The sequence below is a fragment of the Cupriavidus sp. 10L45 genome (genome assembly GCF_056395225.1).
Genome location: NZ_JBFTJC010000003.1, coordinates 1 through 222,250 on the forward strand (window position 1 = coordinate 1; position 222,250 = coordinate 222,250).

At 67.2% G+C, this 222,250-nt stretch carries 217 protein-coding genes, 2 tRNA genes and 2 riboswitches (1 of these 221 cut by a window edge); of the genes, 89 read left to right on the forward strand and 130 right to left on the reverse strand.

Annotated elements, in window-relative coordinates; genetic code table 11:
• Positions 1-220: 220 nt before the first annotated feature.
• Positions 221-1,543: an HdeD family acid-resistance protein gene (locus tag AC1DFU_RS05895; protein ID WP_441593628.1), complete on the forward strand. Its 1,323-nt coding sequence runs from the start codon at positions 221-223 to the stop codon at positions 1,541-1,543.
• 115 nt (positions 1,544-1,658) lie between these two features.
• Here AC1DFU_RS05895 and AC1DFU_RS05900 read toward each other — a convergent pair whose 3' ends face one another.
• Both AC1DFU_RS05900 and AC1DFU_RS05905 read right to left on the reverse strand, forming a co-directional pair.
• Entirely contained in the window at positions 1,659-2,222 is a 564-nt protein-coding gene (locus AC1DFU_RS05900; protein ID WP_092291718.1) for a single-stranded DNA-binding protein, read from the reverse strand.
• A gap of 207 nt (positions 2,223-2,429) precedes the next feature.
• Positions 2,430-3,686 (reverse strand): MFS transporter, encoded by a 1,257-nt coding sequence (locus tag AC1DFU_RS05905; RefSeq protein ID WP_441593629.1) that lies wholly within the window; start codon positions 3,684-3,686, stop codon positions 2,430-2,432.
• A 291-nt stretch (positions 3,687-3,977) separates the two neighbouring features.
• On the opposite strand from AC1DFU_RS05905, the gene uvrA reads away from it, so the two are divergent.
• The gene (gene uvrA / locus AC1DFU_RS05910; protein ID WP_092291714.1) at positions 3,978-6,842 is read left to right on the forward strand and encodes an excinuclease ABC subunit UvrA; all 2,865 of its coding nucleotides are present in this window, start codon (positions 3,978-3,980) and stop codon (positions 6,840-6,842) included.
• An 18-nt stretch (positions 6,843-6,860) separates the two neighbouring features.
• Here uvrA and AC1DFU_RS05915 read toward each other — a convergent pair whose 3' ends face one another.
• Positions 6,861-8,543, reverse strand: coding sequence for a Na/Pi cotransporter family protein (locus AC1DFU_RS05915; RefSeq protein ID WP_092291712.1), 1,683 nt, complete (start codon positions 8,541-8,543; stop codon positions 6,861-6,863).
• Positions 8,544-8,690: 147 nt separating this feature from the next.
• Positions 8,691-9,263 (reverse strand): adenine phosphoribosyltransferase, encoded by a 573-nt coding sequence (locus tag AC1DFU_RS05920; RefSeq protein ID WP_092291710.1) that lies wholly within the window; start codon positions 9,261-9,263, stop codon positions 8,691-8,693.
• Between the two features lie 135 nt (positions 9,264-9,398).
• Between AC1DFU_RS05920 and AC1DFU_RS05925 the strand changes: the two genes are divergently transcribed.
• Both AC1DFU_RS05925 and AC1DFU_RS05930 read left to right on the forward strand, forming a co-directional pair.
• Positions 9,399-9,977 carry a DJ-1/PfpI family protein gene (locus AC1DFU_RS05925; RefSeq protein ID WP_441593630.1) on the forward strand — a complete coding sequence of 193 codons (579 nt, stop codon included), beginning with the start codon at positions 9,399-9,401 and terminating at the stop codon, positions 9,975-9,977.
• A 76-nt stretch (positions 9,978-10,053) separates the two neighbouring features.
• Positions 10,054-10,437 (forward strand): ribbon-helix-helix domain-containing protein, encoded by a 384-nt coding sequence (locus AC1DFU_RS05930; protein ID WP_092291706.1) that lies wholly within the window; start codon positions 10,054-10,056, stop codon positions 10,435-10,437.
• 24 nt (positions 10,438-10,461) lie between these two features.
• Here AC1DFU_RS05930 and AC1DFU_RS05935 read toward each other — a convergent pair whose 3' ends face one another.
• Positions 10,462-12,441, reverse strand: a complete 1,980-nt coding sequence (locus tag AC1DFU_RS05935) for a monovalent cation:proton antiporter family protein (protein WP_092291704.1) — start codon at positions 12,439-12,441, stop codon at positions 10,462-10,464.
• 173 nt (positions 12,442-12,614) lie between these two features.
• Here AC1DFU_RS05935 and AC1DFU_RS05940 point away from each other — a divergent pair, with 173 nt between their 5' ends.
• The 11 genes from AC1DFU_RS05940 (at position 12,615) to AC1DFU_RS05990 (ending at position 21,892) form a co-directional block, all read left to right on the forward strand.
• On the forward strand, positions 12,615-13,598 hold the full coding sequence (locus tag AC1DFU_RS05940; protein WP_092292131.1) for a KpsF/GutQ family sugar-phosphate isomerase: 984 nt from the start codon (positions 12,615-12,617) through the stop codon (positions 13,596-13,598).
• A 12-nt stretch (positions 13,599-13,610) separates the two neighbouring features.
• The gene (gene lptC, locus AC1DFU_RS05945; protein WP_092291702.1) at positions 13,611-14,246 is read left to right on the forward strand and encodes an LPS export ABC transporter periplasmic protein LptC; all 636 of its coding nucleotides are present in this window, start codon (positions 13,611-13,613) and stop codon (positions 14,244-14,246) included.
• A gap of 63 nt (positions 14,247-14,309) precedes the next feature.
• Positions 14,310-14,954, forward strand: a complete 645-nt coding sequence (gene lptA, locus AC1DFU_RS05950) for a lipopolysaccharide transport periplasmic protein LptA (protein WP_441593631.1) — start codon at positions 14,310-14,312, stop codon at positions 14,952-14,954.
• A 40-nt stretch (positions 14,955-14,994) separates the two neighbouring features.
• Positions 14,995-15,795: an LPS export ABC transporter ATP-binding protein gene (gene lptB, locus AC1DFU_RS05955; RefSeq protein WP_092291698.1), complete on the forward strand. Its 801-nt coding sequence runs from the start codon at positions 14,995-14,997 to the stop codon at positions 15,793-15,795.
• A 133-nt stretch (positions 15,796-15,928) separates the two neighbouring features.
• Entirely contained in the window at positions 15,929-17,410 is a 1,482-nt protein-coding gene (locus AC1DFU_RS05960) for an RNA polymerase factor sigma-54 (RefSeq protein WP_092291696.1), read from the forward strand.
• Positions 17,411-17,460: 50 nt separating this feature from the next.
• Positions 17,461-17,814: a ribosome hibernation-promoting factor, HPF/YfiA family gene (hpf, locus tag AC1DFU_RS05965; protein WP_092291692.1), complete on the forward strand. Its 354-nt coding sequence runs from the start codon at positions 17,461-17,463 to the stop codon at positions 17,812-17,814.
• Between the two features lie 478 nt (positions 17,815-18,292).
• Positions 18,293-18,748, forward strand: a complete 456-nt coding sequence (locus AC1DFU_RS05970; protein WP_092291690.1) for a PTS sugar transporter subunit IIA — start codon at positions 18,293-18,295, stop codon at positions 18,746-18,748.
• Positions 18,749-18,804: 56 nt separating this feature from the next.
• On the forward strand, positions 18,805-19,776 hold the full coding sequence (gene hprK / locus AC1DFU_RS05975; protein WP_008650955.1) for an HPr(Ser) kinase/phosphatase: 972 nt from the start codon (positions 18,805-18,807) through the stop codon (positions 19,774-19,776).
• A 108-nt stretch (positions 19,777-19,884) separates the two neighbouring features.
• A complete protein-coding gene (locus tag AC1DFU_RS05980; RefSeq protein ID WP_092291688.1) occupies positions 19,885-20,217 on the forward strand; it encodes a PsiF family protein in 333 nt (110 codons plus the stop codon).
• 64 nt (positions 20,218-20,281) lie between these two features.
• Positions 20,282-21,184 carry an RNase adapter RapZ gene (rapZ, locus tag AC1DFU_RS05985; protein ID WP_441593632.1) on the forward strand — a complete coding sequence of 301 codons (903 nt, stop codon included), beginning with the start codon at positions 20,282-20,284 and terminating at the stop codon, positions 21,182-21,184.
• A gap of 45 nt (positions 21,185-21,229) precedes the next feature.
• On the forward strand, positions 21,230-21,892 hold the full coding sequence (locus AC1DFU_RS05990; RefSeq protein WP_441593633.1) for an LON peptidase substrate-binding domain-containing protein: 663 nt from the start codon (positions 21,230-21,232) through the stop codon (positions 21,890-21,892).
• Positions 21,893-21,919: 27 nt separating this feature from the next.
• On the opposite strand, the gene mutY is transcribed toward AC1DFU_RS05990, so the two are convergent.
• The 3 genes from mutY to mutM form a co-directional block, all read right to left on the reverse strand.
• Entirely contained in the window at positions 21,920-23,089 is a 1,170-nt protein-coding gene (gene mutY / locus AC1DFU_RS05995) for an A/G-specific adenine glycosylase (protein WP_441593634.1), read from the reverse strand.
• Between the two features lie 71 nt (positions 23,090-23,160).
• Positions 23,161-25,104: a dynamin family protein gene (locus AC1DFU_RS06000; protein ID WP_092291680.1), complete on the reverse strand. Its 1,944-nt coding sequence runs from the start codon at positions 25,102-25,104 to the stop codon at positions 23,161-23,163.
• A gap of 318 nt (positions 25,105-25,422) precedes the next feature.
• Complete coding sequence (mutM, locus tag AC1DFU_RS06005; protein ID WP_441593635.1) at positions 25,423-26,358, reverse strand: bifunctional DNA-formamidopyrimidine glycosylase/DNA-(apurinic or apyrimidinic site) lyase; 936 nt, start codon at positions 26,356-26,358, stop codon at positions 25,423-25,425.
• A gap of 215 nt (positions 26,359-26,573) precedes the next feature.
• On the opposite strand from mutM, the gene AC1DFU_RS06010 reads away from it, so the two are divergent.
• The 7 genes from AC1DFU_RS06010 to pth all read left to right on the forward strand — a co-directional run bounded on the left by AC1DFU_RS06010 (position 26,574) and on the right by pth (position 32,828).
• Positions 26,574-28,487, forward strand: a complete 1,914-nt coding sequence (locus AC1DFU_RS06010; RefSeq protein ID WP_441593636.1) for a tetratricopeptide repeat protein — start codon at positions 26,574-26,576, stop codon at positions 28,485-28,487.
• Between the two features lie 137 nt (positions 28,488-28,624).
• A complete protein-coding gene (locus AC1DFU_RS06015) occupies positions 28,625-29,245 on the forward strand; it encodes an outer membrane lipoprotein LolB (protein WP_304441450.1) in 621 nt (206 codons plus the stop codon).
• Positions 29,246-29,253: 8 nt separating this feature from the next.
• Positions 29,254-30,132 (forward strand): 4-(cytidine 5'-diphospho)-2-C-methyl-D-erythritol kinase, encoded by an 879-nt coding sequence (gene ispE / locus AC1DFU_RS06020; RefSeq protein WP_092292127.1) that lies wholly within the window; start codon positions 29,254-29,256, stop codon positions 30,130-30,132.
• Positions 30,133-30,192: 60 nt separating this feature from the next.
• Positions 30,193-30,269 (forward strand) — tRNA-Gln (locus AC1DFU_RS06025).
• Between the two features lie 98 nt (positions 30,270-30,367).
• Positions 30,368-31,321 (forward strand): ribose-phosphate pyrophosphokinase, encoded by a 954-nt coding sequence (locus AC1DFU_RS06030; protein WP_092291674.1) that lies wholly within the window; start codon positions 30,368-30,370, stop codon positions 31,319-31,321.
• A 170-nt stretch (positions 31,322-31,491) separates the two neighbouring features.
• Entirely contained in the window at positions 31,492-32,109 is a 618-nt protein-coding gene (locus AC1DFU_RS06035; protein ID WP_092291672.1) for a 50S ribosomal protein L25/general stress protein Ctc, read from the forward strand.
• A 122-nt stretch (positions 32,110-32,231) separates the two neighbouring features.
• Positions 32,232-32,828: an aminoacyl-tRNA hydrolase gene (gene pth / locus AC1DFU_RS06040; protein WP_092291671.1), complete on the forward strand. Its 597-nt coding sequence runs from the start codon at positions 32,232-32,234 to the stop codon at positions 32,826-32,828.
• A gap of 107 nt (positions 32,829-32,935) precedes the next feature.
• Here the strand turns inward: pth and AC1DFU_RS06045 are convergent, their stop codons facing one another.
• The 5 genes from AC1DFU_RS06045 to AC1DFU_RS06065 form a co-directional block, all read right to left on the reverse strand.
• On the reverse strand, positions 32,936-33,196 hold the full coding sequence (locus tag AC1DFU_RS06045) for a YfhL family 4Fe-4S dicluster ferredoxin (RefSeq protein WP_092291669.1): 261 nt from the start codon (positions 33,194-33,196) through the stop codon (positions 32,936-32,938).
• Positions 33,197-33,261: 65 nt separating this feature from the next.
• Entirely contained in the window at positions 33,262-33,747 is a 486-nt protein-coding gene (gene coaD / locus AC1DFU_RS06050; RefSeq protein WP_092291667.1) for a pantetheine-phosphate adenylyltransferase, read from the reverse strand.
• 192 nt (positions 33,748-33,939) lie between these two features.
• Positions 33,940-34,584, reverse strand: a complete 645-nt coding sequence (gene rsmD / locus AC1DFU_RS06055; RefSeq protein ID WP_177219859.1) for a 16S rRNA (guanine(966)-N(2))-methyltransferase RsmD — start codon at positions 34,582-34,584, stop codon at positions 33,940-33,942.
• Positions 34,585-34,701: 117 nt separating this feature from the next.
• Positions 34,702-36,069, reverse strand: a complete 1,368-nt coding sequence (locus AC1DFU_RS06060; protein WP_441593637.1) for a M16 family metallopeptidase — start codon at positions 36,067-36,069, stop codon at positions 34,702-34,704.
• Positions 36,070-36,078: 9 nt separating this feature from the next.
• Positions 36,079-37,629, reverse strand: a complete 1,551-nt coding sequence (locus AC1DFU_RS06065) for a M16 family metallopeptidase (RefSeq protein WP_092291663.1) — start codon at positions 37,627-37,629, stop codon at positions 36,079-36,081.
• 61 nt (positions 37,630-37,690) lie between these two features.
• Between AC1DFU_RS06065 and ftsY the strand changes: the two genes are divergently transcribed.
• Together ftsY and AC1DFU_RS06075 are read left to right on the forward strand one after the other, a co-directional pair.
• Positions 37,691-39,016: a signal recognition particle-docking protein FtsY gene (gene ftsY / locus AC1DFU_RS06070; protein WP_441593638.1), complete on the forward strand. Its 1,326-nt coding sequence runs from the start codon at positions 37,691-37,693 to the stop codon at positions 39,014-39,016.
• Between the two features lie 236 nt (positions 39,017-39,252).
• Complete coding sequence (locus tag AC1DFU_RS06075) at positions 39,253-41,589, forward strand: carboxypeptidase-like regulatory domain-containing protein (RefSeq protein WP_441593639.1); 2,337 nt, start codon at positions 39,253-39,255, stop codon at positions 41,587-41,589.
• Between the two features lie 94 nt (positions 41,590-41,683).
• On the opposite strand, the gene maiA is transcribed toward AC1DFU_RS06075, so the two are convergent.
• Both maiA and AC1DFU_RS06085 read right to left on the reverse strand, forming a co-directional pair.
• Complete coding sequence (gene maiA, locus AC1DFU_RS06080; protein ID WP_177219867.1) at positions 41,684-42,328, reverse strand: maleylacetoacetate isomerase; 645 nt, start codon at positions 42,326-42,328, stop codon at positions 41,684-41,686.
• A 7-nt stretch (positions 42,329-42,335) separates the two neighbouring features.
• The gene (locus AC1DFU_RS06085; RefSeq protein ID WP_441593640.1) at positions 42,336-43,037 is read right to left on the reverse strand and encodes a fumarylacetoacetate hydrolase family protein; all 702 of its coding nucleotides are present in this window, start codon (positions 43,035-43,037) and stop codon (positions 42,336-42,338) included.
• Positions 43,038-43,567: 530 nt separating this feature from the next.
• On the opposite strand from AC1DFU_RS06085, the gene AC1DFU_RS06090 reads away from it, so the two are divergent.
• The 4 genes from AC1DFU_RS06090 to ybiB all read left to right on the forward strand — a co-directional run bounded on the left by AC1DFU_RS06090 (position 43,568) and on the right by ybiB (position 47,753).
• A complete protein-coding gene (locus AC1DFU_RS06090) occupies positions 43,568-44,875 on the forward strand; it encodes a CmpA/NrtA family ABC transporter substrate-binding protein (protein ID WP_441593641.1) in 1,308 nt (435 codons plus the stop codon).
• Between the two features lie 48 nt (positions 44,876-44,923).
• Entirely contained in the window at positions 44,924-45,835 is a 912-nt protein-coding gene (gene ntrB / locus AC1DFU_RS06095) for a nitrate ABC transporter permease (RefSeq protein ID WP_092291652.1), read from the forward strand.
• 25 nt (positions 45,836-45,860) lie between these two features.
• On the forward strand, positions 45,861-46,664 hold the full coding sequence (locus AC1DFU_RS06100) for an ABC transporter ATP-binding protein (protein WP_441593642.1): 804 nt from the start codon (positions 45,861-45,863) through the stop codon (positions 46,662-46,664).
• 93 nt (positions 46,665-46,757) lie between these two features.
• The gene (ybiB, locus tag AC1DFU_RS06105; RefSeq protein ID WP_092291648.1) at positions 46,758-47,753 is read left to right on the forward strand and encodes a DNA-binding protein YbiB; all 996 of its coding nucleotides are present in this window, start codon (positions 46,758-46,760) and stop codon (positions 47,751-47,753) included.
• Between the two features lie 33 nt (positions 47,754-47,786).
• Here ybiB and AC1DFU_RS06110 read toward each other — a convergent pair whose 3' ends face one another.
• Positions 47,787-48,662 (reverse strand): pirin family protein, encoded by an 876-nt coding sequence (locus AC1DFU_RS06110; protein ID WP_477105999.1) that lies wholly within the window; start codon positions 48,660-48,662, stop codon positions 47,787-47,789.
• A 417-nt stretch (positions 48,663-49,079) separates the two neighbouring features.
• Between AC1DFU_RS06110 and rpoH the strand changes: the two genes are divergently transcribed.
• Positions 49,080-49,964: an RNA polymerase sigma factor RpoH gene (gene rpoH, locus AC1DFU_RS06115; RefSeq protein WP_255370730.1), complete on the forward strand. Its 885-nt coding sequence runs from the start codon at positions 49,080-49,082 to the stop codon at positions 49,962-49,964.
• Positions 49,965-50,031: 67 nt separating this feature from the next.
• On the opposite strand, the gene AC1DFU_RS06120 is transcribed toward rpoH, so the two are convergent.
• The 5 genes from AC1DFU_RS06120 to AC1DFU_RS06140 form a co-directional block, all read right to left on the reverse strand.
• Positions 50,032-50,649: an SCO family protein gene (locus AC1DFU_RS06120; RefSeq protein WP_092291642.1), complete on the reverse strand. Its 618-nt coding sequence runs from the start codon at positions 50,647-50,649 to the stop codon at positions 50,032-50,034.
• 93 nt (positions 50,650-50,742) lie between these two features.
• Positions 50,743-51,669 (reverse strand): heme o synthase, encoded by a 927-nt coding sequence (cyoE, locus tag AC1DFU_RS06125; protein ID WP_441593649.1) that lies wholly within the window; start codon positions 51,667-51,669, stop codon positions 50,743-50,745.
• Between the two features lie 8 nt (positions 51,670-51,677).
• Positions 51,678-52,790 (reverse strand): COX15/CtaA family protein, encoded by a 1,113-nt coding sequence (locus AC1DFU_RS06130; protein WP_092291640.1) that lies wholly within the window; start codon positions 52,788-52,790, stop codon positions 51,678-51,680.
• A gap of 6 nt (positions 52,791-52,796) precedes the next feature.
• On the reverse strand, positions 52,797-53,453 hold the full coding sequence (locus AC1DFU_RS06135) for an SCO family protein (protein WP_092291638.1): 657 nt from the start codon (positions 53,451-53,453) through the stop codon (positions 52,797-52,799).
• A gap of 7 nt (positions 53,454-53,460) precedes the next feature.
• Complete coding sequence (locus AC1DFU_RS06140) at positions 53,461-54,228, reverse strand: SURF1 family protein (RefSeq protein ID WP_092291636.1); 768 nt, start codon at positions 54,226-54,228, stop codon at positions 53,461-53,463.
• 69 nt (positions 54,229-54,297) lie between these two features.
• Between AC1DFU_RS06140 and AC1DFU_RS06145 the strand changes: the two genes are divergently transcribed.
• Positions 54,298-54,507 (forward strand): twin transmembrane helix small protein, encoded by a 210-nt coding sequence (locus tag AC1DFU_RS06145; RefSeq protein ID WP_092291634.1) that lies wholly within the window; start codon positions 54,298-54,300, stop codon positions 54,505-54,507.
• A 100-nt stretch (positions 54,508-54,607) separates the two neighbouring features.
• On the opposite strand, the gene AC1DFU_RS06150 is transcribed toward AC1DFU_RS06145, so the two are convergent.
• The 8 genes from AC1DFU_RS06150 to AC1DFU_RS06185 form a co-directional block, all read right to left on the reverse strand.
• Entirely contained in the window at positions 54,608-55,468 is an 861-nt protein-coding gene (locus tag AC1DFU_RS06150; protein ID WP_092291632.1) for a cytochrome c oxidase subunit 3, read from the reverse strand.
• A 107-nt stretch (positions 55,469-55,575) separates the two neighbouring features.
• Positions 55,576-55,797, reverse strand: a complete 222-nt coding sequence (locus tag AC1DFU_RS06155; protein ID WP_092291630.1) for a DUF2970 domain-containing protein — start codon at positions 55,795-55,797, stop codon at positions 55,576-55,578.
• A 1-nt stretch (position 55,798) separates the two neighbouring features.
• Positions 55,799-56,395 carry a cytochrome c oxidase assembly protein gene (locus AC1DFU_RS06160; RefSeq protein ID WP_092291628.1) on the reverse strand — a complete coding sequence of 199 codons (597 nt, stop codon included), beginning with the start codon at positions 56,393-56,395 and terminating at the stop codon, positions 55,799-55,801.
• A 12-nt stretch (positions 56,396-56,407) separates the two neighbouring features.
• Entirely contained in the window at positions 56,408-56,557 is a 150-nt protein-coding gene (locus AC1DFU_RS06165) for a cytochrome oxidase small assembly protein (RefSeq protein ID WP_218158021.1), read from the reverse strand.
• 12 nt (positions 56,558-56,569) lie between these two features.
• Positions 56,570-58,201 (reverse strand): cytochrome c oxidase subunit I, encoded by a 1,632-nt coding sequence (gene ctaD / locus AC1DFU_RS06170; RefSeq protein WP_092291626.1) that lies wholly within the window; start codon positions 58,199-58,201, stop codon positions 56,570-56,572.
• 41 nt (positions 58,202-58,242) lie between these two features.
• Positions 58,243-59,523 (reverse strand): cytochrome c oxidase subunit II, encoded by a 1,281-nt coding sequence (gene coxB / locus AC1DFU_RS06175; protein ID WP_092291624.1) that lies wholly within the window; start codon positions 59,521-59,523, stop codon positions 58,243-58,245.
• Between the two features lie 61 nt (positions 59,524-59,584).
• A complete protein-coding gene (locus tag AC1DFU_RS06180) occupies positions 59,585-60,100 on the reverse strand; it encodes a DUF2244 domain-containing protein (RefSeq protein ID WP_092291622.1) in 516 nt (171 codons plus the stop codon).
• A gap of 271 nt (positions 60,101-60,371) precedes the next feature.
• Positions 60,372-61,310 carry a methyltransferase domain-containing protein gene (locus AC1DFU_RS06185; protein ID WP_441593644.1) on the reverse strand — a complete coding sequence of 313 codons (939 nt, stop codon included), beginning with the start codon at positions 61,308-61,310 and terminating at the stop codon, positions 60,372-60,374.
• Here AC1DFU_RS06185 and AC1DFU_RS06190 point away from each other — a divergent pair.
• Together AC1DFU_RS06190 and trmL are read left to right on the forward strand one after the other, a co-directional pair.
• Positions 61,299-62,087 carry a ComF family protein gene (locus AC1DFU_RS06190; protein ID WP_441593645.1) on the forward strand — a complete coding sequence of 263 codons (789 nt, stop codon included), beginning with the start codon at positions 61,299-61,301 and terminating at the stop codon, positions 62,085-62,087. The genes AC1DFU_RS06185 and AC1DFU_RS06190 overlap by 12 nt on opposite strands.
• Before the next feature lie 68 nt (positions 62,088-62,155).
• Positions 62,156-62,626 (forward strand): tRNA (uridine(34)/cytosine(34)/5-carboxymethylaminomethyluridine(34)-2'-O)-methyltransferase TrmL, encoded by a 471-nt coding sequence (trmL, locus tag AC1DFU_RS06195; protein ID WP_441593646.1) that lies wholly within the window; start codon positions 62,156-62,158, stop codon positions 62,624-62,626.
• Positions 62,627-62,659: 33 nt separating this feature from the next.
• Here the strand turns inward: trmL and AC1DFU_RS06200 are convergent, their stop codons facing one another.
• The 5 genes from AC1DFU_RS06200 to AC1DFU_RS06220 form a co-directional block, all read right to left on the reverse strand.
• Complete coding sequence (locus AC1DFU_RS06200) at positions 62,660-63,646, reverse strand: Bug family tripartite tricarboxylate transporter substrate binding protein (protein WP_092291618.1); 987 nt, start codon at positions 63,644-63,646, stop codon at positions 62,660-62,662.
• A 21-nt stretch (positions 63,647-63,667) separates the two neighbouring features.
• Positions 63,668-64,696, reverse strand: a complete 1,029-nt coding sequence (locus tag AC1DFU_RS06205) for an NAD(P)H-dependent glycerol-3-phosphate dehydrogenase (RefSeq protein WP_441593647.1) — start codon at positions 64,694-64,696, stop codon at positions 63,668-63,670.
• A gap of 208 nt (positions 64,697-64,904) precedes the next feature.
• The gene (gene secB, locus AC1DFU_RS06210) at positions 64,905-65,423 is read right to left on the reverse strand and encodes a protein-export chaperone SecB (protein ID WP_092291614.1); all 519 of its coding nucleotides are present in this window, start codon (positions 65,421-65,423) and stop codon (positions 64,905-64,907) included.
• Between the two features lie 174 nt (positions 65,424-65,597).
• Positions 65,598-65,855 (reverse strand): glutaredoxin 3, encoded by a 258-nt coding sequence (grxC, locus tag AC1DFU_RS06215; RefSeq protein ID WP_092291613.1) that lies wholly within the window; start codon positions 65,853-65,855, stop codon positions 65,598-65,600.
• Between the two features lie 89 nt (positions 65,856-65,944).
• Positions 65,945-66,358, reverse strand: a complete 414-nt coding sequence (locus AC1DFU_RS06220; RefSeq protein WP_092291611.1) for a rhodanese-like domain-containing protein — start codon at positions 66,356-66,358, stop codon at positions 65,945-65,947.
• Between the two features lie 109 nt (positions 66,359-66,467).
• On the opposite strand from AC1DFU_RS06220, the gene gpmA reads away from it, so the two are divergent.
• The 3 genes from gpmA (at position 66,468) to AC1DFU_RS06235 (ending at position 69,903) form a co-directional block, all read left to right on the forward strand.
• Positions 66,468-67,214, forward strand: a complete 747-nt coding sequence (gpmA, locus tag AC1DFU_RS06225) for a 2,3-diphosphoglycerate-dependent phosphoglycerate mutase (RefSeq protein ID WP_092291609.1) — start codon at positions 66,468-66,470, stop codon at positions 67,212-67,214.
• A 218-nt stretch (positions 67,215-67,432) separates the two neighbouring features.
• Positions 67,433-69,049, forward strand: a complete 1,617-nt coding sequence (locus AC1DFU_RS06230; protein ID WP_092291607.1) for a S41 family peptidase — start codon at positions 67,433-67,435, stop codon at positions 69,047-69,049.
• Positions 69,050-69,150: 101 nt separating this feature from the next.
• Positions 69,151-69,903, forward strand: a complete 753-nt coding sequence (locus AC1DFU_RS06235) for a HesA/MoeB/ThiF family protein (protein WP_092291605.1) — start codon at positions 69,151-69,153, stop codon at positions 69,901-69,903.
• Between the two features lie 187 nt (positions 69,904-70,090).
• Here the strand turns inward: AC1DFU_RS06235 and bfr (AC1DFU_RS06240) are convergent, their stop codons facing one another.
• From bfr (AC1DFU_RS06240) to AC1DFU_RS06285, 10 genes are all read right to left on the reverse strand, one after another.
• The gene (bfr, locus tag AC1DFU_RS06240; protein ID WP_092291603.1) at positions 70,091-70,570 is read right to left on the reverse strand and encodes a bacterioferritin; all 480 of its coding nucleotides are present in this window, start codon (positions 70,568-70,570) and stop codon (positions 70,091-70,093) included.
• A gap of 99 nt (positions 70,571-70,669) precedes the next feature.
• Positions 70,670-70,975, reverse strand: a complete 306-nt coding sequence (locus AC1DFU_RS06245) for a (2Fe-2S)-binding protein (protein WP_092291601.1) — start codon at positions 70,973-70,975, stop codon at positions 70,670-70,672.
• 239 nt (positions 70,976-71,214) lie between these two features.
• A complete protein-coding gene (gene ptsP / locus AC1DFU_RS06250; protein ID WP_092291599.1) occupies positions 71,215-72,972 on the reverse strand; it encodes a phosphoenolpyruvate--protein phosphotransferase in 1,758 nt (585 codons plus the stop codon).
• A gap of 49 nt (positions 72,973-73,021) precedes the next feature.
• Entirely contained in the window at positions 73,022-73,291 is a 270-nt protein-coding gene (locus AC1DFU_RS06255; protein WP_092292115.1) for an HPr family phosphocarrier protein, read from the reverse strand.
• Entirely contained in the window at positions 73,260-73,715 is a 456-nt protein-coding gene (locus AC1DFU_RS06260; RefSeq protein ID WP_092291597.1) for a PTS sugar transporter subunit IIA, read from the reverse strand. Before AC1DFU_RS06260 ends, AC1DFU_RS06255 begins: the two co-directional genes overlap by 32 nt.
• A gap of 109 nt (positions 73,716-73,824) precedes the next feature.
• Positions 73,825-74,772, reverse strand: a complete 948-nt coding sequence (gene gshB / locus AC1DFU_RS06265; protein WP_092291595.1) for a glutathione synthase — start codon at positions 74,770-74,772, stop codon at positions 73,825-73,827.
• Positions 74,773-74,793: 21 nt separating this feature from the next.
• Positions 74,794-76,089: a glutamate--cysteine ligase gene (gene gshA / locus AC1DFU_RS06270; RefSeq protein WP_092292113.1), complete on the reverse strand. Its 1,296-nt coding sequence runs from the start codon at positions 76,087-76,089 to the stop codon at positions 74,794-74,796.
• A 423-nt stretch (positions 76,090-76,512) separates the two neighbouring features.
• Positions 76,513-78,051, reverse strand: a complete 1,539-nt coding sequence (locus AC1DFU_RS06275; RefSeq protein ID WP_092291593.1) for an ammonium transporter — start codon at positions 78,049-78,051, stop codon at positions 76,513-76,515.
• A 36-nt stretch (positions 78,052-78,087) separates the two neighbouring features.
• Positions 78,088-78,426 (reverse strand): P-II family nitrogen regulator, encoded by a 339-nt coding sequence (locus tag AC1DFU_RS06280; protein ID WP_092291590.1) that lies wholly within the window; start codon positions 78,424-78,426, stop codon positions 78,088-78,090.
• A 55-nt stretch (positions 78,427-78,481) separates the two neighbouring features.
• Entirely contained in the window at positions 78,482-79,291 is an 810-nt protein-coding gene (locus AC1DFU_RS06285) for a TorF family putative porin (protein WP_092291588.1), read from the reverse strand.
• A gap of 546 nt (positions 79,292-79,837) precedes the next feature.
• Between AC1DFU_RS06285 and AC1DFU_RS06290 the strand changes: the two genes are divergently transcribed.
• Both AC1DFU_RS06290 and AC1DFU_RS06295 read left to right on the forward strand, forming a co-directional pair.
• Positions 79,838-80,116, forward strand: a complete 279-nt coding sequence (locus AC1DFU_RS06290; RefSeq protein WP_092291586.1) for an accessory factor UbiK family protein — start codon at positions 79,838-79,840, stop codon at positions 80,114-80,116.
• 103 nt (positions 80,117-80,219) lie between these two features.
• Complete coding sequence (locus AC1DFU_RS06295) at positions 80,220-81,767, forward strand: YifB family Mg chelatase-like AAA ATPase (protein ID WP_092291584.1); 1,548 nt, start codon at positions 80,220-80,222, stop codon at positions 81,765-81,767.
• 252 nt (positions 81,768-82,019) lie between these two features.
• On the opposite strand, the gene AC1DFU_RS06300 is transcribed toward AC1DFU_RS06295, so the two are convergent.
• Both AC1DFU_RS06300 and AC1DFU_RS06305 read right to left on the reverse strand, forming a co-directional pair.
• Positions 82,020-82,679, reverse strand: a complete 660-nt coding sequence (locus AC1DFU_RS06300) for a LysE family transporter (RefSeq protein WP_441644587.1) — start codon at positions 82,677-82,679, stop codon at positions 82,020-82,022.
• A gap of 40 nt (positions 82,680-82,719) precedes the next feature.
• The gene (locus AC1DFU_RS06305; RefSeq protein WP_441591376.1) at positions 82,720-83,322 is read right to left on the reverse strand and encodes a hypothetical protein; all 603 of its coding nucleotides are present in this window, start codon (positions 83,320-83,322) and stop codon (positions 82,720-82,722) included.
• A 139-nt stretch (positions 83,323-83,461) separates the two neighbouring features.
• Between AC1DFU_RS06305 and AC1DFU_RS06310 the strand changes: the two genes are divergently transcribed.
• From AC1DFU_RS06310 to AC1DFU_RS06325, 4 genes are all read left to right on the forward strand, one after another.
• Positions 83,462-83,935, forward strand: a complete 474-nt coding sequence (locus AC1DFU_RS06310; protein WP_092291580.1) for a thioredoxin fold domain-containing protein — start codon at positions 83,462-83,464, stop codon at positions 83,933-83,935.
• Positions 83,936-83,990: 55 nt separating this feature from the next.
• Positions 83,991-84,530, forward strand: coding sequence for a TlpA disulfide reductase family protein (locus AC1DFU_RS06315; RefSeq protein WP_092291578.1), 540 nt, complete (start codon positions 83,991-83,993; stop codon positions 84,528-84,530).
• A gap of 84 nt (positions 84,531-84,614) precedes the next feature.
• Positions 84,615-84,797 (forward strand): helix-turn-helix domain-containing protein, encoded by a 183-nt coding sequence (locus AC1DFU_RS06320; protein WP_441591377.1) that lies wholly within the window; start codon positions 84,615-84,617, stop codon positions 84,795-84,797.
• Positions 84,798-84,932: 135 nt separating this feature from the next.
• The gene (locus tag AC1DFU_RS06325; RefSeq protein ID WP_177219857.1) at positions 84,933-87,029 is read left to right on the forward strand and encodes an ATP-dependent helicase; all 2,097 of its coding nucleotides are present in this window, start codon (positions 84,933-84,935) and stop codon (positions 87,027-87,029) included.
• A 10-nt stretch (positions 87,030-87,039) separates the two neighbouring features.
• Here the strand turns inward: AC1DFU_RS06325 and cmdF are convergent, their stop codons facing one another.
• From cmdF to AC1DFU_RS06345, 4 genes are read right to left on the reverse strand one after another with little or no spacing between them, the layout of a single operon-like run.
• Positions 87,040-88,656, reverse strand: a complete 1,617-nt coding sequence (gene cmdF / locus AC1DFU_RS06330; protein ID WP_441591378.1) for a tyrosine 2,3-aminomutase — start codon at positions 88,654-88,656, stop codon at positions 87,040-87,042.
• Between the two features lie 60 nt (positions 88,657-88,716).
• Positions 88,717-90,036 carry a sigma-54-dependent transcriptional regulator gene (locus tag AC1DFU_RS06335; RefSeq protein WP_092292109.1) on the reverse strand — a complete coding sequence of 440 codons (1,320 nt, stop codon included), beginning with the start codon at positions 90,034-90,036 and terminating at the stop codon, positions 88,717-88,719.
• Positions 90,037-90,063: 27 nt separating this feature from the next.
• Positions 90,064-92,076, reverse strand: a complete 2,013-nt coding sequence (locus AC1DFU_RS06340) for a sensor histidine kinase (RefSeq protein ID WP_092291568.1) — start codon at positions 92,074-92,076, stop codon at positions 90,064-90,066.
• A gap of 49 nt (positions 92,077-92,125) precedes the next feature.
• Positions 92,126-93,412 (reverse strand): dicarboxylate/amino acid:cation symporter, encoded by a 1,287-nt coding sequence (locus AC1DFU_RS06345; protein ID WP_092291566.1) that lies wholly within the window; start codon positions 93,410-93,412, stop codon positions 92,126-92,128.
• A 420-nt stretch (positions 93,413-93,832) separates the two neighbouring features.
• Here AC1DFU_RS06345 and AC1DFU_RS06350 point away from each other — a divergent pair, with 420 nt between their 5' ends.
• The 7 genes from AC1DFU_RS06350 (at position 93,833) to AC1DFU_RS06380 (ending at position 99,481) form a co-directional block, all read left to right on the forward strand.
• A complete protein-coding gene (locus AC1DFU_RS06350) occupies positions 93,833-94,153 on the forward strand; it encodes a (2Fe-2S) ferredoxin domain-containing protein (RefSeq protein ID WP_092291564.1) in 321 nt (106 codons plus the stop codon).
• Positions 94,154-94,252: 99 nt separating this feature from the next.
• On the forward strand, positions 94,253-94,897 hold the full coding sequence (locus AC1DFU_RS06355) for an alpha/beta hydrolase (RefSeq protein ID WP_092291562.1): 645 nt from the start codon (positions 94,253-94,255) through the stop codon (positions 94,895-94,897).
• Positions 94,898-94,940: 43 nt separating this feature from the next.
• Positions 94,941-96,134 (forward strand): D-alanyl-D-alanine carboxypeptidase family protein, encoded by a 1,194-nt coding sequence (locus tag AC1DFU_RS06360; RefSeq protein WP_092291560.1) that lies wholly within the window; start codon positions 94,941-94,943, stop codon positions 96,132-96,134.
• A gap of 25 nt (positions 96,135-96,159) precedes the next feature.
• Positions 96,160-96,465: a YbeD family protein gene (locus AC1DFU_RS06365; protein WP_092291557.1), complete on the forward strand. Its 306-nt coding sequence runs from the start codon at positions 96,160-96,162 to the stop codon at positions 96,463-96,465.
• Positions 96,466-96,469: 4 nt separating this feature from the next.
• Positions 96,470-97,663 (forward strand): class I SAM-dependent rRNA methyltransferase, encoded by a 1,194-nt coding sequence (locus tag AC1DFU_RS06370; RefSeq protein ID WP_092291555.1) that lies wholly within the window; start codon positions 96,470-96,472, stop codon positions 97,661-97,663.
• Positions 97,664-97,961: 298 nt separating this feature from the next.
• Positions 97,962-98,939 (forward strand): NAD(P)H-dependent flavin oxidoreductase, encoded by a 978-nt coding sequence (locus tag AC1DFU_RS06375; RefSeq protein ID WP_441591379.1) that lies wholly within the window; start codon positions 97,962-97,964, stop codon positions 98,937-98,939.
• Positions 98,940-98,977: 38 nt separating this feature from the next.
• On the forward strand, positions 98,978-99,481 hold the full coding sequence (locus AC1DFU_RS06380) for a YbaN family protein (RefSeq protein ID WP_369823467.1): 504 nt from the start codon (positions 98,978-98,980) through the stop codon (positions 99,479-99,481).
• On the opposite strand, the gene AC1DFU_RS06385 is transcribed toward AC1DFU_RS06380, so the two are convergent.
• The 7 genes from AC1DFU_RS06385 to AC1DFU_RS06415 all read right to left on the reverse strand — a co-directional run bounded on the left by AC1DFU_RS06385 (position 99,472) and on the right by AC1DFU_RS06415 (position 107,960).
• Positions 99,472-100,722 carry a phenylacetate--CoA ligase family protein gene (locus tag AC1DFU_RS06385; protein WP_441591380.1) on the reverse strand — a complete coding sequence of 417 codons (1,251 nt, stop codon included), beginning with the start codon at positions 100,720-100,722 and terminating at the stop codon, positions 99,472-99,474. The two genes, AC1DFU_RS06380 and AC1DFU_RS06385, sit on opposite strands and share 10 nt — an antisense overlap.
• A 20-nt stretch (positions 100,723-100,742) precedes the next feature.
• The gene (locus AC1DFU_RS06390; protein ID WP_092291549.1) at positions 100,743-101,558 is read right to left on the reverse strand and encodes an ABC transporter ATP-binding protein; all 816 of its coding nucleotides are present in this window, start codon (positions 101,556-101,558) and stop codon (positions 100,743-100,745) included.
• A gap of 79 nt (positions 101,559-101,637) precedes the next feature.
• The gene (locus AC1DFU_RS06395; protein WP_092291547.1) at positions 101,638-102,975 is read right to left on the reverse strand and encodes an ABC transporter substrate-binding protein; all 1,338 of its coding nucleotides are present in this window, start codon (positions 102,973-102,975) and stop codon (positions 101,638-101,640) included.
• 59 nt (positions 102,976-103,034) lie between these two features.
• Complete coding sequence (locus tag AC1DFU_RS06400) at positions 103,035-104,111, reverse strand: branched-chain amino acid ABC transporter permease (RefSeq protein WP_092291545.1); 1,077 nt, start codon at positions 104,109-104,111, stop codon at positions 103,035-103,037.
• A 20-nt stretch (positions 104,112-104,131) separates the two neighbouring features.
• Positions 104,132-105,046: a branched-chain amino acid ABC transporter permease gene (locus AC1DFU_RS06405; RefSeq protein ID WP_092291543.1), complete on the reverse strand. Its 915-nt coding sequence runs from the start codon at positions 105,044-105,046 to the stop codon at positions 104,132-104,134.
• Between the two features lie 15 nt (positions 105,047-105,061).
• Entirely contained in the window at positions 105,062-105,982 is a 921-nt protein-coding gene (locus tag AC1DFU_RS06410) for an ABC transporter ATP-binding protein (protein WP_092291541.1), read from the reverse strand.
• A gap of 13 nt (positions 105,983-105,995) precedes the next feature.
• The gene (locus AC1DFU_RS06415) at positions 105,996-107,960 is read right to left on the reverse strand and encodes an AMP-binding protein (protein ID WP_092291539.1); all 1,965 of its coding nucleotides are present in this window, start codon (positions 107,958-107,960) and stop codon (positions 105,996-105,998) included.
• A 231-nt stretch (positions 107,961-108,191) separates the two neighbouring features.
• Here AC1DFU_RS06415 and AC1DFU_RS06420 point away from each other — a divergent pair, with 231 nt between their 5' ends.
• On the forward strand, positions 108,192-108,860 hold the full coding sequence (locus AC1DFU_RS06420) for a Crp/Fnr family transcriptional regulator (protein ID WP_092292105.1): 669 nt from the start codon (positions 108,192-108,194) through the stop codon (positions 108,858-108,860).
• 39 nt (positions 108,861-108,899) lie between these two features.
• Here the strand turns inward: AC1DFU_RS06420 and AC1DFU_RS06425 are convergent, their stop codons facing one another.
• Together AC1DFU_RS06425 and AC1DFU_RS06430 are read right to left on the reverse strand one after the other, a co-directional pair.
• Positions 108,900-109,754, reverse strand: a complete 855-nt coding sequence (locus AC1DFU_RS06425) for a 3-hydroxybutyryl-CoA dehydrogenase (RefSeq protein WP_441591381.1) — start codon at positions 109,752-109,754, stop codon at positions 108,900-108,902.
• Positions 109,755-109,805: 51 nt separating this feature from the next.
• The gene (locus AC1DFU_RS06430; RefSeq protein ID WP_441591382.1) at positions 109,806-110,234 is read right to left on the reverse strand and encodes an HIT family protein; all 429 of its coding nucleotides are present in this window, start codon (positions 110,232-110,234) and stop codon (positions 109,806-109,808) included.
• A 227-nt stretch (positions 110,235-110,461) separates the two neighbouring features.
• Between AC1DFU_RS06430 and AC1DFU_RS06435 the strand changes: the two genes are divergently transcribed.
• From AC1DFU_RS06435 to AC1DFU_RS06455, 5 genes are all read left to right on the forward strand, one after another.
• Positions 110,462-110,914, forward strand: a complete 453-nt coding sequence (locus AC1DFU_RS06435; protein WP_149136840.1) for a DUF3304 domain-containing protein — start codon at positions 110,462-110,464, stop codon at positions 110,912-110,914.
• 14 nt (positions 110,915-110,928) lie between these two features.
• On the forward strand, positions 110,929-111,390 hold the full coding sequence (locus AC1DFU_RS06440; RefSeq protein ID WP_441591383.1) for a DUF3304 domain-containing protein: 462 nt from the start codon (positions 110,929-110,931) through the stop codon (positions 111,388-111,390).
• A 125-nt stretch (positions 111,391-111,515) separates the two neighbouring features.
• Positions 111,516-111,866 (forward strand): DUF3304 domain-containing protein, encoded by a 351-nt coding sequence (locus AC1DFU_RS06445; RefSeq protein ID WP_222944701.1) that lies wholly within the window; start codon positions 111,516-111,518, stop codon positions 111,864-111,866.
• A 14-nt stretch (positions 111,867-111,880) separates the two neighbouring features.
• Entirely contained in the window at positions 111,881-112,342 is a 462-nt protein-coding gene (locus AC1DFU_RS06450) for a DUF3304 domain-containing protein (protein WP_313818144.1), read from the forward strand.
• Positions 112,343-112,436: 94 nt separating this feature from the next.
• Positions 112,437-113,966 carry a T6SS phospholipase effector Tle1-like catalytic domain-containing protein gene (locus AC1DFU_RS06455; RefSeq protein WP_441591384.1) on the forward strand — a complete coding sequence of 510 codons (1,530 nt, stop codon included), beginning with the start codon at positions 112,437-112,439 and terminating at the stop codon, positions 113,964-113,966.
• Positions 113,967-113,993: 27 nt separating this feature from the next.
• Here AC1DFU_RS06455 and icmF read toward each other — a convergent pair whose 3' ends face one another.
• Both icmF and AC1DFU_RS06465 read right to left on the reverse strand, forming a co-directional pair.
• Positions 113,994-117,308: a fused isobutyryl-CoA mutase/GTPase IcmF gene (icmF, locus tag AC1DFU_RS06460; RefSeq protein ID WP_441591385.1), complete on the reverse strand. Its 3,315-nt coding sequence runs from the start codon at positions 117,306-117,308 to the stop codon at positions 113,994-113,996.
• A 234-nt stretch (positions 117,309-117,542) separates the two neighbouring features.
• Positions 117,543-117,881, reverse strand: a complete 339-nt coding sequence (locus AC1DFU_RS06465) for a DUF2917 domain-containing protein (protein ID WP_092291522.1) — start codon at positions 117,879-117,881, stop codon at positions 117,543-117,545.
• A 176-nt stretch (positions 117,882-118,057) separates the two neighbouring features.
• Here AC1DFU_RS06465 and AC1DFU_RS06470 point away from each other — a divergent pair, with 176 nt between their 5' ends.
• Positions 118,058-119,464, forward strand: a complete 1,407-nt coding sequence (locus tag AC1DFU_RS06470; RefSeq protein WP_092291520.1) for an aminotransferase-like domain-containing protein — start codon at positions 118,058-118,060, stop codon at positions 119,462-119,464.
• Here AC1DFU_RS06470 and AC1DFU_RS06475 read toward each other — a convergent pair.
• Positions 119,461-120,870 carry an amino acid permease gene (locus tag AC1DFU_RS06475; RefSeq protein WP_441591386.1) on the reverse strand — a complete coding sequence of 470 codons (1,410 nt, stop codon included), beginning with the start codon at positions 120,868-120,870 and terminating at the stop codon, positions 119,461-119,463. The two genes, AC1DFU_RS06470 and AC1DFU_RS06475, sit on opposite strands and share 4 nt — an antisense overlap.
• Positions 120,871-121,020: 150 nt before the next feature.
• Between AC1DFU_RS06475 and AC1DFU_RS06480 the strand changes: the two genes are divergently transcribed.
• From AC1DFU_RS06480 to AC1DFU_RS06490, 3 genes are all read left to right on the forward strand, one after another.
• Entirely contained in the window at positions 121,021-121,437 is a 417-nt protein-coding gene (locus tag AC1DFU_RS06480) for a WapI family immunity protein (protein ID WP_441591387.1), read from the forward strand.
• A gap of 227 nt (positions 121,438-121,664) precedes the next feature.
• Complete coding sequence (locus tag AC1DFU_RS06485; RefSeq protein ID WP_441591388.1) at positions 121,665-122,495, forward strand: RNase A-like domain-containing protein; 831 nt, start codon at positions 121,665-121,667, stop codon at positions 122,493-122,495.
• Between the two features lie 6 nt (positions 122,496-122,501).
• A complete protein-coding gene (locus AC1DFU_RS06490; protein WP_144199064.1) occupies positions 122,502-122,792 on the forward strand; it encodes a contact-dependent growth inhibition system immunity protein in 291 nt (96 codons plus the stop codon).
• 57 nt (positions 122,793-122,849) lie between these two features.
• Here AC1DFU_RS06490 and AC1DFU_RS06495 read toward each other — a convergent pair whose 3' ends face one another.
• The gene (locus AC1DFU_RS06495; protein WP_441591389.1) at positions 122,850-124,376 is read right to left on the reverse strand and encodes a CoA-acylating methylmalonate-semialdehyde dehydrogenase; all 1,527 of its coding nucleotides are present in this window, start codon (positions 124,374-124,376) and stop codon (positions 122,850-122,852) included.
• Between the two features lie 43 nt (positions 124,377-124,419).
• A complete protein-coding gene (gene aptA / locus AC1DFU_RS06500) occupies positions 124,420-125,751 on the reverse strand; it encodes an omega-aminotransferase AptA (RefSeq protein WP_092291512.1) in 1,332 nt (443 codons plus the stop codon).
• Between the two features lie 299 nt (positions 125,752-126,050).
• Here aptA and AC1DFU_RS06505 point away from each other — a divergent pair, with 299 nt between their 5' ends.
• The gene (locus AC1DFU_RS06505) at positions 126,051-127,484 is read left to right on the forward strand and encodes an aminotransferase-like domain-containing protein (RefSeq protein WP_092291510.1); all 1,434 of its coding nucleotides are present in this window, start codon (positions 126,051-126,053) and stop codon (positions 127,482-127,484) included.
• An 11-nt stretch (positions 127,485-127,495) separates the two neighbouring features.
• Here AC1DFU_RS06505 and AC1DFU_RS06510 read toward each other — a convergent pair whose 3' ends face one another.
• Positions 127,496-128,083, reverse strand: a complete 588-nt coding sequence (locus AC1DFU_RS06510; protein ID WP_255370706.1) for an acyloxyacyl hydrolase — start codon at positions 128,081-128,083, stop codon at positions 127,496-127,498.
• A 445-nt stretch (positions 128,084-128,528) separates the two neighbouring features.
• Entirely contained in the window at positions 128,529-129,407 is an 879-nt protein-coding gene (locus AC1DFU_RS06515; RefSeq protein WP_092291506.1) for an alpha/beta fold hydrolase, read from the reverse strand.
• A gap of 171 nt (positions 129,408-129,578) precedes the next feature.
• Between AC1DFU_RS06515 and AC1DFU_RS06520 the strand changes: the two genes are divergently transcribed.
• Together AC1DFU_RS06520 and dmeF are read left to right on the forward strand one after the other, a co-directional pair.
• Positions 129,579-130,496, forward strand: a complete 918-nt coding sequence (locus AC1DFU_RS06520) for a LysR family transcriptional regulator (RefSeq protein WP_092291504.1) — start codon at positions 129,579-129,581, stop codon at positions 130,494-130,496.
• Between the two features lie 106 nt (positions 130,497-130,602).
• Entirely contained in the window at positions 130,603-131,604 is a 1,002-nt protein-coding gene (dmeF, locus tag AC1DFU_RS06525) for a CDF family Co(II)/Ni(II) efflux transporter DmeF (RefSeq protein WP_441591390.1), read from the forward strand.
• Positions 131,605-131,619: 15 nt separating this feature from the next.
• Here dmeF and AC1DFU_RS06530 read toward each other — a convergent pair whose 3' ends face one another.
• From AC1DFU_RS06530 to glmU, 9 genes are all read right to left on the reverse strand, one after another.
• Complete coding sequence (locus AC1DFU_RS06530; RefSeq protein WP_441591391.1) at positions 131,620-132,603, reverse strand: quinone oxidoreductase family protein; 984 nt, start codon at positions 132,601-132,603, stop codon at positions 131,620-131,622.
• Between the two features lie 93 nt (positions 132,604-132,696).
• Positions 132,697-133,140 (reverse strand): GNAT family N-acetyltransferase, encoded by a 444-nt coding sequence (locus AC1DFU_RS06535; RefSeq protein WP_092291498.1) that lies wholly within the window; start codon positions 133,138-133,140, stop codon positions 132,697-132,699.
• Between the two features lie 341 nt (positions 133,141-133,481).
• Positions 133,482-133,556: transfer RNA gene (locus AC1DFU_RS06540), tRNA-Cys, on the reverse strand.
• A 103-nt stretch (positions 133,557-133,659) separates the two neighbouring features.
• On the reverse strand, positions 133,660-134,148 hold the full coding sequence (gene bfr / locus AC1DFU_RS06545; protein ID WP_441591392.1) for a bacterioferritin: 489 nt from the start codon (positions 134,146-134,148) through the stop codon (positions 133,660-133,662).
• 252 nt (positions 134,149-134,400) lie between these two features.
• Complete coding sequence (locus tag AC1DFU_RS06550) at positions 134,401-134,856, reverse strand: PA2169 family four-helix-bundle protein (protein ID WP_092291494.1); 456 nt, start codon at positions 134,854-134,856, stop codon at positions 134,401-134,403.
• A gap of 177 nt (positions 134,857-135,033) precedes the next feature.
• On the reverse strand, positions 135,034-135,630 hold the full coding sequence (ribA, locus tag AC1DFU_RS06555; RefSeq protein WP_092291492.1) for a GTP cyclohydrolase II: 597 nt from the start codon (positions 135,628-135,630) through the stop codon (positions 135,034-135,036).
• A gap of 235 nt (positions 135,631-135,865) precedes the next feature.
• On the reverse strand, positions 135,866-138,088 hold the full coding sequence (locus tag AC1DFU_RS06560; protein ID WP_477110318.1) for a catalase: 2,223 nt from the start codon (positions 138,086-138,088) through the stop codon (positions 135,866-135,868).
• 251 nt (positions 138,089-138,339) lie between these two features.
• Complete coding sequence (glmS, locus tag AC1DFU_RS06565) at positions 138,340-140,178, reverse strand: glutamine--fructose-6-phosphate transaminase (isomerizing) (protein ID WP_441591394.1); 1,839 nt, start codon at positions 140,176-140,178, stop codon at positions 138,340-138,342.
• A 107-nt stretch (positions 140,179-140,285) separates the two neighbouring features.
• Complete coding sequence (gene glmU / locus AC1DFU_RS06570; protein ID WP_441591395.1) at positions 140,286-141,650, reverse strand: bifunctional UDP-N-acetylglucosamine diphosphorylase/glucosamine-1-phosphate N-acetyltransferase GlmU; 1,365 nt, start codon at positions 141,648-141,650, stop codon at positions 140,286-140,288.
• Between the two features lie 254 nt (positions 141,651-141,904).
• On the opposite strand from glmU, the gene AC1DFU_RS06575 reads away from it, so the two are divergent.
• Positions 141,905-142,717: a DUF6279 family lipoprotein gene (locus AC1DFU_RS06575; protein WP_092291484.1), complete on the forward strand. Its 813-nt coding sequence runs from the start codon at positions 141,905-141,907 to the stop codon at positions 142,715-142,717.
• Here the strand turns inward: AC1DFU_RS06575 and ttcA are convergent.
• From ttcA to AC1DFU_RS06590, 3 genes are all read right to left on the reverse strand, one after another.
• On the reverse strand, positions 142,710-143,654 hold the full coding sequence (ttcA, locus tag AC1DFU_RS06580) for a tRNA 2-thiocytidine(32) synthetase TtcA (protein WP_441591396.1): 945 nt from the start codon (positions 143,652-143,654) through the stop codon (positions 142,710-142,712). The genes AC1DFU_RS06575 and ttcA overlap by 8 nt on opposite strands.
• A gap of 70 nt (positions 143,655-143,724) precedes the next feature.
• Positions 143,725-144,117 carry a dihydroneopterin aldolase gene (locus tag AC1DFU_RS06585; protein WP_092291480.1) on the reverse strand — a complete coding sequence of 131 codons (393 nt, stop codon included), beginning with the start codon at positions 144,115-144,117 and terminating at the stop codon, positions 143,725-143,727.
• A gap of 64 nt (positions 144,118-144,181) precedes the next feature.
• Complete coding sequence (locus AC1DFU_RS06590; RefSeq protein ID WP_441591397.1) at positions 144,182-145,000, reverse strand: SDR family oxidoreductase; 819 nt, start codon at positions 144,998-145,000, stop codon at positions 144,182-144,184.
• Positions 145,001-145,016: 16 nt separating this feature from the next.
• On the opposite strand from AC1DFU_RS06590, the gene AC1DFU_RS06595 reads away from it, so the two are divergent.
• Both AC1DFU_RS06595 and AC1DFU_RS06600 read left to right on the forward strand, forming a co-directional pair.
• Positions 145,017-146,195 (forward strand): class I SAM-dependent methyltransferase, encoded by a 1,179-nt coding sequence (locus tag AC1DFU_RS06595; RefSeq protein ID WP_441591398.1) that lies wholly within the window; start codon positions 145,017-145,019, stop codon positions 146,193-146,195.
• Between the two features lie 12 nt (positions 146,196-146,207).
• On the forward strand, positions 146,208-146,402 hold the full coding sequence (locus tag AC1DFU_RS06600) for a DUF2905 domain-containing protein (protein WP_092291474.1): 195 nt from the start codon (positions 146,208-146,210) through the stop codon (positions 146,400-146,402).
• Positions 146,403-146,412: 10 nt separating this feature from the next.
• Here the strand turns inward: AC1DFU_RS06600 and AC1DFU_RS06605 are convergent, their stop codons facing one another.
• The 4 genes from AC1DFU_RS06605 to AC1DFU_RS06620 all read right to left on the reverse strand — a co-directional run bounded on the left by AC1DFU_RS06605 (position 146,413) and on the right by AC1DFU_RS06620 (position 151,568).
• Entirely contained in the window at positions 146,413-147,663 is a 1,251-nt protein-coding gene (locus AC1DFU_RS06605; protein ID WP_441591399.1) for a multifunctional CCA addition/repair protein, read from the reverse strand.
• Positions 147,664-147,670: 7 nt separating this feature from the next.
• A complete protein-coding gene (locus tag AC1DFU_RS06610) occupies positions 147,671-148,360 on the reverse strand; it encodes a glutathione S-transferase family protein (protein WP_441591400.1) in 690 nt (229 codons plus the stop codon).
• A 143-nt stretch (positions 148,361-148,503) separates the two neighbouring features.
• Complete coding sequence (locus AC1DFU_RS06615) at positions 148,504-149,526, reverse strand: complex I NDUFA9 subunit family protein (RefSeq protein WP_441591401.1); 1,023 nt, start codon at positions 149,524-149,526, stop codon at positions 148,504-148,506.
• Positions 149,527-149,609: 83 nt separating this feature from the next.
• Positions 149,610-151,568, reverse strand: a complete 1,959-nt coding sequence (locus AC1DFU_RS06620; RefSeq protein WP_441591402.1) for a lytic transglycosylase domain-containing protein — start codon at positions 151,566-151,568, stop codon at positions 149,610-149,612.
• Between the two features lie 118 nt (positions 151,569-151,686).
• Here AC1DFU_RS06620 and AC1DFU_RS06625 point away from each other — a divergent pair, with 118 nt between their 5' ends.
• Positions 151,687-152,280, forward strand: a complete 594-nt coding sequence (locus AC1DFU_RS06625) for a 5-formyltetrahydrofolate cyclo-ligase (protein WP_441591403.1) — start codon at positions 151,687-151,689, stop codon at positions 152,278-152,280.
• Here the strand turns inward: AC1DFU_RS06625 and AC1DFU_RS06630 are convergent.
• The 4 genes from AC1DFU_RS06630 to ahcY form a co-directional block, all read right to left on the reverse strand.
• Complete coding sequence (locus AC1DFU_RS06630) at positions 152,277-153,038, reverse strand: Mut7-C RNAse domain-containing protein (RefSeq protein WP_092291462.1); 762 nt, start codon at positions 153,036-153,038, stop codon at positions 152,277-152,279. The two genes, AC1DFU_RS06625 and AC1DFU_RS06630, sit on opposite strands and share 4 nt — an antisense overlap.
• Positions 153,039-153,076: 38 nt before the next feature.
• Positions 153,077-153,907 carry a methylenetetrahydrofolate reductase [NAD(P)H] gene (gene metF, locus AC1DFU_RS06635; protein WP_441591404.1) on the reverse strand — a complete coding sequence of 277 codons (831 nt, stop codon included), beginning with the start codon at positions 153,905-153,907 and terminating at the stop codon, positions 153,077-153,079.
• A 12-nt stretch (positions 153,908-153,919) separates the two neighbouring features.
• Entirely contained in the window at positions 153,920-154,267 is a 348-nt protein-coding gene (locus tag AC1DFU_RS06640; RefSeq protein WP_092291458.1) for a phage holin family protein, read from the reverse strand.
• 78 nt (positions 154,268-154,345) lie between these two features.
• Positions 154,346-155,764 (reverse strand): adenosylhomocysteinase, encoded by a 1,419-nt coding sequence (gene ahcY, locus AC1DFU_RS06645; protein ID WP_441591405.1) that lies wholly within the window; start codon positions 155,762-155,764, stop codon positions 154,346-154,348.
• Positions 155,765-155,874: 110 nt separating this feature from the next.
• Positions 155,875-155,946: riboswitch (S-adenosyl-L-homocysteine riboswitch) on the reverse strand.
• A 98-nt stretch (positions 155,947-156,044) separates the two neighbouring features.
• Here ahcY and thiD point away from each other — a divergent pair.
• Both thiD and AC1DFU_RS06655 read left to right on the forward strand, forming a co-directional pair.
• Positions 156,045-156,884 carry a bifunctional hydroxymethylpyrimidine kinase/phosphomethylpyrimidine kinase gene (gene thiD / locus AC1DFU_RS06650; protein WP_092291454.1) on the forward strand — a complete coding sequence of 280 codons (840 nt, stop codon included), beginning with the start codon at positions 156,045-156,047 and terminating at the stop codon, positions 156,882-156,884.
• Positions 156,885-156,893: 9 nt separating this feature from the next.
• Entirely contained in the window at positions 156,894-157,310 is a 417-nt protein-coding gene (locus AC1DFU_RS06655; RefSeq protein WP_092291452.1) for a PGDYG domain-containing protein, read from the forward strand.
• Here AC1DFU_RS06655 and AC1DFU_RS06660 read toward each other — a convergent pair.
• The 6 genes from AC1DFU_RS06660 to thiC all read right to left on the reverse strand — a co-directional run bounded on the left by AC1DFU_RS06660 (position 157,307) and on the right by thiC (position 163,219).
• Positions 157,307-157,741: a PaaI family thioesterase gene (locus AC1DFU_RS06660; protein WP_092291450.1), complete on the reverse strand. Its 435-nt coding sequence runs from the start codon at positions 157,739-157,741 to the stop codon at positions 157,307-157,309. The two genes, AC1DFU_RS06655 and AC1DFU_RS06660, sit on opposite strands and share 4 nt — an antisense overlap.
• A 110-nt stretch (positions 157,742-157,851) precedes the next feature.
• A complete protein-coding gene (locus tag AC1DFU_RS06665) occupies positions 157,852-159,000 on the reverse strand; it encodes a thiamine phosphate synthase (RefSeq protein WP_441591406.1) in 1,149 nt (382 codons plus the stop codon).
• Positions 158,997-159,845, reverse strand: a complete 849-nt coding sequence (locus tag AC1DFU_RS06670; protein ID WP_092291446.1) for a thiazole synthase — start codon at positions 159,843-159,845, stop codon at positions 158,997-158,999. The genes AC1DFU_RS06665 and AC1DFU_RS06670 overlap by 4 nt, the downstream gene beginning before the upstream one ends.
• A 6-nt stretch (positions 159,846-159,851) precedes the next feature.
• The gene (thiS, locus tag AC1DFU_RS06675) at positions 159,852-160,049 is read right to left on the reverse strand and encodes a sulfur carrier protein ThiS (RefSeq protein ID WP_092291444.1); all 198 of its coding nucleotides are present in this window, start codon (positions 160,047-160,049) and stop codon (positions 159,852-159,854) included.
• A gap of 26 nt (positions 160,050-160,075) precedes the next feature.
• Positions 160,076-161,284, reverse strand: coding sequence for an FAD-dependent oxidoreductase (locus AC1DFU_RS06680; protein WP_441591407.1), 1,209 nt, complete (start codon positions 161,282-161,284; stop codon positions 160,076-160,078).
• A 57-nt stretch (positions 161,285-161,341) separates the two neighbouring features.
• Positions 161,342-163,219: a phosphomethylpyrimidine synthase ThiC gene (gene thiC, locus AC1DFU_RS06685; RefSeq protein ID WP_441591408.1), complete on the reverse strand. Its 1,878-nt coding sequence runs from the start codon at positions 163,217-163,219 to the stop codon at positions 161,342-161,344.
• Between the two features lie 104 nt (positions 163,220-163,323).
• Positions 163,324-163,425, reverse strand: a riboswitch (TPP riboswitch).
• Positions 163,426-163,659: 234 nt separating this feature from the next.
• Here thiC and AC1DFU_RS06690 point away from each other — a divergent pair.
• On the forward strand, positions 163,660-165,327 hold the full coding sequence (locus AC1DFU_RS06690; RefSeq protein WP_441591409.1) for an acyl-CoA dehydrogenase family protein: 1,668 nt from the start codon (positions 163,660-163,662) through the stop codon (positions 165,325-165,327).
• 175 nt (positions 165,328-165,502) lie between these two features.
• The gene (locus AC1DFU_RS06695; protein ID WP_441591410.1) at positions 165,503-167,044 is read left to right on the forward strand and encodes a methyl-accepting chemotaxis protein; all 1,542 of its coding nucleotides are present in this window, start codon (positions 165,503-165,505) and stop codon (positions 167,042-167,044) included.
• Between the two features lie 13 nt (positions 167,045-167,057).
• Here AC1DFU_RS06695 and AC1DFU_RS06700 read toward each other — a convergent pair whose 3' ends face one another.
• On the reverse strand, positions 167,058-168,749 hold the full coding sequence (locus tag AC1DFU_RS06700; protein WP_441591411.1) for a GMC family oxidoreductase: 1,692 nt from the start codon (positions 168,747-168,749) through the stop codon (positions 167,058-167,060).
• A gap of 230 nt (positions 168,750-168,979) precedes the next feature.
• Here AC1DFU_RS06700 and AC1DFU_RS06705 point away from each other — a divergent pair, with 230 nt between their 5' ends.
• Positions 168,980-170,383, forward strand: coding sequence for a coniferyl aldehyde dehydrogenase (locus AC1DFU_RS06705; RefSeq protein WP_092291432.1), 1,404 nt, complete (start codon positions 168,980-168,982; stop codon positions 170,381-170,383).
• Between the two features lie 31 nt (positions 170,384-170,414).
• Here AC1DFU_RS06705 and AC1DFU_RS06710 read toward each other — a convergent pair whose 3' ends face one another.
• Together AC1DFU_RS06710 and metK are read right to left on the reverse strand one after the other, a co-directional pair.
• Positions 170,415-171,308 carry a Kdo hydroxylase KdoO gene (locus tag AC1DFU_RS06710; RefSeq protein ID WP_441591412.1) on the reverse strand — a complete coding sequence of 298 codons (894 nt, stop codon included), beginning with the start codon at positions 171,306-171,308 and terminating at the stop codon, positions 170,415-170,417.
• A gap of 131 nt (positions 171,309-171,439) precedes the next feature.
• Positions 171,440-172,603, reverse strand: a complete 1,164-nt coding sequence (gene metK / locus AC1DFU_RS06715) for a methionine adenosyltransferase (protein ID WP_092291429.1) — start codon at positions 172,601-172,603, stop codon at positions 171,440-171,442.
• A gap of 323 nt (positions 172,604-172,926) precedes the next feature.
• Between metK and AC1DFU_RS06720 the strand changes: the two genes are divergently transcribed.
• The 4 genes from AC1DFU_RS06720 to AC1DFU_RS06735 are packed head-to-tail and all read left to right on the forward strand — an operon-like array spanning position 172,927 to position 176,441.
• On the forward strand, positions 172,927-173,823 hold the full coding sequence (locus tag AC1DFU_RS06720) for a lysophospholipid acyltransferase family protein (protein WP_092291427.1): 897 nt from the start codon (positions 172,927-172,929) through the stop codon (positions 173,821-173,823).
• Positions 173,820-174,713 carry a lipid A biosynthesis lauroyl acyltransferase gene (locus tag AC1DFU_RS06725; RefSeq protein WP_092291425.1) on the forward strand — a complete coding sequence of 298 codons (894 nt, stop codon included), beginning with the start codon at positions 173,820-173,822 and terminating at the stop codon, positions 174,711-174,713. Before AC1DFU_RS06720 ends, AC1DFU_RS06725 begins: the two co-directional genes overlap by 4 nt.
• A 14-nt stretch (positions 174,714-174,727) precedes the next feature.
• A complete protein-coding gene (dapF, locus tag AC1DFU_RS06730; protein ID WP_092291423.1) occupies positions 174,728-175,594 on the forward strand; it encodes a diaminopimelate epimerase in 867 nt (288 codons plus the stop codon).
• A 37-nt stretch (positions 175,595-175,631) separates the two neighbouring features.
• Positions 175,632-176,441 carry a polyphosphate kinase 2 family protein gene (locus AC1DFU_RS06735; RefSeq protein ID WP_092291421.1) on the forward strand — a complete coding sequence of 270 codons (810 nt, stop codon included), beginning with the start codon at positions 175,632-175,634 and terminating at the stop codon, positions 176,439-176,441.
• A gap of 10 nt (positions 176,442-176,451) precedes the next feature.
• On the opposite strand, the gene AC1DFU_RS06740 is transcribed toward AC1DFU_RS06735, so the two are convergent.
• On the reverse strand, positions 176,452-177,831 hold the full coding sequence (locus AC1DFU_RS06740) for a DUF3734 domain-containing protein (RefSeq protein ID WP_441591413.1): 1,380 nt from the start codon (positions 177,829-177,831) through the stop codon (positions 176,452-176,454).
• An 18-nt stretch (positions 177,832-177,849) separates the two neighbouring features.
• Entirely contained in the window at positions 177,850-178,527 is a 678-nt protein-coding gene (pyrE, locus tag AC1DFU_RS06745) for an orotate phosphoribosyltransferase (RefSeq protein WP_441591415.1), read from the reverse strand.
• Between the two features lie 31 nt (positions 178,528-178,558).
• Between pyrE and AC1DFU_RS06750 the strand changes: the two genes are divergently transcribed.
• The gene (locus AC1DFU_RS06750) at positions 178,559-179,335 is read left to right on the forward strand and encodes an exodeoxyribonuclease III (protein ID WP_092291415.1); all 777 of its coding nucleotides are present in this window, start codon (positions 178,559-178,561) and stop codon (positions 179,333-179,335) included.
• 36 nt (positions 179,336-179,371) lie between these two features.
• Here the strand turns inward: AC1DFU_RS06750 and AC1DFU_RS06755 are convergent, their stop codons facing one another.
• Entirely contained in the window at positions 179,372-179,773 is a 402-nt protein-coding gene (locus AC1DFU_RS06755; RefSeq protein ID WP_092291413.1) for a type II TA system antitoxin MqsA family protein, read from the reverse strand.
• A gap of 30 nt (positions 179,774-179,803) precedes the next feature.
• Entirely contained in the window at positions 179,804-180,019 is a 216-nt protein-coding gene (locus AC1DFU_RS06760) for a type II toxin-antitoxin system MqsR family toxin (protein ID WP_441591417.1), read from the reverse strand.
• Between the two features lie 162 nt (positions 180,020-180,181).
• On the opposite strand from AC1DFU_RS06760, the gene argC reads away from it, so the two are divergent.
• Positions 180,182-181,129 (forward strand): N-acetyl-gamma-glutamyl-phosphate reductase, encoded by a 948-nt coding sequence (gene argC, locus AC1DFU_RS06765; protein ID WP_092291409.1) that lies wholly within the window; start codon positions 180,182-180,184, stop codon positions 181,127-181,129.
• A gap of 75 nt (positions 181,130-181,204) precedes the next feature.
• On the opposite strand, the gene AC1DFU_RS06770 is transcribed toward argC, so the two are convergent.
• Entirely contained in the window at positions 181,205-181,678 is a 474-nt protein-coding gene (locus AC1DFU_RS06770) for an excinuclease ATPase (RefSeq protein WP_092291407.1), read from the reverse strand.
• Positions 181,679-181,794: 116 nt separating this feature from the next.
• On the reverse strand, positions 181,795-182,715 hold the full coding sequence (locus AC1DFU_RS06775; RefSeq protein WP_177219863.1) for a M48 family metallopeptidase: 921 nt from the start codon (positions 182,713-182,715) through the stop codon (positions 181,795-181,797).
• Positions 182,716-182,863: 148 nt separating this feature from the next.
• Between AC1DFU_RS06775 and AC1DFU_RS06780 the strand changes: the two genes are divergently transcribed.
• Complete coding sequence (locus tag AC1DFU_RS06780; protein WP_092291405.1) at positions 182,864-184,147, forward strand: muropeptide transporter; 1,284 nt, start codon at positions 182,864-182,866, stop codon at positions 184,145-184,147.
• 6 nt (positions 184,148-184,153) lie between these two features.
• Here AC1DFU_RS06780 and AC1DFU_RS06785 read toward each other — a convergent pair whose 3' ends face one another.
• From AC1DFU_RS06785 to argB, 6 genes are all read right to left on the reverse strand, one after another.
• The gene (locus tag AC1DFU_RS06785; protein ID WP_092291403.1) at positions 184,154-184,984 is read right to left on the reverse strand and encodes an acyl-CoA thioesterase; all 831 of its coding nucleotides are present in this window, start codon (positions 184,982-184,984) and stop codon (positions 184,154-184,156) included.
• Positions 184,985-185,055: 71 nt separating this feature from the next.
• Positions 185,056-185,667 carry a methionine biosynthesis protein MetW gene (metW, locus tag AC1DFU_RS06790; RefSeq protein ID WP_092291401.1) on the reverse strand — a complete coding sequence of 204 codons (612 nt, stop codon included), beginning with the start codon at positions 185,665-185,667 and terminating at the stop codon, positions 185,056-185,058.
• Positions 185,664-186,842: a homoserine O-succinyltransferase MetX gene (gene metX / locus AC1DFU_RS06795; RefSeq protein WP_092291399.1), complete on the reverse strand. Its 1,179-nt coding sequence runs from the start codon at positions 186,840-186,842 to the stop codon at positions 185,664-185,666. Before metX ends, metW begins: the two co-directional genes overlap by 4 nt.
• A gap of 300 nt (positions 186,843-187,142) precedes the next feature.
• The gene (slmA, locus tag AC1DFU_RS06800) at positions 187,143-187,802 is read right to left on the reverse strand and encodes a nucleoid occlusion factor SlmA (protein ID WP_092291397.1); all 660 of its coding nucleotides are present in this window, start codon (positions 187,800-187,802) and stop codon (positions 187,143-187,145) included.
• On the reverse strand, positions 187,799-188,851 hold the full coding sequence (locus AC1DFU_RS06805) for a pyrimidine 5'-nucleotidase (RefSeq protein ID WP_441591420.1): 1,053 nt from the start codon (positions 188,849-188,851) through the stop codon (positions 187,799-187,801). The genes slmA and AC1DFU_RS06805 overlap by 4 nt, the downstream gene beginning before the upstream one ends.
• 79 nt (positions 188,852-188,930) lie before the next feature.
• Positions 188,931-189,848, reverse strand: a complete 918-nt coding sequence (gene argB / locus AC1DFU_RS06810) for an acetylglutamate kinase (protein WP_092291393.1) — start codon at positions 189,846-189,848, stop codon at positions 188,931-188,933.
• A 153-nt stretch (positions 189,849-190,001) separates the two neighbouring features.
• Here argB and AC1DFU_RS06815 point away from each other — a divergent pair, with 153 nt between their 5' ends.
• From AC1DFU_RS06815 to AC1DFU_RS06830, 4 genes are all read left to right on the forward strand, one after another.
• Complete coding sequence (locus AC1DFU_RS06815) at positions 190,002-190,631, forward strand: sigma-70 family RNA polymerase sigma factor (RefSeq protein ID WP_441591620.1); 630 nt, start codon at positions 190,002-190,004, stop codon at positions 190,629-190,631.
• Between the two features lie 18 nt (positions 190,632-190,649).
• Complete coding sequence (locus tag AC1DFU_RS06820) at positions 190,650-190,874, forward strand: zf-HC2 domain-containing protein (protein WP_441591422.1); 225 nt, start codon at positions 190,650-190,652, stop codon at positions 190,872-190,874.
• The gene (locus tag AC1DFU_RS06825; RefSeq protein WP_441591424.1) at positions 190,871-191,086 is read left to right on the forward strand and encodes a cysteine-rich CWC family protein; all 216 of its coding nucleotides are present in this window, start codon (positions 190,871-190,873) and stop codon (positions 191,084-191,086) included. The genes AC1DFU_RS06820 and AC1DFU_RS06825 overlap by 4 nt, the downstream gene beginning before the upstream one ends.
• Positions 191,087-191,148: 62 nt before the next feature.
• Positions 191,149-192,087: a LysR family transcriptional regulator gene (locus tag AC1DFU_RS06830; protein ID WP_092291387.1), complete on the forward strand. Its 939-nt coding sequence runs from the start codon at positions 191,149-191,151 to the stop codon at positions 192,085-192,087.
• 8 nt (positions 192,088-192,095) lie between these two features.
• Here the strand turns inward: AC1DFU_RS06830 and AC1DFU_RS06835 are convergent, their stop codons facing one another.
• Entirely contained in the window at positions 192,096-192,593 is a 498-nt protein-coding gene (locus AC1DFU_RS06835) for a copper chaperone PCu(A)C (protein WP_092291385.1), read from the reverse strand.
• Between the two features lie 276 nt (positions 192,594-192,869).
• On the opposite strand from AC1DFU_RS06835, the gene AC1DFU_RS06840 reads away from it, so the two are divergent.
• Positions 192,870-194,198: an ATP-binding protein gene (locus tag AC1DFU_RS06840; protein ID WP_255370705.1), complete on the forward strand. Its 1,329-nt coding sequence runs from the start codon at positions 192,870-192,872 to the stop codon at positions 194,196-194,198.
• Positions 194,198-194,791, forward strand: coding sequence for a response regulator transcription factor (locus AC1DFU_RS06845; RefSeq protein WP_092291381.1), 594 nt, complete (start codon positions 194,198-194,200; stop codon positions 194,789-194,791). Before AC1DFU_RS06840 ends, AC1DFU_RS06845 begins: the two co-directional genes overlap by 1 nt.
• Before the next feature lie 33 nt (positions 194,792-194,824).
• On the opposite strand, the gene AC1DFU_RS06850 is transcribed toward AC1DFU_RS06845, so the two are convergent.
• From AC1DFU_RS06850 to AC1DFU_RS06865, 4 genes are all read right to left on the reverse strand, one after another.
• A complete protein-coding gene (locus AC1DFU_RS06850) occupies positions 194,825-195,196 on the reverse strand; it encodes a hypothetical protein (protein ID WP_441591427.1) in 372 nt (123 codons plus the stop codon).
• Positions 195,197-195,439: 243 nt separating this feature from the next.
• Positions 195,440-196,771 carry an ATP-dependent protease ATPase subunit HslU gene (gene hslU / locus AC1DFU_RS06855; RefSeq protein ID WP_092291377.1) on the reverse strand — a complete coding sequence of 444 codons (1,332 nt, stop codon included), beginning with the start codon at positions 196,769-196,771 and terminating at the stop codon, positions 195,440-195,442.
• 48 nt (positions 196,772-196,819) lie between these two features.
• Entirely contained in the window at positions 196,820-197,356 is a 537-nt protein-coding gene (gene hslV, locus AC1DFU_RS06860; protein ID WP_092291375.1) for an ATP-dependent protease subunit HslV, read from the reverse strand.
• Positions 197,357-197,566: 210 nt separating this feature from the next.
• Complete coding sequence (locus tag AC1DFU_RS06865; RefSeq protein WP_092291373.1) at positions 197,567-198,553, reverse strand: tripartite tricarboxylate transporter substrate-binding protein; 987 nt, start codon at positions 198,551-198,553, stop codon at positions 197,567-197,569.
• Positions 198,554-198,911: 358 nt separating this feature from the next.
• Between AC1DFU_RS06865 and AC1DFU_RS06870 the strand changes: the two genes are divergently transcribed.
• From AC1DFU_RS06870 to AC1DFU_RS06895, 6 genes are all read left to right on the forward strand, one after another.
• Positions 198,912-199,430 carry a Fur family transcriptional regulator gene (locus AC1DFU_RS06870; RefSeq protein WP_092292099.1) on the forward strand — a complete coding sequence of 173 codons (519 nt, stop codon included), beginning with the start codon at positions 198,912-198,914 and terminating at the stop codon, positions 199,428-199,430.
• 31 nt (positions 199,431-199,461) lie between these two features.
• Positions 199,462-200,556: a CobW family GTP-binding protein gene (locus AC1DFU_RS06875; RefSeq protein WP_092291371.1), complete on the forward strand. Its 1,095-nt coding sequence runs from the start codon at positions 199,462-199,464 to the stop codon at positions 200,554-200,556.
• A 616-nt stretch (positions 200,557-201,172) separates the two neighbouring features.
• Complete coding sequence (dksA, locus tag AC1DFU_RS06880; protein WP_008642844.1) at positions 201,173-201,592, forward strand: RNA polymerase-binding protein DksA; 420 nt, start codon at positions 201,173-201,175, stop codon at positions 201,590-201,592.
• A gap of 241 nt (positions 201,593-201,833) precedes the next feature.
• The gene (locus AC1DFU_RS06885; protein ID WP_441591431.1) at positions 201,834-203,018 is read left to right on the forward strand and encodes a GTP-binding protein; all 1,185 of its coding nucleotides are present in this window, start codon (positions 201,834-201,836) and stop codon (positions 203,016-203,018) included.
• Entirely contained in the window at positions 202,951-203,436 is a 486-nt protein-coding gene (locus tag AC1DFU_RS06890; RefSeq protein ID WP_255370704.1) for a hypothetical protein, read from the forward strand. Before AC1DFU_RS06885 ends, AC1DFU_RS06890 begins: the two co-directional genes overlap by 68 nt.
• Positions 203,437-203,496: 60 nt before the next feature.
• Complete coding sequence (locus AC1DFU_RS06895) at positions 203,497-205,638, forward strand: TonB-dependent receptor (RefSeq protein WP_092292095.1); 2,142 nt, start codon at positions 203,497-203,499, stop codon at positions 205,636-205,638.
• 3 nt (positions 205,639-205,641) lie between these two features.
• Here the strand turns inward: AC1DFU_RS06895 and AC1DFU_RS06900 are convergent, their stop codons facing one another.
• The 18 genes from AC1DFU_RS06900 to AC1DFU_RS06985 all read right to left on the reverse strand — a co-directional run.
• Positions 205,642-206,190: a GNAT family N-acetyltransferase gene (locus tag AC1DFU_RS06900; RefSeq protein ID WP_092292093.1), complete on the reverse strand. Its 549-nt coding sequence runs from the start codon at positions 206,188-206,190 to the stop codon at positions 205,642-205,644.
• A gap of 14 nt (positions 206,191-206,204) precedes the next feature.
• Entirely contained in the window at positions 206,205-207,146 is a 942-nt protein-coding gene (locus AC1DFU_RS06905) for an MBL fold metallo-hydrolase (RefSeq protein ID WP_441591433.1), read from the reverse strand.
• The gene (locus tag AC1DFU_RS06910; protein WP_092291365.1) at positions 207,143-207,403 is read right to left on the reverse strand and encodes a DUF1289 domain-containing protein; all 261 of its coding nucleotides are present in this window, start codon (positions 207,401-207,403) and stop codon (positions 207,143-207,145) included. Before AC1DFU_RS06910 ends, AC1DFU_RS06905 begins: the two co-directional genes overlap by 4 nt.
• A gap of 8 nt (positions 207,404-207,411) precedes the next feature.
• Positions 207,412-207,945: a YbaK/EbsC family protein gene (locus AC1DFU_RS06915; protein WP_092291363.1), complete on the reverse strand. Its 534-nt coding sequence runs from the start codon at positions 207,943-207,945 to the stop codon at positions 207,412-207,414.
• A gap of 37 nt (positions 207,946-207,982) precedes the next feature.
• Complete coding sequence (locus AC1DFU_RS06920; protein ID WP_092291361.1) at positions 207,983-208,915, reverse strand: hydroxymethylglutaryl-CoA lyase; 933 nt, start codon at positions 208,913-208,915, stop codon at positions 207,983-207,985.
• A 41-nt stretch (positions 208,916-208,956) separates the two neighbouring features.
• Positions 208,957-209,898, reverse strand: a complete 942-nt coding sequence (locus tag AC1DFU_RS06925) for a 2-hydroxyacid dehydrogenase (RefSeq protein WP_441591436.1) — start codon at positions 209,896-209,898, stop codon at positions 208,957-208,959.
• A 96-nt stretch (positions 209,899-209,994) separates the two neighbouring features.
• Positions 209,995-212,028: an acetyl/propionyl/methylcrotonyl-CoA carboxylase subunit alpha gene (locus AC1DFU_RS06930; protein WP_441591437.1), complete on the reverse strand. Its 2,034-nt coding sequence runs from the start codon at positions 212,026-212,028 to the stop codon at positions 209,995-209,997.
• Positions 212,029-212,092: 64 nt separating this feature from the next.
• The gene (gene bioB / locus AC1DFU_RS06935; RefSeq protein ID WP_441591439.1) at positions 212,093-213,172 is read right to left on the reverse strand and encodes a biotin synthase BioB; all 1,080 of its coding nucleotides are present in this window, start codon (positions 213,170-213,172) and stop codon (positions 212,093-212,095) included.
• Between the two features lie 30 nt (positions 213,173-213,202).
• On the reverse strand, positions 213,203-213,967 hold the full coding sequence (gene bioD / locus AC1DFU_RS06940) for a dethiobiotin synthase (protein WP_441591441.1): 765 nt from the start codon (positions 213,965-213,967) through the stop codon (positions 213,203-213,205).
• A complete protein-coding gene (bioF, locus tag AC1DFU_RS06945; RefSeq protein WP_441591443.1) occupies positions 213,964-215,178 on the reverse strand; it encodes an 8-amino-7-oxononanoate synthase in 1,215 nt (404 codons plus the stop codon). Before bioF ends, bioD begins: the two co-directional genes overlap by 4 nt.
• Positions 215,168-216,586: an adenosylmethionine--8-amino-7-oxononanoate transaminase gene (bioA, locus tag AC1DFU_RS06950; protein WP_441591445.1), complete on the reverse strand. Its 1,419-nt coding sequence runs from the start codon at positions 216,584-216,586 to the stop codon at positions 215,168-215,170. The genes bioF and bioA overlap by 11 nt, the downstream gene beginning before the upstream one ends.
• Positions 216,587-216,842: 256 nt before the next feature.
• Positions 216,843-217,631, reverse strand: a complete 789-nt coding sequence (locus tag AC1DFU_RS06955; RefSeq protein WP_092291347.1) for an enoyl-CoA hydratase/isomerase family protein — start codon at positions 217,629-217,631, stop codon at positions 216,843-216,845.
• A 31-nt stretch (positions 217,632-217,662) separates the two neighbouring features.
• Entirely contained in the window at positions 217,663-218,586 is a 924-nt protein-coding gene (locus AC1DFU_RS06960) for a dienelactone hydrolase family protein (protein ID WP_092291345.1), read from the reverse strand.
• A gap of 72 nt (positions 218,587-218,658) precedes the next feature.
• Complete coding sequence (locus AC1DFU_RS06965; protein WP_092291343.1) at positions 218,659-220,266, reverse strand: carboxyl transferase domain-containing protein; 1,608 nt, start codon at positions 220,264-220,266, stop codon at positions 218,659-218,661.
• 51 nt (positions 220,267-220,317) lie between these two features.
• Positions 220,318-220,749, reverse strand: coding sequence for a YchJ family metal-binding protein (locus tag AC1DFU_RS06970; RefSeq protein WP_092291341.1), 432 nt, complete (start codon positions 220,747-220,749; stop codon positions 220,318-220,320).
• Positions 220,746-221,438: an HAD family hydrolase gene (locus AC1DFU_RS06975; protein ID WP_092291339.1), complete on the reverse strand. Its 693-nt coding sequence runs from the start codon at positions 221,436-221,438 to the stop codon at positions 220,746-220,748. The genes AC1DFU_RS06970 and AC1DFU_RS06975 overlap by 4 nt, the downstream gene beginning before the upstream one ends.
• Positions 221,435-222,103: a 2-hydroxychromene-2-carboxylate isomerase gene (locus AC1DFU_RS06980; RefSeq protein WP_092291337.1), complete on the reverse strand. Its 669-nt coding sequence runs from the start codon at positions 222,101-222,103 to the stop codon at positions 221,435-221,437. The genes AC1DFU_RS06975 and AC1DFU_RS06980 overlap by 4 nt, the downstream gene beginning before the upstream one ends.
• A gap of 114 nt (positions 222,104-222,217) precedes the next feature.
• Positions 222,218-222,250, reverse strand: the final stretch of a protein-coding gene (locus tag AC1DFU_RS06985; protein ID WP_092291335.1) for an acyl-CoA dehydrogenase family protein. 1,098 nt of this gene lie beyond the right edge of the window; 33 of the gene's 1,131 nt are visible here — the last part of the coding sequence; the start codon falls outside the window, past its right edge; the stop codon is at positions 222,218-222,220.

Here is a 222,250-nt window from a genome sequence, read left to right on the forward strand (position 1 = left end):
CGGTAGCTAAAGGTTGATTCGTTCAGTTTTATTGCTTTTCGCTGTTCGCCGTTGTTTTGTTGTGGCGTTGCGATGGGATGAACTATACGGGGCGATAAGTGACGTAAATCCGCTGAAGTCTCACGTAGTTATTCAAATTTTTTGAAATTGGATTTTTCCACCGCGCTTTTGCACGATAGACTCCACCCGAGCCGTTCTTGACACGGCGCCGGAGCTGCCGATGGTCCGCCTGCTGATGCTGCTGCTGGGAGTCGATTACCTGCGTACCCGATGGAAGGGGCTGGCCTGGGCCGGGGCGGTCAGCATGGTGGTGGGCACCGTGCTGTTCGTCGATGCGCTGGACGGCAAACTCGATTTTCCGATCGAGCCCTTCGCCTGGCTGCTGCTGCTCGAAGGACTGGCCACGCTGGCCGTGGCCTCGACCGGCATGGGCGGGCAGCGGACGCTGCGCTACGTCAAGGGCGTCGCCTTCAGTGTGGCGGCGATTCTCGTGCTGGCCGGCCATCACCATGGCCACATGATCCTGTCGTTGATCTTTGGCACGCTGTTTCTTGCCGATGGCCTGCTGCAGGTGGCTTCGGCGCATGTCGTGCGCTTTCGCACCTGGCGTCTGGCAATGGCCGGCGGCCTGCTCGAAATCGCGTTTGCCATCTTCTTCATCCAACCCTATCCGACTCACTACGTTGGCACGGTGCCGTACTGCGTGGGGCTCGGGTTGATCTTCGGCGGCTGGAACATGTTGCTGCTGGCGTCGCGCGTACGGCGTCTGCCCGCCGGTCCTGGCTCGAGGGATGATCCGGCGTTCACGTCGGACGGGGCTGCCAGACGGCGGCTGACGACATGGCGCGGCCCGCCTGCCGCAGACGAGCGCGCGTTGATCGTTCATGTGTGGACGCCGGTGGGCACCGCCAAGGCCGAGGCGCAGCGCCAGCCGATCATCGACCGCTACATCGCCGCCGTGGACCGCGACGGCGTCATTTCGACAGGCCATGCCGCGCTGGAGTCGCCGGAGGGGATCTATATCAGCCTCTATCCGGCCGTCGAGATCGACCGCTCTCCGGACGATTTTGCTCGCCTGCTGCGCGCCACGCGCGAGAACGACGTGCCCGGATTGTTCCAGCCGGACTATCCCACCGAATCAAGCGCGTGGTGTCCGTCCACGGTGCAGGTGCGCATTCGCAACTACGATGCCGAACGCCTGCGAACCTTCTGGCACGACGATCGGCAGAACACCACCTACAACCTGACGCACCGCAACTGCTCAAGTACCGTGGCGCAAGCGCTGGACGCCGCGCTGGAGGGCGCCGCCGCGCGCGTCTGGGCGCGCCTCGATGGCTGGTGGCCGCTGTTGCGGCTGCTTCTGACGCCGGAACTGTGGGTTGCCGCCCATCTGCGCAAGCGCGCTACCACCATGGCGTGGACGCCCGGCCTGACGCTCGACTACGCGCGCGCCATGAGCATGCTGGCCGATCCGCGCCCCTTCGCTTGGGCGACGGTGCTGGACGGGCTGACTGCACGACGATCCGGGCGCCAGTCGCGCTAGTTCACCGGACGGTTCCTGACCAGCCACGCTGCCATCCGACACGGGCGCCGATGCCGCAAATAAAAAAACCCCGCACATTGCGGGGTTTTTCTTCACAAGAACGGCTGACGGAGGATCAGAACGGAATATCGTCATCCATATCTTCAAAGCCGTTCGACGGGCTTTGCTGCGGGCGGCGTTGACCGCCGCCTTGTGCGCCGCCACCCTGGGCGCCGCCCTGGGCACGGCCGCCGCCGTAGCCGCCGCCACCACCGCCTGCGCCAGCACCACCGGCGCCGCCCTGGGCCTCGCGGCTGTAGCCGCCGCCACCGCCGCCGAAGCTGCCTTCCTCACCGCCGCCCGCCGAGCGGCCGCCCAGCATCTGCATCTGGTCCGCGACGATTTCGGTGCTGTACTTGTCCTGGCCAGCCTGGTCCTGCCACTTGCGCGTGCGGATGCGGCCTTCGATATAGACCGACGAGCCCTTCTTCAGGTACTGGCCGGCGATCTCCGCCAGCTTGCCGAAGAACGCGATGCGGTGCCACTCGGTGGCTTCCTTGAACTCGCCGGACTGCTTGTCCTTGTAGCGATCGGTCGTCGCCAGGCGAATGTTCGTCACGGCGTCGCCGCTGGGCATGTAGCGGGTTTCCGGGTCGGCGCCCAGGTTACCGACGAGAATGACTTTGTTGACCGATGCCATGTAAATGTTCTCCAAGAACCGCGCCCCGCTTCCCTGCGGCGGCACGGCATGACTGATTTGCTTGTGGGTCGTCCGTCACAGGACGTAAACGACAACACGGTAAACGACATCACGCGCCCCCGGATATCCGGTCGGGCGCGTGTAGATGCTAACCCCGTTAAGACGAAAAAGCGTTTCGGACTGCTACGGATATGACAACAAGTGTGTCTAACCCGCCACTGCCGACGCACCCTCCTGCCCGCGGGCCGGTGGCGCCTTCATGCTCCACGCGATTATAAGCCAGAGCACCAGCACGGCCGCGCAACCGAGGAATACCGCGCTGCGCCCCTCGTGCTTGAGCAGCCAGCCGCCCACCACACCGCCCAGGAACAGCCCCATCGCCTGGGTGGTGTTGTAAACCCCCAGCGCCGCGCCCCGCCCGGCCGCCGCGTAGCGCGACACCAGCGACGGCTGCATGGCCTCCAGCACGTTGAATGCAACAAAGAACAGCAGCAGTACACCCACTATCGGCCACAGGCCCTGCACCGCCGCGAACAGCAGCTGCACCACCGTCATCAGCGCCACCGAGGCCAGCAGCACCGGGCGCACCCGGCCATAGCGCTCGGCAGCCATCATCGGCCCCAGCATCAGCACGAAGGAGACCAGCACCACGGGCAGGTAGACCTTCCAATGCTGGTCCAGCGGCATACCGGCGTCGGCCAGCATGGCCGGCACGACCATGAACATCGCCACCTGGCTGGCGTGCAGCGCCAGCACGCCCACGTTCATGCGGATCAGGTCCGCATTCAGCAGCACCTGCCGGAACGGCATGCGCACCGGATGCGGCGGCGGCGGGGCCGGCACCAGGAACAGCGTCACGCCGATGGCCAGCACGCCCAGCACCGCCATCAGCCCGAAGATGCCGGACATGCCGATGCTCTTCAGCAGCGGCGAGGCAATCACCAGCGAGAGCGCGAAGGTCAGCCCGATGCTGCCGCCGACCATCGCCATGGCCTTGGTGCGATGGCGCTCGCGCGTCAGGTCGGCAATGCAGGCGGTGATGGCCGCCGAGATGGCGCCCATGCCCTGCATCGCCCGGCCGATGGTGATGCCAGCCAGGGTGTCCGAGAACGCCGCGACCAGCGCGCCGGCCACGAACAGCAGCAGCCCGGCCACCATGACCGGCTTGCGGCCGATGCGGTCGGACAGCCAGCCCAGCGGAATGTGGAGGAAGGCCTGCATCAGGCCATAGATGCCCATGGCCAGGCCGATGCGCTGGGCGTCCTGTCCGTCGGGCAGGCCGCGCGCGTACTCGGCGAACACCGGCAGGATCAGGAACAGGCCCAGCATGCGCAGCGCGAAGATGCTCGCCAGCGAGAGACTGGCACGCAACTCGCTTTTCGTCATGCGGTCGCGCGCGGGCGCCGTCTGGGCGGCCGGGTCGGCAAGATTGGCGGGCTGGGGAGAAGAAGGAATCGACGGCATTGCGCTCGTGAATGGAAATCTGACTCGGTCGATGCGAAGCACCCGGATGGTGGGCCATGTGGCGCCCGTCCGCATGCCGGATGGCCAACGGGCAACCCGGGAAACCGAAGTTCGGTATATTAGCAGGTTTGCTTCCCCGCGCTTTCCGGGTCACGCGGCGGCCGAACCGCCGCCTGGCGCCTGGGTCGGAGCGGCGCTTCAGGCGTTGTGCAAGGCACTTTGAACATTCCGTGAGACCGACCTGTCCGCCCCCGGCGGCAGCGGCGGCCTGGCTGGGCAACTAATCGGTATATGGAAGAAATCAAGATCCGTGGGGCGCGTACCCACAACCTGAAGAACATCAACCTCGACCTGCCGCGCAACAAGCTCATCGTGATCACGGGGCTGTCGGGGTCCGGCAAGTCGTCGCTGGCGTTCGACACGCTCTATGCCGAGGGCCAGCGCCGCTACGTCGAATCGCTGTCCGCCTACGCCCGCCAGTTCCTGCAGTTGATGGAGAAGCCCGATGTCGATCTGATCGAGGGCCTCTCCCCGGCCATCTCGATCGAGCAGAAGGCCACCAGCCACAACCCGCGCTCCACCGTGGGCACGGTCACCGAGATCCACGACTACCTGCGCCTGCTGTTCGCGCGCGCCGGCACGCCCTACTGCCCGGACCACCACATCGCGCTCCAGGCGCAGAGCGTCTCCCAGATGGTGGACGCCGCGCTGGCCCTGCCCGAGGACACCAAGCTGATGATCCTGGCGCCCGTGGTGGCGGACCGCAAGGGCGAGCATTCGGACTTGTTCGATACGATGCAGGCCCAGGGCTTCGTGCGTTTCCGCGTGCGCTCGGGCGGCGGCACGGCCCATGAGGCCGAGGCGAAGGTCTACGACATCGACTCGCTGCCCAAGCTCAAGAAGACCGAGAAACACAGCATCGAGGTGGTGGTGGACCGCGTGAAGGTACGCGCCGACCTCAAGCAGCGCCTGGCCGAATCGTTCGAAACCGCGCTGCGGCTGGCCGACGGCCGTGCCATCGCGCTGGAGATGGATACCGGGCACGAGCACGTGTTCAGTTCGCGCTTCGCCTGCCCGATCTGCTCGTATTCCCTTCAGGAACTGGAGCCCCGGCTGTTCTCGTTCAACAACCCGATGGGCGCCTGCCAGAGCTGCGACGGGCTGGGCCAGATCACCTTCTTCGATCCGAAGCGCGTGGTGGCCTTCCCCAATCTCTCGCTGGCCTCGGGCGCCATCAAGGGCTGGGACCGCCGCAACCAGTTCTACTTCCAGATGCTGCAAAGCCTGGCGGCGTTCTACGACTTCGACACCGATACCGCGTTCGAGGACCTGCCCGCCAACGTCCAGCAGGTGGTGCTGCACGGCTCGGGCGAGGTAGAGATCCCGTTCACGTATATCAACGAGAAAGGCCGCACCACGGTGCGCGCCCATGTGTTCGAGGGGATCATCCCGAACCTGGAGCGCCGCTACCGCGAGACCGATTCGGCGGCCGTGCGCGAGGAACTCGCCAAGTACCAGAACAACCAGCCCTGCCCGTCCTGCGAAGGCACCCGGCTGCGCACCGAGGCGCGCCACGTGAAGGTGGGCGAGGACGACCAGGCGCGGGCCATCTACGAGGTCAACGGCTGGCCGCTGCGCGACGCGCTGACGTGGTTCCTGACCCTGAACCTGCACGGCGCCAAGCGCGAGATTGCCGACAAGATCGTCAAGGAAATCACTGCGCGGCTGAACTTCCTGAACAACGTGGGGCTGGACTACCTGTCGCTGGAGCGCAGCGCCGACACGCTCTCGGGCGGCGAGGCCCAGCGCATCCGGCTGGCCTCCCAGATCGGCTCCGGGCTGACCGGCGTGATGTATGTGCTCGATGAGCCATCCATCGGCCTGCACCAACGCGACAACGACCGCCTGATCGGCACGCTCAAGCATCTGCGCGACATCGGCAACTCGGTGCTGGTGGTGGAGCACGACGAGGACATGATCCGCGCCTGCGACTACGTCGTGGACATCGGCCCCGGTGCCGGGGTACATGGCGGGATGATCGTGGCCGAGGGCACGCCGCCGCAGATCGAGGAGGCGCCGGGCTCGCTGACGGGCCAGTACCTGTCCGGCAAGCGCCGCATCGAGGTGCCCAAGACGCGCGCCAATCCGGACGAGGAGCGGCTGCTGCGCATCGTCAACGCCACCGGCAACAACCTGCGCAACGTGACCGCCGAGATTCCGGTGGGGCTGCTGACCTGCATCACCGGGGTGTCCGGCTCGGGCAAGTCCACGCTGATCAACGACACGCTCTACCACGCCGTGGCGCGCCACCTGTACGGCAGCACGGCCGAGCCGGCCGCGCACGACCATATCGAAGGGCTGGAGCACTTCGACAAGGTCATCAACGTCGACCAGAGCCCGATCGGTCGCACGCCGCGCTCGAACCCCGCCACCTACACCGGCCTGTTCACGCCGATCCGCGAGCTGTTCGCGGGCGTGCCGTCGGCCAAGGAGCGCGGCTACGATCCGGGCCGGTTCTCGTTCAATGTGAAGGGCGGCCGCTGCGAGTCCTGCCAGGGCGACGGCGTGATCAAGGTGGAGATGCACTTCCTGCCCGACGTCTACGTGCCGTGCGATGTCTGCCACGGCCAGCGCTACAACCGCGAGACGCTGGAAGTCCTCTACAAGGGCAAGAGCATTTCCGAGGTGCTGGACCTGACCGTGGAGCAGGCCCACGAGTTCTTCAGCGCCGTGCCGGTGGTGCGCCGCAAGCTGCAGACACTGCTGGATGTGGGGCTGGGCTATATCCGGCTGGGCCAGTCGGCCACCACGCTGTCTGGCGGGGAGGCGCAGCGGGTGAAGCTGTCGCTCGAACTGTCCAAGCGCGACACCGGCCGCACGCTCTACATCCTCGACGAGCCGACCACGGGCCTGCACTTCCATGACATCGAGCTGCTGCTCAAGGTCATCCACAAGCTGCGCGACCAGGGCAACACGGTGGTGATCATCGAACACAACCTGGATGTCATCAAGACCGCCGACTGGCTGCTGGACATGGGCCCCGAAGGCGGCGCCGGCGGCGGGCAGGTGATCGCCAAGGGCACGCCCGAGACCGTGGCCAAGAGCCGCGCCAGCTTCACTGGCAAGTACCTCGCCCCGCTGCTCAAGCGGGGATAAGACCGCACCCCGGGCGCGCTACCGCGTCTGGGCTTCCGGCACACCGGTCACGCCGGCGGGCGGGTCTTCCTTCATCCGGCTGCGGTTCATCAGCCCGGCCTGCTCCAGCACCGGGTAGGCCGTGGCGCAGAACAGCGAGTTGAGTCGCTTCATTTCGCTGATGACGTCCAGGTGGAGCGAGCTGGTCTCGATGCTCTCCGTCGTCTGCACCGCCACGCGCTGCAAATGCGTCCGCGCGTACTTCCGCTCCAGTTCGCGGAAGTTGGCCTTCTCGCCCATCAGCTGCTGGGCGCTGCGGATATCCCCGTTCAGGAACACCGACAAACCCAGGCGCAGGTTGGCCACCAGTCGGCCATGCATCTCGGTGATCTCCTGCATGCCGGCCTCGGAGAACGCCAGGTTGTGGGCGATCTTCTTGTCCTTGGCGTCCAGGATCACCCGTTCGATCAGGTCGCCCGCATGTTCGAGGTTGATGGTCAGCGAGATGATTTCCGTCCAGCGCTGGCCGTCGTGCTCGTCCAGCGCCTCGGTGCTGATCTGGGTCAGGTACAGCTTGATGGCCGTGTAGAGGTCGTCCACCTCGTTGTCGATGCGGCAGGTGGCCGTGGCGAGCTTGGCGTCGTTGGTGCGCAGCACGCGCAGCATGTTGTCCAGCATCTGCTCGATGCGGTCGCCGATGCGGAGCACCTCGCGCGCGGCATTGGACAGCGCCAGCGTGGGCGTGGGCAGCGCGGCGGGGTCGAGGTGGCGCGGCGTGACCTGGCTGTCGCCGGTGTTGCGGCCGGGCAGGATGGCCTCGCAGATCCGCGCCAGGGGCGCCGTGGCGCCCAGCAGCAGCGCGGCCAGCGCCAGGTTGAACAGCAGGTGGAAATTGACGATGAGCCGCTGCGGGTCGGTGCTGACCAGCGCCAGCAGTTCCTCGGCCTGGTTCAGCAGCGGCAGCGCGATCACGCACCCGAGCAGCCGCGACAGCAGGTTGCCCAGCGTCACGCGCTTGCCCGGCTGGTTGTTGCCCGAGGTGGTCAGCAGCGCCGAGATCCCCGACCCCAGGTTGGCGCCGAGCACCAGCGCCAGCGCCACATGGATCGACACCACGCCCGCCGACGCCAGCGCGCCGCAGAACAGCACCACGGCCAGGCTCGAATAGCAGAGGATGGTCAGCACCGCGCCAATCAGCATGTCGAGCGCGGCATCGCCGGTCAGCGTGCTGAACAGCACCTTCACGCCGGCCGCCTGCACCACGGGGCGCGTGGCGATCGAGATCAGCTCCAGCGCGAGCGTAATCAGCCCGAGCCCGATCAGCACCCGGCCCACGTGCCCGGGGCGGCTGCCCTTCCAGCTCAGGTGGAGAATCACGCCGACGAAGATCAGCAGCGGTGAGAGCCACGACAGGTCCATCGAGAAGACCTGCACCATCAGCGCGGTGCCGACGTTGGCGCCGAGCATGATGGCGAGCGCGGGCGCCACGGCGATCAGGCCCTGTCCCACGAACGAACTGACGATGACGGCGGTGGCGTTGCTGCTCTGCACAAGCCCGGTCACGCCGAGCCCGGCCGCGAAAGCCGTGAAGCGGTTCGACACGCTGACTGACAGCACATGGCGCAGATTGGCGCCATACACGCGCAGGATGCCGACCTTGACGATGTTGGTGCCCCAGACCAGGAGCGCCACGCCAGATAGAAGATGGAGAAGTACGCCCATTGCGCGTCCTTATTCCTTCGTGACCGGTGCCGATGTCAGCAATCGAGGCTCCGCCCGGTCATCATGTTGTTGTCAAGGGGGCATTATGCGCCGCGCCCCCGGACCCGGCAATGGAGGGGAAAACAACGGCGGGCGCGGGCGCAGGGCTCAGTGGCCCTCGAAATTGCAGACCGTGAACAGCGGCAGGCCGCTCTTGTGCAACAGCTTCGAGCCGCCGAGTTCAGGCAGGTCGACAATCGCCGCGCCCTCCACCACGGTCGCACCCAGACGCTCCAGCAGCTTGCGGCCGGCCATCATGGTGCCGCCGGTGGCGATCAGGTCGTCGACCAGCAGCACGCGATCACCGGGCTTGCAGGCATCGGCGTGGATCTCCACGGTGGCGCTGCCGTACTCGAGCTCGTACTCCTCGGCCACGGTCTGGAACGGCAGCTTGCCCTTCTTGCGGATCGGCACGAAGCCGAGGTTCAGCTCGTACGCGATGATCGAGCCGAGGATGAAGCCGCGCGCGTCGATGCCGGCCACGAGGTCCAGCTCCTGGTCCATGTAGCGGTGCACGAATACGTCGATCAGCACGCGCAGGGTCTTGGGGTTCTGCAGCAGCGGGGTGATGTCGCGGAACATCACGCCGGGCTGGGGCCAGTCCGGCACGGTGCGGATGCGGTCACGCAGGTAACCGGTGACGTCGCCGAGGTCGGGGGACTGGATGAGGGAATCTGCCATGGGGATTTGCGTCGAAATGGAAATCGCGTGCCGCCTGCGGTAACGGGCTACCACCCGCCCCGCGCAGGGCCGCCGCACAATGGCCCGGCCGGCCTGGACCGGCTCCGGACACCCGTAACCATACAGGAGACTGCAATGGCCAAGAAAATTCTGATGCTGGTTGGCGACTTCGCCGAAGACTACGAAACGATGGTGCCCTTCCAGGCACTCCAGATGGTGGGCCACGTGGTCCACGCCGTCTGCCCGGACAAGAAGGCCGGCGACCACTGCGCCACGGCCATCCACGACTTCGAGGGCGACCAGACCTACACCGAGAAGCGCGGCCACAACTTCACGCTGAACGCGACGTTTGCCGATGTCGATCCGGCTGCGTATGACGCAATCGTCATTCCGGGCGGCCGCGCCCCCGAATACCTCCGCCTGAACGACCGCGTGCTGGAGATCGTGCGCCACTTCGCCACGGCGAACAAGCCGATCGCGGCGGTCTGCCACGGCGCCCAGTTGCTGGCCGCGGCCGGCGTGCTCGAAGGCCGCACCTGCTCCGCCTACCCGGCCTGCGCGCCGGAAGTCCGGCTGGCGGGCGGCAAGTACGCCGATATTCCGGTCGATCAGGCCCATACCGACGGCAACCTCGTCACCGCGCCCGCGTGGCCGGCCCACCCGGCATGGCTGGCCCAGTTCCTGACCGTGATCGGGACCCGGATCACCCAGTAGTCATCCAGTCGACGTACAGTAGAGCCTTCCGAACGCGGCGCCAGTCCCCGGCGCCGCCGTCGCAGGAGGCATGCCGATGTGCGAGATCTTCGTCCGGGCCAATCCCGATTCCTACCAGACCCAGTCCCGCTCGCTGCGGCTGCACGGCGTGGCCACGAGCATCCGCCTGGAAAACCTGTTCTGGGAAGTGCTGGAGGAACTGGCGCAGCGCGACGCGATGACGGTCAACCAGTTGCTGACCCGGCTCCATGACGAACTGGCCGAGCATCGCGGCGAAGTGTCGCTGTCGGCCAATTTCGCGTCATTCCTGCGTGTGTGCTGCTTGCGTTACCTGATGCTGCAGGGCGAAGGGCGGATTCCAGCCGATAGCCACGTGCCGATCCGATCACTTGACGCCCACGCGGTGCTGGACGGCCTGCCGCCGTCCTGGGGCGGCGAAGGCTCCTCCCTCAATTCCTGAGCCGCTCTCTATATATAGAGGCGCTCAATCCCGCAGCAGCCGTTCCTCGGCGGACTCCAGTGCCTCCGGCGTGCCGCGCAGCACCACGATATCGCCCGGTTCCAGCACGGTCTCCGGCTGCGGATCGAAGGCGCGGATGCCGCGCCGGCGCACCGCCGTCACCTCCACCCCGATCCGCTCCAGCCCCAGCGCGCCCAGCCGGCGGCCCACGGCCGTGTGCTCGGCGCCGAGCGAGACCGAATGGAGCCGCACGGTGTCGCGCTCGATCATGTCCTCTTCGTCGTCCCGACCGTGGAAGTAGCCGCGCAGCAGGCTGTAGCGCGCGTCACGGGCCTGCTGCACGCCGCGCACCACGCGGCGCATCGGCACACCCAGCAGCACCAGCGCGTGCGAGGCCAGCATCAGGCTGCCCTCGATGATCTCGGGCACCACCTCGGTGGCGCCGGCCTTCTGGAGCGTGTCCAGCTCGGAATCGTCCACGGTCCGCACGATCACGGGCAGCGCCGGCGCCAGCTCCTGCACGTGGTGCAGCACCCGCAGCGCCGACGGCGTGTTGGCATAGGTCACAATCAGCGCGGCGGCGCGGTGGATACCAGCGGCGATCAGCGCCTCGCGGCGGCCGGCATCGCCATAGACCACGGTGTCGCCGGCCCCGGCGGCCTCGCGCACGCGGTCCGGGTCGAGGTCGAGCGCCACGTAGTTGATGCCCTCGCGCTCGAGCATATGCGCCAGGTTCTGCCCGCTGCGGCCAAATCCGCAGATGATCGCGTGCTTCTCGGTCTGCAGGCTCTGGGCGGCGATGCGGGTCATGTTCAGCGACTGCATCAGCCATTCGTTGGCGGCAAAGCGCAGCACGATGGTGTCGCTGTACTGAATCAGGAACGGCGCCGCCAGCATCGACAGCAGCATCGAGGCCAGGATGACCTGGATCAGCACCGGATCCACCAGCCCGATACCATCGATCTGGTTCAGCAGCACGAAGCCGAACTCCCCCGCCTGCGCCAGCCCCAGCCCGGTACGGATGGCCACGCCCTGCCGGGAGCCGAACAGCCGCGCCAGCACCGTGATCAGCACCAGCTTGAACAGGATCGGCACGAACAGCAGGCCCAGCACCAGCCAGATGTGGTCGATCACCACATTGATGTTCAACAGCATGCCGATGGTGACGAAGAACAGCCCCAGCAGCACGTCGCGGAACGGCTTGATGTCCTCCTCCACCTGGTGCCGGTAAGGCGTTTCCGAGATCAGCATGCCGGCCATGAACGCGCCGAGCGCCATCGACAGGCCCAGCCGCTCGGTCAGCGCGGCCATGCCGAGCGTGACCAGCAGCAGGTTCAGCATGAACAGTTCCTGCGAGCGCCGCGCCGCCACCACGTGGAACCAGCGGCTCATCACGCGCTGGCCAAGGAAGAAGATCAGGCCGAGGGCCACCACGATCTTGACCGTGGCCACCCCCAGCGCCGCCGCCAGCTCGCCGGGGTCGCGCGAGAGCGCCGGGATGACGATCAGCAGCGGCACCACGGCCAGATCCTGGAACAGCAGCACGCTGATGATGTTGCGGCCGTGCTCCGCCTCCAGCTCCATGCGCTCGGAAAGCATCTTGGAGACGATGGCCGTCGAGGACATGGCCAGCGCCCCGCCCAGCGCCACCGAGGCCTGCCAGGTCAGCCCGATCCAGGCCGAGAGCGCCCATCCGGCCGCTACCACGAGCAGCATCGTCAGCACCACCTGGGAGCCGCCCAGCCCGAATACGAGCCGTTTCATCGAGCGGAGCTTGCCCAGGTTGAACTCGAGCCCGATCGAGAACATCAGGAAGACCACGCCGAATTCGGCCAGGTACTTGGTCTGGGCGGAATCGTTGGCCAGCGCGAGCGCGTGGGGACCGATCAGGATGCCCACCGCCAGGTAGCCCAGCATGGGTGGCAGTTGCAGCATGCGGAAGGCCACCACGCCAAGAACGGCGGCGGCCAGCAGCACGAGGGTCAGTTCCAGCGGAGAATGCATTCGGCGGGCTTCGGGGAAGACTTGGGGCTTGACCTGGAACGAGCCGGCCGGGCACGCGCGCCGTCCCGGCATCGGTGCCTCGCCGGGGAAACACGGCAAGCGGCGGTCGCCCGGACCCCATGGCAGAAAAGCCGGGCCGGTCGCCATCGCATTCGTTGGTATACTTCGTCGCCATGATAGCCAATTTCGATGCGGAACGAGCACTTAAGCTCGCTCGCCACACCCTCCAGATCGAAGCCGACGCCGTTTCCGCGCTGGCTGACCGACTGACGCCCGCGTTTACCAAGGCGGTCCAGATGATCCTGGGCTGCACCGGACGCGTGGTCGTGTCCGGCATCGGCAAGTCCGGCCATATCGGCCGCAAAGTGGCGGCCACGCTGGCTTCCACGGGTACGCCGTCGTTCTTCGTGCACCCGGCCGAGGCCAGCCACGGCGACCTGGGCATGATCACCCGCGACGACGTGCTGATTGCGTTCTCCAATTCCGGCGAGACGGCCGAGCTGCTGTCGATCGTCCCGATCGTCAAGCGCATCGGCGCCGGGCTGATCTCGGTCACCGGGAACCCGGAATCGAACCTCGCCAAGCTGTCCGATGCCCATCTGGACGGCGCCGTGGCCCAGGAGGCCTGCCCGCTGAACCTGGCCCCGACGGCCAGCACCACGGCGGCGCTGGCGCTGGGCGACGCCCTGGCCGTGGCCGTGCTGGATGCGCGCGGCTTTGGCGAGGAAGACTTCGCCCGTTCGCACCCGGGCGGCGCGCTGGGCCGCAAGCTGCTGACCCACGTGCGCGACGTCATGCGCACCGGCAACGGCGTGCCCGAGGTGCGTGAAAACACCCCGCTGGCCCAGGCGCTGATGGAAATCACCCGCAAGGGCCTGGCCATGACGGCCGTGGTGGACCCGGACGGCCACGCCATCGGCGTGTTCACCGACGGCGACCTGCGCCGCCTGCTGGAAACCCCGCGCGACTGGCGCACCGTGCCCATCGGCGAGGTCATGCACCGTAACCCCCACGTGGTGAACCAGGACCAGCTGGCCGTGGAAGCGGTGCAGATCATGGAAGCGAACCGCATCAACCAGCTGCTGGTGGTCGATGGCGACGGCAAGCTCGTGGGCGCGCTCCACATCCATGACCTGACCCGCGCCAAGGTCATCTGAGCGGGGCCGGCGATGCGCGACTTCTTCGGCAGGATCTCCGGTCTGGTCATGCGGCTGCTGCCGCTGCTGCTAATGGCGATGGTCGCCGGCAGCACGTTCTGGCTGGTGCAGATCAACTCGCCCCATGAGGACGAGGCCGCCCAGAACCGCGCCAAGCGCCATGAGGCGGACTACTACATGGACCGCTTCTCGGCCACGGAACTGGACACGACCGGCGCCACCAAGATGCGCTTCACCGGCGTGAAGATGATCCATTTCGAGGACGACCAGACCTACGAGGTGACCACGCCGGCCATGCGCGCCTACCAGCCGGACCGCCCCCCGGTCACGGTCAACGCGGACCGGGGCGTGATGAACTCGGAGGGCTCGGTCATCGACCTGTACGGCAATGCCTTCCTGGTACGGCAACCCGGCGTGGATCCGTCGAAGGACCCGCGCATGACCGCTGCATCGCAATATTTCCAGTTGCTGGTCAATGACGACATCGTCAAGACCGATAAAGCGGTACAACTCACGCGCGGCCCGTCGGTGATGACGGCCAACGGACTGGTCTTCAACAATGTCACGCGCGAAGTACAATTGCTCGGCAACGTACGCGGCACCATCGTCATGAATCCGCCGTCGGGGCAGGCCCGGACCACGCAGTAAGCACAACAACAAGCACGCCAGGCGCCGGCAACGGATCGCCCGTCATTCTCTCAGCTGACCAACATGACCCCATCCCTGACGACGTTGTCCTGTCGCCGCATCGTGCCCGCCCTGGCGGTGGCAATCGCCGCGCTCGGCGCGACCCTGGCCCAGCCGGCCCTGGCGGAGCGTGCCGACAAGGACAAGCCGCTGGTGCTGGAGGCCAACAACGCCAGCTATGACGACGTGAAGCAGATCTATACGCTGACCGGCAACGTCGTGCTGACCAAGGGCACGATGGTGCTGAAGTCGGACGCCGCGCAGATCCGCACCGACCCCGAGGGCTACCAGTACGCGGTGGCCACGGCCAATCCGGGACGCCAGGCGTATATCCGCCAGAAGCGCGACGGCGTGGACGAATACATCGATGGCTGGGGCGACCGCATCGAGTACGACGGCAAGCAGGAAATGTCGAAGCTGATCGGTCATGCCCGCGCGGCGCGCATCGCCGGCGCGAAGACCGTCGACGAGATCCGCGGCGCCGTGATCACCTACGACAGCCGCAACGAGTACTACACGGCTGCCGGCGGCGACAACAACACCTCCACCGGCAACCCGTCCGGCCGCGTGCGCGCCGTGCTCTCGCCGCGCGCGGACCCGGCCAGCGGCGCCGCCGCGCCGCCACCGCCGCTGGAACTGAAGCCGGCGCCCGCGCCCGGCAAGCCCTGAACCCCGGACGCGCCCGCCGCGTCACGCATGCATTGACCTGATGAACGACTCCGCCACGCTCGCCCCGAACGCCTCCGCAGCCCCGTCGGCCGCCCGTACCGACAGCAGCACGCTGGTCGTGCGCCACCTGAAGAAGCGCTACGGTTCGCGCACCGTGGTCAAGGACGTCTCGCTGGACGTGAAGAGCGGCGAGGTGGTCGGCCTGCTCGGTCCGAACGGCGCCGGCAAGACCACGTCGTTCTACATGATCGTGGGCCTGGTGGCACTGGATGAGGGCGACATCGTGCTGGACGACCAGCACATCAGCGGCCTGCCGATCCACGAGCGCGCCCGCATGGGCCTGTCCTACCTGCCGCAGGAGGCCTCGGTCTTCCGCAAGCTCAACGTCGAGGAAAACATCCGCGCCGTGCTCGAGTTGCAATTGGAGAAGGGCAAGCCGCTGCCGAAGGCCGAGATCGAACGCCGCCTGGATTCGCTGCTGGACGACCTGCAGATCGCCCATCTGCGCAACAACCCGGCGCTGTCGCTCTCCGGCGGCGAGCGCCGCCGCGTGGAAATTGCCCGGGCGCTGGCCTCCGCGCCGCGCTTCATCCTGCTGGACGAGCCGTTCGCCGGCGTGGACCCCATCGCCGTGGGCGAAATCCAGCGCATCGTGAGCTTCCTGAAGGCGCGCAACATCGGCGTGCTGATCACCGACCACAACGTGCGCGAGACGCTCGGCATCTGCGACCACGCCTACATCATCAGCGAAGGCACGGTGCTGGCCGCCGGCCAGCCTGAGGAAATCATCGCCAACGAGTCCGTGCGACGCGTGTACCTGGGCGAAAATTTCCGCATGTGACCCATCGGCCGCCGCGTGCGGCCGCGCTTCTCCCGGCCTCCACGGCGACAGCCGGGGTCGATCAGGAAGTCAGAGCGATAGGCGATAGCAATTTCCGTTCCATAGTCGGAAGGATGCGCATAGAATAGGTCGCATGAAACCGTCGCTTCAGCTTCGTCTCTCGCAACATCTGGCATTGACCCCGCAGCTGCAACAGTCGATTCGATTGTTGCAGCTCTCGACGCTTGAACTCCAGCAGGAAGTGGAACAGGCGCTGACCGAAAATCCCCTGCTCGAACGCGAAAACGACTGGATCGAAAGCCCGCTGCGGGTAGCCGCCGATGGCTCGGTCAACCTCCAGAGCGCCCCCGCGCCGGCCTCCTCCGAGCCACAGCCCAACGGCGACGCGCGCACCGATGGCGCGTCCGGCGGTGAGGACGACAACTACAACGACAACGGCAGCGAGGACTACGGCAGCGACTGGAGCCTCGACGACTTCGCCCGCCGCCCCCAGGGCGACGAGGACGAAAAGTCGCCGATGCAGTTGCGCGATGCCGAGCCCACGCTGCGCGAGCACCTGATGGGGCAGTTGGCCCCGCTGAAGATCTCGGTGCGCGACAAGGGCCTGGCCATCTTCCTGATCGAATCGCTCGACGATGACGGCTACCTGAGCGCCTCGCTCGAGGAAATCTGCACCGAACTGCCCGAGGAACTCGAATTCGAGATCGACGAAGTCCACGCGATCCTGACCCTGCTGCAGAGCTTCGACCCGCCCGGCGTGGGCGCGCGCAATGCCGCGGAGTGCCTCAGCCTGCAATTGCGTCGCCTGAAGCACTCGCATCGTGAGCTGGCGCTGACCATCGTCAATCATCATCTGGAACTGCTGGCCGTGCGCGACTACACGCGGCTAAAGAAAGCGCTCCAGGTGGACGAAATAGCACTGAAGGCGGCACACGAACTGATTCGCTCGCTGGCGCCGTATCCGGGGCACGCGTTCAACCGTCCCGAGGCCGACTTCGTGGTGCCCGACGTGTTCGTGCGCAAGAGCGGCAGCGGGTGGATCGCGGCGCTCAATCCGGATGTCATGCCACGGCTGCGCATCAACGACATGTATGCGCAGATCCTGCGCGGCGCGAAGGGCGAAACGGGGACGGCAGGCCTGCAGCAGAAGCTTCAGGAGGCGCGGTGGCTTATCAAGAACATCCAGCAACGATTCGATACGATCCTGCGTGTTTCGCAGGCAATTGTGGAACGTCAAAAGAACTTTTTCACGCATGGCGAAATCGCGATGCGCCCCTTGGTTTTGCGGGAAATAGCCGATACACTCGGTTTACATGAGTCGACCATTTCCCGGGTCACCACGAATAAGTACATGGCCACGCCCATGGGTACTTTCGAGTTGAAGTACTTCTTTGGGAGCCACGTCTCTACGGAGACTGGCGGCGCGGCCTCCTCCACGGCAATCCGCGCGCTGATCAAGCAACTGATAGGAGCCGAAGACCCCAGGAATCCTCTTTCCGACAGCCGGATCGCCGAACTGCTGGGTGAGCAAGGCTTCGTGGTCGCACGCCGCACGGTGGCGAAATACCGCGAAGCGCTCAAGATCCCCGCAGTCAATCTCCGCAAGACTTTGTAGCCGAGCCGCAACCGCCTGCCTGGTGCGGCTCTTTCAGAAGGAGAAGCGCTATGAACTTCAAGATCAGTGGACACCACCTCGACATCACGCCCCCGCTGCGTGAGTATGTGGAAACGAAACTGGAGCGAATTGTCAGGCATTTCGATCAGGTCATCGGCGTGAGCGTGCTGCTATCGGTGGACAACCACAAGGAGAAGGACCGGCGCCAGTACGCGGAAATCAATCTGCATCTGAAGGGGAAGGACATCTTCGTCGAAGCGCATCATGAAGATCTGTATGCGGCGATCGACTGTCTGGTCGACAAGCTCGACCGCCAGGTCATCCGCTACAAGGACCGCGTACAGGGCCACGATCGCGAGGCGGTGAAGTACCAGATGGCCGCCCAGCAACTGACGCAGCAGTAGAGACCTGCAGGCAACCGAAAACAGAGCGGTTGCCGACCCTGCAGAGGACTGAAAAGAAGAGCTCAAGCCGCGCAATCAGCGCGGCTTTTTTGATGGGCGCGCGCCATGGCGGTGACGGTGCGGGCACCTGGAATGTTTCGTTACCTTATTGCCACGCCGGAGGGCGACCCGGGGCCCCCGGGAGCGGTCAAAATGGGAACAAGTGTTCGCAAGCCGCCCGCCTCGGTGTATGCTCCGCCATACAAATAACGACAGGACGGCCCCGGGACACCCCGGGTGGGCAAGCCGGCCGGCACGTCGTGGCACCGCCGCGACCCCGGCGCTGCATCGCAAAATCGCGGTGGAGCCCTGCTCTATAATGGCCGGACGCTCCAATGCGGGCGTCCCAGACAAGATCTCGGTACCCAAGTTTCGCCCCGAATCCGGCGGGACGGCCTTCGCGCCCCGGCCCGCTAACCTGACTTCTCGCGCATCGCCCATGAATCGTTTGGCCAAATTGCTGCCACCCGGCAACATCCATCTCGACGTCACCGTCACCAGCAAGAAGCGGGTGTTCGAGCAAGCCGGGCTCCTGTTCGAGAACAACCATGGCGTGGCGCGTGCTACCGTGACCGATAACCTGTTCGCGCGCGAATCGCTGGGTTCCACGGGTCTGGGTGCCGGCGTGGCCATTCCGCATGGCCGCATCAAGGGTCTCAAGCAGCCGCTGGCCGGCTTCATGCGCCTGGCCGAGCCCATTCCGTTCGAATCGCCGGACGGCAAGCCGGTGTCGCTGTTGATCTTCCTGCTCGTGCCGGAACAGGCCACGCAACAACATCTGGAAATCCTGTCGGAAATCGCCCAACTGCTCTCGGACCGCGAGATGCGCGAGGGCCTCGCCACACTGCCCACGTCGGAAGCGGTGCATGATCTGCTGACGCAGTGGCACCCCTGACTCCCGCCCCAACGGCCGCCTGAAACGGCCTGTCCGCCCCCGAAAGTCATACGCGCATGGAACTCACCGGCGTCACCTCGCAGTCGATCTTCGACGACAACGCAGCCGATATCAAGCTCTCGTGGGTCGCTGGCCTGGAAGGGGCCGACCGGGCCTTCGACGTGGAATTCGCCCGCGAAGCCACCTCGGCGGCGGACCTCGTCGGCCACTTGAACCTGATCCACCCGAACCGGATCCAGGTGCTCGGCAAGCCGGAAATCCTCTACTACCAGCGCCTCGACGACGAGCCGCGCAAGCGCCAGATGGGGGAGCTGATCCTGCTCGAGCCGCCGTTCCTCGTCGTGGCGGATGGCATGGAGCCGCCGCCAGACCTGGAGCTGCGCTGCACGCGCTCGTCCACGCCGCTGTTCACCACGCCGGTGTCGTCGGCGGCTGTGATCGACCATCTGCGGCTCTACCTGTCGCGCATCTCCGCCCCGCGCGTGACGATGCACGGCGTGTTCCTCGACATCCTCGGCATGGGCGTGCTGATCATGGGCGAGTCCGGCCTGGGCAAGAGCGAACTGGGCCTGGAACTGATCTCGCGCGGCCACGGTCTCGTGGCCGACGATGCGGTGGATTTCGTGCGACTCGGACCCGACTTCATCGAGGGCCGCTGCCCGCCGCTGCTGCAGAACCTGCTGGAAGTGCGCGGCCTGGGCCTGCTCGACATCAAGACGATCTTCGGCGAGACGGCCGTGCGCCGGAAGATGAAGCTCAAGCTCGTGGTGCAGCTCGTGCGCCGCAACGACGGCGAGTTCGAGCGCCTGCCGCTTGACTCGCAATACCTCGATGTCCTGGGCCTGCCAATCCACATGGTGAAGATCCAGGTGGCAGCCGGCCGCAACCTGGCCGTGCTGGTCGAGGCTGCGGTGCGCAATACGATACTGCGCCTGCGCGGCATCGACACCTTGCGCGACTTCATGGACCGTCAGCGCGCCGCCATGCAGGCGGACGTGGTCTCGCGCGGCCAGGGCCGCCTGCTCTGATGCGGTGGCGCGTCAACGCGCCACGGCTCTCCATCGTTTGTGCTGTAATGGGCATCGAGCCAATGGATCGGACCCATTCGTAGTGTTTCCACAGCCAAGGAGAGAAGCATGAAGAAGCTGATCGCGATGTGTTTGCTGGTGACCCCGCTGCTGGCCACGGGCGCGTTTGCCCAGAGTGCCTCGGCCCCCGCCGCCTCTGGCGCCAAGGCGCCCAACGCCCAACAGGACAAGATGAAGGCCTGCAACGCCCAGGCCACCGGCAAGAAGGGCGACGAGCGCAACAAGTTCATGAGCGACTGCCTCTCCAACAAGCCCGCCGCCGCCGCCGAACCCAAGACCCAGCAGGACAAGATGACCGCCTGCAGCAAGCAGGGCAAGGGCAAGAAGGGCGACGACTACAAGAAGTTCATGAGCGATTGCCTGTCCAAGCCGGCGGCCTGATCGTCACTTTTTGTGCGCCGGGTGTCATGACGCAGCCATCACCCGGTGCTATCCTTGCAGGGCTATGCGGATCCTCCTCATCACCGGAATCTCCGGCTCCGGCAAGTCTGTCGCCCTCAATGTCCTGGAAGATGCAGGCTACTACTGCGTCGACAACCTCCCGGCACAATTCCTGCCCGAGCTGACCAGCTACCTGGCCGAGCAGGGCTATACCCACCTGGGCGTGGCCACCGACATTCGCAGCCGCGAGTCGCTGGCGCGGCTGCCGGACACCGTGCGCCAACTGGCCGCCGCCGGCCATCAGGTGCAGGTGCTGTTCCTGACCGCCAACACCGACGCGCTGGTGCAGCGCTACTCCGAAACACGCCGCCGCCACCCGTTGTCCGGGCGCGTGGCCGAGGTACCCGCCCTGCCGGGCAGCGCCAATGCCGATGCGGCACCGCACGATACCTCGCTGATCGAAGCCATCGAGATGGAGCGCGAGCTGCTGAGCCCGCTGGCCGAATCGGCGCACCGTATCGACACCAGCAACGTCCGCACCAACACGCTGCGCAGCTGGATCAAAGAGTTGATCCGGGGCGAGGACAGCCAGCAGCTCACGCTGCTGTTCGAATCGTTCGGCTTCAAGCATGGCGTGCCGAGTGACGCGGACATGGTCTTCGACGTGCGCTCGCTGCCCAACCCCTACTACGACCTCGCGCTGCGCCCCCTCACGGGCCGCGATGTGCCGGTGATCGACTTCCTGCAAAGCCAGCCGATGGTGCTGGCGATGGCCGAGGACATCCGCGCCTACGTGGAGAAGTGGCTGCCGAGTTTCATTGCCGATAACCGCAGCTACCTGACCGTGGCGATCGGCTGCACGGGCGGCCAGCACCGCTCGGTGTTTATCGCGGAAAGACTTGCCAACTACTTCCGGGCACATGGTAATGTGCTGGTCAGGCACCGCGAGCTTGCCCCGGCAGGCTGACGCGCCAACGTCCCTCCCTGGTAGTGGAACCGGAACCGGCATCGCATGTCGTCACATCCACCAGACACTGGTCATTCGACGCATCCCGCGCCTGATCTGGACGCGCTGCCCCTGTTTCCGCTCCACACGGTACTGTTTCCCGATGGCCGCCTGCCGCTGCGCGTATTCGAGGCGCGCTATGTGGACATGGTGCGCAACTGCATGCGCGACCACACGCCGTTCGGCGTCTGCCTGATCGCGAGTGGCAACGAGGTGGCGCAGCAGGACCAGCCCACCGTGCCCGAAGACGTGGGCTGCCTGGCCGATATCGTCGACTGCAATATGGAGCAACTGGGCGTGCTGCTGATCGAGGCGCGCGGCCGGCAACGCTTCCAGGTCCTTTCCCACAGCACGCGTGATGACGGCCTGATCGTGGCCCGGGTGGAGTTGCTGCCGCCCGACGAGATCGACTGCAAGCTCGAATTGCTCGGCGAATGCCTGTCGGCGCTGCGGCGCATCGTCAGCGCCATCCATGCAGAGCAGGCCGACAAGTCGCGCCTGCCCTTCAACGAGCCGTATCACTGGGACGACCCGAGCTGGGTCGCCAACCGGCTCTGCGAATTGCTGCCCGTGCCGCTCAAGGCCAAGCAAATGCTGATGGCGCTACCCGATGCCGGCATGCGCATCGAGATCGTCCACCGCTACATGCGTCAGCATCACATCGTCTGACGCCTCTCGCCGTTTCCTGAATTTTCCCTAGAACAAGCCGCCGCGCGCCTGATCTTCGAGCAGCCGCCGCACCGGTGCGGGCGTGCCGAGCGCATCGAGATCGTCGAGCGACAGCCAGCGCCGGCTGACGCCATCGTCCGCGCCGCCGCGCAGCGCCAGCGCGCCCAGGTCCACCCGCACCGCGCGGATCAACAGGCGGAAGTGCGTGAACACGTGCGTCAGCTCCCCGGCCAGCGTCGCAGAGGTCGGCTCGCCGAATTGCCGGGCGACCTCGCGCGCGGCGTCCTCGGCTGCGTCTGCATCGAAGGGCACCGTGTCGACGGGCATCTCGGGCAGGCTCCACAGGCCGCCCCAGATACCGCTGTCGGGTCGTAGATTGACGAGAACGTCGCGGCCGTGGCGGATGATCAGCATGACGGTGCTGCGCTCGGGAATCGCGGCACGCGGCTTGGGCGTCGGCAGCGTGCCGGTCAGGTTCTCGCGGCGCGCCACGCATTCGGCGGCCAGCGGGCAGGCCGCCGCATCGGCCAGACAAGCCGGCTTGCCGCGCGAGCAGATCGTCGCGCCCAGGTCCATCAACCCCTGCGTGTAGGCCACCATGTCTTCGGCCTGATGCGGGCCGGCGGGCGGCAAGGCGCGCTCGGCCAGCGCCCACATCCGCATCTCGATGGCCCGCTCGCCCGGATAGCCGTGCATGCCGAACACGCGCGCGAACACGCGCTTCACGTTGCCGTCGAGGATGGGCGAGCGCACGCCGGCGCTGAACGCGGCGATGGCAGCCGCCGTCGAGCGGCCGATGCCGGGCAGCGTAACCAGCACGGCCGGATCGGTCGGGAACTCGCCGCCGTGGTCGTCCATGACCGTCTTCGCGCAGCGGTGCAGGTTGCGCGCGCGCGAGTAGTAGCCCAGGCCAGCCCAGAGCGCCATGACGGCGTCGGCCGGCGCGGCGGCCAGCGCGGCCACGGTGGGCAGCGCGGTCACGAAGCGCTGGAAGTACTCGATCACCGCCGCCACCTGGGTCTGCTGGAGCATGATCTCGGACAGCCAGATCCGGTACGGGTCGCGCGTGTTCTGCCACGGCAGGTCGTGCCGGCCATGCGTGCGCTGCCACGTCACCACGCGGGCGCCGAAGTCGTCGGGCACGGCAATGTCGGGGCTGGCTGGGAGGGTGGGGGCGGCGGCTGACTTGCGGGGCATTGCGGGGCGGTGGGGAAAAGAAAAGCGCCGCTCTAAGGCGGCGCCACATGATACCGCGATGCGGTGCCCGGTCAGGCCGCGCGCGCGCCGTGCTCGACTGCCGGTTCGACGAGAACCTTGGCAAACCCCTCGATCTTGGTGCTGCGCTCGTCCAGGCCGTTAAGCACCTGTTCGAGTTCGGCGATGCGGCTTTCCAGCGTGTCGGTGGCCTCGTGGATGCGTTCGATCGAATCCACCCGACGGCGCAGTTGCTTCTGATGCTCGCGCACCTGCGCCTCGAGCGGCGTCATCACGGACTTCAGCCAGATCTCGATATCGCGGTTCAGGTCTCGGAAATTCTCCAGAACCCGGCTCGCCATCGTCGCGAACGCGTTCTGCACCAACTGCGGCCGCGAACGGGTCAGCATGTTCACCGTGCCGAAGTGGTTGTTCACCAGTTGCAGCGTTTCCTGCAGCTCCACCGCGTAGCGCGAGGTGACGAACTGCATCGGCGCCGGCAGCGTGAAACCGTGCTCGGCGTTGAAGCGGCGATACATGCTGTCCACCAGTTGATGCAGGCCGGCGATCTTCTGGTCGGCATCGTGGATCAGGCCGGTCAACTGGCCGAACAGCGCCTCCATGTCCTCGCGCAGGCCGCGCGAGAAGAATCGCTCCTTCATCTGCTCGCGGGCGTCACGCATGGTGCGGCGCACGTCGCGCAACTGCAGGCTCTTGATGATGTCCGCGCTGTGGCGGCCGAAGACCAGGCGCAGCGCCTGGAACTTCGAGATGCTCTGCTCGAATTCCTCTTTCTCGCCCTGCACGCGCAGCAGCATGTGCTTGACCATCGCGTGGTTCTTGCCGCGCAGGCCGCGCAGCTCGAACAACTGCTCGACGATGTCCCGGCGGCGGCTTTGCAGCAGTTGCTGGGCGCCGCGCGACATGTCCTGCACCAGGCGCTGGACCTGATCGGACACGATCTCGCGCCGCTGCGGAATCAGCTGGTCGGACAGCACGTGCTCGAACTGCGGCAGGTTGCTGCGTACCAGCATCGGCTGGTCCTGGGTGACCTTGGCGACCAGGCCCTTCTGCGCCGACACCGGGTAGACGCGGCGCTCTTCGATGCCGAGGATCTGGGCCGTCGAGCGAACCTGCCGCGAAATCTCCGAGGCAATCTCCGGCGACGACTTGAGCGGGTCCCACAGCCCGTCGATCTTGTTCAGCACGGCCAGGCAGCCCCGGCGATGGCCGGCGCCCACGTGGCTGCGCCACAGTTCGAGGTCGCTCTTGGTCACGCCGGCGTCGGCGGCCAGCACGAAGACCACCACGTGCGCATCGGGGATCAGCCGCAGCGTCAGTTCCGGCTCGGTACCGATCGCGTTCAGGCCCGGCGTGTCGAGGATGACCAGGCCCTGGCGCAGCAGCGGGTGCGGGAAGTTGATCACCGCATGGCGCCAGCGCGAGATCTCGACCATGCCATCGGCATCGACCGACCACGCGGCGTCCGGGTCGTTCTCGTTATAGAGGCCGAGCGATTCGGCCACGGCCGGCGTCACGCGCGTGGTTTCCACCACGTGCTGGAACGCGGCCAGCATGCCCTCGGGCGACGACGGATCCAGCGGCACCGTGGTCCAATGCGAATTGGACGAGCCGGGCTCCATGAAATCGGCCGTGGAGGCGTCGTGCAGGCGCGTCTCGATCGGCAGCAGGCGAATGCTCGGCTGCTCGTTCTCGTCGTAGCGCAGCTCGGTCGGACACATCGTGGTCCGGCCCGCCGACGACGGCAGGATGCGCCGGCCGTAGTCGGCAAAGAAAATCGCGTTGATCAGTTCGCTCTTGCCGCGCGAGAACTCGGCGATGAACGCCACCTTGAGGCGGTCGCTCTTGAGAACGTTCTGAATGCGCTGGACGCGGTCATCCGCGGTAGCGTCATAGAGGTCGTACTGTTGCAGCCACGACTGGAATTCGGCGAGAGACTGAAGGACCCCGGTTCTCCAGGCGCCATATTGTTCGAATTGATGGGCGAGGCTCGTCATGGAGTTGTGCGCGTTCGCTGTTTCGGCTCGGATTTATTGGTTCGAACTCGTACGACCCGCCTCGCGCAAGGCTACCCGTTGACCCTCGGACCCCGCCACGAGACGCGCACCGGATCAATGCCACATTAGTGGGAGATTCGGCGCTTTTTGTAACTTTTTATGTCTGCGCACACGATACATGGTTTGTGTCGGATTTTGTGGAATTCACGTCCCTTGCGCGCGCCGCCGTCACAGAGTGTTGCGCGGAGCCATCGGCAATGCCGGACGACAATGTATGGACATTGGATCGTCACGCGCACCAAGCCGCCGAGACCCCCGTCAATGCTGGCAATGCGGGCAATAGAAGGTGGAACGCTGGCCCTGCACGATCTGGCGGATCGGGGTGCCGCAAACGCGACACGGCTCGCCGGCCCGGTCATAAACGAAGCAATCCAGCTGGAAGTAGCCGCTGCTGCCGTCGCTGCCGACGAAGTCGCGGAGCGTGCTGCCGCCCCGGGCGATGGCCTCGGCCAGCGTCTCGCGCACGGCCACGGCCAGCTTGTCGCAGCGCGCGAGGCTGAGCCGGCCCGCCGCCGTGGTCGGCCGGATGCCGGCCCGGAACAGGCTTTCCGAACAATAGATATTGCCCACGCCCACCACGATCTCGCCGGCCAGCAGCGCGGTCTTGATCGCCACGGACCGACCCCGCGTATGGCGATGGAGCCAGGCGCCGTCGAAGCGCGGATCGAACGGCTCGAGGCCGAGCTTGCGCAGCAGCGGATGCTCGCCGAGGTCCGCCTCTGGCAAGGGGCTCCAGATAATCGCCCCGAAACGGCGCGGGTCGCGGAAGCGCAGGGTCACCGGACGGGAATCGGGGGAATCCGGGGCTTCAGGGACATTGGGGGCATCAGGGGGGTCGTCGGGCGCGGCCAGGACGAGGTCGAGGTGATCGTGGGTGCCCGGGGATGGTGCATCGGGATAGACCCGCAGCGTGCCGGTCATGCCGAGGTGAATCAGCAGCCAGCCGGTGTCGGTGTCACCTTCCAGGCCCTCCGCGCCACATCCGGTGCCGGCCGCCGGCAGGCATTCGATCAGCAGGTACTTGCCGCGCCGCTCGACGCGCCCGATCACGCGCCCGGCCAGCCGCGCCTCCAGTTCCGGCTCCACCGGCCAGCGCAGGCCGCGGTGACGCACCGTCACGTCGACAATACGCCGCCCCACCACGTGCGGCAGCAGTCCGCGCCGCGTGACTTCCACTTCCGGCAATTCCGGCATCGCCCCAGGACCTCCTTCTCGACTTCCGTCGGCCTTCCCATCAGAACCTCTTGCCCGGTTTGGCGCTCCAACCTCGCAGGAACCAGCGGCGCGCGCGGCGCGCTGTGCGGGTTCCCAAACGCATTGGCCCCTCGCGGCAAGCAGGGCATTGTAGCGGCAGGCTACAATGCCTCTCATCCATTCCTACGCCCCCGCGCGCCCGGAGCATCGATTTCATGCCGGACTTCCGTTCGTCCCTTCAGGCCATGCGCCCGGACCTCATTCCGATGACAGCATTTCCCGCCGCGCCCGCCGGCCCCGCCAGCGGCTTGCGCCGCCATGCGCGTGCGCTGGCCGTCTCCGCCTGCCTAGCATTCGGCGCGTTCGCCACGGTGGCGCACGCCGCGCCACCCCGGGTGGCGCAGGGCGACGAAGAAGCCATCGACGTGCCGCCGCCGGCCTCCGTGACCAAGCCCCGGGCGCCGCGCACGCCGCTGCCGAATGTGTCGCTGACGCCGGACATCCTCTATCGGGTGCTGGCCGCCGAGATCTCGCTCCAGCGTGGCCTGGTCGGCACCGCCTACCGCACCTACATGGACCTCGCGCGCCAGACGCGTGACCCGCGCCTGGCCCAGCGCGCCACGGAAATCGCGTTCAACGCGCGGATTTCGCAGCAGGCGCTGGACGCCGCCCGGCTCTGGACCGAACTGGCGCCCACCTCGCCCGCCGCGCGGCAAGTGCTTTCCACCCTGCTGGTGCTGAACGGCCGCTGGGACGAGGCCGAGCCGCTGCTGGTGCAGCAGCTGGCCAGCTCGCCGCCGGGCCATCGCCCGGAAGCCATCCTGCAGATGCAGCAGCAGATCTCGCGCACCAGCGATCCGGCCGGCGCCGTGGCCGTGCTCCAGCGCGTGACCGCCAACGACACCAAGTTCGCCGAGACGCATCTGGCCATTGCCCGCGCCAAGGAAGCGGCCGGCGACAACGCCGGCGCGCTGGCCGAGCTGGACGAGGCGCTGCGCATCAAGCCTGACCTCGAGCCCGCCGCGCTGATGGCCGCCGAACTCCAGGCCGAGAGCGCGCCGGACAAGTCCATCGCCCTGCTCAAGCGCTTCCTGGCCAAGGCACCGGCCTCGGTCAACGGCCACATCACGCTGGCCCGCCTGTACCTGCAGAAGAACGACATGGAAGCCGCGCGCGCCGAGTTCGAGGCGCTGCGCAAGGTCGCCCCGAACGACCCGCGCGTGCCGCTGGCGCTGGGCCTGACCAGCCTCCAGGCGCGCAGCTACGACGACGCCGAGCGCTACCTGCAGGAATACCTGCGCATGGCCGAGAAATCCCCGGCCGCCAATCCGGACGTAGCCTTCCAGTACCTGGCGCAGATCGCCGAGGAAAAGAAGGATTACGCGCAGGCCATCCAGTGGCTCGACCGGATCGAAGACAGCCGCCTCGCACCGGCAGCCCAGGCCAAGCGCGCGCAGCTGCTGGCGCGCATGGGCAAGCTCGACGACGCCCAGGCCGTGTTCAGCGACATGCTGGCCGATGCCGAGGACATCGCCGACCCCGGCCAGCGCGGCCAGCGCATGGCGGCGATCCGCCAGGCAGAAGTGGCCACGCTGATCGACGCCAAGGCCTACGACCGCGCGCGCAAGTCACTGGAGGAACGCGTGCGCGTGGAGCCGGACAATGCCGACTGGGTCTACGAACTGGCGATGCTCGACGAGCGCGAGAAGCGCTACGAAAGCATGGAACGCGGCCTGCGCAAGGTCATCGCCATGCAGCCGGAGCAGAAGCAGGGCTACAACGCGCTCGGCTACTCACTGGCCGACCGCAACGAGCGGCTGGCCGAAGCCCGCAAGCTGCTCGAACGCGCGTCCGAGCTTGGCCCGGACGATCCCTACATCATGGACAGCCTGGGCTGGGTGAAGTATCGCCAGGGCGAACTGCAACCGGCCGCCGAACTGCTGCGCAACGCCTACTCGAAGGCGCCCGAGGCTGAAATCGGCGCGCATCTGGGCGAGGTGCTCTGGCAACTGGGCCAGCATGACGAAGCACGCCGCACCTGGACCGAGGCCGCCAAGGCGGAGCCCGAGAACCAGACACTGATCGACACGCTGCGCCGTTACAACCAGAACGTGCTGCTGTCCAAGTAAGCTGCCAACCGGCCCGGGCCGCCCGCCATCCGATGCAATACCGTGCGATGGAGGGCGCCGGGGCGCTGTTGTGCGATGGTCGCCCTGGCGGCCATCGCCACCTCGTCATACATCCCGATTTTTCCGACCGACGACTCATGACCATGCTCCGATCCCGTCGCCTGGCCCTGTTCTGCCTTGCCGCCCCGCTCTGGCTGGCCGGCTGCGCCAGCGTGGCGCCCTCGCGCGGCTTCGACGCCGGCGAGACCGCCCGCAGCGAGCACTACTCGGGCCGTTTCGCCGCCAACTACACCCGCTATGGCCGCAACGAAGGCGTGCAGGGCAGCTTCCGCTGGGAGGAACAGGGGCGTAACGTGCGACTGGACCTCGTTTCGCCGCTGGGCCAGACGCTGGCCGTGGTGACGTCCACGCCCTCGGGCGCCACGCTCGACCTGCCCAATGAGCCGCCGCGCAACGCGCCCGAGGTGGACGCGCTGATGGAACAGGCGCTGGGCTTCTCGCTGCCCGTCTCGGGCATGCGCGACTGGCTGCACGGCCGCCCCGCGCCGGGCGCGCCGGCCAACGCCACGCGCGACGTGCGCGGCCGCCTCGACACCCTCACGCAGGCCGGCTGGACCGTGCGCTATGTGGATTGGCAGGAGCCGCCGGAAGGTGCCACCGTGGCCACCGCCCGGCCGCGTCGCATCGACATGGCGCGCGACGGCGGCCCGTCGCCGATGACCGTGCGGCTCGTGATCGACCCGGAGGCCCGCCAATGACCGCCGCCATGACCACCGATACCTCCCTGCCGCCCCCGGACCTGCGCGACTGCCCGGCGCCGGCCAAGCTCAACCTGTTCCTGCACGTGACCGGGCGCCGCCCGGACGGCTACCACACGCTCCAGACCGTATTCCAGCTAGTCGACTGGTCGGACACCCTGCACTTTCACCGCCGCGACGATGGCGTGATCGCCCGCACCACCGACATCCCCGGTGTGCCGGCGGACACCGACCTCGTGGTGCGCGCGGCGCGTGCCCTGCAGCAGGCCAGCGGCACCCGCTTCGGCGCGGACATCGCCATCGAGAAGCGGCTGCCGATGGGCGGCGGCATCGGCGGCGGATCGTCCGATGCGGCCACCACGCTACTGGCGCTGAATCACCTCTGGGGCGTGCGGCTGCCGCGCGACGAACTGATGCGGATCGGCCTCTCGCTGGGCGCCGATGTGCCGGTGTTCGTCTTCGGCCAGAACGCCTTCGCGGAAGGGGTGGGCGAGGAACTGACGCCCGTGGATTTGCCGTCCAGTTGGTTCGTCGTCATCCACCCGCGCCAGCACGTGCCCACCGCTGCAATATTTTCGGACGAACGCTTGACAAGGGATACGCCCATCTCCATAATTACCGACTTCGCTGCTTGCACAAACAAATTCGCTTTCGGTCGCAACGACCTGCAAGCGATAGCAACAGCGAAATTCGGCGAAGTTGCCCGAGCCCTTGAATGGCTGAGACAATACAGTCCCCATGCAAGGATGACCGGTTCCGGAGCCTGCGTGTTTGCCCGTTTCGACGATCAGCAAACTGCGCAGCAGGTTGTGGAACAGGTGCCATCGGAATGGGATGGCAGGTGTGTGAGTAGTTTGTCGCATCACCCGCTCGCAACATTCGCATAGCAAGTTTTCGTCTGGCGAGGTGCTTCAGTTTGGCGCCGCGACAGTCGATAAAGGTTGTGTAGGGGAGTCGCCAAGTTGGTCAAGGCACCGGATTTTGATTCCGGCATGCGAGGGTTCGAATCCTTCCTCCCCTGCCATTACTTCCTATAGTGTTCTGACGAACACTCGCAGAATCGGCTGCCGGCAATGGCCGGCGGTCACAAAATCTCCCCCAGCAGCAAGACAGGTGCCCCGAATGAGCAGCGAAGGCTTGATGGTATTTACCGGCAACGCCAACCCCAAACTCGCGGAGGCTGTCGTACAGCACCTCGGCATTCCCCTGGGCAAGGCACTGGTAGGCCGTTTCTCCGACGGCGAAGTCCAGGTCGAAATCCAGGAAAACGTTCGCGGCAAGCACGTCATCGTGCTGCAGTCCACCTGCGCGCCGACCAACGACAACCTGATGGAACTGATGGTGATGGTCGATGCCCTCAAGCGCGCCTCGGCCCGCAGCATCACCGCCGCCATGCCCTACTTCGGCTATGCCCGCCAGGATCGCCGCCCGCGTTCGGCGCGCGTGGCCATCTCGGCCAAGATCGTGGCCAACATGCTCGAAGTGGCCGGTGTAGAGCGCGTCCTGACGATGGACCTGCACGCCGACCAGATCCAGGGCTTCTTCGATATTCCCGTCGACAACATCTATGCGTCGCCCGTGCTGCTCGGCGACCTGCGCGAGAAGAACTACGGCGACCTGCTCGTCGTCTCGCCCGATGTTGGCGGCGTGGTCCGCGCCCGTGCGCTGGCCAAGCAACTGAACTGCGACCTCGCGATCATCGACAAGCGTCGTCCCAAGGCCAATGTGGCCGAGGTGATGAACATCATCGGTGAAGTGGCAGGCCGCAACTGCGTGATCATGGATGACATGATCGACACCGGCGGCACGCTGTGCAAGGCCGCCCAGGTGCTCAAGGAGCGCGGCGCGCTGAAGGTTTTCGCCTACTGTACCCATCCGGTGCTGTCGGGCGGTGCCGCAGCCCGCATCGCGGCGTCCGAGCTGGACGAAGTGGTGGTGTGCGACACCATCCCGCTGTCCGACGAAGCCCGCCAGTCCGGCAAGATCCGCCAGGTCTCCACCGCCCCGCTGCTGGCTGAGACCTTCACCCGGATCGTGAAGGGCGACTCGATCATGTCGCTGTTTGCCGACCACTGATGCGCGCTGGGTAGCCGCTGCATAGCGATACCTGCTAGAATTTTGGGCTTTACCGCATTGGCTGCCAGGTTTGGCGGCCAATGTGCTTCAAGCGGCACTACATTCTCGTCGTGCCGCTTCAGTCGAGGCTGTCTGGTCGCGGACAGCCTTCTTACTATTTGGAGTACACCATGAAAGTCATCGCTTTCGAGCGTAGCGTACAGGGAACGGGTGCGAGCCGCCGCCTGCGCAATTCCGGCAAGACCCCCGGCATCATCTATGGCGGCGCCGCCGAGCCCAAGATGATCGAACTGGATCACAACGCGCTGTGGCACGCCCTGAAGAAGGAAGCGTTCCACTCGTCGATCCTGGACCTGGAAGTGGGTGGCGCGTCCGAGAAGGCGCTGCTGCGCGCGTTCCAGATGCACCCGTTCAAGCCGCTGGTGCTGCACGTTGATTTCCAACGCGTGTCGGCCACCGACAAGATCCACGTCAAGGTGCCCCTGCACTTCATGAACCAGGAATCCGCTCCTGGCGTGAAGCTGGGCCACGGCATCGTGAACCACATCCTGAACGACCTGGAAGTGTCGTGCCTGCCGGCCGACCTGCCCGAGTTCATCGAAGTGGATCTGGGCCAGGCCGAACTGGGCCAGACCCTGCACCTGTCGGACGTGAAGCTGCCGAAGGGCGTGACCGCCATCACCCACGGTGACGACAACCCCGCCGTTGCCAGCATCTCGCTGCCGGCCGGTGGTGTGTCCGAAGCTGCTGAAGGTGGCGAAGCCGCTGGCGAAACGCCGGCTGCCTAAGCCTTCTCGCGCATCGAAGAAACCGCCGGTTCGCCGGCGGTTTTTTTTCGCGCGGGATTTTCGCCAGCGTTTTGACGTATGCTGTCTCGCGCCAGACTCTCCCGACCTTCCCGATTCATCGCATGATCAAGCTCATCGTCGGCCTCGGCAATCCCGGGGCGGAATACGAGGCCACGCGGCATAACGCCGGCTTCTGGCTCGTCGACCAACTCGCCCGCATGGGCAGCACAACGCTGCGCGTGGAGGGCCGCTTCCACGGCCTGGCCGGCCGCGCCCGGCTCTGGGACCAGGACATCTGGCTGCTCAAGCCGTCCACGTTCATGAACCGCTCCGGGCTCGCCGTGGTGTCGCTGGCGCGCTTCTACAAGATCCTGCCGGACGAGATCCTGGTCGCGCACGACGAGATGGACCTGCCTGCGGGCGCGGTCAAGCTCAAGCGCGGCGGCGGCGCAGGCGGGCACAACGGGCTCAAGGACATTGCCGCGCACCTGACCACCCAGGAGTACTGGCGCCTGCGGCTCGGCGTGGGCCATCCGCGCAATGCGCCGGGCGGCGCCGGGGCCGGCCGCGAGGATGTGGTCAACTATGTGCTCAAGCCGCCACGAAAGGAAGAGCAGGAAGCCATCGACACGGCGATCGACCGCAGCATCGGCCCGCTGGGGCTGCTGGCGCGTGGCGAGAACGAGCGCGCGATGATGGAGCTGCACACGGGCAAGTGAAGGGTATCTTCCGGCCCAATGTCAGCAGGCAATAAAAAACCCCGCAATGCGGGGTTTTTTATTGCCGGACAACCCGGAACGGGTATGGCCTGAGTGCTGAATAATGCTCAAGCCGCATGCCGCGCGGCGGTCAGCAGCCGGTAGCGCTGCATCAGCACCTCCTGGGACTCCACGCGGTTCGGGTCCTTCGGAATGCAAGCCACCGGGCATACCTGCTGGCATTGCGGTTCGTCGAAGTGGCCGACGCACTCGGTGCACTTGTTGGGGTCGATCTCGTAGATCTCGGGCCCCATCGAAATTGCTTCGTTCGGGCACTCGGGCTCACAAACGTCGCAGTTGATGCAGTCGTCAGTGATCAATAGCGCCATGATATTTCCTTCCTGCGACCCGCCCGCGCCCGACTGGCCGCGTCGGCGGGTTCGAAGGCTCCATTCTATTCCGCTTTGCCAATCTTCTCTTGCAGCCAGCGCTCCACCGAGGGGAATACGAACTTGCTGACATCGCCGCCCAGCACGGCAATCTCGCGCACGAAGGTGCCCGAGATGAACTGGTACTGGTCCGAGGGGGTCAGGAACATCGTTTCCACGTCCGGCAGCAGGTAGCGGTTCATGCCGGCCATCTGGAACTCGTACTCGAAATCCGACACCGCGCGCAGGCCGCGCACGATCACGCGCGCATTGTTCTTGCGCACGAAGTCCTTGAGCAGGCCCGAGAAGCCTTCCACGCGCACGTTGGGATAGTGCCCGAGCACTTCCTTCGCGATACCGATGCGCTCCTCCAGCGAGAAGAACGGGCGCTTGTTGGGGCTGTGCGCCACGCCGACCACCAGCTCGTCGAAGATATTCGACGCGCGACGGACGAGATCCTCGTGTCCCCGGGTCATGGGATCGAATGTACCGGGATAGACCGCGACGACCATATTTCCTCCTTTGGGGTGCCCGCTGCCGGCCTTGTGGCCGATCGATGGATTCTGGCTGCGTGACGAGCGTTGAACAAACAACAGCGGCGTAGTGTAACGCCAAATGCGGCATTTGGAAGTCCATCCACAGGCTTTCTGCGGCGTTGCAGCACGCCCGCAAACGCTTGCCCGGCGCGGCAACTCGTCGTACGACTACCCTGCTTCGCCCTGCCCCGGCACCTTGTGCTGGAGCAGGTGGAAGTGCACCGCGCCCGCGCGGGCCTGCCGCACGATCTCGAGCGAGGCCGGCACCGGCGCATCGGGCCCGATCAGCGCGTGGTCGGTCTCCACATAGACCGCGCCACCCGGCCGCGACAGCCGTGCTGCATGCTCGAGCGCCGGCCCGAGCCAGTCCTCGGCGAACGGCGGGTCCAGGAAGATCACGTCGAAGCTGGCGCCCGGCATCTGCGCGGCCACGGCGAAGGCGTCGCCCTGGATCACCTTGACCTGCTCGGCGTCGAACCGGTACTGATTGTCGCGCAACTGGCGCGCCACACGCGGGTTGGCCTCCACCAGCGTGACGGCCGCCGCGCCACGGGACGCCGCCTCGAAGCCAAGTGCGCCGGAGCCGGCAAACAGGTCGAGGCAGGTCATCCCGGACATGTCCTGGCCGAGCCAGTTGAACAGGGTTTCCCGAACGCGGTCAGGCGTGGGCCGCAGCCCTTCGGCCTCGAGGACCGGCAGCAGCGAGCGCTTCCAGCGCCCGCCAATGATGCGGACCTGCGCCGGCGCCTGGCGAGGGGAGGGAGAAGCAGATCGCCCGCGCGGTGCGGGCGATGGTTTGGTGCGCGAATTCATGCCGTGATTGTAGAGCCTGCCGCGCCCCGCCACACCCTCTGGCGGCTGCGCGGCTTCACAATCAGAATCGTCTCAACGATCGATGCTGCGCCAACCCGGCGCCAAGTTAGCGCCAACTCAGGGTTGCACCGGGCCGCCCACGATGACCGTGGCCATGGCATCCGGATGCACGTGCTTCTGGAAAGCCGCCCGCACCTGCTCGCGCGTGACCTTGCCGATCTGCGTCGTCCAGGTGTCGAGATAGTCGAGCGGCAGGCCGTACCAGCCGATGTTCGCCACGTTGGTCAGCAGCTTGCGGTTGCTGTCGATGCGTAGCGGGAAGCCATTGACGAGGTTGTCCTTGGCGGCACGCAGTTCGGCGTCGGTCGGGCCGGTCTGCACGTACTGCTTCAGGATCTCGCGCACCAGCCGCAGCGCCTCGTCGGTGTTCTCCTTCTTGGTCTGGAGCGTGATGCCGAACGGCCCGGGCTGCTTCGCCGGCCCGAAATAGCTGTCCACGCCGTAGGTCAGCCCGCGCTTCTCGCGCACCTGGTCAGTCAACCGCGAACTGAACCCGCCGCCGCCGAGCACGTAGTTGCCCACCAGCAGGGCGAAGTAGTCGGGGTCTCCGCGCGCGATGGCCGGCTGGCCCATCGCCACGCTGGCCTGCTGCGCCGGATGGGGGATGCGCTTCTCGCTGCCCGGAATCGTCATCTGCACGTCCGGCACCTTGGGCGCGGCCACGCCGTCGGGGAGGCCGCGCGTCAGGTCTTCGGCGATCTGCTCGGCCTGCTTGCGGTCGATGGCGCCGATCAGCGTGACCACGGCGCGCTTGGCGGTGTAGTTGTCGCGCCAGAACTTCAGCAGGTCATCACGCGAGATGGCGGCCACCGATTCCGGCGTGGCCGACACTCCGTACGGATGGTTCGGATACACGGCCTTCGACAGCGTCTTGTCGGCGATCACGCCGGGACGCGAGTCGCCCTCGCGGATCGCGGTAATCAGGCGCTGCTTCTCGCGCTCGACCACGGCCGCCGGATAGGTCGGCGCCTTGATCAGCTGCCCGGCCAGCCGTAGTGACTGCTCACGTTCGGGCGAGGCGGTCAGCGTGCGCAGGCCGATGCCGCCACGGTCGCCGCCAGCCGCGCCGCCAAAATCGGCACCCGTGTCGGCGAAGGCATCGGCCACCTGGGCTTCATTGCGCGCGGGCTGGCCGTCCTGGGCGGCCGCGCCCTTGTCGAGCAGCGCGGCGGTCAGCGTGGCCAATCCGGCCTTGCCGGGCGGGTCGTAGCGGCCGCCGGCGTCGAAATCGATATTGACATCGAGCATCGGAATCGACGGACTCGGCACGAAGAACACCTTCGCGCCGGTGGAGGCCGTCCAGTTCTCGATGGGCAGCGCGGCCTGGGCCACGGAGCCGGCCAGGAGGGCAATCGCCCCGCAGGCCACCCCGGCCAGCCGGCGCACCATCCGTGGCGAGGCAATCGTCATGACGGACAAGGACATCGTGGCTCCTCAGTGACGCAGCCCTTCCGGGGCGGCAGTCTTGGGCTTGTTGGGGTCGATCGGCTGCGGCACCAGCGTGGCCACGGTCAGGTTGTCATCGTTGAAATACTTTGCCGCCACGGCTTGCACCTGGGCTGGCGTGACTTCCTTGATCTTGTCGAGCATGCGGTCGATCTGGCGCCACGAGATGCCGGAGATCTCAGCCGTGCCGATCTCCATGCCCTGGCCGAATACCGAGTCGCGCTTGTAGATCTGGCCCGCCACCACCTGCGCCTTGACGCGCTTCAGCTCTTCCTCGGACACGCCGTTCTTCGCGATGCGCTGGATTTCCTCGCGCAGGGCTTTTTCGATCTCGTCCGTGGTGTGGCCGTTGGCCGGGGTGCCGTCGAGCACGAACAGCGATTCGCCGCGATTGATGCTGTCGTAGCCCACGTTCACGTCGTCGGCCAGGCGCTGCTCGCGCACCAGTTCGCGGGTCAGGCGGGCGTTGTCGTAGCCGTTCAGCACGGCGGACAGCACCTCCAGCGCGTACGGATCGACATCCTTCTCCACGTCATGCAGGCGCGGCACCTTGTAGGCCATGACCATGTACGGGTTCTCGGCCGGCGCCTTGACCCAGATGCGCTTGATGCCCTTCTGGGTAGCCTCGAGCTGGGTCTTGCGCAGCGGCAGCGCGCGCGGCTTGAGCTTGCCGTAGTAGCGTTCGGCCAGCGCGCGCACCTCGTCCGGCTTGACGTCGCCGGTCACCACCAGCAGCGCGTTGTTCGGCACGTACCAGGCCTTGTACCAGGCCTGCACGTCCTCCACGCGCATGTTGACGAGGTCATCCATCCAGCCGATCACCGGATGCCGGTAGGCGGCGGCGGTGTAGACCGTGGCCAGTAGCTGCTCGTAGACGGTGCCGCGCGGGGAGTCGTCGGTGCGCAGGCGGCGCTCCTCCATCACGACTTTCATCTCGCGGTCGAATTCGTCCTTCTTGATGATGAGGTTGGCCATGCGGTCGGCCTCCAGCTCCATCATCCTCGGCAGGTACTGCTTGGCGATCTGCTGGTAGTAGAGCGTGAAATCGCGGTTGGTCATGGCGTTCTCGCGACCGCCGAGCATGGCGATCTGGCGCGAGAACTCGCCCACCGGCACCTTCGGCGTGCCCTTGAACATCATGTGTTCGAGCATGTGGGCCACGCCCGTGGTGCCGCTCACCTCGTCGATGCCGCCCGTGCGGTACCAGATCTGGTGCGCCACGGTGGGCGCGCGATGGTCTTCCTTGACGATCACGCGCATGCCGTTGGAGAGCTGGAATTCGGTGGTGCCCGCCTGGGGCTGGCCCACCGCGGAAGCGGTCCGCGCTCCGGAAGGCGGGCCCTGCGGCGTGGGCGCGGTGGTCTGGGCCATCGCCGCGCCACTAAATCCGGCGAATCCGCCAAATCCGGGCAATCCTGACAGGCCGGAGAAGGCGAAAGCAGCAACCAGTGTGGGAAGGACGCGCCGCGAGAGGCGGGCGGTGGGCATTGATCGGATTCGGGCGGCGCCCGCTCCGGACAAGACAGCGCAATGGTTCATGCGACCCCGTCTGCTAGAATTTTGGCGATTGATTCTACCGGGGTATTGACCCCTTTCCCTAATGTTTAGTTTCTGGAAGAAGCGCAAGGCCGAGCCGGCCCCTGCGCCCGCCGAGCCGCCGGCTGCCGAGCCGACGCCGGCCATCACGCCGGCACCGGTGGCCTCGCCCACCGCTGCCCCCCAACCCCAGCCGTCGCCCAGCCCGGCGCCGGCGCCCTTGCCTGTCCCCGCTCCAGCTCCAACGCCTGCCCCGGTTCCGGTCCCCGTGCCGGTGCCTGTTCCTGTTCCGGTGCCTGTCCCCGTCCCGGTTCCGGCCCCCGCACCTGCCCCGGCTCCCGCTCCGGCTCCCGCTCCGGTGCCTGCCCCGGTGCCCGTGCCGGTCCCGGTTCCCGCCCAAGTGCCGCCTCCGCCGCCGGCGCCGGTCGCCTATGAGCCGCCGGTTGTCGAGGAACTCGAACTAACGCCGCCGCCAACCCAGACCGCCGAGGCCAAGCGTGGCTGGATGACGCGCCTGCGTGCCGGGCTGTCGAAGACGAGCCGAAACCTCGGCACGCTGTTCGTCGGCGTGAAGGTGGACGAGGCCCTGTTCGAGGAACTCGAAACCGCGCTGCTGATGGCCGACGCCGGCGTCGAAGCCACCGAGTTCCTGCTCGGCGAACTGCGCCGCCGCGTGAAGAACGAGCGCCTCGAGACCGCCGAAGCCGTGAAGATCGCCCTGCGCGAGCTGCTGACCGACCTGCTGCGCCCGCTCGAGAAGACCATGGAACTGGGCCGCGAGCAGCCGCTGGTGATGATGATCGCGGGCGTGAACGGCGCCGGCAAGACCACCAGCATCGGCAAGCTCTGCAAGCACTTCCAGGCCTACCACCAGTCGGTGCTGCTGGCGGCCGGCGACACCTTCCGCGCCGCCGCGCGCGAGCAACTGACGATCTGGGGCGAGCGCAACAACGTCACCGTGGTCGCCCAGGAAGGCGGCGACCCGGCGGCAGTGATCTTCGATGCCGTGAACGCGGCGCGCGCGCGCAAGATCGACATCGTGATGGCGGACACCGCGGGGCGCCTGCCCACGCAGCTGCATCTGATGGAAGAACTGAAGAAGGTGAAGCGCGTGATCGGCAAGTCGATGCCGACGGCCCCGCACGAGGTGCTGCTGGTGATCGACGCCAACACCGGGCAGAACGCCCTGTCCCAAACCCGCGCCTTCGACGACGCGCTGGGCCTGACCGGCCTGATCGTGACCAAGCTGGATGGCACGGCCAAGGGCGGCATCCTCGCCGCCATCGCCCGGCAGCGCCCGGTGCCGGTGTACTTCATCGGCGTGGGCGAGAAGGTGGAAGATCTTCAGCCATTCAAGGCTGACGAATTCGCTGAAGCACTACTCGGTTGAGCACGGCTGGCTTTGGCCAGCTTCCCCTGCAAAACCAGCATGGCGAGCCCCCGGGCTCGCCATTTTCGTTTTATCGCTAGCGCCTCGCTGCGACTTGCCCCTCCGGCAGGCCCGTTTGGCTGCCGGAAGGGGCCGGACTAGCTGCGTGGCCAACGTTGACTGACATCAACCGTCGTCCCAGGGATGGCTGCTGCAATGGCTCGCCCCCCGGCATTCTTCACCTGAGGACGAGAACCATGAATGGAACGTTGAAGCCACGCAGGATGCGCGCCTGGCTCGGATCGCTTTGCGTCGCCACGCTGATGGCGGCGTGCGGCGGCGATGACAATGGCGGCGGAGGCGGAGGCACCGGCAAGGTCGATCCGCCGCCCGTGCCGCGCCAGACCATCGCCCTGTCGGGCCAGGTCTACCAGGCCGCCGGCGGGGGCAATCCCCACGGCCATGCCGCCGATGTCACCGTCAAGGTGTCCGGCGCCGATGGCAAGGCCGTGGTCGCGCAGGGCGCCACTTCGGCCAGCGGCGACTTTGCCGCGCTCGCGGTGCCAGCCGGCAATGCCGTGGTGCGGCTGTCGAAGACCGGCTACGTCGAGCAGGTGGTGCCGGTGACCGCCACGCGCGACGCACGCATCGAGGCCACGCTGCTGCCCGTCGGCACGACCCTCTCCGCGCCGGGCTTCCAGTCCGGCGGCACCTTTGCCGGCGGCGATGGCGCCAGCGTCACGGTGGCCCCCGGGTCGTTCGTGACCCCTGACGGCAAGCCGGTCAGTGGCACCGTGCAGATTGACATCACGCCCTACAGCGCGGCCGGCAATCCGGAAGGCTTCCCGGGCACGCCGTACCTGCGCCAGGACGGCGTGGACGGCATCATGGTCAGCATGGGCATGGCCGATTTCTCGTTCTCGCAGAACGGCCAGCCGCTGAAACTGGCGCCCGGCAAGACCGCGCGGATCTCCATCCCGCTCTATGCCGCCACCACGCCGGACGGCAGACTGCTCAAGCCGGGCGATACCGTGCCGGTCTGGAGCATGGACGACAGCACCGGCCAGTGGCGGCAGGCCACCGACATCTCGGGCGTTGTCGTGGCATCGCCCGACAGTCCCACCGGGCTGGCGATGCAGGCCGATGTCGATCACTTCAGCTGGTGGAATTGCGACTACTTCCGGACCACCCGCGCCATGCGCATCAAGGTGCTCGATCCAGCCGGCGTGCCCTACTCTGGCCAGGCGTACCTGACCGCCACGTTCACCGAGGCGCCCGGGGGCTATGCCACCAGCGGCCACGCCGCGATCACGCTGGACGCCGGTATCACGTCCGTGTCCGTGCCGGACGATGCGGTCGACGGCAGGTTCTCGGTGCGCATCGGCAACCTCGGCGGCGGCGCAACCGTGAACAAGCTGCAATGGCGCGCGACCGACGAAGTGGTAGTGCGCCTGTCCGGGCTGCCCCAGATTGACTTGACACCCGGTACCGGATCGCTGGTGTTCTTCGATGCCGACAAGGCCGGCGGCAAGACCATCCAGTTCGCGCTCGCCACGCGCAACCTTGGTACGACGCCCCTGGAATGGCTGGTCGATGGTGTGCCCGGAGGCAACCCGGCAGTCGGCACGATTTCGGCCAGCGGGCGCTACCGCTCTCCGCGCGGCGCCGATCTGGACGCTGTACTGAACACCGGCGGCCGGCAGGTCTCGATCACCGTGCGCAGCACGGCCGACCATCTGGTCATGCGCCAGGCATCGGTGACGCTGGAGGCGCCGACGATCGTCATCGTCGGGCGACGCTATGGCGCAGGCGGCCGCACCACCGACGACATGACCACCTACACCGATGACAGCGGCTTGCACAGCCTGCCGACCTACCCGGTCCACAACCTGCACGACGACACCTTCCAGGCCTACTTCGGCAATGCAGGCCATCCGTTGCGGTCGGTGCAGTGGGAGCTCTCGTGCGGCATGGACATCAACTACGGCGTGAGCGACTGCGCCCCGTGGGCGCCGGGCGCTGCCATGGCCGCCGATGGCACGCTGACCATGCCCGATGTGTCGCCCATCATCCCGCCCGATCACACGATGGACCTCGTCGTCGGGGCGAGCTACGGCGTGCCGTCGCTCTGGCTGCGCGCCACCTCGGCCGACAAACCCGGTCTGCGCGGCGTCATGCAGCTCAAGGTGGTGCCGGTGGAAGACCCGGTGGGCGACAAGGTGGAGATCGTCTTGCCACTGGGCCTATCCACGCCCGGCGCGGCGGCGTCCGGGGCCGATGTGCCTAACGGCCAATACGTGGTCACCGACGGCCAGCTTGCGGTCCGCAGCACCGCCCCCGCGCTCGATGTCACGGCCCCCGTCACCTGGAGCCTCGTGTGCCTGACGAGAAGTGGCGCATCCTGCGCCTCTACCGCCTGGCGGCCGACGCTCACGCCGGACGGACGCCTGTCCGGCATGGCGGGTCAGCCGGGTCCGTGGAGCGGTGCCTATCTCTACGTGATGGCCGAATGGACGGCTGGCGGCGTCAGCAATCGCCTGACGCGCTGCATCGTCGGGCACGGTGATACGGCCTGCAAGCCGTTGGCCCCATAACCGCCAAATCGGCCAATCGGCCAATCGGCAACAAAAAAGCCCGGCATCGCTGCCGGGCTTCCTGCAAACGTCGGAACCATCCGATAAAAGCGGACTACTCGCTATCCGGCTGCGCCGCCGGCGCGGCCTTCTGGAAGGCTTCCAGCTCCATGCAGGCCGCGTGAATGCGCGCGATCTGTGGGAATCGGTCCAGATCGACGTTGAACCGGTGCGCGTTGAATACCTGCGGCACCAGGCACAGGTCGATCAGCGTCGGCGTGTCGCCAAACGCGTACCGACCCACGCGGCCGATCTGCTGGAGGTTGCCTTCGAGCGAGGCAAAGCCCTGCTCGATCCAGTGCCGGTACCACGCGTCCTTCGCCTCCTCCGCCACGCCCAGCGTGTGCTTGAGGTACTTCAGCACGCGCAGGTTGTTCAGCGGATGGATCTCGCAGGCGATTTCCTGCGCCAGTCCGCGCACGATGGCGCGGTCCAGCGGGTTGGCCGGCAGCAGCGGCGGCTCGGGGTGCGTTTCATCCAGGTATTCGATGATCGCCATCGACTGGATCAGCGGCTTGCCGTCGGCCACGAGCGTCGGCACCACGCCATCGGCGTTGAGCGCGCGATACTCGGGCTTGAGCTGCATGCCGCCTTCCTTGAGCAGGTGCACTCCCGCGTACTCGTACGGCAGGCCCTTCAGTTCCAGCGCGATACGCACGCGGAACGAAGCCGAGCTGCGGAAGTAGCTGTAGAGCTTCAGCATCGGCTCAGGCCACCTTGACGGTCAACTCGCCCACACCCTCGATGCGGCACAGCATGACGTCGCCCTTCACCACCGGGCCCACGCCTTCGGGCGTGCCGCTGTAGATCAGGTCGCCGGGCTGCAATTCGAACAATTTCGAGAGGTACGACACCATCTCGGGCACCGACCAGATCAGGTCCGACAGATCGCCGCGCTGCTTCTCCACGCCGTTCACCGCCAGCGTGACCGCGCCCTTCTGCGGATGGCCGATCTCGGACACCGGCAGGATCGGGCCGATCGGCGCCGATTTGTCGAATGCCTTGCCGGTCTCCCAGGGGCGGCCGGTCTTCTTCGATTCGTTCTGGAGGTCGCGGCGCGTCATGTCCAGGCCGAGGGCGTAGCCGTAGACGTGGCTGGCGGCCTGCTCGACCGGGATATCCTTGCCACCCTTGCCGATGGCCACCACCAGCTCCACTTCATAGTGGCAATTGCTGGTGCCCGGCGGGTACGGGAAGGTGCCTTCGGTGCCGTCGGCCACGTAGCTCACCGCGTCGGACGGCTTGCAGAAGAAGAACGGCGGTTCACGATCCGGGTCCGAGCCCATTTCGCGCGCATGGGCGGCATAGTTGCGGCCCACGCAATAAACCCGGCGCACGGGAAAGCTTGCGCGGCTACCGCGCACGGGGACGCCAACGGGGGCTTGCGGCTCGAAAACGAACTCGGTCATCCAAACTCTCCAGACTGTTTTTCTGATGGAATCCGCGCCGGCGCGGCGCGGTAGGCCAAAAGCATACACCCATGCGTACGGCCGCATACAGTGGCGAATGAGCACCCTCCCCGCCCGCACGCGGCTGGTGCATTGCACAACTGTGGCGCTGCGGGCCGGCCCGGCCCGCACTAGTTCGCGCAGTCCCTTACCCGCCCATCCATCCGCCGTGCCCCGCCACGGCCCACCGTCCGCACCGACCCCGGGCGGACCCGCCCCGCGCTGCCTCCAGATCGGGATTTCCGGCAGGTTTTCCGCGCGCTTGTGCGCCGCAACGACGCTGGCACGTGGCTTGCGTTATCGCCTGCACGGCCAACGACGGCCGCGTGGTACCGAAGCACGAAGCTCGAAGCACCCGAACTCACAACCTGAACAACGCGTCCGCGCTGTCCACCATGGCACGCGCGGCGGGACAACGGCGTCCTGAACTGCAAGCTGGCGAAGGCGGGCTGCGGGTCGGGACGCCTTTTTCTTTTTTCGGAGCCATCGCCATGCCCTCTCGCCTCAAAGACGCCAAGCCCCTGCCCGCAGCCGTGGTCCCGGCCATCCCCGACGCAGCCCCAGCCAGCCAGAGCCGGCGCCGCGTGCTGGCCACCATCGCCGGGGCCGGCGTGATGACGCTGGTGGATCCGCTGGTGCGCAGCGGCGCCTGGGCGGCCGGCTCCGACGCCCCGGAAAAATCCGAAGTCCGCATCGGCTTCATCCCGCTGACGGACTGCGCCTCGGTGGTCATGGCGTCCACGCTCGGCCTGGACAAGAAGTACGGCATCAAGATCACGCCGAGCAAGGAAGCCAACTGGGCCAGCGTGCGCGACAAGCTCGTCAACGGCGAACTCGACGCCGCCCACGTGCTCTATGGCCTGATCTACGGCGTGCAGCTCGGCATCGGCGGCCCGAAGAAGGACATGGCCGTGCTGATGAACCTGAACCACAACGGCCAGGCCATCACGCTGTCATCGAAACTCGCCGAAAAAGGCGCGAAGGACGGCGCCAGCCTGAAGGCACTGATGATGAAGGAGCGGCGCGACTACGTGTTCGCCCAGACCTTCCCCACCGGCACCCACGCGATGTGGCTCTACTACTGGCTGGCCGCCAACGGCATCAATCCGATGCAGGATGCCAAGGCCATCACCGTCCCGCCGCCGCAGATGGTGGCCAACATGCGCGTGGGCAATATGGACGGCTTCTGCGTGGGCGAGCCGTGGGGCGCGCGCGCCATCGCCGACAAGATCGGATTTACCGTGGAAACCACCCAGGCGATCTGGAAGGACCACCCCGAGAAGACGCTCGGCACCACGGCGGAATTCGTCCAGAAGAACCCCAACACCGCACGGGCGATGGTCGCCGCCATCCTCGAAGCCTCGAAGTTTATCGACGCCTCGACCTCGAACCGCCGCAAGACCGCCGAGACCATCGCCGCCAAGTCCTATGTGAATACCGACATGGACATCATCCTGGACCGCATGTTGGGCCGCTACAGCAACGGCCTGGGCAAGACCTGGGACGACCCCGATTCGATGAAGTTCTACCAGGACGGCGCGGCCAACTACCCGTTCCTGTCCGACGGCATGTGGTTCCTCACGCAGCACAAGCGCTGGGGCCTGCTCAAGGAGCACCCGGACTACCTGGCCGTGGCCAAGCAGGTGAACCGGATCGATATTTTCAAGCAGGCCGCCGCCGCCGCGCAGGTGGCCGTGCCCAAGAGCGATTTCCGCACCGCCAAGCTGATCGACGGCGTGACCTGGGATGCCACCAAGGACCCCAAGGCCTATGCCGATGGATTCAAGATCAAAGCCTGACCTCGTCGTTTCCTTGATGTCCCGCTGCCCTCACTTCAGGAGCCAGACGTGAATGCCATTGCCCACCCCGCGCCGGAAGGCACACCCGCCATGACTTCGGACCTTGTCGACACCGACACCAAGGAGCAAACCCGCCGCCGGGCGGCGCAACTGGCCGCGCAGGAGCGGATGGCCGCCCGCCGCGAGGCGCTTGGCGCCGTCGTACGCAAGACGGTGCCGCCGCTGGTCGGCTTCGTCCTGTTCCTGCTGGTCTGGCACGGCATTGCCACGATGATTCCGGCGATTCCCACGCCGGGCGCCACCTGGAACGCCGCCGTGCCGCTCTTCTCCGATCCGTTCTATCGCAACGGGCCGAACGACCAGGGCATCGGCTGGAACATCCTCGCCTCGCTGGCGCGCGTGGCGGCGGGCTTCGGGCTGGCGGCGGTGGTCGGCATTCCGGCCGGCTTCCTGCTGGGCCGCTTCGCCTTCCTGAATGCAATGGCGGCGCCGGTGATCAGCCTGCTGCGCCCGGTTTCGCCGCTGGCGTGGCTGCCGATCGGGCTGCTGCTGTTCAAGGCGGCCAACCCGGCCGCCATCTGGGCCATCTTCATCTGCTCGATCTGGCCGATGATCATCAACACGGCCGTCGGCGTGACGCGCGTGCCGCAGGACTACCTGAACGTGGCGCGCGTGCTCGATCTATCCGAATGGAAGGTGTTCCGCAAGGTGCTGTTCCCGGCCGTGCTGCCCTACATGCTGACCGGCGTGCGGCTCTCGATCGGCACCGCGTGGCTGGTGATCGTGGCGGCCGAGATGCTCACGGGCGGCACCGGCATCGGCTTCTGGCTCTGGGACGAGTGGAACAACCTCAAGGTGGAGCACATCGTCATCGCCATCTTCATCATCGGCGTGGTGGGCCTGATCCTCGAGCACCTGCTGCTCGCGCTGGCCCGCCGCTTCAGCTACGGCAACAACTGACCGCCCCCCCGAAGGAGCCATCGCCATGGAAAAGTTTGTCAGCATCGAGAACGTGGGCCAGACCTTCAAGACGCGCAAGGGGCCGTTCGTGGCCCTGCGCGACATCAACCTGGGCATTGCCGAGGGCGAGTTCATCACGCTGATCGGGCATTCGGGCTGCGGCAAGTCCACGCTGCTGAACCTGATTGCGGGCCTGACCACGCCCACCACGGGCGCGCTGATCTGCGCCGGGCGCGAGATTGCCGGACCGGGGCCGGAGCGCGCCGTGGTGTTCCAGAATCACTCGCTGCTGCCGTGGATGACGTGCTTCGAGAACGTCTACCTGGGCGTGGAGCGCGTGTTCGCCGCCACGGAGAGCCGCGCCCAGCTCAAGGCGCGCACCCAGGACACCCTGGCGCTGGTCGGCCTCACGCACGCCGAGAACAAGTATCCGCACGAGATTTCGGGCGGGATGAAGCAGCGCGTGGGCATCGCCCGGGCGCTGGCCATGTCGCCGAAGGTGCTGCTGATGGATGAGCCGTTCGGCGCGCTGGACGCGCTGACCCGCGCCCACCTGCAGGACGAACTCATCAAGATCGTCGCCCGCACCCAAAGCACCGTGGTCATGGTCACGCACGATGTGGACGAAGCGGTGCTGCTGGCGGACCGCATCGTCATGATGACGAACGGTCCGGCGGCCACGGTGGGCGAGATCCTGAAGGTGGACCTCCCCCGCCCGCGCGACCGCGTGGCGCTGGCCGACGACAAGGGCTACCACGCCTGCCGCACCGCCGTGCTGGACTTCCTCTACCGCAAGCAGCGCAACCCGGCGCTGCGCGAGGCAGCCTGACCCCGGCGGGGATGCGTGGGATGGCGGGCGTGGGCGAAGCCGCCCTGCTCCGCTATCATGAACGGCAGAACGATCCACATATCCCCTCCCGCCATGACATCTGCCGCCCCGACCCTTCCGCCGTTTTCGGCCAGCAAGTACATCAAGGAGATTGGCCGCGGGGTCAATGGCGCCCGGGCGCTGCCCCGCGAGGACGCCCAGGTGCTGTTCGATGCGATGCTGGCCGGCCGCGTCTCCGACATCGAACTGGGCGCCGTGCTGATGGCCTACCGGATCAAGGGCGAGGCGCCGCACGAGCTGGCCGGCATGCTCGAGGCCGCCCACGGACACTGCGCCGCGCTGGCGCCGCCGCCGGACAAGCCCGTGGTCGTCATCCCCAGCTACAACGGCGCGCGCAAGCAGCCGAATCTGGTGCCGCTGCTGGCGCTGCTGCTGGCGCGCGAAGGCGTGCCGACGCTGGTGCACGGCTCGCGCGAGTTCAACGGCCGGGTGACGAGCATGCAGCTGTTCGAGGCGCTCGGCGTGCCGCTCTGCGCCACCACGCAGGCCGCGCAGGACCAGTTGCGCGACGCCGCCAATCCGCTGGCCGTACTGCCGATCGATGTGCTGTCTCCAGCGCTTTCGCGCCTGCTCGACAAGCGTCCGATCATCGGCCTGCGCAATTCCTCGCACACCATCGTCAAGATGCTGCAACCGGTGGGCAGCCACACGCCGGCCGAGGCGCTGCGGCTCTATAGCTACACCCATCCGGAATACCGCGAGACGCTGACCGATTACTTCTCCCACGAGCCCGCCAACGTGCTGCTGGCGCGTGGTACCGAAGGGGAAGTGGTGGCGGATGCCCGCCGCAGCGGCCGCATCGACTGGCTGCACGACGGCCATCAGCGGACGCTGGTCGATCCGGTAGGCGGGTCGATTGGCGACGTGCCCGAACTGCCGCCGGGCACCGACGTCGGCCTGACCGCCGCCTGGATTCGCAAGGTGCTCGATGGCGACGCGCCGGTGCCGGCGCCCATCGCCACGCAGGTAGCGACCATCCAGGACTGCCTGAAGCAGGCCACGCGCGTGGCCTGGACGAGCCCGGTCTGACGATTACGGACGATTACGGACGATTAGAGCCGATTAAGGCCGGCGCGGAGGCAGCGGAATCCGCTCGGTCTCGCCCGGCACGTGCGGGAACTCGTCGTTCTCCCAGCGGCGCGCGGCGTCGTCGATGTCTTCCTTGGTGCTCGCCACGAAGTTCCAGTAGATGAAGCGATGGCCGTCGGTCGGATCGCCGCCCAGCAGCATCACGCGCGCGGCGGTGGTCGCGGTCAGCGTGGCCGGCTCGCCCGGCACCAGCACGGCGAGGTGTTCCCCCGCCAGCGCCTCGCCATCGATCGTCACATCGCCTTCCACCGGATAGAGCCCGCGCTGCACGTGCTCGGGCGGAATCACCAGCGTCGCGCCGGCTTCCATGTCGATGGCCACGTAAAGCGTGCGGCTGTACACGCGGACCGGGGATTCCGCGCCGAAGGCGTCGCCGGCAATCACGATCATCCGCACGCCGGGCAGCTCCAGCTTGGGCAACGTGGCGCCCGGGTGGTGGTGGAACGACGGCGGATCCTTCTCATGCGCCTTCGGCAGCGCCACCCAGGTCTGGATGCCATGCAGCAGCGGACCGGCCTGGCGCGCGGCGTCTGGCGAACGCTCCGAGTGCGTGATGCCGGTGCCGGCGGTCATCCAGTTCACGTCGCCAGGGCGAATCACCTGCTCGCTGCCGAGGCTGTCACGGTGCATGATCTCGCCTTCGAACAGATACGTCACGGTCGCGAGGCCGATATGTGGATGGGGCCGCACATCCATGCCATTACCCGGCGGCATCGACACAGGACCGAGGTGATCGAAGAAGATGAAGGGGCCCACGGTCTGCGTGGCGGCGGCGGGCAGCAGGCGGCGGACCGTGAACTCGCCGATGTCCCGCACATGGGGCTTGAGCAAGTGTTCGATGGCAGACATGACAGGACTCCTGGCAATGGGATAACAACGGGAAAACAGCGGAAAGCTGGCCGCCAGTGTAGCGAAATGTGCAATACAGCATCCCGAAATCACGATGAAACCGATCGGGGCGAGTTCCCTCTAATCATGGTACGCGACGCTGGCGGCCCGCCAGCCCTTGCCAGACAAGGCGCGGACGCCGCACCGAGGCCCATTAGACTATCCCAACAACGACATTCATTGTCCGGAACTATCAACCCTATAGAAGCTCTAACTTAGCACTCGCCGAACCTGAGTGCTAATATGCGTTGCAGTGCAGTGACTCTTCCGATTCTGGAATCGAGGCACGCCGGCAACCTACCGCCGGATGCGAAAGGAGCAATAAGCGTGACCGCAGTTCTGTCTGCCGACCCAACCAAGATTTCTGGCCGTCTGCCGATGGCCCCCAAGAATGCCGCCGCTGGCAGCCTCGCGCTCGCCTTCCCGGCCGCAGTGGGCAATCTGGATAGCTACATCCAGGCTATCCACCGGATTCCGCTGCTGACCGCCGAGGAAGAGCAGCGCCTCGCGCGCGACCTGCGCGACCATGAATCCGTCGATGCCGCCCGCCGGCTGGTGATGTCCCACCTGCGTCTGGTGGTGTCCATCGCCCGCCAGTACCTGGGCTACGGCCTGCCGCATGCGGATCTGATCCAGGAAGGCAACATCGGCCTGATGAAGGCCGTGAAGCGCTTCGACCCGGATCAGGGCGTGCGTCTGGTGTCGTACGCGATGCACTGGATCAAGGCCGAAATCCACGAATACGTGCTGAAGAACTGGCGCATGGTCAAGGTGGCGACCACCAAGGCCCAGCGCAAGCTGTTCTTCAACCTGCGCAGCCACAAGACCGGCGCACACACGTTCACGCCCGAGCAGGTGGAAGCCGTGGCGCGCGAACTGAACGTGAAGCCCGAAGAAGTGATGGAGATGGAGACCCGCCTGTCGGGCGGCGACCTGGCGCTGGAAGGCCAGATCGACGACGGCGAGGAGGAATTCGCCCCCATCGCGTATCTGGCGGACAACCACAACGAGCCGACCCGCGTGCTCGAGGCCAAGCGCCAGGACCGCATGCAGGTCGAAGGGCTGGTCGAGGCGCTGGAGCGTCTGGATGCCCGCAGCCGCCGCATTATCGAGGCACGCTGGCTGGACGTGAACGACGACGGCTCGGGCGGCGCCACGCTGCATGAGCTGGCCGACGAGTTTGGCGTCTCCGCCGAGCGCATCCGCCAGATCGAGGCGGCCGCGATGAAGAAGATGAAGGGTGCGCTGGCGGCTTTCGCCTGATCCTGCGCTCCCCGCAATGCAGAAGGGCCGGTCTTGCGACCGGCCCTTTTTTTGTCTTGCCTTCGCCTTACGACAGCAGTTGCTTCAAATCATGCGCGATCGGGTCCGGCCCCTGGCCGTGGCGCAGGAACAGGCGCAGCTGGCCGTTGGTATCGAACACATAGCTGCCGGCCGAGTGATCCACGGTGTAGTTGTTCGGCGAGGTGCCCGGCACCTTGGCGTAGAAGACCTTGAAGTCCTTGGTCACCTTCTTCAGCGCCGCCTCGTCGGCCGGGCGCAGGCCCAGGAAGCGGGCGTCGAAGGCGGGCACGTACTGGCCCAGCAGCGCACCCGTGTCGCGTTCCGGGTCCACGGTCACGAACAGCACCTGGACCTTGTCGGCGTCCGGGCCGAGCTTGTCCATCACCGCCTTCAGCTCGGCCATCGTGGTCGGGCAGACGTCCGGGCAGTGCGTGTAGCCGAAGAACATCACCACGGCCTTGCCCTTGAAGTCAGCCAGCGTGCGGGTCTTGCCGCTCGGGTCCAGCAGCGAGAAGTCCTTGCCGAACTCGGTGGCGCCCGAGATATCCACGTTCTTGAACGAGGGCTTGGGCTGCCCGCAGGCGGCCAGCAGAGCCGTGCAGAGTGCCAGCAGGCAGAGGCGGCGGAACTGGGCAAGGAGGGACGGAGAGCCGGGGAGAGTCATCGGGATACGCGGTGGTCGGGAGAGGTGCCCGGAAGTATCGCCGATCACATCGGCGCTGGCCTCCGGGCGCGGCAAGATGCCGCAGGCGGGCCATCAGACCTGCGGCACGAACTTGAAGTAGTGATCCACCAGCAACGCCGCGAACAGCAGCGAGAGGTACAGGATCGAATAGCGGAAGGTGCGTTGCGCTAGCGCGTCCGAGTAGTTGCGGAACAGCTTCCAGGCGTAGCCGAGGAACACCAGCCCCAGGCCCAGCGCGGCGGCGAGGTAGATATAGCCGCTCATGCCGTAGACGAACGGCAGCAGCGTGGCGGCGATCATCACCAGGGTGTACAGCAAAATGTGGAGCAGCGTGTACTGTTCGCCATGGGTGATCGGCAGCATCGGCAGGCCGGACTTGGCGTAGTCGGCGCGGCGATACAGGGCCAGCGCCCAGAAGTGCGGCGGGGTCCAGGTGAAGATGATCAGCACCAGGAACCACGCCTCGGCCGGCACCGTGCCGGCCACGGCGGCCCAGCCCAGCGCAGGCGGCATGGCGCCCGACAGCCCGCCGATGACGATGTTCTGCGGCGTGGCCGGCTTGAGCAGGATCGTGTAGACCACGGCGTAGCCGAGGAAGGTGGCGAAGGTCAGCCACATCGTCAGGTCATTGGCGAACACGTGCAGCAGCCACATGCCGGCGCCGCCGAGGATGGCCGAGAACACCAGCGTCTGCGCGCTGGAGATCTCACCGGTGGCGGAAGGCCGCCACGCGGTGCGGCGCATCAGCGCATCGACTTTCTGCTCGACCAGGCAGTTGATGGCGAACGCGGCACCGGCCAGCAGCCAGATGCCAGCGGCACCGCCGAGCAGCACCGACCAGGGCACCATGCCGGGCGTCGACAGGAACATGCCGATGACGGCACAGAACACGGCCAGTTGCGTGACGCGCGGCTTGGTCAGCGCGGCATATTGGCGAGCCAGGTGCCGAATTCGGCCCACGGAGGAATGAGGTTGGGTAGCGGAGACCACGGGGGGCATCTTGTCCTTCATGTGGCGCGCGCGGCTGAGGCGGATTGAGCAGCGGCGCCGGCATAACGTGTCGCGAGGGTCGCGAGGCCGATATTGTAGTGGAGACGGAGCAACAGCATCAGCAACAGGGCCGCGCCGCCGTTGTGCGCCACCGCCGCGCCGAGCGGCCAGTCGAACACGATATTGGACATGCCGGTGGCCAGTTGCAGCGCCAGCACGGCCAGCAGCCATGTGGCGTGGCGCGTCAGGCCCTCCATCCGGCGCGCGCGCAGGCCGAACCAGGCCAGGAAGCCGAGCACCACGAAGGCAAAGCCGCGATGCACCCAGTGGATGGCCACCAGCGCCGCGTGCGGGATGTAATCGCCATCGGCCGTCATGCCGAGCTGGCGCCAGAGCGTGAAGCCGTGGCGGAAGTCCATCTCGGGCACCAGCTGGCCGTTGCAGAGCGGGAAATCGGTGCAGGCCAGCACCGCGTAGTTGGTGCTGACCCAGCCGCCGAGGAAGATCTGGATCACCAGCAAGCCCAGCGCCACCCACGCCGCCCAGCGCAGCGAGGCCGCCTGCGGCGCCACCGGGTGCGGCGGGTCATTGCGGGAGCCGAGCACGATCAGCGACGACAGCAGCGCCATCGCCAGCAGCAGGTGGGTCACCACGATGATCGGCTGGAGCTTCATCGTCACGGTGAGCGCGCCGAACAAGCCCTGCACGCAGACCAGCACGAACACCCCCGTGGCGAACCACGGCGACTGCTTCAGCTCGCGCCGCTTGACCCACGCCAGCACCATCAACGAGATGATCAGCACACCCACCGCCATGGCGAAATAGCGATGGATCATCTCGATCCACGCCTTGGCCAGCGTGACCGGGCCGCTCGGCAGCGCGGTCTCGGCGGCGCGGATCGGCTCCATGGCCGCGTGCGGGTTCGAGTGGCCGTAGCAGCCGGGCCAGTCCGGGCAGCCGAGGCCGGAATCGGTCAGTCGGGTGAAGCTGCCGAACATGATCAGGTCCAGCGTGAGGAAGGCGGTGACCCAGACCAGCTTGCGATACTTGTCGCGGCTGCCCCGCACCAGCACGTACGAGAGCGGCAGCAGGGCAATCAGGATGCCAATGATGGCGAGTTGGAGCAGCATCGCAAATCAGCCAATTCGGGAAAATTTGAGCAGCTTCTTCAGGTCGCTGCTGATCTGTTTCGGGTCGGGTTCCTTCGGCCAGCGCAGCATCAGGTTGCCGAGCGGGTCGATCAGGTACACGGTGTCTTCAGCCCTGGCGCCCGGTTCGGCCGGCAGCCACTGGCGCAGCGCGGCACCGTCCATGCGCAGGAAGCGCACGCCCGCATAGGGTTCGTTGTAGGCGCTGGACAGCCGTTCGTCCACGGTGCCCGTATCGGAAATCAGCCAGACCGGGGTAATGCGCTCGCGGTCCTGGCCCTGCCCCGCGCGGATCTGGCGCATCGTGAACAGCCGCTTGGCACACGCTTCGTCGCAGGCGGACGCGGCGGTCATCACCATCAGCCACTTGCCCCGGAAGGACGACAGCGGCACGGCCTCGCCGCGCTCGTCGGTCACGTTGAGCGGCGGCATCGGGCGCAGCGGGTCGACCAGCGTGCCGTAGTTGGTGCTGGCGCCGCTCGGCTTGACCACGTAATAGGTGAAATACGAGAAGATGACCGGCGACGCGCAGACCAGCAGCAGCATCAGCATCTGCAGGCGGCCACGGCGCGTGCGCGCATCGATGCGGGAGTCCGGCGTGGCCGTGGGGTCTTGCGATGGCATGGAGTTCGTCTGTACGTTCATCGTTCGGTTATCGGTTCGGCAGGGCGGTGTCCCGGCGCGCACGGCGCCAGCCCAGCACGGCCACCAGCACCACGGTCAGCGCGGCCAGGCCGAACCACTGGGCGGCGTAGCCATAGTGGCGGTCCGCGCCGAGGTCGGCGGCCGCCCAGTCGCGCGCGAGGCCATCGCCGGTATCGGTGGCCTGCTGCATCACCAACGGCAGTAGCGGCGCCCCGGTTTCCCGGGCGAACGCCGCCAAGTCTACATTCTGGCGGATCTTCTGCCCTGCTTCGGCCGACGCGTCTTGCCCGAGGCCGTAGACGCGCGGCGCCGTGGCCACCGCCGTGCCGTCCAGCGTGACGTCGCCATCGGGCGTGGGGAACGGGGCGATCCGCGTGCGGTCCTGGGCGTCGCGCGGCAGCCATCCGCGCAGCACCAGCACGCTGGCGCCGCCATCGGCCAGCTTCAGCGGCGTCAGCACCAGGAAGCCGGCGCGGCCGTCCGAGCCGTTGCCGTGCGGGCGGTTGTCCAGCAACACGGTGCGGGCGGCGTCGAAGCGGCCCCGGGCGCGTACGCGGCGGTCGACCACCTGCGTGGCGTCGATGCGGGCCGTGTTCAGGTCCACCGGCGCCTGCGCCGCCAGCGCGGCCAGCCGCGCGGCGCGGTCCACCTTCTCGTGGGCCCGGCGCAATTGCCAGTTGCCGAGCGCGCAGGTCACGACGACCACGGTCAGTGCCGCCACCAGCGGCACCGCCCCCGGCGAGCGCCACAGGCTCCCCCGATTGCGGGTCGTCACGAATGGCCTCGCGAGGCCACGGTGCCATAATGGCCACTTTCGTGACCCGCGGCCTCCCTTCGCTCCAGCATGCGCTTCGTCATCATCGTCGCCTTCATTCTGATCATCGGCAGCCTGGCCTCCGCGCTGTTCTTCATGATGCGCGACCGTGGCCGCACCCCCAACATGATGCGCTCGTTGATGCTGCGCGTCGGCTTCTCGGTGGCGCTGTTCCTGTTCATCCTGTTCGCCAACTGGATGGGATGGATCCACAGCACCGGCATCCATATGTCGCCCTGAGCGGATGCCAGTCCCCAAAACAAAAAGCGCCGCGCGAGGATCGTCCTCCGCGGCGCTTCGTCTTGTACCGCAGGACCGCCGCAGCGGCCCGTTCCTGCCCTTACAGCCAGTACACCACCACGTAGAGGCCGAGCCAGACCACGTCAACGAAGTGCCAATACCAGGCGGCGCCTTCGAACGCGAAGTGGTGCTGCGGCGTAAAGTGTCCGCGCAGCACGCGGCCCAGCACCACCGCCAGCATGATCGCGCCCATGGTCACGTGGAAGCCGTGGAAGCCGGTCAGCAGGAAGAACGTCGAACCATAGACCCCGGAGGTCAGCTTCAGGTTCAGTTCCGAGTAGGCGTGCATGTACTCGTAGACCTGCAGGCACATGAAGAGCGCGCCGAGCAGAATGGTCAGCACCAGGCCCTGGATCAGCTGGCTGCGCTTGCCGGCCAGCAGCGCGTGGTGCGCCCAGGTCAGCGTGACGCCGGAGGTCAGCAGCAGCGCCGTGTTGATCGTGGGGATCGGCCACGGACCCATGGTCTGGAAGCTCTCCACCGTGCCCGCCGGGCCGAGGTTGGGCCACACGGCCGCGAAGTCCGGCCAGATGATCTTGTTGTTCAGGTCGCCCAGCCACGGCATGGCGATGGTGCGGGCGTAGAACAACGCGCCGAAGAAGGCCGCGAAGAACATCACCTCGGAGAAGATGAACCAGCCCATCGACCAGCGGAACGAGACGTCGATGTTCTTGCCGTACAGGCCGCCTTCCGACTCGCGGATGGCGTCGCCGAACCAGCTCTTGAGCACGAACAGGAACCACAGCAGGCCGAAGCCGCACAGGAACGGGGCCCACGACTGGCCGTTGACCCAACCCGCGGCGCCGGCGCCGGTCATCAGCAGGCCGAAGGCCGCCGTGATGGGGTGGCGCGACGGGCCCGGTACGAAGTAGTACGGAGCATTTGCGCGATTCGCACTCATTCTTCTATCTCCAGCTCAGTGTCTCTGATTCGTTGTAGTTCCGCACCGCCGGCCGACCTCCCTGCCGGTGGTGTGCTCGTACTTCTCTTATTTTTTCGGGGACAGCTTCATCCCACCACGGTCTTCACGATGCCGATCAAAATCGCCACGAACAGCGCCGCGGCAATCAGGCCGGCGATGATCACGTGCACCGGGTTCAGCCGCGCCATGTCGGTCTCGTGCTCCGACCCCTTGCGCAGGCCGATGAACGACCACAGCACCGCGCGCACCGTCTGCGCGAACGACGCCTTGCGCTGAAGCGGATCCTGCGGCTCTGGCGTCACACCCATCTCAGCTTCCCTGCCCCGCCGGCGCCGCCGTCTGCGCCACCGGCGTGCCGATCTCGAAGAAGGTGTACGACAGCGTGATCGTCTTCACATCCTTGGGCAGGTTCGGATCGATCACGAACACCACCGGCATCTCGCGCGCCTCGCTGGCCTTGAGCGTCTGCTGCTTGAAGCAGAAGCACTCCACCTTCTTGAAGTACTCGGTGGCCTGCTTGGGCGCGTAGCTCGGGATGGCCTGCGCGGAAATATCGCGCGACTGCCCGTTGGCCACTTCGTAGACGATGGTCGTCAGCTCGCCCGGATGCACTTCCATCGAGGACTTCACCGGGCGGAACGCGAACGGCCCGCGCGCGTTGGAGTCGAACTCCACCGTGATCGTGCGGCTCTTGTCCACCTGGGTGTTCTTCTTCAGCGATCCGCCGTACAGATCGCGCGTGGTCACCACGTTGATGCCGGTGACCTCGCAGATCTTCTTGTACAGCGGCACCAGCGCATAGCCGAAGCTGAACATCAGGCCCACCACCACCAGCAGCCGCAGCAGCATGCCGCGGTTGAAGCGTCGCTCGATTGCCCGGTCTTCCGCCTTCTGCTGCGCGTCCACGTCTATCTCCGCTCAACCGCCAAGGAACACCATCTTGGCGAAGAATCCCAGGAAGAACACCACCACGATGGACAGCAGGATCAGGCCCAGCCGCCGGTTGGCGGCTCGTTGGGTGGCCTGGCGGCCCTGGCTGTCCGTGCGCGACGGGGTTTCCGGCTTCATGGCGTCAATCACTCAGCGCACCTGTGGCGGCTCTTCGAAGGTGTGGAACGGCGCCGGCGACGGCACGGTCCATTCCAGGCCCTCGGCGCCATCCCACGGCTTGTCGCCGGCAGCCTGGCCGCCCCGGTAGGACGGCAGCACCACGAAGAAGAAGAAATACACCTGCATCAGGCCGAAGCCCAGCGCGCCGATCGACGCAACCGCGTTGAAGTCCGTGAACTGGACCGCGTAGTCCGCGTAGCGACGCGGCATGCCGGCCAGGCCCAGGAAGTGCATCGGGAAGAAGGTCACGTTGAAGAAGATCAGCGAGCCCCAGAAGTGGATCTGGCCGCGCGTCTCGTTGTACATGAACCCGCTCCACTTCGGCCCCCAGTAGTAGAAGCCGGCGAACAGCGCGAACAGCGAACCGGCCACCAGCACATAGTGGAAGTGCGCCACGATGAAGTAGGTGTCCTGAATCTGGATGTCGATCGGGGCCACGGCCGGGATCAGGCCGGTGAAGCCGCCGATCGTGAACACGAAGATGAAGCCGATGGCGAACAGCATCGGCGTCTCGAAGGTCATCGAGCCGCGCCACATCGTGGCGATCCAGTTGAAGATCTTCACGGCCGTCGGCACCGCGATCAGCATCGTCGCGTACATGAAGAACAGCTGGCCGGTCACCGGCATGCCGGTGGTGAACATGTGGTGCGCCCAGACGATGAACGACAGGATGGCGATGGACGCCGTGGCGTACACCATCGAGCTGTAGCCGAACAGGCGCTTGCGCGCGAACGCCGGCACCACGTGCGAGATGATCCCGAACGCGGGCAGGATCATGATGTACACCTCGGGGTGGCCGAAGAACCAGAAGATGTGCTGGTACATCACTGGGTCACCACCGCCGGCGGCCGAGAAGAAGCTCGTGCCGAAGTGGCGGTCGGTCAGCACCATGGTGATGGCGCCAGCCAGCACCGGCATCACGGCGATCAGCAAGTAGGCGGTGATCAGCCAGGTCCAGCAGAACATCGGCATCTTCATCAGCGTCATGCCGGGCGCGCGCATGTTGAGGATGGTGACGATGATGTTGATCGAGCCCATGATCGACGAGGCGCCCATGATGTGCATGGCGAAGATGGCCATGTCCATGCCGGGGCCCATCTGCACCGAGAGCGGCGCGTAGAGCGTCCAGCCGGCGGCGGTGGCGCCGCCCGGGGCGAAGAACGAGCCGGCCAGCAGCAGCGCCGCCGGGGGCATCAGCCAGAAGCTGAAGTTGTTCATCCGCGCGAAGGCCATGTCCGAGGCGCCGATCTGGAGCGGAATCATCCAGTTCGCGAAGCCGACGAACGCCGGCATGATCGCGCCGAACACCATGATCAGGCCGTGCATCGTGGTGAACTGGTTGAACAGCTCGGGGCGGAAGAACTGCAGGCCCGGCTCGAACAGCTCCAGGCGGATCAGCAGTGCCAGCACGCCGCCGGACAGCAGCATCGTGAACGAGAACAGCAGGTACAGCGTACCGATGTCCTTGTGGTTGGTGGCGAACAGCCAGCGGCGCCAGCCATGGGGGTGATCGTGCGCATGATCGTCATGGCCGTGGCCATGTCCATGATCATGGGCGTGGTCGTGCGGATGACCCAGCGTCTCCGGGGTAGCGGTACTCATCGCGTTGACTCCTGAATTCCTGTATGCGGTGCGGCTGCGGGTCAGCCTGCGACGCGGTTGCCCGCGAGGCTGGCCTGCTTGTCGGGGGAGGTGGCCGGGGCCGGATCGGCCTTGGCCTTCGGCGCCGCCTCGGCGGTACCCGCCGTCGGTGCGCCACCGCCTTCGGGGAACTTGCCCGCGCGGGCGTTCACGAAGTCGGCCGGCTGGATTACCTCGCCAGTCCGGTTGCCCCACGCATTCCGGGTGTAGGTCATGGCCGCGGCCAGTTCCGTGTCGGACAGCTGCTTCCAGGACGGCATGCCGCCGCGTCCTTCCAGCAGGATGTGCATCTGGCCGGCCTTCGGACCGTTCACTACCTTGGAGCCGTCCAGCGCCGGGAACGCGCCGGCGCCCTTGCCGTTCGGCTGGTGGCAGACCGCGCAGTTCGACGCGTAGACCTTCTCCCCACGCACCTTCATCTCATCGAGCGTCCAGGTCTTGTTGGGATCGTCCGCCGCTGCGGCCAGCGCCTTCTTCTTCTCGTCGACCCACTTGGTGTAGTCGGCGTCCGAGACCACGCGCACGACGATCGGCATGAACGCGTGTTCCTTGCCGCACAGCTCGGCGCACTGGCCACGGTAGACGCCGATCTTCTCGGCGCGGAACCAGGTGTCGCGCACGAAGCCGGGAATCGCATCCTGCTTCACGCCGAAGGCCGGGATCATCCACGCGTGGATCACGTCGTTGGCCGTCGTGACGATGCGGATCTTCTTGTTGACCGGCACCACCAGCTCGTTGTCCACCTCCATCAGGTAGGTGTTCGACTTCGGCTGCTCGTTGTTGATCTGCTCGCGCGGCGTGGTCAGGGTGGAGACGAACGAGATGCCTTCGCCCTGGCCCTTCAGGTAGTCGTAACCCCACTTCCACTGGTAGCCGGTGGCCTTGATGGTGATGTCGGAGTTGGTGGTGTCCTTCATCGCGACCACGGTCTTGGTGGCGGGAAGCGCCATTGCGATCACGATCAGGAACGGGACGATGGTCCACACCACTTCCACGGTAATGCTTTCGTGGAACGCGGCCGACTTGGCACCACGGCTCTTGCGGTGCGTGAAGATGGAATAGAACATCACGCCGAACACGGCGATGAAAATCACCGTGCAGATGATGAGCATCATCCAGTTCAGCCAGTGAATCTGTTCGGCGATCTTTGTAACGGGTTCGGTCAGGTTCAGCTGTCGGACGGCCGGGCCGCCTGGCATATCACTGACCGCGGAGGCCGCCTGGCTGGCAAGCAGGGACGCACCTGCCAGACATGCTGCGGATGCCTTCTTCCACATTTTCATTGTTTATCTACCCAATTTACAGATTCAAATCTGTCCCCGCCGTGCCCTGCCTCCCTTCCTCTCAGAAGCAATGCAGGACTGCCGCGAGTTCCTGCGCGAACTTGCGCCGCCGTATCGGGTCCAGATGACACCCCACCCGCACGACGCGCTTGTCCGACCGCAGAACCACGAGCGCCCGGAACGATTCACCCAGTTCCACCCGCACCCATCGCGGGTTGAATACCTCACGCGTGACCCGACTGGCGCTGGCTGTCTCCACGACCAGCATACCGTCGGTCACACTCACGCGTTCATAATCCGTCGCATGGCGTGCGTACGCCAGCAGGGCAATCCCCAGCCCGAGCAGCTCGAGCCCCGCGAAAGGCAGCACGAGCCAGGCCCCATGCCACGCGGCAAGGAACACCGCGATGGCAGTGGAAATACATACGATGGAGAAGTAGAACCAGCCGACCTGGCGTGGGGAGAGCGAGCAATTCCGCTTCATCAGCCAGTCGTTGCTCGGCAAGGGGGGACGTCCGTCGTGATTACCGCCGGAGTCAACTCCTGCCGTCTGGAATGCGATACCCAAGTCTTGCATCGCCCAACCACTTTGCATCGGATGCACACCCGGGACGAATGGCGCGCCCGGGCACGTGCGGAGTGCATTCCGGGGGCGTTCTTGTGCCAGGGGACCACTGCGACAAACTGGCGCATTATATGGCGCTTCGCATACTCGAACAAGGGAGGATTTGACCGGAGGGCTTGCCTAGTTCAAGTTTTTGTGCATGGCTGCAACAGCCCCGATAGTCAACACAATCGGTGTGTGCGCAATGTTGCGCGACGGTCCGGGCGACCGTCCGCACGGTGTGTCAGCGGCGTGGCGAAGCCCGTCCGATCTTGTCGATCGGCACCACCGCGCGGCCCTGATCGTCGGTGGCCTGCCGGCCACGCGGCGCCAGCTTCCACGCATGGCCGTAGACAATCTCGAAGGTCAGCGGGATCACCCCATCGCTGTTGCGCTGGCGCTCCAGCGCGTCCAGCACGGCGCGATGCCAGCGGCGCCCGCGCAGCCCGGCCGGGCCGGGGCGCCGGAAGCCGCCGAAGGACTGCACCTCGCGCAGCAGCGTCTCGGGGGACTCGTAGGTGATGGTCAGCGTCTCCATGTCCATCACGGGCGTGGACCAGCCGCTGTGGACCAGCATGTCGCCAATGTCATGCATGTCGACGAAACGGAGCGTGTGCGCATCGAGGTCGACCTCGCCGAACGCCGTGCGCAGCTCGCGCAGCGTGTCCGGGCCGAACAGCGAGAACAGCACCAGCCCCTCGTCGGCCGTCACACGATGCCACTCGGGGAACACGCGGTGCGGCTCGGGATGCCAGTGGAGCGCGAGGTTGGACCAGAGCAGATCGAAGCTGGCGCCATCAAACGGCAGTGTGGCAAGATCGCCCTGCACCAGGTCGAACATCGGACGCTTGCCGAGCATGCGGCCGATCCACCCCGGGCGGCGCTGCGGATCGCGCTGGCCGGCTTCGTGCAGCATCGCGCCGGAAATATCGAGGCCGGCGATCTGCGCATCGGGAAACCGCGCGCGCAAACCCGCCAGGCCCTGGCCATGGCCGCAGCCGATATCGAGCGCGCGCCGTGGCGCGAGCCGGATCACCTCCATGCGCTCCTGCATGCGCCGGCCGATCTCGCCGAGCAGGAAATCCAGCTTGCCGAAGGCGGCGCTGCGGCGGTCGAAGGCAAGCCGGGTCAGCCGCGCGGGCGGCAACCAGGCATCGGGAGAATCAGCGGCATGCAAGGACACGGACAATCGGAACCAGTGGGGAGCGGTCGGACGGGACCGCGAGGATCGCAAGTATACGCGCGCGCCGCCGGGGCTGCCGGGCGCTGCCTCGCTGGGCTGCTGCCGTCCCTGCTCCCGTCCTTGCTCCCCTCCGCCTGTGCGATTTGCGGCGATGTGCAGCGCGATGTGGTCTGCGCCGCCTGCGCCGGATCCCTGTTGGCGGCGCGGCCCCGCTGCCCGCGCTGTGCCAGTCCGGGCGGGAGCCATTGCCCGGCCTGCGTGCCCGACGACCCAATCGACGCCACCGTGACGCTGGCCGACTACGCCGAGCCACTCGATCGCCTGATCCTGCGGCTCAAGTTCGGCGCCGCGCTGCCCGTCGCCGGCTGGATCGCCGCGCAGCTTGCCGAAAGCCTGCGCGCCCTGCCCGATCTTCCCAATCTTCCCGATCTCATCGTCCCCGTGCCGCTTGCGCCGCAACGGCTGGCCGCGCGCGGTTTCAACCAGGCGTGGGAGATTGCCCGCCCGCTGGCCCGGCGGCTCGGCGTGCGCGCCGATGCGACCCTGCTCACCCGCCGGCGCGACACCGCCACCCAGCTCATGCTGGACCTGCCCGCCCGCCAGGCCAATCTGCGCGATGCCTTCGCACTGGCCCGCCCCATGTGCCTCGACGGCCGCCACATCGCCGTGGTCGATGATGTGATGACCACCGGCGCCACGCTGCGCGCCGCTGCCGCCGTCCTCAAGGCCCATGGCGCCCGGCGCGTCACCGCCCTGCCCGCGCTGCGCACCCCGTAAAAATGCGACGGGATGACAGCCACCCCCTGCCGCGGTAAGCTCGGGGCCGATTTTCCAGCCATCGCGCCATGTTCAACGTCGTCCTCGTCGAGCCCGAAATTCCGCCGAATACCGGCAATGTGATCCGCCTGTGCGCCAACACGGGGGCGCAGCTGCACCTCGTCAAGCCGCTCGGATTTCCGCTCGAGGACGCCCGCATGCGCCGCGCGGGCCTGGACTATCACGAATTCGCGACGATGCGCGTGCACGAGAGCTGGAACGCCCTGATGGCGGCCGAGCAGCCTGATCCGGACCGTATGTTCGCCCTGACCACGCACGGCTCCACGCCGTTCGGGCAAGTCAGTTTCCGTCCCGGGGACTGGTTCGTGTTCGGATCGGAGACCCGCGGCCTGGCGCCCGAGCGGCGCGAGTGGTTCCCGGCCACGCAGCGCATCCGGCTGCCGATGCGGCCGGACAACCGCAGCCTGAATCTCTCCAATACCGTGGCCGTGGTGGTGTTCGAGGCCTGGCGCCAGAACGGCTTCGCCGGCGGCGCCTGACAGGAGAGGAGCGCCTGACGGCCTGGGCGACGCCTAGCCCTCGGGCTGCACGCCCGCCGCGCGGATCACCTTGGCCCAGCGGGCCGTCTCGGTGGCCATGGTCTGGCGCAGCGAGGCCGGCGCGGTACCAGCCGGCACGAAATACTGGGCGCGCATCTTCTCGCGCACGTCGGCACTGCCGATGATCGTCACGAGTTCCCGGTACAGGCGGTCGATCACCGGCGCCGGCGTCCCGGCTGGCGCCAGCACGGCCTGCCACGAGATGGCCTCGAAGCCCGGATAGCCCGATTCCGCCACGGTCGGCACCTGCGGCAGCAGCCCGGTACGCCCCGTGGAGGTCACGGCGAGCAGGCGCAGCTTGCCGGCCGTCACCATCGGCATGGCAATCGCGGGCACCATGAAACCGGCCTGCACCTGCCCACCGACGATGGCGGTGGTGATCTGCGGAAACCCCTGATACGGCACGTGCTGGAGGTCGATGCCAGCCATGGCCTTGAGCTGCTCCATGGCCAGGTGCGCCGCACTCCCGTTGCCCACCGACCCATAGTTCAGCGCGCCCGGCCGGGCCTTGGCCAGCGCGACGAAGTCGGCCAGCGTGTGCACCGGCAGCCGCGCATCGACCACCAGCACATTCGGCGAGGTGGCCACCAGCGTCACCGGCGCCAGTTGGCGCACCGGGTCATAACCAAGATGGCGGTAGAGCGCCGGCGCCGTGACAAGCGGGCCGTTGATCGTAAACAGCAGCGTATTGCCGTCCGGCACGGCCTTGGCGACCATGCCGGTGCCGATATTGCCGCCTGCACCGGGCCGGTTCTCCACCACCACCGGCTGGCCCAGCGCCACGGCCAGCTTCTCGGTGACGATCCGGGCGATCAGGTCTGGCGAGGAGCCCGCCGGGAACGGCACGATCATACGGATGGGGCGCGACGGCCACGTCTCCGCCAGCGCCGGCGCGGCGCCCAGGCACAGCGTGGAAAGCGTGGCGATCATCGCCCCGAGGGCTTGGCGGCGGCTAGGCATCTAATCTTGGGGGATTTGCGGTTATTCGTCCCGCGCGTCGCGCTGGAGCAGTTGCGCCACGGCGTCGGCAGCGGACAGGCCCTCGAACAGCACCGCGCAGACCGCGCGCGTGATCGGCATCTCCACGCCATGCCGGGCGGCCAGCGCCGCCACCGCCTGGGCGCATCGCACCCCCTCGGCCACGTGGCCGAGGTCGGCGAGCACCTGTTCGAGCGTCTTGCCGCCCGCCAATTGCTGTCCGACCTTGCGGTTGCGCGAGAGGTCGCCGGTGGCGGTCAGGATCAGGTCGCCCATCCCGGCGAGGCCCATGAAGGTCTCCACGCGGCCGCCGAGCGCCAGCCCGAACCGGGTCATCTCGGCCAGCCCGCGCGTGACCAGCGCCGCGCGCGCGTTGAGGCCCAGGCCCAGACCATCGCTGGCGCCGGTGGCAATCGCCAGCACGTTCTTGACCGCGCCGCCCACCTCCACGCCGATCAGGTCATCGCTGCCATAGATCCGCATGGCATGGTGATGGAACGCCACCTGCGCGCGGTCCGCCAGCGCATGGGACGTGCCCGCCACGGTCAGCGCGCACGGCAGCCCCTGAGCCACTTCCTTGGCGAAGCTGGGCCCGGTCAGCACGCCATATTCGATCTGGCCCGGCGTCACGCCGAGCGCATCGAGTTCCTCGCGCACCATCTGGTGCGGCATGGCGTGGGTGTCGGCCTCGAAGCCCTTGCAGAGCCAGAGCATGGCCAGCGGCGCAGGCCGTCCGGCATGGCGCGCGGCCAGCCGGCGCGTCATCTCGCGCAGGCCGGAAACCGGCGTGGCCACCACCAGGAGCCCGTCCGGGTCAGCCAGCGCATGATCCACGGCGGCATCGAAATCGGCTTCGCAGGCCAGTCGGGGGGATAACGCCACCCCGGGCAGGTAGGCCGCGTTCATGCCGGTTTGCGCGATATCGGCCAGTTGCGCGGCATCGCGGCCCCAGAGCACCACATCGTGCACGGTGGCCGCGTGGCTGGCCAGGGCAGTGCCCCAGGCCCCGGCGCCGAGGAAGGTCAGTTTCATGGCGATTCTGGCGGAATGGCGGATAACGTCAGTATGGCGGGGGAAATCAAAACGGGGCCGAAGCCCCGTTTTAAGTCGCCCGTTCTGCCTGGCACCCTGAGGCGCCGGCAAAACGAAGCGAAGCGGTTCTGGCTAGGCGCGCGGCCGCAGACAGTACAAGTGGTACGGCAAGGCCGCGCAACGACGCCAGAATCGTTTTGCCGGTGCCTCAGTGGCGCGCCTGGCTGCCGTCGGGCATCACGATGCCCGACTCGCCGCCCTGCTGGCCAGCTTCTTCCATGGCCTGCTGCAGGCGTTGCTCGTAGAGTGCCTGGAAGTTGATTTCCGACAGGTGAATCGCCTGGAAGCCGGCGCGCGTGATCACGTCGGCCACGTTGCCGCGCAGGTACGGGTACAGGATGGTCGGGCAGGCGATGCCCAGCAGCGGGTCCAGCTGCTCCACCGGCACGTTGCGGATGTCGAAGATGCCGGCCTGATGGGCTTCCACCAGGAACGCTACCTTGTCCTGCACCTTGGTGGTCACCGTGCCGGTCACCACGACTTCGAAAATGCCTTCCTGCAGTTGCGCGGCGGCCACGTTGACCTGCACTTCCACGGCCGGCGCTTCCGACTCGAGGAAGATGGCCGGCGAGTTCGGCTGCTCCAGCGACATGTCCTTCAGGTACACGCGCTGGATGTTGAAGAAGGGCTGATCGTCCTGCTGGGTGGCTTGTTGCTCGTCGCTCATGAAAGGCTTCCCGGTTGAATCGGATTGGAATCGATTTTTGGTCTCTGCCGGGCGCGGGGCCCGGCTGGAAAGCGCATATGGTACATGACGCCGATGGCGATTTCACCCGCTCGCCGCCGAATCAGAATCGTCTCAGATATCCGATGGGCGGCGGGCTACCGGAGACCCGGCAGGTCAGGCGGCCAGCAGCGGCACCAGGCCGCCCTGGCGGTCCAGCGCGGAGAGGTCGTCGAAGCCACCCACATGGGTCTCGTCGATATAGATCTGTGGCACGGTGCGGCGGCCGGTGCGCGACATCATTTCCTCGCGCTTTCCCGGTTCGCGGTCGATCAGGATCTTTTCGACCGCTTCGACGCCCCGTTGCTTCAGCAGCCGTTCGGCCATCTGGCAATAGGGGCACACCACCGTGCTGTACATGACGACGCGGGCCATGCGGAATCTCCTTGTCTTCAAAATGCGGCGGCGCGGTCCGCCCCGGGCGGAACCGCGCCGCTTCGCTGCTGTAAATGGGGCTGTCGCGCTTACTTGACGACCGGCAGGCCGGCCTGTTGCCAGGCTGTCATGCCGCCTTCGAGCGCGTAGACCTCACTGTACCCGGCTTCCTTCAACGCTGCTTGGGCCTTGCCCGAGCGCTGGCCGGTCTGGCAGATCACGATGATGGGGACGGATTTGTCGCGGGCCAGGCCGCTGGCGCGCGACGGCAGGTCGGCAAGTGGCGCACTCTTCGCTTGCGGCATGTGGCCCTTGGCGAATTCGGCGGCGTCGCGGATGTCCACGACCACCGCGTTGCGCCGGTTGATCATCTGCGTGGCGGCCGCCGTATTGAGGCGCTTGCCGCCCGTACCGCTCTTGATCTGGGGCCACGCCAGCAGGCCGCCGGAGACCACGGCGATGGCGATCAGGGCCAGGTTGTTGTAATCGGCGAAGAAATTCACAATGGCATTCCGTTGGGTTGGGTCGGCGGCATTATAAAATACGCGGTTTCGCGCCCCCGTCATTATTTGCGGGCGAGCGCCGCAGGTCACTTACTACCCTGGAAGCAGCATGTACAAGCTCGTTCTCATCCGCCACGGCGAATCCACGTGGAATCTCGAAAACCGCTTCACCGGCTGGGTCGATGTCGACCTCACCGACACCGGCGCCGCCCAGGCCAAGCAGGCCGGCAAGCTGCTCAAGGAAGCGGGCTATGGCTTCGACATCGCCTACACCTCGGTCCTCAAGCGCGCCATCCGCACGCTCTGGTACGTGCAGGACGAAATGGACGAAATGTGGATTCCGGTGCGCAACGAATGGCGCCTGAACGAACGCCACTACGGCGCGCTGTCGGGCCTGAACAAGGCCGAGACTGCCGCCAAGTACGGCGACGATCAGGTGCTGGTCTGGCGCCGCAGCTACGACACCCCGCCGCCCGCGCTGCAGCCGGACGATGAACGCGCCGCGTTCAACGACCCGCGTTACGCCAACGTGCCGCGCGACCAGGTGCCGCTGACCGAGTGCCTCAAGGACACGGTGGCCCGCGTGATGCCGCTGTGGAACGAATCGATCGCTCCGGACATCCAATCGGGCAAGCGCGTGGTGATTGCCGCCCATGGCAACAGCATCCGCGCGCTGGTGAAGTACCTCGATCAGATTTCGGATGACGACATCGTCGGCCTCAACATTCCCAATGGCATCCCGCTCGTCTATGAACTGGACGCCAACCTGCGCCCGCTGCGCCATTACTACCTGGGCGACCAGGAAGCCCTGGCTGCCTCGCTGGCGGCCGTGGCCAACCAGGGCAAGGCCCGCTGACGACAGGCCGCAACCCGCGCCCGCCCCGGTCTGGACCGGGTAGGCGCGGGCAGCTTGCCCGCGGCCATGTGTGACCGCGCCCACCCGGCGCGCAAGCCCCCGCAGGCCTTTTTCTGCGCACCCTCTTATACTGTCGGACAAATCCGGCGCCGCCGGCCTTAAGGCCGGGCACCCGGATCGCCCCCTAGCCAATCCTCATACTGTTCAGGCTGCCCCACATGCGTAAGACGCTCAAGAACATTAGCCTAGTCTCGGTCGGCGTCGTTGCCGGCGTGCTCGCGACGCTGCAGATCTCGGCGACGGCCCAGAACTCGTCCGGGCCCCTGCCGCTCGACCAGCTCCGGCTGATGTCCGACATCTTCGGCCAGATCAAGCGTGAGTACGTGGAGCCGGTGGATGACAAGAAGCTGCTGACCGAAGCCATCAAGGGCATGGTCGCCAGCCTCGACCCACACTCGGCCTACCTGGACGAGAAGGACTTCAAGGAACTGCAGGAAGGCACGCGCGGCCGCTTCGCCGGCCTGGGCATCGAGATCTCGCAGGAAGAAGGCCTGGTCAAGGTCATCAACCCGATCGAGGACACCCCCGCCTTCCGCGCCGGCATCCAGCCGGGCGACCTGATCACCCGCATCGACGACAAGCCCGTGCGCGGCCTCCCGCTGGAGCAGGCGGTCAAGCGCATGCGCGGCGAGCCCGGCACCAAGGTCACGCTGACGATCTACCGCAAGAGCGAGGAACGCACGTTCCCGGTCTCGATCACGCGCGCGGAGATCCGCGTGCAGTCGGTCAAGACCAAGATGCTGGACAACAACACCATCGGCTGGATCCGCCTGACGAGCTTCCAGGAGCGCACGGTGTCCGACCTGGGCCGCCGCCTGCGCGAGATGGCCGAGAAGAACCCGGGCCTCAAGGGCGTGATCCTGGACCTGCGCAACAACGGCGGCGGCGTGCTGCAGGGCGCGGTCGGCGTGGCCGCGGCGTTCCTGCCCGACGATGCCACCGTGGTCTCCACCAACGGCCAGGTGCCGGACGCCAAGCGCGTCTACAAGGCTACCTTCAACAACTACCGCCTCTCGTCGCTCGAGGACGATCCACTCAAGGACCTGCCGCCGCTGTTCAAGAAGATTCCGATGATCGTGCTGACGAACGCCTACTCGGCCTCGGCATCGGAAATCGTGGCCGGCGCGCTCCAGGATCACCATCGCGCCACGCTGATGGGCAAGACCACGTTCGGCAAGGGTTCGGTGCAGACCGTGCGGCCGCTGACCAATGACACCGGCATCAAGCTGACCATCGCGTACTACTACACGCCGACGGGCAAGTCGATCCAGGCCAAGGGCATCCGCCCGGACATCCCGGTCGACCAGAACCCCGAGGGCGATCCGGACGACGCGCTGATCACGCGCGAAATCGACACCGAACGCCACCTGCACAACAAGCAGGAGTCGGAAGAGCCGGAAATGAATGCGCGCGAGCAGCGCCGGGTGGACGAACTGCGCCGCCTCGAGGAAGAAAACGCCAAGAAGACGCCGGAAGAGCGCGAGAAGGATCGCCGCAAGAAGCCGGTGGAATTCGGCACGGCCGACGACTTCATGCTCCAGCAGGCTATCGCGCAGCTCAACGGCAAGCCGGTGCAGCGTTCGAAGTCGCGGCTCGAGGCCTCGCAGGCCGCTGGCAAGCCGGACACCGATGCGGACAAGGGCAAGGCCAAGCCGGCCGCCGACAAGGCCCCGGCGAAGCCCGCCTCCAAGCCGGCAGCGAAGCCAGCCAGCCAGCCGCCCGCCAGCGCGCCGATGGGCGACCCGCTGGGCACGCCGACCGGCAAGAATCGCTGACGGCGCGCGCTCGGGCTTGGCTCCGGGCGCATCCTGAGGATTGCGACGGCCCGCGGTGTTCACCGGCGGGCCGTTCTTGTTTCTAGCGGATGCTTTCGCACATGAACGACGACCAACTGCTGCGCTACTCGCGCCATATCCTGCTGGACGAACTCGGCATCGAGGGCCAGGAACGGCTGCTGGCGGGCCATGCGCTGGTGATCGGCGCGGGCGGGCTCGGGGCGGCCGCGCTGCCCTACCTGGCCTCGGCCGGCGTGGGGCGCATCACCATCGTCGACGATGACGACGTGGACCTGACCAACCTCCAGCGCCAGATCCTTCACACCACGGCCAACGTGGGCCGGCCCAAGGTGGAGTCGGCGCGGGAAGGGCTGCTGCGGATCAATCCTGATGTCGATGTGCGGCTCGTGGCCCAGCGCGTGGGCGATGCCGAGCTGGATGCGCTGGTGGCTGCTGCCGATGTCGTGCTCGATTGTTGTGACAATTTCGCCACACGGCACGCGGTGAACCGCGCCTGCCTCGCCCATCGCAAGCCGCTGGTGTCGGGTGCCGCGCTGCGCTTCGACGGCCAGGTCAGCGTGTTCGACCTGCGCGATGCCGATGCCCCGTGCTACGGCTGCCTGTTCCCGCCCTCGGAACCCGCCCCCGAAGCCGCCTGCGCGACGATGGGCGTGTTCGCCCCGCTGGTCGGCATGGTCGGCACGGTGCAGGCGGCGGAGGCGCTCAAGCTGCTGACGGGCGTCGGCCAGACGCTGGCCGGCCGGCTGCTGATGGTCAATGCAATGTCGATGGAGTGGACCACGATGCGGCTGGCGCGCACGCCGGCCTGCGAGGTCTGCGGCGGTCACCACTAACGAAAGCGCTAGCGGGCCATCGACCCGGCGATCCCGGCGGTGGAGCCCCCTCCCCGCCGGTTCGCCTGATTGGCGCGATGTGCTGCCGGAAATGCTGGATGAAGAAAAGAATCCGAATGAGAACGGTTAATAACCCGTCCCGCACGGATGCGCGATGCCGCCAGGCACCGCGCGGTGGGCCGGCGGCTTACTGCTCGCCCGGCTCCATCTGCGACTGCAGATAGTTCTGCAGGCCAACCTTGTCGATCAGGTCGAGCTGCGTCTCCAGGTATTCGATGTGTTCCTCGGTGTCCGTGAGGATGTCCACGAGGATCTCGCGGCTCACGTAATCGCCCACCGACTCGCAGTACGCAACGCCTTCCTTGACGGTGGCGTGCGCGGTCTGCTCGAGCTTCAGGTCGCACTTGAGCATTTCGGGCGTGTCTTCGCCGAGCAGCAGCTTGTGCAGGTCCTGGAGGTTCGGCAGGCCGTCAAGCATCAGGATGCGGTCGATCAGGCGGTCGGCGTGCTTCATTTCGCCGATCGATTCCTTGTACTCGACATCACCGAGCTTCTTCAGGCCCCAGTGCCGATACATGCGGGCGTGGAGGAAATACTGGTTGATCGCGGTCAGCTCGTTCTTGAGCTGGGCGTTCAAATGCTGGATGACCTTCTTGTCACCTTTCATAGGGGGGCTCCTGTCATGACAACCGGACCCGCGCAAAAGCACGAAGGGGCGCCAAGTGGCGCCCCATTGCAGTCGGAACCGCGGTAAAGCCTGAATCGATCAGGCCACCAGCGCGGTACGCTGATCGTTCGCGACTGCCGGGTCACGAGCGTCCATTATCGCACGTGACGTAGTCGTGGAACAGGAAGAAATCTCGACGACCTGAATGGTCGATAGCGAGGAGGCACGCATCGTCTGCACGGCGGCCACGCCTTCGCACAGCACTTGCTTCGCGCAGTCGCGGCAACGGCCGCAGCAGGTGCCCACGCCGAGGGTCTCGGCGAGTTCGTCCATGGTCGAGACGCCAAGGTGAACGGCGCCATGAATCTCGTGGTCGGTAACCTGGTTGCAGATGCAAACGTACACAAATACCTCCTGGGGGCGGTGTCGGCACCGGCATGCCGAACAGCGATGGAGGCCAGAATATCAGAGAAGCAGAATGATAACAATTCCCATTAATCGCTTTGGGGGTATGGCGTCACACAGGCGATAAGCATGGACTTTCGGGGTCACTTTTCCGACAGGAAAGTGACCCCGGCTTCGCCAACATTGCAGACAGAAACCCTAAGAATCAGAGGGTTGTATGAGACTTGGGAGGATGTGCCTCAGGGCGCGATCTGCTTCAGCGCCGCCGCCAGTTCCTCGGGCTCGTAGCAGTTGAGCACGCGGTCCACCAGCGGCCCCAGGCTCTCGCAGTCAGCATGGATCACTTCCTGCTTCACGCGCAGCAACTGCGCCGGGTGCATGGAGAACTCGCGCAGGCCCATGCCCAGCAGGAGCCGCGTCATGGCCGGGTCCCCCGCCATCTCGCCGCACACGGCCACGGGCACGCCGGCCCGGTTGGCTTCCTGGATGGTGCGGGCAATCAGTTGCAGCACGGCCGGGTGGAGCGGGTCATAGAGGTGGGCCACGGCGTTGTCGGCGCGGTCGATGGCCAGCGTGTACTGGATCAGGTCGTTCGTGCCGATCGACAGGAAGTCCATCCGCTTGAGGAACAGCGGCAACAGCAGGACGGCAGCCGGGATCTCGATCATCGCCCCGACCTTCATGCTCGGGTCGTATGGCTGGCCGCGCTCGTCGAGTTGGCGCCGCGCCTGGGCGATCAGGTCCAGCGTCTGGTCGATCTCGCTCGCGTGGGCCAGCATCGGAATCAGCAGCCGCACCGGGCCGAACGCCGAGGCGCGCAGCAGCGCGCGGAGCTGGGTCAGGAACATCCCCGGCTCGGACAGCGACCAGCGAATCGCGCGCAGCCCGAGCGCCGGGTTCAGTGCGGTCTCGAAGTCGTCGCCACGCAGGTCCAGCGGCTTGTCGGCGCCGACGTCGATGGTGCGGATGGTCACGGGGAGGCCGTGCATCGCCTCCACCGCGCGACGGTAGGCGGCAAACTGCTCCTCCTCGTCGGGCATGGCGTCGCGCCGGTTCATGAACAGGAATTCGGAGCGGAACAGCCCCACGCCGACTGCGCCGGCGGCCAGCGCGGCGGTGGCGTCCTCGGCCAGTTCGATATTGGCCAGCAACTCGATCTCGAGCCCGTCCAGCGTCACGGACGGCGTGTGGCGCAGCCGTTGCAGGCGCTTCTTCTCCAGCGCGCGCTCGCTCTGGCGGTGGCGGTATTCCTCGAGGATGATTGCCGACGGATCGACGATGACCAGCCCCGCATCGCCATCAATGATGATCCAGTCGTCCTGGCGGATCAGCTCGCTGGCGCTTTTCACGCCCACGGCGGCCGGGATGTCCAGGCTGCGCGCGACGATGGCCGTGTGCGAGGTGCGCCCGCCCAGGTCGGTCACGAAGCCATGGAACACGGTCTGGCGGAACTGGAGCATGTCCGCCGGGCCGATGTCATGCGCCACGACGATCACGCCCGGCGCGGGCTCGCCGTCCGGGGCCAGGGCCGGCACGGGCGCCGGCGCCAGCACCGGCGCGCCGGCCAGCACCTTCAGGATCCGCTCCACCACCTGCTGGATGTCGGCCTTGCGCTCACGCAGGTACTCGTCCTCGATCTCGTCAAACTGACGCATCAGTTCCTCGAGGCGGGTGGTGAGCGCCCACTCGGCGTTGTAGCGCCGCTGGCGGATCAGGGCCTCGGGCTCGCGCGAGAGCGCCTCGTCGTCGAGGATCATCGCGTGCACGTCCAGGAACGCGCCCATTTCCTCGGGCGCGTCGCGCGGCAGGTCACGCTTGAGCGTCACCAGTTCCGCGCGCACGGCGGCGCGCGCCGAACGTAATCGCTCCACCTCCGCATCGAGCCGGTCTTCATCGACCAGATAGTGCGAAACGTCGAGCGCAGCCGGTGCGAGGATGTGGGCCCGCCCGATGGCGACCCCACGCGAAACCGGAATGCCGTGCAAGGCAAAAGGCATGAACCGCTCCGTCAGGAACGTTTAGGAATTCGGTATTGTGCGTCGATACTCACTCGCCCTCGCCGAACCGGTTGGCGATCAGCGCCAGCAGCGCGTCCATCGCCTCGTTCTCGTCGGGGCCATCGGTCTCGATCGTGACCGTCGAACCAATGCCCGCCGCAAGCATCATGACGCCCATGATGCTTTTGGCATCGACCTGGCGACCGTTGCGGGACATTTTGACCTGGCTGGCGAAACTCCCCGCCAGTTGCGTCAGTTTGGCGGAGGCGCGGGCGTGGAGCCCGAGCTTATTGATGATGGTTGTGTCCCTCAGCAGCATATTTGTCGGGATGATTGGCGGTTTGGTTCTGGACAGTGGTGTTGCCGACCTGCAGCACGCCCTGCGCGCCGCCGGCCAGCGCCTTGGTGGCAAGCTGGTCGAGCACCTCGGTGCGGTAGCAGATCGCGCGCACGAGCATGGGAAGATTGACGCCGGCAAGCACCTTGACCTTGCCGGGATCGGCCAGGCGCGCGGCGATATTGGCCGGCGTGGCCCCGAAAATATCGGTGAGCACCAGGGCGCCGTTGACCTCGGAGACCGCGGCCAGGCGGCGCCGGGCTTCGGCGAGCACCACGGCAGGGTCGGCGTCGGGAAGGACGTCGATGGCCTCCACGCGCGGCGGTTGGCCGCAATAGACGTGGGCAGCGCAATCCCGCAGCGCCGAAGCCAGCGGCGCGTGCGCGATGATCAGAATTCCGGCCATGATGTGAATCCGTTGGACTGCCCGAATTGTAGCAGGCGGCCTCGCGGCCAAATCCCGCGATACCGCCCGGCGTCCCCGGAGTGTGGTGCCTTAGCGTCGCCCGGTTGTCTTATTTGTTGTTGACGGCAGCTTCCAGCGCATCGACAAACATCGCGGCCACGTTGAAGCCGGTCTGCTGCGTGATTTCCTGGAAACAGGTCGGGCTCGTCACATTGACTTCAGTCAGGCAGTCGCCGATCACGTCGAGGCCCACCAGCAGCAGGCCCTGCTTGAACAGGCCCGGCGCCAGCGTCTCGGCGATCTCGCGGTCGCGCGCGCTCAGTTCCTGGGCGCGCCCCAGCCCGCCGGCCGCCAGGTTGCCCCGGATCTCGGTGCCCTGCGGAATCCGCGCCAGCGAGTACGGCACCGCCTTGCCGCCGATCAGCAGGATGCGCTTGTCGCCTTCCTTGATGGCCGGGATGTAGCGCTGGATCATCAGCGTGCGGGCGCCGTTGTCGCCCAGCGTCTCGACGATCGCGCCAAGATTCATCGCATCGGGCCCCACGCGGAAGATGCCCATGCCACCCATGCCGTCCAGCGGCTTGACGATGATGTCCTGGTGCTCGGCATGGAAGGCGCGGATGCGGTCCGCATCGCGCGTGACCAGCGTCGGCGTGACGAACTGCGGGTAGCGGGCGATGGCCAGCTTCTCCGAGTGGTCGCGAATCGCCTGCGGCTTGTTGAAGATGCGGGCACCCTGCGCCTCGGCCAGCTCCAAAAGCCACGTACTAGTCACATACTCCATGTCGAACGGCGGATCCTTGCGCATCAGCACCGCGTCGAACGTGGCCAGCGGGGTCAGCACCGGCTCGCCGAGGCGGAACCAGTCGGTGGCATCGTCCGTGACGCGCAGCGGCTGCGTCACCGCCTCCACCACGTTATTGGCCAGCGACAGCCGCGACTGGAGGCAGAACGACAGCTCGTGCCCCCGCGCCGCCGCTTCCTTCATCATGGCGTAGGTGGAGTCCTTGTACGTCTTGAAGGTCTCCAGCGGGTCGGTAATGAACAGGATGCGCATGGTGGGATCTGGGTTCCTGGCTCAGATGATCGGGTTCGGATCGGTCTTCTCGAGTTCCAGCGAGGCCGCCAGCAGCGCCAGCCGCGCCACCACGCCATACATATAGAAGCGGTTCGGCACGGCCGCGCCCGGCTTGGCGTGGCTGTCCGGAATGCCGTTCGGGGCAAACGCCAGCGGCACGAAGTGCATGCCCGGCGCGTTCAGGTTCTCGTCGTTGCCGCGGCCCGTGTGGACGCGGTAGAAGCCGCCCACCACGTAGCGGTCGATCATATAGACCACCGGCTCGGCCACCGCCTCGTTCACCTTCTCGAAGGTGTGCACGCCTTCCTGGATGATGACGTCGGAGACTTCCAGCCCCTCCTTCACCACGCTCATCTTGTTGCGTTCCTTGCGGTTCAGGCCCTTGACCTCGGACGGGTCCCGCACGGTCATGATACCCATGCCATAGGTACCGGCATCGGCCTTCACCACCACGTAAGGCGTTTCCTTGATGCCGTACTCGCGGTATTTCTTGGCGATCTTCTTCAGCACGCCTTCCACGGCATCGGCCAGCTCCTCCTCGCCCACGCGCTCGTGGAAGTCCACGCCGGTGGTCCGGGCGAAGTAGGGATTGACCATCCACGGGTCGATATCGATCAGCTTGGCGAACTTCTTGGCCACCTCGTCGTAGGCGGCGAAGTGGCTGCTCTTGCGGCGCGTGGACCAGCCCGCGTGCAGCGGCGGCAGCAGATATTGTTCGTTGATGTTCTCGAGCACGGGCGGAATGCCGGCCGAGAGGTCATTGTTGAGCAGGATCGAACAGGGGTCGAAGTCCTTCAGCCCCAGCCGGCGGCCCTTGGTGCCCAGCCGCGCGAGCGGCTCCACCACCAGCGTCTGGCCGTCGGGCAGCTCGATCGGGGTGGGTTCGGTGATGTCCTCGGACAGCGACCCCAGGCGCACATTCAGGCCCGCCTGGCGCATGATCAGCGACAGCCGCGCCACGTTCTGCAGATAGAACATGTTGCGGGTGTGCCGCTCGGGGATCAGCAGCAGGTTCTTGGCGTCCGGGCAGATCTTCTCGATCGCGGCCATGGCGGCCTGGACGGCCAGCGGCAGCATTTCCGGGGCGAGGTTGTTGAACCCGCCCGGGAACAGGTTGGTATCCACCGGCGCCAGCTTGAACCCGGCATTGCGCAGGTCCACGGAACAGTAGAACGGCGGCGTATGCTCCTGCCATTCCAGCCTGAACCAGCGCTCGATGGACGGCGTCGCGTCCAGGATCTTCTTTTCGAGTTCGAGCAGCGGACCGTTCAGCGCGGTGATGAGATGCGGGACCATATCCATCCTAATTGATCGTCTTTATTGTCCGCCCCGATTGTAGAGGAACGGCCAATAGGCTGCTGACGCCCGCCGTATAACCATATGCGGCGGTCAGCATAATAATCCGGGATGTGGGGGCGGTCGGGCAAAAAAAAAGCGCGGCGTGTGCCGCGCTTTCAAATGGCCTGACAGATACGGGGAGCGTTCTGCAGGTGGAGGAAACTGCCTCACTCGCACTGTATGTGCGGCTCCCCTTAAAGACAATTGAGACTTTTTAAGATCCGATTTAAGCACTCTGCGAATACCCCGCGAGGCCTTGTCGGGGCTGGCCCTGCGCCCGTTCGGGCGGCATTCGGGCAGAAAAAAGCCCGGCACGAGGCCGGGCGAAACTCCTGAGAGAAGATTCCCAATCAGCTCTCCAGCACAACTCTGTCGTGGATATCAGACCTCGTAGGCGGTTTCGCCGTGGGAGGTGATGTCCAGGCCTTCGCGCTCTTCCTCTTCCGGAACGCGCAGACCAATCAGCATGTCGACCAGCTTGTAGGCCACCAGGGCCACCACGCCCGACCACACGATGGTGGTCAGCACGCCTTCGAACTGGATCCAAACCTGGCCGGCGATCGAGTAATCGTCCGCCACCTTGTTGGCCACGTAGTCGTAGATGCCCGTGCCGCCCAGGCTGGGCGCGGCGAACACGCCGGTCAGCAGCGCACCCAGGATGCCGCCCACGCCGTGCACGCCGAAGACGTCCAGCGAGTCGTCCATGCCGAGCAGGCGCTTCAGGCCGGTCACACCCCACAGGCACAGCAGGCCAGCCAGCAGGCCGATCACGATGGCGCCCATCGGGCCGACGAAGCCGGCTGCCGGGGTGATCGCCACGAGGCCGGCGACGGCGCCCGAGGCACCACCCAGCATCGACGGCTTGCCCTTGCCGATCCACTCGCCGAAGGTCCACGACAGCACGGCGGCGGCGGTAGCCAGCAGCGTGTTGACGAAGGCCAGGGCGGCGCCGCCGTTGGCTTCCAGGCCCGAGCCGGCGTTGAAGCCGAACCAGCCGAACCACAGCAGCGAGGCACCGACCATGGTGAAGGTCAGGCTGTGCGGACGGATCGCTTCGCGGCCGAAGCCGATGCGCTTGCCGTACATGAAGGCACCCACCAGGCCCGCGACAGCGGCGTTGATGTGCACCACGGTACCGCCGGCGTAGTCCAGCGCGCCCTTCTGGAACAGCCAGCCCGACTTGGCCGTGGCGGCCGTGCCGGCAGCGGCGTCGGTGTAGGCGTCCGGACCCGGCCAGAACCAGACCATGTGGGCCATCGGGATGTAGGCGAAGGTGAACCAGAGCACCACGAACACCAGCACGGCCGAGAACTTGGCGCGCTCGGCGAAGGCGCCGATGATCAGGCTGCAGGTGATGGCGGCGAAGGCGCACTGGAAGGCGAAGAACACCAGTTCCGGCACGACCACGCCCTTGCTGAACGTGGCGGCCACGGCGTCCACCGTCAGGCCCTTCATGAACAGCCGGTCCGTGCCGCCGAAGAACGCGTTGCCTTCGGTGAAGGCGAAGCTGTAGCCGTAGACGGCCCACAGGATCGACACCACCGAGAAGATCACCAGGCACTGCATCAGCACCGAGAGCATGTTCTTGGAGCGGACCAGGCCGCCGTAGAACAGGGCCAGGCCGGGCAGCGTCATCAGGATGACGAAGGCCGTGCAGACCAGCAGCCAGGCGGTATCGCCCTTGTTCGGCACGGGCGCGGCGGCGGGGGCAGCCTCGGCCGGCGCAGCAGCGGCGGCGGCAGGGGCCGCGGCAGCCGGGGCGGCGGCAGCGGGGGCAGCGGCGGTGGCCGCTGCCGGGGCCGAAGCCTCGGCGGCGGGCTTGTCCTGCGCCACGGCATGGGTGGACAGGCCGAGGCCGGCCGTGCCGAGCGCCAGCGACATCGCGCCGGCCGTCAGGATTCGCTTGAACCAGGTTGTCATGAGCTTAACCTCTTGTCTCGTGTCTTTTATCTCGTGTCAGAGCGCGTCGCCGCCGGTCTCGCCGGTGCGGATGCGAATGACTTGTTCGATCGGCGCGATAAAGATCTTGCCGTCGCCAATCTTGCCGGTGCGGGCCGACTTCTCGATGGCCTCGATGGCGCGTTCCACCACGTCGTCCGGCACCGCCACCTCGATCTTCACCTTGGGCAGGAAGTCCACGATGTACTCGGCGCCCCGGTACAGCTCGGTATGGCCCTTCTGGCGGCCAAACCCCTTGACTTCGGTCACGGTGATACCGGACACGCCGACGTCCGAGAGCGCCTCGCGCACCTCGTCCAGCTTGAACGGCTTGATGACTGCAATGATGAGTTTCATCCCATTTCTCCTCGGGGCGACCCGGTCTGGCAGGCCGCCCGCCTCGATGCACTAATTAGAAAGTCTTGGTGAGCGACGCCCAGAACGTCGACTTGCCCAGGTAGCGACCGCGCGTGTTGGTGTACACGGCCTTGTCGGCGTTGGTGTCCACGTACGCAATCGCCACCGCGAAACCCTTGCCCAGGTCCTTGGTCAGACCGACCTTCCAGTCGGTGTACGACGCATCGCTGAAATTCTTCACGCCCTGGTAGCCCACGTGGGCGTTGAAGGTCAGGTCCCAGAAATTCAGCGGCACGTTGGCCGTCAGGTCGATGTAGTAGCTGTTCTTCGAGTCGTTGAACCCGAACAGGTTGGTCAGCGAGTGCGAATACTTCAGGAAGACCGGGCCCCAGCCAATGCCGGCGTACAGCTCGGTGGTGTAGGGGCGCGGGGTGTTGTAGCCGCCCGGGTAGTAGTACTCGAGCACGCCCACGTCATAGTTGAAATCGGCGCCGCCGGCGCTGAAGGTGTTCTTGAAGCCGCCGTAGAAGTCCATTTCCACGGGCGCCGAGACCGTCGAGTCGGCGTCTTCGAGCCAGCTGATGCTCGAGTTCCAGTTGCCGACATAGAAGCCGCTCGAATGCGCGTAATCGAACCCACCCTGAATGGCCGGACGGCGGTTGGTCTGGCTGATACCGCGATAGCGGTAGTCACTGACCAGCGAGACGTTCGCCGTGAAGGTATGCGGCGATGCTTCCTCGGCGGGGGCTGCAGCCGGGGCGGCGGCCGGGGCCGGCTCGGCCGGGGCGGTCTGCGCCATGACCGGGGCGGCTGCCAGCAGAAGTGCGGCGGCGCTGGCGCTGACTGCGAGGCTGAACGTCTTCATCGGGGTTTCTCCTTTTCCTTGTGGTCTTCGCGGGCTCGATTTGAGGTGTTTGCTACCTTTGTTTGTGCCCGGGCGGCTTTTTCCGCTGCCTCGGGCATTGACGCTCCTGAGCCGATTACTGCAACAGCCGTGCCAGCCCGATTCCCCGCCTGCGGTGCATCGTCCTGGGGGGCTTCCGGATCGTTCGCGGGCGCCCGACACACCACTTTGTCGACGATCGAAACAGACATTTCGCCCCCGCCAAATCCGTTAAAAGATGTGTCCGGGCCTTGCCGGCGCTTTCATGGCGGGCGCCGAGGGGTCATAATCCGCCCATACAGGTCAAGTGCTGCGCGCTTGGCGCGATCCCCCAGGCGCGAAGGCGGCCGGCGGACGCATGACGGACACAAGATGGGTGCCAGGACGCACCGCGCCCCAGTCGGGTGCACCGGCATGCGTCGATCCCGGCGCTCGCCGGGTCCGTCAGCACCATTCCGGTGCGGGAGTGCGGATAGCAGCGCAGCGGACCCCGAATCCATTGCATTGGTCACCACGAGGAGTTCCACCATGAAACCGACCGATCTGTTCAACGACCTGCAGCAGAAGGTCAGTGAGGCGCTGCGCAACTCGCCGGCCAAGGACATCGAGAAAAACGTGCGCAGCATGATGACGCAGGGCTTTGCGCGCCTGGACCTGGTCACGCGCGAGGAATTCGACGTGCAGTCGCAGGTGCTGGCCCGCACGCGCGCCCGGCTCGAGGAGCTGGAAGCCCGCGTGACCGAGCTTGAGCGCCGCGCCACGCCGGGGGCAGCGCCCCAGGGCGGCGCGCCGACGGCAGGGGTATGACGCCCCGGCGCCGATCCAGCGCCACCCCAGAAGGCCAGAAAGGCCGCCGGACTCCGGCGGCCTTTTTCGTTAACACTTTCGCAAATCGGGAGCGGCCCGCACCATGAGTCTCGCCGTGCTGCGCAGCCGGGCGCTGACGGGGGTGGAGGCGCCGCCGGTGGCCGTGGAGATCCACATCGCCAACGGGCTGCCCGCGTTCAATATCGTCGGACTAGCCGACACCGAGGTGCGCGAGAGCCGCGAGCGCGTGCGTGCCGCCTTGCTCAACAGCGCCTACGAGTTTCCAGCCCGGCGCATCACCGTCAACCTCGCCCCGGCCGACCTGCCCAAGGAGTCCGGTCGCTTCGATCTGGCCATCGCGCTGGGCATCCTCGTGGCGAGCGGCCAGCTGCCGGGGGACGGGCTCGATGCCTGCGAATTTGCGGGCGAGCTGTCGCTGGCCGGCGACCTGCGCCCGGTGCGCGGCGCGCTGGTCATGGCGATGGGGCTCGCCCGCGACAACGCCCGCCGCACCGCCCAGGGCCAGCCGGCGCGCGCCTTTATCGTCGCCGACGGCAACGGCCCCGAAGCCGCGCTGGTCGATGGCCTGACCGTCCACGCGGGCGCCACCCTGCGCGATGTCTGCGACCACCTCGGCCCCCTGCCCGACCGGCGCCTGCCGCGCGCCGAGCCGCCGGGGCTGGCCGCATGGCCCGATGGCGTCAATATCGGTCCGGACATGCGCGACGTGCGCGGCCAGCTACAGGCGCGGCGGGCGATGGAGATCGCGGCGGCGGGCCAGCATTCCGCCCTGCTGGTGGGGCCGCCCGGCACCGGCAAGTCGATGCTCGCGCAACGATTCGCCGGATTGCTACCGCCGATGACGGCTGCCGAGGCGCTCGAAGCCGCCGCCGTGCTGAGCCTGACGCCGGGCGGCTTCCAGCCGGCGCAATGGGGCCGGCGCCCGTTCCGCAGCCCGCACCACACGGCCAGCGCGCCGGCACTGGTCGGCGGCGGCGGCAATCCGCGTCCCGGGGAGATCTCGCTGGCCCATCACGGCGTGCTGTTTCTCGACGAATTGCCAGAGTTCGAGCGCCGCGTGCTCGAAGTCCTGCGCGAGCCGCTGGAGACCGGCCACATCACCATTTCGCGCGCGGCGGGCCAGTCGGACTTCCCCGCGCGCTTCCAGTTCGTGGCGGCGATGAACCCGTGCCCGTGCGGCTACCTCGGCCACCCGTCGCGGCCCTGCCGTTGCACGCCGGACCAGATCCAGCGTTACCAGTCGAAGGTGTCCGGGCCCCTGCTGGACCGCGTGGACCTGCAGATCGAGGTGCCGGCGCAAAGCCAGCAGGAGATTTTCGATGGCCCGCCCGGCGAGGGCAGCGCGGCGGTACGCGCACGGGCCGTGGCAGCGCGGGCGCGGCAGCTGGGGCGGCAAGGCATGCCGAATGGGGAGTTGTCCGGGCGCGCCATCGACGATCACTGCCCGCTGGCGGCCGACGCGCAGGCGTTGCTGCGCGGGGCGATGCAGAAGCTGGGCTGGTCGGCGCGGGCGTATTTCCGGGTGCTGAAGGTGGCCCGGACGATCGCGGACCTGGAAGACGCGGCGGTACTGACCGCCGCGCATGTGGCGGAAGCCATCCAGTACCGGCGCGCGTTGCGGGCGGGTTAGACCGGGGGTTCCACCGGCGGGGGCGGCGGCTCCTCGATTGGGGGCAGGTCAGGCGGGTGGCCGGGCGGCGGGGGCTCGGGAGGGGGCTCCCGGTGCGCGCCAGTCAGGGCGCTCAGGGCGCTCAGGGCGCTCTGGGCGATCAGGGCAGAACGCAGTACAGCAGGCATCGGGGATCTCCGGCAACGGTCTCTCCCCATTGAAGCAAACCCGGCCGGCAGGCGCCAGCCGGATCGCGACCATCTTGCTGCGACTTCAGGCCGGATGCCGGCGCACGAAGAACAGCGCCGTGCCCACGGCCACCAGCACGCCGCCGAAGAAGCGGTTCTGCCAGCGCACCGCGCGGGCGTTGCGGAACAGGCCCTGCATGCGCGAGGCCAACAGCGCGTAGCCGTGCATGACGACCAGATCCACGCCGCACATCGTCGCGGCCAGGATGGCGAGCTGCGGGCCGAGCGGATGGGTCGGGTCGATGAACTGCGGCAGCACGGCCACCATGAAGATGATCCCCTTTGGGTTCGTCACGTTGGTCAGCAGACCCGTGGCGAACCGGCGGCGGCGGCTCATCACGGCGACGCGCGCGCGGCCCGGGGCGCCCTCGCCATCAACATTGCCTTCCCCCTGCGACTCGACCTTGGCCCGCCATTGCTGGATGCCGAGGTAGATCAGGTAGGCCGCGCCGATGGTCTTGACCACCACGAACGCCTCTTCGGAGGCCAGCAGCAGCGCGCCCAGCCCGCCGCCCGCGATCAGCAGGATGATCACCAGGCCCGTTTGCAGGCCCATGATCGTCGTCGTTGTCTTCTTCAGCCCGTACGAGAGCCCGTGGCTCATCGACAGCACGGCGCCCGACCCCGGCGAAATCGCGATCACCCAGCACGCGGCGAAATACGCCAGCCACACTTCCCAACGCATCTTGTTCTCCTTGGAACGTCAGTCAACTCACAGAAATCGGTCAGAACGGATGGAATCCGGTCAGGAACTGCTCCACCTGCTCGGCCTGCCGCGCGTCACGGGCGGCGTCGCCCGACTCGAGCACGACGGCCTGATACGCGCGCGTGCCGGACGCCACCAGCCGCGCGGTAAGCCGGCGCGGCGATTTGTCCTGCGGCGAGACGCCGGTTACGGTCAGCTCCACGCCCTCCAGCGCCACGGGCGGCTTGGCGGCCGACGTCACCGTGATCGCGCGCGTGCGCGCCGGGGCCTCGGGATGGGCGCCGAGGTTGGCCACGAGGCCGGCCTGCATCGACGCCAGCGCCTCGCGGCGCAGCGCGGCGTCATCGGCGGGCAGCGTGACCACGCCCACGGCGAACAGCGTGTCGTCGATGCGGGACGCTTCCATCGTCATCGGCAGCTTGCGCCCGGCAATCGCCACGTCACGCGCGGCGCTGGTCGGCTTGCCGGGATAGAGCGCGGCGTACCGGCCATCGTCGGACAGGATGGTGCGCCAGTCATAGCGCGGCGAGCAGCCGGCCAGCGCCGCCAGCAGCACGAGGACAAGGGACGGCAGGATGGCGTGGGGAAGCGAACGGAGCGGTCGGCGGGGTTGGCGGAGCATGGAGAACATTCTTATCAGGCGACGGGGCTGACGGGTGCGTCTTTGACCACTCGCACGCCCGCTGGCGCAAGCCGGTATTATCCGGGAAGCCGCGCGCGACCGCTCGTCGCCGCATCGATTTTCTGCGAGTTCCCCCCCTATGCGTCCACGCCTGTCCACCCTTCGTGCCCTGCCCTGGCTCGCGGCCCTGCTGCTGGCCAGCGGCGCCGCCAACGCGGCGGGCCACCTGCCTGCCGTGACCGACGTGGCCGCCCAGACCGCCGCCGCCGCCAAGTCCGGCGAGCCGCTGGTGGTGCTGGTCAGCCTGCCCGGCTGCAGCTACTGCGAGACGGTGCGCCGCAACTACCTCGCGCCGCAGGCCGCCGCCGGCGAGATCGCCGCGCGGGAAGTGGACATGACCGCCGACACGCCGATGCGCGACATCGACGGCACCATGACCACCGCCAAGAAGTGGGCGCGTGCTCACAATGTGTCCGTGGCACCGACCGTGCTGTTCCTCGACGCCAACGGCCAGCCCGTGGCCAACGCGCTGCTGGGCTTGCAGGGCGATTTCTACGGCGCCTACCTGGAGCAGGCGCTGGACACCGCGCGCGCCAAGATCGCCCGGAAGTAGAATAGCGACGTTCTTCGACGATTTTCCGCCGATCCATCTCACGGGACTGCCTCCCATGTCTGACTCCACCGTCTCCACCGCACCGAAGCGCCGCCCGATCGTGCCGATCGCCGTCGCCGTGGTCATCCTCGCCGTGCTCGGCTTTTTCGGCTTCCGCGCGCTGGCGCCGGCCAGCACCGTACCCGCCGCCACCTTCACGCTGCTCTCGGGCGAAAAGGTCAGCACGGCCGACCTCAAGGGCAAGGTCTACCTGATCAACTTCTGGGCCACGAGCTGCACCACGTGCGTCAAGGAAATGCCCGACATGATCAAGACCTACCAGCAGTTCAAGGACAAGGGCCTGGACTTCGTGGCCGTGGCGATGAACTACGACCCGCCGATGTACGTCGCCAACTTCGCCAAGACCCGCGACCTGCCGTTCAAGGTGGCAATGGACTCCGACGGCACGGCCGCCAAGGCCTTCGGTGACGTGCAACTCACCCCGACGACCTTCGTGGTCGACAAGAACGGGAAGATTCTCAAGCGCTACGTCGGCGAGCCCGAATGGGAGTCGCTCCACAAGCTTCTCGACGGCGCGCTGGCCAGCGCGGCCTGAAGCGCCCAAACGTCCGCCGTCGGCGGACATCGCTGACTGACAAAAGGCACCCCATGTGGGTGCCTTTCTTTTTTTGCGATCGGCATGGCAGAGGACGACTTCACGGCAGCCGAAGCGGCGGAATATCTTGAGATCTCGATGGCCACCTTCCGCCGCTTCGTGCGCGATGGGAAGCTGACTTCGCATGCAACGGTCGGCCGTAGCCAGTTATTTTCCGTAGCGGATCTGAAGGCATTCAAGCGGCAACGCAAGGCGATCAAGGGCTGATTCCCCAGGGCGCCGGCGAATTGCGCCCAGCACCGCACTCTTGTGTTGTGGGCCCCTCACGACCCGCTTGCCTCCCCAGGCTGTATGGATATACAGTGAGCGCCAGAATTTTCTCAGCCGCCCCTGCCCCTGCCCGTGTCCCCGGATCCTGTTCTCGAAGCCGACGCCCCCGACGTCCCTGCTGACGTCCCTGCCTACCTGACCCGCCTGAACCCGGAGCAGCGTGCGGCGGCGTCGCATGCCGGGGATGCGCCGCTGCTGATCATTGCCGGCGCCGGCTCGGGCAAGACCAATACGCTGGCGCATCGCGTGGCCCACCTCGTGCTGGGCGGGGCCGATCCGCGGCGCATCCTGCTGCTCACGTTCTCGCGCCGGGCTGCCGCCGAGATGGGTCGCCGTGTGGAGCGCATCGTCGATCAGGCGCTGGGCACCAGTACCGGGGCGGGCCGGGCCGCGCTGCAATGGTCGGGCACCTTCCACGCCATCGGCGCGCGGCTGCTGCGCGAGTACGCCGAAACGCTGGGGCTGGCGCCCACCTTCACCATCAGCGACCGGAGCGACTCGGCCGACCTGATGCACGTGGTGCGGCACGACCTCGGCCTCTCGGAGCAGACCTCGCGCTTCCCGCGCAAGGAAACCTGCCTCGCGATCTATTCGCGCGTGGTCAACACCCAGCTCCCGCTGGAAGTGATCCTCAAGACGCAATTTCCCCGCTATGCGATGTGGGCGGACGCGCTCAAGGCCCTGTTCGCCGGCTACGTGGCCGCCAAGCAGAAGCAGCAGGTGCTCGACTACGACGACCTGCTGCTCTACTGGGCGCAGGCGCTGATCGAGCCGTCGCTGGCGCAGGACATGGGCGCGCGCTTCGACCACGTGCTGGTGGATGAATACCAGGACACCAATGCCTTGCAGGCGTCGATCCTGCTCGCGCTGAAGCCGGACGGGCGCGGCCTGACCGTGGTCGGCGACGACGCCCAGTCGATCTACGCGTTCCGGGGCGCCACCGTCCGCAACATCCTCGATTTTCCGCAGCATTTCTCGCCGCCCGCGCATCAGGTGACGCTGGCGCAGAACTATCGCTCCACCCAGCCGATCCTGGCCGCCGCCAATGCTGTGATCGGGCTGGCCGCAGAGCGGTTCACCAAGGATTTGTGGTCGCTGCGCGAGTCGGCCGAGAAGCCGGGCGTGGTGGTGGTCAACGATGAAGCCGATCAGGCGCGCTACGTGGTGGAGCAGGTGCTGGCGCGGCGCGAGGCCGGGCTGACGCTGATGGCGCAGGCCGTGCTGTTCCGCGCGGCCGACCACAGCGCGCAGGTCGAGATCGAACTGGCCCGCCGCAACATCCCGTTCGTGAAGTTCGGCGGCCTGAAATTCCTGGAATCGACCCACGTCAAGGACGTGATGGCCGTGGTGCGATGGCTGGAGAATCCGCGCGACCGCATGGCCGGCTTCCGCACCCTGCAGTTGCTGCCCGGCGTGGGCCCGAAAACCGCCGCGCGCGTGCTGGAGGGGCTGGAAGCGGCCACCGAGCCACTGCTGGCGCTGGAGGCCTTCGAGCCGCCGCCCGCCGCCGCGCCGGCCTGGGCCGAGCTGATCGCGCTGGCGCGCGGGCTGATGGCGCCCACCTCGCCGTGGCCGTCGGAGTTCGAGCAGGTGGTGGCGTGGTACCTGCCCCATCTGGAGCGGATTCACGACGATGCCGCCGCGCGGCAGGCCGATCTCCAGCAGATCGAGCGGATTGCGGCCACCTATGCTTCGCGCGAGCGCTTCCTGACCGAGCTGACGCTCGATCCGCCGAGCGCGTCCAGCGATGAATCCGGCGTGCCGTCGCGCGACGAGGACTACCTGATCCTGTCCACGATCCATTCGGCCAAGGGCCAGGAGTGGAAGGCGGTCTACGTGCTCAATGCGGTGGATGGCTGCATGCCGTCCGACCTCGCCACGGGCACCACGGAAGAAATCGAGGAAGAACGCCGGCTGCTCTACGTGGCGATGACGCGCGCCAAGGACCACCTCGACATCGTGGTGCCGCAGCGCTTCTACGTTCATCAGCAGGTGGGATTTGGCGACCGCCACGTCTACGCGTCGCGCACGCGCTTCTTGCCGAACCGGGTGATGCCGAACTTCTACAGCCGGTCCTGGCCGCCCCCGCCGATGCCCGGCGACGCGCCGACCAAGGCCCCCCTGCCCCAGGTAGACCTGGCCAGCCGCATGCGCGATATGTGGAAGTAGCCGGCCGGGATCAGACGAGTTCGATGCCGGCCTGCCGCACCACATCCAGCAAGGCGCCGTCGCGCAGCAGCGCGGCCACGGCCTCGATGTCATCGGTCATATAGCGATCCATCGCCAGGAACGGCACGCGTGTCCGCACGAAGTGGAACACGGCGCGGCCCGCCGGCGCCAGTTGCTCCACAGCGCCGGCCAGTTCGGCGGCCTGGCACGCGGCCAGCAACTCGATGGCGAGGATGTACTGGTTGTTATCGAGGATGCGGCGCGCGTTGCGGGCCGCGATCAGCCCCATGCTCACCACGTCCTGGTTGTCGCCATTGGACGGCACGCTCTGGATGCTGGCCGGGCTGCAGATCGTCCGGTTCTCGGCGATCAGCGCCGTCGCCGGGTACTGCGCGCCGGCAAACCCGCACGACAGCCCCTCGTTGGCGGCCGCCAGGAAGGCCGGCAGGCGGTTGTTCAGGTGCGGGCTCAGCAGCCGGTTCAGGCGGCGCTCGGACACCACGCCCAGCTGCGTCGCGGCGATGGCGAGGAAGTCCATCGCGAACGCCACCTGCTGGCCGTGGAAGTTGCCGCCGTGGAACAGCGCGCCATCATCGAAAAACAGCGGGTTGTCGTTCGACGAATTGAGTTCACGCTCGACCACCGTGGCGCAATGGTCCAACGTGTCACGCACGGCGCCGAGCACCTGCGGGATGCAGCGCAGCGTGTAGGCCTTCTGGATAAAGACGCCGGTGCCGGTGTTCTTCTCGTCGCCGGCGCGCGTCTTCATCTCGGCGGACAGCTCAACATGACCGGCCAGCCGGTCGGAATCGGCCAGCAGCGCGCGCATATTGGCGGCGGAGCGGATCTGGCCCGGGTGCGGCTTGGCGATGTCGTGGCCGTGGGCCATGAAGGCATCGGCGGAAGCGGACAAGCCCTCCAGCGCCAGCGCGGCGATGATCTCGGCCTGCGTGATCTGGGCGCGCAGCGTCTCCAGCAGCAGGCAGGACACGCCGGTCATGGCCGAGGTGCCGTTGATCAGCGCCAGCCCTTCCTTGTAGGCCAGCGCGATCGGGGCGATGCCATGCTCGCGCAGCACCTCGGCAGTGGGCGCGGTGCCGCCATCGGCGGTCAGGACCTTGCCTTCGCCGATCAGCGTGATCGCCACGTGCGAGAGCGGCGCGAGGTCGCCGCTGGCGCCGAGCGAGCCCACCTGCGGCACGGCCGGCGTGATGCCGGCGTCCAGATACTTCAGCAGTTGTTCGATGACCAGCGGGCGCACGGCCGAGTAGCCGCGCGAGAGCGCGTTGGCGCGCGCCACCATCATCGCCCGCACTTCGTCGCGCGAGAACAGCGGACCGACGCCGGCGCAGTGGCTGCGCAGCAGGTTTTCCTGCAGCGCGCGGCCGTGCTCGATATCGACCCAGTTATGGACCAGCTCGCCGAAGCCGGTGGAGACGCCGTAGATCGGCACATTGGCCGACGCTACCTGCTCGAAGCGCGCGCGGGCTTCGCCCACCTTGTCGAGCACGGCGCCCGGCACTCGACCGGGGCGGCGGCCACGCGCCACGTCGACAACGGCGGGCGCGGTAAGGTGATGGCCGTCGATGTCGGCGGCAGGCAAGGCGGAGCGGGTGACTTCGGACATGGGGCGGATCAGCAATCACAGGGGCGCACGAGGCGAAGGGCCCCGAGTGTACCAAGCCCGTTACAGTCCGTAGCGCTTGATCTTGTCGTACAACGTGGCCTTGCCGACCTGCAGCAGATCCGCCGCCTGGCTCACCGCGCCGCCGGTGCGCGCGAGCGTATCGGCGATCACGGCGCGCTCGTAGTGCTCCATGCGCTCGCGCAGCGGTGCGGAGTCGTCCGCGACGTCCGGCTTGCCGCTCACGCCTTCGGGCACGCCCAGCACCAGCCGGTCCGCCGCGTTGCGCAACTCGCGCACATTGCCGGGCCACGGGCGCTGCATCAGTGACTGGCGCTGCATCTCCGAGAGGATCGGCGCGGGGCGCTGGTAGCGCACGGCCGCCACCAGCATGAAGTGCTCGAACAGCGGCACGATGTCCTCGCGGCGGTCGCGCAGCGGCGGCAGCGGAATCGTCACCACGTTGAGCCGGTAGAGCAGATCCTGGCGGAAGGCGCCCTGCGCTACCAGCCCCTCCATGTCGCCCTTGGCCGCCGCCACGATGCGCACGTCGATCGGCACCGAGGTGTTCGAACCCAGCCGCTCCAGCGTGCCCTCCTGCAACACCCGCAGCAGCTTCACCTGGAGCGCCAGCGGCATGCTCTCGATCTCGTCCAGGAACAGCGTGCCGCCCGACGCATGCTCCAGCTTGCCCACGCGGCGCTTGCCCGCGCCGGTGAAGGCGCCGGCCTCGTGGCCGAACATCTCGCTCTCGAAGATCGCCTCGGGCACCGCGCCGCAATTCAGGGCGATGAAGGGCGCGTCGCGCCGGGTGGACAGCGCGTGGAGGCTGCGCGCCACCAGTTCCTTGCCGGTGCCGGTTTCGCCGTTGATCATCACCGGCACATCGGTGGGCGCCACGTTGGCGATCAGGTCGCGCACGCGCGCCATCGCCGCCGAGCGGCCGATGATGCGCGTGCCCGCCGCCGGGCCCGCCAGCTGGCGGCGCAGCGCCACGTTCTCCAGTTCCAGCGCGCGGCGCTCGAGGGCGCGGCGCACGGTGTCGGTCAGGCGGTCGGCCCCGAACGGCTTCTCGATGAAGTCGTAGGCGCCCTCGCGCATGGCCTGCACGGCCATCGTGATGTCGCCGTGGCCGGTGACGAGGATCACCGGCACGCCGGGCGCGGCGTTGCGGCAGTGGTGCAGCAGGTCGAGCCCGCTCGCGCCGCCCAGCCGCACATCGGTCACCAGCACGCCGGGAAAGTCGGCGCTGAGGTGCGGCATGGCCGCCTCCGCCGAGGGCAGCGCCAGTACCGCGAACCCGGCCAGTTCCAGGCTCTGCGCCGTGGCCTGCCGCACCAGCGGCTCATCCTCCACAAACAGCACGCGCAATCCGTCTTGCATCGCCATCCCTTATTCCTGCTCGCCTTCTCAGGCAGTGGTGGCGGGCTGGTACGCCCGCCGCAAAGTCACCACGAATTCAGCGCCGCCGCCATCCGCGTTCTGCGCCGCCAGCTGGCCGCCGAACTCGCGCACGATCGACGAGGAAATCGCCAGCCCCAGCCCGAGCCCCTGGCCGATCTCCTTGGTAGTGAAGAACGGCTCGAACAGGCGCGGCAGCACATCGGGCGCAATGCCGGGGCCATTGTCGCGCACGGACACGCTCACCGCCTCGGGGGCGACGTACACCGTAATGTCGATGTGGCCGGCCTGCCGCGCTTCCGGTCCCTCGCCGGCAATCGCGTCCAGCGCATTGCCGACGAGGTTCAGCAGCACCTGCTCCAGCTTCAGTTCGTCCGCCCAGACCGCGATCTCGGCGCCGTCGGCCCCTTCGGTCTCATCGCCCTCCAGCCCGCGCACGGTCAGCCCCACGCCCGCCAGGCGCGGCGCCATCAGTTGCAGCACGTGGTCGATGGCCGCGCGCACGCGCACGGCGTGGCGCCGGGGCCGCGCCTTGCCGGCAAACAGCTTGAGCTGGCCGGTGATCTTGCCCATGCGGGTGGTGAGATCGGCGATGGCGCCGAGGTTGCCGGTGGCGGCGTCCAGCTGGCCGCGCTCCAGCAGCACGCGGGTGTTGTCCGAGAACGTGCGCAGCGCGGCCAGCGGCTGGTTCAGCTCGTGCGTGATGCCGGCGGCCATCTGCCCCAGCGCGGCGAGCTTGCTGGCCTGCACGAGTTCGTCCTGCGTGGCGCGCAGCTCGCCTTCGGCGCGGGTACGCTCGGCCACCTCGGCTTCGAGCTGTTCGTTGATCGCCATCAGGTCGGCCGTGCGGGCCTCCACGCGGCGTTCGAGTTCGTCATAGGCCGCTTCGAGCATGCGGCGGCTGTATTGCATGTCGCGCGCGCGCTGGCGGCGCTGGCGCAGGTTCACCAGCAGCAGGCCGACGCAGGCGTAGGCCAGCGCCGCGCCCACGGTGGCGCCGCGCGCGCTGGCCAGCACCGGGTCCAGCGGCGCCATGACCTGCATGGTCCAGCCGGCCGGACCGACATCGCGGCTGATCTCCAGATAGCGGTCGCCCCGGTCGGCGGTGAGCCCGATGCCGCCGGCCGGGCTGCCGGCCTCGCCATCGGCGCCCAGCCGCACCAGCCGCGCGTTCTCGCCCAGCACGGTGTCGCCGAGCCAGCGCGTGACCGGCGAATCCAGCGCCAGCAGCGGCAGCGGCGTGACCGCCTGATCGTGGTACTGGCGGGTGTTGTGCAACTCGGCCTGGAGTTCGGGCGGCAGCGTGCGCAGCGTGCGGTACTGCCAGGCCGGCACGGATGAGAGGAAGATCACGCCATGGTCGTCGGCCACCATCAGCGGCTCCGCCCGGCCCGCGCCGGCGCGCTGGAACCACTCCAGGTTCAGCTTGACCACGGTCACGCCGATGACCTTGCCGCCCGACTCGATCGGCTGGGCGATGTAGTAGCCCGGTTCGTCGCTGGTGATGCCGATGGCGTAGAAGCGGCCCACCTCGCCCCGCGCCGCGCGCTGGAAGTACGGCCGGAAGCGGTAGTCGGTGCCGACGAAGCTGCCCGGCTCGCCGTGGTTGCTGGCAGCCAGCGCCATGCCATTGGCGGCAATCACATAGGTGGCGGAGGCGCGCGCGCGCCGGTTCACATCGACAAGATAGTCATTGACCGCGGCAATCCGTGCGGGGTCCTGGGGGGCGGCCAGCAGCCCGCGCACCGAGGGATGCAGGGAAACCAGCGCGGGGAGGAATTCGTAGCGGTCGAGCGTGGACTCGAGCGTGGCGGCGTAGCGCTCGGCGCGCATGGCCGTGGATTGCTGCAGCGCGGAGATCCCGCGCTGCACCGACAGCAGCCAGGTCAGCCCGCAGAGCAGCAGCAGGCCGGCCAGCAGGGCGCCGGCAAAGCCATACCAGCGCGGGCCGGGTCCGGGCGCATGCACGGAACCCGGCGCCGCAGGGTCATGTACGGCTAGAAAATCGTCGGAATGAGGCATCGGCGCGCACGAAGGGTCTCGCGCCGATGATACCCGTTGCCGGGACAGGTCAGCGGGCCGCGTCGGCCAGTCCGACGGTGTCATCTTCGCCACGCAGCACGCGGTTCAGGCGGGCACGATCCAGTTCCTTTTCCCAGGCGGACACCACCACGGTGGCCACGCCGTTGCCGATGATGTTGGTCAGCGCGCGGCATTCGCTCATGAAGCGGTCGATGCCGAGGATCAGCACCATGCCGGCCACCGGGATGGTCGGCACCACGGCCAGCGTCGCCGCCAGCGTGATGAAGCCCGAGCCGGTCACGCCGCTGGCGCCCTTGGACGTCACCATGGCCACGGCCAGGATCGTCAGCTGCTGGAGCAGCGTCAGCTCGATGCCCGTCGCCTGGGCGATGAAGACCACCGCCATCGTCATATAGATATTGGTGCCATCCAGGTTGAACGAGTAGCCCGTGGGCACCACCAGCCCCACCACCGACTTCGAGCAGCCCAGGCGCTCCATCTTCTCCATCAGGTGCGGCAGCGCGGCCTCGGAGGAGCTGGTGCCCAGTACGATCAGCAGTTCTTCCTTGATATAGGCGACGAAGCGGATGATCGAGAAACCCGTGAACTTGGCCACGGTACCCAGCACCACCAGCACGAACACGATGGCCGTGAAGTAGAACGTGCCGATCAGCTTCAGCAGCGGCACCAGCGAGCCCAGGCCGTACTTGCCGATGGTGAACGCCATGGCGCCGAACGCGCCGATCGGGGCCACCTTGGTGATCACGTGGACGATGTGGAAGAACACCTTCGAGACCTGGTCCACCATCTCATGCACGATCTTGGCGCGGTCGCCCAGCACCGCCAGGGCCGAGCCGAAGAACAGCGAGACCAGCAGGATCTGCAGGATGTCGCCATTGGCGAACGCGCTGAAGACCGTGTCCGGGATGATGTGCATGAAGAACTCGGTCGTGCTCTGGCCGTGGGCCTTGGACACGTATTGCGAGATCGACTTGGTGTCCAGCGTGGCCGGATCGATGTTGAAGCCCACGCCCGGCTTGAGCGCGTGCGAGGCCAGCAGGCCGATCAGCAGCGCGAAGGTCGAGACGATCTCGAAATACAGCAGCGCCTTGCCGCCCACGCGGCCTACCTTCTTCATGTCGCGCATGCCGGCGATGCCGGACACCACGGTACAGAAGATGATCGGGCCGATGATCATCTTGATCAGCTTGATGAAGGCGTCGCCCAGGGGCTTCATCTCCACGCCTGTGTCGGGCCAGAAATGGCCCAGCAGGATGCCCACGGCAATCGCGAACAGCACCTGCACGTACAGGATCTTGTAGAAGGGTTTCCTCATGATGTCGTCCTCGGTGTTTTTTGACCGGTGCCGGGCGCTCGGGGCGCCCGCTATGCACGCCTGGCGGATTGCGGCGCGTCTGAAGGTAACTATTTGCAACAGACGTGCCACCGAGGCACTTGTCCGCAAGCCATTGATTTGGAATGACTTTCGATTTTCCGGACGGCCGACGGGTCCGGCTTTCCGGAATTCCGGACTGGGCCGCTCCGGGTTTCCGGAAGCCAATGCGGCGCGGGGATCGCCTTGCAAGGGCATATCGCATCACATTTAGCCAAATCGGCCAATGCAGCAGCGCCCGATCACCCGCCCCATTCCGGAAATCCGGGCAGCCCCGCATGGCGGAACGCGGAGTCTGACGACGTATAATTCCGTGCTTCCCTAACGCCATCGACGCATCCGCCCCCGCGAGCGCGCCCGAGCATGAGCAGCTACTACCAACACCACGTCTTCTTTTGCCTGAACGAGCGCGACGACGGCAAAGCCTGCTGCACCGACCACAATGCCAAGGCGATGCAGGAATACGCGAAGAAGCGTTGCAAGCAGCTTGGCATTTCCGGCGCCGAAGGCCGCGTGCGGATCAACAAGGCCGGCTGCCTGAACCGGTGTGAACTCGGGCCCGTGCTGGTGGTCTACCCCGAGGCCGTCTGGTACACCTTCGTCGACGAGCAGGACATCGACGAGATCATCGACAGCCATCTGGTGAACGGCAAGCCGGTCGAACGCCTGATGCTCGACCGCTGATCCGCCTCCGCCGTGCCCGCCGGGTCCGCCCGGTTTTTTTGTTGCCCGGTTTTTTTTGTTGCCCGTCTTCGTCCCGCTTTCACTCCTGCTCCTGCCACCATGAACGCGCATACCCAGGTCACCACGATTCCCGGCCCCGTCGGCGCCATCGATATCTCGATCGACCTGCCGCAGGGCATGCCCGTGCGCGGCCTGGCGCTGGTGGCGCACCCGCACCCGCTGTTCGCCGGCACCAAGGACAACAAGGTGGCGCAGACGCTGGCGCGCACCTTCGTCGCCCTCGGCTACGCCACGGTGCGGCCGAACTTCCGCGGCGTGGGCAACTCGGCGGGCGAGCATGACCAGGGCATCGGCGAGCAGGACGACCTGCTGGCCGTGGTGGACTGGATGCGCACCCAGACCGCGTGGTCCCCGGACGCCGCCACGCTGCCGCTGGCGCTGGGCGGGTTCTCGTTCGGCAGCTTCGTGCAGACGCACGTGGCGCGGCGGCTGGCCGAGGCCGGCACGCCGGCGCAGCGCCTGGTGCTGGTGGGAACCGCCACCAGCCGCTGGGACGTGGCGCCGGTGCCGGCCGACACCATCGTCATCCATGGCGAGCAGGACGAGACCGTGCCGCTGGCCAGCGTGCTGGACTGGGTCCGGCCGCAGGAACTCCCGATCATCGTCATTCCTGGCGCCGACCATTTTTTTCATCGCAAGCTGCATCTGATCAAGCAGCTTGTCGTCAACGCGTGGGACCGGTGATCCGTCCCGTCCGCGCAACCCTCATCCGTTGGAATTCGCACCTATGAACAGAGCCACGCCGCGCTTCGCGTCCGCCCTTGCCCCCGTCGCTATTGCCGTTACTGTCGCGCTCGCCGCCCCTGCCGCCGTGCTGGCGCAGGGCGTGCCGACCCCGCAGGTCGCCGCCAAGTCCTGGATGCTGTACGACGTGACGAGCGGCCAGGCGCTGGCCTCGCAGAACGCGGACCTGCGCATCGAGCCGGCCTCGCTGACCAAGATCATGACCGCCTACCTGGCCTTCCAGGCGGTCAAGGAAAAGCGCCTGACGATGGACCAGACCGTGGTGCCGACCAACGTCGTGCTGAAGGTGAAAAGCGACGAATCGCGCATGTTCATCGAGCCGAACAAGCCGGTCAGCGTGCAGGACCTGCTGATGGGCCTGATCGTCCAGTCCGGCAACGACGCCGCGCTGGCGCTGGCCGAGGCCGTGGGCGGTTCCGAGGAAGGCTTCGTGGCGATGATGAACCGCGAGGCCCAGCGCATGGGCCTCAAGGGCACGCACTTCACGAACACGGACGGCATTCCCGACCCGGAGCACTACACCACGGCGGTGGACCTGGCCACGATGACCACGCGCCTGATCAAGGACTTCCCCGAGTACTACGGCATGTACTCGCAAAAGGAGTTCACCTATAACAAGATCAAGCAGCCGAACCGCAACCGCCTGCTGTACATCGACCCCACCGTGGACGGCGTGAAGACGGGCCACACCAAGTCGGCCGGTTACTGCCTGATCTCGTCGGCGCAGCGCCCGCTCGCCAACGTGCCGAACGGCAACCGCCGCCTGGTGTCGATCGTGATCGGCACCACCAGCGAGCAGGTGCGCACGCAGGAAAGCCTGAAGATCCTGAACTACGGCTTCCAGTTCTTCGACACCCTGCGCCTGTACGACAAGGGCCAGGTCCTGGCCACGCCCGAGATCTACAAGGGCGCCGCCGGCACGGTCAAGATCGGCGTGTCCAACGAGACCTTCGTCACGGTGCCCAAGGGCACGGGCAGCCGCCTGAAGCCGGTGCTGGAGCGCCAGGAACTGCTGCTGGCCCCGATCGCGGTCGGCCAGCAGGTCGGCACGGTCAAGCTGATGGACGGCACCACGAAGGTGGGCGAGTTCCCGGTGGTGGCGCTCGAGGACGTGCCCGAGGCCGGCTTCTTCGGCCGCCTGTGGGACACCATCCGCCTCTGGTTCAAGCGCAAGTAATCCGCACACACGCGAGAGCACGAACATGACGACCGATTCGAACGATGGTCAGCAGCCCGGCAGCATTCCGCCGCAGGCCTCGCTGATCGAGTACCCGAGCGACTTCCCCATCAAGGTCATGGGCGCGATGCAGGACGGCTTTGCCGAGGCGATCGTGACCCTGGTGCAGGACTTCGACCCGAACTTCCACGCCGGCAAGATGGAGATGCGTCCGTCGCGGAACGGCAATTATCTGGGCCTGACCGTGACGGTCTGGGTGACCAGCCGCGAGCAGCTGGACGATTTGTACCGCGCGCTGACGTCGCATCCGATGGTGAAGGTGGTGCTGTAAGCGCATGAACGCCATCACGCTCAAACCGGGCAAGGAAAAATCCCTGCTCCGCCGCCACCCCTGGGTGTACGCCACCGGCATCGCCTCCACCGAAGGCCGCTGCGAGACCGGCACCACGGTGGTCATCCGCGCCGCGGACGGCCGTTTCCTGGCACGCGGCGCCTACAGCCCCGAGTCGCAGATCCGCGCACGGGTGTGGACGTTCGACGAGAACGAGCCGGTCGACCACGCGCTGTTCAAGCGCCGCGTGGCCGCCGCGGTGGCCCATCGGCGCCAGTGGGTGCGCGATACCGACGCGGTACGGCTGATCTTCGGCGAGGCGGACCGCCTGCCCGGGCTGGTTGTCGACTATTACGGCAGCGGCGACAAGGGCCAGCTGGTCTGCCAGTTCAATTCGGCCGGCGTGGAGCAGTGGAAGGAGGCGCTGGTGCAGGCGCTGGTCAAGGAGACCGGCTGCCCGAATGTCTACGAGCGCTCCGACGCCGCCGTGCGCCAGCGCGAGGGCCTGCCGCTGGTGACCGGCGTGCTGGCTGGCGCCGAGCCGGACCCGGAGCTGTCCGTGACCGAACACGGCGTGCGCTACTACGTGGACGTGCGCAACGGCCACAAGACGGGCTTCTACGTCGACCAGCGCGACAACCGCAAGCTCGTCGGCGATCTGGCCGAAGGGCGCGAGGTGCTGAACTGCTTCTGCTACACGGGCGGCTTCTCGCTGGCCGCGCTGCGGGGCGGCGCCACGGCGGTGACGTCGATCGACTCGTCGGGCGAGGCGCTCAAGATCGCCGCGAACAACGTCACGCTGAACGGCTTCGACGCCGAACGGGCGACCTGGCTCGACGCCGACGTGTTCAAGACGCTGCGCGAGTTCCGCGCCGAGGGCCGCCAGTTCGACCTGATCGTGCTGGACCCGCCCAAGTTCGCCCCGTCGGCGCAGCACATCGACCGCGCCGCGCGCGCCTACAAGGAAATCAACCTTGTCGGCATGCAACTGCTGCGGCCGGGCGGCCTGCTGTTCACGTACTCGTGCTCAGGCGCCATCAGCATGGAGCTGTTCCAGAAGATCGTGGCTGGCGCGGCCACCGATGCCCGCTGCGACGCGCGCATCCTGCGCCGGCTCTCGGCGGGCACCGACCATCCGATGTCGGCGGCCTTCCCGGAAGGGGAATACCTGAAGGGCCTGCTGCTCGAGAAGGTGTGAGAGGGGCCGAGGGCGCCCGGGCACCCCGGTATAAACCCTCGGTTTTGACTTCTGACGGTCATATTCACCGTCTATGCTTCGTCTCGCGGTGAGGCATTGGCAGGTGTCTCACTGCCTCTTCTTATCAGTCTTCGTGGTAATTGCCCCGCCTACCCGGCGGGGCATTTTTTTGTCCGTCTCTCCTGGCGGAATGGAAGCGGGCCTCTAGGCCGGGCGACGGTCCGGGCGGCGCCATCCGGAGCGAAAGTCCCTATAATCGAACGATCGTTCAATTTGCGACCCGATCAGAGGAGACCCCATGCCCGCCGCCACGACCTTGCCGCCGATCCTGCAGAACCTGGCCCTGCCCGTCATCGCCTCGCCGATGTTTATCGTCAGCTATCCGGAACTGGTGCTGGCGCAGTGCAAGGCCGGCATCGTCGGCTCCTTCCCCGCGCTCAACGCACGCCCGGCGGAGCTGCTCGACGAATGGCTGACGCAGATGCAGGAGGACCTGGCCGCGTTCCAGGCCGCAAACCCGGGCAAGCGCGTCGGCCCGATCGCCGTGAACCAGATCGTCCATGCGTCCAACGCGCGGCTGGAGCACGACGTGAAGGTCTGCGTCGACCACAAGGTACCCATCTTCATCACCTCGCTGCGCGCGCCGGTCAAGGAAATGATCGATGCCGTGCACAGCTATGGCGGCATCGTGCTGCACGACGTGATCAGCCTGCGCCACGCCGAGAAGGCCATCGAGGCGGGCGTGGACGGCCTGATCCTGGTGGCGGCTGGCGCCGGCGGCCATGCCGGCATGCTCTCGCCGTTCGCGCTGGTGGGCGAGGTGCGCAAGATCTTCGACGGTCCCATCGCGCTGTCTGGCTCCATCGCCACCGGCGACGCCGTGCTGGCCGCCCAGGCCATGGGCGCCGATTTCGCCTACGTGGGCACGCGCTTCATCGCCTCGCAGGAAGCCCACGCGAGCGCGGAGTACAAGCAGTCGATCACCAGCGCGGCGGCCTCGGACATCGTCTACACGAACCTGTTCACGGGCGTGCACGGCAACTACATCCGCGAGAGCATCAGCAATTCGGGGCTCGACCCGGACAACCTGCCCGTGGCGGACAAGACCAAGATGGACTTCTCGAGCGGCAGCTCCAAGACCAAGGCGTGGAAGGACATCTGGGGCGCTGGCCAGGGCGTGGGCCAGATCGAGGACATTGCCACGGCCGGCGAGATCATCGCGCGCATGAAGGAAGAGTACGACGCCGCGCGCGCTCGGCTCGGACTGGTACGATAGGGGCGTTTTTTCGCCCTCGCTCCTTTTCGCCCCTTCCTTTGCACCCGACCGACTCCGAACGCCCCGCCGGCGACACCCGCCGGCCCCGCTCCCCAGGCAACGCCAGCGACGCGCTCACGCACCGCGAGCGCGTGATCCGGGCATTCTGGGTCACCTGCGGCGTCGTGTCGCTGGTGCTCGGCTTCATCGGCATTTTCCTGCCGCTGCTGCCCACCACCCCGTTTGTCCTGCTGGCGGCCGCCTGCTTCGCGCGCGGCTCGGAGCGCTTCCACGACTGGCTGATCTCGCACCCGCGCTTCGGCCCGCTGGTGCGGGACTGGCAGGCGCATCGCAGCATTCCGCTGCGCGCCAAGTGCCTGGCGCTGTCGATGATGTGGATTTCGATGGGGACCACCGCCTGGCTGCTGCGCGGGCGGCCGGTGTCCTCGCTGACGCTGCTGGCGGTGGGCGCCGCCGTGACCATCTGGATGGTGCGGCTGCCGACCCGGCCCCGGGGTGGGTATGGTGAGGCGGCGGAGCCGCCCCAATCCCCTCAGTCGTAACTGCGCGCGTCCTCGATCACCTTGCCATCCTGCGGCAGCGACCCTGCCGCCACGAAGCGCACCTCGCCACGCAAGCGCATGACGTCGCGGATCGAATCGGCAATGGCGTGCGCCAGTCCGTCGTCCTCGCGCGTGGCGTCGCAGTGCAGCGTCATGGTGTCCGCGCCGACCATGCCGGTCACCACCAGCCTTGCGGCGCGGATCTCGGGATGGCGGCGCACCACATCCGCCACCTGCCCGGGATGGACGAACATCCCCTTGACCTTGGTGGTCTGGTCCGCGCGCCCCAGCCAGCCCTTGAGCCGGATATTGGTGCGCCCGCATGGGCTGGCGCGGTGCGAGGAGTCGCTGACGATGGCCGACAGGTCGCCCGTGCCGAAACGGATCAGCGGATAGTCGCCGTTGCCGAGCACCGTCACCACGACCTCGCCGGTCTCGCCCTCGGGCATCGGCTGCGTGCCGCCCGGCTCGACGATCTCCACCAGCACGCCTTCATCGACCACCCAGCCGTCGCCGCCCTCGGTTTCGTAGGCGATCAGCCCCACGTCGGCGGTGCCGTACATCTGGCGCACGGTCACGCCATGGTCCTGCAGCCATGCGCGCAGCGGCGGCGGGCAGGCTTCGCCGGTGACCAGCGCCTTCGACAGGCTCGCGCACGGCATTCCCAGCTCGGCGCCCCGCTCGATCAGCAGCTTCAGGAACGATGGCGTGCCGGCATAGGCGGACGGCTGCAGCGCCGCCATGGCCTGCACCTGCGATTCGGTCTGGCCGACGCCCGCCGGGAACACGCAGCAGCCCAACCGGTGTGCGCCCGATTCCATCATCATGCCGGCCGGCGTGAAGTGGTACGAGAAGGTGTTGTAGACCAGCTCGCCGGCGCGGAAACCGGCCGCGAACATGGCGCGCGCGATGCGCCACCAGTCATCGGCATGGCCGTCCGGCTCATGGATCGGTCCCGGCGACTGGAACACATGCCGCAGCCCGCCGATGGGCGTAGCGTTGAGGCCACCCAGCGGCGGCGCGGTGCGCTGGCGGGCGGTCAACTCCGACTTGCGCGTCACCGGCAGCGCCGCCAGCGCGGCGCGGGAGGTAAGGTCGCGCGGGTCCACATCGCACAGCACCTCGGCGAAGTAAGGCGCGTGGGCCTGCGCGTGCGCCACCTGGCGCGCGAGGGCGGCCAGCAGCGCGGCCTCGCGCTCGGCCGGCGTGCGCGTTTCCAGCGAATCGAAATAGTCAACCATGGTGCGGGAGGGGTAGGAATTCAGGCCAGCCAGCGCTTGCGGCGCCGATAGCTCTTCACATCGCGGAATGATTTGCGCGCGGCGCCATCGGCATCGTTGGCGGCCACGCCCAGGTAGAACTCCTTGACGTCCTCGTTGGTGCGCAGCGATTCGGCCTCGCCGTCCATGACCACGCGGCCGTTCTCGAGGATGTAGCCGTAGTCGGCGTAGCGCAGCGCCACCATCGTGTTCTGCTCGGCCAGCAGGAAGCTGACCTTCTCGCGTGTGTTCAGGTCGCGCACGATCTCGAAGATCTCCTCGACGATCTGCGGGGCCAGGCCCATGGACGGCTCGTCGAGCAGGATCATCGCCGGCTTGGCCATCATCGCCCGCCCGATCGCGCACATCTGCTGCTCGCCGCCCGAGGTATAGCCAGCCTGGGACTTGCGCCGCGTCTGCAGGCGCGGGAAGTAGGTGTAGATCTTCTCCAGCTCGTGGCGCGTGTCTGCGCGCGACAGCCCGCGCGTGTAGGCGCCGGTGAGCAGGTTTTCCTCGATGGTCAGGTGGGCGAAGCAATGGCGCCCCTCCATGACCTGGATCACCCCGCGCTTGACGAGGTCGTTGGGCGTGAGCTGGTCCACGCGATTACCGCGATATTCGATGGAGCCCTTGGTCACGTCGCCGCGCTCGGCGTGGAGCAGGTTCGAGATCGCCTTGAGCGTGGTGGTCTTGCCGGCCCCGTTGGCGCCGAGCAGCGCCACGATGCGGCCTTCGGGCACCTCCAGCGAGACCCCCTTGAGCACCAGGATCACGTGGTCGTAGATGACTTCGATGTTGTTGACGGATAGCAGGGACATGGATGGACACCTCAAATGCCGCTGGTTTTGCGCTCCCCTCTCCCGCTTGCGGAAGAGGGGAGACAACCGCAGGCCGCGCTTACGACTTCGCGCAGGCCGGCGTAATGCCCTTCTCCTTCGCGTACTGCGCCGCGTTGGCCTTGAACAGCGGGTGGATCAGCGCCTTGTTGCCCTCGATCCAGTCAGACACCACCACCCACTTGGCGCCATCCCACTGCTGGATCTTCACCTTGCCGGAGCCCTCGTGGTTGTCGCAGCTCGTCTTGATCTCGGGCAGCAGGCCGGTGGCGCCCAGCTGCTGCAGGCGCGCGTTGGTCACGTTCAGGTTCTCGAAGGCCCAGCGCATCTGGTCGCCGGACATCATCTTGCCCTTGCCGAACTTGTCCTGCGCCACGCGGATCGCCTCCACGGTCACCACGGCCGCCGAAACGCCGCGGTTATAGAGCACCGAGCCGACCTTGTTGCGGTCCTGCATATTGCCCTTGCCGGCGCCGTACACCACCTTGTCGATGTCGGCGATCAGCGGCACGTTGCGGCCCGCCACGTTCCACGTCGCGCTCATGTAGCCCTTGGCGGCGTCGCCGGCCGGCACGGTGTCTTCCTCGGAGCCAGCCCACCAGGAGCCGATCATCTTGTCGCGCGGGAAGCCCACCTTCTGCGCCGCCTTCAGCGCGGTCTGGTTCATCACGCCCCAGCCCCAGAAGATCACGTAGTCCGGATTCTCCTGGCGGATCTTGAGCCACTGGGCGCCCTGCTCGTTGCCGGGGTGCGCCACCGGAATCTCCACCAGGTTGAACTTGTTCAGCCGCGCCTCCGCCTGCAGGGCGACGATCGGCTCCTTGCCGTAGGCCGAGTCGTGGTACAGGTAGACGATCTTCTTGCCGTTGAGCGAGCCGCCGCTCTTGGTGGCCAGGTACTTGACGATGGCCGACACCTGCATCTGGTACGTGGTGACCAGCGGGAACGCGTACGGGAACACCGAGCCGTCCACGGCGTCCGTGCGGCCGTAGCCCATCATCACCAGCGGCACCTTGTCGGCGGCGGTCTTGTCGACCAGTGCGTAGGAGATGCCGGTGGACATCGAGTGGTACGCGGTGCCCTTGGTCGTCGCGTTCTTCGACTTGAGCCGCTCGTAGCACTCCACGCCCTTGGCGTTGTTGTACTCGGTCTCGCACTCTTCCCAGCTCAGCTTCACGCCGTTGATGCCGCCATCCTTGAGGTTGACGTAGTTCAGGTAGTCGATGAAGCCGCCGTAGAACGACTGGCCGTTGGCGCCGTAGGGCCCCACGCGGTAGCTCGGCAACGCCACGAACTGCTCGTTGGCCTGCGCCAGCGCCGGCAGCGACGGCGCCAGCAGCGCCGCCGCCACGCCAACCACCAGGGCGGCGCGCTGCACATTGCGAATCAGGGTTGTCATGACAGTCTCCTTGACCTTTCGCCTCGTAGACGGGCGTTGTTATGGGCTACGACGATGAATCAATGCGGGAACGGCCAGAGCCGCAGCTTCTCCTTGGCGATCTGCCACAGCCGCGCCAGCCCGTGCGGCTCCACGATCAGGAAGAAGATGATCAGCGCGCCGAACACCATCAGCTGGATGTGCGACACCGTGGCGTTCGTGAACGGCAGGTGCAGCAGCGCGGCCAGGCCGGGCAGCACGTTGTCGAGGAAGATCGGCAGCAGCAGGATGAACGCGGCGCCGAGGAAGGAGCCGAGGATGCTGCCTACCCCGCCGATGATGATCATGAACAGGATGCGGAACGAGAGGTCGAGCGAGAAGCCGTCCGGCTCCACCGAGCCGAGGTAGCAGAACGCATAGAGCGCGCCGGCCACGCCGCAGTAGAACGAGCTGACCGCGAAGGCGAGCAGCTTGGTGCGCATCAGCGGAATGCCGATGACCTCGGCGGCCACGTCCATGTCCCGCACGGCCATCCAGGCGCGGCCGGTGGCCGAGCGCACCAGGTTCTTGGCGACGAAGGCCAGCACCGTGACGAAGGCGAGCACGAACAGGTACTTGCGCACCGGGGTGTCGATGGTGAAGCCGAACAGGTCCAGCCGCTGCGCCGTGATCACGCCCGACGAGCTGTTGTTCGACAGCCAGGGAAACTTGGTCAGCGCCCAGACCACGAAGAACTGCGCCGCCAGCGTGGCCACGGCGAGATAGAAGCCCTTGATCCGCAGCGAGGGCAGCCCGAACGCCACGCCCACCAGTGCCGCCGACAGCCCGGCCAGGAGGAAGGTGGCCAGCACCGGGATGCCTTCGATCCGCAACTGGAAGTTGTACGCCGCGTACGCGCCCACGGCCATGAAGGCCGCCGTGCCCAGCGAGAGCTGGCCGGCGTAGCCGGTCAGGATATTCAGCCCCAGCGCCGCGAGCGAGAAGATCAGGAACGGGATCAGGATCGCGTTGAACCAGTATTCCGAGGCGGTGAACGGCACCGCGACGAAGGCCACTGCCATCAGCACGGCAAAACCGATGCGGTCCTGGCGGATCGGGAAGATCTGGCTGTCGGCGATGTAGCTGGTCTTGAACTGCCCGGCTTCACGATAGAGCATGGTGTCGGTCTCCGGACGGGTTACACGCGGTCGATGTGCTTCTCGCCGAACAGCCCTTCGGGCCGCACCAGCAGGAACAGCAACGCGAATACATAGGGGAACCAGCCTTCGATGCCGCCGAAGTTGCCGCCGAACATCGCCTGGAACACGGGCGGGATGTAGATCTCGGCCAGCTTCTCTGAGGCGCCGATGATCAGCCCGCCGACGATGGCCCCCGGCACCGAGGTGAAGCCGCCCAGGATCAGCACCGGCAGCGCCTTGAGCGCGGTCAGCGTCAGCGCGAACTGCACGCCGTTGCGCGAGCCCCAGAGCATGCCCGCCACCAGCGCCACGAAGCCGGCCACGCCCCAGACGATCGCCCAGATGTGCTGGAGCGGAATGCCGAGCGAGAGCGCCGCCTGGTGGTCATCCGCCACCGCGCGCAGCGCCCGCCCCACCTTGGTGTACTGGAAGAACAGCGCCAGCGCGGCCACCAGCACGGCGGCAATCGCGGCGGCGGCCAGGTCGAACTTCGAGATAACGATGTTGAAGCGGGTGAGGATGGCCTCGATCGGCTCGTCCACGATGCCGAGGTTGATCGGCCGCACCTCGTTACCGAACAGCAGCGGCCCGAGCCCCTCCAGGAAGAACGACAGCCCGATGGTCGCCATGAACAGCGTGATCGGCGGCTGGTTGACCAGCTTTCGCAGCACCAGCCGCTCGGTGCTGATGCCCACGATGATCATGACCACGAAGGCGCCGATGAACGCCGCCCACATCGGCATGCCCTTGTCCATCAGCCCCACCACGGCCAGCGCGGCGAAGTAGACCATCGCCCCCTGCGCGAAGTTGAACACGCCGGACGCCTTGTAGATCAGCACGAAGCCCAGCGCCACGAGCGAGTACATCAGCCCGGAGAGCAGCCCGCCGATCAGGATTTCGAAGAAGAAGGTCATGATGGGGTCCGATGCTCAGTGCGAGGTGCCGAGGTAGGCGCGAATCACGTCGGGGTTGGCCTTGACCTCCTCGGGCGTGCCGTCGCCGATCTTCTTGCCGTAGTCGAGCACGACCACGCGGTCGGAGATGTCCATGACCACGCCCATGTCGTGCTCGATCAGCACGATGGTGGTGCCGAACTGCTGGTTCACGTCGAGGATGAAGCGGCACATGTCCTGCTTCTCTTCCACGTTCATGCCGGCCATGGGCTCGTCCAGCAGCAGCATCGACGGCTCCGCCGCCAGCGCGCGCGCCAGCTCCACGCGCTTCTGCAGGCCGTACGGCAGGCGCCCCACCGGGGTCTTGCGGATGGCCTGGATCTCGAGGAAGTCGATCACCTCCTCCACCTTGTGCCGGTGCCGGATCTCCTCGGCGCGCGCCGGGCCCCACCACAGCGCGTGCGCGAACAGGCCGGTGCGGAACTGGGTGTTGCGGCCGGTCATGATGTTGTCCAGCACGGTCATGCCCTTGAACAGCGCGATGTTCTGGAACGTGCGCGCGATGCCCTGCCGCGCGGCGGCGGTCGGATGCATCTGGCGCCGCTCCTCGCCCCGGAACACGATGCGGCCCTGCTGGGGGTGATAGACGCCGTTGATCACGTTCAGCATCGAACTCTTGCCGGCGCCGTTCGGGCCGATGATCGCGCGGATCTCGTGCTCGCAGACATCGAACGAGATGTCGGTCAGCGCCTTCACGCCGCCGAACGCGAGCGAGATGTTCTGGAGGTCCAGGATCACGTCGCCGCGCGTGCGGGTGTGCAGGGTGGAGTCCGGCTCCAGCGCGTCGCCGGTGCGGAGCCCCTCGTGCTGCACGCCATCGGCGTGCCCCGGCGCGGTGATCGTGCCTGCCGGCGCCATCGTGCCCGTGGCGTCCACGCGCCATGCCATCTGCGTCATGCCATTCCCCTGTTCATGCCGCGCGCGCGCCGCCCGTGGGCGGGAAACGCTTGACGTCCACCAGCTTCAGCGTGGCCGAGACACTGCCCTCGCGACCGTCCTCGAACTTCACGCGCGTCTCGATGAACTGCTCGGGCTTGCCCGCGTACAGCGCCTCGACCAGCACCGCGTATTTCTCGGCGATAAAGCCGCGCCGCACCTTGCGCGTGCGCGTCAGTTCGTCGTCGTCCGGGTCCAGCTCCTTGTGCAGGATCAGGAAGCGCGCCACCTGCGAGCCGGCCAGCATGGCGTCCGCCGCCAGGTCGGCGTTCACCTGTTCCACGCATTCGGCGATCATCGCGATCACTTCCGGCTGGGCGGCCAGGTCCACGTAGCCGGCATAGGCCAGGTGGCGGCGCTCGGCCCAGTTGCCCACCGCATCGAAATCGATGTTGATGAAGGCGCAGACCGATTCGCGGTCCGTGCCGAAGGCCACCGCCTCCTTGATGTACGGGAAGAACTTGAGCTTGTTCTCGATGTACTTCGGCGCGAACATCGACCCGTCGGCCAGCTTGCCGACGTCCTTGGCGCGGTCGATGATCTTGAGGTGGCCGTCGGCGTCGATCACGCCGGCGTCGCCGGTCATGAAATAGCCCTCGTCGTTGATGGCCTCCCGCGTGGCGTCGTCACGCTTGTAGTAGGACTTCAGCAGCCCCACGCCGCGCACCAGTACCTCGCCGTTGTCGGCGATGCGGATCTCCATGCCCGGCGCGGCCGGGCCGACCGAGTCGAACTTGACCTGCCCGTCCGGCTGCAGGCACACGTAGGCGCAGGTCTCGGTCTGGCCGTAGAACTGCTTCAGGTTCACGCCGATGGAGCGATAGAAGCGGAACAGGTCCGGGCCGATCGCCTCGCCAGCGGTGTAGCCCACGCGGATGCGGCTCATGCCGAGCACGTTGCGCAGCGGGCCGTAGATCACCCATTCGCCCAGCGCGTAGCGCAGCCGGTCCGCCAGTGGCACCGGGCGCTTGTCGAGGATGTCCGCGCCGCAGCGGCGCGCCACGCCCATCGCCCAGTCGTACAGGCGGCGCTTGACCCAGCCAGCGTCCTCCATGCGGATCATCACCTGCGTCAGCAGCCCTTCATAGATGCGCGGCGGGGCGAAGTAGTAGGTGGGGCCGATCTCGCGCAGGTCCGTCATCACGGTCTCCCGCGACTCCGGGCAGTTCACCGTGAAGCCCGCGACCAGCGCCTGCGCGTACGAGAACAGGTTGTCGCCCACCCAGGCCATCGGCAGGTAGGAGAGCACGTCGTCGGCGGGGCCGAGCTTGTCGAACTGGCAGCCGTTGCGCGCCGCGCCGATCAGGCCGCCGTGCGAATGGCAGACCCCCTTGGGCTTGCCGGTGGTGCCGGAGGTGTAGAGGATGATCGCGGTGTCGTCGGGCTGGCCGGCCTGCACCTGCTCATCGAAGAATCCGGGGTGCGCGGCATCGTACTCGCGGCCGATCTCCTGGAGGCGTTCGTAGGAGAGCAGCGAGGGATGGTCGTAGTCGCGCAGGCCGCGCGGGTCTTCGTAGATCAGATGACGCACGGCGCGGCCGCGCGCGGCGAGCTGGGCCTCCACCTCGAGCAGCTTGTCCACCTGCTCCTGGTCCTCGACCACGGCGAATTCGATCTCGGCGTCTTCCAGCACATAGACCATCTCGTTGGCGATGGCGTCCTGGTAGAGCGGCACCGGCACGCCGCCGAGCGCCTGCGCGGCGGTCATCGCCCAATAGAGACGCGGGCGGTTGTCACCCACCACGGCCAGGTTCATGCCCCGCCGGAACCCAAGCGCGGCCAGCCCGCAGGCGAGCGCGCGGACCTCGCGCGCGGCTTGCGACCAGCTATATGTCTGCCAGATGCCGAGATCCTTCTCGCGATGGGCCGGATGGTCCGGCCGCTGCGTGGCGTGCGCCAGCAGGCATCGCGGGAAGGTCGTTGCCGACGATTCCTGCATCGCTGTCTCCTCTCCCCCAGGGGGCGTAGGGGCCACGCCGGGTATCAAGCCGCCGGACCGGTCGCTATACTGGGCGCCAAGCGGCGCTTCTCGCACCGCATCATGCCGCCAGGCCTTGTGACATCAGGCCGGGCCGGTTCCGTAGTGATCGTAAGATAGCCGATGCCATCCCCCCGGGTTGTCACGCCGATGACAATTCCGGGTTAATCCCTACGGGAGCACCGAGTGGCGATTTCCCATGATTTCATCGACCGTTGCGCCTGGGCCGTGGACCTCAGCCCGGCCCAGCGCGAGCGTGTCAAACGCGTGACTACCGTGCGCGAGTACAGCCAGGGCGACTATGTCTGCCACAAGGGCGACCTGGCCGAACACTGGCTGGGGGTGGTGGAAGGCATCATCAAGATCACCACGGTGTCGCCCTCGGGCAAGTCGGTGACCTTCACCGGCGTGCCGACCGGCGGCTGGTTCGGCGAAGGCGCGGTGCTGAAGTCGGAAATCCGCAAATACGACGTGATGGCGCTGCGCCGCTCGCGCATCGCGTTCATCCCGCGCGAGACTTTTCAGTGGCTGCTGGATACCAGCCTGCCGTTCACGCGCTTCCTGCTGATGCAGTTCAACGAGCGGCTCGGGCAGTTCATTGCGGCGGTGGAGTACGAACGGCTGCTGGACATCGATTCGCGCGTGGCGCGCGCGGTGTCGTCGCTGTTCAACGAACACCTGTATCCGGGGCTGGGGAATACGCTGGAGATCTCGCAGGAGGAGATCGGCCTGCTCGCCGGCATCTCGCGGCAGCGCGCCAACCAGGCGCTGAAGGTGCTGGAACAGCAGGGGCTGGTGCGGGTGGACTACGGGGTGATCGAGGTGCTCGACCTGGAGGGATTGCGGCAGTACGGGGAGTGAGTCCCCCTCCCGCTGGGGAGAGGGGGCAAGGCTATCGACTTACTTGCTGTACACGTAAACCCCACGCCCGGTCTTGCGGCCGAGGTAGCCGGCGGCGACCATCTCGCGCATCAGCATCGCCGGACGGTACTTCGGATCGGCGAACTCGGTGTAGAGCACTTCCATCACCGCCAGCATCGTATCCAGGCCAATCATGTCCGCCAGCGCCAGCGGCCCGATCGGATGATTGCAGCCCAGCTTCATCCCCTCGTCGATTTCTTCCGGCGACGCCAGGCCCTCGCCCAGCACGCAGAACGCCTCGTTGATCATCGGGCAGAGAATGCGGTTCACCACGAAGCCCGGGCTGTTCTTCACCGTGATCGGATACTTGCCCAGCCGCTTGGCCAGCGCTTCGACGTCCGCATGCGTGGCATCGCTGGTCTGCAGGCCGCGAATCAGTTCCACCAGCGCCATCATCGGCACCGGGTTGAAGAAGTGCATGCCGATGAAGTGGTCCGGGCGCGAGATCGCCGCAGCCAGCTTGGTGATCGAGATCGACGAGGTGTTCGACGCCACGATCACGTGCGCGCCGACGATGCTGTCGATCTGCTTGAGGATCTTGAGCTTCAGCTCATGGTTCTCGGTGGCAGCCTCGATGACGATATCGGCCTTCTTGAGGTCGTCGTAGGCGGTGCTGCCGTGGATGCGCGCCAGTGCCGCCGCCTTGTCGGCCTCGGTCGCCTTCTCCTTCTTGATCAGCCGGTCCATGCTGCCGGCCACCGTGGCGATGCCCTTCTGCACGGCGGCGTCGCTGATATCGACCATCACCACGTCCAGGCCAGCTACTGCGCAGGCCTGGGCGATGCCGTTGCCCATCGTGCCGGCACCGACGATGCCTACTGTCTTGATTGCCATGTCGAACTTCCTTGTGTCGTTACGTGTATCCGGGAATGAAATCGGGACCGATCAGGCCGCCAGCTTCGCCAGCGCCGCGATTACGCGCTCGGCGTGCTCCTTGAGCACGGCCATGTCCTGCTGCTCGCGCGCATGGCCGCGAATCGGCTGGTCCGCGTAGCGCGGCACGATGTGGAAATGGATGTGCGGCACGGTCTGTCCCGCCGCCACGCCGTTGAACTGGGTGATGACCATGCCGTCCGGCTGGAAGGCCTCGCGCACGGCACGCGCCACGCGCTGCGTGGACTTGATCGCCGCCGCCGCGCCGGCCTCGGACAGGCCGAACAGGTCCACTGCCTGCTCCTTCGGCACGACCAGCGCGTGGCCGTCGGTCTGCGGCATGATGTCCATGAACGCGATGGTGTCCGCGTCCTCGTAGATCTTGAAGCACGGGAGTTCGCCACGCAGGATGCGGGCGAAGATGTTCTGGTTGTCGTACATGGGATCAGGGCCCTCCTTCTGCGTGGCTTGGACCCGCGCAAGGATGGCGCGCGGCAACCTTCGAGTGTAGCGCAGCGCGCGCCTACACAACGTCTCCATCAATGGGAATCGTAGTTCGATGAAATCAACGTCCTTGCTGATCTTCCGCAGCAAGTGAACGTTCACGCATTTTCAGTGCCCCGGTCAGCGTTTAAGGTGCAATGCCATGGCAACCGAGGGATTCATCGATGGCACACGCGATCGGCCGTACTGCAGGGTGGAAGGGAACGCTTCGTCTGGCGCTGCTGGCGGGGCTGTGCCTGCCGCTGACAGGATGCACCGAAGACCAGATGGGACTGGACATTCTTGGATACAACCATACCGACCGCAGCATCTACAGCTTCGGCGTCAATGAGTATGGCGGCGGCTACTTGGGAGCACACACCGGTGGTGGAAAATTTACGTGTTGCATGAGCATTCCGCGTGCCTACAAGCCAGGCATGACGGTAACCGTCTGGTGGAGCGATTGGGGTGGGGAAAACGCCATGGAGCGCGTCGTGGAAGTGCCACGGTATGGCCCGGATGAAGGCGGACATTTTGCCGTGCATTTCCTGCGTGGCGGCGAGGTCAAGGTGTTCGTCACCATGATGGGCCTCGGGCATCCGGACTATCCGCTCAAGGGTGAGGATGCCGAACTGTGACAAAGACTCTATCCATGCCTGCCAATACGCGTCATTGCCGCGAAACGAAATGGTTCCCCTCAGTCTGGCGTCTTTGCCTATTGGCCGGGCTGTGCTTGCCACTGACAGGATGCATCGAAGACCAGATGACGTTGAATCTGGTGGGCTACAACCATACCGACAGGAGCATCCACCGCTATGGCGTCAATGAATATGGGGGCGGTCACCTGCAAGCGCACCGGGGCGGTGGAGGGTTCACCTGCTGCATCAGCATCCCACGCGCCTACAAGCCCGGCATGACGGTAACGGTCTGGGGGAGCGATTGGGATGGAGAGAACGCCATAAAGCGCGTCGTGGAAGTGCCACGGTATGGCCCCGACGAGGGCGGCCGGTTCGCTGTCCATTTCCTGCGCGGCGGCGAGGTCAAGGTGTTCGTCACCATGATGGGCCTCGGGCATCCGGACTATCCGCTCAAGGGTGAGGATGCCGAACTGTGACAAAGACTTCGTCCATGCCTGCGAATGTCCGGTATCGCCGCGAAACGAAATGGTTCCCCTCAGTCTGGCGTCTTTGCCTATTGGCCGGGCTGTGCCTGCCACTGACCGGGTGCACCGAAGACCGGATGACGTTGAATCTGGTGGGCCACAACCATACCAACAGGAGCATCTACAGTTTTGGCGTCAACGAATATGGCGGTGGCTACCTGGGAGCACACCGCGGCGGCGGGGGACATACCTGTTGCATCAGCATTCCACGCGCCTACCGACCTGGGATGACGGTCACTGTCTGGTGGAGTGACTGGGGTGGGGAAAACGCCATGGAGCGCATTGTGGAAGTGCCACGGTATGGACCAGATGAAGGCGGTGCATTTGCCGTGCATTTCCTGCGCAGCGGGGAGGTCAAGGTGTTCGTCACCATGATGGGCTACTGGCATCCCAACTATCCGCTCAAGGGTGAGGATGCCGAACTGTGACAAAGACTTCGTCCATGCCTGCCAATACGCGTCATCGCCGCGAAACGAAATGGTTCCCGTCAGTCTGGCGTCTTTGCCTATTGGCCGGGCTGTGCCTGCCACTGACCGGATGCACCGAAGACCAGATGACGTTGAATCTGGTGGGCTACAACCACACCGACAGGAGCATCTACCGCTTTGGGGTCAACGAGTATGGCGGTGCGTACTTGGGAGCACATCGTGGCGGCGGAAAATTCACCTGTTGTACAAGCATTCCACGCGCTTACAAGCCGGGTATGACGGTAAAGGTCTGGTGGAGCGATTGGGGTGGAGAAAACGCCATGGAGCGCGACGTGGAAGTGCCACGGTATGGCCCCGACGAGGGCGGCCGGTTCGCTGTCCATTTCCTGCGCGGCGGCGAGGTCAAGGTGTTCGTCACCATGATGGGCCTCGGGCATCCGGACTATCCGCTTAAAGGCGACGAAGCCAAATTGTGAAGTACATCCGAGCCTGAGCAATATGCCATACAACCTTACGATACCTGCACCGATGCCTGCGAATGGACAGCGCGAACTTTCGCTACGAGAAACGATGCAGCGAGCGCGGGTAATGGCCTGTGTTTTCAAGCGGGACCCGGCGCAGTGCCAGGGCCAGGTGTTTGTCAGTCTGTTCTTCGATGGCACGGGCAACAACAAGGATTGGAACGAGCCTGGGCTTGGCTGCACACAAGCGGAGGCGAATAAGCACAGCAATGTCGCGCGCCTGTATGACGCGTGCATAGACAAGCCGGAAGAGGGCATCTTCGCCCATTACATTCCGGGCGTCGGCACGCCATTCAAGGAAATCGGCGACTATGGTGGCCCGCTCGGGCTGGGGGCCGGATTTCGCGGTGCCAATCGCATTCACTGGGCGATTCTCAGCGTATTGAATTCGGTGCACTTCTATCTGACACAGGTCGACATGCTCCCAGATCACGTGATGAGAGCCGTCGTATCAGGCATGAGCTATGACCCGAATGATCCCATGCGCAAGCTCGCGTTCAAGACCTGGGAGAACAAACTGGCGAAAGTGGTGGCAGACCGCGAGCGCAAGGTCACGCGGATCAATGTCGCGGTGTTCGGATTCTCTCGCGGCGCCGCCGCAGCCCGCGCATTCGCCCATTGGCTGTTCGAATTTCTTGCGCAGAAAGATGGCGTCTACCGGCTGGCTGGCATACCGATTCGCATCCACTTCATGGGCCTGTTCGATACGGTCGCTGCAGTCGGCATCCCCGACGGCATTCCGGGCGCCGACGGCCATGGTTCCTGGGGCGCCCATATGGCCATCCACCCCGCCATCGAACAATGCGTGCATTTCATCGCCCTGCACGAACAGCGCGGCAGTTTTCCGCTGGAAATGGCGCGTGGCAAGCAGGTGGCTTACCCCGGCATGCATTCAGACGTGGGGGGCGGCTACCGGCCCGGTGATCAAGGCAAGGCGATGCCGGATTGGGGATTGTCACCGCAGTTATCGCAGATACCGCTGATCGACATGCACCACGCGGCGCTCGTCGGCGGTGTGCCGCTGTTGTCATCCGATGAAATCCAGGAGGACCCCGGCCTCGCCCGGGCCTTCCATTGCTCCCCGGACCTGATCGCCACCGTCAATGACTTCTATGCGACCTGTGGCATCGCGCCAAGTGCCACCGGCAAGCCGGCAACGCAAGCCTTCCTCGAGGCGCATACCCATCAGTACCTGCAATGGCGCAGCGGCCTGCACTTGCCGGGCCAGGCGCTGGAGCGACGCCGCTTCTACCAGCGGGCGAGAAAGGACCCCGACCAGATCGACCTGCGTGAAGGGGCCGAGGACTTTGCCACCCACCACCGAAGCTTGCGCGTGGCGATGCGTCCGCCTATTCCCGCAGGAGGCCGCGTAGGCCCGAGCATCGCCAACGCGCCGCGCGTGGATGCCGCCACGGCTCGCCTGCTGGCAGCACTGGAAGCGCCGGGCGCCCTGCCACCAAGCGTGCACAAGCTCATGGACGACTACATCCACGACTCGCGGTGCGCGTTCCGACCCACCGGAAAGATGGAGTCCACGGCGCGGACAAACGGCTACTTCCGCTACCGCACCTTCTTCTAGCGTTGCGTCGGCTGCCTGCATCCACTCCTACATGTTGCGCCGATACTGCCCGCCGACCTCGAACAGCGTGTGCGTGATCTGCCCTAACGAGCACACGCGCACGGCGTCCATCAGCACTGCGAACACGTTCTGGTTGGCGATCACGGCCTGGCGCAGCCGCTCCAGCATCGCCGGGGCGTCCGCCGTGTGGCCCTGCTGGAATTCCGCCAGGCGGTTCAGCTGGCTCTGCTTCTCCTCCTCGCTCGAACGCGCCAGCTCCAGCTTCTGCGGCGTCGGGTCCCCTTCCGGATTGCGGAACGTGTTCACGCCGATGATCGGCAGCCTGCCGTCGTGCTTCAGCTGCTCGTAGTACATCGACTCCTCCTGGATCTTGCCGCGCTGGTAGCCGGTTTCCATCGCCCCGAGCACGCCGCCGCGCTCGGCGATGCGCTCGAACTCCTGCAGCACGGCCTCTTCCACGAGGTCGGTCAACTCCTCGATCAGGAAGCTGCCCTGATTCGGGTTCTCGCACTTCGCCACGCCCCATTCGCGGTTGATGATGAGCTGGATCGCCAGCGCGCGGCGCACCGATTCGCCGGTCGGCGTGGTGATCGCCTCGTCATAGGCGTTGGTATGCAGCGAGTTGCAGTTGTCGTAGATGGCGATCAGCGCCTGCAGCGTGGTGCGGATGTCGTTGAAGTCGATTTCCTGCGCGTGCAGCGAGCGTCCCGACGTCTGGATGTGGTACTTGAGCTTCTGGCTGCGGTCGTTGGCGCCGTACTTGTCGCGCATCGTCACGGCCCAGATGCGGCGCGCCACGCGGCCGAGCACGCTGTACTCGGGGTCCATGCCGTTCGAGAAGAAGAACGACAGGTTCGGCGCGAAGTCGTCGATATGCATGCCGCGCGCGAGGTAGGCCTCCACGTAGGTGAAGCCGTTCGAGAGCGTGAACGCGAGCTGGGAGATCGGGTTCGCGCCGGCCTCGGCGATGTGATAGCCCGAGATCGACACCGAGTAGAAATTGCGCACCTGATGATGGACGAAGTACTCCTGGATGTCCCCCATCACCTTCAGCGAAAACTCGGTGGAAAAGATGCACGTGTTCTGGCCCTGATCCTCCTTGAGGATGTCTGCCTGCACCGTGCCGCGCACGTTCTGGAGCACCCAGGCGCGGATCTTCGATTCCTCGTCGGCGGTCGGCTCGCGGCCGTTGTCGACGCGGAACTTGTCCAGCTTCTGGTCGATGGCGGTGTTCATGAACATCGCCAGGATGGTCGGCGCGGGTCCGTTGATGGTCATCGACACGGACGTGCTCGGACTGGTCAGGTCGAAGCCGTCGTAGAGCACCTTCATGTCGTCGAGCGTGGCGATGCTGACGCCCGAGTTGCCGACCTTGCCGTAGATGTCCGGGCGCAGGTGCGGGTCTTCGCCGTAGAGCGTGACCGAGTCGAACGCGGTGGAAAGGCGCTTGGCGTCCATCCCTTCCGACACCAGCTTGAAACGGCGATTTGTGCGGAATGCGTCACCCTCGCCAGCGAACATGCGGGTGGGGTCCTCGCCCTCGCGCTTGAACGCGAACACGCCGGCCGTGTACGGGAAGCTGCCCGGCACGTTCTCGCGCATCAGCCATTTCAGGATCTCGCCGTCGTCCTCGAAGCGCGGCAGCACCACCTTGCGGATCTTGGTGCCGGAGAGCGTGGTGGTCACCAGCCCCGTGCGGATCTCCTTGTCGCGGATCTTCACCACGTATTCGTCGCCGCTGTATGCCTGCTGCATCTGCGGCCACATCGCCAGCAGCTTGCGCTCCACGGCGCCGAGCGCGGCGTCACGGTCGGCGGCCAGCGTGTCCAGCGCGGCGGTATCGCCGCTGGCGTCGGACTGCTTTAGCATCGCCCCGGCGGCGCGCAGTTGCTGGCGCTCGCGCGCCAGCCGGCTCTGCTCGGCCACGCGGCGATGGTAGGCGCGCACGGTGTCGGCCAGCTCGGCCAGATAGCGGCTGCGCGCCGGCGGCACGATCACGTTCTGGCCAGTCGAGATCCGCCCGCTGGTGGCCGGCAGCACGCCGGGCTTCAGCGCCAGGCCACGCTCGGCCAGGGCGGCGGCCAGCCCCTGATAGAGCATCGTCACGCCATCGTCATTGAAGCGCGACGCCTGCGTGCCATAGACCGGCATCTCGTCGGGCTTGCTGTGCCACTGCTCGCGGTTGCGCTGCACCTGCTTGGCCACGTCGCGCCAGGCGTCCTGCGCGCCCTTGCGGTCGAACTTGTTGATGGCGACGAAGTCGGCGAAGTCGAGCATGTCGATCTTCTCGAGCTGGCTCGCCGCGCCGAACTCGGGCGTCATCACATAGAGCGACAGGTCCACGTGCGGCACGATGGCCGCATCGCCCTGCCCGATCCCGGACGTCTCCACGATCACCAGATCGAAGCGCGCCGCCTTGCAGGCGGCAATCACGTCCGGCAGCGCCTGGGAAATCTCCGAGCCGGCCTCGCGCGTGGCCAGCGAGCGCATGAAAACGTGCGGATGGTTGATCGCGTTCATGCGGATGCGGTCGCCCAGCAGCGCGCCGCCGGACTTGCGCCGCGACGGGTCGATCGAGATCACCGCGACCGACAGCGCGTCCTGCTGGTCCAGCCGGAAACGGCGGATCAGCTCGTCCGTCAGCGACGACTTGCCGGCACCGCCCGTCCCCGTAATGCCGAGTACCGGCGTTGTGGCGGTCTTCGCCTGGGCATGGAGGGTCTCGACCAGCACCGGGTCGGCGCGGCCGTTCTCGAGCGCGGTCATCAGCTGGGCCAGCGCGCGGCGGTCGCCGCCGGCCACGGCATCGAGCGAGGTGGGCGCGTAGCGGGTCAGGTCGATGTCGCAGCGCTGCACCATGTCGGCGATCATGCCGGCCAGGCCCATGCGCTGGCCGTCCTCGGGACTGTAGATGCGCGCCACGCCGTAGGCCTGCAGTTCGCGGATCTCGTCCGGCACGATCACGCCGCCGCCGCCGCCGAACACCTGGATGTGCTCGCCGCCGTGCTCGCGCAGCAGATCGATCATGTATTTGAAGTATTCGACGTGCCCGCCCTGATAGCTGGAGATGGCGATGCCCTGGGCGTCTTCCTGCAGCGCGGCGGTCACCACCTCGTGCACGGAGCGGTTGTGCCCCAGGTGGATCACCTCGCAGCCGTGGGACTGGAGGATGCGCCGCATGATGTTGATCGAGGCGTCGTGGCCATCGAACAATGACGCGGCGGTCACAAACCGCACCTTGTTGGTCGGCGAAGCGGGCGTGGTGGGCGAAATGGGGCCCTTGCCCGTGGCTGCGCGCGGCTTGGGCGCCGCGGTCCTGCTCACATCGGAAAGATCAGTCATTGTCTCCACCGCTCGGATATGTGGCTGGCGTGCCACGCGCCGGCGGTTCTGACGACCGCACTGACGGGGCCGGACGATTATATGACGTTTACGTTAACGTAAGGCAAGGCGGGCAGGAAGGCTGCGCGCCAAGGGTCATGGCGGCATCCTCGCATGGCGGGAGGGATTGGACCAGCGGGGTTGGCCCGGATGGATCGCGGCAGGCACTTGCCCGCCGCGCGGCGTTGCGGAGGCTCAGGCGTGGATCTGCGGGCAGTCGCCGAAGGCGTCCGTCTTGCGGGCGCGCCAGCGGCGCAGCAGTTGCCGGGCGATGGCGGCGGCACGTTGGAGCGAGAGCGGCGCGGGGGTCTCGGCCAGTTGGAAGCGGGCCAGCAGCGACTCGCCCGACAGCCAGACCTGCGCGCCCTCGGGTAGCGCGAAGATGTCGCCCGGCCGCAGCCAGATATCGGCGGCCTGCCCTTCGATGGTCAGCCACAGCCGGCCTTCGAGCACGGCAACGCTCTGGCCATGCCGGACGCGCCAGCTCACGGGCTTGCCCGGTTCATCGAGTTCAAAGGTCCTGAGTTCACGCATGGGGGTCTCCTTGTTCTGCCCGGCGGAGCGGCGTCGATGGTCTACGCGGACGCCTCCGCCACGCTTCCATTATTCATGGCGAGGATTACAATCCCATGCACAGTTCCGAACAGTTTTCGATGAACTGTTCAGTAGTTTTTGCTGACAGTTCGCCGCCACGCCCCGCCGCCCCCGCCATGAAGCTCGTCCTCGACCCCTCCACCGGTGTACCGCTGACCGAGCAGATCGTGCTCGCCGTCAAAGCCTGGATCAGCTCGCGCGAGGCACTGCCCGGCGCCCGCCTGCCATCGATCCGCCAGTTGGCCGCCGAACACAACATCAGCCGCTTCCCGGTTATCGAGGCCTATGACCGACTGGTCTCGCAGGGCCTGCTCGATTCACGGCAGGGCTCGGGCTTCTATGTGGCGGACAGCACGCTGGCCGGCCGCAGCGGCCGGGGCTGGTCCGACCCGAGCCTGGCCGAAGACCTGTCGGTCCATATCATCGACCAGTTCCACCACCCCAGCGGCGCGCTGAAGCTGGCTGGCGGCTTCGTGCCCGAGGAATGGCGCGATGTGGAGGGGCTGACGCAGGCCATCCGCCATATCACCCGGCATGACATCGACAGTGTGATCCACTACGCCACGCCGCTCGGCCACCCGGAGCTGCGCAAGCAAGTGCTCACGCGCGTGCGGCAGGTGGGCGTGCAGGCCGAGCTGTCGCAGGTGCTGATCACCACTGGGGCCAGCCAGGCGCTCGACCTCGTCGTGCGGCACCTGCTCAAGCCTGGCGACACCGTGTTCGTCGAAGACCCCGGCTACTACAACCTGTTCGGCCTGCTGCGGCTGCACGGCGTGCAGCTGGTGGGCGTGCCGCACACCCCGAACGGCCCCGACCCGGAAGCCTGCGAGCGCCTGCTGCGCGACCACAAGCCCAAGCTGTTCTTCACCAACAGCATTCTCCAGAACCCCACTGGCTCCACGCTGACGCCCCCGGTGGCGTTCCGCCTGCTCGAACTGGCGCGCAAGCACAACTTCCGCTTCGTCGAGGACGACATCTTCTCGGACTTCCAGCTCACGTTCACCGACCGGCTGGCCACGCTCGATCAGCTCGAGCACGTCATCTATATAGGCGGATTCTCAAAGACCGTGTCGGCGGCGCTGCGCGTGGGCTACCTCGTGGCCGACAAGGCGCTGGTCAAGGACCTGATCGACGTGAAGGTGTTGACCAGCGTGGCCGGCTCGCATTTCGCCGAAGCCGTGACGGCGACAATGCTGGAACGCGGCGCCTATCGCAAATATGTGGAGCGGCTGCGCGTGCGCACCCGCGAGGTCACCGCCGATGCGGTGAAGATCCTCGGCGAGAGCAACTGGGACGTGTTCTGCGAGCCGGCGGGCGGCAACTTCCTGTGGGCCCGGCCGCGCGGCATGGCCGACTCGCGCGACCTCGTCACGCTCGGCGAGCAGTACGGGATCGCGCTGGCGCCGGGGCACTTCTTCCGCCCGGCCGGCGAGACCACGCCCTGGGTGCGCATCAACTCGGCCTATGCTGGGGAAGCGCGCTCGCGCGCGTTCCTGGCCGATGCCGGATCGCGAGACAGCTAGCCCTCCGCGTCGCCACCGTGGTTGTGCAGCACGGCGTTGCGGCGCGAGTAGGCGAAGTAGACCACCAGCCCGAGCGCGAGCCAGCACAGGAAGGCGACCCACGTCAGCCATTGCAGGTGCGCCATCAGGAACAGGCAGAACCCCACCGCCAGCAGCGGCACCACGGGCACGCCGGGGCAGTGGAAGCCGCGCGGCAGGTCCGGCCGGGTGCGGCGCAGCACCAGGATGGCAATCGAGATCAGCGTGAAGGCTGCCAGCGTGCCGATATTGATCAGCTCGGCCAGCACGTTCAGCGGCACAAAGCCGGCGATGGCGGCGAAGATCAGCCCGACCGTCCAGGTGGCGACGAACGGCGTGGCGTGCACGGGATGGACGGCCGAGAGCGCCTCGGGCAGCAGCCCATCGCGCGACATCGCAAAGATGATCCGCGTCTGCCCGTAGGTCATGACGAGGATCACCGTGGTCATGCCGAGGATGGCGCCGAGATCGACAAACCCCGCCACCCAGTTCTGCCCGGCGTACTGGAGCGCCAGCGACACCGGGTGATCGACCCCCGCGAACTTCGCGTACGGCACGATGCCGGTCATGATGGCGGCCACCACCACATAGAGAATGGTGCAGACCGCCAGCGAGCCGATGATGCCGATCGGCAGGTCCCGGCGCGGGTTGCGCACCTCCTCCGCCGCCGAGGTCACCGCGTCGAAGCCGATGAACGCGAAGAACACCAGCGCGGCGGCGTTGAAGATGCCGGTCATGCCGAACGGCGCGAACGGCTCCCAGTTGACCGGCCGCACATGCCACACGCCCACGACGATAAACAGGAGCACCACGCTGACCTTGATCGCCACCATCACGTTGTTGAGCCGCGCCGACTCGCGCACGCCGTAAGACACCACCCAGGTAATCGCCAGCATGATCAGCACGGCCGGCAGGTTCAGCATGGTCTCCACACCGGGCACCGCCCCCGGCGCCGCCGTGAGCGCCACGGGTAGCCGAATCCCGAATCCGGCCACCAGCGACTGGAAGTACCCCGACCACCCCACCGACACCGCCGACGTGGCCAGCCCATATTCGAGCAGCAGATCCCACCCGATCATCCACGCCACGATCTCCCCCAGCGTGGCGTAGCTATAGGTATAGATCGACCCCGACACTGGGATGGCCGACGCAAACTCGGCATAGCAAAGCGCCGCAAACCCGCACGCCATCGCCGCGATCACGAACGACACCGTCAACGCCGGCCCCGCCGTGAGCGCCCCGGTCCCCGTCAACACGAAGATCCCGGTGCCGATGATGGCGCCAATCCCCATCATCACCAGATCCCCAGGCCCGAGCACCTTGCGCAACCCGTCGTGCGCGCTGACCTCGAGCATGGCATCGATGTTCTTGGTGCGAAACAGACTCATGGCGAGGGCTCCGACGGGGGTGGGTCAGATCATTGTTGTGCTTGGGGACGGTTTGGGGAAGGGGAATATCGGCTGGGTCTCTCGCACGCATTGACTCCCTCTGATGACATTTTCAACATTTCAGTGCGTTGCGCTATGTACTATTGGCCCATGCTGACCCTTGACACAGACGACTTCAAGCTTCAAATCAGGCCGGTTTCCGCGCGGCGTGAGGAACCGGGAGGACCCTATCTCGAATGGATCGATGTCCAGATCGACTTGACTGCCCCGGGCATTCGCGCCGAGGGGGCATGGAGTGTCATGCCTGGGGAATTGCGGCAGTTTCAACAACAGCTGGAGACCATGCAAACCCAACTCCAGGTGGGACAAACAGCCGAGTTGGCAGGTGTTGAAGCTGGCTTTTCGCTGATATTGCGAACGCTTGATCAAGGGCAGATCATTGGCGACTGGCGGTTTCAGCCAGCACCACCCGTTGGCGCATGGATTACAGGGCAATGTGGGCTGGATCAGTCCTTCCTAGGCGAACTTCTGCGAGGGATCGACGCGCTTCTGTCCTTTTCTGGTTGAGCCATCTAGGCTGCCTCAATAAGAAACTGCGGAGTCCACACACCCGCCATTCCGCACTTCTCACCATCACTTCGCCACCGGCATCATGCAGCGCGTGTAGAACCAAGCCAGCCTCAGGCCACTGCAACATTTTCGTTACGAACCCGCGCGGTTTGAGATATCTCAAATGTGTCTGGCCGTTGAACAGCTAGCGTCGATCCTCCTTTTCTGACAGGAGGTAGGTTGCAATGGCTCAGTTGGACGAGATGGAAGGCGTGCGCGTAGTCCTGAGCGCGCCGCAGTTGGCTGCGGTGCTTGCGCATCGCTCGATCAGCCCCGCTGAAACGATGAGCAACCGCCTGTGGGGCGGCCTGGACATCGTCGGCGGCGTGCTGGAGATGGTCGGTGCCGGGGTGCTATGCATCGCACCGGAGCCGACCGGGGTCACCAAGGCAGGTTGCATCGCCTTTGGCATGCATGGCGCCGACACCGCCTGGCGGGGCATGCGGCAGGCATGGCCCGGGCGCGACACGGCAACCCTGACCCAGCGGGGCGCCGCCAAGCTGGCCCACACAATGCGGGCGCCGCCCGATATGGCCAACAACATCGGGCTGTCGCTGGACATCGGCGTAGGCTTCGGGCTTGCGGGGATGTTGAAGGCCGCGCGGGTGGCGAGCATTACGCTGGGGCGCATCAATTTGATGCAGCATGAAGCGAAAACTGCGGGCGGCTTGGGCGGGCATACGATCCTGAAACACATCGGGCAAACTGAAGCCCAATTGCGCGCCCGTTTGGTACGGGAGTCGAAGCGGGGTAGGGTATCGACATTCACCAATCTGCACACTGCCGAATGGGCGATTTCCGACGTCATGCGTCGGGAGCAAAATCGAATAGCGGGATGGGCCGCCACCGGAAAAGGCCGACTGGTCCTCACATCTAGCTTGGGGAAACCTGTAGGGAAAGTGCTGTTTCGGAATTCAGGCAAGATGCATGACGCCACTAGCGTTACTGTAGTGCTGGAACCCGTCAGCTACAACGACATGCCGTTCTATATAGTGACGGCCTATACCGGACTTTGACTCCAGATGGCGACACCCAAATACCCTCAACTTTGGCACCTTATCATCGGCTACTTTAACGAGGACGCGGACATGTGGGGAGAAAATATCGAGGAAATCGTCGAGACCTACATGCGTCAATCGGATCCTGACATGCGCAAGAGCGTGATGCGCGAGATAGAAAACATAAAGGCAGACCACCCTTTCGATCTGGATGCAGCATTTGAGAATCTGTTTGGCGGTGAGCCTGACCCGGCGTTATGGGGTTACACCACGCAATCGTTCCTGAATGAGATTGCAAGGGTGCTTCGACAATAAAAAACGGCAGGGTCAAAATCCTGCCGTTTCGCACTTCTACGACCTTTCCCTACACCCTCACTTCGCCACCGGCATCGTGAATTCGGCGCCCTTGCCGATACTGTCGGGCCAGCGCTGCATGATGCTCTTGTAGCGCGTGTAGAACCGCACGCCTTCCTCGCCGTAGGCGTGGTGGTCGCCGAAAAGGGAGCGCTTCCAGCCGCCGAACGAGTGCCAGGCCATCGGCACGGGAATCGGCACGTTGATGCCCACCATGCCGACCTGGATCTGGCGCGAGAATGCCCGGGCGATGCCACCGTCGCTGGTGTAGCACGACACGCCGTTGCCGAATTCGTGGCGGTTGATCAGGTCCACGGCTTCGGCGAAGTCGTGCACGCGCACCACGGACAGCACCGGGCCGAAGATCTCTTCCTTGTAGATCGTCATGTCCGGCTTCACGTGGTCGAACAGCGTGCCGCCGACGAAGAAGCCGCCGTCGTGGCCGTCCACCTTGTGGCCGCGCCCGTCCGTGACCAGCGTGGCGCCTTCGGCCTCGCCCTTGGCGATGTAGCCCTCGACCTTGGCCTTGTGCACGCCAGTCACCAGCGGGCCCATTTCGGCGTCGGCGTCCATGCCGTTGCGGATCTTCAGCGCGCGGGCGCGTTCGGCCAGGCGCGGCACGAGCTTGTCGGCCACGTCGCCCACCGCCACCGCGACCGAGATCGCCATGCAGCGCTCGCCGGCGGAGCCGTAGGCGGCACCGATCAGCGCGTCCACGGCCTGGTCCAGGTCCGCGTCCGGCATCACCACGAGGTGGTTCTTGGCGCCGCCCAGCGCCTGCACGCGCTTGCCGTGCTTGGTGCCTTCCGTGTAGATGTGCTCGGCGATCGGCGTGGAGCCGACGAACGACAGCGCCTGCACGTCCGGGTGGGCCAGCAGCGCGTCCACGGCGGTCTTGTCGCCCTGCACCACGTTGAACACGCCATCGGGCAGGCCGGCCTGCTTGAGCAGGTCGGCGATCAGCAGGCTTGGCGAGGGGTCGCGCTCGGACGGCTTGAGCACGAAGGTGTTGCCGCAGGCCAGCGCCACCGGGAACATCCACATCGGCACCATCACCGGGAAGTTGAACGGCGTGATGCCGGCCACCACGCCCAGCGGCTGGCGCAGGTTCCAGTTGTCGATGCCGCCGCCGATGTTGTCGGTGAAGTCGGTCTTGAGCAGGTTGGGGATGCCGCAGGCGAACTCCACCACCTCGATACCGCGCGTGACCTCGCCCTTGGCGTCCGAAAACACCTTGCCGTGCTCGCGCGTGATCAGCGCGGCCAGGTCGTCATGATGCTTGTCCAGCAGTTCCTTGAACTTGAACAGGATGCGCGCGCGGCGCAGCGGGGCCAGTTCGGACCATGCCGGAAACGCTGCCTTGGCGGCGGCCACGGCGGCACCGACGTCTTCGGCGCTGCCCAGCGCCACGCGCGCAGCCACCTCGCCGGTGGCGGGGTTGAATACCTCGGCGAAACGGCCGGTACCCTCGGCGGCGGCGCGGCGGACGCTACCGCCGATGTAGTGATGGATTTCGGCGATCTGCCGGTTTTCAGCGATGTTCACTGCGTATTCCTCTCAGTCTGTCTTGGCGAGCCCCTGTACGGGCTTATTGCACGTCGTTCAGCACTTGCCTGACGGTATCGAACAACTGGTCGATCTCCGCCTCGGAAATGATCAGCGGCGGCGAGAACGCCAGGATGTCGCCGGTGTAGCGCACCAGCACGCCGCGCTCGAGGCATTTCAGGAAGGCCTCGTAGGCGCGCGCGCCCGGTTGGCCGGGGCGCGACTCCAGCTCCACGCCGGCCACCAGCCCCAGGTTGCGGATGTCCTTCACATGCGGCGCACCGCGCAGGCCATGCACGGCCGACTCGAACTTCGGCGCCAGTTCGGCGGCACGGCCGAACAGGTTGTCACGCTGGTACAGGTCCAGCGTGGCGATAGCCGCCGCGCACGCCAGCGGATGGCCGGAATAGGTATAGCCGTGCAGCAGCTCGATGCCGTTCGGCGCGCCGGCGTTGACCACGGTGTCGTGCACGTCGCGGCGCACAGCCACGGCGCCCATCGGCACAGCGGCGTTGTTGATGGCCTTCGCCATCGTGATCAGGTCTGGCGTCACGTTGAAGCGCTCGGCGGCGGTGGCGGTGCCAAGGCGGCCGAACGCCGTGATGACCTCATCGAAAATCAGCAAAATGCCATGCTTGCTCGTGATCTCGCGCAGCTTCTCGAGATAGCCGACCGGCGGCACCAACACGCCTGCCGAACCCGCCAGCGGCTCGACGATCACGGCGGCCACGTTCGAGGCATCGTGCAGCGCGATGATGCGCTCGAGTTCATCGGCCAGGTGGGCGCCCCACTGCGGCTGGCCCTTCGAGTACGCAGCCTCGGCGATGTTCAGCGTGGCCGGCAGGTGGTCCGTGCCCGGCATCAGGTTGGCCGACCAGGTCTTGCGATTCGGGCCGATGCCACCCACGGCCATACCGCCGAAGCCCACGCCGTGGTACCCGCGCTCGCGGCCGATGATGCGCGTGCGCTGGCCTTCGCCCCGCGCGCGGTGGTAGGCCAGGGCGATCTTCAGCGCCGTATCGACCGACTCCGAACCCGAGTTCGTGAAGAAAATGCGATCCAGCGTCTTCGGCATGATCGCGGCCAGCTTGGTGGCAGCCTCGAACGAGAGCGGATGGCCCATCTGGAACGGCGGCGCGTAGTCCAGCGTGGCGGCCTGCCGGGCGATGGCATCGACGATTTCCTTGCGGCCATGGCCGGCGGCCACGCACCAGAGGCCGGCACAGCCGTCCAGGACCTTGCGGCCGTCGTGGGTGGTGTAGTACATGCCGCTGGCCGAGGCCAGCAGGCGCGGGGCGGCCTTGTACTGGCGATTGGCGGTGAACGGCATCCACAGGGCATCCATATCGGGGATCACGGTCTTGGCGGCGTCCATACTTTCTCCTCAGCAATCAGGGGTAGGGGGCGCGGAGCGAAGCGCCCCGGCACGGATTCCGGCAACTCTACCGGCGCGGTCGGGCCGCACGAATATACGGTCGGGAGATCGCTGCCTTACCGTACAGTGTAGACAGCCTCGACTGTACAGATAGCGGATTGGGGCGCGAAGCCACACGGCGGCCCGGATCGACGGTGATACGGCGCTTCACCGCTGCACCGCACCAATGGGAAAGGTGCCCGGTCGCGCGGCGCGGTAACCAGTACACTGTACAGGTTTCGCGCCCTGCCGAGTGCCTGATGCTTAACCTGAACCTCGTCCGCAGCCGCCGTGGCGGCGACACCCTGACCGAACAGATCGTGGCCGGCATCGCCGCGCTAGTGGACCGCCGCGCGCTGCGTGCCGGCACCCCCCTGCCCTCGGTGCGCCGCTTTGCGCAGCAGCACAACGTCAGCACGTTCACGGTGGCGGAAGCCTACGGCCGGCTGACCGCGCTGGGCTACCTCGCGGCGCGCCCCGGCTCCGGCTACACGGTGGCGCACCGCCACGCGCCGGCCGGCCATGCCCGCGCGCCCCACTGGGAGGCGCCGGGGCTCAACGCCGCCTGGCTGCTTTCCGATGTGTTCGCCGACCATTCCGTGCCGATCAAGGCCGGCGCGGGCTGGCTGCCGGGCGACTGGCTCAACGAGGAAGGGCTGCACCAGGCCATGCGCAGCGCCGCGCGCGTGCCGGCCGCGCAGGTCTCGGGCTACGGCCATCCCTATGGCTTCGCGCCGCTGCGCGAGCACATCGCCGCGCATATGAGCCAGTACGGCATGCCGGTGCAGGCGCAGCAGGTGGTGCTGACCCAGGGCGCCACGCAGGCGCTGGACCTCGTGGTGCGCACGCTGCTGCGCCCTGGGGACACGGTCCTCGTGGAAGCGCCCTGCTATTGCAATCTATTGCAGATCCTGCGGCTGGCCGGGTTGCGCGTAGTGGGCGTGCCGCGCACGGCGGCCGGGCTCGATACCGACGCGCTCGAAGACGCCATCCGCCAGCACACCCCGCGCGCGCTGTTCGTCAACACGGTGTTGCAGAACCCCACCGGCGCCAGCCTGACGAGCATGAACGCCTTCCGCGTGCTGCAACTGGCCGAACAGCACCGGCTGCTGGTGGTGGAGGACGATATCTACCGCGAACTGGCTCCGGCCGGCTCGCCGATGCTGGCGGCGATGGACGGCCTCTCGCAGGTGGTCTACGTGAACGGATTTTCGAAGACCATCACGCCGTCGCTGCGCGTGGGCTACCTCGCGGCGAGCCCGGATCTGGCGAAGGCTTTCGCGCGGACCAAGATGGCGGTGGGACTGACCTCGTCCGAGGTCACGGAGCGACTGGTGTATTCCGTACTGACCAGCGGCCACTATGGCCGCCACGTGGCGGCTTTGGCCGAACGGCTACGCGCGCAACAGGATCGCGTGACGGAAAAGATGGAAGCGCACGGGCTGGAGGTGCTGCTGCGGCCCGAAGGGGGGATGTTCGCCTGGGCGCGGCTGCGGGGCGACGACGCGCCGCCCGCAAGCCGCCTCGCCACGCTGGCGCTGGACCACGGCATCTGGCTGGCACCGGGCTCGTACTTCGAGCCCGACGAGACCGATTCCCCGTGGATCCGCTTCAACGTGGCGACGAGCGACGCCCCGGCATTGTGGACATTCTTCGAGGCCTGCCGCGCCGGCCAACTGCCGCGCGCGGCCTAGCCTGAGACGCCTCAGAAGCGGTAACGCACGTACCCGGTGTAGAAGTTGCTGCCCGGGTTCGGCCCCTTGATGCTGGCGTTGGAGATGTGCTGGAAGCGGAAGCCCGCTTCCGTGTTGGCATTCTTGCCGAAGCCCACGCCGATACCGACCATGTCGGAGAACTGGAACGCCGTGCCCGAACGGTGTTCGTCGGACGTGCCGGTGTGGGACTGCACGCGCAGCCCCACCGACGCCTCGGCGAACGGCACGAAATAGCCACCGCGCTTTTCCACGCGCAGGATCGGCGATACGCCAAACTCGAACAGGTTCTGCTGGTTGGTGCCGCTACGTGCATCCCATCCGGCGACGTTGAATTCGCCCTGCAGGCGGAACAGCCAGCCTTGCGGATTGCCGTACTGGATCGGGGTGTTGAAGTTCAGCCCGAGTTCGTATTTGTTGATGTTATGGCCGGGATCACGGCCATAGGCCACGTGCACGGCGGGATGGCTCCAGCCAACCAGTTCCTCGGCGCTGGCGGCCGACGTGGCGCCCGCGGCCAGCGCGGCAACGGCAAGAGTCCGGGTGATAAACAGGGTACGAGCGGAGAGGGCGGAATGCATGCGGCGTTCTTGTTGTTCTGTCTTCATGAGGAGGACTACGAAGAGAGATGGCTCGACAACACAACTCGGCGCGATTGACGGGCCCTGCCCGCTTCCGAGAAGGAACGCGGGCGATCAGGCCCAGAGTCGCTCGACCAACCAGCTCGCGGCAACGCAAATTCCGAGCCAGACGGCGAGGCAACCTGCAATAAATCGGTACGTCATTGTGGAAAGGGACTTCTGAGGGGGTCTTGGAATGGAAATGTGCGCGGATTATACATCCATCCGTGAATGTATGTTTGCCCCGAACTCTGCCGAGTCAAACACTGCGCAGTCAGACCATGCCAAAAGTCCTCAGTTCGCCATAATGCCAGTGAGCGGCGAACCGTGCACTGTGCCGAGCGCGGCGGATCGTACAACACACTGTTCCCCCGACGCACACAATCTGTGCCGATAACGACGCCCGTCAGCCGCGCAGGAACGGCAGCACTTCCGCAAGTAGCTGTTCCGGCACTTCCTCCGCAATATAGTGACCGCTCGGCAAGGCATGACCCGTCACCCGGCGGGCCACCTTGCGCCACTCCTCCAGCGGCTGGAAGCACTTGCCGACCGCACCGTCGGCGCCCCACAGGGCCAGCATTTCGCACTCCACCTGGCGTCCGGCCTCGGCGTCGGCGCGATCATGCTCCAGGTCGATGCCGGCGCTGGCGCGATAGTCCTCGCACAGGCCGTGGGCGGCGCCGGGCAGCTTCAGGCAGCGCAGGTACTCGGCCAGCGCGGCCTCGGTGAACGGGGCGAGGCCGGCGCTGCGCGAGCCCATGGTCTGGCGCAGGTAGAGGTCGGGGTCGGCCTCGATCAGCGTTTCGGGGAACGGGGTGGGCCGGATCAGGAAGAACCAGTGCCAGTAGGCGCGCGCGAAGGCTTCCGAGGTCTGGGCATACATCGCCAGCGTCGGGGCGATGTCCAGCGTGACGAGCTTTTCCACGGCCTGCGGGTGGTCGAGCGCCAGCCGGTGCGCCACGCGTGCCCCGCGATCATGCGCCAGCACGCGGAACCGCTCGAAGCCGAGCGCCCGCATCACCGCCATCTGGTCGGCCGCCATGGTTCGCTTGCTGTAGTTCGCGTGATCCGGCAGGCCGACGGGCTTGTCGCTGTCGCCATAGCCACGCAGGTCCGTGGCCACCACCGTGAAATGCCGGGCCAGCTCGCCAGCCACCTTGTGCCAGATCACATGCGTTTGCGGATGGCCATGCAGCAGCAGCAGCGGCGGGCCCTCCCCGCCGACCACGGCGTGAATCGCCACGCCCTGGCTGTCGATCCGGTGTGTTCTGAATCCTTCAAACATCGGCTGTCTCCTTGGTCCTTGATGCGACGATGCGTCAATGTGGCAAGCCGTGCCATGGTAGTCGCCGCGCATGGGATGCGCATCGGCGGGCAGTGTAATCGCGGAATCCATCGCTATAATTGCGCGAACCGAACTTCATTCGTGCGCTCGATTCACGAATTGCCGCCACCCATGGACACCTTCTCGGATCTCGCCTTCTTCGTCCTGCTGGTCAAGCGCGGCAGCCTCGCCGGCGCGGCGCAGCAGCTTGGCGTCACGCCCTCGGCCGCCAGCAAGCGGCTGGCGGCGCTGGAGGCGCGGCTGGGCGTGCGACTGCTCAACCGCACCACGCGCCGGCTGTCGGTCACGCCCGAGGGCGAGTCGTACCTGGCCCAGGGCGGGCGCATCCTGGCCGAGCTGGAGGAACTCGAACAGGGCCTCGGCGGCAGCCGGGTGGCGCCGCGCGGGCTGCTACGGGTGAACGCGACGCTCGGATTCGGCAGGCGCCACATCGCCCCGCTGGTCAGCGACTTCCTGCAGGTCTATCCCGATGTCGAAGTCCAGCTGCAACTGACCGACCGGGCGATGAACCTTGCCGAGGAAGGCTACGACGTCGGCATCCTCCTCGGTGACCTGCCCGATGCGCGGCTCAACGCCCGCCTGCTCGCGCCGAACCGCCGGCTGCTGTGCGCGTCGCCGGCCTACCTCGCGCGGCACGGCGAGCCGGCCTCGCCGCGCGCATTGCAACAGCATCGTTGCATTGTGATCCGCGAGAGCGAATCGGCCTACGGCACGTGGCATCTCCAGTCGGCCGGCCGGCAGGAGACCGTGAAGGTGCGCGGCCATGCCGCGACCAACGATGGCGAGGCGGCGGCGAACTGGGCGCTCCAGGGGCATGGCATCGTGCTGCGTTCGGAGTGGGAGGTGGCGCCGCTGCTGCGCTCGGGCCGGCTGCGGCAGGTGCTGGCCGACTGGGCCTCGCCGCCGGCGGACATCTACGCCGTGTATCTCACGCGCGACAAACTTTCGGCCCGCGTGCGTGCCTTTGTCGACTTTCTGGCCGAACGGCTCGGCGCGTACGAGCAGACCGCGCCCTATCACGGCTGGTAGCCGGCGCGGCTACCCCTGCCGGCGGCAGGGTGGCGGGTGACCGGGCGCGCCATGACTGGTACGCTTGGGCAGCGCCCCCCCAAACCACTCCAGACTCCCTCCCGACATGCACACGCACGATCTGTCCGCGTGGACCCATTCCCACGTCTTCAATGCCGGCAATCCGGCAGCCGAGCGCAGCACGCGCCTGGTCATGTGGATCACGCTCGCCACCATGGTGGTGGAGATTGCCGCCGGCCTCTGGTTCAACTCGATGGCCCTGCTGGCGGACGGCTGGCACATGAGTTCCCACGCGCTGGCGATCGGCCTCTCGGCCTTCGCCTACGCCGCCGCGCGCCGGCTGGCCAACGATGCCCGCTTCACCTTCGGCACGTGGAAGATCGAGGTGCTGGCGGCCTTCGCCAGTTCCATCGTCCTGCTGGGCGTGGCCGCGCTGATGATCGCCGGCTCGGTCGAACGGCTATTCACCCCGCAGGCCATCCACTACCAGGAGGCGATGGCCGTCACCACCATCGGCCTGCTCGTGAACCTGGGCTGCGCGTTCATCCTCGGCGGCGCGCCCCATCACGGGCACGATCATGGCCATGCGCATGCGCACGATCACCACGGACATGCCGATCACCATCATCACGACATCAACCTGCGTTCGGCCTATATCCACGTGATTGCCGATGCAGCCACCTCGGTGCTGGCCATCGTGGCGCTGGCGGGCGGCTGGTGGCTGGGCTGGAGCTGGCTCGATCCGGTGATGGGGCTGGTGGGCGCGGCGCTGGTCGGTCGCTGGGCGATCGGGCTGATGCGGCAGAGCGGCACGGTGCTGCTGGACCGCGAGATGGACCACCCTGTTGTGGACGAAGTGCGAGAGGTGCTGGCCGAGTTCCAGCACGGAGAAGACGGCACGCGCGTGACCGACCTGCACGTCTGGCGCGTGGGCCGCGAGCAGTTCGCCTGCATCGCCAGCCTGGTCACGCACGACGCCACGCTCACGCCGCAGCGCGTGCGGCAGGCGCTATCGATCCATGAGGAGCTGGCCCACGTGAGCGTGGAGATCAGCCTGTGCGATGACGGGGCACCGCGCCGGGCGGCCCGTCATCGTCATCCGCACTAGTCGAAACCCGTCGAATTACGGCAGCAGCAGGATGGCGCCGGTGGTCTCGCGGCGCTCGGCGGCCTCGTGCGCGCGGGCGACCTCGGCCAGGGGGAAGCGGGCGCCGATCTCCACCTTCACCTGGCCGGTGGCGATGGCATCGAACAGGTCCTTCGCATTGGCGCGGAAGCGGGCCGGGTCCGCGTTGTGCGGGAACACCGAGGGCCGGGTCAGGAACAGGCAGCCCTTCTTGTTCAGGATTTCCGGCTCGATGGCCGGCGCCGGGCCGGACGCCCCGCCGTACAGCACCACCAGTCCGAAGGTCTGGGCGCAATCGAGCGAGCCCATGAAGGTGTCCTTGCCCACGGCGTCGTAGACCACGGTCACGCCCTGGCCGCCGGTGGCGTCGCGCACCTGCTTGACCCAATCCGCCTGCTTGTAGTCGATGGCGATGTCGCAACCCGCCGCGCGGGCGCGCTCGCACTTGGCCGGGCCGCCGGCCGTGCCGATCACGCGCGCGCCGAGCGCCTTCGCCCAGCCGGCCAGGATCTGGCCCACGGCACCGGCGGCGGCGTGGACCAGGACCGTGTCACCGGGCTTCACGGCGTGCGTGTGGCGCACCAGATATTGGGCGGTCATGCCCTTGAAGATCACGGCGGCAGCCTGCTCGTCGCTGAGGTTGTCGGGCAGCTTGACCAGCTTGTCCGCCGGCACGTTGCGCGCTTCGGCGTAGGCGCCGAGGCCGGCGTTCATGTACGCCACGCGATCGCCCACGGCGATGTCCGTCACGCCCGCGCCCACCGCCTCCACCACGCCGGCCGCCTCGTGGCCCAGCCCCGTGCCCACCGGCAGCGGATAGGTGCCGCGGCGCTGGTACACATCGATGAAGTTGAAGCCGATGGCGGTATGCCGCACGCGCGCCTCGCCGGCCGCCGGCGCCGGCAGCTCGACCGGCGTGAGCTGCATCACTTCGGGCGCGCCGAATTCCTGGAGGCGGATGGCACGGACAGTGGTCGTCATGGGGTCTCCCTGGTCAGGCTTGCAGAATTGGAGCCCCGATTATTGTCGCTTTTGTAAAACCTTGCCGAAGGCGGGCCAATCAAGGAAAAACCATCAGGTCAGCACCGCGCACATGCACAACGCGCTGGTGTTGCGCAGGCGCTGGAATTCCTCACTCTCGAGGACTTCTGGGGGCAGCTTGGAGGCGTGGATCAGCGAGAAACCGTAGCGGGCGAAGTAGCTCGGGCAACTCGAGGTCAGGAGCACCGCGCGGCGCGTGCCGTTGGCGCGGGCACGCATCATCACCGCGTTGACGAGGTGGCTGGCCACGCCCTGGTCGCGCCATTCGCGCAGCACGGCCACCGAGCGGACGATGGCCGTATCGCCGAAGCGCTCGGCGCAGGCGCAGCCCACCAGCTCCGACTCCATCAGGGCCACGTGGAACTCGCCCACCAGACGCGGCAGTTCGTCCACCGGCAGGTTGCAGCGCTCGAGCACTGCCGCGATGGCAGGCATATCCGACGGCTGCGCCGCACGCACTCGCAGATCTTTAATCATCGGGAGCCTCTGTTTCTCTCATCGTCTGGGGACGGAAACGCCATGGAAGCCCTGCATGGTGAACCCTGCCTCACGTGCTGACACTTGGTGCACGCGCGGCAAAACATTATCGCAATCGGGGCGCTATATCCACAGGGAAACTCCGCGTTGCGGCGTACTCAACGCTTGCGGCGTATCTGCCTGCGGAACGAGCATGAAATGCGCCAGCGGCTCGGCGTTATCCGCCAAATGCCCGGCAGAAAATGATAGTCCTTCCAGATGACAGATTGGTCAGATCCGGCGAAGGCAATGAACGAGGGAGAACAGGAGGGAAAGCAGGAGGGAAAACGGCAGGAAGGAGATGGAGGCGGGGATACGGAATCGAACCGTCGTAAACGGCTTTGCAGGCCGTCGCATCACCACTCTGCCACCCCGCCCCGGAGTCTGGACGCCCTGGCGGGCGCCTTGCATTCAGTGTGCGGGGCGCAGTGTAGCCGAAGATCTGGAACTCTGCAGAGCGCCTGCCTGCCTGCCTGCCGTCTAGGCGTGGGACTCGCCCAGCTCGCCCATCGCGGATTGCAGGTAGTTCTGCACGCCGACCTTGCGCACGAGTTCCAGCTGCGTCTCGATCCACTCGATGTGGTCCTCGGTGTCCGAGAGGATATCGGTCACCACATCGCGCGACACATAGTCGCTAATCGACTCGAAGTACTTGATGGCATCCTTGCAGCTCGTCTGGGACAGCAACTCCACCTTCAGGTCGCCGCCGAGCATCTCCTCGACGTTCTCCCCGATGAGCAATTTGTCCAGATCCTGGAGGTTGGGCAGGCCGTCGAGCATCAGGATGCGCTCGATCAACTTGTCCGCGTGCTTCATCTCCTCGATGGACTCCTCGTACTCATGCTTGCCCAGCGCGCTCAACCCCCAGTGCCGATACATGCGCGCGTGCAGGAAATACTGATTGATCGCGGTCAGCTCGTGACGCAGCTGGCCGTTCAGTAACTGGATAGCTTTCTTGTCGCCTTTCATGACATTGACCCCAAAACGCCTGCACACCACGGTGGACGATTTTCATGTTAATAGCCGAGGCTAGAAGATCAAGCATACATAGGGAAAATCGCGTTAATAAATCCCTTGCCAGACGGGGCTTTACGACACGATGCGGATGATTTTGCGGATGATTGCGATTCCGATTCAGCTACCTTTCGGCACGCGCGAACATAATCCCCAATGTAAAAGGCGCCTCCCTAGGGAAGCGCCTTCGTGCCGATCCGGAAGCGGTTATTCGCCGCTCGCGCGATAGCGGTTACGCAGATCGCGGATCAGGTCGTGGTTACGCAGCACCCCCTGGTACTGGCGCTCGATCAGCGCGCGGATGTCGAAGCTCAGGTCGGTTTCCTGGAGCGCATCGCCATACTTCTTCTTGGCGACGTCTTCGCCCTTCTCGGTTTCCTCGAGGATGGCGAGGTCCGTGCGGTCGGCCACCGCGCTGCGCAGGCTCACCCAGCCGCGATGCAGCGCACCGGCCACGCTGCCGTGGTCCTCGGGCTTGCCGCCGAGGGCCATCACCTGGCTCTGCAACTCGCGCACCGCCGCGCCGCACTCGGTGGCACGGCTTGAGAACAGCGTCTTCAGTTCCGGATTCTTGGCGTCCTCGGCCGCCTTGCGGAAGCCCTCCTCGCCATCGCGCGAGACTTCGATCAAATCGTTCAGTACGGAAACGTTGTTGTCAGCCATTGTTGGACTCCTCTCACATCGGAGGCGCGCCGTGAGGCCACGGCGGCACATCGCGTGGAACATCCCGCGCCATGCCGAGCATGGCGCGGACCTTATATCCACGATAGGAGAGTGGACCCGGACAAGCTGTCGGGAGGCTGCGCAAGCGGTTGTCGGCCTTCGCCTACACCCGCTGAATCAGTCCAGCAGGTGACCCATGCGGGACCGCTTGGTGGCGAGGTATTTCTCGTTTTCGGCGTTGGCGGGCACGATGTGACGCATCTGCTCCGTCACGGCCAGGCCGGCGTCTTCGAGCGCCCGGATCTTGATCGGGTTGTTGCTCATCAGGCGGACCGACTTCACACCCCACTGGCGCAGCATGTCCGCCGCGAACGCGTAGGTGCGGCCGTCGATGGCCTGGCCGAGCGCGAGGTTGGCGTCGACCGTGTCCAGCCCGCCGTCCTGCAGCGCATAGGCGCGGATCTTGTTCGAGAGGCCGATGCCCCGGCCTTCGTGGCCGCGCAGGTAGAGCAGGATGCCGCGGCCTTCCTCGGCAATCTTCTGCATGGCGAGGTCGAGCTGCTCGCCGCAGTCGCAGCGGCACGAGCCGAAGACGTCGCCGGTCAGGCATTCGGAATGCAGGCGGACGAGAACGTTCTCGCCCGAGATGTCTCCCATGGAGAGCGCCAGGTGTTCGGTGCGGCTGTCCACGCCCTGGAAGGCATGGGCGGTGAATTCGCCGTAGCGGGTCGGCAGCCGTGCGGAGCCGATCAGCTCACTTTCTAGGTCTTTCATATTCCTGTGATCGCGGGGGGCGCCGTGGGGCCCGGGCGCGCATGATGCGGGCCGGGACAGGCGCACTGCGCGCCACCCTGAGGGGGCTGTGGCGCGCGGCATGCCGGCAAGGATACCGCGAAACGCCTCTCGCTATAGGTATCGCTGCAGGTACCCCTATGCCGAGCGGGCACTCTCGGGCGACGGCGGGGTCGCCTGACGAGTGCCCCTTAGGACGCTTTCGCGCCGCCTGCGCTCAGGCGGGAATGCGCATCGCGTCCGGCCGTTGCCACCAGCGATGCTGGCCCACGGCATCGAGGAATTCCCGATGCCGTGCCGGGTCCTCGGTCTTGGCGATCACCACGCCCGGCCCCGCGAAGCCGCCGGCCAGCCCCGCGCAGCGCGCGGCCTCGGCCACCATCACGGCGCCCGAGCCGCCCGCGCCCACGGCCTTGCAGTGCTTGTAGGCCTCCTTGATGAACAGCAGCGCGTCCGGATCGGGCTCGGCGGGGGGCTTGGCCACGTCGGGCACGTACACCGCATCGAACAGCACCGAGCCGACCGACGACAGCGCATGGTCCACCGGCAGCGCCGCGCCCTTCGCCGTAGTCACGCTCGCCGCGCGCGGGCCGATGATCTTGAGATTGGCGCGCGCCGCCTCGGCCAGCTTCCTGAGCGAGGCGATGGCCGCGTCGTCCACGCCATCGTTGACCAGCACGGCGATGTTGCGGCCCGTGATGTCGCCCTTTGGCTGGGCGTCCAGGCTCAGCGCGGGCGAGGCCGGTACGCCGTAGTCGTTGATCTGCACGTTCGGCCCGACCGGCTCGACGGGAATCCCGAGCTTCTGCGCCACGCGCTCCGCCAGTTCCACGGCGATATGGTGGATCTGCCCCACCACGCGCGCCCGGATGGCGGGGTCGAAGACCTTTGAGAGTTCGAACGCGTACGCATCGACGATCTGCCTTTTTTCGACGTCGGACTGGCTGCGCCAGAAGAGATTGGCCTGCGAGAAATGATCGGCGAAGGTCTGTGCGCGCATGCGCACCTTCACCGCGCCGTCCTCGGCGGCGGCAGCGAAATGCCGGTAGGCGTCGGCATCGCCGGCCAGGAACGGGCAGCCGCCGCTGACCGAGTTCGGCTGGTAGCTCTCCTTACCCTGCACCACGGTCTGCCGGCCGAAGCCGTCGCGCTGGTTGTTATGCACGGGGCAGAGCGGGCGATTGATCGGAATTTCATGAAAATTCGGCCCGCCGAGCCGCGTGAGCTGGGTATCGGTGTACGAGAACAGCCGCGCCTGCAGCAAGGGATCGTTGGTGAAATCCATGCCCGGCAGGATGTGGCCCGGGTGGAACGCCACCTGCTCGGTTTCGGCGAAGAAGTTGTCCGGGTTGCGGTTCAGCACCATCCGCCCCACGCGCCGCACCGGCGCCAGTTCCTCCGGAATGAGCTTGGTCGGGTCCTGGAGATCGAAGCCGAACTTGAGCATGTCGGTCTCCGGCACCAGCTGCACGCCGAACTCGTATTCGGGAAACTGGCCCGCCTCGATCGAATCGTAGAGGTCGCGCCGGTGGAAATCGGGGTCCTTGCCGTTGATCTTGACCGCCTCGTCCCAGACCAGCGAATGCGCGCCGCCCACCGGCTTCCAGTGGAATTTGACCAGCGTGCCCTGCCCCTCTGCATCGACAAGGCGGAACGTATGCACGCCAAACCCCTCCATCGTGCGGAAACTGCGCGGGATGGCGCGGCCGGACATGGTCCACAGCACCATGTGCATCGACTCGGGCTGGAGGGACACGAAATCCCAGAACGTGTCATGCGCCGACGCGGCCTGCGGGATCTCGTTGTGCGGTTCCGGCTTCACGGAATGGACGAAATCCGGGAACTTGATGCCGTCCTGGATAAAGAACACCGGGATGTTATTGCCGACCAGGTCGAAGTTGCCCTGCCGCGTATAGAACTTGGTGGCGAAGCCGCGCACATCGCGCGCCAGATCGGCGGAGCCGCGCGAGCCGGCCACGGTCGAAAATCGCACGAACACTGGGGTCTTCTGGCCAACCTCGGTGAACAACGCGGCGGTGGTCACGTCAGCCAGCGACTCGGTCAGCTCGAAATAGCCATGGGCCGCCGCGCCGCGCGCGTGGACCACGCGCTCGGGAATGCGCTCGTGGTCGAAGTGCGTGATCTTCTCGCGCAGGTGGAAGTCCTCGAGCAGCGTGGGGCCGCGCAGGCCGAGCTTGAGCGAGTCGTCGTCCTGCGGAATCTGGAGGCCCTGGTTTGTGGTCAGCGTGCGGTCACGGTTCGAGACGAGATTGCCGACCGAGTCCGAACCCAGCTGCTTTGGCCGCTCGGCCAGCCGGTCCGCCACGGCGCGCTCGTAGCTGCCGTCGTTGTTGTTGCCGATGCCTTGTGGCTTGGGCGGCGTGGTGTCGCCTTTCTTGCCGGGTGGCTGGGCGGCGGACGGTGCGGTCTTTTTCGTCATGTGGGGTCCCTCGGTGGCGTTCGGTGGCTGGGTATCGCGGATTGGAGCCGATTGGAGTCTATGGCTTCCGCAGATACCGTGCCACCGGGGGCTCGGCGCGCACCGGCTCCCCGCCAGGCCGCGCCACGTCTGGCAAGCCGGGATTGGGGGCGACAAAAAAAAAGCCACGGTGCGTGCACACCGTGGCTTCCTTTTACATCCGGCTTGTAAAACCGCTTGCCGTGTCTTGCTCTCCGGGCGGCGGCCCCGCCTTATTCCACCGTCACCGACTTAGCCAGATTCCGAGGCTTGTCCACGTCCGTCCCGCGTGCGCAGGCCGTGTGGTAGGCCAGCAGTTGCAGCGGCACCGTGTGCAGGATCGGCGACAGCGCGCCGTAGTGCTCGGGCAGGCGGATCACCTGGATGCCATCGGACGACTGGATATGCGTGTCGGCATCGGCAAACACGTAGAGCCGGCCGCCGCGCGCGCGCACTTCCTGGATGTTGGACTTCAGCTTCTCCAGCAGCGCGTCGTTCGGCGCCACGGTCACCACCGGCATCGCCTCGGTGACCAGCGCCAGCGGGCCGTGCTTCAGCTCGCCGGCCGGGTAGGCTTCCGCGTGGATATATGAGATTTCCTTGAGTTTCAGCGCGCCTTCGAGGGCGATCGGGTAGTGCAGGCCCCGGCCCAGGAACAGCGCGTTCTCGCGGCGCGCGAAGTCTTCCGACCAGGCGATGATCTGCGGCTCCAGCGCCAGCACGCCATGCAGCGCCACGGGCAGGTGGCGCAGGTTGGTCAGCGCGGCTGCCTCTTCTTCCTCGGTCAGCCGGCCGCGTACCTTGGCCAGCGCCAGCGTCAGCATGTACAGCGCGGCGAGCTGGGTCGTAAACGCCTTGGTCGAGGCCACGCCGATCTCGGTGCCGGCGCGCGTCAGGAAGCGCATCTCGGTCTCGCGCACCATCGCGCTGGTCGCCACGTTGCAGATGGCCAGCGTGTGGGTGTGGCCGAGGTCGCGGGCATGGCGCAGCGCAGCCATCGTGTCGGCGGTCTCGCCCGACTGGGAGATCACCACCACCAGCGCGCGCGGGTTCGGCACGGTGTCGCGGTAGCGGTATTCGCTGGCCACTTCCACCTGGGTCGGGATCTTCGCCACGGACTCGAGCCAGTACTTGGCCGTGCAGCCCGAGTAGTAGCTGGTGCCGCAGGCCAGGATCAGGATGTTGTCGATGTCGGGAAATACCTCGGCCGCCTTCTCGCCGAACAGTTCGGGCGCGATGGCGACGATGCCTTCCAGCGTGTCGCCCAGCGCGCGCGGCTGCTCGAAGATTTCCTTCTGCATGAAGTGGCGGTACGGGCCCAGCTCGACGGCTGCCGCGTGGGCTTCCACCACGCGCTCCTCGCGCACGACTTCCACGTCGTTCACGTCGCGGATGGTGGCGCCGGCACGGGTCAGCTCCACCACATCGCCCTCTTCCAGATAGACGATGCGGTTGGCGGTGCCGGCCACGGCCAGCGCGTCGGAGGCCAGGAACGATTCGTTCTCGCCCAGCGCCACCACCAGCGGCGAGCCGGCGCGCGCGCCCACCACCACGTCCGGGTTGTCCTTGGCCACCACGGCAATCGCGTAGGCGCCGTGCAGGCGCTTGGTCACCACGCGCACCGAGCCGAACAGGTTGCCGCGCGTGGCGCTGCTCGGGTAGGTGTAGGCCTGGTGGATCAGGTGGGCGACCACCTCGGTGTCGGTCTGCGACTCGAAGCCGTAGCCCACGGCGCGCAGTTCGTCGCGCAGCGGCTCGTAGTTCTCGATGATGCCGTTGTGCACCAGCGCGATGGTCTCGTCCGAGAAATGCGGGTGGGCGTTGACCGTATCGGGCTTGCCGTGCGTGGCCCAGCGCGTGTGGGCGATGCCCAGCGTGCCGGCCAGGCCGGACGACTGCGTCTGCGTGTCCAGATCGGCCACGCGCGACACGGTGCGCGCGCGCTCGAGCATCTCGTCGCGCACGATGGCCACGCCGCACGAGTCATAGCCGCGGTACTCCAGGCGACGCAGGCCTTCGATCAGGACCGGAACGATATTGCGCGTGGAAACCGCGCCGACGATGCCACACATCTTGTGAACCCCCCGTTTGGGTTGCCTCGCGCCGCGCGCCGCAACCCGCTGAATGATGATGGCCGGCCCTCCCCGGGCCCGGCCTGACTGACGTTGACTGACTTAGCTTACTGCTTCGGCTGCTTCACCGGGCGCTGCCATGCGTCCAGCGTCATCTGCTTGGCCCGCGAGAGCGTGAGCTTGCCGGCTGGCGCGTCCTTGGTCAGCGTGGTGCCCGCGCCGATCGTGGCGCCACGGCCCACCGTCACCGGCGCCACCAGCTGCGTGTCCGAGCCGATGAACGCGTCGTCCTCGATCACCGTGCGGCTCTTGTTCACGCCATCGTAGTTGCAGGTAATGGTACCCGCGCCGATGTTGACGCGCTGGCCCACCGTGGTATCGCCCACATAGGCCAGATGGTTGGCCTTGCTGTGATCCCCGACCTGGCTGTTCTTCACCTCGACGAAGTTGCCGATATGCACATCCTCGCCCAGCTCGGTGCCGGGGCGCAGCCGCGCGTACGGCCCGATCCGGCCCGCCGGCCCGATCTTTGCTTCCTCGATGTGACAGAACGGTTGCACGCGTGCGCCGGCGCCGATGGTGGCATTCCGGATCACGCAATGCGCGCCGATGTGCACGCCATCGTCCAGATGCACGCGGCCTTCGAACACGCAGCCGACGTCGATGGTCACGTCGCGTCCGCACGTAAGCTGGCCGCGCACATCGATGCGCGCGGGGTCCAGCAGCGTCACGCCGGCCTCGAGCAGGCGCTGTGCGAGGTTGCGCTGGTGAATGCGCTCCACCTCGGCCAGCTGGACCTTGCTGTTGACGCCCAGCGTCTCCCACAGGGCCGCCGGCTGGGCGGAGACGATCTCCACGCCCTCGGTGGCGGCGCGCTCGATGGTGTCCGTGAGGTAGTACTCACCTTGCGCGTTGTTGTTGCCCAGCGTGGCAAGCCAGCGGCGCAGGTGGCCGGTCGGGCAGACGATGATGCCGGTGTTGATCTCGCGAATGGCGCGGATCTCGTCGCTGGCATCCTTCTGTTCGACGATGCGCACGATGTTGCCGGCGGCGTCACGTACGATGCGGCCGTATCCGGTAGGATCGGGCATCTCGACGGTGAGCACGCCCATGCGCTCGGCGCCGGCCGCATGGACCAGGGCCTCGAGCGCGGCGGCGGTGGTCAGCGGCACGTCGCCATAGAGCACCAGCGTGGGCTGGTTGTCATCGAGCATCGGCAGCGCCTGCATCACGGCGTGGCCGGTGCCAAGTTGCTGGGTCTGGTCGGCAAACGCCACGTCCGGCGCAGCCACGGCCTCGCGCACGTGCTCCGCACCGTGGCCAACCACCACGACGAGGCGCGACGGCGAAAGCGTGCGCGCGGTGTCGAGCACATGGGCGAGCATCGGCCGCCCGGCAACCGGATGCAGGACCTTGGGCAGGGCGGAATTCATCCGTTTTCCCATCCCTGCGGCAAGAATGACGATATTCACAAGGAGGTCCCTAAGTGAGTGTGTCTGATAATAAGCGCGAAAACCCGTACCAAGCGATCTCTTCAATCCCTCCAAACCCTTGTCAGGACTGGGCTGGCGGGCGATCTGCGAGGCGGGAAAACATGCGCGGCGATTTTAGCATGGCGCCTTGCGCCCGACCGCCGGTGGTTTCCGTTTTTCACATTTGGCGACGGCGCATTTTTGCAGGATTTGCAGCATTTACCGTCGTCCTGGCGCTGGGTGGCTGTAACGCCATGAAACTCGGCTATCAGCAGGGCGATCGGCTCGCCTACTGGTGGGTAGATCGCTATGTGGATGTCACGGACGACCAGGAGCCGCCCACCCGCGAGGCCATCGCCCGGTTCTTCTCCTGGCACCGCCGCGCCCAGCTTCCCGAGATCGCCAACGTGCTGACGCGGGTCAAGAGCGAGGTGGCCGGCCCGGTGGACGCGTCGATGGTGCGCCACGCGCGCGAGGACACCCAGCGGCTGGGCCGCCAGGCCTTCGAGAACGCCATACCCGACCTGGCCGACCTGATGCTGACGCTGACGCCGGAGCAGATCCAGCGCATGGAATCGAAATTCAACGAAAGCAACGCCAAATATCGCAAGGAATTCCTGAAATCGGACCCGCAGGCTCGCTCGAACGCCCGTTTCGACAAGGTCATGGACTACGCCAAGCTGGTCTACGGCAAGTTCTCGGACGATCAGGCGCAGAAGATCCGCGCCGCGATGGGGCCGTACATGCAGGGCGCCGACGCCCGCTATGCGGAGCGCGTGAAGCGGCAGCAGGAATGGCTGGGGATTGCCCGGGAGGTCTCGACGACCCATCCGCCCAAGTCGCAGGTGGAGGACATGCTGCGCAAGTACGCCGACCACTGGCAGCGCCCGGCGGCCGAGCGCGCGCAGATCCGGCAGGCTAACGAGGCCGGGGTGGACCTGACCGTGACCATCGCCAACCTGACCACGCCCGAGCAGAAGGCCCACGCGGTGGACCGTTTCCAGAAATGGATCGACGATACCCGCTCGCTGATGCGCGAGGCAGGCCCGTCGCAGGCGTCTAAATAAGAGGGGTGGCCGGGGTATCGGCGCTGGGTGCCTTCTCGGCCAGCTTGTCGAAGCGGACGAACTCCATCCGATTCGGCTCGGCGCTGCCGGTGAAGGTCAGCGCCTGCTGGGTGAAGGTGGTCTCGCCGAACAGCGAGGCCTCGTCCACCTTGGCCAGGCCGGTGGCCAGCCCGGTGAACGGGAACAGGTCGGTATCGGCCAGGTGGGACGGCACCACGTTGCGCAGCGACGCGAAGATATTGTCGATGCGGCCCGGGTTCTCGCGCTCCCAACCCTGCAGCATCTCGCTGACCTTCTTGCGCTGCAGGTTCTCCTGCGAGCCGCACAGGTTGCAGGGGATGATCGGGTAGGCCATCGCCCGCGCGTAGGACGCAATGTCCTTTTCCGCGCAATACGCCAGCGGCCGGATCACGATGTGCTGGCCGTCATCGGTCGACAGCTTGGGCGGCATCGCCTTCATCTTCCCGCCGAAGAACATGTTCAGGAAGAAGGTCTGGACGATGTCGTCCCGATGGTGCCCCAGCGCAATCTTGTTGGCGCCCAGCTCCTTGGCCGTGCGGTAGATCACGCCCCGGCGCAGCCGCGAGCACAGCGAGCAGGTGGTCTTGCCCTCGGGCACCTTCTCCTTGACGATCGAATACGTATCCGCCTCGACGATCACATATTCCACCCCGGTGGACTTCAAATACTCGGGCAGGATGTGTTCCGGGAAACCCGGCTGCTTCTGGTCCAGGTTCATCGCGATCAGCTTGAAGTGGATCGGCGCGCGCTTCTGGAGCGCCATCAGGACCGACAGCATGGTGTACGAGTCCTTCCCGCCACTCATGCAGACCAGCACGGTGTCGCCGTCCTCGATCATGCCGAAGTCGCCGATGGCTTTGCCGGCCAGCGACTGAAGGCGGGTTTCGAGGCGATAGAAGTTAGCGGAGTGACTCATAAGACATACCTGATGCGGGGCGCGGGCCTTGAGAAGCCCGTCGGATGGCCCTGTCGGACGGGCCCGTATTCTACTTGACGTGGAACACCTCGACGCCGACCGAATCGCAGTCCGGGTAGACATCGGGCTTTTCCGTGGAAACGCGCACCGCGCGCACCTTCGGATGCTTCAGCATGGCACGTGCCACGTCATCGCACAGGGTTTCCTGCAGGTGGATGTGGCCCTGGGCCATGCGCGCGGCCACGGTACTGCGCATGAAGTCGTAGTCCACCACTTCCTCGAGCTTGTCGGCCTGCGGCGTGCTCTGGTCCAGCGGCACGAACAGGTCGATATTGACCAGCACGCGCTGCTCGCCCTTCTTCTCGAATTCGTGCACGCCGATATTGATCTGCACTTCATAGTTGCGCAGGAACATGCGGCGGCAGCCTTGCAGGCTGGGGTGGGAAAGCGCGGCGAAGGTCATGGTGGGGCGTCGGGCAGGTGCTGCGGTAAATCGGAAAATGCTTAAAAACGACCGGGGATTGGGATCACTCGGTCAGGAACATCACGTCGCGGGCCAGCGGCATCAGGTGCTGGCCGCCATCGACATACAGGGTGGTACCGGTCACGGCGTGGGCGCCAGCGAGGTAGGCCACGGCCTGGGCGATGTCGTCCGGCGTGGACGACTTGCCCAGCGGCGTCATGCCGTGCGCGCGGACGAAACCGGGGTCGGACTGGTCGCCGGACACCAGCGTGATGCCGGGCGCCACGCCCACCACCCGCAGCCGGGGCGCCAGCGCCTGGGCCAGCTGCACCGTGGCGGTCTGCAGCGCGGCCTTGGACAGCGTGTACGACAGGAAGTCCGGATTCAGGTTGTTGAGCTTCTGGTCGAGCAGGTTGATCACCACGCCGCGCTGGGCGGTCTGGTTGCCATCGGCGCCAAGCGCCTTGTGCATCTCACGCGCCAGCAGCAGCGGCGCGGCCACGTTGGTGCGCATATGGGTGTCGAGCGAGGCGTAGGAGAAGCTCGTCGCCACGTCGTACTGGAACAGCGAGGCGTTGTTGACCAGGCAGGTCGGTACGCCCAGCGCGTCGGCGCAGGCCGCGACCAGCTTGCTGGTAGCGGCTTCGTCGGACAGGTCGGCCTGCAGCACGGCGGCGCGGCGGCCCAGGCCGCGGATCTGCGTGGCGAGCGTCACGGCTTCGTCGCGCGAGCGGTTGCAGTGGATCGCCACGTCCCAGCCTCGCGTGGCAAGTTCCAGCGCGATGGCACGGCCCAGGCGGCGCGCGCCGCCGGTCACGAGGGCGACGCCGCGCGCGGCGGCAGGGTGGGCGCCGGAGGCGCCAGCAGTCAGGGAATCTGGCATTGCTACAATTCGCGGTATGCAGAAAGTCGCTAGTCTACCCCTTCCCCCCGCCGACGCGCTGGACGCCTCCGCGGCCCTGACCACCTGTATTGGCGACGCCATCGAGGCCGCCGGCGGCTGGATCGGCTTCGATCGCTACATGGCGCTGGCGCTCTACGCCCCCCGGCTCGGCTATTACAGTGGCGGCGCCGCCAAGTTCGGCCGCGATGCCCGGGACGGCAGCGACTTCATCACCGCCCCCGAGTTGACCCCCTTCTTCGCCCGCACGCTGGCCCGCCAGTTCGCACCGCTGATCGCCCTGGACCTGCCGCGCGTGCTCGAATTCGGCGCCGGCACGGGCCGCCTCGCGGCGGACCTGCTGCTCGCCCTGGAAACCGAAGGTGCGCTGCCCGAGACCTACCAGATCGTCGAATTGTCGGGCGAGCTGCGCGTACGCCAGCAGGAAACGCTGGCCGCCCGCGCGCCGCACCTGGCTAGTCGCGTGCAGTGGCTGGACGAGCTTCCCGCGCAGTTCGAAGGGGTCATCGTCGGCAACGAGGTGCTGGACGCCATGCCGGTGCGGCTGTTCGCGCGCCTGGACGGCCGCTGGCACGAGCGCGGCGTGGCGCTAGCCGACGGGAAGTTCACGTTCGAGGACCGTCCGCTGGCAGACAACGCCGTCCCCGACGCGCTACGCGCGCTGCCGGGCGACCACGACATGGTCACCGAGACCCATGCCGAGGCCGAAGGCTTCACGCGGGCGGTGGGCGCCATGCTGACGCGCGGCGCGGCGTTCTTCATCGACTATGGCTTCCCGGCGGCCGAGTACTACCATCCGCAGCGCGCCGAAGGCACGCTGATGTGCCACTACCGCCACCACGCGCACCCCGATCCGTTCCTGTATCCCGGGCTGCAGGACATCACCGCGCACGTCAATTTCACCGGCATCGCCGAGGCGGCGGTGGACGCCGGGCTGTCCGTGGCCGGCTTCGCCTCGCAGGCGCGCTTCCTGATGAACGCCGGGATCACCGAGTTGCTGATGGAGCTGGACCCGACCGACGCCCGCGCCTTCCTGCCCCATGCCAACGCGGTGCAGAAGCTGCTGTCCGAGGCCGAGATGGGCGAGCTGTTCAAGGTGATCGTGCTGACGCGCGGTCTGGACGACGCGCTGCCGCTGGCAGGCTTCGCACGCGGCGACCGCGTTCACGCACTCTGAGGAACAGCCGCCATGCTGCGCTGGACATTCACCATCTTCCTCTGCGTGATCGTGCTGTCGGCCTCGCTGCCGTGGCTGCAGAAGATCGGCCTGGGCAGGCTGCCCGGCGACGTGCGCTTCCGGCTGTTCAAGCGCGAGTACGTGCTGCCGTTCGCCTCGACCATCCTGCTGTCGCTGATCGCGCTGGCGATTGGGAAGCTGCTGTAGGCGTAGCCCTTCAGTCGGGCTCCGCGCCCAGCCCCAGCTTCTCCGCCACCGCCGCGATGCGGGCCTTGTGCACGCGTTCCTTGATCAGGTCCGGCCGGTCCGCGCAGGCCTTGGCGATGGCGCCGGCATCGACCGAGGCCGCCGCTGCCCGTGCCGCCATCAGGCGTTCGGTCTGCGGATAATCCCGATCCTCGAAACCTAGCCGACCACGCGCGTCGGCCTCGCAGGCCGTCAGGGCCTCCGCGAAGCGGTCCGGCTTGCGCAGCGCGTCGCAGCGCTCCACCAGCCGGGTCAGCGCGGCGGCGCCGAATTCCATCGATCGATGGATGTTGCCGTGCTCGCGCGCCACCAGCACCGCCAGGTCGCGGCAGTCGTTCGGCACGCGCAGCCGCTCGCAGACCGCCTCGAGCAGCTTCACGCTGCGCTGTTCATGGCCGATGTGGCGCGGCAGCACGTCCGCCGGCGTGGTGCCCTTGCCGAGGTCGTGGACCAGTGCCGCGAAGCGGATCGGCAGCGACGCGCCGGTCGCGGCTGCATGATCGACCACCATCATCACGTGCACGCCCGTATCCACCTCGGGGTGATACTCGGCGCGCTGCGGCACGCCCCAGAGCCGGTCCAGCTCGGGCAGCAGCCGCGCCAGCGCGCCACATTCGCGCAGCACGTCGAACATCCGCGACGGCTTCGCCTCCATCAGCCCGCGCGCCAGTTCCTGCCACACCCGCTCCGGCACCAGCGCGTCGACCTCGCCCGCCTCGACCATCGCGCGCATCAGCGCCACGGTCTCGGGCGCCACGGAGAAGTCATGGAAGCGCGCCGCGAAACGCGCCGCGCGCAGGATGCGCACCGGGTCTTCGGCGAAGGCATCGGAGACATGACGGAACAGCCGCGCGTCCAGATCGCGCTGGCCGCCGTACGGGTCGATGATCGGCCCGACGAGCTGGCCGGCATCGTCCACGGCCTGCGCCATCGCGTTGACGGTCAGGTCGCGCCGGACCAGATCATCCTCGAGCGTGACGTCGGGCGCGCAGTAGAACGCGAAGCCCTTGTAGCCCGCCGCCGTCTTGCGTTCGGTACGCGCGAGGGCGTACTCCTCCTTGGTGCGCGGATGCAGGAAGACCGGGAAGTCCTTGCCCACGGGCTTGTAGCCGGCCGCTTCCATCTCGGCCGGCGTGGCGCCGACGACCACGTAGTCGCGGTCCTGGCTCGGCTTGCCCAGCAACTGGTCGCGGATGGCGCCGCCCACGGCATAGACCTGCATGAAATTCCTAGTGATGGATGATGATGGCGTCCGGATGGTCCGGCACGGTGCGGTACGGCTCGTCGTCGGCCAGGAAATCGCGTTCCTCGCGCGCGGCGGCGATCCATTCTTGCATGGCCGGCAGCGCGAGGATGAAATCGGCGTATTGCTTGGCCGTCTCGGGCAGGTGGATGCCGTAGGTGGCGAAGCGCGAGACCACGGGCGCGTAGAACGCGTCCGCCACCGAGAAGGTGCCGAACAGGAACGGGCCCTCGGCGCCGAAGCGTGTGCGCAGGTCGGTCCAGATCGTGGCGATGCGCTCCACCTCGCGCTGCACGGCCACGTTCCAGCCGCAGCCGGGCAGCACGGCAGTCACGTTCATCGGCAACTGGTTGCGCACGTTGGCGAAGCCCGAATGCATCTCGGCGCAGACCGAACGTGCCAGCGCGCGCGCGGCGGGGTCAGCCGGCCAGAGCGCCTTCTCGGGGAAACGTTCGGCCAGGTATTCCGAGATCGACAGCGAATCCCAGACCGTGACGTCGCCATCCACCAGCGTCGGCACCTTGCCGGCCGGCGAGTACTGGGCGATCTGCGCCGTGAAGCCGGGCGTGCCCAGCCGCACGGGAATCTCCTCGAACGCGATGCCAGCCTGGCGCAGCAGCAGCCAGGGGCGCAGCGACCAGGACGAGTAGTTCTTGTTGCCGATGACGAGTTTCATCGCGATTCCTTGGGGGGCGGGGGGGAGGGAAAATGGCCTGAACCGATGATTCTAGCGAGTGGGCCGCGCCGCCTCCAAATGAATTGCGCTCGCAAGGCTGTGAGCGCAAGTCACATCGGCGTCAGAGGGAGCGATGTTGGGGGTCAGCGGTGCACGCTCTCCCGCATGGCCTGGAGCGCCGCCTCGCGGTTGCGGCCACCCAGCACATCGGTCATCACGGACTCCAGGCTGGCCGGTTCCAGGCCGAGTTCGGCCGACATCGGCGCGTGCAGCACGTTGTCCAGGCGCATCGAGTCGAGGTTGTCGCGCGACATGACCGGGCCGCCGGGCATGTGTTCGAGCACGGCCGCCTGCACGCGCGCCAGCGCATCGGGCAGCGCGATGACCGGGCGCGGATGGCCCGACGCCCGCCCGGCGAAGCGCACCAGTTCCTCGAGCGTGTAGACCTGCGGCCCACCCACCTCGTAGACCTGGCCGACCGTAGCCGGGTTGACCATCGCGCGCAGGAAGGCCTCCACCACATCCATCACGAACACGGGCTGGAAGCGCGCCTGGGCGCAGGCCAGCGGCACCACGGGGGCCATCTGCTGCATCTGGGCGAACAGGTTCAGGAAGTGGTCGTCCGGGCCGAACACGACCGACGGCCGCATGACGGTCCAGTCGAGCCCGCTCTCGCGCACCATGCGCTCGCCCTCGCCCTTGCTGCGCAGGTACATCGACGGCCCCTGCGCGTCCGCGCCGAGCGCGCTCATATGGATCAGCCGGCGAACGCCGGTGCGCTGGCAGGAGGCCACGATCTGGCGCGGCAGGTCTACGTGCGCGGCGGCGAACTGGGGGCCATATGGGTCGCCCCGGTCGCCATGCAGTACGCCGACGAGATTGACGACGATGCCGTCCACGCCGACCGAGCCAATGGCGTCGTCCAGCGCGGCGGCGTCGGCCAGGCCCAGTTCGCAGACTTCCACGCGCGGCAGCAGCAACAGGTGCTGGGCGTGCTCGGCACGACGCGAGCCCACCAGGATGCGCTCTGGCGCGATGGGACTGTCGGGATTGGTGGCGGGATTGCGCGGCACCCCTGAGGCGGAGGCCGCGCCGGCAAGGCGGGAGACGAGGTGGCTGCCGATGAATCCGGCGCCACCGATCACGAGGACATTACTGGTCAGCATGGTGGGCTCCGTGACGGTCACGTAACGCTGGCATCTCTCGATGCGCGCCCGGAGTCACGGCGCCTCCTGCTGGCCCCGCTACATCAAGGCAGGCTGGTGGTCGTGACCGAGGACGGCGCGACCGTTCCCAGGCGGTCTTTGAGAGACTGGGGCCGGCCGCTCATCAATGCAGCATAGTACGTAGCGTTGGAAAGCACATTCTTGACATAAGTTCGCGTTTCCGTGAACGGAATCGTCTCTGCAAAGATCGCGCCTTCTACCGGCCGGGAGAGGCTGCTGCGCCAGCTCTTGGGCCGTCCCGGGCCAGCGTTGTAGCCCGCCGAGGCCAGCGTCCACGAGCTGTCCAGGTCCGTCAGCACCATGCTCATGTAATTTGTACCGAGCAGGATGTTGATATTGGGGTCACTCATCATCGACGGCGAGAAGTCGGTCATGCCGATCTTGCGCGCCACGAACTTGGCCGTGGCCGGCATCACCTGCATCAGGCCATGCGCGCCGGCCGACGAGCGCGCGTTCATGATGAAACGCGATTCCTGGCGGATCAGGCCATAGGCCCAGGCCATGTCCAGGCCCACGTCGTCGGTGGCCCGCTGCATGATGTCCCGGTACGGCATGACGAAACGCAGCGAGAAATCGTGCTCCGCCTTGGTGCGGTCGGCCGTGTTGACGGTGCGGTCGAGCAGTTCGATCTTGCGCGCGTACTCGGCGGCGGCCAGCAGTTCGCGGTCGCTCATGCTGCGCAGCTCCCAGTTCCACTCGCGATTGCCTTCGAAGCGCAGGTTCAGGTCATAGAACTTCTGCGCGCGCACGAAGCCGGGCCGCGTGCGCATGGCCATCGCCTCGGCATCGGAGACCGTGGTGCGCGGCGGCAGCGTGATGCGGTTGCCGAGTTCCTCGGTGGCAAGCTGGCCGTAGAAGTTGAACTGGCCAGCGATGGTCTGGAACTGCGTCTGCGCGTCCGCGGTGCGGCCATCGGCCTTGAGCGCGCGGGCGTACCAGTAGATCCACGCCGGGTCCTTGGCGCGCATCTCGGGGCGCATCAGCTCCACAGCCTGGCGCACCTGCTTCCAGTCGCCCTGGCGCAGCGCGGCGCGCACGCGCCATTCCTGCGATTCATCGGACAGCCACTGGTTGCCGCCCAACGTCATCTGGTTCTTGTAGTAGCCGGCCGCTTCGGGCATCAGCTTCTTGGCCGCGTACTGGCCGATCACGCCCCAGCCGGCGCCCTGCTCGTCGCGCGACAGCGTGCCGCCCGAGGCGGTCAGGTAGGCCGCAGCCTGGGCCGGATCGTTGCGGGCCATCTTGACGACGGTGGCCAGCGTGTCGCTGTCCACGCGTGCGTCGGGCACGGTCGCGGCGATCCTTGCCGCCAGCGTCGTGAAATTCAGTTCGAGCGCCTGGCGTGCCTGGAACGCCACGTCGCTGCGCTGGATCTGCTGGCTCTGCGCCAGATAGCTGATCAGGTCGACGCAGCCCTCGCCGTAATAGCGCGGGTCCGCCAGCACCGCGCGCGAATCGGCGGCCACGTTCTTGCCCTTGAGCGCACTCGACAACAGCGCGTAGCACTCCACCTGCGTGTCGTCCTTCAGCACGAACTGTGGGTATTCGACGTCGAAGTTGGCCCAGTCGCGCTTCTTGCCCAGCACCAGCAGCCAGTCATTGCGCATGCGGTCGGCAATCGCCTCGCCCTGGTAACGCTTCAGGAACACGCGCACCTGCTCGTCGGGCGCGTCGATGCGGGCCAGGCCGCTGGCATCGAACAGCTGCGGCTTGATGCGGAAATACTCCACATACGACGGAATCGGATAGTCGACCAGCGTGGCCGAGATGGCGGCCGTGCGGTCCACATCGTTCTTGCGGGCAGCCTCGCGCAGCGCGACAAAGGCATCGTCCGGATTGCTGGGGATGGTCAGCGCGGCCGGCTGCGGCGCCGGGCGCTTCTGGGCGTAGGCCGGCGTGGCCAGCAATGCACCTGTCAACGCCCCCAGTCCTGCCAGCCACGCGGCGCGTTGCGCACGGCGCAGATATACTCCCTTCGGCATTCTTGCTATCCCTTGTTGGTCCGCGCGCGGCGCCGGGGTACCCGGTCGCGCCCCGCGCGTGTTGGTATTCGGATGTCGATCCATCGATCGATCGCGGTGCCGGCCATTATTGCACGCCATGCAGCCTGAACAGGCCCCAGACAACGGGGCAGAAAACCTGCCATTCCTCGAAGAGCGCCGCGCGCTGCGCCGGCGACTGCTCGCGCTGCGCGCCGGCCTGTCGGATCGCGCCGAGGCCGACGCGCGCATCGGTGCCGCCCTGGCGCCCCTGCTCGAACGCCTGGGCGCGCGACGCGTGGGCTTCTATTGGCCGATCCAGGGCGAATTCGACGCACGCGCCGTCATCGTGCAATGGCTGGCCGGCATGCCGGGCCGCCAGGCCGCGCTGCCGGTGGTCAGCCGCCCCGGCACGCCGCTGGACTTCCACGCCTGGACGCCCGAGACGACAATGCGCGCCGGCCACTACGACATTCCCGTGCCCGATGGCACCGAGGCCGTGTTGCCCGACGCGCTGCTCATTCCCTGTGTCGGTTTCAGCCGCGATAAGTTCCGCCTCGGCTACGGCGGCGGCTTCTACGACCGCACGCTGGCGGCCCTCGCAGAAACGCCGGTGTCCATCGGCATCGGCTTCGCGGCCTGCGAGATTCCCTTGCAGGCCCAGCCACACGACCTGCCGATGGACTGGATCGTCACCGAAGGCGGCGCGTTCTAAGCGTTCTCCTCGGCTAGCAATTCGTCCACCAGCGCACGCATCTTGCGCCAGTGCGACCCCTCCCAGAACACCCGCCGGCAGTGCGGGCAGGTGACAAAGCGCGTGTGCCGCGCCAGCACGCCCTCGGGTACGCGGCCGTCCACTTCCGACTTGTCGATCCGATGCAGTGGCACATTGCAGTCCAGGCACAGCGAGAACGGACGCGCACTGCGGGCCAGGTCGAGCCGCCGGAAGACCTCGCGCACCTGGAGCGCCGACTTGATCGCCCGTACATAGCAGCCGTGCGTCACGCCGCGCCGCTTGAGCAGTTCGCGGTCGCGCGTGAGCACGATGCGGCCCTCCTCGGCGGCAATCCGCGCGATCTCGCTGTCTTCGAAATGGTTGTCGTAGAGGGTATCGAAGCCGGTCATGCGCAGCAGGTGCGCCAGGCCGCCCAGATGGGCATCGGCAACGAAACGGGTCTCGCGCAGTGGCTGATCGCGCACGCGGAGCAGGGGCGAGATGTCGAAGGCTTCGAAGGTGGGATAGACGGCCACGCGGTCGCCGTCCTGCACGGGGCGGTCGAATGCCACCGATTCGCCGTTGACCAGGATCAACTCCACCTCGGTGTGCGGCACGCCGAGCGCCTCGATCATGTGCTTGACCGTGGCCGCGCGGGCGCAGGGCACGACGATGTCCTGGTGGCGTCGGGTGCGCGCCAGGAAATCGTTCAGCTCCTCGTAGAAGCGGAAGGTGGCGGTGACGGTGGCGGGAACCATGGGGCGCAGTATGCCCCCATGACCCCGTCCGATGGAAGTTACAGCTTCAGCCGTTCCCAGACCGCCTTGGTGGCGCCGGCGGCGTTGAGCGTGTAGAAGTGCAGGCCCGGCACGCCGGCGGCCAGCAGGCGGTCGCAGAGCCCGGTCACCACGTCCAGGCCGAACGCGCGGATGGACTCCCGGTCGTCGCCGAACGACTCCAGCCGCTTGGCCACCCAGCGCGGCACTTCGGCACCGCACATTTCCGAAAAACGCATCAGCTGCGAGTAGTTCGTGATCGGCATGATGCCCGGCACGATCGGTACGTCCACGCCCAGCGCGCGCACTTCGTCGACGAAACGGAAGTAGGCGTCGGCGTTGTAAAAGTACTGCGTGATCGCCGAATCGGCGCCCGCGCGGACCTTGCGGACGAAATTGTCGAGGTCGTGGCGCGGCGACTTCGCCTGCGGGTGGTACTCGGGGTACGCCGCCACCTCGATGTGGAACCAGTCGCCGGTCTCGGCGCGGATGAATTCCACGAGTTCGTTGGCGTATCGGAATTCGCCGATTTCGCCCATGCCGGACGGCATGTCGCCCCGCAGCGCCACGACATGGCGGATGCCGCCGTCGCGGTACGTCTTCAGGATCTGGCGGATGCTGTCGCGCGTGGAACCCACGCACGAAAGGTGCGGCGCGGCCTCGATGCCATCACGCTGGATCTCCAGCACGGCGTCCAGCGTGCCCTGCTGCGTGGTGCCGCCGGCGCCGAACGTCACCGAGATGTACTTGGGTTGCAGCGGAGCCAGCTGCGCGCGCGTGTTGCGGAGTTTCTCCGTGCCTTCCGCCGTCTTCGGCGGGAAGAATTCGAAGCTGTAGTAGCGGTCTGTCATGCGAATAAAGTCTCAGTCGCGGTCGCCGAGCAACAGGCTCGACAGCACCCACGAGATCACGCTGTACAGGATGGAGCCCAGCAGCGCGGCGCCGAAGCCCTGCACCACGAAGCCCGACAGCAGGTTGCCGACGAACAGGAACAGCAGCGCGTTGATGACGAAGATGAACAGGCCCAGCGTCAGCAGCGTGACCGGCAGCGTCAGAATGACCAGGATGGGCCGGATCAGCGTGTTGACGAGGCCCAGCACCAGCGCGGCGATCATCGCCGAGCCGAACCCGCCCAGCGAGATGCCGGAGATGACGCTTCCGACCAGGAACAGCGAGGCGGCATTGATGATCCAAACGGCCAACAGTCTCATTGCGACTCCTTTTCCAGGTTGCCTGTCGATTTCCCCCCTCCCCCGCGAACGGGAGAGGGGGGGGACACCTCCCGCCGATCAATAGCGGTAGTGGTCAGCCTTGTACGGGCCTTGCTTCTGCACGCCGATGTACGCGGCCTGCTGCTCGGTCAGCTCGGTCAGCTGCGCGTTCAGCTTCTTCAGCTGCAGGCGCGCGACCTTCTCGTCCAGGTGCTTCGGCAGGGTGTACACGCCCACCGGGTACTTGCCGGTGTCACGCTCGGCCCACAGTTCGATCTGGGCGATGGTCTGGTTGGCGAACGAGCTGCTCATCACGTACGACGGGTGGCCCGTGGCGCAGCCCAGGTTCACCAGGCGGCCCTTGGCCAGCAGGATGATCTTCTTGCCGTCCGGGAACACCACGTGGTCCACCTGCGGCTTGATCTCGTCCCACTGGTACTTTTCCACCGAGGCGATGTCGATCTCGTTGTCGAAGTGACCGATGTTGCAGACGATGGCCTGGTCCTTCATCCTGGCCATGTGGTCGTGCGTGATGACGTGGTAGTTGCCGGTGCAGGTGACGAAGATGTCGCCGTGCTCGGCGGCGTAGTCCATGGTCACCACGCGGTAGCCTTCCATGGCAGCCTGGAGCGCGCAGATCGGGTCGATCTCGGTCACCCAGACCTGGGCCGACAGCGCGCGCAGGGCCTGGGCGCTGCCCTTGCCCACGTCACCGTAGCCAGCCACCACGGCCACCTTGCCGGCGATCATCACGTCCGTGGCACGCTTGATGCCGTCCACGAGCGATTCCCGGCAACCGTACAGGTTGTCGAACTTGCTCTTGGTCACCGAGTCGTTCACGTTGATGGCCGGGAACTTCAGTTCGCCGCGCTGTGCCATCTGGTACAGGCGGTGCACGCCGGTGGTGGTTTCCTCCGTCACGCCACGGATGGCGGCCAGGTTACGGCTGTACCAGCTCGGGTCCTTGGCCAGCTTTTCCTTGATGGCGGCGAACAGGTAGGTTTCTTCCTCGCTGGTCGGCTTGGCGATCAGCGACGCGTCCTTCTCGGCACGGGCGCCCAGGTGCAGCAGCAGCGTGGCGTCGCCGCCGTCGTCCAGGATCATGTTCGGCGTGCTGCCGTCGGTCCAGTCGAAGATGCGGTGCGTGAAGTCCCAGTATTCCTTGAGCGACTCGCCCTTGAACGCGAAAACCGGCACGCCGGACGCGGCGATGGCGGCGGCGGCGTGGTCCTGCGTCGAGAAGATGTTGCACGAGGCCCAGCGCACGTCGGCGCCCAGTGCCACCAGCGTCTCGATCAGCACGGCGGTCTGGATGGTCATGTGCAGGGAACCGGCGATGCGGGCGCCCTTGAGCGGCTGCGCGGCGGCGAATTCGTCACGGATGGCCATCAGACCCGGCATTTCGGTCTCGGCGATGGCGATTTCCTTGCGGCCCCAGCCGGCCAGGCCGATATCGGCCACGAGGTAGTCTTGCTTGAGTTCGGTCACAGCGTTCATGTTTCACTCCGGTGAAGAGTGGCACGCAGGTGACGAGGGGGGACAACGGCCGCATCCCGCGCGAATTGCGGAACGGGCGGATAGGTCGACTCGCCTCCGTGCGGACCACGGATCAGCGAGCGCCGTTGAAACATTCCGAGCCTGGCGGATGAGGGCCATCCGTTGCAACGCTCCTCGGAGTGGCGGTATTGTAGCGTGCCTGTCCGCGCCTGCGGCGCGAGAAACGGACTTTTTTCCCGTCTATTCCTCTTCCAGCCTCCCTGCCATCCTGCCCGCCCACATGCTTTCCACGCCACCCCGCACGCTGACCATCGCCGGTTCCGACTCCGGCGGCGGTGCCGGCATCCAGGCCGACCTGAAGACTTTCAGCGCACTCGGCTGCTTCGGCATGAGCGCGATTACCGCCATCACGGCGCAGAACACGCTCGGCGTGACCGGCGTGCACGCCATTCCGGCCGACATGGTGGCCGCCCAGATCGATGCCGTCGCCACGGACATCGGCGTGGACGCGGCCAAGACCGGCATGCTCGGCACGGCCGCCATCGTCGAGGCCGTGGCCGATGCGGTGGACCGCCACGGTATCCGCCAACTGGTGGTGGACCCGGTGATGATTTCCACGTCTGGCGCCACGCTCTCCGACGATGCCACCAGCCAGGCCATGGTGCGGCTGCTGTTCCCGCGCGCGCTGGTGGTCACGCCCAACCTGCCGGAAGCCTCCTACCTGCTCGGCCGCCGCATCGCGCGCCGCGCGGACATGGAGACCGCTGCCGCCGACCTGCTCGCGCTAGGCTGCCAGGCCGTGCTGCTCAAGGGCGGCCATCTGGAAGATGATCGGGACGATGGCCCGCACGGCCGGGGGCTCGACGACCTGCTGATGCTGGCCGATGGCACGGTGCGCGTGTTCACCCATCCGCGCATCGACACGCCGAACCTGCACGGCACCGGCTGCACGCTGGCGGCCGCCATCGCTGCGCAACTGGCCCGTGGCGACGCACTCGCCGATGCCATCAGCACCGCGCTGGACTACGTGGCGCAGGCCATCGCCGCCGGGGCCCGGCTGCGCATCGGGGCCGGGAACGGCCCGCTGAACCATGCCTTCGCGCCGCGCGCGCTGGGTTGAGGACCGACCATGCAGACTTTGAGCGATATCGACCTGCGCACCGATCCGGCCGCGGCCCGCTATATCAAGGAGGAAGTCGTCCAGGTGACGTTTGCCGCAGAGCCCGGCGAGCTGGTGAGCCGGGAAGGCCCCAACCGCTACCAGCCCGGCGACGCCATCGTGACCGGCGCCACGGGCGACCGCTGGGTGGTCTCGCGCGACCGCTTCGACGCGCGCTACCTGCCGGTGGACGGCGGTGGCTGGCGCAACCGGCCGGTGCCGGTGCTGGCGAAGGAGATGACGGTGCCGTTCGCCATCGCGCGCTCGGCCGGCGGCGATGTGCTGACCGGCAAGGCCGGCGACTGGCTGATGCAATACGCGCCCGGCGACTATGGCATCACCGAGCGCGCGCGCTTCCTGGCGGTGTACCGCCGGATGGAGGATTAGTTGCCGCCGGCCAGCTGCACGAGCTTGAACGCGGCGCGGGCCACGCACACCACGGTGCCGGCCGCGTCACGCGCCTCGCCTTCGCAGAAGGCGATCTTGGCGCCGCGCCGGATGCAGCGCGACTCGAAGGTCAGTTCACCGCGCGCGGCGGCCAGGAAGTGCGTGGACATGTCGATGGTGATCACGCCCACGTCGAGCGGCGAGTAGGACCGCGCCGCGCCGCTGAGCGTGAAATCGAGCACGGCCATCAGCGTGCCGCCGTGCACATCGCCCCGGCTGTTCACGAGCGCCGGGTTGGCCGGCAGGCGCGTGCGGCACTTCCCCTCTTCCATATGTTCCGGCTGCAGGCCCAGATGCCGCATCAGCGGAATGTCGATGCCGAAATACGGCTTTTCCGGGGTGCCAGGGGCGACGGGCTTGATCTCGTTCACGGCTGTTTCCTCTCTGCTCCGGGTTCCGTATGGCGGAACCTCGATCCATTGTGTTCGGTGGAGCGGAGAGGATATGCGGATTTCAGGGGCCGTGCCAGCCGGCTGGGCGGTCAGCGCCCAAACAATGCGGTGAGCGAGGCCACCGCCGCCGGCACGTCGCTGGACTCGGTCACCGCGCGCACCACGGCGGCGCTGCCGACGCCCACGTCGAGCACTTCGCGCAGATTGCTCCCGTTCACTCCGCCGATGCCCACCAGCGCGGGCACCACCGGCTGCATCAGCGCCACATAGGCCCGGAAGCGGCCCATGCCCTGCGGCGCGGTCGGCATGACCTTGGTCGTGGTCGGGAAGATCGCCCCGAGCGCCAGATAGCTGGGGCCGATGGCGGCCACGCGCAGCATCTCGGCGTAGCCGTGGGTGGACACGCCCAGACGCAGCCCGGAGGCGCGAATCGCCTCGAGATCGGCCTCGTCGAGGTCTTCCTGACCCAGGTGGATGCCGTAGATGCCGCTGTCGCCACCCATCGCCGCATGGTGGTCGAGCGCCACGCGCCAGTGATCGTTGATGAACAGGCGCGATGCCTGCCCCTTGGCGGCCTTGGCGGCGCGGGCCACTTCGGCCTTGACCGCCGCCGCGTCATCCGACTTGAAACGCAACTGCACGGTCGGCACGGCCAGCGGCACCAGCCGCTCGATCCACTCCGCGCTCGGCACTACCGCGTACAGGCCGAGGTCCGGCGGGCACGGCGCGAAGGGCTTGGGCGATGCGTTGGGCGAGGCCAGCGCGGCGTGGCGCACGCGTGGGAAGCGGGCGAAATCGGTCGGCCAGTCCTGGCGGCCCGGCTGCCACGCGCGGGCGATGCACAGCGCGTCGTGGGCCGGGAAGTGCAGCGCCAGCGCCGCCAGCAGCACGGCCACGAAGGCCGGCGGGTGCGGCGTATCGCCGTCGTCGTCATCGGCCTGGGCGGGGGCATCCAGCACCCAGGTGCCCATCGGCGAACGCACCGTGTCGATCCAGCGGCCGCCCTCGCGGTCGGTCTCGATCAGCACCGCGCCGGCTGCGGTCAATTGGGCGATGGCGTCCGCCGTGGCTTCGCCATCGGCCAGCACGACGTCGTGGCGGCCCGGCGCGGCCGGGGCGTTGGCCAGTGGCCATGCACGCCACGGGGCGTCGTCATGGCCGAAGGTGGCGCCAAAGCGGGCGACCAGGGTGTCGAACAGCGGGGAATCGATGGCCGCGGCCACGCCGGGGCGCGTCATGCGCGGTCCTCCGCGCCTTCGGCGTGCCAGAACGGCATGCCGACCACCGGCGTGCTGGCCTGCGCCACGTCGCGCTCGGGCATCGGCCCGGCCAGATAGGCGGTGCGGCCGGCCTCCACGGCCAGCGCGAACGCGCGGGCCATGTTCACCGGGTAGGCGGACTGTGCGACGGCGGTGTTCAGCAGCACGCCGTCATAGCCCCACTCCAGCACCTGCGCCGCATGCGACGGCAGGCCCAGCCCGGCATCGACGATCAGCGGCGTGTCCGGCAGGCGGTCGCGCAGCGTGCGCATGGCCAGCGGATTGGCGGCGCCCCGGCCCGTGCCGATCGGCGCAGCCCACGGCATCAGCGCCTGGCAGCCCACGTCCAGCAGGCGGCGGCACAGCACCAGATCCTCGGTGCAGTACGGCAGCACCTTGAAACCTTCCTTGATCAGCGTCTCGGCCACGGCGGGCATGTTCAGCGTGTCCGGCTGAAGCGTGTAGTCGTCGCCGATCAGTTCCAGCTTGATCCAGTCGGTCTCGAAGACCTCGCGCGCCATCATCGCCGTGGTGATGACTTCCTGTGCCGTGAAGCAGCCGGCGGTATTCGGCAGCACCGGCACGCCCAGATCGCGCAGCATCTGCCAGAACGCCTGGCCGCCGAGCGTCTGGCCATCACCGCCGCCCACCGCGCTCTGGCGGCGCAGCGCCACGGTGATCATGGCGGGACGGCTGGCTTCCACGGCCGCCTGCAGCGTGGCCGGCGACGGATAGCGCGCGGTGCCGAGCAGCAGGCGCGAGGCGAAGGATTCGCCATAGAGCACGAACGGGTCGCGCAGGGTTTCAGCGGGTTCGAAAGTCATGATGGATCAGCCTCCCGTCACGGGTTGCACGAGGTCGATGTGGTCGCCCGCCGCAAGCGGCGTGGCGGCATGGGCGGTGCGCGGCACGAACTGGCCGTTGACCGCCGCGGCGAACGGGGGCGCGATGGCAGCCGCTGTCACCGCGTCCGCCAGCGTGGCGGCCTCGGGCAGGTTCAGCAGCTTGCCGTTGAGCATAATTTCCATGATCTGGGCGGGTTCTGGGCGTGTTCCTAATGCAGCAGGCTGCCCAATCCGGGCACCGCCGTGCCGCGCACCTGGGCGGGCTCCTCGACGGACTGGATCAGGCCCGGCCAGCGCAGCGACGCCGGCACCGCGTGCGCGGCCGGGTCGCCGGCCAGCAACGCGCGCACCACGGCGCAGGCGGCCTCGGTCACGGCCGGCGCAATCAGCCAGCCATGCCGGTACAAGCCATTCACACGCACCACGCGCGCCTGCTGGTCCACGCGGATCGCCGGCAGGTGGTCCGGCCGCGTGGGCCGGCGCTGCACGTTCAGCTCCAGCACGCGGGCCTCGCCGAACGCGGGGTGCAGCGAGTGCGCCGCCGAGAGCAGTTCCAGCGCGGAACGCACGCTCATCGGCGAGTCGTCCTCGCTCTCGATTTCGGTCGCGCCGATCACGTACAGGTCGTTCGGCTTGGGCGCGATATAGATGGGGTAGCGCGGATGCAGCAGGCGGATGGGCCGATGCAGCTTCACGTCGGGCGCGTGCACGCGCACCACCTCGCCGCGCAGGCCGCGCAGGCCGGGCTTGACCACGCCGGGCTCGGCCGTTGGGTCGCACCACGCGTCGCGCGCGCCCAGGCCGCGGCAGTCCAGCACCACGTTGGCGCGGATGTCGAACTGGGGCAGCAGGTCGATATCGACATCGCCAGCCTCCCAGATGCAATGCACGCCTTCCTTGACCGCGCAGTCGAGCAGCGCGCGCAGCGCGCCACGGTTGTCCAGCTGGCCTTCGCCCTTGAGCAGCAGGCCCTGCGGGAAGCGCCCGGCCAGCTCCGGCTCCACGGCAGCCACGCCGGCGCCGTCGAGCACGGCCAGCCGCTCCCGCACCAGTTCCGGCGGCGCCACGGCGCGCATGCGGCCCGTGAACAGCGACACCTCGCTGCGGTCCCGCGCGTGCCAGACCACCAGCGTGCCGTCTTCCTGGAAGAACACGGGCTCGGGCAATTCCTGGATCCAGGCACGCCACAGGTCAACGCTGGCCATGCCGAGATCGACGATACGCCGCTCCGCGATGGCCGACTCGGCCAGCGGGGCAAGCATGGCGGCGGCCACATGGGCGGCCGCGCCGGTGCCGTCGGGGCCGCCACGCTCGACCAGCGCCACGCGGGCACCGGAACGCACCAGCAGCCAGGCGCACAAACGCCCGGCCAGGCCGGCGCCAAGAATGGCGACATCGAAGGACTTTACTGCTGTCATGGGTGTATTCGCCGCGGGCGCCCGGGTGGGGGTGGCGCCGCGCGGTCTCCAGTTGAATTACGAGTAAATCTTCGAGCCGGACTTCACGAACTCGATCGATTTCTCCTCCATGCCGCGCTCGGCTGCGGGCAGCGATGCCGCGTAGTCGCGCACTTCCTGGGTAATCTTCATCGAGCAGAACTTCGGGCCGCACATCGAGCAGAAATGCGCGATCTTGGCGCCCTCGGCCGGCAGCGTGGCATCGTGGAACGAGCGCGCGCGCTCCGGATCGAGGCCCAGGTTGAACTGGTCTTCCCAGCGGAACTCGAAGCGGGCCTTGGACAGCGCATTATCGCGCAGCTGCGCGCCCGGCCAGCCCTTGGCGAGGTCGGCGGCGTGGGCGGCAATCTTGTACGTGATGATGCCCTCGCGCACGTCTTCCTTGTCCGGCAACCCCAGGTGCTCCTTGGGCGTGACGTAGCACAGCATGGCCGTGCCCATCCAGCCGATATTGGCCGCACCGATGCCGCTGGTGATGTGGTCGTAGCCGGGGGCGATGTCCGTCACCAGCGGTCCGAGGGTGTAGAACGGGGCCTCGTAGCAGTGCTTGAGTTCCTCGTCCATATTGGCCTGGATGCGCTGGAGCGGCACGTGGCCCGGGCCTTCGATCATCACCTGCACGTCATGCTCCCACGCCTTGGCGGTCAGCTCGCCCAGGGTGCGCAGTTCGCCGAACTGGGCGTCGTCGTTGGAGTCCGCGATGCAACCCGGACGCAGGCCGTCGCCGAGGCTGAACGACACGTCGTAGGCCTTCATGATTTCGCAGATCTCGTCGAAGTGCGTGTACAGGAAGTTTTCCTTGTGGTGCGCCAGGCACCACTTGGCCATGATCGAGCCGCCGCGCGAGACGATGCCCGTCACGCGGTCGGCCGTCATCGGCACGTAGCGCAGCAGCACGCCGGCGTGGATCGTGAAGTAGTCCACGCCCTGCTCGGCCTGCTCGATCAGCGTGTCGCGGAACATCTCCCAGGTCAGGTCCTCGGCGATGCCGCCGGTCTTGTCCAGCGCCTGGTAGATCGGCACCGTGCCGATGGGCACCGGCGAGTTGCGCAGGATCCACTCGCGCGTCTCGTGGATGTGCTTGCCGGTGGACAGATCCATGATGGTGTCAGCGCCCCAGCGGATCGACCAGACCATCTTTTCCACTTCCTCGGCCAGCGAGGAGGTCACGGCCGAATTGCCGAGGTTGCCGTTGATCTTGACGCGGAAGTTGCGGCCGATGGCCATCGGCTCCAGTTCCGTGTGGTTGATGTTGGCGGGGATGATGGCGCGGCCGGCGGCGATTTCCTTGCGCACGAACTCCGAGGTCATGTCCTCGGGGCGCAGCGGCAGGTTCGCGCCGAGCGCGTTGCCCGGATGCTGGCGCAGCAGGGCCTTGTACTCGGGCTTGTCGTAGAGCGCCTGGAGGTTCAGCGACTCGCGCAGCGCCACGTATTCCATTTCCGCCGTGATGATGCCCTGGCGCGCGTAGTGCATCTGCGACACATTGGCGCCCGCCTTGGCACGGCGCGGGTTGGTCAGCTGGGCAAAGCGCAGGTGCGCCGTGGCCGGGTCATTGGCGCGGTCGCGGCCATATTCGGACGACAGGCCCGACAGCACCTCGGTGTCGCCGCGCTCCTCGATCCAGCGGGTGCGCACGCCGGGCAGGCCGGACTTCAGGTCGATATGGATGTCCGGGTCGCTGTACGGGCCCGAAGTGTCGTAGACGGGGATCGGCGGATTCGCCATCTCGCCCTTGTCGGTGCGCGTGGACGTCTGCAGGATCGTGCGCAGCGGCACGCGCAGGTCCGGACGGCTGCCGGTCAGGTAGGTCTTGCTGGAAGCCGGGTAGGCGAATTTCTGGTCGAGATCGCTCTCGAGCGATTCAAACGATGCGGCGGGGGCAGTGCGGGCCATGGGTGTCGTCCTCTCTCTTGCGGGGGATGGACGAAACCAGGAGCCCTGTGAGCCCGCTGCGCGGCAGAGCCGGCGGCGAGGTCCCGTTGCGGGACAGGAGCTGTTCGGTATTCAGTGAAACTTCCCACGCCGGTACTAGCCGGATCGGGTTCGAAGGGACTCTCTCAGCCGCACGGCCCATCCGTACGGCACCCCTGTTTCATCCAACGGGGTGAATTTAAGCACAAGCCCCCGCCCGGCGCCACCCGGAATTTCGTTGCGACTGCCGTGCATGATGGTATCGACTGGGTATCGACTGACCAATGCTGCGCTGCACGATGGCCGACGATGTGGACGTCCCAGCGCATTTGCCCGGGGAATGCGCGCGTTTCCCGAACGCGGCAGTTGCCGTACCATCGGCCGTACCATCGACGCAGCCCGCCCCATCTCCAGGAGCCGCCATGTCCGATTCCAGCGCAGCGACCCACGCCGTGTTCAATCAGGTGCCGGACCTCTCCGGCTACAACCTGTTCGAGACCGACCCCGGCCTGCGGGCCGCGCTGGAACGGCTCGGTGGCGGATGGCACGCCGGCGCGCTCGGGGCCTTCGGCGCCCGGCTTGGCGAACCCGAGGTGCAGGCGTGGGCCGCCGATGCCAACCGCCTGACGCCGGAACTCCACACCCACAGCCGCACCGGCGAGCGCATCGACGCGGTGACCTTCCATCCATCCTGGCACGCCCTGCTCGGGCTGCTGCGCGGCCAGCAGTTGCAGGCGCTGCCCTTCGCCCAGCCGCGCCCCGGCGCCTGGGCCGCGCGCACGGCCGGCTACTTCCTCCAGGCCCAGGTGGAGTCGGGCTCGCTCTGCCCCACCACCATGACGCTGGCCAGCATTCCGGTGCTGCGCAAGGAACCCGCGCTGTTCCGCGACCTCGAACCCCGGCTCTATGCCGCCGAGCACGACGCCCGCGACCTGCCCTGGCGCGACAAGACCGCCGTGATGATCGGCATGGGCATGACCGAGAAGCAGGGCGGCTCCGACGTACGCGCCAACACCACCGTCGCCCTGCCCATGCGCGGCGAGGGTCGGGGCGCCGAATACGCGCTGACGGGCCACAAGTGGTTTTTCTCCGCGCCGATGTGCGACGCCCATCTGGTCGTGGCGCGCATGGGTGGCCCCGAGGGGCCGCTCTCGTGCTTCTTCGTGCCACGCTTCCGTGACGATGGCAGCAAGAACCCGATCGAAATCCAGCGCCTCAAGGACAAGCTCGGCAACCGCTCCAACGCGAGCAGCGAGGTCGAGTTCCGGGGCGCCACGGGCATCCTGATCGGCGAGGAAGGCCGCGGCATCCCCACCATCATCGAGATGGCCACCAACACCCGGCTCGACTGCGTGATCGGCAGCGCGGCCCTGCTGCGCGCGGCGCTGGTGCAGTCGCTCCATCACGCGCGCCACCGCATGGCGTTCGGCAAGCTGCTGGCCGACCAGCCGCTGATGCGCAACGTGCTGGCCGACCTCGCCCTGGAGTCCGAGGCCGCCACGCAGATGATGATGGCCCTCGCCCACGCCTTCGAGCATGCCGACGACGACCCGCTCGCCGCCGCGTGGAAGCGCGTGGTCACGCCGGCCGCCAAGTTCTGGATCTGCAAACGCGCGCTGGAAGCCACTGGTGAGGCCATGGAGGTCTGGGGCGGCAACGGCTATGTCGAGGAAGGCCCGATGGCGCGGCTCTACCGCGAGGCGCCGGTCAATTCGATCTGGGAAGGCTCGGGCAACGTGATGTGCCTGGACGTGCTGCGCGCCCTGCAACGCAATCCCGACGATGGCGCGCGCGTGCTGCAGGACCTCGCCCGCCTCTCCCACGGCCATGCGGCGGTGCGTGCCGAGTTGGCCTCGCTGCAGGGCATGCTGCGCGAGCCTGCCGATCAACTCGAAGCGAGCGCGCGCCGCTTCGCACAGGGTCTGGTGCTGACCGCGCAGGCGGCGCTGATGATCGCGCAGGCCGACCCGGAATCGGCCGAACTGTTCGTCGCCAGCCGGCTCGGCCGGCAGCACGGGCGCGTGTTCGGCACGCTGGATGCCGATCCCGTCACATTGCAGCGCGTGGCGGATCGGGCGTGGCCGGCTTGATGGCGGAACTGCCCGTTTTTGTCCGGAAATCGCACTAGAAAATGGCGCAGCGCATCAAAAGCCGCTTCAGGGGTAGCGAGGGGCGCCGTAAACGTTGAGGCGACGGGCTACGAGCCTGCCTGCATTCCAGTCGCCACTCCGAGCACTGCGACAAAGCATGTGCCGTCCACACCCCATGAATATCAGTCAACGCCTGCTTCTCACGCTGTCCCTCGCCGTGTTCGCCCTTATATCTGTCGGCTTCGGCGGCATCTGGCAACTCAACCGGTCCGAAGACCGCCTCGAATACTTCAACGACAACACGCTCGCCAGCGTACGGCACCTGAACGGCGTCTATGACGCCGTGGCGTCGATGCGCGTGTTGCTGCATCGCCACGCGATGACCGACGACAACGTCGCCAAGCAAGAGGCCGAGGTCTCGCTCGACAAGGCCAGCAAACGTTTCGACGAACTCATCGCCACCTATGAGCGCGAAGACATCTCCGACGACGCCGACCGCAAGCTGCTGGAGGCGGACCGCGAGGCCGCGAAACAGTATCGTGCCGAATTCGCCACTTTCCTCGACCGCTCCAATAACAACGACTACGCGGCCACGCAGAAGATGCTGACCGACGGCACGCTGAATGCGTCGTATCGGGCACTTCGCAAGGCCATCGACACGCACGTCGAATACAACACCAAGATGGGCGACGCCGCCGTGGCCGAGAACAAGGCCCAGCACACCCACGTGGTGCGGCTGTTCCTGGTCGTCATCGCGCTCGTGGTGGGCTTCATCGTCTTCATGGCCGTGTCGCTCTATCGGCGCATCAAGCACAGCCTGGCCGGCATCCAGGGCACGCTCGAACACGTGAGCCAGACGCTGGACCTCGACCATCGCGCGCCGGTGGCGCGGATGGACGAGATCGGCCAGACCGCGCACGCCTTCAACGCGCTGATCGAGCGCGTGGCGCAGACCCTGCGCGAGGTGCGCCAGTCCACCGATTCGGTCGGCGTGGCCGCCGGGCAGATCGCGGCCGGCAATGTGGACCTGTCGTCGCGCACCGAGCAGCAGGCGGCGTCGCTCGAGGAAACCGCGTCGAGCATGGAAGAGCTGACCACCACCGTGCGCCAGAACGCCGAGAACGCGCGCCAGGCCAGCTCGCTGGCGGCCAACGCCGCCGAGGTGGCCGACGCCGGCAACCAGGCCGTGCAGCAGATGGTGGACACGATGGGCGCCATCAGCGGCAGCTCCGAGCGCATCGCCGAGATCACCAACCTGATCGAGGGCATCGCCTTCCAGACCAACATCCTCGCGCTGAACGCCGCCGTGGAAGCCGCCCGCGCCGGCGAGCAGGGCCGTGGCTTCGCGGTCGTGGCCGGCGAGGTGCGCAGCCTGGCGCAGCGCTCGTCCAGCGCCGCCAAGGAAATCAAGGAGTTGATCGAGGCCTCGGTGAACACCGTGCGCACCGGCTCGACCCAGGCCCACGGCGTGGGCGGCACGATGACCGAGATCCGCCAGGCCGTGAAGCGCGTGTCGGACATCATCTCGGAGATCGCCGCTGCCTCGCAGGAGCAGAGCGCCGGCATCGAACAGGTGGGCCACGCGGTGGGCCAGATGGATCAGGTCACGCAGCAGAACGCCGCGCTGGTCGAGGAAGCCGCCGCCGCCGCCCAGTCCCTGGACGAGCAGGCCGGCAAGCTGCGCGACTGCGTGGGGCAGTTCCGGATGGCCGGCTGACGTTCGACCGGCTTCAGTCCGCCGCCACGCCAGCGACCGACTCGCGGATACGCAGCGTCACGCGCGGCGCGTAGCGGATCAGGTCGTGCGCGCGCTCGCCGATCATGATGGCGGGCGCGTTGGTGTTGCCGCCGACCAGCGTCGGCATGATCGACGCATCGACCACGCGCAGCCCCTCCACGCCGCGCACCCGTAGCTGCGGGTCCACCACCGCCAGCGGGTCCATGCCCATGCGGCAGGTGCCCACGGGGTGGTAGATCGTGTCCGCCTGGCGGCGGATCAGCGCGCGCACGGCGTCATCGTCGCTGCCATCGAGCCGCAGGTCCGCCGAATACAGCTCCCGGCCGCCAAACGCGGCCAGCGGGGGCTGGTCGAAAATGGCGCGCACGATGCGCAGCCCGGTGACCATCCCTTCCATGTCTTGTGGATCGGACAAGTAGCGCGGATCGATGGCCGGCGCCTCGCGCATATCCGCCGACACCAGCCGCACCACGCCCCGGCTGCGCGGGCGCAGCAGGCAGACATGGCAGGAATAGCCATGCCCGCGATTGACGCGGCGCATGTGGTTGTCCGCCATCCCCACCACGAAATGCAGTTGCAGGTCCGGCTCGTCGAGGTCCGGGCGGCTGCGCACGAAGGCGCCCGCCTCGGCGAAATTCGACGTCATCATGCCGGCGTTCTCGCGGCGGTAGCGCCGCATCTCGGCCAGCAGCCGCCAGGCCCCGGCCAGCGAGATCCCGAACAGCGCCGTGGCCGCCACGCGCTTGTGCAGGATGATGTCGAGATGGTCCTGGAGGTTCTCGCCCACGCCGGGCAGGTCGTGCACCACGGCCACGCCGTGCCCGCGCAGGTGCGCCGCCGGGCCGATGCCGGACGCCATCAGCAGCTGTGGCGAGCCGAACGTGCCGGCGCTGACGATGACCTCGCGGCGCGCGCGCAGCACCACCTCGACCCCATCGCGCCGGGCCAGCACGCCCACGGCGCGCCGCCCTTCGAACAGGATCCGCAGCACCTGCGTGCCGGTCAGCACATGCAGGTGCGAGCGCCCGCCGTTGCAGGCGCGGTCGCGCACGTTGCCGCCGTGCAGGTAGGCGCGCGCGGCGTTCCAGCGCTCGCCGTTGTGCTGGGTCACCTGGTACCAGCCGGCGCCCTCCTGCTCGTCGCCATTGAAATCGTCATTGCGGGGCAGGCCGGCAAGTTCGGCGGCATCGAGGAAATGCTGGCCGAACGGGTTGGGCGAACAGAGGTCGCTGACGTGCAGGGGGCCGGTGCCGCCGTGCAGTGGATCGTCGTCGTGACCGGCCACGCGGGCGTTGCATTCGGCGCGGCGGAAAACGGGCAGGACGTCGTCCCACGACCAGCCGTCACAGCCGGCGGCGGCCCAGCCGTCGTAGTCAGCCGGGCGGCCCCGCATATAGATCATGGCGTTGATCGACGATGACCCGCCCAGGCCCCGGCCGCGTGGCTGGTAGCCGCACCGGCCGTCCAGCGCGGCCTGCGGCACGGTCTCGTAGCCGTAGTTGCGGCGGCCGGCGCGCGGCAGCATCGCACCGCAGCCGGCGGGTGTGCGCACCAGCACATGGTGATCGTGGCCGCCGGTTTCGATCAGGCCGATGGAGTCGGTGCCGCTGTCGGCCAGCCGGCCGGCGAGCGCGCAGCCGGCCGAGCCGGCCCCCACGACGAGATAGTCAAAGATCGCTTCCATCTGTCTCCTCGCCTGCCTGTGTCCCCGGGCCACCGCGAAAATCCAGTGTAGGCGCTGGGGCCGGCGGAATGAAGCCGGGCGACTACCGGCAAAAGACCGCGGCCGGTGCACGCGGCGTTTGGGGGCCGTCCTCCATTGCGGGAACGGGGCGGCTGGCTTATGGTGCGCGATGGTGCGCGGGCCTTGCGCCCTTCCCATGCAGCCCCCTCGGACAGCCAGGAGACCGCCAGATGAGAGAAGTTCCCGCCATGTCATCGGTGTTCGACGCCATGCGCGCGGCGTCGCGGCATGACCAGACCCCGCCGTGGGATATCCGCGCGGACCGCCTGCGCCGGCTGCGGCAACTGGTGAAGACCCACCACGACGCCATCGCCGCCGCCATCAGCGCCGACTTCACCAACCGGCCGCCGCAGGAAACCGCGCTGCTGGAGGTGTTCCCGAGCCTGGCGGGTCTCGATGACGCACTGCGGCACGGCCGGCGCTGGATGCGCGAGCGCCGCGCCCGCACCGGCCTGTGGTTCCTGCCGGGGCGCTCGCGCCTGATGCCGCAGCCGCTGGGCGTGGTGGGCGTGGTGGTGCCGTGGAACTATCCGCTCTACCTGACCGTGGGGCCGCTCACTGGCGCGCTGGTGGCCGGCAACCGGGCCATGGTCAAGCTGTCCGAATACACGCCGCGGTTCTCGGCCCTGTTCGCCCAACTGGTGCAGGCCACCTTCGCGCCGGATGAGGTGTCGGTCATCAACGGCGATGCCGAGGTAGCCGCCACCTTCAGCGCCCTGCCGTTCGACCACCTGCTGTTCACCGGCTCGACCCACGTCGGCCATCACGTGATGCGCGCCGCCGCCGCCAACCTGACGCCGGTGACGCTGGAGCTGGGCGGGAAGTCGCCGGCCATCATCGGCCCCCATGCCGATTTCGACCACGCCGTGGAGCGCATCGTGGTGGGCAAGCTGCTCAACGCCGGCCAGACCTGCATCGCCCCGGACTACGTGCTGGTGCCGGAGGACCAGCGCGACCGCTTTGCCGAGGCCGCGCGCCGCTGCGTGAACCGCCTCTATCCGGACCTCGCCCGCAACCCCGACTACACCAGCATCATCAGCCCGCGCCACTTTGGCCGGCTGGTGTCGATGATCGACGCCGCGCGCGCGGCTGGCGCCGGCGTGGTGCCGCTGACCGATGCCACGCCGGACGCCGACGCGCGCCGCCTGCCGCCCGTGCTGCTGACGGACGTGCCCGGCGATGTGATGGCGATGCAGGAGGAGATTTTCGGGCCGGTGCTGCCCGTGGTGACCTATCGCACCGTGGACGAGGCCATCGGCTTCGTCAATGCGCGGCCCCGGCCGCTGGCGCTCTATCTGTTCGACCGTCGCCGCGACGTGGTGGACCACGTGATGCGCCAGACCGTGGCCGGCGGCGTCACCATTAACGACACCCTGTTCCACATCGCCCAGGACGACCTGCCCTTCGGCGGCGTGGGCCCGAGCGGCATGGGCGTGTACCACGGCCGGGCCGGCTTCGAGACGTTCTCCAAGCTCAAGCCGGTGTTCCATCAGGCCGGGCTGAACGGTGCCGGCCTGCTGCGGCCGCCTTACGGCAAGCGTTTCGCGTCGATGCTGAAGCTGTTGCTGCGCTGAATCGGGTCCGCTCGGGGACGATCGGCGGCGCTCAGGCCGCCAGCATCGGCTTGCCGAGCATGCGCGACAGCACCGCCTCGGGCGAGTGGGTGTGGTCGCTGATGGCTGCCGGGTCGAGGTAGATGGTCTGCTCCATCATCGCCCGGCCGCGCATGGCGGCGTGGAGCAGCTGGTCGCTGAACACGATCCAGGTCGCACCGGGCGGGAACTGGAACTCCTGCTGCGGCACGGTCTTCTGGTAATCCAGGTCGGCCTTGGCCAGGTCGTGCAGCTGGAGCATGCGGTGGTCGTACTCGGACCGCGTGCGCTTGGTGATGTGGAGCTGCTTCATCAGCCACGCCTGCCCCGGCCACATGCCATGCGTTTTCGGCACGAAGCGGGCGGCGAAATCCGCGAACGGCTCGCCCACGCGCCACACCCGCGGCGCGGCGGGGTCGATGTTGTGGAACACGCGGAGCAGGCGCTTGCCCAGCATCGGATTGGACGGAAACGAGTCCACGTGCAGGCGGGTGTCGTCCTTGCGCCAGCTCACCGGGCGGCCGGCGATCTCGCTGGGCCGCAGCGACGTGCCTGCGCGCGTCATATGCGTCACATATTCGGGGAACAGCGTGTGGATCAGCGTCTCGCTGGAATCCGCATAGCGGCGGATCAGCGCGTAGAGATCGGCCAGATCCTGCTCACTGCCCGCGGCGCCGCGCACGGCGCGGTCATCGGCGCGCAGGTTGATGTTCTTCGACTTGCCATCGGACCAGCGGGCATCCAGGAAGCGCTCCTCGCCCGGCTGGAAGCGGAAATTCAGGTTCGGGAAGTACAGCACGGCGCCCTGCTCGAGCTGGCGGCGCAGGTCGGCGCGCACCTCGGGGGTGACGTCGGGCGCCCATTCGGTATAGGGCTGCGTGCGGATCAGGTTCAGCGGCGTCGTCATGGTCTTGGCGTGGAGGTCCGGTTGAGCGGGATTCTACTCCGCGCCGCAGCGGGTGCCACGTGGCGCCCAGATAACAAAAAACCCCGCAGGTCCCGAAGGACCGGCGGGGTTCCTGACTGCCGGACGGCCGATTACAGGCCGGCGGCGGCGCGCAGCACGGCGGCCTTGTCGGTGGCTTCCCACGAGAACTCCGGCTCCTCGCGGCCAAAGTGGCCGTAGGCGGCGCTCTTTTCGTAGATCGGGCGCAGCAGGTCCAGCATCTGGACGATGCCCTTCGGGCGCAGGTCGAAATGCTCCTGCACCAGTTCGGCGATCTTCTCGTCCGAGATCTTGCCGGTGCCTTCCGTGTACACGGTCACGTTGATCGGGCGGGCCACGCCGATAGCGTAGCTGACCTGCACCTGGCACTGGCGCGCCAGGCCGGCGGCGACCACGTTCTTGGCGACGTAGCGGGCGGCGTAGGCGGCCGAGCGGTCCACTTTCGACGGGTCCTTGCCCGAGAACGCGCCGCCACCGTGCGGCGAGGCGCCGCCGTAGGTGTCGACGATGATCTTGCGGCCGGTCAGGCCGCAGTCGCCCTGCGGGCCGCCAATCACGAAGCGGCCGGTCGGGTTGACCAGGTACTTGGTGTCCTTGAGCATCGCGGCCGGCAGCACCGGCTTGATGATTTCTTCGATCACGGCTTCGCGGATCTGGGCCTGGGTGATGTCCGGGGCGTGCTGGGTGGACAGCACGACGGTATCCACGCTGTGCGGGCGGCCGTCGAGGTAGCGCACGGTGACCTGCGACTTGGCGTCCGGGCGCAGCCAGGACAGGCGGCCGTCACGGCGCAGCTGCGACTGGCGCTCCACCAGACGGTGTGCGTAGTAGATCGGGAACGGCATCAGTTCGGGCGTCTCATCGCACGCGTAGCCGAACATCAGGCCCTGGTCGCCAGCACCCTGGTTCAGGTAGTCGTCCGAGGCGCGGTCCACGCCCTGGGCGATGTCCGGCGACTGCTTGTCGTACGCCACCAGCACGGCACAACCCTTGTAGTCGATGCCGTAGTCGGTGTTGTCGTAGCCGATGCGCTTGATGGTGTCGCGGGCGACCTGGATGTAGTCCACGTTGGCCGTGGTGGTAATTTCACCGGCCAGCACCACCAGACCGGTGTTGCAGAGCGTCTCGGCCGCCACGCGGGCGTACTTGTCCTGGGCCAGGATGGCGTCCAGGACGGCGTCCGAGATCTGGTCAGCAACTTTATCGGGATGGCCTTCGGAGACAGATTCCGAAGTGAACAGGAAGTCGTTTGCCACGAGCTTGTTTCTCCAAGGTTAGCCAAGATTGGCTGTGAGTCGGCTATTGCGTGCCACCCTCGGGAAACGATGCGGCGACGCTTTAGCGGTATTTTCAGACCGCTCTGGAGAGAGCGGCATCGCCCCGCAAGTTGTCAGTTAACTCGGCGATACAGGCTATTATACGCGCCTGCCGCGTGCGCTGCAGTACTCCGGCGCGGCGCCGCACAGTGCACCGCGCGCACGGAGGCAGCAGGACGTGTAGCCGGTACGATACCGTGCCTGCCTCGCGCGCGATTCCCCGTCGACAAGCCTTTTTTGCCCGTATTTCCACGTTTGGCCCCATGACCTTTATCTTCTGGCTCATCTCTCTCCTGCCCCTGCGCGTGCTGCACGCCATCGGCGGCGCGCTGGGCCTGCTCGCGGCGCGGCTACCGGGCCGCTATGGCCAGCGCCTGACCGAGAACTTCCGCCACGCCTACCCGGACGTCACCGACGCCATGCTGGCCGAGGCCGCGCGCGCCACGGGCCGCCTGATCCTGGAAATGCCGTACTTCTGGAGCCGCAAGACGCTGGACGCCGCGCTCTACAACTTCGACGACTCGCTCTGGCCCACGCTGAACCGGCTCCAGATGCAGGCCAACGGCATCATCATCCTGACCCCGCACCTGGGCTGCTTCGAAGTGCTGCCGCAGTCGCATGCGGTGCATCGGCCCGTAACCGTGCTGTTCAAGCCGCCGCACCAGCAGTGGCTGCGCGACTTCGTCGAACGGATGCGAAGCCGGCCGGGCATCTCGATGGCGCCTGCCACGCCGCGCGGCGTGCGGATGCTGGTGAAGGCGCTCAAGCGCGGCGAGGCCGTCGGCATCCTGCCCGATCAGGTGCCAAGTGCCGGAGACGGCGCCTGGGCGCCGTTCTTCGGCAAGCCGGCCTATTCGATGACGCTGGTGCACCGCCTGCACCGCCTGACCAACGCGCCGGTGGTGATGATGTTCGCCGAGCGCCTGCCCAAGGGCGCCGGCTATGTCGGCCATATGCGCCTGGTGGGCTGTGGCGGCGTGCTGGCCGCCGAGGTGGAGGCCGCCGCCGCCCAGATCAACCGCGCGGTCGAGGAGTCGATTGCGATGGTGCCCACCCAGTACCTCTGGGGCTACAACCGCTACAAGCAGCCCACCGGCGCCCCGCCGCCCCCCGACCTGACCAGCCAGCCGCAGGCGGCCCCCCAAGACATCATCCAATGAGCCGAATCTTTACCTGGCTCGGCATCGGCCTGCTGACCGTGCTGGGCAAGTTGCCGTATCCGTTCGTCGCGCGCTTCGGCGAAGGGCTGGGCGGCCTGCTTTACCGGATTCCGAACGGCCGCCGCGAGGTGGTGCGCGCCAACCTGCGGCTCTGTTTCCCGGAAAAATCCGAGGCCGAGATCGACGAGATGTCGCGCGAGACCTTCCGCCACATCTTCCGCAGCTTTGCCGAGCGCGGCATCTTCTGGACCGGCAGCGAGGCGCAGATGCGCCGCTGGGTGCAGATCGACGACCAGGCCAACCTTGTGGCGCTGGACGGCAAGCCCCATATCCTCGTGACCATGCACCTCTCGGGCGTGGAGGCGGGCGCGATCCGGCTGACCATCCACCTGCGCGACCACGTGGGCCGCTCCGGGGCTTCGCTGTATACAAAGCAGAAGAACGCGCTGTTCGACGATTTCCTGAAGCACGCGCGTGGCCGCTTCGGCGCCAACATGATCTCGCGCAACGACAGCGCGCGGAACATCCTGCGCTGCCTGAAGAAGGGCGAGGCGCTGCAACTGATCGCCGACATGGACTTCGGCGAGCGCGACTCGGAATTCGTGCCGTTTTTCGGCGTGGAGGCGCTCACGCTGACCTCCGTGTCGCGGCTGGCGCGGCTGACCGGCGCCAAGGTCGTGCCGATCTATACCGAGATGCTGCCCGACTACAAGGGCTATGTGCTGCACATCCTGCCCGCCTGGGACGACTACCCCGGCGACAGCGTGACCGACGACACGCGGCGCATGAACGCCTTCTTCGAGGACGCCATCCGCCCGCGCGTGACCGAGTACTACTGGGTGCACAAGCGCTTCAAGCATCGGCCACCCGGCGAGCCAGAGATTTACTAGCTACAATCCGAGCCATGAAACTCCAGTTCACCAAGATGCACGGCGCCGGCAACGACTTCGTCGTGCTGGACGGCATCCACCAGACGCTCGACCTGACCGAGGCCCAGTGGCGCGCGCTCGCCAGCCGGCACTTTGGCGTGGGCGCGGACCAGATCCTGATCGTCGAGAAATCGACGCGCCCGGACGTTGACTTCCGCTACCGGATCTTCAATGCCGATGGCGGCGAGGTGGAGCATTGCGGCAACGGCGCGCGCTGTTTCGTGCGCTTTGTCACGGACAAGGGCATGACCGACAAGCGCTCGGTGCGCGTGGAGGTGATGAACGGCGTGATCACGCTGACCCTGCAGGACGACGGCCAGGTCACGGTGGACATGGGCGCGCCCGAGCTGACGCCGGCGCGCGTGCCGTTCCTCGCCGAGGGCCTGCCGACACGCCGCGAGGGCGACGACACGCTCTATGGCCTCGAAGTGAACGGCCGCACGGCGTGGATCACGCCGGTGTCGATGGGCAATCCGCACGCGGTGCAGGTCGTGGACGATACCGAGCAGTTCCCGGTGCTCCAGGACGGCCCGGTGATCGAACACCATCAGACGTTTCCGAAGCGGGTGAACGCCGGCTTCATGCAGATCGTGGACCGCAGCACCGTGCGGCTGCGCGTGTTCGAGCGCGGCGCCGGCGAGACGCTGGCCTGCGGCACGGGCGCCTGCGCGGCCGTGGTGGCCGGCATCCGGCGCGGTCTGCTGGACTCGCCGGTCAAGGTCCACACCCATGGCGGCGACCTGACCATCGCCTGGAACGGCGCGGGCCAGCCCGTGCAGATGACCGGCCCGGCGACCACCGTGTTCGAAGGCACTATTGACCTCGCCGCACTGAACGCGTGACTATGGGGGCTCCGCAGGCCACGCCACCGGAGACCCCATGACGCTGGACGATTTCCGCATCACCAGTAGTAAAAAATTCAATCTGGCCGATTTCGACCCGCACAGCAAACCGCTGTCGCAGGGCGACAAGGCCGCCGACCTCGCGCGGCTGGAGGCCCTCTCGGGCGAACTCGACGCGCTCCAGGACATCTTCTACGCCGAGCACCGCCGCAAGGTGCTGGTCATCCTGCAGGGCATGGATACCAGCGGCAAGGACGGCACCGTGCGCTCGGTCTTCCGCAGCTTCGATCCGCTTGGCATCCGCGTGGTGAGCTTCAAGGCCCCTACCGCCGAGGAACTGGCGCGCGACTACCTGTGGCGCGTGCACGCGCAGGTGCCCCGCGCCGGCGAGATCGCGCTGTTCAATCGCAGCCACTACGAGGACGTGCTGATCACGCGCGTGCATGGCTGGATCGATGAGGCCGAGTGCGAGCGCCGCTACAAGCAGATCCGCGCGTTCGAATCCCTGCTGACCGATACCGGCACGACCATCGTGAAGTGCTTCCTCCATATTTCGAAGGACGAGCAGAAGGCGCGGCTCGAGGCGCGCATCGCCGATCCCCAGAAGCACTGGAAGTTCGACCCGCAGGACCTGGCCGAGCGCAAGTTCTGGAAGGAATATCAGGAAGCCTACGAAGCTGCCATCGCGGCCACGGCCACGCCGAGTTGCCCCTGGTATGTCGTGCCGGCCGACTCGAAGACCCACCGCAACCTGATGGTGGGCGAGATTGTGGCGGCCGTGTTCCGGCAGCTCAAGCCGGCATACCCGCCGCCGAAGCCGGAACTGGCGAAGCTAAAGGTGGAGTAGGCGCCGGGGGTCAGTCGCTGCCGTTGCCGCGATGCACATCGTGGGTGACGAACGGCCGCTCGGGGCCGGGCATCGCCAGCCATTTGGGGTGCTTGAGCGTGTCGCGGATATCGTCGAGCCCGCTCGCCCAGTGCTCGTGCATCGTCAGCAGGCCGAACTGGTAGTCCTTGGCGCTGCCCTCGAACGACTTGTCGCGGTAGATCAGCTGGATCACGTTACGGCGCGCGTCGCAGGCATGGTCGGCGGCGCGCTTGTACCAGGGGTCGTCGCGCTTGGAAGCCGGCACCAGTGCCATCAGTTCGCTCAGCATGCGGCGATAGTTCTGCTGCTCGCGCATCACGTCCGTGATGGCGCGCGTGCGGCTGGAATACTGGATGTCCTTCTGGCGCTCGGCCACGTCGAGCAGGTTGTGCGGCAGCTTGCCGCGCGCGCTCCAGAGGTCCACCTGGAAGATCAGGGCGTCCCGGCGCGGCTGGGCGGTCAGCACCTCCTGTAGCGGCGTGTTCGAGACCAGGCCGCCGTCCCAGTAATACTCGCCATCGATCTCCACGGCCGGGAACCCGGGCGGCAGCGCGCCGGACGCCATGAAGTGCTCGGCGCGCAGCCGCTGGCGCGTGTTGTCGAAATACGCGAAATTACCCGTGCGCACGTTCACGGCACCCACCGAGACGCGCATCTCCTTCGGATGGTTGATGCGGTCGAAATCGGCAAAACGCTCCAGCGTGGCCTTCAGCGGCCCAGTGTCGTAATAGCTGGCGCGGCCCGGGTCTTCACCGCGGCCCCAGAGATCGGCGATAGCGCGTGGCGAGAAGAAGCCGCGCTGGCCTTCGATCATCGCGCGGGCGGCGTTGAGGCTGTCGAACCAGATCCGCATCGGCTCCGGCCACGTGGGCGCGGTCTCCGTCAGCAGCTCCAGCGGCAGGCCGGGCAGCCACGGCTGGGCGCAGATGTATTCCCAGAACGCGCGCAACTGCGTCACGCGGGTTTCAGGCGGATTGCCGGCGATGACCGCCGCGTTGAGCGCGCCGATCGAGATACCCGCGATCCAGTTCGGATGAATGCCGCCTTCGGCCAGGCCCTGGTAGACACCGGCCTGGTAGGCACCGAGCGCGCCGCCGCCTTGCAGCACCAGCGCGCGGATCGCATAGGCTTCGTGGGCGGGGCCGTCGCCCGGCAGCGCATCAGGGGCGCAGTGGTCGCTCACTGCGGCGCGCTTGGGCGCCTTGGTGCGCTTCGCCCGGGCCGGCGTGGCCGTCGATGCGGAGTCTTGCGGCGGCGCGCCCTGTTCGCCCAGTTCGCGCCCGATTGCCTGCTTGGTCGCCTGTTTTACCTGCTGTTGCCGCTTGCCCGCCACGCCATGCTCCCTCGAAGTTGAGCCGGGGCGCCCCATGGCGCCCGCTCCGGCGCGTCAGACGCCGTACGTCTGACGATAGGCCGCCACGGCCGCCCGGGAGTTCCCGAGCGCGGGGTCGTTCGACGCGTCGAGGTAGGCCAGCAGGTCCTTGAGGCTGGCGATCGAGATCACGGGCACGCCGTATTCGCGCTGCACGTCCTGCACGGCCGAATGCGTGCCGATCTTGTCGGCGGTGCCGCTTTTCTCCATGCGGTCCAACGCGATCAGCACGGCGGCCGGCTCGGCGCCGGCGGCGCGAATCAGCTGCATCGACTCCCGCACGGAGGTACCGGCCGAGATCACGTCATCGATGATCACCACCTTGCCCTGGAGCTTGGCGCCGACCAGCGTGCCGCCTTCGCCATGGTCCTTGGCTTCCTTGCGGTTGTAGGCAAACCCCACATCCCGGCCCATGCCGGCCAGCGCCACGGCCGTGGCCGAGGCCAGCGTGATGCCCTTGTAGGCCGGCCCGAACAGCACGTCGAACTCGAGGCCCGAGTTGAGCAGGGTTTTCGCATAGAATTGCGCCACCTGACCCAGCATCGCGCCCTGATTGAACAGGCCGGCGTTGAAGAAGTAAGGCGACTTGCGGCCCGCCTTGGTCACGAACTCGCCAAAGGACAGCACGCCCGCATCGAGCGCGAAGCGGATAAAGGTCTGGCTGAGGTCGTCCGGCGTGGTCTGCTGCGTCATCTTTTCTCTCTGAATTTCAAAATTTCCCGAGATGTTACGGATTATCAGCGCCAACCTCAACGGCATCCGCTCTGCGGCCAAGAAGGGCTTTTTCGAGTGGATGGGCAAGCAGGACGCAGACATGATCTGCGTACAGGAACTGAAAGCCCAGGAAGCCGACATGACCGAGGCGTTCCTGGCGCCACATGGCTACCACGGCTTTTTCCACTATGCCGAGAAGAAAGGTTACAGCGGCGTGGGCCTGTACACGCGCCACAAGCCCGAGCGGGTGGTCACCGGCTTCGGTGTGCCCGAGTTCGACGCCGAGGGTCGCTACGTGGAAGTGCAGTATCCGCACCTTGCGGTGATCTCCGTCTACGTGCCGTCCGGCTCCAGCGGCGAAGAACGCCAGCAGGCCAAGTTCCGCTTCATGGAGGCGTTCCTGCCCCACCTGCTGCAACTGAAGGCCAGCGGGCGCGAGATCGTCTTGTGCGGTGACGTCAACATCGCCCACAAGGAAATCGACATCAAGAACTGGAAGGGCAACCTCAAGAACTCCGGTTTCCTACCCGAGGAGCGCGCCTGGATTGGCCAACTGTTCGATAGCCACGGCTACGTGGACGTCTTCCGCCAGCTCGACCAACGCCCGGACCAGTACACCTGGTGGAGCAACCGCGGCCAAGCCTACGCGAAGAACGTCGGCTGGCGCATCGACTACCACCTGACCACCGACAAGATCGCCGCCACGGCCCGCGCCTGCGCCATCTACAAGGACGAGAAGTTCAGCGACCACGCCCCGCTGTCGATCGACTACGATTTTCCGCTGTAGGCGGGGCGCCCGGGCGGGATGCCGGGGCCGGCGCGCTCAGTTGGCGCGGATTTCTTCCAGCAGGTTCGGGTGGCGATCCAGCAACTTGAGCAGCTTTACCAGCGCCAGCGGCGGCTTGGTCCGGCCGGTCTCGTAGCGCGAGAACGCATTGACCCCGCCGCCGAAGATCTCGCCAGCCTCCCGCTGGTCGAGTTCCAGCTTGCGGCGCACCGACACGATGAACGCCGGATCGACGATAGCGGCGTTGACCTGCTTGTTGAAGGCAACCATCAACTGGCCGATCCGCTCATCTTCATCGAGATCAAGAACCCCTTCACCGCAGGCGGGACACCAGTCCGCCAGCACGCCTTCGATCACCATGGTTTCGCCGCGATAGTCGTAGGGCATGTCCTGCCGCTCCCTGACCAGTTCGGATCCTCCGCATTCCGGGCATCTCATATCCCGACTCCTTTTTCGAGGTGGTGCTCTTTACAGCACCTTGAATGACACAATCACCAGTTGCTCGATCACGCTGAGCTTCAGGTAGAGCGACCCATAGGGGGTGACGGGGTGGTAGACGTCCTGCCAGACTCGATGATCCGCGTGCGTTGTCATGCTCTTATACAAGTCGCTTCGCTCAAGCCTCCCCTCCGTCACCAACGCCCTCACCACAGAGAGCTTGTAATGCGCTGACGATTTCTCCATGCAAAATTAACCTACTTGGTTATTACCTGCAAGCCCCGGAATGTGTCGGACCGCAACCGCCTCTCTCGCGTAAACCCTGCGCCCGCCCCCTAACCTCGCTACAATGCAGGTTCGCTGCCCCGTTGGGCAGGCGACTTTTCGCATTTTCAGAGTGAGTCAGCCATGGTTTTCAAAGTGTTCGTCGATGGTCAGGAAGGCACCACCGGTCTCCGGCTGCTGGACTACCTCTCGGGTCGCTCCGATGTGGAGCTGCTGCGCATTGCCGATGACAAGCGCAAGGACCCGCAAGAGCGAGCACGCTTCCTGAATGCCTCGGATGTCTCGTTCCTGTGCCTGCCGGACGTGGCCTCGCGTGAGGCCGTGTCGCTGGTGACCAATCCCAATACCTGCGTGATCGACGCCAGCACGGCGTTCCGCACCACCGACTCGTGGGCCTATGGCCTGCCCGAGCTGACCCGTGGCCAGCGCGAGAAGGTGCGCGCCAGCAAGCGCATCGCGGTGCCGGGCTGCCACGCCAGCGCCTTCGTGCTGGCCGTGCGTCCGCTCGTGGAAGCGGGCCTGATGCCGGCCGACTACCCGGTGTCGGCGTTCTCGCTGACCGGCTACAGCGGCGGCGGCAAGAAGATGATTGCCGAGTTCGAGGCGGGCGGGAATCCGCGTCTCGATAGCCCGCGCCCCTACGCGCTGAGCCTCGAGCACAAGCACCTGCCCGAGATGCGCGTGCAGGCCGGCCTGGCCCAGGCGCCGATCTTCAACCCGATCGTCGGCAACTTCCTGAAGGGTCTGGCCGTGACGGTGCCGGTGTTCCCGGCGCTGCTGTCGCGCAAGGCCGATGCCGAGGCCATCCTCGACATCTACCGCAAGCATTACGAGGGCGAGCAGTTCGTGCGCGTGCATCCGTTCAATAGCGATGCCAACCTCGACGGCGGCTTCTTCGACGTCCAGGCCAGCAACGACACCAATCGCGTGGACCTGTTCGTGTTCGGCAATGGCGAGCGCCTGAATCTGGTCGCACGCCTGGACAACCTCGGCAAGGGCGCCGCCGGCGCGGCCGTGCAATGCATGAACGTGCATGTGGGCGCCGACGAGGCGACCGGGCTGACCGCCTGACGCGTCACCAACCCGTCGCACAATAAGAAAAGCCGGCTTCGCGCCGGCTTTTCGCTTTCCTGGGATCCGGCTGGCCTAGCTGCCGGTCTTGACCAGCGTCGCCTTCAGCGCCACACCGATATACGCCGCGCCCTTGGCGCAGACGTAGGTGGTATCGCTGGAGGTCTCGTCGTCCTTCCAGTTGCTGCGGATCTCCATCACCGCATTGCTGCCGCCCTGGGCCGCGCGCTGCTGGAGGTCCTGCACAGCCTGCACGAACACCGTTTCGCACAGCTGGGCATCCGTCAGCACCGGGCCCTCCTGCACCTTGTTCACCGGCCGGCGCACGCGCTTCACCGTCTTGTACAAGGTGGGATCCGTGGCGCCCTCAAGCCGGTTGAAGCCGAACAGCAGCTTCGTGTTCGGGTCGATGCGTTCCTTGGCGGCCTGGCTAGCCAGTGCCTGGTCGATCGGCATCGTCAGCAGCGTGTCGGCGGCGCTGGCCACGCCCGACGCGCCCGCAGCCACCAGCGCGGCCGCTACCAGGCCGCAGCGCAATCCAGTCCTCATGGTCTTTCTCCCTGATCAAGGTTGAGAATCTCAGCGCGCCAAAGCCTGTTGCAGGGGCGTTGACGCCACATTTCCATCCTACAGGAATCGCCGATAACCTGAGTCGACGGCCGTCTTTACTTTTTTAGTGGACGCTGGCTGTCGTCGTCGCCGGCATCGACCGGGGCACCGCCCAGGTTAGCCATATTGGGCGTGTGGGCGGGCAGCTTCTCCATCGGCATGTTCATGGCGCGGGCGTAGAGCGGCATCACCTCGGCCATGTGCGCCTCAAGCACCGCGATGCGGCTGCGGCCGGACGGGTGCGTGGACTTGAACTCGTCGCCCATCTCCAGCACCGTGCCCATCTTGCGCCACAGCGTGACGGCGGCGCGCGGGTCGTAGCCGGCGCGGGCGGCGATGTCCATGCCAATCAGGTCCGCCTCGGTTTCCTCGAGCCGCGAAAACCGCAGCGACACGAGCCGGGCATTGTTGCCGATATCGAAATTGCCGAGATTGCCGAAGCCGGTCAGCTGGGACACCACGTTGGCGCCAAGATTCGAGATCTCGGACTGCGCCGCGCGCTGCCGGGCGTGTTCCTCCAGCGCGTGGGCGATCTCGTGGCCCATCACCATGGCCACTTCGTCGTCGGTGAGCTTGAGCTGGTCGAGCAGGCCGGAATAGACCGCCATCTTGCCGCCGGGCATGCAGAACGCGTTGACCAGCTTCGACTCGATCAGGTTGATCTCCCACGCCCAGCGGCCGGCGCGTGGGTTCCACAGCACGGTCTCGGGCAGCAGCCGGATGCCGATCTCGCGCAGGCGCTTCACCTGCGGGTTGTCGTCGCCGGCCAGCGTGTGCTTGGCGATGGCTTCCTGCTTGATCTGTTCGTACTCGCGGGCAGCCTGCTGGTCGATGACTTCCATCGGCACGATCGTGCGCACGCGCGAGTAGCGGCGCTCCACGCGCACGCCGTCGTCGGGCGCGGCTACCAGGGCCACTTCCTGCGCGATGGCCGGCACGGTTGCGCACGCGGCGCAGGACCAAGCCAGCCAGGTCAGCCATCCCGGGCGCCGGGGCGTGCGGCACGGTGGCAACGGCGATTCGTTCGACGCGATCAGGGTCACGGCAGGGCTCGGCGCGATAAGGGTCGACAAACGGCGTCGAATCGATGAGTGGGGACGCAAACGGTGATGCAATAATACATCCATGACGTTCCAAGACTACCTCGACATTTTCCGCAATCGCCGCATCGGCGCCATGCTGACGCTGGGCTTCGCGTCCGGGCTGCCGCTCGCGCTGACCTCGGGCACGCTCCAGGCCTGGATGACCGTGGAGGGGCTCGACATCAAGACCATCGGCTTCTTCTCGCTGGTCGGGCAGGCGTACATCTTCAAGTTCCTGTGGGCGCCGCTGATGGACCGCTACACGCCGCCCCTGCTGGGCCGGCGGCGCGGCTGGCTGCTGGTCACGCAGCTCGGGCTGGTGGCCAGCATCGCCGCCATGGCGTTCTGCCCGCCGCGCGAGGCGCTCTGGGCGCTGGCGGCGCTGGCCACGCTGGTGGCGTTCCTGTCGGCGTCGCAGGACATTGTGTTCGATGCCTACAGCACCGACGTGCTGCGCCCGGCCGAACGCGGCGCCGGCGCGGCGGTCAAGGTGCTCGGCTACCGGCTGGCGATGCTGGTCTCGGGCGGGCTGGCGCTGTACCTGGCGGACCGCGTGCTGGGCTGGTCCAGCATGTACCTGCTGATGGCGGCGCTGATGTCGGTAGGGCTGCTGACGCTGCTCTGGGCGCCCGAACCGGACGTGCCGGCGCGCCAGCCGCGCACGCTGGAGGAGGCCGTGGTCGGCCCGCTGCGCGACTTTTTCGGGCGCCAGGGCGCGTGGTGGCTGCTGCTGCTGATCGTGCTCTACAAGCTGGGCGATGCCTTCGCCGGCAGCCTGTCCACCACGTTCCTGATCCGGGGCCTGGGCTTCGATCCGGGCGAGGTGGGCATCGTCAACAAGACGCTGGGTCTCGCGGCCACGATCATCGGCGCGCTGTTCGGTGGGTCGCTGATGGTGCGGCTCGGGCTGTACCGGTCGCTGATGCTGTTCGGCATCCTGCAGGCGGTGTCGAACCTCGGCTACTGGGTGCTCTCGGTCACGCCGCCCCATATCTGGAGCATGGGTGCGACCATCGCCATCGAGAACATCTGCGGCGGCATGGGCACGGCGGCCTTCGTGGCGCTGCTGATGACGCTCTGCAACCGCTCGTTCTCGGCCACGCAGTACGCGCTGCTGTCCGCGCTGGCGTCGATCGGCCGGGTCTACGTGGGGCCCACCTCGGGCTATATGGTCGAAGCCTGGGGCTGGGCGCCCTTCTACCTCGGCACCGTGGTGGCGGCCGTGCCCGGCGTGGCCCTGCTCTGGGCGATGCGCGGCACGGTCCACCGCTACGAAGCCCAGGCGCGCGAGCCGGCCAAGGAGCCGGGCGTCCCTCGTCCGGCCTGATCGGCCTTATTCCTTGTAGTAGACGATCTGGTGCGACGAGGCCAGCAGCACGCCGCTGGCGCTCCAGATCTGCGCGCTCTGGTCGAAGAAGCCCTGGCGGAACACCTGCGCCCGCGCGCTGCCGAGCACGTGGCTGTCGCCCAGCGCGGCCAGCGTGGCCGCATCGGCATGGAAATAGGTCGTGATCGACACCGTGCCGGCCGGCACAAAGCCGGCGCGCTTGAGGAAAATGCGCGGATAGAAGGCGTCGCACCAGGCTGCCACAGCGGCGTAGTCGGGCGTGCGGGCCGGTTCGTCACGCAGCCAGAACTGGGTCAGGCTGTCCGGATGCTCGGTGCCGACGGCGGTTGAGGGCTTGGCGCCGCGCACCGCGCGCATATCGTAGCTGCCGATCCAGCGCACCGGCGCGAAGCCGCCCATGCCGGGCAGGGTGTCAGCGGGCGGCACATCGGGCATGACGGCTTCGCCGCTGCCCCAGGTCTCGCGCCGCACGGCGAAGACCGCGCTGCCGGTGGTCGTCACCTCGCCGTTCTGGCGCAATTCCAGATGCCAGTGCTGGGTGGACCGGTTGGTCCGCGACGGACGCGCCTCGATCTCGAACGGCCCTTCGGCAATCGGCCCGGCGAAGTTCACCGTCAGCGCAATCGGATCGCCCAGCCGCTCGGGATGGCTCAACGCCGCCTGGAGGAGCGTGGCCGCCGTCATCCCGCCGAACGGGCCAATCATGTTCCAGTAGGCCTGGCTGGTATGACCCAGGAAGCGGTGCTCGCCGGCTGGCTCCAGCGCCAGGGCGAGGTCGAACGGATGTTGCGAGTCGGTGTGGGGCGCTTGGGTCATGGCAGAAAATAGTACGATCGTTCGGTAATCGTCGTACGGTATGCCCACCCGGCCCCCGCGTCAAGCCGGGTTCACACCGCGCAAACCCGGTACACCGCCAGGCTGCCGCGCCAGTTCTCGCCCCAGTTCACGGTCACGCCCTCGTGCATCACCACGCGGTCCAGCACGCGCAGGCCCACCTTGGGCGCCAGCCCCTCGAAGTCGCTGATGGTCAGCACACGCACGTTCGGCGTGTTGTACCACTGGTACGGCAGCGCTTCCGACACCGGCATGCGGCCCCGGAACACCGACAGCCGGTGCGGCCAGTAGCCGAAGTTCGGGAACGAGACGATGCACTCGCGTCCCACCCGCAGGGTGTCGCGCAGCACCTGGGCCGTGTTGTGGATGGTCTGGAGCGTCTGGGACAGGATCACCGTGTCGAAGCTCCGGTCCTCGAACAGCGCCAGCCCGCCCTCCAGGTCCTGCTGGATCACGTGCACGCCCTTCTGGGCGCAGGCCAGCACGCCTTCGTCGCGGATTTCGATGCCATACGCCTGCACGTCCAGTTCGTCCTGGAGCACGCGCAGCAGGCTGCCATCGCCGCAGCCGGCGTCCAGCACCGTGGAGTTGGGCTCGATCCAGCGCGCAATCGCGCGGAAGTCGGGCCGCAGCGCGAGGATATTGGGGTTGGCGGAGGCGTTCATGCGCCGATCTCCTCGGCAATGCGTTCGTAGTAGGCGCGCATCAGGTTGTGGTAGCGCGGATCGTCGAGCAGGAAGGCGTCGTGGCCGTGCGGGGCGTCGATCTCGGCGTACGAAACCGGCCGCTTGTTGTCGAGCAGCGCCTTGACCAGCTCCCGGCTGCGGTTCGGCGCGAAGCGCCAGTCGGTCGTGAAGCTCGCTACCAGGAAGCTGGCCTGGGTGTGGGAGATCGCGCGCTTCAGGTCGCCGCCGTAGGCCAGCGCCGGGTCGAAGTAATCGAGCGCGCGGGTGATCAGCAGATAGGTGTTGGCGTCGAAGTACTCCGCGAACTTGTCGCCCTGGTAGCGCAGGTAGCTTTCCACCTGGAACTCGACGTCGAACGAGAAGCGGATGTCCTCGGACTTCAGCGAGCGGCCGAATTTCTCGGCCATGTCCTCGTCGGACAGGTAGGTGATATGGCCGATCATGCGCGCCACGCGCAGGCCGCGCTTCGGCTTGACGTTGTGCGCGTAGTAGTTGCCGCCGTGGAAGTCCGGGTCCGACAGGATGGCGCTGCGCGCCACCTCGTTGAAGGCGATGTTCTGCGCCGACAGCTTGGGCGTGGACGCCACCACGATGCAGTGGCGCAGCCGGTCCGGGTACATCAGGCTCCAGGCCAGCGCCTGCATGCCGCCGAGGCTGCCGCCCATCACCGCGGCGAACTGCGTGATGCCGAACGCGTCGGCCACGCGCGCCTGGGCGTTGACCCAGTCCTCCACCGTCACCACCGGGAACAGCGCGCCATAGGGCTGGCCGGTGGCCGGGTTGGTGCTCATCGGCCCGGTCGAGCCGAAGCAGGAACCAAGGTTGTTCACGCCGATGACGAAGAAGCGGTCGGTATCGAGCGGCTTGCCGGGGCCGACCATGTTGTCCCACCAGCCGATGTCGCGCGGATTGTCCGCCGCGATGCCGGCCACGTGGTGCGAGGCGTTGAGCGCGTGGCACACCAGCACGGCATTCGATGCCGCCGCGTTGAGCGTGCCGTAGGTTTCCACCATCAGGTCATAGCCGGCCAGCTGGCTGCCGTTGCGCAGCGGGAGCGGCTCGGCGAAGTGCATGCGCCGGGGCGTGACAACGCCGACGGAGCCGGCGGCGAGGTCGGCCTCCGGTACGGCGGCAGGAATAGCAACATCTGTCATGGAGGGGGCCCGCGGCGAGCGGGCATAAAAAAACCCGACTGGCAGTTGCGTGTGTCGCAGCCAAGTCGGGCATGTCGCGGTGTCCCGCGCGTCGGCGCCATATCGTGGATTGCTCCCGCGAGGCACCGACCCAACCTCTTTAGCCGCATTTATAGTGGCAGCCGGCGGTCATCCTGAGATTCCCGTTGGCTGCCGCGCGCCCGCAAGCCAGTCATCAAATCGGCGCGACGCGGCCATTATAGTGCAGTTCCCGGGTGCGCTGCTGGCCGCGTGTGACGCGCCCCCGGTCCTCCCGCTGGTTCAGCCCAGCAGGATCCGCAACTGGGCGTCGATGTTCTCGCCCGGCGCCTTGCGGAAGCCGCTCTTCACGTAGCGGTGCCACTGGCCCTGCACAGCCGCCGTGATCAGCGCCACGCGCACCGGGATGTCGGCGTCGGCCGGGAAGGCGGCCTGCGTGACGGCCACCTTCAGGCACTGGCGCAGCGACGCCTCGATCCGGTCCACCATCTGGTTGATGCGTTCCTGCAGCCGTTCGTGCTCGCCCACCAGCGCCTCGCCGGTCAGCACGCGCGTCATGCCGGGGTTCTTCTCGGCAAACGACAGCAGCATCCGCACGATGGCCTGCACCTGGCGCAGGCCATGCTCCTCCTGCGTGGTGATCTGGTTGATCAGCCCGAACACGGTCTGCTCGATAAAGCCGATCAGGCCCTCGAACATCTGCGCCTTGCTGGCGAAATGGCGATAGAGCGCGGCTTCCGAGACTGACAGCCTGGCGGCCAGCGCCGCCGTGGTGATCTTTTCCCCGCGCGGATGCTCGAGCATGCCGGCCAGGGTCTGGAGGATCTGGATGCGCCGCTCGCCAGGGCGCGGGCGCTTGCGCGCGGGCCCTTCGGCGGTCTGGATGGCGGTGGCGGCCATCAGCGGCGGCGCCTCCGGCTGGCTTTCAATGGTTTGCGTCATGACCCGGTTCTCCGTATTCGTCGTAGGAGTTGATGCATCGATTGTACTTTTATGTCCACATAGCCGGGCCGATTCACCACGCGCGCCCGTACGCGCGGGGCATGGTCGGGCAACTGCTGCGGCGCCTTGCCGTATTGTGCGCCATCCACGCCAGGTGGCGGAAGCTGCGCTTCGGCGGCCATCATCGTGACCGATCTTTCCTGGGCGCCGTGGCCCACGTGCTGGCGGTCCTCGGCGGCCAGCGCGGTGCGCGTGGCAGCATCGGCCACCGCGCCCGACACGGCGGCATCGACCGGGACTGGCGCGGCCGCCGGCACCGGCTGGGGCCGCGACGGCGCCAGCGTGCGCAGGTAGCCCGTCACCCAGGCGGTGCGGATCCCCGTGCCCGCATAGTGTTTCAGATGCGACAGCGTGTCTTCCACCAGCACCGCGCGATGGGGCGCCACGCCGGTGCGCGCCAGCAGCCGGCGCAGCATGCGGCGGTCAGGCTTGGGCCGCAGATGGCCGTGCACCCACATATCCTCGATGGCCACCACGCGCTCGAAGCAGCGTTCGATGCCGGCAATCGCCATGACCGCCCGGGCGTAGTCGCGCGGCGCGTTGGTGACCAGGATTTTGCGCCCGGGCAGCCGGCGCAGCGCGGCGGCCAGCCCGCGCCGCACGCGCACCATCTCGGCCAGGGCCGGGAAGTCGTGGGCTTCGTGCAGGAAATCGGCCGCATCCACGCCATGGTGGCGGATCATGCCGAGCAGGGTGGCGCCGTAGCGCTGCCAGTACTCCACCCGCACGCCGCTGGCGGTGGCCTCGTCGGACCCGAGCACGCGCGCCACGTAGGCGGTCATGCGCCGGTTGATGGCCGGGAAGATCGCGTGGGAGGCGTCGTGCAGGGTGTTGTCGAGATCGAACAGCCAGACGATATCGCCCGACTGGTCGCCCGCTGGCCGGCGCACCCGAGGATGCCGGGGGCGTTGCCGCGCGGCGGGAGTCGATGCCTCCGACGGGCGCGCGTGCGCCACGCCGCGGCGCTGGTGAGGTTGTCTGAGGAACACGCCGGGCTGCAGGGGGATGACTGGTGGGAGGGGTGCGGGCGCGGCGGCGTCAATCCGCCCCTGCGCCCGCAAATCCGGCTCAGTGCGAGCGGATCATCGTGCCGAACGCCTGCTCGGTCAGGATTTCCAGCAGCAGCGAGTGCTCGATACGGCCGTCGATGATGTGGACCGAGTGCACGCCGCTCTTGGCGGCATCCAGCGCGGACGAGATCTTGGGCAGCATGCCGCCCGAGATCGTGCCATCGGCGAACAGTTCCTCGATCTCGCGCGCGGACAGGTCGGTCAGCAGGTTGCCCTTCTTGTCCATCACGCCCGGGATGTTGGTCATCATCACCAGCTTCTCGGCCTTGAGGATCTCGGCCATCTTGCCGGCAACCACGTCGGCGTTGATGTTGTACGCCTGGCCGTCGTCGGAGAAGCCGATCGGGGAGATCACCGGGATGAACGCGTCATCCTGCAGCGCCTTGACCACGGCCGGGTTGATCGCCTCGATATCGCCCACGTAGCCGATGTCGATGAAGGTGCCGGGCTTTTCGCGGTCCGGCATCTGCAGGCGCTTGGCGCGGATCAGGCCGCCGTCCTTGCCGGTCAGGCCCACAGCCTGGCCGCCGTACTGGTTGATCAGCATGACGATGTCCTGCTGCACCTCGCCGCCGAGCACCCACTCCACCACTTCCATGGTTTCTTCGTCGGTGACGCGCATGCCCTGGATGAACGTGCCGACCTTGCCCACCTTCTTCAGGGCTTCGTCGATCTGCGGCCCGCCGCCGTGCACCACCACCGGGTTCATGCCCACCAGCTTCAGCAGGATCACGTCGCGCGCGAAGCCGTGCTTGAGCTTCTCCTCCGTCATCGCATTGCCGCCGTACTTGACCACGATGGTCTTGCCGTGGAACTTGCGGATATAGGGGAGCGCCTCGGCGAGGATCTCGGCCTTGAGGGAGGGGGCGATGGCGGCAACCGTGGTGGTGGCCGGCCCAGGATTGTCGGCGTTCATGGCAAGGGACATCCGTTGGAATCAGCAGGTATCATGGCGAATCCGTCCGCCGGACTGGCTTTGACGGGCAGGCGCCGATTTTACAAGAAACCGCGCGGCACGCGCGAAGACGACAAGAACCTGATCCCCGGCACGCCCGATGCCGCCCCCGCAATGAGCCTCGATCCCGCCGAATTGCAGGCCGTGCGGCCCTATCTGCTGCGCTTTGCCCGGTTGCAGCTGCGCGACGAAGCGCTCGCCGAAGACGCCGTTTCCGAGACCCTTTTGGCCGCGCTGGAACACCCGGAGCGCTTTGCAGGCCAGTCAGCGCTGCGCACGTGGCTGGTCGGCATTCTCAAGCACAAGATCGTCGATATCCTGCGCAGCGGCAAGCGCGAGGTGCGCCTGGCGCTGGCCACCGGCGACGATGGCGAGCCGCAATCGGAGCAGGACGCCTTCGACGCGCTGTTCACGCGCAACGGCCACTACCAGCATCCGCCCTCCGACTGGGGCGACCCCGACCGCACTTTCGAGCGCCGCGAGTTCTTCGAAGTGCTGCAAACCTGCGTCGACCGACTGCCCGCCAAGTCCGCGCGGATTTTCATGATGCGGGAATGGCTCGAACTGGAGACCGAAGAAATCTGTCAGGCCTTGCAGATCAGCGCGACCAACGCATGGGTGATGCTGTACCGCGCCCGCATGCGGCTGCGCGAATGCCTGGAAGTGAAATGGTTCGGCAACCGTGGTGCGAATACAACAGCCGCCCCCGCCGCGCCGTCGCGCTCACCCCACCCCTCTATATAGATAGGCCGAATTCGTCTCATGTCCGAACCCCGCCGCCGCCTGCTGCCGAACTGCGAGGAAATCCATCACCTGACCATGAAGGGCATGGACCAGCCCCTGACGTGGGGGGAGCGGCTGCGCCTGCGCGGCCATCTGGCCATCTGCGCCACGTGTACCCACTTCAGCGGGCAGATGCGGATGATGCGCGAGGCGATGCGGCGGCTTGGGCAGGATGGTGGCGACGGACCCGGCCCGAGGCCATGACCGATCCATCGACCATCCAGACCGGCCAGCTACGCCCCGTGGAGCGGTGCAGCCGCTGCGGCGCGGCCTTCGTCTGCGGCTACGTGGCCGGACTGCCCGAATGCTGGTGCGCCAGCCAGCCACTGCTGCCGGCGCGGCAGATCGTGGCAGGCCAGCACTGCCTGTGCCCGGATTGCCTGAAGGCCCGGCGGGACGCCTCGCAAAACACTTGAAGCCCTAAAAATTCCGCTCGACGAATGGCATAACCGGACCCATCCGGTTTAATATTCGCCACATGAATAGCCTACGCGGAATCGACCTCAATCTGCTCGTGGTGCTCGAAGCACTGTTTGCCGAGCGCCATATCTCGCGCGCCGCACTGCGGCTGCAACTGAGCCAGCCGGCGGTCAGCCATTCGCTGGCGCGGCTGCGGCAACTGCTCGACGACCCCCTGCTCGTGCGCGGCCAGGGCGGGCTCGTGCTGACGCCCCGCGCGCATGAACTGACTGCCCCGCTGGCCGAGGCGCTGGCGCAGGTGCGTATCCTGCTCGGCCCGGGCGGCTTTCAGCCGTCCATGGCGCGCCGCACCTTCCGCGTGGCGATGTCCGATTACGGCGCACTGGTGGTGCTGCCCCGGCTGCTGCGCACGGTGCGCAAGGCCGCGCCGAACATCGACCTCGTGGTCACGCAAGCCAGCCGCGAGACCATGACGGCGCAGGTGGCCGACGGCGAACTCGACATTGCTTTGGGCGCCTTCACCTACCAGCCGGAAGGCGTGCGCACGGCGGTGCTGTTCGACGATGACTTTGCGTGTGCGGTGGATGCGGCCACGGTGCGCGACACCGGCCGGCTCGATCACGTGGCCTATCTGGCGCGCTCCCACGTGCTGGTGAGCGCGGCGAGCGAGCGCGGGGAGCTGATCGACGCTACCGTGGCGCGCCTGGGCGGTCGCCGCAAGATTGCGTGCACGGTACCGCACTGGAGCGTGGCGCCGGCACTGATCGCCGGGACCAATATGGTCCTGACGGCGGCGCGGCGTACGCTGGCGACGCTGGAAGATCCGCGCCTGACCATTTTCGAGGCGCCGTTCTCGATTCCCGGCTTCAGCTACAGCATGATCTGGCCCGAGCGGGCCGAGGCCGATCCGGGCCACACCTGGCTGCGTGAGCGGGTGCTGCAGGCGGCGGCAGCGCCGGAATCGGAAGCGGAGGCGGCGATCAGCCTGCGCGGCTGATCCGCGTCTTAGTGCTTGTGATCGCCGTGGCCGGCGGCGCCTGCCGTCGGCGCGCCGGCGGTCAGGTCGCGCACCTGCGCCTTGACCTGCTGCTCGACGATCTTGCCGTTCTGCTCGATCTTCAGCGTCAGCGGCACGGTATCCCCGGCCTTGAGTTGGGACTTCAGCCCCATCAGCATGATGTGATAGCCGCCCGGCTTGAGTTCCACGTCCTGCATCTGCGGCAGGTCCAGCGACGGCACCTGGCGCATGCGCATCACGTTGTTCTCCATCTTCATCTCATGCAGCTCGGCAGCAGCCACGGGCGACGACACGCCCACCAGCTTTGCGGACGCATGCGCGTGCAGCGTCATGAACGCGCCGGACGCCGACTGCGCCGGCACCGTGCCGCGCACCCAGGCATTGCTCACGTCGACCTGCGCCAACGCGTGTGCGCTGCCCAGCAGGCCGGCCAGGGCCAGGGTGACGATCGAGGCGGCGCGCGGCGCGCGAAAACGGGCTTGCATCGGTAACATCTCCACGAAGTCGACGGAATCGACGGGATCAACGAAATTCAACGAAAGGCGGCTATTAGACCATGGCGCTCCCGAGTCTGCCGGGCATGGCAACCGCGTAGTCTGGCAGCGCCGGGGGCCGGCCTGAATGCGGCAAGGTGTCGCACGCCGGGTCGCCGCCGCCGCGCGGCATGGCGGCATTGCTACACTGCCGGCATGCCGCCCTCCCCGCCCCTTACCGCACCGCCGACTCCCGCTGCCTCCGTCGCGCCGGCTCCCGCCCCAGCCATGCCGGGCGGGGCGCCCCAGCGCCACGGCCTGGTGAGCCTGCGCCGCCTGTGCTGGCTGCGCTGGGCGCTGCTGGCGGGGCAGGCGCTGCTGCTGGTGTCGTGCGAGTCGGTGGCCGGCATCCACCTGCCCTACAAGCCGCTGCTTTACCTGTTCGCCGCGCAGGCCATCTTCAATGTGCTGACGGTGGTCCGCCTGCACTGGCACGGGCAGCAGAACACGGTCCCGTCGGACGCCGAGCTGATGGCGCAGATGATCGTGGACCTGACCGCGCTGTCGGCCATCCTGTTCTACACCGGCGGCGCCACCAATCCGTTCGTCTCGTTCTACCTGCCCGGGCTGGCCATCGCATCGGCCATCCTGCCGTGGCGCTTCGTCTCGGCGCTCGCGCTCTATGCGCTGGCGTGCTATTCGCTGCTGCTGCTCGAATACGTGCCGCTGCACCTGCACAACCCGGACAACGCGGTGAACTACCACCTGGCCGGCATGTGGCTGAACTTCGTGGCCAGCGCGGTGATGATCGCCTTCTTCGTGGCGCGGCTGTCGGGCGTGCTGCGCCAGCGCGATGCCCAGTTGAATCTCGCCCGCGAGCAACTGCTGCGGGAGTCGCGTGCCGAGGCGCTGAACGATCAGGCGGCGGCTGTCGCGCATGAGATCGGCACGCCGCTGGCCACGCTGGCGGTGATCGCCGGCGAGTTGCGTGGGGATGCCTCCGACGCAGCGCGTGCGAACACGCCACTCGCCGACTACCTCCCCGATTTCCGCACGATGGAGCAGCAGCTGGACCTGTGCCGCTCGATCCTGGCCCGCCTGCGCGCGGACCGCGAACCGCTGGCGCCGCAGCCGCTCGACACCTGGCTCGCGCCGTTCGTCGAACGCTGGCAATTGCGTCATCCGCAGGCCAGCCTGCAATCGACGCTGGCGCCGGACGCGGCTACCCACCCCGTGGACGCCGCGCGTGTGAGCCAGATCCTGACCATCCTGCTGGACAACGCCGCGCGCAGCCAGCAGGCCATGGGCCATGCGATGCGCCAGACGCCGCCGCTGCGGCTGGATATCACCGGCGATGGCCACGCGCTGCGCTTCGCCGTCACCGACCACGGCGGCGGCATCCCCCCGGCGCTGCGCGCGCAACTGGGCGAGGCGCCCGTCGCCAGCACGCACGGCGGCCAGGGCATCGGCCTCTACCTCGCGCAAAGCGCCGCGCGCCAGCTTGGCGGCAGCCTGTCCTGGCAGGACCACCGCGGCGGTGGCACCGTGGCCGTGCTGCGCCTGCCGCTGGCCGGCGCCACCCCGCTCAACCTCACTTCCTCCGACTTCCAACCGTGATGACAGACGCCTCCGCGCCCACCGACGCAACGCCCTTCCTGGTGATCGATGACGACGAGGTCTTCTCGGGCACGCTCGCGCGGGCGCTGACGCGGCGCGGCTATGCGGTGCAGGTGGCCCACCACGGCAGCGCGGCGCTGGCGCTGGCCGCGCGCACGCCGTTTGCCTACGTCACGCTGGATCTGCATCTGGGGCCGCCCGCCGAGGCCAGCGGCACGGCGCAGGCGGAATCGGGCCTGCATCTGGTGGCGCCGCTGCGCGCCGCGCTGCCGGACGCGCGCATCCTCGTGCTGACCGGCTACGCGAGCATTGCCACAGCCGTGGCGGCGGTCAAGCAGGGGGCGGACGAATACCTGGCCAAGCCGGCCAATGTCGATTCGATCCTGACGGCACTGATGGCGGGGATTTCGGAAGAGGCGGCCGAGGCGGCGCTGGAGGAGCCGACGCCGCTATCGGTGGCGCGACTCGAATGGGAGCATATCCAGCGCGTGCTCACCGAGCACGGCGGCAATATCTCGGCCACGGCACGGGCGCTGAACATGCATCGGCGCACCTTGCAGCGCAAGCTCGGCAAGCGGCCGGTGTCGCGATAGTCGCGCTAGGCGCGTCGGGCGAAGCGAAATAACTTACAGACGAAGCTGGACGTAGTCCCAGCCAAGATCATCGGCGGACGATTCATGGTCCACGCCGGCCATGCGCACGGCGTCATTGGCGTGGCGGTCGGCCAGGGTGACCAGCTCGCCCGAGGCGATGGCCAGCGCCGTGGTGGCAGCCTGGCCACCGTGCGCGGCCTGCCGCTCGGGCTGGTCCGCGTGGACCGAGGCCGAAGCCGGGATCGGCAGCGCGGCGGCGGCGGCCGGGGTCACGGCGGGCCGGACGCACAGGAAGACGGTGGCGGCGGTGATGCTCGCCACCACGCTCGCGGTGGCGATGGCAACGCGGCGCTTGCGCACCTGGTTGCGTTTGAAAAAAAGCGTGCGCGAAGGTTGGCGCGACATAGGCAGACTCCCGGCAGGTGTTTGAAGTGAAATGCGGTGGCTCCCGCTCCGGTCCATCGACCAGCAAGGTGCGCAAGGGTCGCATTTCGACGAGGTCCGGCGCCAGCATGCTTACCAATGCTTACGGTCGTTACTGGCGGGAGGCATCCGCGCGGGCCGCTGACACATGCCGGTCAAGACCCCAAAACAAAACGAGCCAGACATCGGTCTGGCTCGTTGTTCCTTCAAATCCGCCGGGGCGGCTTACAGCACGTAGCGCGACAGGTCCTCGTTGCCGGCCAGGTCGGCCAGGCGCTCATCGACATACTTGCCGTCGATGGTCACCGTCTCGCCCGAGGAGCGGGTGGCGTGGAACGACAGGTCTTCCAGCAGCCGCTCCATCACCGTGTACAGCCGGCGCGCGCCGATGTTCTCGACCTTCTCGTTCACCGAGAACGCGATCTCGGCCAGCCGGCGGATGCCGTCCTGCGCGAACTGCAGGTCCACCTCTTCCGTCTTCAGCAGCGCCTGGTACTGCTTGGTCAGGCTGGCGTCGGTCTGGGTGAGGATGGCCTCGAAGTCCTGCACGGACAGCGACTCCAGTTCCACGCGGATCGGGAAACGGCCCTGCAGTTCGGGAATCAGGTCGCTCGGCTTGCTCAGGTGGAACGCGCCCGAGGCGATGAACAGGATGTGGTCGGTCTTGATCATCCCGTACTTGGTGTTCACCGTGGTGCCTTCCACCAGCGGCAGCAGGTCGCGCTGCACGCCCTGGCGCGACACCTCGCCGCCGCCCACATCGCTGCGGCTGGCGATCTTGTCGATCTCGTCCAGGAACACGATGCCGTTCTGCTCGACGTTGGCGATGGCCTTGTGCTTCAGCTCCTCCTCGTTGACGAGCTTGGCGGCCTCTTCGTCGATCAGCAGCTTGAACGCTTCCTTGACCTTCATCTTGCGGCGATGCTTCTTGCCCTGGCCCAGCCCGGCGAACATCGTGCGGATCTGCTCGGTCATGTCCTCCATGCCCGGCGGGCCCATGATGTCCATGCTCGGCTGGCCGGCGGCCACTTCCAGCTCGATATCCTTGTCATCGAGCTGGCCCTCGCGCAGCTTCTTGCGGAAGGCCTGGCGCGTGTTCGAGTCCTTGTCCTCGGTCTGGGCGAAGCCGATGTCGCGCGGCGGCGGCAGCAGCACGTCCAGCATGCGGTCCTCGGCGGCGTCCTCGGCCTTGGTGCGCACCTTCTTCATTTCCGATTCGCGCGTCTGCTTGATGGCCATCTCGGCCAGGTCGCGCACGATGGTGTCCACGTCGCGGCCCACGTAGCCCACTTCGGTGAACTTGGTGGCCTCGATCTTGATGAACGGCGCATCGGCCAGCTTGGCCAGCCGGCGCGCGATCTCGGTCTTGCCCACGCCGGTGGGCCCGATCATCAGGATGTTCTTCGGGGTGATTTCCTGGCGCAGCGGGTCTTCCACCTGCTGGCGGCGCCAGCGGTTGCGCAGCGCCACGGCCACGGCCTTCTTGGCCTTGTTCTGGCCGATGATGTGCTTGTCGAGTTCGGAAACGATTTCCGACGGGGTCATGGTTTGCGACATGGTATCCGGGGTTTCAGTGCGGTGCGGTGCAGCGCCAGCGGGCGACGCTTATTCCAGCGTCTCGATGACGAAGTTCGTGTTCGTGTAGATGCAGAGCTCGCCGGCGATGGTCAGCGCCTTCTCGACCACGTCCTGGGGAGCCAGTTCGGTGTTCTCGATCAGCGCCTTGGCCGCCGACTGCGCGTACGCACCGCCCGAGCCGATGGCCGCGATGCCGCCCTCGGGGTCCAGCACGTCGCCGTTGCCGGTAATGACCAGCGTGGTGTCGCGGTCGGCCGTGATCAGCATGGCCTCGAGCCGGCGCAGCGCGCGGTCCGAGCGCCAGTCCTTGGCCAGGTCCACCGCGGCGCGGGTCAGGTTGCCCTGGTACTTCTCGAGCTTGGCCTCGAAGCGGTCGAGCAGCGAGAAGGCGTCGGCCGTGCTGCCGGCAAACCCGACCAGCACCTTGCCGTTGTAGATGCGGCGCACCTTGCGCGCCGTACCCTTCATCACGATATTGCCGAGAGTGACCTGGCCGTCACCGCCGAGCGCAACCTGGTTGCCGCGTCGGACGCTGACGATGGTAGTGCCGTGATACTGTTCCATGGTGCCTTCGTGGTCCTTCTGTGATCTGTGGAGTGTGTCAGGGGGTAGGTGGCGACACGCAGCGCGCTTTCAAGAGCCGCACGCATCACAGGCGCCCGCCACGGGCAATCCCCACAATATAGAAGGCGCCGGGCGGGCGCCAAAACAAAAAGGCCACGCATCGCTGCGTGGCCTTCTGCCTTCCGGGCTGGCGCGGGGGTTAGTCCGTGCTTAGTCCGCGTACACCCCGGCCTTCTTGATTACCGGCGTCCACTTGTTGATTTCCGCCGTCAGGAACGTGCGCAGCGACTCCGGCGTGGCGCGCTGGGCCGGCACGGCCTCGGCGCCGAGTTCCGCCATCTTGGCGCGGAACGTCGGGTCAGCCACGGCCTTCTGTAGCGCGGCGGAGAGCTTGTCGATCACCGGCTTCGGCGTGCCCTTCGGCGCGTACATGGCGTGCCAGATCTTCACTTCCACGCCCGGCAGGCCCTGCTCGGCCGCGGTCGGGATGTCCTTGAACGCCTCCACGCGGCGCGACTGCATGGCCGCGTACGGCTTCAGCGCGCCAGCCTTCAGCTGGCCGGCGATGTTGGTGGTCTGGTCGCACATCAGGTTGACCTGGCCGCCCAGGATGTCCGTCAGCGCCGGCGCCGTGCCCTTGTACGGCACGGTGGTCAGCTCGGTCTGGATCGCGCTCTGGAACAGCAGGCCGCACAGGTGCGAGGCCGAGCCGATGCCGGCGTTGGCCATCGACAGCTTGCTGGCATTGGCCTTGATGTACGGCAGCAGGTCCTTGAAGGTAGCCGGCGGCAGTTGCTTGTTGCCGACCAGCACCATCGGCACGTCGGCCACTTCACCGACCATCTCGAAGTCCTTCAGCGGGTCGAAGCCCAGGTTCCGGTACAGCGCCGGTGCCGTGGACATGCCGATGTGGTGGATCAGGATGGTGTAGCCATCGCCCTTGGACTGGGCCACCTTCTTGGCACCGATGGTGCCGCCGGCACCGCCGAGGTTCTCGATCACGATGGTGGTGCCCAGGTGCTTGGACATGACCATGGTCAGCTCGCGCGCCACCTTGTCGGTCGGGCCGCCAGCCGCGAACGGCACCACGGCCTGGACCGGCTTGTTGCCGGGATATTCCTGAGCCTGCGCCCCCGTGAAAACGCCCACGCCGGCAACAGCCAGCGCGGCCGCGAAATGCATTGCAACTCGTTTCATTACTGTCTCTCCTGGATACCCTGCTTTTCCCGTTCTCACCATCCGCCTTGCCTCCTCCTCTTTACACCCCTTGCCGCCGGCCGGGCCGCCCGGGAGGCGGCGCCGCCGGTCGCGGTCCATATTGGAAACACGCGGTGACCATCGGCTCAATGTATGGGAAGCGAACAGCAACTGACCCCGCTGACAGGCGGAGCCGGAGGTGGATGTTAGCAACCTGAAAGATTAGCGAGGTATAGGGGCTAACCCGCGAGAAAGCGGCGTTTTCGGCGGATTCGCCACGCTTGCGCCGCGCTCGTGCCGCGCAGCCGCTTACGCAACTGAATTGCATCGACCCGGGCGCTATGGTTAAATGGCCCGCATGACACGCACCATCCCGCATCCGGCCGCCCAGGCAGCCGGGCCGCTCCCCGACGCCACGCTGGACGCTGCGCAGGCGCGCCTGCGCCAGCTTGGCGCGCGCGTGACGCAGCCGCGCGTGGCCATCCTCGCCTGCCTGATCGACGCCGAGGACCCGCTCACGCACCAGGCCGTGATCGACCGCCTGCCGGCCGATGGCGACGTGGACCGCGTCACGGTCTACCGCGTGCTCGACTGGCTGGTCGAGCAGGGGCTGGCGCAGAAGCGCGCGGGCCATGACCGCGTGTTCCGCTTCACGCTGGTGGAGCACGAGGCCGCGCGCGCCGAAGTCCATCGCCAGCACAGCCATTTCCACTGCACCCGCTGCGACCGCACGTTCTGCCTCGAGGCGGCCGGCGTGCCCGCGCCGTCGGTAGCGCCCAAGGTGCCGCGCGGCTTTGCCGTCGAGCACGTGGAGCTGACCGTCAACGGCGTGTGCGCCGAATGCGGCCGCACGCGCGGCGCCGGCGACGCCCACTAGGCGCCGCAAACCTTTCCCGGAGTTCCAAGACATGTCCAAACTGATCCCGGTCACGATCCTGACGGGCTTCCTCGGCAGCGGCAAGACCACGCTGCTCAAGCGCATCCTCACCGAGCAGCACGGCATGAAGATCGCCGTCATCGAGAACGAGTTCGGCGAGGAGAACATCGACAACGAGATCCTGGTGCAGGACGGCCGCGAGCAGATCGTCCAGATGAGCAACGGCTGCATCTGCTGCACGATCCGGGGCGACCTGGTGCAGGCGCTGTCCGACCTGATCACCCAGCGCGACGAAGGCAAGCTCGATTTCGACCGCGTGGTGATCGAGACCACCGGCGTGGCCAACCCGGGCCCGGTGGCGCAGACCTTCTTCATGGACGAGGAAATCGCCGCGCGCTACTTGCTGGACGCCGTGATCACGCTGGTGGACGCCAAGCACGGCAACCTCCAGCTGGACAAGCAGGAGGAAGCGCAGCGCCAGGTAGGCTTTGCCGACGCCATCTTCATCACCAAGTCCGACCTGGTGCCCGAGGCCGAGGTGGCCGACCTGCGCCATCGCCTGCTGCACATGAACCCGCGTGCACCGATCCGCACCGCCAACTTCGGCGAGACCCCGATCGACACGATTTTCGACCTGCGCGGCTTCAACCTGAACGAGAAGCTCGAGATCGACCCCGATTTCCTGCGCGCCGAGGCCCATGAGCACGATGAGCACGACCATGACCACGATCATGGCCACGTGCACGACGAGCACTGCGGCCACGACCACGATGACCACGACCACGGTCACGGGCATGGCGTGCACGATCACCACCACCATCACCACCACACAGACCACATCGCCTCGTTCGTCTTCCGCAGCGACAAGCCGTTCCACTACGGCAAGCTCGAGGAATTCCTGTCGGGCATCCTGTCGGTCTATGGCGAGAAGCTGCTGCGCTACAAGGGCGTGCTCTATATGGAAGGCGTGGACCGCAAGGTGGTGTTCCAGGGCGTGCACCAGCTGATGGGCAGCGACATCGGCGCCAAGTGGGAAGACGAGACCCCGGGCACCAAGATGGTCTTCATCGGCGTGGACCTGCCGCGCGATGCCATCCTCAAGGGACTGGCTGCCTGCCTGGCCTGAGCCCCTACAACCCGATGTGAAGCAACCGCCGCATCCTGTGGCGGTTGCCGCCGGACCGGTTTCCGCCCACCCTTCCCCTCCTTTGGGCGGGGTACCGGGAAAACTCCTGTCTCTTGTCCGGCTTTCTCCCATATCTACGAAAAACTTGTTCAAGTACAATAGGCCGGATTTGATACGGGCGACGCACGTTTGAGCGGCGCCGGTATTGGCAGGGCGGCGGTCGTCGTCAGCATGAGGCGGGCCGCCGGCAGGCGCGGTCGCAGTGCTTCATGCGGAGACCGCCCTCCGCTTGGGGTACCTTGGCAACAGCGCCGTCACTCGTCGACGCGTAGAGAGAGGTGTCCCCATGACAGCCGCAACGAAGACCAAAGAAAGCCGCAGCAAGACAGGCACCGCTGCGGCGGAGACGCCAGACGCGCAGCCAGCAGTGAAGGCAGCGCCAGCTCCCCGCGGCAGTACGGCGCACGCCGATGCGGGCGAGGCCAAGGGAGGCACGCGAAGCAGCAAGACTGCAGCCAGCCAGAGTGAACCGACCGCACCGCGCAAGCGGGCGGCCACTGCACCCGAGCGGACCAAGACGCCGCCGGTCGCATCAACAAGAGAATCAGCAGCAACCATGAGCAGCAACAAACTTCTGACTGAAGCTGAAATCCTGAAGATGAGCGACAAGGATTACATGAACGAGGCGCAACTGGCCTTCTTCAAGAATCGCCTTGAGCAGCTTCGCGACGAAATCCTCAAGAATGCGGACCAGACCACGGAACACCTGCGCGAGACGGTGATCGTGCCGGACCCGGCCGACCGCGCCACCATCGAGGAAGAACACGCCCTCGAACTGCGCACCCGCGACCGCGAGCGCAAGCTGCTGAAGAAGGTGGAGCAGTCGCTGCAGCGCATCGAGTCCGGCGACTACGGCTGGTGCGAGGAAACCGGCGAGCCGATCGGCGTGCCGCGCCTGCTGGCCCGCCCCACGGCCACGCTGTCGCTGGAAGCCCAGCAGCGCCGCGAACTGCGCCAGAAGCTGTTCGGGGACTGATCTCCCGCCCCGCTCCGACAAACACGGCCCGGTCATCCGGGCCGTTTTGTTTGGTGACACATTGATGACGCGCCGGTGCCGGGCGGTTTGTCTCACGGCGGCCACGGCACTACCATTGGCAGAACACCTACCCACGTGGCCGGGCTGTCGTCCGGCGCGGCTTTCTGCTACAGTCGCAACCTTGTTGCAATAACACCTTGCGCGCCGCTTTGGCGCGCCCATCGCCGAAATCGCCCGTTCCATGGCTCCTCGTCTGCCCGTCACCGTACTGTCCGGCTTCTCCGGCGCCGGCAAGACCACCGTGCTGCAACACCTGCTCGCGCAGGGCGGCACGCGCGTGGCCGTGGCCGCGAGCCAGGGCGACCTGCTGGCCGAGGTGGACCGGCTGGCGCTCGCCGGCCAGCACGACTACGTGGTGGTGGAAGCCCAGGCCACCGAAGAGCCGCTCGGCATTGCCGAGGGCTTCGCCTTCGAGGACGCCCACGGCGACGCCCCGGCAGGCGTGGCGCACCTGGACACCCTGGTGACGGTGGTCGATGCCGAGCGCTTCCTGCGCGACTATCACGACGCCCATTTCCTGTCCGAGCGCGGACTGGCCGCCCATGACGACGACGACCGTACCGTCGTGGACGTGCTGATCGACCAGATCGAAGTCGCCGACGTCATCGTCATCAACAAGATCGACCTGGTCGATGCCGGCCAGCTCGGCCGCCTGCACGCGGTACTGCACGCGCTGAACCCGCGCGCGGACCTCGTCGATGCGAGCCACGGCAAGGTGCCGGACGGGCGCGTGCTCGGCACGGGCCGTTTCGACCCGGACGCCACCCCGAATGCCGCCGGCTGGCAGGTGGCGCTGCAGGGCGAGCCGGTGCCGGCCGCCGCTGGCATGGGGGCCCTGCTGTACCGCCGGCGCCGCCCGTTCCATCCGCAGCGTTTCGCGGACCTGATTCATACCGAATGGATGCGCGAGCATGGCGACGTGCTGCGCTCCCGGGGCATCTTCTGGCTGGCCAGCCGCATGGACATTGCCGGCGACTGGCATCAGGCAGGCGGCGTGTGCCGCCCCGGTGCCGCCGGCGCCTGGTGGGCCGCGATCGACGCCGAGGAATGGCCGGCTGACGCCGCCTCGCGCGCCGGCATCGAGGCCGATATGGTCGATGACGGCCTGCCCGCCGAGTACGGCGACCGCCGCCAGGAACTCGTGCTGATCGGCGAGAACCTCGACGCCCCGGGGCTAGAAGCCCGGCTGGACACCTGCCTGCTGACCGACGCCGAACTCGCGGCGGGCCCCGAAGCATGGGCGGCCTACCCCGACCCGTTCCCCGACTGGGGCGACGCCTTCGGTGACGATCACGATCATGACCACGCGCATGACCATGACCACGATCATGGCGATGACGCGTGCGATTGCGGCCATGCGCACTGAAGCCACCTTTCTCGCCGACCGCATCGGCGGCCGGATGGCCCGCTGGCGCGCCCACGGCCCCGGCCTCTGGACCGCGCTGTGCCTCGTGCTGTGCCTGCTGCTGGCCCAGCACGCGGGCCTGATCCACCGCGTGATGCACGGCGGCCTGCCGGGCATGACGGCCCCGGTGACGGCTGAAGCCGCCACTGACAGCACCGACACCCATACCGACACCTTCGCGCTCAAGCTCGGCCTGCACTCGTGCGTGCTGTTCGATGGCGCGACGCTGGCTGACAGCCACCACGGCAGCGTCGACCTGCCGGTGCTGGTCTTCGGCAAGCCAGTCAAGCCGGCCAGCCTCGCCTGGCGTTGGCCCGACCTGCCCGCCGCCCGGCCCTTCCACTCTCGCGCCCCGCCTGCCTCGCCCGTCTTCGCCTGATCGCGCGGCTGCGGTGTGAACCGCCGCCCGCGCTTCGTCATCGAATTCGAATCGCGAGCCATGTCCTCCCCTATTCATTTCTCCTCGGCGGTGCGCCGCACCCCGCTGGCGGCCGTTGCCGCCTTTCTCGTCACCGCCGGCTTCACCGCTGGCGCCTCGGCTCAGGAAGCCGCGACTCCGGTTGCCCCTCAGGCCGCCCCGCAAACCCTCAAGGAAGTGGTGGTCACTGCCAATCCGCTCGGCAGCGACCTCAACGACATGGTCGCGCCGGTCTCCTCGCTCGGCGGGGACGCCTTGGCCGTGCGCCAGGCCAGCACACTCGGCGAGACGCTGAACAGCCTGCCCGGTGTGACCTCGACCTATTTCGGCCCGAACTCGAGCCGGCCGATCATCCGGGGGCTCGATGGCGACCGTATCAAGGTGCTCCAGAACGGCGGTTCCACGCTGGACGCCTCCACGCTCTCCTATGACCACGCGGTGCCCATCGACCCGCTGGTGGCCGAGAAGATCGAAGTGGTACGCGGCCCGGCCGCGCTGATGTACGGCGGCAGCGCCATCGGCGGCGTGGTGAATGTGATCGATAACCGCATCCCGCGCGACCCGATTACCGGCGTGAGCGGCGCGGCGGACGTAAGCGGCACCATCGGCGGCGACAAGGGCCGCAACGCCAGCGGCCTGATCGAGGCCGGCAATGGCCAGTTCGCCGTGCACGCCGACGCCTTCGTGCGCCAGACCAGCGACCTGAAGATCCCCGGCTACGCACGCAGCGGCAACCTGCGCGCCACCCAGCCGCTGCCCGAGGGCGAGAGCGAGGCCTACGGCAAGATCCCGAACACCAACGCGCACCAGGAAGGCGGCGCGATGGGCGGCGCCTACACCTGGAGCGACGGCTTCGTCGGCGCCAACTTCTCGACCTATCGCAACGACTACGGCACCCCGGCCGAAGCCGACGCGCGCATCAAGATGCGCCAGGACCGCTACGCGGTGGAGGGCGAGGCGCGCAATTTGTCGAACAACACCGGCGGCTTTATCGAGGCGGTGAAGGGCAAGTTCAGCTACACCGACTACGAACACCGCGAGATCGAGGACGGCGAGACCGGCACGATCTTCAAGAACCACGGCTGGGACGCCCGCCTGGAAGCCACGCACGGCAAGATCGGCAACATGACCGGGGTGATCGGCACGCAGTTCGGCCACACCAACTTCTCCGCGCTGGGCGAGGAGGCGTTCGTGCCGAGCACCGCCACGGACAACGCCGCCATCTTCGTGTTCGAGGAAATGCCGCTGGTGGCCTCGGGCGACCTGAAGCTGAACCTCGGCGGCCGGCTGGATCACAGCAGCGTCAAGGCCAGCGCCAACGGCAACGACCGCTTTACCGATGCGAACCGCAGCTTCAACGCGGGCAGCGCTTCGGCCGGGCTGCTGTGGAAGCTGGACCCGGTGTGGTCGGTGACCACGAACCTGTCCTACACCGAGCGCGCGCCCACGTTCTACGAGCTGTACGCCAACGGCCCCCACCTGGCCACCGGCTCTTACGAGGTAGGCGACCCCAACGCGAACAAGGAGCGCGCCACCTCGCTGGACCTGGGCGTGCGCTTCAAGCAGGGCGCGCATAGCGGCTCGCTCTCGGGCTACTACAGCCGATTCCAGAACTACCTGGCGCTGGTGAATTCGGGCAGCTTCCGCGACGCGGAAGGCAATGTGGTGGCCGCCGGCAGTGACGGCGCGCTGCCGGAGCTGCAATACCTCGGCGTGCCGGCCACGCTGTATGGCTTCGAGGCCGAAGGCAAGACGCGGCTGCTGCAGAAGATGCTGACGACCAGCGACACGCTGGACTTCGAAGCCCGCGCCGACTACGTCCACGGCGAGAACCGCAACACCGGCGAGGCCCTGCCGCGCCTGTCCCCGCTGCGGCTGGGCGGCGCGCTGGTCTACGGCGCCGGCCCGTGGGGCGCGCGCATGGACGTGAACTGGAACGCGCGCCAGAGCCGCGTGCCGAGCGGCGACACGCCCACCGACGCGTACACCACGCTGGGCGTGGCGCTGACGTACAAGCTCAAGGTATCGGGCGTGCAGACGCTGTTCTACGTGCGCGGCGACAACCTCACCAACGAGGAAGCCCGCAGCGCCACGTCGATCCTGCGCGACATCGCCCCGCTGCCGGGCCGCAGTGTCAAGATCGGCATGCGGACGTCGTTCTAAGGGTCAGCCCCCCGAGAACCACTCCGGCACCAGCGAGTACACCGCCGCCGCAACCGGCCTGCCGCGCAGGATCAGCCGGTTGCGGGCGATGCATTCAAGCGTGGCGCCGATCTTCACCGCCACGGCGCGGCTCGCCACGTTGGCCTCGGCCGCCACGATCTCGATGCGGGTCAGGCCGAGCCCGTGGAAGCCATGGCAGGCCATCATCGTTGCCGCGCCCGCCGCCAGCCCCTGCCGCTGGCGGCTCTCCCGAATCCAGTAGCCCAGGTTGCCGAGGTTGTCCTCCGGCCGGATCTGGTTGATCGCCACGCCGCCGTAAAGCTCCCGGCCATCGGGCGAGAACACGCCGATGTCGAACGCGGAGCCATCCGCCATATTGGCGTCGCAGCGCGCGAACCACTCCTGGGCGTCCAGCGTGTTGTAGTCATGCCGCGCCCACGGCATCCAGGCGCCGACGGTGGCCATCGACTCCCGCACCGCCGCCGCGAACGGCAGCACATCGGCCGCACGGAACGGCCGCAGCATGAAGTCCTTGCCCCGCAGCGGCGGCATCATGGCCCGGCGCCTCAGTCGCGGTTGTGGACGGTCTCGCCGTCCAGCGCCAGCGCGCCCACCGCCGCCAGCCCGCGCAGGGTCTGGGCGAAGACCGTCTCGAACGGCGTCTCGGCCATGAAGCGCGCGTGGATGCGCTGCATCAGCGGCGTGCCGTGCATCCACGCCAGCAGCGCGGTGCGCGACATCGACTGCTGCTCCAGCAGCTTGAACTTCACCAGCACCTTTACCGCGTGGCTGGCGTTGCGCAGCGGGTCGCCGCGCAGGTGGGCCAGCCGGCCCTGCGCGCGCGCCACCGCCTCGGACACATCGCCGAACACGCGGCCATGGCCGGGGATGACGAGGCGGGCGTCGAGTTCGGCGATGCGCGCCAGCACGGCGGCCTGCTCCGCGAAGCCGCTTTCGCCGTCGAGTTCGGGAAAGATCACGCCGAAGCCGTTTTCCCAGAGCGCGTCGCCCGAGATCAGGATGCGCGGCCCGGGGGCGAACAGCATGACTGCGTGCGGGTCGTGGCCCGGCGCGGCCACCACGTGCCAGTCGAGCCCGCCCAGGCGCAGGTGGTCGCCGTCGTGCAGCAGCGCGTCGAAGGTGAAGCGCTGGCACTGCTGGCCGGTGGCCACGAAGCTCAGGGCGTCGTCATCCCACGCGGACACCGCCGCCGCCTCGGCGGCCGGGATCGACGTGCGTGGCTGCCAGCGCGCCTGCAGCGCGGCGTTGCCGCCGCAATGGTCCGAATGGAGATGAGTGTTGATGACCTGCCGCAGGGGCCGGCCATCGAGCGCCGATGCGACCAGCGCCTCGGTCTGGGCGGCGTGGGTCAGGTAGCCGGTATCGACGAGCGCCGTGTCGCCAGTCTCGTCATCGACCAGCAGCACGTTGTTGGCCGACAGCCAGCCGCGCTCGAACACGCGGACGGACGGCGGCAAAGAGGCGGAAAAGGAAAGCGGCGCGTTCATGCCCCGTCTCCGCCCAGCCACGCCACGCGCGCAGGCAGCAGCGCCCAGACGCGCCGGCGCTCGGCATCATCGGCCTGGGACCAGCCGGCGATTTCCTCGATGGTGCGCAGGCAGCCTTCGCAATAGCCGGTCACCGGGTCCATCTTGCAGACGTTGCGGCACGGGGACGCCACCGGCGACGTCCCCAACGCGGCAGCGGCGCCGCGCGTGAGGTCGGCTTGCAGGCGGCGCGCGGCGGGCGGGAGCACGGCGGACATCGCGCGGGTCAGTTAGCCACCGGCGCCACCTGCGCCGCCACGTCGGCAACTTCGGCGCCGGTCATGGCCTGGAGCTGGTGCGGCGTGAGGTTGAACACCGCGTGCGGATGGCCGGCGGCGGCCCACAGGCTCTCGTAGCGGAACAGGTCCTGGTCGAGCAGCATCACGGGCGGCACGGCGTGGCCGATGGGGCAGACGCCGCCAATCGCATAGCCGGTCTTCTCGCGCACGAACTTCGCATCGGCCTTGCCCAGCGGGCCCACGCGGGCGGCCACCTTGGCCTCGTCCACGCGGTTGCTGCCGCTGGCGATGACGAGCACCGGGGCGTCGTCCGCCACGCGCCGGAAAATGATCGACTTGGCGATCTCCGCCACGCTGCAACCGAGCCCGGCGGCGGCTTCGGCCGAGGTCTTGCCGGTGGCCGGCAGCATCACCACCGGGCGGTCATGGCCGATGCCGGCGAGCAGGTCGGCCACGCGCTGCGCGGCGTCGGGCAATTCGCCGAGTTCGTTCGGCTCGTTGGATGCGGGGGACGCGCTCATGGGTGGATTCTCCTTATCTATCTATATAGGGGGCAGCTCAGGTGCAGACCGCCGCGTCGTCCGCCGCCGCCCACTTGGTCAGCAGGGCGCGGCCCACGCGCGAGTTGTTCGGGCGGCCGATGGCCTGCGAGATGTAGTCGCCGGTGCGCACCACCGCCTCCAGGTCGATGCCGGTATGCAGCCCCATGCCGTGGAGCATGTAGAGCACGTCCTCGGTGGCCACGTTGCCGGTGGCGCCCTTGGCGTACGGGCAGCCGCCCAGCCCCGCCACGGACGCGTGGAAGATGCCGATGCCCACTTCCAGGCTGGCCAGGATGTTGGACAGCGCCTGCCCGTAGGTATCGTGGAAATGACCCGAGAGCCGGTCGATCGCAAACTCCATCGACGCCGCGCGCATCACTTCCTGCACCCGCGCGGGCGTGCCGACGCCGATGGTATCGGCGATGTCGATCTCGTCGCAGCCCAGGTCGCGCATGCGGCGCACCACGTCCACCACGTCGTGGACGGACACCTCGCCCTGGTAGGGGCAGCCCAGCGTGCAGGAGATGCTGCCGCGCAGCCGCACGCCGGCTTCCTTGGCGGCGGCCGCCACCGGCTCGAAGCGGGCGATCGACTCGGCGATCGAGCAGTTGATGTTCTTCTGCGAGAACGCCTCGCTGGCCGCGCCGAAGATCACCACCTCGTCGGCCCCGGCCGCCACGGCGCCCTCGAAGCCGCGCAGGTTCGGCGTCAGGGCCGAATACAGCGTGCCGGGACGGCGCTGGATGCGCGCCATGACCTCGGCGCCGTCCGCCATCTGGGGCACCCACTTGGGCGAGACGAACGACGCGGCCTCGATATTGACGAAGCCCGCGTCGGTGAGCTGGTTGATCAGCGTCACCTTGACGTCGGCGGGCACCATCGCTTTTTCGTTCTGGAGCCCGTCGCGCGGGCCCACTTCGACGATCTTCACGTACTGGGGCATGGTCATGGCTGTCTCCTCGGTTCCTTGTCTGGACGTGCCGGCCCGGCTCAGTAGCCGCGCTGCAGGTCCACCACGCCGGCAATCGGCTTGCCTTCGGCCAGCGCGCGGATCTTGCCGGCGATCTGGGCGATGCTGTCCTCGCGCAGCGTCAGCGCCGAGATATGCGGCGTGATGGTGATGCGCGACTCCTGCCAGAACGGATGGTCGGCCGGCAGCGGTTCGGTGCGGAATACGTCCAGCGTGGCGCCGGCGATCTGCCCTTCGCGCACGGCGGCCAGCAGGTCGTCTTCCACCAGGTGCGGGCCGCGCGCCACGTTGATCACATAGGCGCCCCGGGCCAGGCGGTAGAGCAGGCCGGTGTCGATGATGTCCTCGGTCTCGGTGGTCAGCGGCAGCACGTTCACCAGCACGCGCAGGCCGTCGAGGAAGGCGCGCTGGCCGTCCTCGCCATGGAACGATTCCACGCCTTCCACGGCCTTGGCCGAGCGGCTCCAGCCGCGCACCGGGAAACCGAAGCCGGCCAGCGTGCGGGCGATGTGGGCGCCCAGCGTGCCGATGCCCATCACGCCGATGGTGAAATCGGCGCGGCGATGGGGCTTGAGGAATTTCCACGTGCCGGCGCGTTCCTGGGCGTCGTAGGCGTCGAGCTTGCGGAAGTAGCGCAGCACGGCGGCGGTGACGTATTCGGCCATCTGGGCGGCCATGCCGGCGTCATCGAGGCGCACGATGGGCACGCCGGCCGGCAGCGCGTCGGGGTCTTCGTCGCGCAGGCGCAGGATGCCGTCCACGCCGGCACCGAGGTTGAACACGGCGCGCAGGTCCTGGCGGCCACGCAGCATGGCCACGGGCGGACGCCAGACCACGGCGTAGTCGGCGGCCTCGCCCTGGCTTTCCTCCCATTTCAGGCATTGCGCCTCGGGCAGCGCCTCGGCAAAGCCTTCGATCCAGGGTTCATAGCGGCCATCCGGCACGTACAACTGCAACTTCATCTCGACTCCAGTTCTTTTCGGGGGTGTTGTGGGGGCATTTTGGCACGGCAGACCCTGCTTTGCTCCCCTCTCCCTCTGGGAGAAGGGAGCAAACCGTCAGGCAGCCGTTGGCTCCGCCACCGCGAACGCCAGCAGTTGCGCGCCTTCCGCTACCTGCTCGCCCACGCCGTAGAGCACCTCGCTGACCACGCCGTCGGCGGGGGCGCTGATGGTGTGTTCCATCTTCATGGCTTCCATCACCAGCAGCGGCGTGCCGCGCGTGACGGTGCTGCCGGGCGTCACCATCACGGCGATGACCTTGCCCGGCATCGGGGCGGTGAGCTTGCCGCCCTCGCTCTCGGCCTCGCCGGCGTGGCCCAGCGGGTCCAGCCACGCCAGTTCCGTGTGCCGGCCGGCGGTGAAGACGTGGAACATGTCGCCCTCCACGTGCACCTGGCCGTGGGTGCGGCGGGTGCCCAGGTCCACGCGGATGTCGTCGGCCTTGAACACGTAGGCGAACGGCGCCGCCTGATCGGCATAGATCAGCGTGCTGCGGCGCGGGTCGGCGCGCAGCACCACTTCCACCTTGTTGCCGCGATGCGAGAAGTACAGCGTACGGGACTCCCGGCCGTTCAGGCGCCACGGGCCGGCGTGGGTCCACGGCGAGTGCCGGTCGGCCTCGTCGATGCGGCGCGTGCGGGTCTCGCGCTCGAGCAGCGCAGCCACGGCCAGCGCGATGGCCTCCATGCCGGCCGCCTTGGGCGGCGGGAACAGCACCGCCTGGTTGCGTTCGATCAGGCCGGTGTCGAGGTCTGCCGTGCGGAACGCCTCGGATTTGACCAGCCGCTGCAGGAAGGCGACGTTGGTTTGCAGCCCCACCACGTGGTAGCCGGCCAGCGCCTGCTCCATGCGCGCCAGCGCCGCGTCGCGGTTGGGGCCCCAGACGATCAGCTTGGCGATCATCGGGTCATAGAACGGGCTGATGGTGTCGCCCTCGCGCACGCCGGCATCGATCCGCACGCCTGCCGGGCCGTGGGAGTCCCCGCCAAGCATGAACTGCACCGCCGGCGGCGTGCGCAGGAAGCGCAGCGTGCCCGTGGACGGCAGGAACTGGTTGTCGGGGTTCTCGGCGTAGATGCGCGCTTCAAGCGCGTGGCCGTCGATGCGGAGCTGCTCCTGCGTCAGCGGCAGCGGCTCGCCGGCCGCCACGCGCAACTGCCACTCCACCAGATCCTGGCCGGTAATCATCTCCGTGACCGGATGCTCCACCTGGAGGCGGGTGTTCATCTCCATGAAGTAGAACGAGCCGTCCTGATTGGCGATGAACTCGACCGTGCCGGCGCCGACGTAGCCCACGGCCTTGGCCGCCGCCACCGCCGCCTCGCCCATCGCGCGGCGCCGTTCCTCGGTCATGCCGGGCGCGGGGGCCTCCTCCAGCACCTTCTGATGGCGCCGCTGCACCGAGCAGTCGCGCTCGAACAGGTAGACGCAGTTGCCGTGGGTGTCGGCAAAAACCTGAATCTCGATATGGCGCGGGCGGGTCAGGTATTTCTCGACCAGCACCTTGTCGTCGCCGAAGCTGGCCGATGCCTCGCGCTTGACCGAGGCCAGCGCGGCCTCGAAGCCCTCGCCCGCCTCCACCACGCGCATGCCCTTGCCGCCGCCGCCCGCGCTGGCCTTGATCAGCACCGGGTAGCCGATGCGGTCCGCCTCGCGGCGCAGCAGCGCCGGGTCCTGATCCTCGCCGTGGTAGCCGGGCACCAGCGGCACGGACGCGCTTTCCATCAGCTGCTTGGCCGCGCTCTTGCTGCCCATGGCGTGGATGGCCGAGGCCGGCGGGCCGATGAAGACCAGCCCTTCGGCGGCGCACGCCTGCGCGAACGCCTCGTTCTCGGACAGGAAGCCGTAGCCCGGGTGGATGGCCTGGGCGCCGGTCTCCTTCGCCATCTCGATGATGTGGTTCGCGCGCAGGTAGCTGTCGCGCGCGGCCGGGCCGCCGATATGCACGGCTTCGTCGCAGAACGCCACATGGCGCGCGTTCGCGTCCGCATCGGAGTAGACGGCCACCGTGCGGATGCCCAGCCGGCGGCACGTGGCCGCCACACGGCAGGCAATCTCGCCACGGTTGGCGATCAGGATCTTGTTGAACATGGCTCCTCCTTTGTTTCCCTTGTTATCCGGGGGGCGGCCAGTTGCTTACCTCACGGCAGGGCCGTCATCCCGCGTAGCCTTCCGCGCGGATGTCGAGCCGGGCCAGCAGCGCGCGGTCGCGCTCGGCCTGCGGGTTGCCGGTGGTCAGCAGCTTTTCGCCATAGAAAATCGAATTGGCGCCGGCCATGAAGCACAGCGCCTGCAACGCTTCGTCCATGGCCTCGCGGCCGGCGGACAGGCGCACCATCGCGCGCGGCATGGTGATGCGTGCCACGGCAATCGTGCGAACGAACTCGAACGGGTCCAGCGCTTCGGTGCCCGCCAGCGGCGTGCCCTCCACCTGCACCAGGTTGTTGATGGGGACCGACTCGGGGTACGGGTCCAGGTTGGCGAGCTGGGCGATCAGGCCGGCGCGCGCCTCGCGTGCCTCGCCCATGCCGACGATGCCGCCGCAGCAGACGTTGATGCCGGCGCCGCGCACGTGGCCGATGGTGTCCAGGCGGTCCTGGTAGGTGCGCGTGCCGATGATCTTGCCGTAGAACTCGGGCGAGGTATCGAGGTTGTGGTTGTAGTAGTCCAGGCCGGCGTCAGCCAGGCGCTGCGCCTGCTCGGCCTTGAGCATGCCCAGCGTCACGCAGGTCTCCAGGCCCATCGCCTTGACCTCGCGCACCATGTCGATCACCGGCTCCAGATGGCGGTCCTTCGGGCTGCGCCAGGCGGCGCCCATGCAGAAGCGGGTGGCGCCGTTGGCCTTGGCGTTGCGGGCGGCCTCCAGCACGGCGTCCAGTTCCATCAGCTTCTCGGCCTTCACGCCGGCGTCGTGGTGCGCGCTCTGCGGGCAGTAGCCGCAATCCTCCTCGCAGCCGCCGGTCTTGATCGACAGCAGCGTGGAAAGCTGCACCGTGTTGGCGTCGAAGTGTTCCCGATGCACCTGCTGCGCGCGGAACAGCAGGTCGTTGAACGGCAGCGCGAACAGCGCGGCGACGTCATCGACCCGCCATGCGGCGTTTTCATCACGCTCGGCGGCGGCTTGCAGGTTGCGGGCGGACTGGCGCAGGGCGTCGGCAGAAATCGTGGCGACGGTCTGGGCGGAGGTCTGTTGGGATTGTTGGGCTTGTTGGGCTTGTTGGGCTTGTTGGGTCATGGTCTTTTGCGGATTCTGTGTAGTCGGGGCTCAGTCAGCGGACTGGGCCACGGCGGTGTATCGGATATGCGGCGGCATGCTGGCCAGCAGCGGGGCGAGGTCGAGTTCCGTCGCCGCCACGGCGGGGGCCACCTGCCAGGGCAGCTCGCCCAGGCAGGGCGCGCCGAGCGCGTCGTGCAGCGTGGCGATGTTCTCGTGCGGCAGCAGCATGTCGGGGTCGATGCGGTTGGCGATCCAGCCGGCCAGCGTGAGCCCGCGCGCCCGCACCGCGTCGGCGGTCAGCATCGCGTGGTTCAGGCAGCCAAGCCGGACGCCCACCACCATCACCACGGGCACGTTGAGCATTTCGGCCAGGTCGGCGGTGTTCCAGCGCGCGGCGCCCACGTCGAGCGGCACCTGGAAGCCGCCCACGCCCTCCACCACCACGGCTTCGGCGCGATGGCGCAGCGACGCGAACGCGGCCTGGATCGGCTCGCGCGTGATGCGCAGCCCTTCCATGGCCGCCGCCAGGTGCGGAGAAACCGGCGTGCGCATCAGGAACGGGCACATCTCCTCCTGCGGCACGATCACCGAGCCGGCGGCGCGCAACTGCTCCACGTCGTCGTTCTGCCAGCGCTCGTCCAGCCACTCGCCGCCACTCGCCACCGGCTTCATGCCGACAGTGGTGTAGCCCGCCGCGTGCAGCGCGTGCAGCAGCGTGGCCGTGGCGTGGGTCTTGCCGACGCCCGTGTCGGTGCCGGTGACGAAGCAGGCCACGCGGCCGGGCTTCTTCTGCTCCTTGTCGATATCCGTCATGCGGCCTCCCGGTGCGGGATGGCCCGCGCGATGGCATCGAGCAGCCGCTGCACGTCCTGCGCGGTGTGCGAGGCGGACAGCGTGATGCGCAGCCGCGCGGTGCCGGCCGGCACAGTCGGCGGCCGGATGGCGCCCACGCGGATGCCCTCGGCCTCCAGCGCGGCAGACAGCGCCAGCGCGGCGGCGTTGTCACCGACGATCAGCGGCTGGATCGCCGTGTCGCTTTCGCCCAGCGTCCAGCCGGCCTGCGCGGCCAGCCAGGCCAGTCCGTCGCGCAGCGTGGCAATCAGCCCCCCAAGCTGCGCGCGGCGCTGGCGCCCTTCCTCACCGGCGATGATCGCCAGGCTCGTCAGCAGCGCGTGCGCCACGGCCGGCGGCGCCGCCGTCGTATAGATATAGGGGCGCGCGGTGTTCACCAGATGCTCGATGATCGTGGCGTGCGCCGCCACGAACGCCCCGGCCACGCCGGCGGCCTTGCCCAGCGTGCCGATATAGATCAGCCGTTCCGAGCGCAGGCCGAGGTGCTCCAGCACGCCCCGCCCGTTCTCGCCCAACGCGCCGAAGCCGTGGGCATCGTCGACGATGATCCACGCATCGTGGCGTTCGGCCAGCGCCAGCAGGCCAGCCAGCGGCGCGATATCGCCATCCATGCTGAACACGCTGTCGGTCACGATCAGCTTCAGGCCGCCGGTGTGGGCGGCGAGCTGGGCGTCCAACGCGGCCAGATCGCCATGCGGATAACGCTGCACATCGGCACGGGCCAGCCGAGCGCCGTCGATCAGCGAGGCATGGTTCAGCGTCTCGCAGAACAGCGTCGCGCCGGCGGTGCCGAGCGAGGTCAGCACGGCAAGGTTCGCCATATAGCCAGTGCAGAAGTACAGCGCCTGCGCCTGCGGGATATGCGGCGCCAGCCACCGCGCCAGTTCCTGTTCGAGTTGGGCGTGCGCAATCGAATGGCCGCTGACGAGGTGGGAAGCCCCGCTGCCGGCGCCATAGCGACGCGCGCCATCGGCCAGCGCCTCGGCAATCGCCGGATGGTTGGCCAGCCCGAGGTAGTCATTGCTGCTGAAGGTCAGCAGCGGCACCGGCCTGGCGTCGATGGCGCCGACCGACTGGTGCGGCGCGCAGGCCGTGTGGGCGATGCGGCGCCGGCGCGTGAGCGCCTGGGCTTCGCGGTCGGCGGCGGCGCGGGTCAGTTGCTCAAGCAGCATGGCGCACCTCCGGCATCGGTCCCGCCACCGCGTGCAGCGTGGTGAGCAGCTGCTCGCCCAGCCATTCGGCGAGTTGCTGGTCGAACACGTACGGCGGCATCAGATAGAGGGTGTTGCCGATGGGGCGCGCCAGCACGCCCTGTTCGCGCGCGGCCAGATGGAAGCGCGACGCGAAATCGGCGCCGGCGACCTCCGGGTCCACATCGGCAGCCCAGATCATGCCGCGCTGGCGCACGTTGACCAGGCGCGGGTCGGCGGCCAGCGGCGCCATGGCGTCGGCCAGCCAGCGGGCGCGCTCGCGGTTGCGGGCGAGCACGTCTTCCGCGTCGAACAGGTCGAGCGTGGCCAGCGCGGCGCGGCAGGCCAGCGGGTTGCCCGTGTACGAGTGCGAATGGAGGAAGCTGCGCGCGATGTCGTCGGCGACGAAGGCGCGCTGGATCTCCGGCCGCGACAGCACCAACGAGAGCGGCAGGTAGCCGCCGCTGATGCCCTTCGACAGGCACAGGAAGTCTGGCCACGCGTGGGCGGGCAAGGCTTCACCCTCCTGACGCTCGCGCGCCTGCTCCCAGGCGAAGAAGGTGCCGGTGCGGCCACAGCCCACGGCAATCTCGTCGGCAATCAGGTGCACGCGATAGCGGTCGCACAGCGCCCGGGCGCCTTCCAGATAGGACGGGTCATACATCGCCATGCCGGCGGCGCCCTGCACCAGCGGCTCGACGATCAGCGCGGCGATCTGGCCGGCGCGTTCGCGCAGCAGCGCTTCCAGGTCGGCCAGCGCGCGGGTGGCGACATCGGCGGCGCTCTCGCCGGGATTGGCCTGGCGGGCGTCCGGCGACATCACCACATGGGCGCGGCGCGTGAGCGGGGCGTAGGCGTCGCGGAAGATCTCCACATCGGTCACGGCCAGCGCGCCCACCGTCTCGCCGTGGTAGCCGTGGCGCAGGCACACGAACTCGCGCTTGGCCGGCAGGCCGGTGTTGTGCCAATAGTGGAAGCTCATCTTGAGCGCGATCTCCACCGCCGACGCGCCATCGGACGCATAGAAGGTGTTGCCGAGCGCCCCGCCGGTGAGCGCGGACAGCCGCTCGGCCAGCGCCACGGCCGGCGCGTGCGTGCAGCCGGCCAGCATCACGTGTTCGAGCGTCTGCATCTGGTCCGCCAGCGCGGCGTTGATGACCGGGTTGGCGTGGCCGAACAGGTTGACCCACCACGAACTGATGGCGTCGAAGTAGCGGCGGCCGTCGCTGTCGATCAGCCACGGGCCCTCGCCGCGTGCGATGGCCAGCGGCGGCTCGTTGGCGCCCGCGTCGGGCCGCAGGCGCGTGCACGGGTGCCACACGGCGCGCTGGCTGCGCGCGGCGAGTGATCCGTCAGCCGCTGGGGAAGAAAGGTGTTCCGGATGTTCCAAGGGAAGCCTCCTTTGTTGTCCGTCCACGCCGGCGCCACGCCGGACGAGGCCGGGGCGCGCTGGCAAGCAGGACGGAATGGGGAGGCTCATGGTAGGAAGGTCCTTGGGGACTTGGCAAACCGGGCTGCCCCGGCACGTTAGCGGCAACTTGACCGAGGTTGCGCGATGTTGGCGGATGCGGTGACGCGCGCGCCGCCCCATTCGGGCTTCCAGCCGCTAACGTCCGGCATCGTCCCGAAACAAATCGGCAGAAAAATCATTGCGGACGCCAGGCCGGCGCGCGTTTTTCGAGGAAAGACCGCACGCCCTCGCGCCCTTCCTCGGACGCGCGGATCGCCGCGATCCGGTTCGCGGTGTCGGCCAGCAGGTCGTTGTCGATGGCCCGCCCCGCCACTTCCTGCACCAGCCGCTTGCTCTCGCGCACGGCGTTGGGGCTGTTGGCGACCAGCGCGGCGGCCACCTCGGCCACCTTGGCGTCCAGTTGTGCAGCCGGCACCACGGCATGGACGAAGCCGAGCCGCAGCGCCTCGGCGGCGTCGAACCGCTCCGCCGTGATGAAGTAGCGCCGCGCGGCCTGCTCGCCCATCGCCCGGATCACATAGGGGCTGATGGTGGCCGGCAGCAGGCCGAGCTTGGCCTCGGACAGGCAGAAGTTGGCCGGTTCGGCGGCCACGGCGATGTCGCAGGCGGCCACCAGGCCCACGCCACCCGCGTAGGTGTCGCCGTGGATGCGGGCGATCACCGGCTTGGGGCAGGCCCAGATGGTGTGGAGCATCTGGGCCAGCGTCAGGGCATCGGCACGGTTCTCGTCGTCCGTGTAGCCGGCCATCTTCTTCATCCAGTTCAGGTCCGCACCCGCGCAGAAGGCCGGGCCGGTGCCTGCCAGCACGATGGCGCGCACGTCGGGGGTATCGCCCAGCGCGCGGAACGCGCCGGTCACCTCGGCAATCACGGTTTCGTTGAACGCGTTGCGCACGTCCGGGCGGTTCAGCGTGACCGTGGCAACGTGGTGCGCGGCGGTCACGTTCAGCGTGGTGAAGTGCATGGTCTCTGTCTCCGGGGCATCGATGGGGGTGTCAGGAGGCGCGCTCGGTGGCACCGGCTGGCTTGGGCGGGTCTTCCGGCGCGTCGTCGAACGGCATGCCGATATGGTGGAAGAAGGCGTCCACCTCGGGCAGCCACAGCGCGATGCCGTGGCGGCTGCTGAACAGCTTGTGGGAGTCGCCCTCGAACTCGCCCACGTCGACGAAGCGCGCGTCGGCGGCCGGGCCGCTCGCGGTCGCCTTGTAGTTGTTGTACAGCCGCTCGGGCAGCGGCCAGGGCCAGAAGCTGTCGTTGTCGCCGTAGAACCAGAGCGACGGGTAGCGCGCCGTGCGGCCGTAGTCGCCGAACGCATCGATCAGGTTGTTCTCCCAGCCGGCACACGCGGCATTGCGCAGCCCGCCGGCGAAGTTGACCACGCCGCGCACGCCCGGATAGCCGATGGCGGACAGCGCCATGGTCGAGAGCCCGCCATGTGACTGGCCGATCACCACGATGCGGGTCGGGTCCACATAGGGCTGCTGCACGAGGTAGTCGAGCGCGGCGATGACATCCTCGGCCTGCGCCATGCCGTTGGCGCTGATGTTGCAGCTACCGCCCACGTAGGCGCCGCCGGACTTCGAGAAGCCCTGCCGCATCGGCAGCGCCACCACGTAGCCGCGCCGCACGAACTCCGCGCTCTGCGCGGCAAAGCGCGCGCGGCCCTGGTAGGCGGGCTTGCCGGGCGCCTTGCCGTGGTTGATCACCACCAGCGGGTAGCGGCCATCGGCGGCGGGCCGGAAAATGGTCGTCTCCAGGTCCACGTTGGCGTCCGCGCCGGCCTTGGGCACCATCACCACGCGCTCGATCGTGCGCGGCGGCAGCGCGGCCAGTGCCGACTGGGCGACGGCCGCCCCGCACAGCGTGACGCAGGCCAGCGCGACGGCAACGCCGCGAACGAGGGGGGCAAGGCGCAACATGGTCAAACCAGAAAAAATGCGGTGAGGGAAAGGTCGAAACGGATACGGCAAAAACGTGGCTGACTGGCGGGCCTACATCCGGAACACGCCGAACTTCATGTCGCCGATGGGCGCGTTGAGGCTGGCGGACAGGCCCAGGCCGAGCACGGTGCGCGTCTGCGCCGGGTCGATGACGCCATCGTCCCAGAGCCGCGCGCTGGCGTAGTACGGATGGCCCTGATGCTCGTACTGGTCGCGGATGGGCTGCTTGAACGCCTCTTCCTCATCGGCGCTCCACTTGCCGCCGCGCCCCTCGATGCCATCGCGCCGCACCGTAGCCAGCACGCTGGCCGCCTGCTCGCCGCCCATCACCGAAATCCGCGCGTTCGGCCACATCCACAGGAAGCGCGGCGAGTAGGCGCGGCCGCACATGCCGTAGTTGCCGGCGCCGAACGAGCCGCCGATGATGACCGTGAACTTCGGCACCTGCGCCGTGGCCACGGCGGTCACCATCTTGGCGCCATTGCGGGCAATGCCTTCGTTCTCGTACTTGCGGCCGACCATGAAGCCGGTGATGTTCTGCAGGAACACCAGCGGGATCTTGCGCTGGCAGCACAGCTCGATGAAGTGCGCGCCCTTGAGCGCCGACTCCGAGAACAGGATGCCGTTGTTGGCGATGATGCCGACCGGGTAGCCCCAGATCCGCGCGAAGCCGCAGACCAGCGTGGTGCCGTAGCGTGCCTTGAATTCGTCGAATTCCGAGCCATCGACGAGGCGGGCGATGACCTCGCGCACGTCGTAGGGCTTGCGCGTGTCGGTGGGGATCACGCCGTAGAGTTCTTCGGTGGGATACAGCGGCGGCGTCGGCTCGTGCAGGCGGATCTGGTCCGGCTTGCGCCGGTTCAGGTGCTGGACGATATTGCGCGCCAGCGACAGCGCGTGGTGGTCGTTCTGGGCGAAGTAGTCGGCCACGCCGGACAGCCGGGTGTGGACGTCCGCGCCGCCCAGGTCCTCGGCGCTGACTTCCTCGCCGGTGGCCGCCTTCACCAGCGGCGGGCCGCCCAGGAAGATCGTGCCCTGGTCCTTGACGATGATCGACTCGTCGCTCATCGCCGGCACGTAGGCGCCGCCGGCCGTGCAGGAACCCATCACCACGGCGATCTGCGGGATGCCCTTGGCGGACAGGTTGGCCTGGTTGTAGAAGATGCGGCCGAAGTGGTCGCGGTCCGGGAAGACATCGTCCTGATTGGGCAGGTTGGCGCCGCCCGAATCGACCAGATAGATGCACGGCAGGTTGTTCTCTTCGGCGATTTCCTGCGCGCGCACGTGCTTCTTGACCGTGATCGGGTAGTAGGTGCCGCCCTTGACCGTGGCGTCGTTGCAGACGATCACGCACTCCTGCCCGGCCACCCGGCCGATGCCGGTGATGATGCCGGCGCCGGGCGCGGCGTCGTCGTACATCTCGTACGCGGCCAGTTGCGACAGCTCCAGGAACGGGGTGCCCGGATCGAGCAGTTGCTGCACGCGGTCGCGCGGCAGCAGCTTGCCGCGACCCAGGTGCTTGGCGCGGGCGGCTTCGCCGCCGCCTTCGGCCAGTTTGGCGATGCGGGCCTTGAGGTCCGCCACCAGCGCCTGCATGGCCTCGGCGTTGGCCTTGAAGGCTTCCGAGCGTGCGTTCAGTTTGGTTTCCAGCGTGGGCATGTCTCGTCCTGTTCTTTGTCTCGTTCCCGCTTACCGCTTCCCTGCCAATCCCTACCCCTGATCCTGCCCGAGCATCTCGCCATCGACATAGAGCCAGCGCGGCGTCTCCCCGGCCTCGCGCGGCTCGAACACAAAGCGGCTGCGCTCATGCAGCCGCCACGCGCGGCCACCCACCTTGTAGCGGGCGACGAATTCGACGATGGCGTGGGTGTCGTCCTGCTGGGCGTGGGCCTTGACCGTCAGCCCGAGCCAGCGCGTCTCGCGCTCCGGGGCCAGGTCGTTCGGGCAGGTGGTGGCGTGCCAGGTCTGGCGCAGCCAGTCCACCAGCCCCTTGACGTAGGCGCTGTAGCGCGAGCGCATCAGCGCCTCGGCGTTCGGCGGCAGCGCCTCGCCGCGATGAAAGCGCCCGCAGCACGCGGCGTAGTCGGCATGGCCGCACGGGCAAGGCTCGGGACCGGCGCGCTGAGGGCGGCTTGGACTCATCCGATCAGCTCCGGCAGTTGGCGCATGTCCGTGAAGATGGCGCGTGCGCCGGCTTCGCGCAGCTCGCGGGCATCGTTCAGCGCGGCGTAGCCGAGCACGGTCATGCCCGCGGCCACGCCGGCCGTCACGCCGGTGGGGCTGTCTTCCACCACCACGCAGCGCGACGGATCGACACTCATCGTGCGCGCGGCCAGCAGGTAGACGTCCGGCGCCGGCTTGCTGCGCTCGACCTCGGTGGAGGAGAAGATGTGCTCGCGCGTGTCCTGCTGGAACAGCTCGACCAGCCCGGTGCGCGTCAGTTGCAGCTTCACCTTGATGCGGTCCGCGCCGGAAGCCACGCACACGGGCAGGCCGCGCGCGGTGATGGCCTCGATGGCCTCGCGCACGTGCGGCACGGCCACCACCTCGGCCTCCAGCACCTGGTTGCGGCGCGCGAGCCACGTCGACAGCCAGTTCTCGGGCAGCGGCTTGCCCAACCGGCGTTCGATGTTCCCCAGCTCGTCGCGCACGGCGCGGCCGAGGAACCAGCGCTTCGACTCCTCCAGCGAGATGGCGATGCCCAGCTCGTTGAGCATCTCGTTGAGCACGCGGTGGACGATGGGCTCGCTGTCGACGAGCACGCCGTCACAGTCGAAGATCACGCAATCGAAGGCGGAGGGCTGCACGGGGGCCTGGGTTGCTGCGGTCATGCGGGTTTCTTTTCCTTGGTGATGTCATTGCCGCCGACGGCGCGCAGCGGGGTCTGTGCCGTCTGCCGCCGGCTCTTGAGGTAGGACTCCACCTGCTCGAAGCGGTCGAAGCCCCAGAACGGCTCCCCGTCGATGATCACGAACGGTGAGCCGAACACGCCCTTGGCCATCGCCACCTCGATCTCGGCCTTGAGCTGGTCCTTGATCTGGTAGCTGGTGGCGCCCTCGTTCATGGCGATGGGGTCGACGCCCAGCGGCTCGGCCAGCTTGGCCAGCTCCGCCGGCTCGGCGATATTGAGGTCATCGACGAACAGCGCCCGGTACACGGCCTTGGCGAACGCCGTGGCCACATCGGCGCCATGGTGGTTCTGCAGCCACAGCACCGCGCGCGCGGCGTGCTGGGTAGGCAGCGGGAAGTGGGTCGGGCGCTTGTAGTCGATGTGGTGGAATTCGGCGGTGCGCTCGAAGTCGCGCCAGCAGTATTCGCCCTTGAGCGGGATGCTCGGCAGCGGCGACGAGCCCGTCGTCTTGAACACCACGCCCAGCAGGATCGGATGCCACGCCACGTAGCGGCCGTACTTCTGCGCGATCTCGTCGATGCGGGTGCTGGCGAAGTAGCCGTAGGGCGAGGAAAAATCGAAGTAGAAGTCGATCGGTGCGGTCATGGCGAAGGGGGCTCCAGGTCAGATTCGCTTGCGTTGGGGTCAGGAACTAGGAACTGCGACGGCGATTGCCAATAGTACAAGTACGATTGCCGATAGTACGCTTCCCGCCCGCGCTCAGCCGAGCGCGCGGGCGATGAGGATCTTCTG

What these genes read in the sequence shown, in the direction of transcription:
- AC1DFU_RS06480 (WP_441591387.1), top strand. Translation starts at nt 121,021, where the DNA reads ATGCTGACCCTTGACACAGACGACTTCAAGCTTCAAATCAGGCCGGTT.
- hpf (WP_092291692.1), top strand. Translation starts at nt 17,461, where the DNA reads ATGAACTTCAAGATCAGTGGACACCACCTCGACATCACGCCCCCGCTG.
- AC1DFU_RS06475 (WP_441591386.1), bottom strand. Translation starts at nt 120,870, where the DNA reads ATGAGTCTGTTTCGCACCAAGAACATCGATGCCATGCTCGAGGTCAGC.
- AC1DFU_RS06845 (WP_092291381.1), top strand. Translation starts at nt 194,198, where the DNA reads ATGACAGACGCCTCCGCGCCCACCGACGCAACGCCCTTCCTGGTGATC.
- AC1DFU_RS06015 (WP_304441450.1), top strand. Translation starts at nt 28,625, where the DNA reads ATGACCATGCTCCGATCCCGTCGCCTGGCCCTGTTCTGCCTTGCCGCC.
- gshA (WP_092292113.1), bottom strand. Translation starts at nt 76,089, where the DNA reads ATGGTCCCGCATCTCATCACCGCGCTGAACGGTCCGCTGCTCGAACTC.
- bioF (WP_441591443.1), bottom strand. Translation starts at nt 215,178, where the DNA reads ATGCTGCTTGAGCAACTGACCCGCGCCGCCGCCGACCGCGAAGCCCAG.
- AC1DFU_RS06930 (WP_441591437.1), bottom strand. Translation starts at nt 212,028, where the DNA reads ATGTTCAACAAGATCCTGATCGCCAACCGTGGCGAGATTGCCTGCCGT.
- lptB (WP_092291698.1), top strand. Translation starts at nt 14,995, where the DNA reads ATGAACGACTCCGCCACGCTCGCCCCGAACGCCTCCGCAGCCCCGTCG.
- AC1DFU_RS06505 (WP_092291510.1), top strand. Translation starts at nt 126,051, where the DNA reads ATGCTTAACCTGAACCTCGTCCGCAGCCGCCGTGGCGGCGACACCCTG.
- AC1DFU_RS06680 (WP_441591407.1), bottom strand. Translation starts at nt 161,284, where the DNA reads ATGACAGCAGTAAAGTCCTTCGATGTCGCCATTCTTGGCGCCGGCCTG.
- AC1DFU_RS06450 (WP_313818144.1), top strand. Translation starts at nt 111,881, where the DNA reads ATGCCTGCCAATACGCGTCATCGCCGCGAAACGAAATGGTTCCCGTCA.
- AC1DFU_RS06655 (WP_092291452.1), top strand. Translation starts at nt 156,894, where the DNA reads ATGCAGACTTTGAGCGATATCGACCTGCGCACCGATCCGGCCGCGGCC.
- AC1DFU_RS06965 (WP_092291343.1), bottom strand. Translation starts at nt 220,266, where the DNA reads ATGCCCACGCTGGAAACCAAACTGAACGCACGCTCGGAAGCCTTCAAG.
- AC1DFU_RS06755 (WP_092291413.1), bottom strand. Translation starts at nt 179,773, where the DNA reads ATGAGATGCCCGGAATGCGGAGGATCCGAACTGGTCAGGGAGCGGCAG.
- AC1DFU_RS06925 (WP_441591436.1), bottom strand. Translation starts at nt 209,898, where the DNA reads ATGAAGTTGCAGTTGTACGTGCCGGATGGCCGCTATGAACCCTGGATC.
- AC1DFU_RS06820 (WP_441591422.1), top strand. Translation starts at nt 190,650, where the DNA reads ATGTCCGAACCCCGCCGCCGCCTGCTGCCGAACTGCGAGGAAATCCAT.
- AC1DFU_RS06060 (WP_441593637.1), bottom strand. Translation starts at nt 36,069, where the DNA reads ATGTCCTTGTCCGTCATGACGATTGCCTCGCCACGGATGGTGCGCCGG.
- ftsY (WP_441593638.1), top strand. Translation starts at nt 37,691, where the DNA reads ATGTTTAGTTTCTGGAAGAAGCGCAAGGCCGAGCCGGCCCCTGCGCCC.
- ahcY (WP_441591405.1), bottom strand. Translation starts at nt 155,764, where the DNA reads ATGAACGCTGTGACCGAACTCAAGCAAGACTACCTCGTGGCCGATATC.
- AC1DFU_RS06600 (WP_092291474.1), top strand. Translation starts at nt 146,208, where the DNA reads ATGCTGCGCTGGACATTCACCATCTTCCTCTGCGTGATCGTGCTGTCG.
- trmL (WP_441593646.1), top strand. Translation starts at nt 62,156, where the DNA reads ATGTTCAACGTCGTCCTCGTCGAGCCCGAAATTCCGCCGAATACCGGC.
- AC1DFU_RS06625 (WP_441591403.1), top strand. Translation starts at nt 151,687, where the DNA reads ATGCAGCCTGAACAGGCCCCAGACAACGGGGCAGAAAACCTGCCATTC.
- ctaD (WP_092291626.1), bottom strand. Translation starts at nt 58,201, where the DNA reads ATGAGTACCGCTACCCCGGAGACGCTGGGTCATCCGCACGACCACGCC.
- AC1DFU_RS06590 (WP_441591397.1), bottom strand. Translation starts at nt 145,000, where the DNA reads ATGCCAGATTCCCTGACTGCTGGCGCCTCCGGCGCCCACCCTGCCGCC.
- AC1DFU_RS06595 (WP_441591398.1), top strand. Translation starts at nt 145,017, where the DNA reads ATGCAGAAAGTCGCTAGTCTACCCCTTCCCCCCGCCGACGCGCTGGAC.
- AC1DFU_RS06840 (WP_255370705.1), top strand. Translation starts at nt 192,870, where the DNA reads ATGCCGGGCGGGGCGCCCCAGCGCCACGGCCTGGTGAGCCTGCGCCGC.
- AC1DFU_RS06815 (WP_441591620.1), top strand. Translation starts at nt 190,002, where the DNA reads ATGAGCCTCGATCCCGCCGAATTGCAGGCCGTGCGGCCCTATCTGCTG.
- AC1DFU_RS06320 (WP_441591377.1), top strand. Translation starts at nt 84,615, where the DNA reads ATGGCAGAGGACGACTTCACGGCAGCCGAAGCGGCGGAATATCTTGAG.
- AC1DFU_RS06895 (WP_092292095.1), top strand. Translation starts at nt 203,497, where the DNA reads ATGTCCTCCCCTATTCATTTCTCCTCGGCGGTGCGCCGCACCCCGCTG.
- aptA (WP_092291512.1), bottom strand. Translation starts at nt 125,751, where the DNA reads ATGGACGCCGCCAAGACCGTGATCCCCGATATGGATGCCCTGTGGATG.
- AC1DFU_RS06385 (WP_441591380.1), bottom strand. Translation starts at nt 100,722, where the DNA reads ATGGTTGACTATTTCGATTCGCTGGAAACGCGCACGCCGGCCGAGCGC.
- AC1DFU_RS06335 (WP_092292109.1), bottom strand. Translation starts at nt 90,036, where the DNA reads ATGCAAGACGGATTGCGCGTGCTGTTTGTGGAGGATGAGCCGCTGGTG.
- AC1DFU_RS06205 (WP_441593647.1), bottom strand. Translation starts at nt 64,696, where the DNA reads ATGAAACTGACCTTCCTCGGCGCCGGGGCCTGGGGCACTGCCCTGGCC.
- AC1DFU_RS06830 (WP_092291387.1), top strand. Translation starts at nt 191,149, where the DNA reads ATGAATAGCCTACGCGGAATCGACCTCAATCTGCTCGTGGTGCTCGAA.
- AC1DFU_RS06165 (WP_218158021.1), bottom strand. Translation starts at nt 56,557, where the DNA reads ATGAAGCCGGAAACCCCGTCGCGCACGGACAGCCAGGGCCGCCAGGCC.
- AC1DFU_RS06230 (WP_092291607.1), top strand. Translation starts at nt 67,433, where the DNA reads ATGCGTAAGACGCTCAAGAACATTAGCCTAGTCTCGGTCGGCGTCGTT.
- argC (WP_092291409.1), top strand. Translation starts at nt 180,182, where the DNA reads ATGGTTTTCAAAGTGTTCGTCGATGGTCAGGAAGGCACCACCGGTCTC.
- AC1DFU_RS06865 (WP_092291373.1), bottom strand. Translation starts at nt 198,553, where the DNA reads ATGAAACGAGTTGCAATGCATTTCGCGGCCGCGCTGGCTGTTGCCGGC.
- AC1DFU_RS05895 (WP_441593628.1), top strand. Translation starts at nt 221, where the DNA reads ATGGTCCGCCTGCTGATGCTGCTGCTGGGAGTCGATTACCTGCGTACC.
- AC1DFU_RS06560 (WP_477110318.1), bottom strand. Translation starts at nt 138,088, where the DNA reads ATGACGAAAAAGACCGCACCGTCCGCCGCCCAGCCACCCGGCAAGAAA.
- hslU (WP_092291377.1), bottom strand. Translation starts at nt 196,771, where the DNA reads ATGTCGCAAACCATGACCCCGTCGGAAATCGTTTCCGAACTCGACAAG.
- AC1DFU_RS06735 (WP_092291421.1), top strand. Translation starts at nt 175,632, where the DNA reads ATGACGCTGGACGATTTCCGCATCACCAGTAGTAAAAAATTCAATCTG.
- uvrA (WP_092291714.1), top strand. Translation starts at nt 3,978, where the DNA reads ATGGAAGAAATCAAGATCCGTGGGGCGCGTACCCACAACCTGAAGAAC.
- AC1DFU_RS06365 (WP_092291557.1), top strand. Translation starts at nt 96,160, where the DNA reads ATGACGACCGATTCGAACGATGGTCAGCAGCCCGGCAGCATTCCGCCG.
- AC1DFU_RS06290 (WP_092291586.1), top strand. Translation starts at nt 79,838, where the DNA reads ATGAAACCGACCGATCTGTTCAACGACCTGCAGCAGAAGGTCAGTGAG.
- AC1DFU_RS06890 (WP_255370704.1), top strand. Translation starts at nt 202,951, where the DNA reads ATGACCACGCGCATGACCATGACCACGATCATGGCGATGACGCGTGCG.
- AC1DFU_RS06285 (WP_092291588.1), bottom strand. Translation starts at nt 79,291, where the DNA reads ATGAAGACGTTCAGCCTCGCAGTCAGCGCCAGCGCCGCCGCACTTCTG.
- cyoE (WP_441593649.1), bottom strand. Translation starts at nt 51,669, where the DNA reads ATGCCCCCCGTGGTCTCCGCTACCCAACCTCATTCCTCCGTGGGCCGA.
- AC1DFU_RS06630 (WP_092291462.1), bottom strand. Translation starts at nt 153,038, where the DNA reads ATGGTTCCCGCCACCGTCACCGCCACCTTCCGCTTCTACGAGGAGCTG.
- AC1DFU_RS06620 (WP_441591402.1), bottom strand. Translation starts at nt 151,568, where the DNA reads ATGCCGAAGGGAGTATATCTGCGCCGTGCGCAACGCGCCGCGTGGCTG.
- lptA (WP_441593631.1), top strand. Translation starts at nt 14,310, where the DNA reads ATGACCCCATCCCTGACGACGTTGTCCTGTCGCCGCATCGTGCCCGCC.
- AC1DFU_RS06875 (WP_092291371.1), top strand. Translation starts at nt 199,462, where the DNA reads ATGTCCAAACTGATCCCGGTCACGATCCTGACGGGCTTCCTCGGCAGC.
- AC1DFU_RS06390 (WP_092291549.1), bottom strand. Translation starts at nt 101,558, where the DNA reads ATGTCCCTGCTATCCGTCAACAACATCGAAGTCATCTACGACCACGTG.
- AC1DFU_RS06445 (WP_222944701.1), top strand. Translation starts at nt 111,516, where the DNA reads ATGACGTTGAATCTGGTGGGCCACAACCATACCAACAGGAGCATCTAC.
- pth (WP_092291671.1), top strand. Translation starts at nt 32,232, where the DNA reads ATGATCAAGCTCATCGTCGGCCTCGGCAATCCCGGGGCGGAATACGAG.
- mutY (WP_441593634.1), bottom strand. Translation starts at nt 23,089, where the DNA reads ATGCCCCGCAAGTCAGCCGCCGCCCCCACCCTCCCAGCCAGCCCCGAC.
- AC1DFU_RS06640 (WP_092291458.1), bottom strand. Translation starts at nt 154,267, where the DNA reads ATGAGACTGTTGGCCGTTTGGATCATCAATGCCGCCTCGCTGTTCCTG.
- AC1DFU_RS06695 (WP_441591410.1), top strand. Translation starts at nt 165,503, where the DNA reads ATGAATATCAGTCAACGCCTGCTTCTCACGCTGTCCCTCGCCGTGTTC.
- AC1DFU_RS06700 (WP_441591411.1), bottom strand. Translation starts at nt 168,749, where the DNA reads ATGGAAGCGATCTTTGACTATCTCGTCGTGGGGGCCGGCTCGGCCGGC.
- grxC (WP_092291613.1), bottom strand. Translation starts at nt 65,855, where the DNA reads ATGGCCCGCGTCGTCATGTACAGCACGGTGGTGTGCCCCTATTGCCAG.
- gpmA (WP_092291609.1), top strand. Translation starts at nt 66,468, where the DNA reads ATGTACAAGCTCGTTCTCATCCGCCACGGCGAATCCACGTGGAATCTC.
- AC1DFU_RS06750 (WP_092291415.1), top strand. Translation starts at nt 178,559, where the DNA reads ATGTTACGGATTATCAGCGCCAACCTCAACGGCATCCGCTCTGCGGCC.
- AC1DFU_RS06515 (WP_092291506.1), bottom strand. Translation starts at nt 129,407, where the DNA reads ATGTTTGAAGGATTCAGAACACACCGGATCGACAGCCAGGGCGTGGCG.
- AC1DFU_RS06850 (WP_441591427.1), bottom strand. Translation starts at nt 195,196, where the DNA reads ATGTCGCGCCAACCTTCGCGCACGCTTTTTTTCAAACGCAACCAGGTG.
- dmeF (WP_441591390.1), top strand. Translation starts at nt 130,603, where the DNA reads ATGCACACGCACGATCTGTCCGCGTGGACCCATTCCCACGTCTTCAAT.
- AC1DFU_RS06725 (WP_092291425.1), top strand. Translation starts at nt 173,820, where the DNA reads ATGAGCCGAATCTTTACCTGGCTCGGCATCGGCCTGCTGACCGTGCTG.
- AC1DFU_RS06905 (WP_441591433.1), bottom strand. Translation starts at nt 207,146, where the DNA reads ATGAACGCGCCGCTTTCCTTTTCCGCCTCTTTGCCGCCGTCCGTCCGC.
- hslV (WP_092291375.1), bottom strand. Translation starts at nt 197,356, where the DNA reads ATGGAACAGTATCACGGCACTACCATCGTCAGCGTCCGACGCGGCAAC.
- AC1DFU_RS06885 (WP_441591431.1), top strand. Translation starts at nt 201,834, where the DNA reads ATGGCTCCTCGTCTGCCCGTCACCGTACTGTCCGGCTTCTCCGGCGCC.
- rapZ (WP_441593632.1), top strand. Translation starts at nt 20,282, where the DNA reads ATGCGGATCCTCCTCATCACCGGAATCTCCGGCTCCGGCAAGTCTGTC.
- AC1DFU_RS06315 (WP_092291578.1), top strand. Translation starts at nt 83,991, where the DNA reads ATGTCTGACTCCACCGTCTCCACCGCACCGAAGCGCCGCCCGATCGTG.
- ispE (WP_092292127.1), top strand. Translation starts at nt 29,254, where the DNA reads ATGACCACCGATACCTCCCTGCCGCCCCCGGACCTGCGCGACTGCCCG.
- AC1DFU_RS06120 (WP_092291642.1), bottom strand. Translation starts at nt 50,649, where the DNA reads ATGACTCTCCCCGGCTCTCCGTCCCTCCTTGCCCAGTTCCGCCGCCTC.
- argB (WP_092291393.1), bottom strand. Translation starts at nt 189,848, where the DNA reads ATGAACGCCGACAATCCTGGGCCGGCCACCACCACGGTTGCCGCCATC.
- AC1DFU_RS06395 (WP_092291547.1), bottom strand. Translation starts at nt 102,975, where the DNA reads ATGACAACCCTGATTCGCAATGTGCAGCGCGCCGCCCTGGTGGTTGGC.
- AC1DFU_RS06085 (WP_441593640.1), bottom strand. Translation starts at nt 43,037, where the DNA reads ATGACCGAGTTCGTTTTCGAGCCGCAAGCCCCCGTTGGCGTCCCCGTG.
- AC1DFU_RS06430 (WP_441591382.1), bottom strand. Translation starts at nt 110,234, where the DNA reads ATGTACGACAACCAGAACATCTTCGCCCGCATCCTGCGTGGCGAACTC.
- AC1DFU_RS06575 (WP_092291484.1), top strand. Translation starts at nt 141,905, where the DNA reads ATGAAACTCGGCTATCAGCAGGGCGATCGGCTCGCCTACTGGTGGGTA.
- AC1DFU_RS06135 (WP_092291638.1), bottom strand. Translation starts at nt 53,453, where the DNA reads ATGAACGTACAGACGAACTCCATGCCATCGCAAGACCCCACGGCCACG.
- metX (WP_092291399.1), bottom strand. Translation starts at nt 186,842, where the DNA reads ATGACAGATGTTGCTATTCCTGCCGCCGTACCGGAGGCCGACCTCGCC.
- AC1DFU_RS06035 (WP_092291672.1), top strand. Translation starts at nt 31,492, where the DNA reads ATGAAAGTCATCGCTTTCGAGCGTAGCGTACAGGGAACGGGTGCGAGC.
- slmA (WP_092291397.1), bottom strand. Translation starts at nt 187,802, where the DNA reads ATGACGCAAACCATTGAAAGCCAGCCGGAGGCGCCGCCGCTGATGGCC.
- AC1DFU_RS06980 (WP_092291337.1), bottom strand. Translation starts at nt 222,103, where the DNA reads ATGACCGCACCGATCGACTTCTACTTCGATTTTTCCTCGCCCTACGGC.
- AC1DFU_RS06780 (WP_092291405.1), top strand. Translation starts at nt 182,864, where the DNA reads ATGACGTTCCAAGACTACCTCGACATTTTCCGCAATCGCCGCATCGGC.
- AC1DFU_RS06960 (WP_092291345.1), bottom strand. Translation starts at nt 218,586, where the DNA reads ATGTTGCGCCTTGCCCCCCTCGTTCGCGGCGTTGCCGTCGCGCTGGCC.
- dapF (WP_092291423.1), top strand. Translation starts at nt 174,728, where the DNA reads ATGAAACTCCAGTTCACCAAGATGCACGGCGCCGGCAACGACTTCGTC.
- AC1DFU_RS06255 (WP_092292115.1), bottom strand. Translation starts at nt 73,291, where the DNA reads ATGCTGCTGAGGGACACAACCATCATCAATAAGCTCGGGCTCCACGCC.
- AC1DFU_RS06690 (WP_441591409.1), top strand. Translation starts at nt 163,660, where the DNA reads ATGTCCGATTCCAGCGCAGCGACCCACGCCGTGTTCAATCAGGTGCCG.
- lptC (WP_092291702.1), top strand. Translation starts at nt 13,611, where the DNA reads ATGCGCGACTTCTTCGGCAGGATCTCCGGTCTGGTCATGCGGCTGCTG.
- AC1DFU_RS06130 (WP_092291640.1), bottom strand. Translation starts at nt 52,790, where the DNA reads ATGCTGCTCCAACTCGCCATCATTGGCATCCTGATTGCCCTGCTGCCG.
- coxB (WP_092291624.1), bottom strand. Translation starts at nt 59,523, where the DNA reads ATGAAAATGTGGAAGAAGGCATCCGCAGCATGTCTGGCAGGTGCGTCC.
- AC1DFU_RS06605 (WP_441591399.1), bottom strand. Translation starts at nt 147,663, where the DNA reads ATGCAGGTCTATGCCGTGGGCGGCGCCATCCGCGACCAGTTGCTGGGC.
- AC1DFU_RS06400 (WP_092291545.1), bottom strand. Translation starts at nt 104,111, where the DNA reads ATGCTCTATCGTGAAGCCGGGCAGTTCAAGACCAGCTACATCGCCGAC.
- AC1DFU_RS06030 (WP_092291674.1), top strand. Translation starts at nt 30,368, where the DNA reads ATGAGCAGCGAAGGCTTGATGGTATTTACCGGCAACGCCAACCCCAAA.
- ptsP (WP_092291599.1), bottom strand. Translation starts at nt 72,972, where the DNA reads ATGCCTTTTGCCTTGCACGGCATTCCGGTTTCGCGTGGGGTCGCCATC.
- rpoH (WP_255370730.1), top strand. Translation starts at nt 49,080, where the DNA reads ATGGCCCCCAAGAATGCCGCCGCTGGCAGCCTCGCGCTCGCCTTCCCG.
- icmF (WP_441591385.1), bottom strand. Translation starts at nt 117,308, where the DNA reads ATGACTGATCTTTCCGATGTGAGCAGGACCGCGGCGCCCAAGCCGCGC.
- AC1DFU_RS06465 (WP_092291522.1), bottom strand. Translation starts at nt 117,881, where the DNA reads ATGCGTGAACTCAGGACCTTTGAACTCGATGAACCGGGCAAGCCCGTG.
- AC1DFU_RS06825 (WP_441591424.1), top strand. Translation starts at nt 190,871, where the DNA reads ATGACCGATCCATCGACCATCCAGACCGGCCAGCTACGCCCCGTGGAG.
- AC1DFU_RS06300 (WP_441644587.1), bottom strand. Translation starts at nt 82,679, where the DNA reads ATGCGTTGGGAAGTGTGGCTGGCGTATTTCGCCGCGTGCTGGGTGATC.
- AC1DFU_RS06910 (WP_092291365.1), bottom strand. Translation starts at nt 207,403, where the DNA reads ATGTCCGCCGTGCTCCCGCCCGCCGCGCGCCGCCTGCAAGCCGACCTC.
- AC1DFU_RS05925 (WP_441593630.1), top strand. Translation starts at nt 9,399, where the DNA reads ATGGCCAAGAAAATTCTGATGCTGGTTGGCGACTTCGCCGAAGACTAC.
- AC1DFU_RS06470 (WP_092291520.1), top strand. Translation starts at nt 118,058, where the DNA reads ATGAAGCTCGTCCTCGACCCCTCCACCGGTGTACCGCTGACCGAGCAG.
- AC1DFU_RS05935 (WP_092291704.1), bottom strand. Translation starts at nt 12,441, where the DNA reads ATGCATTCTCCGCTGGAACTGACCCTCGTGCTGCTGGCCGCCGCCGTT.
- AC1DFU_RS06065 (WP_092291663.1), bottom strand. Translation starts at nt 37,629, where the DNA reads ATGAACCATTGCGCTGTCTTGTCCGGAGCGGGCGCCGCCCGAATCCGA.
- AC1DFU_RS06260 (WP_092291597.1), bottom strand. Translation starts at nt 73,715, where the DNA reads ATGGCCGGAATTCTGATCATCGCGCACGCGCCGCTGGCTTCGGCGCTG.
- metW (WP_092291401.1), bottom strand. Translation starts at nt 185,667, where the DNA reads ATGAACGCCTCCGCCAACCCCAATATCCTCGCGCTGCGGCCCGACTTC.
- AC1DFU_RS06415 (WP_092291539.1), bottom strand. Translation starts at nt 107,960, where the DNA reads ATGCAGGAATCGTCGGCAACGACCTTCCCGCGATGCCTGCTGGCGCAC.
- AC1DFU_RS05970 (WP_092291690.1), top strand. Translation starts at nt 18,293, where the DNA reads ATGAATCGTTTGGCCAAATTGCTGCCACCCGGCAACATCCATCTCGAC.
- AC1DFU_RS05930 (WP_092291706.1), top strand. Translation starts at nt 10,054, where the DNA reads ATGTGCGAGATCTTCGTCCGGGCCAATCCCGATTCCTACCAGACCCAG.
- AC1DFU_RS06370 (WP_092291555.1), top strand. Translation starts at nt 96,470, where the DNA reads ATGAACGCCATCACGCTCAAACCGGGCAAGGAAAAATCCCTGCTCCGC.
- AC1DFU_RS06520 (WP_092291504.1), top strand. Translation starts at nt 129,579, where the DNA reads ATGGACACCTTCTCGGATCTCGCCTTCTTCGTCCTGCTGGTCAAGCGC.
- glmS (WP_441591394.1), bottom strand. Translation starts at nt 140,178, where the DNA reads ATGTGTGGCATCGTCGGCGCGGTTTCCACGCGCAATATCGTTCCGGTC.
- AC1DFU_RS06900 (WP_092292093.1), bottom strand. Translation starts at nt 206,190, where the DNA reads ATGCCGCCGCTGCGGGGCAAGGACTTCATGCTGCGGCCGTTCCGTGCG.
- AC1DFU_RS06530 (WP_441591391.1), bottom strand. Translation starts at nt 132,603, where the DNA reads ATGACGACCACTGTCCGTGCCATCCGCCTCCAGGAATTCGGCGCGCCC.
- AC1DFU_RS06720 (WP_092291427.1), top strand. Translation starts at nt 172,927, where the DNA reads ATGACCTTTATCTTCTGGCTCATCTCTCTCCTGCCCCTGCGCGTGCTG.
- AC1DFU_RS06275 (WP_092291593.1), bottom strand. Translation starts at nt 78,051, where the DNA reads ATGACAACCTGGTTCAAGCGAATCCTGACGGCCGGCGCGATGTCGCTG.
- AC1DFU_RS06190 (WP_441593645.1), top strand. Translation starts at nt 61,299, where the DNA reads ATGCAAGGACACGGACAATCGGAACCAGTGGGGAGCGGTCGGACGGGA.
- AC1DFU_RS06490 (WP_144199064.1), top strand. Translation starts at nt 122,502, where the DNA reads ATGGCGACACCCAAATACCCTCAACTTTGGCACCTTATCATCGGCTAC.
- AC1DFU_RS06785 (WP_092291403.1), bottom strand. Translation starts at nt 184,984, where the DNA reads ATGACCCAAGCGCCCCACACCGACTCGCAACATCCGTTCGACCTCGCC.
- AC1DFU_RS06485 (WP_441591388.1), top strand. Translation starts at nt 121,665, where the DNA reads ATGGCTCAGTTGGACGAGATGGAAGGCGTGCGCGTAGTCCTGAGCGCG.
- AC1DFU_RS06100 (WP_441593642.1), top strand. Translation starts at nt 45,861, where the DNA reads ATGGAAAAGTTTGTCAGCATCGAGAACGTGGGCCAGACCTTCAAGACG.
- AC1DFU_RS06200 (WP_092291618.1), bottom strand. Translation starts at nt 63,646, where the DNA reads ATGCCTAGCCGCCGCCAAGCCCTCGGGGCGATGATCGCCACGCTTTCC.
- AC1DFU_RS06425 (WP_441591381.1), bottom strand. Translation starts at nt 109,754, where the DNA reads ATGGCAATCAAGACAGTAGGCATCGTCGGTGCCGGCACGATGGGCAAC.
- ybiB (WP_092291648.1), top strand. Translation starts at nt 46,758, where the DNA reads ATGACATCTGCCGCCCCGACCCTTCCGCCGTTTTCGGCCAGCAAGTAC.
- AC1DFU_RS06010 (WP_441593636.1), top strand. Translation starts at nt 26,574, where the DNA reads ATGCCGGACTTCCGTTCGTCCCTTCAGGCCATGCGCCCGGACCTCATT.
- AC1DFU_RS06375 (WP_441591379.1), top strand. Translation starts at nt 97,962, where the DNA reads ATGCCCGCCGCCACGACCTTGCCGCCGATCCTGCAGAACCTGGCCCTG.
- AC1DFU_RS06615 (WP_441591401.1), bottom strand. Translation starts at nt 149,526, where the DNA reads ATGCTGACCAGTAATGTCCTCGTGATCGGTGGCGCCGGATTCATCGGC.
- AC1DFU_RS06970 (WP_092291341.1), bottom strand. Translation starts at nt 220,749, where the DNA reads ATGAGTCCAAGCCGCCCTCAGCGCGCCGGTCCCGAGCCTTGCCCGTGC.
- AC1DFU_RS05940 (WP_092292131.1), top strand. Translation starts at nt 12,615, where the DNA reads ATGATAGCCAATTTCGATGCGGAACGAGCACTTAAGCTCGCTCGCCAC.
- AC1DFU_RS06770 (WP_092291407.1), bottom strand. Translation starts at nt 181,678, where the DNA reads ATGAGGACTGGATTGCGCTGCGGCCTGGTAGCGGCCGCGCTGGTGGCT.
- AC1DFU_RS06705 (WP_092291432.1), top strand. Translation starts at nt 168,980, where the DNA reads ATGAGAGAAGTTCCCGCCATGTCATCGGTGTTCGACGCCATGCGCGCG.
- AC1DFU_RS06000 (WP_092291680.1), bottom strand. Translation starts at nt 25,104, where the DNA reads ATGACGAGCCTCGCCCATCAATTCGAACAATATGGCGCCTGGAGAACC.
- cmdF (WP_441591378.1), bottom strand. Translation starts at nt 88,656, where the DNA reads ATGTCCGAAGTCACCCGCTCCGCCTTGCCTGCCGCCGACATCGACGGC.
- AC1DFU_RS05905 (WP_441593629.1), bottom strand. Translation starts at nt 3,686, where the DNA reads ATGCCGTCGATTCCTTCTTCTCCCCAGCCCGCCAATCTTGCCGACCCG.
- AC1DFU_RS06075 (WP_441593639.1), top strand. Translation starts at nt 39,253, where the DNA reads ATGAATGGAACGTTGAAGCCACGCAGGATGCGCGCCTGGCTCGGATCG.
- AC1DFU_RS06610 (WP_441591400.1), bottom strand. Translation starts at nt 148,360, where the DNA reads ATGAAACTCGTCATCGGCAACAAGAACTACTCGTCCTGGTCGCTGCGC.
- AC1DFU_RS06915 (WP_092291363.1), bottom strand. Translation starts at nt 207,945, where the DNA reads ATGAGCGCGTCCCCCGCATCCAACGAGCCGAACGAACTCGGCGAATTG.
- AC1DFU_RS06535 (WP_092291498.1), bottom strand. Translation starts at nt 133,140, where the DNA reads ATGATTAAAGATCTGCGAGTGCGTGCGGCGCAGCCGTCGGATATGCCT.
- AC1DFU_RS05900 (WP_092291718.1), bottom strand. Translation starts at nt 2,222, where the DNA reads ATGGCATCGGTCAACAAAGTCATTCTCGTCGGTAACCTGGGCGCCGAC.
- AC1DFU_RS06090 (WP_441593641.1), top strand. Translation starts at nt 43,568, where the DNA reads ATGCCCTCTCGCCTCAAAGACGCCAAGCCCCTGCCCGCAGCCGTGGTC.
- AC1DFU_RS06305 (WP_441591376.1), bottom strand. Translation starts at nt 83,322, where the DNA reads ATGCTCCGCCAACCCCGCCGACCGCTCCGTTCGCTTCCCCACGCCATC.
- AC1DFU_RS06670 (WP_092291446.1), bottom strand. Translation starts at nt 159,845, where the DNA reads ATGACTTTCGAACCCGCTGAAACCCTGCGCGACCCGTTCGTGCTCTAT.
- AC1DFU_RS06280 (WP_092291590.1), bottom strand. Translation starts at nt 78,426, where the DNA reads ATGAAACTCATCATTGCAGTCATCAAGCCGTTCAAGCTGGACGAGGTG.
- ttcA (WP_441591396.1), bottom strand. Translation starts at nt 143,654, where the DNA reads ATGAGTCACTCCGCTAACTTCTATCGCCTCGAAACCCGCCTTCAGTCG.
- AC1DFU_RS06585 (WP_092291480.1), bottom strand. Translation starts at nt 144,117, where the DNA reads ATGACCTTCGCCGCGCTTTCCCACCCCAGCCTGCAAGGCTGCCGCCGC.
- dksA (WP_008642844.1), top strand. Translation starts at nt 201,173, where the DNA reads ATGAGCAGCAACAAACTTCTGACTGAAGCTGAAATCCTGAAGATGAGC.
- mutM (WP_441593635.1), bottom strand. Translation starts at nt 26,358, where the DNA reads ATGCCGGAATTGCCGGAAGTGGAAGTCACGCGGCGCGGACTGCTGCCG.
- AC1DFU_RS06410 (WP_092291541.1), bottom strand. Translation starts at nt 105,982, where the DNA reads ATGACGCAGATGGCATGGCGCGTGGACGCCACGGGCACGATGGCGCCG.
- AC1DFU_RS06710 (WP_441591412.1), bottom strand. Translation starts at nt 171,308, where the DNA reads ATGACGACGCCGCTGAACCTGATCCGCACGCAGCCCTATACCGAATGG.
- bfr (WP_441591392.1), bottom strand. Translation starts at nt 134,148, where the DNA reads ATGAAAGGCGACAAGAAAGCTATCCAGTTACTGAACGGCCAGCTGCGT.
- AC1DFU_RS06145 (WP_092291634.1), top strand. Translation starts at nt 54,298, where the DNA reads ATGCGCTTCGTCATCATCGTCGCCTTCATTCTGATCATCGGCAGCCTG.
- AC1DFU_RS06350 (WP_092291564.1), top strand. Translation starts at nt 93,833, where the DNA reads ATGAGCAGCTACTACCAACACCACGTCTTCTTTTGCCTGAACGAGCGC.
- bfr (WP_092291603.1), bottom strand. Translation starts at nt 70,570, where the DNA reads ATGAAAGGTGACAAGAAGGTCATCCAGCATTTGAACGCCCAGCTCAAG.
- AC1DFU_RS05915 (WP_092291712.1), bottom strand. Translation starts at nt 8,543, where the DNA reads ATGGGCGTACTTCTCCATCTTCTATCTGGCGTGGCGCTCCTGGTCTGG.
- AC1DFU_RS06550 (WP_092291494.1), bottom strand. Translation starts at nt 134,856, where the DNA reads ATGGCTGACAACAACGTTTCCGTACTGAACGATTTGATCGAAGTCTCG.
- AC1DFU_RS05960 (WP_092291696.1), top strand. Translation starts at nt 15,929, where the DNA reads ATGAAACCGTCGCTTCAGCTTCGTCTCTCGCAACATCTGGCATTGACC.
- AC1DFU_RS05990 (WP_441593633.1), top strand. Translation starts at nt 21,230, where the DNA reads ATGTCGTCACATCCACCAGACACTGGTCATTCGACGCATCCCGCGCCT.
- AC1DFU_RS05980 (WP_092291688.1), top strand. Translation starts at nt 19,885, where the DNA reads ATGAAGAAGCTGATCGCGATGTGTTTGCTGGTGACCCCGCTGCTGGCC.
- coaD (WP_092291667.1), bottom strand. Translation starts at nt 33,747, where the DNA reads ATGGTCGTCGCGGTCTATCCCGGTACATTCGATCCCATGACCCGGGGA.
- AC1DFU_RS06955 (WP_092291347.1), bottom strand. Translation starts at nt 217,631, where the DNA reads ATGCACTTCACCACGCTGAACGTGACCGCCGCGCACCACGTTGCCACG.
- thiD (WP_092291454.1), top strand. Translation starts at nt 156,045, where the DNA reads ATGCTTTCCACGCCACCCCGCACGCTGACCATCGCCGGTTCCGACTCC.
- thiS (WP_092291444.1), bottom strand. Translation starts at nt 160,049, where the DNA reads ATGGAAATTATGCTCAACGGCAAGCTGCTGAACCTGCCCGAGGCCGCC.
- AC1DFU_RS06835 (WP_092291385.1), bottom strand. Translation starts at nt 192,593, where the DNA reads ATGCAAGCCCGTTTTCGCGCGCCGCGCGCCGCCTCGATCGTCACCCTG.
- AC1DFU_RS06150 (WP_092291632.1), bottom strand. Translation starts at nt 55,468, where the DNA reads ATGAGTGCGAATCGCGCAAATGCTCCGTACTACTTCGTACCGGGCCCG.
- hprK (WP_008650955.1), top strand. Translation starts at nt 18,805, where the DNA reads ATGGAACTCACCGGCGTCACCTCGCAGTCGATCTTCGACGACAACGCA.
- gshB (WP_092291595.1), bottom strand. Translation starts at nt 74,772, where the DNA reads ATGCGCATCCTGTTCATTACCGACCCGCTGGAGACCTTCAAGACGTAC.
- AC1DFU_RS06740 (WP_441591413.1), bottom strand. Translation starts at nt 177,831, where the DNA reads ATGGGGCGCCCCGGCTCAACTTCGAGGGAGCATGGCGTGGCGGGCAAG.
- AC1DFU_RS06975 (WP_092291339.1), bottom strand. Translation starts at nt 221,438, where the DNA reads ATGACCGCAGCAACCCAGGCCCCCGTGCAGCCCTCCGCCTTCGATTGC.
- AC1DFU_RS06345 (WP_092291566.1), bottom strand. Translation starts at nt 93,412, where the DNA reads ATGAGGAAACCCTTCTACAAGATCCTGTACGTGCAGGTGCTGTTCGCG.
- thiC (WP_441591408.1), bottom strand. Translation starts at nt 163,219, where the DNA reads ATGGCCCGCACTGCCCCCGCCGCATCGTTTGAATCGCTCGAGAGCGAT.
- AC1DFU_RS06920 (WP_092291361.1), bottom strand. Translation starts at nt 208,915, where the DNA reads ATGACCATGCCCCAGTACGTGAAGATCGTCGAAGTGGGCCCGCGCGAC.
- AC1DFU_RS06405 (WP_092291543.1), bottom strand. Translation starts at nt 105,046, where the DNA reads ATGACCTTCTTCTTCGAAATCCTGATCGGCGGGCTGCTCTCCGGGCTG.
- AC1DFU_RS06510 (WP_255370706.1), bottom strand. Translation starts at nt 128,083, where the DNA reads ATGCATTCCGCCCTCTCCGCTCGTACCCTGTTTATCACCCGGACTCTT.
- AC1DFU_RS06310 (WP_092291580.1), top strand. Translation starts at nt 83,462, where the DNA reads ATGCGTCCACGCCTGTCCACCCTTCGTGCCCTGCCCTGGCTCGCGGCC.
- metF (WP_441591404.1), bottom strand. Translation starts at nt 153,907, where the DNA reads ATGACAGACCGCTACTACAGCTTCGAATTCTTCCCGCCGAAGACGGCG.
- AC1DFU_RS06435 (WP_149136840.1), top strand. Translation starts at nt 110,462, where the DNA reads ATGGCACACGCGATCGGCCGTACTGCAGGGTGGAAGGGAACGCTTCGT.
- AC1DFU_RS06295 (WP_092291584.1), top strand. Translation starts at nt 80,220, where the DNA reads ATGAGTCTCGCCGTGCTGCGCAGCCGGGCGCTGACGGGGGTGGAGGCG.
- AC1DFU_RS06235 (WP_092291605.1), top strand. Translation starts at nt 69,151, where the DNA reads ATGAACGACGACCAACTGCTGCGCTACTCGCGCCATATCCTGCTGGAC.
- AC1DFU_RS06355 (WP_092291562.1), top strand. Translation starts at nt 94,253, where the DNA reads ATGAACGCGCATACCCAGGTCACCACGATTCCCGGCCCCGTCGGCGCC.
- pyrE (WP_441591415.1), bottom strand. Translation starts at nt 178,527, where the DNA reads ATGACGCAGCAGACCACGCCGGACGACCTCAGCCAGACCTTTATCCGC.
- AC1DFU_RS06760 (WP_441591417.1), bottom strand. Translation starts at nt 180,019, where the DNA reads ATGGAGAAATCGTCAGCGCATTACAAGCTCTCTGTGGTGAGGGCGTTG.
- AC1DFU_RS05920 (WP_092291710.1), bottom strand. Translation starts at nt 9,263, where the DNA reads ATGGCAGATTCCCTCATCCAGTCCCCCGACCTCGGCGACGTCACCGGT.
- AC1DFU_RS06340 (WP_092291568.1), bottom strand. Translation starts at nt 92,076, where the DNA reads ATGCCTCATTCCGACGATTTTCTAGCCGTACATGACCCTGCGGCGCCG.
- ribA (WP_092291492.1), bottom strand. Translation starts at nt 135,630, where the DNA reads ATGAAAGACCTAGAAAGTGAGCTGATCGGCTCCGCACGGCTGCCGACC.
- AC1DFU_RS06665 (WP_441591406.1), bottom strand. Translation starts at nt 159,000, where the DNA reads ATGACGCGCCCCGGCGTGGCCGCGGCCATCGATTCCCCGCTGTTCGAC.
- rsmD (WP_177219859.1), bottom strand. Translation starts at nt 34,584, where the DNA reads ATGAATTCGCGCACCAAACCATCGCCCGCACCGCGCGGGCGATCTGCT.
- AC1DFU_RS06455 (WP_441591384.1), top strand. Translation starts at nt 112,437, where the DNA reads ATGCAGCGAGCGCGGGTAATGGCCTGTGTTTTCAAGCGGGACCCGGCG.
- AC1DFU_RS06155 (WP_092291630.1), bottom strand. Translation starts at nt 55,797, where the DNA reads ATGGGTGTGACGCCAGAGCCGCAGGATCCGCTTCAGCGCAAGGCGTCG.
- AC1DFU_RS06360 (WP_092291560.1), top strand. Translation starts at nt 94,941, where the DNA reads ATGAACAGAGCCACGCCGCGCTTCGCGTCCGCCCTTGCCCCCGTCGCT.
- AC1DFU_RS06440 (WP_441591383.1), top strand. Translation starts at nt 110,929, where the DNA reads ATGCCTGCCAATACGCGTCATTGCCGCGAAACGAAATGGTTCCCCTCA.
- AC1DFU_RS06045 (WP_092291669.1), bottom strand. Translation starts at nt 33,196, where the DNA reads ATGGCGCTATTGATCACTGACGACTGCATCAACTGCGACGTTTGTGAG.
- bioD (WP_441591441.1), bottom strand. Translation starts at nt 213,967, where the DNA reads ATGACGGATATCGACAAGGAGCAGAAGAAGCCCGGCCGCGTGGCCTGC.
- AC1DFU_RS06180 (WP_092291622.1), bottom strand. Translation starts at nt 60,100, where the DNA reads ATGCAAGACTTGGGTATCGCATTCCAGACGGCAGGAGTTGACTCCGGC.
- bioB (WP_441591439.1), bottom strand. Translation starts at nt 213,172, where the DNA reads ATGACCCAACAAGCCCAACAAGCCCAACAAGCCCAACAATCCCAACAG.
- AC1DFU_RS06110 (WP_477105999.1), bottom strand. Translation starts at nt 48,662, where the DNA reads ATGTCTGCCATCGAACACTTGCTCAAGCCCCATGTGCGGGACATCGGC.
- AC1DFU_RS06870 (WP_092292099.1), top strand. Translation starts at nt 198,912, where the DNA reads ATGACACGCACCATCCCGCATCCGGCCGCCCAGGCAGCCGGGCCGCTC.
- secB (WP_092291614.1), bottom strand. Translation starts at nt 65,423, where the DNA reads ATGAGCGACGAGCAACAAGCCACCCAGCAGGACGATCAGCCCTTCTTC.